Below are 223,383 nucleotides of genomic sequence, written 5' to 3'. Positions count from 1 at the left end.
AGTCATGCCGGGCCCGGAGGCCAGCGGCCCTCTTGCAGGACCGCGAAGAAGATAACGGGGGAGGGCGGGGCACCGTCACGCGCGGGGCCCGGCCGGCCCGGTGCGCGCGGATCGCCACGCCCGGATCGCCGGGCACGTCCCACGCATGGATCCGCGTGAACGGGTACCCGCACCACCGGCCGACGTGCGCGGCGGGAATCGCCGCGCCGCAGACCGGTACCAAGGAGGCGCCAGATGAGCAAGGTGAAGGAATCCGTCGAGGTCGACGTCCCCGTCCACACCGCGTACAACCAGTGGACGCTGTTCGAGGAGTTCCCGCGGTTCATGGAGGGCGTCGAGGAGGTCGTCCAGGTCGACGACCGTCACAACCACTGGAAGACGAAGATCGGTGGGGTACGGCGAGAGTTCGACACCGAGATCGTCGACCAGCTGCCCGACGAGCGGATCGCGTGGAGGACCATCAGCGGCGACACCCAGCAGAAGGGTGTGGTCAGCTTCCAGCGGCTGGACGACACGCACACGCGCGTGGAGCTGGTGATGGACGTGGAGACCAGCGGCGTCGCCGAGAAGGCCGCCGATCTGACCGGGACGATCGACCGGCGCGTGAAGGGTGACATGCGGCGGTTCAAGGACTTCATCGAGGGTCAGGGTGGCGAGTCCGGCGGCTGGCGCGGCCGGATCAAGCCGGGCGACCACTGACGCCCGCACGGACCGACGCCGGCGCCGGCCGGCCGGCACGGCGACCCCGCTGTGCCGCGCCTCCCGGCGCCGGCGTCGGCCTGTGCGGGGTCGGTCCCGCCGACCGGGTCGTCGGCAGGCGGGCCCGTGGCGCGAACGCCATGGGCCCGCCGCGAAGTGCGCGCACCCCGGTACGATCACCCGATCATGGAGTCGGTGGGGGCGGAGTCGGGGGCGAGGACATGACGGGGGACGCGGACGCTACGGGGGCCGTCGGTGCGGCGGAGGGCGTGGGCCTGACGGAGAACGGGGGGACGGTACCGGTCCCGGCGGGGTGGGTGACGCTGTCGGACCGGCGGACCGGCCGCACGTGGCCGGTCGAGCTGACGCCCTACCGCCTGGGCGTCCACCCGGTCACCCAGGCGCGGTACGCGGCCGTCACCGGGCAGCGGCCGAGCAGCGCCCACGGTGACCGGCTGCCGGTCGAGAGCGTCTCGTGGTGGGACGCCGTCCGGTTCTGCAACGCCCTGTCCGTGAGCGAGGGGTTGTCGCCCGCGTACCGTGTGCGTGGTGACGGCGAGGGTGTCGAGTGGGACGCGTCGTCGGACGGGTACCGGCTTCCCACCGAAGCCGAGTGGGAGCACGCGTGCCGGGCCGGCACCACCGGCGCGCGCTACGGAGACCTCGACGAGATCGCCTGGCACCGCGGCAACTCCCTGGAGCGGATGCGCGAGGTGGGCGGCAGGCGACCCAACTCCTGGGGTCTGCACGACATGCTGGGCAATGTGTGGGAGTGGTGCTGGGACCTGTACGACCCGGAGGTCTACGGCACCTACCGGGTGCTGCGCGGCGGAGGGTGGTTCGACGAGCGCTGGAGCTGCCGCGCCTCGGTGCGCCGCCGTAGTCATCCGACCCTGCGGATCGACGACGTGGGGTTCCGCGTCGCACGGTCCGTCTGACCGCACGGTCCGCCCCGGGCGGCCCGGGCGCACGGGGACGCTGGGGGCGGGCCGGGGCGGTGGGGGGACCGTGTCGTCGGCCGGTCACGTTCGTTGCACATTCCAGCCGCGAAATCCGGCCGGATCCCTCCCTCACGCAACAGGAGCACGCCATGTCCCGACACCCCCGTACCCGTCTGCTCGTCGTGTGCGCGTCGATCGCCGGTGCGAGCGTCGCCGCCGCCGGTCCCGCGGTGGCCGGCGACCAGCCGCCCGCGTCGGTCGGCGCTCCGGTCGTCACCAACCTCAACAGCACCGGCCCGCTCAGCACCTCCCCCGACTCCCCGGGGCAGCAGGCGTCCCCCCTGCCGGTCGGCGGCGGCCTGCTCGGCGGTCTCCCCGCGGGCCTGCCCCTCGGCGGCTGAGAAACCCGCCGACAGCCTCCGACAGCCCTCCGGCGCCCGCCGACAGCCCTCCGGGCACCCACCGCGCCTCCGCCGGCGACCCGCTGGGAACCCGCCCCTCCCCCACCGCCCGCCTGAACGGGTGGCCGCCGCGTCCCGTAGTAGGTGACGAGCAGCCACCGTACGGAAAAAAGGGGGGCGATGAGCCGTGCCGCGTCGCTGGGGACGGAGGACGTGGATTCCGCGCGGGCCGGCGGGGAGCCCACCGCCGCGGGGCCGGGTGCCGGCCGGCCCGCCCCCGGGCGCGTACCGCCGCTTCCGCGTCGACTACCCGCGCCGCGACCGGCGGGGCGTCCTGCGCTGGGTGCCGTCGTGGCGTCAGGTGCTCGTCCTGGCACTGACCGGCCTCGCCGCGGTCGTCGCGCTGGTGGGGTACGTGTACTCCACGGTCGAGATCGCGGATGTGAACGCCGACGCGCGGGCCGAGGCCAATGTGTACTACTGGGCGGACGGCACCCAGATGGTGAGCGTCGGGCCCGTCAACCGGCAGAACGTCCCCCTGTCCGACATCCCGCCGTCCCTGCAGAACGCCGTGATCGCCACCGAGAACGCCACGTTCTACAGCGACCCGGGGTTCTCGGTGCGCGGACTGGCCAGGGCCGTGGTGAACATGGCGCGCGGCCAGGACGTGCAGAGCGGTTCCACCATCACGCAGCAGTACGTGAAGAACACCTACCTCACTCCCGAGCAGACCCTCGACCGCAAACTGCGCGAGCTGTGCCTGTCGGTCAAGCTGTCGAGGTCGCTGTCCAAACAGGACATCCTCCAGGGCTACCTCAACACCAGCTGGTTCGGCCGCAACGCCTACGGCGTACAGGCCGCGGCGGTGGCGTACTACGGCATGGACGCCAAGGACCTCGACCCCTCGCGCGGCGCTCTGCTGGCCGCGCTGCTCAAGGGCGGTGAGCTGTACGACCCTTCGCTGAGCGCGGCCCACCACCGCCGGGCCGTCGAGCGGTGGGGGTACGTCCTGGACCGGCAGGTGGAACTCGGGTACCTGTCCGCCGAGCAGCGGGCGAAGTACACCGTCTTCCCCGAGCCCCGGCCGAAGTCGGTGTCCACCAGCATGTCCGGCCAGATCGGCTACCTGGTGGACGTCGCCGACAAGTACATCAAGAACCGCACCGGGCTTACCACCGAGCAGCTGGGGCGCGGCGGTTACCGGATCCGCACCACCTTCGACGAACGGGAGGTGGAACGGCTGCGGAAGACGGTGGAGGACGTGCGGCAGACGTCCCTCGACCCGGCCCGCCGGATCGCCGACCGGGACGTGGAGATCGGCGCGGCGTCGATCCGCCCGGGCGACGGCGCGGTGCTGGCGCTGTACGGCGGCCCCGACGCCACCGAGCACTTCACCAACAACGCGGACACGGCCGGGGTACCGGTGGGGTCGGCGTTCACCCCGTTCGTCATGGCGGCCGCGCTCGAACACGGCGCCGGTCCCGGGGCCGGCGCGCCGGAAGTGCTGCGCCGGGCGCTGGTGCGGGGCGACAGCGGTCTCTACGGCCGGCTGGGCGAGGCGGTGGGGCTGGACCGGGTGCGGGACCTCGCCGTCGGTTCGGGCCTGCTGCCGCTGAGCATGGCGCCGCTGGAGCCGTCGTTCCCCACCGGCACGTCGACTCCGAGCGCGATCAGGATGGCCGGCGCTTACGGCACGTTCGCCGCCGGCGGGCGGCGGACCGACCCGTACTCCGTCACCGCGGTCAGCCACCTCGGCACGCCGCTGGAGGGGCTGGAGCGCCCCGCCGCCCGGCGGGCGCTGGACGAGCGGGTGGCCCGTGAGGTCGCGCGGGCACTGCGGGACGTGGCGGTGGACGTCATGGCGCCGGACGCGATCCGCAGCCTGCCCCCGGTCGCCGCCGGCCGGACGGGTGCCGGGGACCGGGTGCCCGCGTCGTGGTTCGTCGGTTACACCGGCCGGCTGTCCACCGCCGTCACGGTGTTCCGCAGCCGGCCCGGCACGGACGGGCTGCTGCCGATGAACGGGGTGGGCGGGAGCGCGTCGGACCGGGCCGACTTCCTGCCGTTGCGGGTGTGGTCGGCGTACATGACCGGCACTCCCGCCGCGCGGGCGGCCGGGTAGGTCACAGGGCCGCGGCCATGCGCCGGACCGCCTCGGTGAGTATCCCGGGCGAGGTGGCGAGGTTCAGCCGGGCATGGCCCGCGCCGCCGGTGCCGCACGGCGGGCCGGGGTGCAGCGCGACCCGGCCGCGTTCGAGGAGGACGGCGGCCGGGTCGTCGCCCAGGCCGAGGGCCCGGAAGTCCAGCCACGCCAGGTAGGTGCCCTCACCGGGCAGGTGCCGCACTCCCGGCAGGTGCTCGGCCAGCAGGGCGGCCAGCAGGCTCCGGTTCTCGTCGAGCCCGCCGAGCAGGGCGTCGAGCCAGTCGCCGCCGTCCCGGTAGGCGGCCGTGTGGGCGATGACGCCCAGGTGACTGGGGCCGTGGCCCACCTCGGGCGGCATCCGCGCCAGGTCGCCGGCGGCCGCCGGTCCGGCCGTCACCAGGGCGGCCTTGAGCCCGGCCAGGTTCCACGCCTTGGACGCGGACATCAGGGAGAAGCCGCTCTCGGCGCCCGCCACGCTCAGGTAGGGCACGAAACGCGCCGAGCGGGACACGACGGGGGCGTGGATCTCGTCGGCCACGACCCGTACGCCATGGCGGGCGGCGAGCGCCGCCACGGCGGCCAGCTCCCCGGTGGTGTGCACGGTGCCGGTCGGGTTGTGCGGGCTGCACAGCAGGTACACCGCGCGGTGGCCGCCCCGCACGGCCCGCCGGAACGCGTCCTCGAGCCCGCCCGGGTCGATCCGGGCCCGCTCGTCGAGCGGCGCTTCCACGATCCGGCGCCCCATGTGCTCGACGAAGAGGTAGAACGGCTGGTACACGGGGCAGTTGACCACGACCGCGTCACCGGGTGAGGTGATCAGCTTGAGCACCTCGACGACACCCGTCATCACATCGGACACGAGCCGGGTCCGCTCCACGGCGAGTGTGTCCCAGCCCCACCGCTCGCTCGCGAACGACGCCAGCGCCTCGGCGTACCCCGTTCCCGCGGGATAGCCCGTGTCACCGAGGGCCACCGCGTCGGTCACCGCCCGGGCCACGGGCCCGGCCAGCGGCACGTCCATCTCGGCGACCCACAGGGGCAGTACGTCCTCGGGGTAGGCGCGCCACTTGATGCTGGTGCGGCGGCGCAGCTGCTCCAGGGAGAGCCTGCGGAGCGGGTTCGGGTCGTCGGGCGAGCCGTGCGGTATGTGCTCCATGCCCGGCGATTCTAGGCGGCGGGGTACGGAATCCGCCGGGGGTGTTCCCGCCGTACCCGAGGAGCTCACAGGCCGCCCGGACCCACCCCGCCCTTGAGGCGCTCGATGTCGGAGGGCCGCACCTGGATGACGAACAGGGCGACGAGGGCAGCGACGGCGGTGAAGACGGCCGCCACGACGAACGCCGCCGAGACGCCGGACGTCAGGACCTGGTCGGCCCAGGGCGGCGGCAGTTCACCGGTGCGCTGGAACCGCAGCCGCTCCGCCGGACCGGCCTGGGAGAGGAAGGCGGACACCTGCTTCTCCGCCTCGCCGGCGCTCGCCGTGCCGAACATCGTGACCAGGATGGACAGTCCGAGCGAGCCACCGACCTGCTGGGTGGCGTTCAGCAGACCGGAAGCGGCTCCGGTCTCGTGCACGGGGACGTCGGACAGGGCCATCAGGGTGAGGGAGACGAACTCCATGCCCATACCGAGGCCGAAGACGAGCATGGGCCCCAGCACGCTGCCGAGGTAGGTGGAGTGGACGTCGGTCAGGGTCAGCCAGGCGAGCCCGGCGGCCGCGAGCAGCCCTCCGGTCACCATGAAGGGTTTGGGGCCGTACCTGGGCAGGAGCTGCGACGCCAGTCCGGCGCCGACCGCGATGATCGCGCTGACCGGCAGGAACGCCAGGCCCGCCCGGAGCGGGCTGAAGTCGAGGACGTTCTGCACGAAGAGGGTCAGGAAGAAGAACATGCCGAACATCGCGGCGGCGAGGCTGAGCATGATCGCGTAGGTGCCCGCCCGGTTGCGGTCGGCGAACATGCGCAGCGGGGTGATGGGCTGCCGGGAGCGCCGCTCGACGAAGACGAACAGGGCCAGGATCACCACGGCGACCGCGAAGGACGCCACGGTGAGCGGGTCGCTCCAGCCGTCCTGCGCGGCCCGGATGAACCCGTAGACCAGCAGCACCATGCCGAGGGTGGAGGTCAGCGCCCCGGTGATGTCGAAGTTGCCGGGATGACGCTCGGACTCCTTGATCCACTTCGGCGTGGCGAGGGCGATGAGCAGCCCGATCGGCACGTTGACGAACAGCACCCACCGCCAGTCGAGCCATTCGACGAGGAGGCCGCCCGCGAGCAGCCCGATGGCGCTGCCGCCGGCGGAGACCGCGGCGAACACGCCGAACGCCCGGTTGCGCTCCGGTCCTTCCTTGAACGTGGTGCTGATCAGCGCGAGGGACGTCGGGGAGGCGATGGCGCCGCCGACGCCCTGGAGCGCGCGGGCGGCGAGGAGCTGTCCGGAGTTCTGGGCGAGCCCGCCGAGCAGCGAGGCGAGGACGAACAGCAGCACACCGAAGACGAACACCCGCCGGCGGCCGATGATGTCGCCCGCGCGTCCGCCGAGCAGCAGCAGGCCGCCGAAGGTGAGCGTGTAGGCGTTGACCACCCAGGAGAGGTTGGTGGTCGAGAAGTGCAGCGAGTTCTGGATGTGCGGCAGGGCGATGTTCACGATGGTGATGTCGAGCACCACCATCAACTGGCACGAGGCGATGACCAGGAGCGCCATCGCATTCCCGCCGCCCCGTTCGGAGGTGGTGGACCGGGGGGCGGGGGTCTGCTGGGATCCGGTCATGGCACGCATCCCTCGTCGGAGGGTCAGCTGACGGTCACGGAGCGTCGGGGACGCCTCCGTCCACTGTTCGACCGTAAGGCCGCCCGTCCGACCCGACCAGTCGATCACGTGTACGGCGCCGGGAGGCCCCGTACGGGCGGGGACGCCGGCCGGCGGGGGCGGGTCGGGGGTTGTCGGCCCCGGGCGCGGATGGGCCGGCCGGTCATGGTGTCGGCGTGCCCACGCGGACGCGGTTGCCGTCCGGGTCGCGCAGCTCGATCTCGCGCGCCCACGGCCGGTCCGCCGGCCGCACGCCGAACTCCGCCGCGAGGGCGTCGACATCGTGGACGCGGAGGTACAGCAGCGTGTCCGGCCGGGCGTCGTCGTGGTGCTCCGACAGGAACAACCGGACGCCGCCTCGGGCGACCTCGACGAACGCCGGGAAGCCGGCGCCGAAGCGGTGTTCCCACGTCGGCGTGAAACCCAGCCGCCCGTACCAGGCGACCGCCACGGCCGCGTCCGCGACCCGAAGGATCGGGATGACGTCCTCGTCCGTGTCCATGGCCCCGTCCCCGTCTCTGTCCGTGCCCCTGCCCCTGCCCCTGCCCCTGCCCCTGCGGGCATCGTCGCAGAGGCGCGGCGCCCGGCCGATTCCACCGAGAGCGGAACGCCACCCGCCGCCGCGGCGGTTCGCGGCGGGGCCGGCCCTCCTAGTCTGAGGGGGTGAACAACCACATACCCGTAGAGCCCCTGTGGCGGCACGTCGTCGGTGGTGTCCTGCGTCGCGAGCGCCTGGCACAGGAGCGCACGCTCAAGGACGTCGCCGAGGCGGCCGCCATATCGATGCCGTACCTCTCCGAGCTCGAACGCGGTCGCAAGGAGGCCTCGTCGGAGGTCCTCGCGGCCGTCGCCCGCGCCCTCGGGCTGGGGCTGGCCGACCTGCTGGCCCGCGCGCAGGCCGAGCTGGCCCGTCCGGTGCGGGTACGGTCGGCGACGGGGCGGGGCGCCGCCGCCGTCGACGGTTCCGCCGTGAGCGAGATCGCCGTCCGGCGGGTGCCGCCCGGGCCGGTGGCGCGTCCGAGCGCCCGGCAGGCCCGGCTCGGACTGGCGGCCTGACACCCGCCGGCCGGGGCGGCGCGCCGCCGGCCGCCGGCGGTCCCTAGACTGCCCGGCGTGGAGCTCCGGCATCTGGAACATTTCGTGGCCGTCGCCGAGGAAGGCAACGTGACCCGGGCCGCCGCCCGGCTGCACCTGGCGCAGTCGGGGCTGTCCGCGTCGGTGCGCGCGCTGGAGCGGGAACTGGGGGCCGAGCTGTTCGTCCGCACGGCGCGCGGCGTGGAGCTGACCGAGGCCGGCCGGGCGCTGCTGCCGGAGGCCCGGCGCACGCTGGACAGCGCGGCGGCGGCGGGCGAGGCGGTGGCGGCCGTGCGGGGCCTGGTCGGCGGGACGCTGCGGGTGGGCACCGAGCAGTGCATGGGCGCGGCCGACCCGTTCGGCACCCTCATGGAGTTCGGGGCGCGGCACCCCTCGGTGGACGTCCATGTGGAGCAGGCGGGGTCGGCCCTGCTGCTGGAACGGCTGCGGCAGGGCCGCCTGGACGTGGCCTTCGTCGCCGGCCCGGGCGACACCGCGGGGCTGCGGCTGCGGGCGCTGGCCCGCGAGCCCATGGTGCTGCTGTGCGCGCCCGGGAACCCGCTGGCGGACCGGGCGGAGCCGGTGGATCTCGCGGGGCTGGCAAACGAGGTGTTCGTGGACCTGCACGCGCACTGGGGGTCGCGCCGGGTGGCCGACGCCGCGTTCCGGACCGCGGGCGTCCGGCGGGCCATCGCCATGCAGCTGGACGACGTGCACAAGCTCCTCGAAGCCGTGGGCCGCGGGACGGCGGTGGCGTTGGTGCCCCGCTCGGCGGCGGACAAGGAGCAGGCCCGTGGCCTGCGGCGGCTGGTTCCGGCCACGGACGCCCAGTGGGAGGTGTCCGTGGCGTGGCCGGCGCACACCCGCCCGTCGGCGGCCGTGCGGGCGCTGCTGTCGTCGCTGTCCGGAGAGGGCGATCGGGACGGCTGATGGCTGCCATCGGCAGCCGGTGTTGGACAGTGCCGGGGCCCTGGGCCGAGGCTGGAGCGGTGACAGTGACACGAACACACCACTCCCTGCCGGCCCGCCGCATCGGACGCGTGGAGGTGAGCGCGATCGGGTTCGGCGCCATGCCGCTGTCGGTACGGGGACGCCCCGACGAGCGGCAGGCGATCACGACCCTGCACACGGCGCTGGACGCCGGTATCACCCTGATCGACACGGCCGACGCCTATCACCTGGACGCCGGCGACCCCGGCCACAACGAGACCCTGATAGCCAAAGCGCTGGCCGCGTACGGGGGTGACACGTCGGACGTCCTGGTCGCCACCAAGGGCGGTCACACCCGCCCGGACGGCGACTGGGCGCTCGACGGCTCGCCGGAGCACCTGCGCCGGGCCGCCGACGCGTCGCTGCGGCGGCTGGGGGTGGAGGCGATCGGGCTGTACCAGTACCACCGCCCGGATCCGGCGGTGCCGTACGCCGAGTCCGTCGGCGCCCTGAAGGAGCTGTGCGACGCGGGTAAGGTGAGGGCGGTGGGCGTCTCGAACGCCGACCCGGAGCAGATCCGGCTGGCCCACGGCATCCTGGGCGAGCGGCTCGTCGCGGTGCAGAACCAGTTCTCGCCGTCGTTCCGCGGCAGCCTGCCGGAACTGGAGCTGTGCGAGCGGCTTGGGCTGGCCTTCCTGCCGTGGAGCCCGCTGGGCGGCATGGGCGAGGCGGGCGCGCTGGGGTCGCGGCACCGCGCGTTCCACGAGGTCGCCGCCGAGCTGGGCGTGAGCCCCCAGCGGGTGTGCCTGGCCTGGATGCTGGCCCTGTCGCCCCGGGTCGTGCCGATCCCCGGGGCCCGCCGCGCCGATAACGTACGGGACTGTGCCCTGGCCGCGGGCCTGACGCTGACCCCGGCGCAGCTGACCCGCCTGACCGCGGCGGACGCCTGACCCGGCCGGCGCCCGATCCCGCCCCGTCCCGTCGGGCCGAGGCCGTCGCGGGACACCGGCAGCGGCGTCACCGCCCCTTGAGCACGACCCAGACCTGCCCGGGGGCGAAGGTCAGGGGCTCTCCGGCGGGAGTGGTGAAGGTGGTGGCGCCGTCCGCGGAGGGACGGCTCCACCGCGCGTCGTGACTCCTGCCGTCGCGCAGGACGAGCGCGGTCCCGGAGCCCACCGTGCTGGTGTACGGCGTGACGTTGCCACCCCGGTCGCGGAAGCGCGACGGACGGACGTCGACGTCCTGGACGACGACCGTCCGGGCCGCCGCCCGCTCGCCGTCCGTACCGCGCGCGGGCGACCCGTCCATGGCGACCAGCCACCGGTCGCCGGTGGCCGACCAGGTGAAGGTGAACCGGGCGGCCGGATAGCGCACGGTGTGCTCGTTCACCCGCCGGCCGCCCGGGGGCTCGGCGCCGAAGCGGAAGCCGATGTCCTTGGCCGCATCGGCCCGCGGGGCGGCGGCCAGGACGCGTTCGGGCCGGACGTACAGGTTGTGCGGGGCCGGGCGGTCCTGGCCACGGGCGTACGCGCGGGGGGCGTCGCGCGGGGCCAGGGCGAACAGCGGGGCGGCGTCGATCAGGGGGCGGAGCGCGGACTGCTCGCCGGAGTAGGCGAGGGCGGGGCGGCCGAACTGGCGCAGCAGCTCCAGGTCGGACTCGCGTGCGCTGCGCACCGGACCCACCCGGGAGGGCAGCCGCGACGAGTAGACCGCGAGCAACCGGGTCTGGCCCGACTCCACCTGCTCGACGTAGACGATGTCCGCCGCGCCCAGGCCGGTGTGCGGCCGCGCCGGACGAACGTTGTCGATCTTGACGGCGAGCACCGGTGCGAGGGCGGCCGGCAGTCCCGTGAAGGGCGACACGCCCCGTCCGGGCGGGCTCGGGGGTACGGACGTCGCGGGCGCCGGACCGGTCCCGGAGCACGACGAGAGGCCGGCGGTCATCGCCGCGCACATCACGGCGGCGACGGCTGCGCCGGTCCGGCCCGACCCGCGTCGCACTCTCATCGGTTCCGCTCCCTGCCTGCCCTCAAGTGGACCACGAAAGGCGGCGCGGGAACAGCGCGGGCAAGGGTTCGGCTCAGGGCATCGCCCGGACGCTCCACAGGTGGTAGGCGACGACCGAGGCGAGGCACAACAGCACGATCCAGGAGCCGGCGCCGGTGTGCCGCGTCCCGCGCCCCGCCCGGCGGGCACCCGGCCGCCGGGTTCTCGTCCTCGCCGCCTTCCGCCGCTTTCCGGCGACGGCGGCGGCGGTGCGGGGGGCGGCGTCGGCAGCCGTCTCGGCGAGCAGGCGCCGGCACGCGGCGGCCAGCTCCGCCGTCCCCGCGGTGAGCGGCATGACCGCCTCGGAGCGGGCCGGGGCGGTCGTGCCGCCGTCCAGGATGCGGCCGGCCCGCAGGAGTATCTCGTCCCTGCCACCGGCGGGGGCGAGACTGATCCAGCGCTTGACGTGCTCGCCACGGATGACCACGCCCCCGGACCGCTCGCGGTAGACGGTGTGTTCCCGCCACAGCACGGCCGCCAACTCCGTCGCCGCGTCGCGCAGTTGCCCGTTCATGCGCCGCCCCCTCCTCCGTACGCCAGTGGACCGAGCACCGCACTCTAGCGTCAGGTACACACCAAGCCGACGCCGGGTGCGGGTGCCATGTACGAGTACCGGGCCGGGGCGGCGGCACCTCACACGTCGTACCCCTGCGCGGTGAGCCAGCGGTGGACGGCCGCCTTGTCGGCGACGCTGATGCGTACGGGCCCGTCGGGCACGGGCCCCTCGTCCTCGTTGAAACCGGTGTCGGTGACCCGTGCCGTCACCCAGTCGGCCAGCTCGCGGGCGGCGTCCGGGGACAGGCCGCCCCGCCGCCATCCCTCCCGCGCCTCCTCGGCGGCGCTCGCGTCATTGCGCGCCGCCTCCTCCAGCCACGCCGGTACGAGCCGTTCGACGATCTGTTCATCCGCTGCGGAATGGTTCATGCAGCCATGTGTGACCGCTCCGGCCCGGCGTCATTCCCCCGCGCCCCCGATGCGTCCCGCCGGCCGCCGCCGGGGTGTGCGGCGAAAGGGTGAACTCGCGGTCCCCCGGCGGCCGGGCCGTTACGCGTCACGGAGCCCTCTGTTACGCAAAGGAACCCCGGGGTTCCGGGTGTCACGACGATGAAGGACGAACATGATCAAGAAGGTTCTGGCCACGGCCGGCATCGCCGCCGCCGTCGTCGGTGCGGCCGCGCCGATGGCCGCCGCCGTGGGCGACCGCGGAATCGACACGCAGAACGGCAACTTCGCCACCCAGTCGTACGGCAACACCACGACCGGGGGCCGGATGAGCCCGCAGGTCGGGCTCGTTCAGGGGTCGCTGAACAAGCTGTGCGTCGGCCTGCCCGTCGAGGGCGACGTCCAGAACATCCTCCTGATCAACATCGGCGTCCAGGACCTGGTGAACGACACGCAGAACCAGCAGTGCGCCGAGAACTCCACCGCGGTCAAGGGCGACAGCGCCCTGTCGCACATCCTGGAGAACGTCATCTCCGAGAACCTCTCGGCCGCCGTCCAGGACTGACGCGCGCCCGCCGGCCCGCACGTCGCCGCCGGGCGCCGTGCGGGCCGGCCGTGTCGCGCGGCACGGGCGAGGAGACCGGCGGGTGACCGCCGGTCCCGGGGGCGGGGGCGGAGATCAAGCGTGGCGGGACCGCCGCGGGTCGGGCGAGGGGGAACGGCCGCGGGTCGGGCCGAGCAGCCGGCGCGGGTAGGGCCGCGAGTCAAACGGGGGGCCGGGTGGGGCCGCCGGGCACGGCGAGGGACGCCCAGACGGTCTTGCCCCACAGGGGGGCCGCGTCCCAGGACCACGACGCGCTCAGCGCCTCGACCAGGCCGAGCCCCCGGCCGTTCCCCGCGGTGTCGTGCGCGGTACGCGGTCGCGGTGGGTCGCAACTCGGGTCGGACACGGCACACACCACCACATCGGGGTAGCGGAAGAGCCCCAGCCAGACCGGGTTGTCCGAGGGCGGCGACGACGACGTGGCCAGCCCGTGCTGGACGGCGTTGGTCACGAGCTCACTGACGACCACCGCCATGTCCGGTACGAGTGACGGCAGCGCCCATGAGGTCAGCGTGGCCCTGACGAACCGCCGCGCCTGACCCGCGCTCCTCGGGCAGCCGCCGAGCCCGCAGGCTGCGAAGGCGCCGAGATTCTCGTCGCACGGCAGCGCGGTGTCCGTACGCGATAAGGCCGACGTGTGAACCGTCACTGGGCATGTCCCCCTGCAGGCTTCGGTGTTCGACGGTGCGGCAGGCGATCTGGAACGAGTATCGTCGGCTCCGCACGCAAAATGCAATTGCATCTGAGATTGCAGTCAAGGTTGTCTGGAACGCCTGAACGAAACGGCAGGGGTTGGTGGTTGTGGAGTTCTTCAACGGTATGCGGGCCGGGGCCCTGGGATCGGTCACCTGGACCAAGAGCAGGCGCAGCAACGCCACCGGGAACTGCGTGGAGTTGGCCGAGCTGCCCGGTGACCGGGTCGCCGTCCGCAACTCCCGTGATCCCCACGGGCCGGCCCTGATCTACACACGTGACGAGATAGCCGCCTTCGTCGCGGGAGCCCGCGACGGCGACTTCGATTCCGTACTGGACTGATCCGGCCACCGGTTCGCCCCGCGCTCTGGTTCGCCGGACCCTGTGCTGGATACTGTCATGTCCTCACAGAGCAGGAGCGTCAAGATGACCGCTACGGAACGGAGCCCGTCGTTGTTCGTCCGGCCCCTCGGGGCGGTCGAGAACAACCCGACCGCCCTGAAGCTGATCCTGGGCGGCAAACTGCGCGAACTCCGCGTGCACGCGGGGCTCGACCCCGCCGACGTCGACCAGCGCCTCGGCTTCCCGCGGTCGAAGACCAGCAGGATCGAGCTGGGCCGCCACGGGTGCAAACCCGCCGACGCGGAGGCCCTGTTGCGGCTGTACGGCGTGGAGGACGAGGACCTGGTCACGGAGTTCCAGCGGCTGGTCGCCCAGTCGCGCCGGACCGACTGGTGGCGGTCCTTCAGTGACGTCCTGTCCGACTTCTTCACACCGCTGGTCGCGCTGGAGGGAGCGGCGGCGATCATCCGCACGTACGAGCCGTTCTACGTGCCGGGCCTGTTGCAGACCTCGTCCTACGCACGTGCGGTGATCGAGTCGGGGCCCGCCCGGCTCCTCCCCCACGAGGTCCGCCGCCGGGTGGACCTGCGGCGGGAGCGACAGCGCCAGCTCGACCAGCGGGACGCGCCCCGGTTGTGGGCCGTGATCGACGAGTCGGTGCTGATGCGCACGGTCGGTGGCCCGCGGGTGATGCGGGAGCAGTTGGAGCACCTCGCCGCGTTGATGCGGCGGCCCCACATCACCGTGCAGGTCGCGCCGCTGGACGTCACCGCGTCGGTGGGCGTGGGGACGGGCGTGACGTACCTGCGTTTCGCGCTCGGCGACCTCAAGGACGCCGTCTACATCGAGCACTTGACGGACAGCACCTTCAGCCAGAAGCCCCAGACCGTCGAGCAGTACCGCGACATGCTCGACAGACTGGGGGCCTGCGCTCTCACTCCGAAGGAGTCCCTGGTGCTGCTGGAGGAGCGGATCCGGCGCTACACCTGACGGCGGCGCCGGACGCGGGCGCGACCACCTGCCATCCGGCTGGGCGGCCACGCGGCCGGGGAGGCTAGCCGATTCTGGCGACGCCACCCCACTCGACCCACTCGTCGGTCTGCTGGACGGGGGCGAGGTCGCTGTCGGGGCGCCAGGTCGACACCTCCACCAGGCCCGGGTCGAGGATCTCCAGACCGTCGAGGAACCCGGCGACCTCGTGCTCCTCGCGCACCCGGCCCCAGTGGCCGTCGGTGGCCTCCGCCATGAAGTCGGTCACGAAGGCACGGATCTCCGGACGGTCGCTGACGAGCTGGCACACGACCAGGAAGCTGCCCGGCACGAGGCGTTCGGCCACCCGCCGGATCAGCGCGCCCGGGTCGTCCTCGTCGGGGATGCAGTGCAGCACCGACACGAACAGGGCCGCGACCGGCCGGCTGAAGTCGATCAGCCGCCTGGTCTCCTCGTGGCCGAAGATGCCGTCGGTGTCGCGCATGTCGGCCTGGATGACCGCGGTCCGGTCGTTCTCGTCCAGGAGGGCGCGGCCGTGCGCCAGGACGATGGGGTCGTTGTCGACGTACACGACGGAGGCGTCGGGGTCGACGGCCTGGGCCACCTGGTGGACGTTGTCCTGGGTGGGCAGGCCGGACCCGTGGTCGATGAATTGGCGAATTCCGTACTCCTTGGCGAGCACGCGCACGACCCGGCGCAGGAAGCGCCGGTTGTTCACCGCCAGCGTCTTGGTGCTCGGCACCTGCTTCAGCAGGAGCTCGCACGCCTCGCGGTCGGACTCGTAGTTGTCACTGCCGCCCAGGAAGAAGTCGTACATGCGCGCCACGCTGGGCACGGTCGTGTCGATTTCCGCGGGGCTCCACAACTCGCGTGCCATCCAGTCCTCATCCGCTCGGGTGCCGTCGGGTCGTTCGTACGAGAGGCACATGGTAGGGAGAGTCGGCCCGCCAGTACGAAAAATGACCGTAGGAGCGGCCGATGAGGACATCTTTCGGCCAGGCTGTCAGCGCATGACATCTTCGGTGGTGTCGTGCCAGCGTTCGAGCCGGCGTTGGAGCACCTGGAGCGCGCCGCGCTGGCGCCCGGGCACCCGGCGGCGGAGGGCGATCAGGGCGGGGGCGAGCGCGCGGGCGGCCTCGCCGTCGCGGAGCCGCTCCCACTGGTGGTGGGCGCGGTCGACGGCGCCCTCGACCTCGGGGTCGTCCAGGGTCTGCCGACGGGCCAGCCTGGCCTCCGCGGCGACCATCCACAGCCGGCAGCTGGCCGCCGGGTCCCCGGCCAGGCGGGCCAGATCGGCGCGCACCTCCAGCCAGTGGACCGCCTGGGGCGAGCCGGAGCCGTGGGTGCGGTGGGCGTGCTGCTCCCAGGCCGCGGCGGCCTCCGCCGCCTCGGCGTGCCGGCCGGACTCGGCGGCGGCCAGGATGGACGGCAGCGGGTCGGCGCCGTTCTCCCGCCGCGCCGGCGGGACCGCCGGCGCGGACGGGGGCGCGGCCGCCGGCTCCGGGTCCCGGTCCGCCGGGGCGGGCGCCGCAGCGGGCGCGTACGCCGGCGGTACGGACGGCGGACACGCGGACAGCGGGGGTACCGACAGCGGGGGCGCGGCAGCCGGCGACGGCGAGGCCGGGAAGTCGGCGGCGAACACCAGCGCCACGCCCGGCGCGGCCGGGCCGTGTGCGGCCGCGCTCTGTGCGACGACCTGCTCGTGGAGTGCCGCCAGGGACGGGCGCGCGCCGCTGCGCCAGATCGCCGCGCAGGCCTTGAGGTAGTCGGGGCTCGCGATCGTCCGGCGCGCCGGTGGAGGGACGACCCGGCCGTACACCCGCACGCCGTGGCAGAGCGCGAGGAGCCCGCGGTCCGCGGTGAGCCGACGCCACGTCGGGTCGTCGGCGACCAGGTCGACGACGACCGTGGTCGTGCCGGGGCGGCGGAGTTTGAGCTCACCGGCGATCCAGTGCCAGGGCAGCGCCGTGTAGCGCAGTGTGGTGGGCGCCGTGCGCGCCAGGGCGAGGTGCGGCAGGCGCTGCCGGTGGTCGAGGTGGAGCTGTCCGGCGATGTAGAGCGAGAGCGGCCCGGGCGCGGCGACGGCCGCCCGCAGGCGGGTGAGGACGGCCTGCGGGTCGAGCGGGTCGGCCAGCTCGACCAGTGTCGCGGCCGCCGTGCCGGTCAGCGCGCCCGGCGGTACGGCGGCGAGTGCGGGGAGCACGCCCACCGCGTCGATCAGTCGTCCCTTGCCGACGGGGGCGGCCGCCAGCAGCAGCGCCGTCCCGGCCGTGTCCTCCCTGTCGATCACCACAGCAGCACCGTATCCGCTCTACGGGGCCCCCGGGCCCACCGGGTGGCGCGGAGGCAGGTGGTGGAGGCGTACGTCGGCCAGCCGGCCCGCGGTGACGACGGCGGTCATGTAGGTGCAGTGGGGCTGGCGGCGGCGGTCGGTGGGCGAGCCGGGGTTCAGCAGCCGCAGGCCGCCGGGGGCCGTGCTGTCCCAGGGGATGTGGCTGTGCCCGAACACCAGGACGTCCAGGTCGGGGAACCGCTCCTCGCACCGGCGTTCACGGCCTTGCGCGGGCCCCGTCTCGTGGACGATCCCGAACCGCAGCCCGCCGAGTTCGGCCCGCGCCACCTCGGGCAGCCGGGCCCGCAGCTCGGGCCCGTCGTTGTTGCCGTGAACGCCCAGCAGCCGCGCGGCGCGGGCCTCCAGCAGGTCGAGGGTCGCGACGTCCACCCAGTCACCGGCGTGCAGCACCACGTCGGCGGCCTCGATGGCGGTCAGGAGCTCCGCCGGCAGCCGCCGGGCCCGCCTGGGCAGATGGGTGTCGGAGGTCAGGAGGAGTCGTACGTCGCTGGTGGGCCTCATCCCTCAATGGTGCGGGTGGCGGGGGCGGGAGCCGAAGCGGGCGCGCCACGACCCGGGGGCCGGGTGGGCCCGCCAGCCGCGGTCCCATTCCGCCCGGCGCGACGCCGGGCCGGTGCGGGGGCCCTCCGCCCCGGTCCGGCACGCGAGCGCGCTCAGGACGGCGGTGAGGGCCGCGAGCTCGGTGGGGGTGGGGCGGCCGTGGACGATGCGGAGGTGGAGGGGCATGCGTTCATGCTCCGCCGCCCCCTTGCGGCGGAGCACCCACTGCACCTCCGAACGGGGGAACGGACGGTCCCCGTACGGGTCCCCCCGCCGGGCGGGCGCAACGCCCGGCGTTGGCGTGACGGCGGCGGATGTGCTCCGCACGGGCGTGGCGGTGCGCGCCCGGCCTGCCGCGTTCCGGCGGCATATGCCCGGGGACCGCCGCCGCCGTGCTCCGGGGGCCGGTGGTGCCGCGTCACCGGTTCGACGTAACCGGCCGGGTCTCCTTCGACGCGCGCGACGATCGCCCATCGCGGATCCTTTGAGAGCAAACGCGACGAAAGGGCTTACCCCATGGCCACGTTGTGCAGACCCGCGGTCTCCGTCCCCGAGCACGTCATCACCATGCAACAGACGCTCGACCTGGCGCGGACCATCCACGCGGACCATCCGCAGCTGCAGCTGGCTCTGCGGCTGATGGAGAACACCGGCGTCCAGAAGCGGCACCTCCTGCGTCCCATCGAGGAGACGCTGCGGCACGACGGATTCGATGTGCGGAACCGGATATACGAGGCCGAGGCCAAGGCCCGGGTGCCCGCGGTGATCAACCGGGCGCTGGAGGACGCGGAGCTCCGGGCCGCGGACATCGATGTGATCATCTACGTCTCGTGCACCGGCTTCATGATGCCGTCGCTCACGGCCTGGCTCATCAACACCATGGGCTTCCGCAGCGACACCCGCCAGGTACCCATCGCCCAGCTCGGCTGCGCGGCGGGCGGCGCGGCGATCAACCGGGCACACGACTTCTGCACCGCCTACCCGGAGGCGAACGCGCTCATCGTGGCGTGCGAGTTCTGCTCGCTGTGCTACCAGCCGACCGACCTCGGCGTCGGGAACCTGCTGTCCAACGGCCTGTTCGGCGACGGCCTCGCGGCCGCCGTGATGCGGGGCCAGGGCGGGACGGGCGTGACGCTGGAGCGCAACGGCTCGTACCTGGTACCCGACACGGAGGACTGGATCGCGTACGACGTACGCTCCACCGGCTTCCACTTCAAGCTCGACAAGCGGGTGCCGGCCACCATGGAACCGTTGGCTCCGGCGCTCAAGGACCTGGCGGGGCAGCACGGTTGGGACGCCTCGGACCTGGACTTCTACATCATCCACGCGGGTGGTCCCAGGATCCTGGACGACCTGAGCAAATTCCTGGGCGTGCCCGCCGAGGCGTTCCGCTTCAGCCGGGCCACGCTGACCGAGTACGGGAACATCGCGAGTGCCGTCGTCCTGGACGCGCTGCGGCGGCTGTTCGACGAGGGGAGCGCGCACCCCACGGCACGCGGTCTGCTCGCGGGGTTCGGTCCCGGGATCACGGCCGAGATGTCGCTCGGCCGCTGGACCGTCTCCGACCGCGCGTCCGAACGTCTGGGCACCCGCGTGATCGCGGACGTGCCGGACCGTGCCCTGGCGGAGGAACCGACCCGTGTTGGATGAGACGACGACCACGGCCGCGCTGCCGCCCGTGCGCCACTGGCCCGCCCTGGACCTTTTCGGGGTGGAGTTCGACCCGGTGCTCGCGGAGCTGATGCGCGAGGGTCCGATCACGCGGATCAAGCTGCCCAACGGCGACGGCTGGGCGTGGCTCGTGACGCGCTACGACGACGTCAGGTCGGTGACGAACGATCCGCGCTTCAGCCGGAAGCTGGTCGTCGAGAACGACGTCACGCGGCTGGCTCCGCACTTCGTCCCGGTCGACGGGGCGGTGGGGTTCGAGGACCCGCCCGACCACACCCGGCTGCGCCGGGCGGTGGCGCCCGCCTTCACCACGCGCGGTGTGGAGCGGCTGCGCGAGCGGGCCCGGCTGCTCCTGGACGAGCTGGTCGAGGAGGTGCTGGCCGACGGACCGCCGGCCGACCTCACCGAGCGGCTGCTGGGCCCGTTCCCGCTGGCCGTGGTGTGCGAGCTGATGGGCGTGCCGCCGATCGACCGGCCGCGGATGCACGAGTGGACGAACCTGATCCTGTCCTCGGCCCACGGCGTCGAGCGCAGTCAGCGGGCCAAGGAGGACATGTGCGCCTACTTCGCCGACCTGCTGAGCCAGCCGCGCGACGGCGACGACGGCGACGACGAGGAGAGCGTCATCGGTCTGCTCGGCACCGCCGTGGCGAACGGCGAGATCACGTCCTCGGAGGCGGTGGGGCTCGCGCTGCTGATCCAGATCGGCGGCGAGGCGGTCACCAACAACTGCGGCAACATGCTGTTCGTCCTGCTCACCCACCCGGAACACCTGGCCCGGCTGCGTGCCGAGCCGGCGATCCGCCCGCGCGCCATCGACGAGTTGCTGCGGTACATCCCGCACCGCAGCGCCGTCGGCCTGTCCCGGATCGCCCGGGAGGACGTGACGGTGGCCGGGGTGCGGATCCGGGCCGGCGAGCCGGTGTACGTCTCGTACCTGGCGGCCAACCGTGACCCGGACGTCTTTCCCGCGCCCGAGGCGCTGGACTTCGACCGCAGCCCCAACCCGCATGTGGCGTTCGGGTACGGGCCGCACTTCTGCGTGGGCGCCATGCTCGCCCGGATGGAGTCCGAGCTGCTGGTGGACGCCTTCCTGGACCGCTTCCCCGGCCTGCGCTTCGCCGTCCCGGTCGAAGAGGTGCGGTTCCGCCGCGGGGCGCTCATCCGTGGGCCCGAGTCCCTTCCGGTGACCTGGTGACCGCGCACCAGGGGGCACCGGCGGCTCTGCTGTCCGACGCCCCCGACGGGTTGCTGGTACCGAGAGGGCACGGCCGCACGCTGCGCTCTCCCGCCCACGAGGTCACCTTCAAGGTGACGGGTGAGCACTCCCGGGCGGCGTCGAGCTTCGAGGTGGTGGTGCCCCCGGGGTTCGACGTGGGGGCCCATGTGCACGCCCGCAGCGAGGAGTTGTTCTACATCCTCGAAGGGGAGCTGGACGTCCTGGCGTTCGAGCCGCGGGTGCGGACGGGTGACGACTGGCGGCACTGGGAGTCGCCGTCCGGCCGGCGCACCGTCCGGGCCACGCCCGGCACGGTGATCGTCGTCCCGCCGGGCTGTCCGCACGCCTTCGCCAACCGTACGGACGAGCCCGCCAGGATGTTCTTCCAGGCGTCCCCTCCCCCGGACCACGAGCGGTACTTCGAGGAGCTGATCGCGATCCTCGACCGGGACGGGCCCCCGGACCACGCGGCGATCGCCGCGCTGCGCGGCCGCTACGACATCGAGCAGCTCACGCCGTTGCGGCACGACGCGCACCGGGGGCCCGGGACCGGCCCCTGACCGGCCGGGCGGTCGCTCGGGCGGCGGGGAAGCGGTCCCGGACCGGGTCGCTCAGGCGGCGGCGGGGAAGCGGTCCCAGACGCGGTGGCGGCCGAGGAGCCGGGTGATCTGCGCGAGGACGCCCTCCCCGTCGTCCCCGGTCACCACGCCGGGGGCGCCGGCCGGTACGCCGGCCGCTTCCAGGACGCTCTCGGCGCCCGCCCAGCCGCCGATGGCCTTGGCGTGCCGGTAGGTCTCGGAGACCATCAGCAGGAGGCGGGGGTCGAGGGCGGTGGCGGCCTGTCCGGCGTCACCGGCCTTGGCGTCCCGCGCGCCGTACGCGTCGGTGCCCGGTGCGGGCACCCCGGCGAGGATCAGGGCGTCGAACTCGATGGACCGCGCGGTGGCGAAGGTGCGCTGCACGGTGACCGGATCGGAGCCGTCGGCGCCGATCTTCCCGCCCGCCGGTGCGATGACCAGCGGCACCATGCCCGCGTCCAGGACGGCCTGGCGGACGGTACGGAGGCCGTCGAGGTCGCCGTTGCCGTCGGCGACGATGCCGATGATGCGGCCGTCGGCCGGCCACTCGTGGCCGATCTGGGACAGGGCGGGGCTGGGCATGACGTCGGCCGGCGGCAGCGTGGGCTCGGGCGCGGGGAGGCCGAGGCCCTCGGCGACCCGGGCGCACAGCTCGGTGTCGATGTTGGCGAGTGCCTGGAGCTGTCGCTGCTTGACGGCGTTGTCGTAGCACTTGCCCAGCTCGAAGGTGTAGGCGGTGATGATGTGCTCCCGCTCGACGGGGGACATGCTGAGCCAGAACAGCCTGGGCTGGCTGAAGTGGTCGTCGAAGCTGGCCGGGGCCTCCCGGACCTTGCGGGCGGCGGGCACCTCGACCGGGGTCTCGATGTACGCGCCGGTGCCGGCGCCGGCGAAGAAGGGGCAGCCGCCGTCGAGGGAGTTCGGCTTGTAGGGGGCGACGCCGCTGTGCACGGCCTGCTGGTGGAAGCCGTCGCGGAGCATGTCGTTGACCGGGGCGTGCGGCCGGTTGATCGGGATCTGGTTGAAGTTGGGGCCCGCGAGCCGGGTGATCTGGGTGTCCAGGTACGAGAAGAGGCGCCCGGCGAGCAGCGGGTCGTCGGTGACGTCGATGCCCGGCACGAGGTGGCCGACGTGGAAGGCGACCTGCTCGGTCTCGGCGAAGAAGTTGCTCGGGTTGCGGTTGAGGGTGAGCAGGCCGATGGGCTGCACCGGGGCGAGCTCCTCGGGCACGATCTTCGTCGGGTCGAGCAGGTCGATGCCCTCGAAGGTCTGCTCGGGGGTGTCGGGGAAGGTCTGGATGCCCAGCTCCCACTGCGGGTAGGCGCCGGCCTCGATGGCGTCGGCCAGGTCGCGGCGGTGGTAGTCCGGGTCGACGCCGCCGGTGATCTGCGCCTCCTCCCACAGCTGGGAGTGCACGCCGAGCTTGGGCTTCCAGTGGAACTTGACCAGGGTGGTGGCGCCCTTCGCGTCGACGAGGCGGAAGGTGTGGACGCCGAAGCCCTCCATGGTGCGGTACGAGCGCGGGATGCCCCGGTCGGACATGTTCCACATGGTGTGGTGCTGGGCCTCGGTGTGGAGTGAGACGAAGTCCCAGAAGGTGTCGTGGGCGCTCTGGGCCTGCGGGATCTCCCGGTCGGGGTGCGGCTTGCCCGCGTGGATCACGTCCGGGAACTTGATGGCGTCCTGGATGAAGAAGACCGGGATGTTGTTGCCGACGAGGTCGAAGACGCCCTCCTCGGTGTAGAACTTCGTGGCGAATCCGCGGGTGTCGCGCACGGTGTCCGCCGAGCCGCGCGAGCCGAGGACGGTGGAGAACCGCACGAACACCGGGGTCTCGGTGCCCTTGCGCAGGAACGCCGCCCGGGTGACACCCTCTGCGGTGCCGTACGCCTGGAACACCCCGTGCGCGCCGGCGCCGCGGGCGTGGACGACACGCTCCGGGATGCGCTCGTGGTCGAAGTGCATGATCTTCTCGCGCAGGTGGTGGTCCTGGAGGAGGACCGGGCCGCGGGGGCCCGCCTTGAGCGAGTGGTCGGTGTCGTACAGCCGGGTTCCCTGGGCGGTGGTGAGGTACGGGCCGTCCTGGGCGCGGGTCTGCGGCGGGTTGCCGGTGTCGCGGCCGGTGGGCGAGTACGGGGCGGGCTCGCCCTGGTCCGGCTTGGGCGGCAGGGGGCCGCGTACCTCGGTGGGTTCGTCCACCTGGGCGGGTTCCGGGGCCGGGGCGCCGGGGACGCCTTCGGCCGGTCCGCCGTCGTGGAGGGGTGCGGTGAGCTTTTCGGCGGCGGCCTTCAGCGGGTTGGGGTTGGGCATTGTTCCTCCGTGCTCGGGACTCGGACTCCTCAGCCATGACCGTCGTGGAGCGGGGCGTAACGGATGCGTGGCGGACATCCGTCCATCGGCACACACCGGCCGGCCGGTGCCGGCCACCGGTCCGCGAGCGGTCATGACCGCCCTGGTACCCCCATGTCGTTGCGGGAAGCACGGACTTTGGTCATGTGTTCGTCCGCGGGGCCGGGCGGGTCAGCGCTCCAGCTCCCGGTGGGCGGTCTCGGGCAGCCGCAGGTACACGGCGGCGGACACCAGGCACAGGGCGGACACGTACCACGGGAACAGGCCGGGATGGTCCACCTCCTTCAGGAGCGTCCCCACATAGGGAGCCGTCCCTCCGAAGAGGGCCACGGTCAGCGAGTACGGGAATCCGATGCCGGCGGCCCGCACCCGGGCGGGGAAGACCTCGGCGTTGACCGCGGCGGAAACCGACGTGAACCCGGTGAGCAGCACCATGCCCGCGCACTGGACCAGGAGCAGCGAGCCGAAGGAGTCTCCGACCGAGCGCAGCAGGGGCACGGCGAGCAGCGCGAAGCCGGCTCCGAAGAACAGCAGCGGGGGTTTGCGGCCGTACCGGTCGGACAGCAGTCCGCCGACCGGCTGGAGCAGGGCGAAGAAGCCGAGCGACAGCGTGCCGGCGAGCAGCGCGTCGGCCTTGTCGATCCCGGCGTTGAGCTCGGCGTACGTGGGCAGGTAGGACGTCCAGGTGTAGTAGGCGAGGGTGCCGCCGGCCGTGATGCCGCAGATCAGCAGGGAAGCGCGCGGGTGGTGGCGCAGCGCGTCGAAGAGTCCGGGGCGGGCCCGGCCGGCGCCCTCGGACGGGAGGCGGAGGGTCTCCTCGGCCCCTCGCCGGATCCAGAAGCCGACGAGGCTGAAGGCGGCTCCTGCGAGGAACGGCACGCGCCACCCCCAGCCCTGCATCCGGTCCTCCCCCAGCCCGCCGACCAGGGCGGCGGCTATACCGGAGGCGGCGAGCTGGCCGAGGGTGGTGGAGACGTACTGGAAGCTGGAGAACAGGCCGCGCCTGCCGGGTCCGGCCGACTCGACCAGGAAGGTGGTGGACGCGGCGAACTCACCGCCGACGGACAGGCCCTGGAGGAGCCGCGCGACCACCAGGACCACCGGGGCGAGGACGCCGGCCGTGGCGTACGTCGGTGTCAGGCCGACCAGGAGGCTGCTGCCGCCCATCAGGAGGATGGTGACCGTCAGCGCCGCACGCCGGCCGTGCCGGTCGGCGACGGCGCCCATCAGCAGGCCGCCGACGGGCCGCATGAAGAACCCGACCGCGAAGACGGCGAAGGTGGACAGCAGGGGGACGAGGGAGTTGCCGGACTCGGCGGGGAAGACCTGCCCCGCTATGTAGGTGGCGAGGAAGGTGTAGGCGTACCAGTCGTACCACTCGACGGCGTTGCCGATGGAGGCGGCGAGCAGTTGCCGCGCGGGGCGGCGGGCCGTGGCGGGCCCGGCCGGGGACGTTTCTGTCATGATCACGGCCATCCCCGGTACGGCGGTCGGGCACACGTGCCGCGCGTTACGGCTTCGTGTGATCCGCCGCGGCGGCGAGGGCCGGCGCTCGCGGGCCGGCCGGCCCGGCTCAGTCCCTCCCGTCCGGCCGTGGGCCGGGGCGCCGCAGGACGCAGTCGCCGCAGTATCCGTTCCCGGGGATCCGGTAGTAGAGGCAGCAGTTGTCGCGGTGGTAGGCGAGCGGATCGGTGGTGAGGGCGCCCGCGCTCGCGAGCGGCTCGCGGGCCAGCAGGGCGGCGGCGACCGGGAGCGGCGAGCGCGGGGCGTCCGGGATCCGGGCCAGCAGGACCCGTACGGCGCCGACGAGCGCCGAGGCGGTGTTGCCGTGCAGCACTCTGGGCGACAGGCCGAAGTCCCTCCGGAGGGCGGCGCCGAGCGGCAGCAGGAGCCGGGCGACGACGGTTTCGTACAGCGCGCCGGGGAGGTCTCCCGCGGTGGTGGCGGCCGGCCGCGGCAGCCACAGCTCGACGGGGCCCGACCGGGGGGTGCGCCACCACACCCGCTCGGGCGCCAGGTCGGCGGCCCGGCCGGTCAGGGTGGCCGTGGCGAGCGCGACGGACCACAGGCGGGCGGCCGTGCCGAGGTGGAAGGTCGAGGCCGCGACGCGCCGCCGGTCGGTGTCGGGCGGACCGTCGGTACCGAGCCGGCGGCCCGTCTCCGCCACGTACGCCGCCAGGGCCGGCGGATCGTGCAGGAGCGCGGTGAACGGCCGGAAGTCCCGGGCGTCGGGGCGCGGCCCGCCGGTCACGGCGAAGTAGGGGCCGACCGCGGTGACCCGGGCGAGCGTCCGGGCGGTCACCCCGTGCGCGCCGGGGCCGTCCGGGCCGGGCCGCGGCGGGCGTGGTGCCCCGGGCGGCGCGGGGAGCGATGTCCCGGACGGCACATCGGGCGGGGGCGGGGCGCCCGGGGAGCCGGGGCCCGCGGAAGGGGGTGTGGCCGGGGGCGGGTGCACGGGAGCCGCCGTCCTCTCTCGGGGAGATCCGCCCCGGTACGTCGAGGTGCGACGGCGTGAGTCTCCTGACTCGGGATCGGCGCTCCCCCGGTCTTCCCGCCCGATGGGGCGGTGACCGTGGCGGGTTCGCCCCCCCCTTCACAGTGGCGGTACCGTGCCGGACTTCCACCGGCTTCCTCGTTCCGCCGTCGCGGGTCCGTCGCAGGATCCCAGACGGGCCGCGCACCGCGCCAGGCCGCCTTCGGCGGGTGCCCGTGACGAGGGACACTCCCCCAGGTGCCCGGTTCCGGCTGTGCGCCCTTTTACCCATCCGCCGCATATACGTAAGATCACCTGGTCATCACCGCGACGGGAGATCAGGAAGCCGGTGCGATTCCGGCACGGTCCCGCCACTGTGACCGGGGAGTGCACCCCTTCTGCACGCCACTGCGCGCCGCGCGGGAAGGCGGGGGGAACGTCGATCCGGGAGTCAGGACACTGGCCTGTCGCGGGCCCGATCCGAGGAGCGCGGACTCCCCAGGAGGCTTCACGTGTACGACGGCACGCCCCGTCCTGTCCTTCCCCCACCTCTCACCCGCCGCCGCGCCCTGCGCGCCGCGACCCTGTCACTCGCCCTGTCCACGGCCCTGCTGGCCGGCTGCGCCGCCGGCTCGGGTCCCGCCGACCGGCCGGAGGCCGCGCCGGCCGCCTCGCCGGCCAAGGGCTTCCCGGTCACCGTCGACAACTGCGGCACCAGCACCACCTACCGCAAGCCGCCCGCCCGGGCGGTCACCATCCACCAGCACCCCGCCGAACTGCTGCTGGCCCTCGGCCTGAGGGACCGGATGGCAGGTACGGCCTTCCCGGACTCGGCGGTCCTTCCGCGGCTGCGCGCGGACTACGCGTCCGTCCCCCTGCTGGCGGAGAAGGAGCCGTCCTTCGAGACCGTCCTCGAAGCCGAACCCGACTTCGTCTACGGCGGCTACGCGAGCGCGTTCGCCGAGAACGAGGGGCGGTCGCGCACGGCGTTCGCGGACGCCGGCATCGACACGTACCTGAACCGCGAGTACTGCGGCAAGAAGCGGGTGTCGATGCGGGACGCGTACGACGAGATCCGCACGATCGGCGCGATCTTCGGCGTGCCGGAGCGGGCCGACCGGCTGGTGGCCGATCTGCGGGGCCGCGTCGAGCGGGCCGGCGCCGCCGTGCGGGGCGCGCCCGCCGTGCCCGTCTTCGTCTACGACAGCGGCGACAAGGCGCCGTTCACCGCCGGCGGCAGGAGTCTCGGTACCGAGATCATCCGGCTCGCCGGCGGGCGGAACGTCTTCGCGGACCTCGACGACGTCTTCGGCGAGGCGTCCTGGGAGCAGGTCGTCGCCCGGAAGCCGGAGGTCGTCGCGATCTACGACTACGCGGGCGCCGGGAGCGTCGAGCAGAAGAAGAGGTTCCTGCTCTCCCAGCCCGCTCTCGCCGACGTCCCCGCCATCAGGAACAAGCGGTTCGTCGTGCTGCCGCTGACCGCGACGCTGATCGGCGTCCGGCCGCCGTACGCGGTCGAGGACCTCGCCCGGGCCCTGCACCCCGAGCGGTTCCGGTGACGGCGAAGGCACCGGCCTCCGCTGCCGCCCGCTCCGGGCCCAGCGGCGCGGGACCGGCCGGCGGACCGGACCGCGGAACCGGCGGCGAACCGGGCGGAGGCGCGGGCCGGGGGCCGCGCGGGGCCCGGTTCGCCGTGGTGCTGGTGGCGCTCGGCGCGGCCCTGGTGCTCTCGGCGGTGGCCGGCATGGCCGTCGGCTCGGTGCGGGTGCCGCCCGGTGAGGTGTGGGGCATCGTGACGCACGCCCTGGGCCTGGACCGGTCCGAGCCGTCCTGGTCGCGGGCGCGGGAGACGATCGTCCTGGACGTGCGCGCCCCGCGTGTGCTGCTGGGGGCGGTGACGGGCGCCGGCCTCGCGGTGGTGGGCGCGGCCATGCAGGCGCTGGTGCGCAACCCCCTCGCGGAGCCCTATCTGCTGGGGGTCTCGTCCGGGGCGTCGCTGGGCGCCGTCACGGTCATCGTGTTCGGGGTGAGCCTGTTCGGGCCCCTCTCCCTGTCGGCCGCCGCCTTCGCCGGGGCGTTGCTGACGCTGCTGCTGGTGTACACCACGGCGCGGACCGGTGGGCGGATCACGCCGGTGCGCCTGGTGCTGGCCGGGGTGGCGTGCGGCGCCGTGCTGACGGCGGTGACGCACCTGCTGCTGCTGGCCGGTGACCGTGGGAACCAGGCCCGGGCGGTGCTCGCCTGGACCCTCGGGGGGCTGGGCGGGGTGCGGTGGGGGACGCTGTGGCTGCCCGGCGCGGCCGTGCTGCTGGGTGTCGGTGTCCTGCTGACGCGGGCGAGGTCGCTGAACTTGCTGCTGGCCGGCGAGGAGTCGGCCACGACGCTGGGGCTGGACGTGGGCCGCTTCCGCGCCCGTATGTTCGTCCTGCTGTCCCTGGTCACCGGTGTCCTGGTCGCGGCGGCCGGTCCGATCGGCTTCGTCGGGCTCATCCTGCCGCACGTCGTGCGCCTGTTCGTGGGCGGCGACCACCGCCGGGTGCTGCCGACCGCCGCACTCGCGGGGGCGGTGTTCCTGGTGTGGGCCGACATCGCCGCCCGTACCGTCGCCGCGCCGATGGAGATCCCCGTCGGCGTGCTGACGGCCCTGTGCGGCGGGCCGTTCTTCCTGTGGCTGATGCGCCGGGACGCCGGGCGGGCCGCCGGCCGGGGGGTGGCATGACCGCCGCCGAACTCGTCGTCGAGGGGGTCACCCTCACCGCCGGTGCCCGCCGTCTCGTACGGGACGTCTCGCTGACCGCCCGCCCCGGGGAGGTGATCGGGCTGGTCGGGCCCAACGGCAGCGGCAAGTCCAGCCTCCTGCGCGCCGTCTACCGCGTCCTGCGCCCCGACGCGGGGCGGGTCCGCGTCGACGGCGCGGACGCCTGGGCGCTGCCGGTGCGCCGACTGGCCCGCACCCTGGCCGCCGTGGTGCAGGAGCCGGGCGCCGGCTTCGACCTGAGCGTGCGGGAGGTCGTCGCCATGGGCCGCACTCCGCACAAACGGCTGCTCGACGGGGACACCGCCGAGGACGCCCGGCTGATCGAGGGGGCGCTGGAGGCGGTGGACGCGGCGGCGCTCGCGGACCGCCCCTTCGACCGGCTGTCCGGAGGGGAGCGGCAGCGGGTGCTCATCGCCCGCGCCCTCGCCCAGCAGCCCTCCCTGCTGGTCCTCGACGAACCCACCAACCACCTGGACGTGCGCCACCGGTTGGAGGTCCTCGGGCATCTGCGGTCCCTGCCGGCCACCGTCCTGGTGGCGCTGCACGACCTGAACCTGGCCGCGTACTACTGCGACCGGCTGTACGTCCTGCGGGACGGCGCGGTGACCGCCTCCGGCCCGCCCGCCGAGGTGCTCACCCCCGCGCTGCTGGCCGACGTGTACGGGGTGGCGGCCGAGGTCGCGGTGCACCCGCGCACGGGGGCGCCGCAGGTCACGTTCCTGCCCCCGGAGGCGGCCGGGACGGCCGGGGCGGGTCCCGCCCCGGGTGCGTGAGCGCTCCCGCGGCGGAACGCTCCTGTGCGTGAGCCGGCCGTGGTCGGCGGGGCGGGGCCCGCCCCGCCCGGGGCGGGGTCCACGGTCGCCGGCCCGGCGCCGCACCGGGGCGGCCGGGGGCGCGGGCCGGGCCGTCCGGGCGCCCCGGCGGGCCGCCGGGGCCCGGACAGGGCACAATCGGGTGTTCCAGGGCCCGGCGGCGGCATGGGGAGAGGTACTCGACGTGGACGACAACCGCAGTCGGGGAGGCGGCGGAATCGGTGGACGCATCGGCTCCCTGCGCGCGACGCGGGTGCTGCGGCGCGCCGCGGCCGCCGTCGGCTCCGTCACCGCCGACCGCAGCCGGCTGGAGTGGCTGAACCAGGCCGGCGACCTCATCGGCACCACGCTGGACCTGGGCCGGACCGCCCAGGAGCTCGCCGACTTCACCGTGCCCACGATGGCCGACGGCGCGGCGGTGGACCTGCTGGACTCGGTGCTGCGGGGAGGCGAGGGCGACCGGGTGGGCGGTGTCGCTGTCCCGCTGACCCGCGCCATGGCCGTGTCCGTGATCGACCGGCTGCGGCACCTGGAGCCGGACCCGGTCGGTGAGCTGACCACCGTCCAGCCGACACCCAAGTACGTCTACCAGTGCCTGACCGCCCGCCGGCCGGTGCTGGTGAGCCGGATCACGCCGGACCAGTACGAGTCGATCGCCCCGAGCCCCCGCGCGGCGCGCCTGATGCGGAGCTCCGGCGTGCACAGCTACATGGCGGTGCCGCTCATCGCGCGCGGGGTGCTGCTGGGGGCCGCCGACTTCGTACGGGCCGGTGGCCGGGGCCCCTTCACGCCCACCGATCTGGCGCTGGCCTGGGAGCTCGCCTCGAAGGCGGCGGTCTACATCGACAACGCCCGCCTCTACAGCCGGGAGCGGGAAACGGTCCTCACCCTCCAGCGCGCCCTGCTGCCCCGGACCGCGCCCTCCACGCCGGGACTGCGCGTGGCCTCCGACTACCGGCCCGCCGTAGACCCGGGCGGGGTGGGCGGGGACTGGTTCGACGTGGTCCCCCTGCCGAGCGGCCGCACCGCGCTGGTGGTCGGTGACGTGATGGGCCACGGCCTGGCGGCGGCCGCGACCATGGGGCGGCTGCGCTCGGTGGCCCGTACGCTGCTCGGCCTCGACATCGCGCCCGAGCGCGTCCTGGCGCGGCTGGACCTCGCCGCCCGCGACCTGGAGGAGGACCAGGTCGCCACCTGCCTGTGCGCCGTGTACGACCCGGCCGACGGGACGTTCCGGCTGGCCAGCGCCGGGCACCTGCCGCCGCTCCTGATCGGCGCCGACGGTGAGGCGTCGTTCATGGACGTGCCCGCGGGCGCGCCGCTGGGCGCCGGCGTCATCCCGTACGACCCGGTGACGGCACGGGTCCCCGGGCGCAGCCGGCTGATGCTGTACACCGACGGCCTCGTCAAGAGCCGGGTGCACGACATCGACACGCAGCTGGACCGCCTGCGGGAGGCGGTCCGGGGGCCGCAGCCCGCCCTGTCGGAGAGTTGCGCCGTGCCGGGCGCGGGGACGGGCGGGGGCGAGGGCCGGCGGTTCGACGACGCCGTCGTCCTCGTCGCGGAGTCCCGGCCTTTCGCCGAGGGCGAGTTGTTCGTCCGTCCGCTCCCGTCGGACGGCTCGGCCGCCGGTGAGGCGCGTCGTCTGGTCCGGGCCCAGCTGGAGAGCTGGTCGCTGTCCGACCTGGTGGACGTCACGGAGCTGGTGGTGAGCGAGCTGGTCGGCAACGCGCTCCGGTACGGCGGCGGCCCGAAGCAGCTCCGGCTGGTGCGCCACGAGCGGTTGTCCGTGGAGGTGTCGGACACCGGTCCCGACCTGCCGCAGATCCAGCACGCCCCGCTCAGCGCGGAGGGCGGTCGCGGCCTGCAACTGATCAACATGCTGTGCCGCCGCTGGGGTTCGTGCCGGACGCCCACCGGCAAGGTCGTCTGGGCCGAGCAGGACATCGCGCGACCTGCCGCCCCATAGCCGACGGTCCCGCCCCGGACGACGGCCGGACCCTCCGCGCGTACGAACGCCGGACCCTCCGCGCGTACGGGACGCCGGGCCCCGCCCGCGTACGGGCCCCGGACCCGTTTCGCGTACCGAGGCGCGTTGTCGGCGCGGTCCGCGCATGCGGCAAGGCCCCGGCGCGAGGGGCGCCGGAGCCTTGTGGGCCGAGCGTGCCGGTCCCGGTCTTTCACATGCCGGCGCCGCCGCGGCCGCGGGAGCGGGAGCGGCCGGCCCGCCGGTCCGCCATGGCCGACGCGGCCATCGCCAGGCCGAGCAGCAGGGCCACGGCGCCGACGATGATGTTGTTGACCACGCTGCGGGTCGTGTCGACGTTGCCGGCCACGACCCAGGGCGAGACGATCGTCCACGCGCCGATGGCGCACGCGGCCCAGGCCATGGAGTGGGTCCGCTCGTACGCCGAGCCGAACCCGCCCATGCACAAGGCATAGGCGACACCGGTGATCAGGTTGCAGACGGCGAGTGTCGTGAGGCCGCTGAAACCGGCGATCCACGGCGACGCCGCCAAGTAGAGACCCGTGAGAAGGCCCAGGGTCTCGATCGCCTGGCCACGGGGGGTGCTGGTCGCCCGTTCGAACCGAGAACGCATCTCGGCCAGGTCGGGGTGTTGTTCGATGCTCGGGTGGGTGGTCATCGCGGGGCCCGCCTCCTGTGGAAGACTTATCTGCCCTTTATCTCCCATAGAACTACTTTCACCCCTTTCGGTCAACAACAGCATGTCCGGGCTCGCGCCACCCACCGGAGCCCCGCCCGCCACTTCTCCCGTGGGGTGTCGTTGGTCAACGGCAGGGCTCACCGAACGACGAACCACCGACCGAGAGGGTGCGCGCATGAACATCCGAGCCACCGCCGTGGCCGCGGCCACCGGCGTCCTGCTGACCGCAGGAGCCGCGGGGGCCGCGACGGCCCGGGCCGCCGGACACGACGCCGCTCCAGGTACCGCCACCCGCACCGGGAGCGACGGCGTCGCCATCGTCAAGAAGGACCGGCTGACACCCTCCTCCGTCATCGACTACGTGCTGGACGCCGACGAGAGCTGAGCGGGAATCCCCTCGGGCGGCAGCATCCGCACCGGTTCCGTACCCGCGTCGTTGTGGCGCAGCGCCCAGTTCTCCAGGGCAATCCGGCACGCGTGGTCGAGATGGCGCAGGCCGGAGAGGTCCAGCTCGATGGGCCGGTCGCTGGGAAGGCCCTCCAACTCCTCGAGGATCCGGGGCAGCCGGAGGAACGTCGCGTTGCCGGTGATGGCCGCGACCATGCGCCCACCGGTGAGTTCCCGTACCTCGACGTGGAGGTGGGAGGTCTCCCAGGCGGACTTGCACACCGCGAGCAACAGGCCCAGCACCACACCCTCGAAGAGGTTGGTGACCAGGATGGCCACGGCGGTGACGACGAGGATCACCGCCTCTCCCCGGTGCTCGCGCCACAGCGGGGCGAGCTCCTTGACCGGGGCGAGCTTGCACCCGGCGTGCACCAGGACGCCGGCGAGCGCGGCGAGCGGGATGACGCCGATGGCGGCGGGCAGCAGGGCCGCGAACAGCAGCAGCCACAGCCCGTGGAGTATCCGCGAGAGGGAAGTGCGGGCCCCCGCCTGGACGTTGGCGGCGCTGCGGACGATGACGGCCGTCATGGGCAGCGCGCCGAGCGCACCGCAGACGGTGTTGCCTATGCCCTGGGCCATCAGCTCCTTGTCGTAGTCGGTGCGCGGCCCGTCGTGCATCCGGTCCACCGCCGCCGCGCTGAACAGGCTCTCGGCCGAGGCGATCAGAGTGAAGGCGAGGACGGTGCCGACCGCCGCGACCGTGGCGACGTCCCCGAAGTCGCCGAGCCCGGGGGGCCGCACGGCCTCCAGGAGGCCCTGGACCTCGACCTTGGCGACGGGGAGGTCGAACGCGACGGTCACCGCGGTGGCCAGGGCGACCGCGACCAGCGGGCCGGGGACCACACGGGCGCGGGCCGGCAGCCGCGGCCACAGGACGAGGACCGCCACGGTTCCGGCGCCCACCAGGAACGCGGTGAGCGCCGTGCCGCCGGAGAGGACGGAGCCGGCCAGCCCGGGCAGGCCGGCGAGTTTGCCGAGGCCGCCGGACGGCTGCGCGGTGTCGGCCATCGCGTAGACCTGGCCGAGCACGAGGACCAGGCCGATGCCCGCGAGCATGCCCTGGACCACGGCGACGGAGATGGCCCGGAAGTAGCGGCCGAACTTCAGGGCGCCGAGCACCAGTTGGAGGAGTCCGGATATGAGGACGATGACCCCGAGCGCGCCCAGGCCGAATTCCTGGACCGCTTCGTAGACGAGCACGGTCAGGCCCGCGGCGGGGCCGCTGACCTGAAGGGAACTTCCGGGCAGGGCTCCCACGAGCAGGCCGCCGACGATGCCGGTGACCAGGCCGAGTTCGGCGGGTACGCCGGACGCGACGGCCACACCGACGCACAGCGGCAGGGCGACGAGGAAGACGACGAGCGACGCCAATATGTCTCGGCGCAGCACGGTGGGATTCTTCAGCAGGGTGGACATGTGGGTGGGTTCCTAGGGATGCGGTCCGCCGTCCCGGGGGACGGCGGACGGACGGAGTGGGAGGGAGTGCGCCGCGACCTCCTCAGAGGGGGCTGAACTCCCCTCCCAGCTCCGGCCGGTGGGCGCTCACCGCGCCCGTGTCGACCTCGTAGTACCAGGCGTGCAGCGAGAGCTGCCCGAGGGTGAGGAGCTCGCGCACGGCCGGGTAGCCGCGGAGCGCGTCGAGCTGCGCCACGGCGTGGTCGCGTACCGCCCGACCGAGGTCGTCCGTGCCCGGGGGCTCGGGCACGGAGTGCTCGAGCCAGCCGCGCACGGCGGGCAGCGCGGAGAGGTCGTCACCGCGCACCAGGGCGCCGACGGCGCCGCAGTGGGAGTGCCCGCACACGACGACGTCGCGGACGCCGAGGACGCGGAGCGCGTACTCGACGGTGGCGGTCTCGGCGCTGGGCCGGGCCTCGTCGTAGCGGGGCACCACATTGCCGGCGGTGCGGAGCTCGAAGAGCTCGCCCGGGCGCGCACCGGTGATGAGGGAGGGGATCACCCGGGAGTCCGAGCAGGTGATGAACAGCGCCTGAGGGGCTTGTCCGGCGGCCAGCCGGCGGAACTCGTGCGGCTGTTGGGCAACGCGCGTGGGGAACGTGCGGGCGTTGTCGATCAGGGTCTTCATGGCGGCCTGCCTCCTGCGCGCCGGCCGTGGGGGCTCGGGACGCGGTGTGGTCGGGTCATTGTCGGTGGTACAGGTGGGGGGTACGGCTGACACGCACTTCACGGGGTCTCCGCAGCGCTGTCGGAGCGGGTGCCGGGGTGCGGCGCCTTAACGATCATGCATGACGGCAGCGTCGTCAACTTTGCCAGGACATTACCTTCTGATGAAAGGTCCTTTTAAGTCGGCACGCCGGGAAGGCAGGCCGAATCACATCCCCTTGTGTTGCCACCATGTTTCGGACGTGTTGGCCACCGGCCGCTCGCACGTTTCCACGCATGGTGCACGTTTGAACCATTCCCGGCACGAGCCGAAGCGCTGGTGGACGCCCTTCCGCCGACATGGCGGCACCCGGTGTGAAGCTGTTTCACGTCAGCACTTGAATAACAGACCAAACCGAAAAGCGCTGCTGAATGTGCGTCAACAGGATGAGCAAGGCAATGTGGCTGCCGCACCGCACGGAACGAACCCAATCGAACGGAAAGGTTTCCTGTCATGCGGACACTGGTAAGGCGCGCCGTCATTTGCGGTCTGGCCACGGCGGGGGTCCTCGGACCCATGACCGCCTCGGGGGCCGCCGCGGAGGCCGCCGCGCCCGCGCCGCGGCTCTACGCACCGACGGCCCTGGTACTCACGGTCGCCCAGGGGGAGAACGCAGCCACCGCCGTGCCGCTGCGGGCGGTGACGCTCACCTGTAACCCCACCGCCGGGGGGACGCACCCGGCACCGCAGAAGGCGTGTGCCGAACTCCGGGCCGCGCAGGGCGAGTTCAGCGCACTGGGTGATGAGGAGACCCGCCCCTGCATCAAGATCTACGACCCGGTCGTCGTCACCGCGCAGGGGACCTGGGAAGGCCGGCGCGTGAACTTCGAGCAAAAGTACGCCAATTCCTGCGTCATGCAGGCCGAGGGCTCCAGCGTCTTCTCCTTCTAGCCCCGCCCGCACCACACGCCGAATAGCCCGCACGGTCCCAGAAGGGGCCGTGCGGGCCTTTTCCCTCCCCGGGCCGCCCTCCATGACCCCGGGCGGCCGGACACGACCTCGGGGGGCGGGCGACCGAGTCCGCGCGCCGGCCGGTCGTATACGACCCGTCGGCGAAAACGGCGTGTACGTTTCGCGGGGGCACCCGGTGCCGTCCCGCTCCGGTGGAGGGAAACGGCCGGCGGGGCGGCCCGTCGGCCGCCAGGGCCGGCGGATACTCGGTCGGCCGAGGCCCGTTCCGCCGACGCCTGACACGCCGGCCCGTCAGCGGCCGGTGGCCGGCCGACGCCCGGTCAGCGGTCGGTGGTCAGCGGTCCCTTCCGGTGTCCTCGTCGGGGAGTTCCGCCTCGATCCGTTCCTTACGCACCTGACCGCGCACGGTCTCCTCGTCGGTGACCTCCTCGGTGCGAAGCCGTACCCGCTCCACCGGGGTCACCTCGGTCTCCACCACCGGCCGCTCGGCGTGCAGCGTCACCTCGTGTTCCGCCTCGGTGATCTCCGGTCCGGAGAGGGCGGCGTCGCGGTTGGCCTCCGTGACGGGCTCGCGCTCCAGGACGACCTCCTCGTGCCGCACCGGGATGGTCTGCTGGACCTCCTCGGTGACCACGTACTTGCGCAGCCGCGCCTTGCCGGTCTGGCGCTGTTCCACTCCGACGTGGAGTTCCTCCTCGGAGCGGGTCATCGCGTCGTCACCGGCGCGCCCGGTGGTCCCCGCCGCGCCCACCGTGCCGGCCGCCGCCTCGGTGCCGGCGGCGCGGCCGGACCGGATGCCGCCGGCCCGCTCGTCCTGCTCCAGCGTGCCGTCCCAGCCGATGCCGTAGTACTCGTAGAGGCGCCGTTCCTCCTCGGCCGAGAGGTGGCCTCCCGCGTCGACGTCGACGTGGGGGGCGTCCTTCACCTTGCCCTTGGGGTACGGGACCTCCAGGTGGTCCTCGACGACACTGGCGTCGTGGATGGGCACGAACGATTCACCGGAGCCGAAGAAGCCGGTCTTGACGCTGACCCAGTCGGGCCGGCCCGTCGTGTCGTCGACGAACACGTGCTTCGCCTCGCCGATCTTGTCGCCGGCCGCGTCGTACACCGGATGGTCGAGCACGGCCGGGATCTGTGCCTGGGTGATCATGCATCCTCCCGAGGATTCTGTGGTTCCTGCGGAGTTCTGGCCTGCGGGTCTCGCGACCCCTCACACGGGCGGGTGACCACCACCCAGGGAAGGAAAACCTGACAAGTCCGGGCAAAATGGACAAATGCAGCATTCGTGGTGCGGATGAGGACGCCGCACTGACGGACCGTGCCCAGCGGGAGAGCAGTCGTGGACCTCGAAAGCGTGGCGGAAGAGCTGTACGGCCTGCGTCCCGACCGCTTCACCGCGGCCCGCGACGCGCGCGCCGCCGAGGCGCGGAAGGCCGGGGACCGGGTACTCGCCGACGCCGTGCGGTCGTTGCGCCGGCCGACCCTGGCCGCATGGGTGAGCAACCTGCTCGTACGCGAGCGACCGGACGAGGCACGGTCGCTGGCCGCGCTGGGGGACGGGCTGCGCCGCGCCCACCACGAGCTGGACGGGGAGCGGCTGAGAGAGCTCAGCCGACAGCAGCACGCTGTGGTGACGGCCCTCGCGCGGCAGGCGCGACAGCTCGCGGCGGACGCGGGGCAGCCGGTCGGGGACCCCGTCCAGCACGAGGTGGAGGCGACGTTGCACGCGGTCCTCGCGGACCCGGCCGCGGCCGGGGAATGGGCGGCGGGGCGGCTGGTGAAACCGTTGAGCGCCCCGGTGGGCTTCGACGCGGCGCTCACGGACGTCTCGCCGGAGCGGCAGCGGCGCAGGGGGGCGGATGGGCGGGAGAAGGCCCCGGACGCTTCGCCCGAGCGGGAGCGGGGGAAGCCGGAGCGGAATGGGGAGCGGAAGGAGCAGGAGGAGCGGGGACGGGAACGGGACGAGCGGGCCGAACGGGAGCGGGAACGGCGGGAACGGGAGGAGCGGGCGGAACGCGAGCGGCGGGCCCTGCGGGAGGAGCTGCGGCGCGCGGAGGAGGCGGCACGCGCGCGGGAGGAGGAGCGGGACCGCGCCCGGGCGGACGAGGAGCGGGCGCGGGAAGGTCTGCGGGAGGCGGCCCGGCGGGTGGAGGAACTGGCGGCCGGACTCGAGGAGGCCGAGCGGGCGCGGCGTACGGCGGACGAGGGCGTGCGCGCCGCGCGCCGGCGGTCGCAGGAGGCGGAGCGGGCGGCACGGGAGGCCCGCCGCCAGGCCCGGGACACGGCCGCCCGCACCGGACGGCGGGGCACCGGCGCCTGAGAGCGGTGCCCCGGCCGGGGCGCGGGACGCATCCCGCGCCGGGGTCCGCTCGCTCACTCGGGGTTCGGCAGGCCCTCGGGGCCGGACACGGCGCGGGCGCCACGGCCGGCGAGGGCGGCCTGCGCGCGGCTCAGTGCCCGCCGCAGGGGCCGGGAGCTGCGCAGGGCCGCACGGGCCGCGTTGGCGCCCGGAGCGCCGTGCACACCGCCTCCCGGGTGGGCGCCGGCGGAGGCCAGGTAGAGGCCCTCCACAGGGGTCTCAGGTCGCCCGGTGCCGGGCACGGGGCGGAAGAAGAGCTGCTGGTGCATGGCGGTGGTGCCACCGTTGATAGCACCCCGGTACAGGTTGGCGTCCATCGCTTCGAGGGTCCGCGGGGCGAGGATCCGCCGGGCGCGGACGAGCGAGCGGAATCCGGGCGCGAAGCGCTCGACCCGGGCCTCGATCCGGTCGGCGAACGCCTCCTGCTCCCGGGCGTCCCAGGTGCCGGTGATGCCGTCGTCGCCCGCGTCGCCCCGGACGCTGTGGGGTACGTGGGTGTAGGCCCACGCGGACTCGGTCCCCGCCGGGGAGCGGGAGGCGTCGGCGGCCGTCATCTGGCCGAACAGCAGGAACGGCCGGTCCGGTACCTCACGCATGGCGAGCTGCGCCGAGAAGCGGGTGAGGTCGTCCATCCCGTCGGCCACGTGCACGGTTCCGGCGGTGGCCGCCGGCTCACCGGCCGTCCACGGAACCGGCCCCGACAAAGCCCAGTCGACCTTGAAGGTGGCCCAGTCCCACTGGAAGCGGCGCATGTCGTCGAGTACCTGGGACGGCAGGTGCCGGGGGGCGACGAGGTCTCCGTACAGCGCGGGCACCGCCACGTCGGCGAGGACCGCCCGGTTCACCGGCACCGTCTCCCCCGACGCCGTGCGCACCGCCACCGCGCGCCCGGCGCGGACGGTCACCTCCACGACCCGCTCGCCGCAGCGCACCACGCCGCCGCGCCGCTGGAGGCGGCGTACCAGGGCGTCGGTCAGCGCGCTCGCCCCGCCGACCGGCGCGGGGAAGCCGTACGCCTGGCCGAGCATGGCCATCAGCCAGCCGAAGCCCCCGCTGCCGGCCGCCTCGGGAGCCAGGTCGGCGTGCAGGGCGTTGCCGGCCAGCAGCAGCCTGCCGCCCTCGCCGCGGAACTCCTCCTCCGCCAGTCGCCGCACGGGCAGCGCCATCATGCGGGCCAGCCGCAGACCGCCCGCGGCACGCAGCCGGGCGGCGAGCCGCGCGGTGGGGCGCACCGGCGGGAAGGGGGTGAAGAGCGCGTCGACGATGTCGGCGCCGAGCCGGTCCCAGATGTCGCAGAGGTGGTCCCAGGCGAGGGCGTCGCCGGGCGCGAACTGCTCCAGGCCGGCCGCCGTCGCCGTGCGGTCGCGGTCGAGCACCGCGCACCGCCCGTCGGGGAGCGGGTGGGCCAGCACGCGCGGCGCGTGGCTCCAGTGGAGGCCCTCTTCGTGCAGGTCGAGACGGGACAGGATCGGGGAGGCCGCCGCCAGCGGGTAGAAGGCGCTGAACACGTCACTGACGTAGTCCGGGTGGACGCCCCGGTCGCTGCGGACCGCGCCGCCGGGTTCGTCCTGGGCTTCGAGGACCTCGACGGACCAGCCGGCGTCGGCGAGCAGGTTGGCGGCCACCAGGCCGTTGGGGCCCGCCCCGATGACCACGGCGTCCGGCACGGTGTCGGGCTCCGCGGCGGGCGGGGCGGGGCCCGAGGTCACCTGGTCTCCCCCTCGATCACGTCGGCGAGCCGGCGGAGCATGGCCCGGTGGCGCAGCTGGAGCAGGGCGTCGATGACGGTGTTGTGCAGCAGACCGCCCGGACCGCGCAGCGGGTGCTCGTCGACGACGACGAGCGTCTCGTCGCCCCAGGGGCGCACCTCTATGGCGATCCTGGCCGTCCCCAGGGCGCCGCTCTTGGCCTCCAGCTCCAGGCAGCGGGGCCGGTCGTAGAGCCGGACGACGGTCTCGCCGTCGGCCGTCCAGGGGCCCACGCGGACGGTGTACTCGAGGGTGGAGCCCGTCTTCGGCCAGTCCCCCTTCTTGGGCCGGGACGAGGAGGTGCCGACGACCCAGTCGCTGTAGCGCGACGGGTCTTCGAGGACGGCCCACACCGCCTCGGGGGGCCTCTTGATCAACTGGTGTCGCACGGCCATGACGCCTCCGTTGTCCGCCTGTCGGGGAACGAACGCAGCGCGGGTACCCGTATCCGGCTGTGGCGAACGCGTCGCCTGCTGCGGCCGTGTCGTCAGGGGTGCCCGGTCGCCTCGGGCGACAGCGTGTCCCAGAACATCGATTCGTAGGACTGCAGCAGCCGGCCGTAGCGGAGTGCGGCGGGCATGGTGACGTGGCCGCCGTCCAGGCCCTCCTGGACGGCGGCGACGGCCTGGTCCAGGAGAGCGGGCGCCGGCAGGGCGAAGAAGTCGAAGAAGCCGCACGCCTCGTCGGTGAACCCGTGGCGCGTGCGCAGCGCCGCCGCGATGGTCGCGCAGTAGCCGCCCCAGGCGGCGAAATTGGCGTACAGCGCGATGGCCACGTCCGCCGGGTCGCCGTGGAGGGCGAGCCAGGCGACGTACGCGGGATAGACCTGGCAGCCCGCCTCCGGCTCGTACGCCTCGGCCGTCACCTCGTCGAGCCCGCAGCCGCACAGCAGCGGGCCCAGGCGGTCCTGGGCCAGGGCCTCGCCCTCCGCGAGGGTCGTGAACAGCGCCGTGGCGTGGGGGCGCGGCGCGGCGCGGGCGGCGAGGTGGAGGAAGGACCGCCGGTCGGAGGCGATGATGTGGCGCTGCTCCAGGGCAAGGGTGCCGATCGCGATGCGCCCGGCCGTGCCGTCGGCGATCGCGGCGACGAGCCGGTTGGCACCCTGCCTCGGGGCCAGTGCGTGTGCGGTGGCTTCGAGGAGTTCCCGGGCTTGTTGCGTCATCGCGGCGCTCCTTGGGGTTCTGCGACGTCCTGCGTACTGCCGCCTCGCCTGTGTCTGCTTTCGGGTTCTGCTGCCTGCAGTCGTAGCGCTTTTCCGGCCTGCTGCCGCGTCGTGCTGCCTGTGTGCCGCCTGCGTCGTGCTGCCTGCGTCGTGGTTCCGGCGGGTGGCGCCCGCGCGTCGCGTCCTGGGGGCAGCGTCGCACGGCGGGCGGGAGGGCGCGGGACGAGAACGACGTCGAGGGACGGCAGTGAGTGGCGTGACGGGAGGGAAACGCTTCACGAGGGACGGCGTTCCCGGCGGGAACGATGTGACGCAGGGGAATGGCGTGACAGCGGGGAATGGCGTGACAGGGGGGAATGGCGTGACAGGGGGGAATGACGGAACCCCGGCCGGCCGGGGGGAAGCCGGCCGGGGCTCGTCGCCGTGGCGCGAAGGGCGGTCCTCGCGGCGGGGGGCCGGGGACACGGGCCCCTTCATCACCACATCTGGATGAACGGTCAACCATCCTGGGGTGTTCCCGGTGTGGGCCACCTCACCCCGCCGGGCCTGCTCTCATGGCTTGTAGACGGTGCCGGGTTCCGCCTTGGCGGGGGCGAGCAGCTGCGGCACGGTCACGAAGGTGAAGCCCCGCTTCTTCAGCTCGTCGATGATTCCGGGCACCGCGGGGACGGTGCCGTCGTAGATGTCGTGCAACAGGATGATGCCGTCCCTCTTGGCGCCGTCGAGCGTCCGCTGCCGTATCAGGGCGGAGTCCGTGGTCGAGTAGTCCTTGGCGGTGACGCTCCACAACACCTGGGCGAGGCCGAGCTCGCGGCTGATCCCGGAGACGGTGTCGTCGGTCCGCCCCTGGGGCGGGCGCATGAGCGTGGGCGTGCGGCCGGTGAGCCTCTCTATCGCCTCCTGCGTACGGGACAGCTCCTGGCGTATCTCCCCGGGTTCGAGGTCGGTCAGAATGCGGTGGCTCCAGGTGTGGTTGGCCACCTCGTGCCCCTCGGCGGCGATCCGGCGCACCACGTCGGGGTACCGGTCGACGTGTTTGCTGCCCAGCAGGAAGAACGTGGCGGGGACGTTCTCCTCCCTGAGGATGTCGAGGAGCTCGGGCGTGTCCTTCCCGGGGCCCGCGTCGAACGTGAGCGCGATACAGGTGAGCTTCCGGCAGTCGACCGGGCCGGCCTCCCCCTGGGCGTCGGACCGGGCACCGGCCGGCGCGACCCGGCCGGAGGAGCAGCCGCCCAGCGCGAGGACGAGCGAGGAGACCACGGCCAGGGCGGGGACGGCGGCCTTACGACGCAGCGGCGACTTCTTGCCGAACGGCATGGAGATCTCTCTTTCGCGGTAGGGGAGGGTCCGACCGGCAGGCGGCCCGGCCGGTCGACCCGCACTCTACACACGGTGTATACACAGCGTGTATACCGGGTCGGCCGCGACGGCGCACCCCAGGTTTTCGACGAGCCGTTCAGGGAAATCGCGAGTTTATGGTACAAATCGGATACACGATGATGACCGAGCAGGCGGGGCCCCGCGCCCTCGTGGACCACGTCGTCCAGGCGGAGCAAGTCGGTTTCGACTTCTCGGTGACGTCCGACCACTACTTCCCCTGGCTGCGTTCGCAGGGCCACGCGCCCCACGCGTGGACGGTGCTCGGAGCCGCCGCGCAGGCGACCTCCCGCATCCCGCTCATGACGTACGTGACCTGTCCGACCTTCCGGTACCACCCGACCGTCGTCGCCCAGAAGGCGGCCACCCTCCAGCTGCTGTCCGAGGGGCGGTTCCGGCTCGGACTGGGGTCCGGGGAGAACCTGAACGAGCACGTCGTGGGCGGCGGCTGGCCCCCGGTCGACGTACGGCACGAGATGCTCGAAGAGGCCGTCGGCATCATCCGGGCCCTGTTCGAGGGTGGTCACGTCACCCACCACGGCACCCACTTCGACGTGGAGTCGGCCAAGATCTGGGACCTCCCCGACGAGCCGCCGCCCATCGGTCTCGCCGTCTCCGGCCGGCGATCCTGCGAGCTGGCGGGCCGCCTCGCCGACCTCGTCATCGCGACGGAGCCCAAAGGCGACCTGCTCGACGCCTTCGACCGGTACGGCGGCGAGGGCAAGCCGCGGGTGGGCCAGCTGCCCGTCTGCTACGACCCGGACAAGGAGGCCGCCGTACGCCGTGCGCACGACCAGTTCCGTTGGTTCGGCAGCGGCTGGAAGGTCAACTCCGAGCTCCCGCACCCCGACTCGTTCGACGCGGCGACGCAGTTCGTGAGGCCCGAGGACGTCGCCGACGCCATCCCCTGCGGTGACGACCCGGACGACTTCGTGGCCGCCGTGAAGCCGTACGCCGACGCGGGCTTCACCGAGATCGCGCTCGTCCAGATCGGCGGTGACTCACAGCCCGCCTTCCTGGACTGGTCCGCCAAGAAGCTGCTGCCCGCGCTGCGCGACGCGTTCGCCTGAGGAGGCGGCCATGGGCACGTCCAAAACCGGAACGTCAGGACGGCGAGCGCGCGACACGGCGGGCAACACCGCGCTCGTCGTCATCGACATGATCAACACGTACGAGCACGAGGACGCGGAACTGCTCCTGCCCTCGGTGCGCGAGGCTCTGCCCGTCATGGTGGACCTGCTCAGCCGGGCCAGGGAGCACGGCGTACCCGTGATCTACGTCAATGACAACTTCGGCGAGTGGCGGTCGCACCATGGCGAGATCCTGCGCACCGCTCTGGACGGGCCGTACGCCGAACTGGTGGAACCCCTCCAGCCGGACGACTCCTCGCTGTTCGTGGTGAAGGCGCGGCACTCGGTCTTCTACGAGACGCCGCTGGCGTACCTGCTGGCACAGCTCGGCGTCGACCACCTGGTCCTGTGCGGTCAGGTGACCGAGCAGTGCGTGCTGTACTCGGCGCTCGACGCGCACATCCGGCACATCGAGGTGACGGTGCCCACGGACGCGGTGGCCCACATCCACGAGTCACTGGCGGACGCCGCCCTGGAGATGATGCGGCGCAATATGAGCGCCCGGACGGTGCAGGCGAAGGAGATCGACTTCGCCGCCTCCACCACCGGACGCGGAACGTGACGACGAGCCCCTGACGGGACGGCGGGCGCCGGTCGGCCGGGGCGGCTGGTCCCGGTCGGCCGGGGCGGCCCGAGATGACACCGGGCGCCGGACACGACGAGGCCGCGGCCCCGCGAACAGGCGGGCCGCGGCCTCGATGCGTTCTGCGGTTCGTGTGGTTCCGCGTTCGTGATCCGTCGTGCTCGGTTCGTGGCTCGTCGTGCTTACGTGCTCGTCGTACGTGTCGCGTTCATGTGCTCATCCGTGCTCGTACGCTCGCGGTCAGCGGGTGACCTGGCGGGGCGCGAGCAGCAGGCGCGCCTCCCTCTCGTGCTCGCCCGACACGGATGTGGCGGACCTCACCTCGAACAGCTCACCGATCGCCTTCTCCACCGCCGCCACCGCCTGCTGGTCGCCCGTCAACAGGGCGGTGACCTCCGCGCCGAGCTGCGACGGCGCGGGTTCGTTCTCCCGGCGGGTCGAGCTGTCGAACGTTGCCATCCATACGGTGGGCTCGCGGTCATGGGCCTGCTCGGGCCCCGGCGAGGGCATGTCGCGACCCGCGAAGACGCGGTCGAGCGCCTCGAAGACGGCCGTCGCGTCCTGGCGTCCACAGTCACTGAGCTGCACGCTGACGTCGCAGTCCGCCGGGTGGTTCGTTGTTCCGTTGCTCTCCACGTCGCTCCACTCCTCGGGTCCGGTCGACTACCGGTACAGGCACGAATACCTCACTGCGGGCCCGTCAATCAGGATCTTCCGCGGCGCGTTTGCGGAGGGGGGTGCCTGGTACGAGGGTGAGGAGGAGCAGGGGGGTCCGCAAGAGGAACCGTCAGGAGGAACGCATGCCGGCAGGATCCAGCCCGAAGCGTGAACGCCAGTACGAGCACATCAAGGAAAGCTCCAAGAAGCGCGGCGCGAGCGAGAAGCGGGCCGAGGAGATCGCGGCCCGCACGGTGAACAAGGAACGGGCACGCTCCGGGGAGTCCAAGACCGCGAGCAAGACGTCCAAGCAGGACATGTCCTCCTCCAAGCGGGGCGGCCAGCGGTCCGGCGGCAACGGCCCCAAGGGCCCCACGTACGACCAGCTCTACGAAGAGGCCAAGCGCAAGGGCGTCCAGGGCCGGTCGTCCATGAACAAGTCGGAGCTCCAGCGCGAGCTCGGTAAGTGACGCGTCCGGCGCGCCTTCAGCCTCCCGCCCCCGCGGCCTTGCCCAGCGGGCTGCGGTCCAGGTGCGCCAGCAGGTCGGCGGGGTCGTCGTACAACACGGCGGCCCCCGCCTCCGTCAGGTCCGCGCCCGGGATGCCCCCGCACAGCAGGCCCACGCAGGTGACGCCCGCGCGGGTGCCGGCCTTCATGTCCCAGACCGTGTCGCCCACGAAGACGGACGCCTCGGCCGGCGCCCCGGCCAGCTCCAGCGCGTGGCGCACCGGCTCGGGCGCGGGCTTTCCCTCCTCGACGTCGTCCGCACTCGCGGTGGCCGTGATGGCCTCGTCCGCGTCGATGGCCCGGAGCAGCGCGGACAGCTCGGCCCCGCCGGCGGACGTCGCGAGGACGACCGTCCAGCCGTCGCCCGCGAGGGTCCTCAGCAGGCGGCCGGCGTCCCGGAAGGCGGGCAGCCGGTCGGAGTACGCTCCGTAGAGGGTCTTATGGGCGGCGCTGATCGCGGCGTCCTGCTCCTTGTCCCGGTCCTCTCCCAGCAGACGCGCGATCAGGTCCTCAGAGCCCAGGCCGATCGCACGGTGGACGGCGTGCATGGGGACGTCGTGCCCGGCCTGCCGGAACGCCTCCCACCACGCGGTCACATGCAGGTGGTTGGTGTCGGTAAGGGTGCCGTCGACGTCGAACACCGCCGCTCGTGTCATGACCTCTCCGTTCCTGAACTTCCGTCACTCGCCTGACACGAGTCTCACCCTGGACTTGAGGTTTAACCTTCGATTCCGGTGGCGGAATGAGGAGCACCCACCGATCCCGCCTCCGGTTGCTCCGCGTCGGCGTGCCGAGGACGCCGAAGATCGCCATGGCCCCCGGCGCCCCGAACGCGGACGGCCGGCCCCAGACCGTACGAGACGCGCGGCACGCTCGTGACTCTGCTCCCTTCGCGACCGCCCGGGCGGGACGAGGACGACGGGCGGGGCGCCGCCGGGATGTTCCGCCGCCCGCCGGAGGACACCGGTCCTACCAGCATGAGCGCTGCCCCGCCCCCGGTCACGTTGCGCGCGCCCGACACCCGCCGAGTTCCTTCGGGTGCCGTACGGCGAGGGCCCGGTGCTTGATCCGGTCTTCCCGGGTTAGAAGACCAGTGCGAAACGGACCGGGAGGACACCATGCCTGAGCATGACGAGCGAGGTACGTCCGGAGAGGACGGGGGGACGGCGGGCGCGGCGCCGCGGGGGCGCAACGAGACGCCGGACGAACGGGCGGACCGGCGCTGGGCCGAGTTGATCCAGGAGATCCGCGTCGCCCAGACGGGCGTGCAGATCCTCTTCGGATTCCTGCTCACGGTGGTGTTCACCCCGAAGTTCGCCGACCTGTCGAGCACCGACAAGACCATCTACATCACCACGGTGGCGCTGGGTGCCTCGGCGACCGGGGCACTGATAGGCCCCGTGGCGTTCCACCGCATCGTGTCGGGACGGCGCATCAAGCCGCAGGCCGTCGTGTGGGCGTCGCGACTGACGTTCACCGGGCTGATACTGCTGCTGGCGACGCTGATATCGGCGCTGTTCCTGGTGTTGCGGGTGGCGACGCACGACGCGTTCGTCCCCTGGCTGGTCACGGGAGTGGTGACCTGGTACGTGATCTGCTGGTTCGTCCTGCCGCTGTGGGCCCGGTACCGCTACACCACCCAGGACGACTGAGCACCCGGCACGCCGGCATCCCTCGGGCACGCCCGCCGCACGACGGCGGGCGTGCCCGAGCGCCGTCGGACGCGCGTCGGCGGTCAGGCCGCGTCGGACGGCGGAGCGGTGCCACGCGTCAGGACGTGCTCGATCGGGTCGGCCTCAGCCGCCGGCTTGTCGGGACGGTGCCGGAGCACGCGGGCGAACCGGAGCGCCACCCCGGCCGGGTAGCGCGGGGAGCGCTGCAGACCGTCGTAGGCGATCTCGACGACCAGCTCGGGCCGGACGCGGACGGTGAAACCGTCGTCCTCGACCGCCAACTCCCGCAGCCGCTCCGTCTGCCAACGGAGCATCACATCCGTCAGGCCCTTGAACGTCTTGCCGAGCATCACGAAGGAGCCGTCGGCGGCGCGGGCGCCCAGATGGAGGTTGGAGAGCAGCCCGGTGCGGCGGCCGTGGCCCCACTCGGCGGCCAGGACGACCAGGTCGAGGGTGTGCACGGGTTTGACCTTCAGCCACGAACGACCGCGGCGCCCCGCGCTGTAGGGGGCGTCGATCGCCTTCACCATCACGCCCTCGTGCCCCCGCCGCAGCGTGTCGGCGAAGAACGCCTCCGCCGCACTCGTCTGCTCCGGGTCCCCGGGATCCTCGACGACGGTGCGCCGCACCCGCATCGGGGCCGGAACGAGCCGGGCCAGCACCTGGTGCCGCTCGTCGCCGGGCAGGTCGACGAGGACGGCCCCGTCGGCGGCCAGGACGTCGAAGAAGACCGGCGACACCGGCAGGGCGGCGGCCGCGGTCGCCACGTCCACACGTGAGCCGACGCGGGACGCGATGTCCTGGAACGGCACCGGGCGGCCGGCGGCGTCCAGCGCGATCACCTCGCCGTCCAGGACGAACCGGTCCCCCGGCAGCCCGCGGGCGGCGGCCGTGACCTCCGGGAGCCGGTCGGTGATGTCGTCGAGCGACCGGGTGTAGAGGCGGACGTCGTCGCCCGAGCGGTGCACCTGGACGCGGATCCCGTCGAGCTTCTCCTCCACGACGCAGCGCCCGAGGGTGGCGACCGCCTCGGTCACGCTCTTGGCCGTGTGCGCGAGCATCGGATGGACGGGGCTGCCCACCCGTAGCTGGAAACGCTCCAGCACCGCAGGCCCCTCGGCGAGCAGCGCCTGCGCGACCCGCGGCAGGGAGCCTTCGAGCATCACGGCCCGCCTCACGTCGGCGGCGGGCGCCGCTGCCGCCTTGGCGACGCCCTCGAGGGCGATCGCGTCGAGCGCCCCCTGCCGGACCTCGCCCGTCAGGAGCCGCAACAGGAACTGCTGCTCGGCCTCGGTCGCGGCGCCCATCAGTTCCCGCACCAGCCGCTGCCGCTCCGCCTGGGCCCCGGCGCCGGCGACCCCGGCGAGCGCGGTCAGGGCCGCGTCGGTGTCGGCGACGGTGAGCGTGGGGTCGGCTGCGGGCGGGACAGGCACCTTGAGGGTGCTCCAGCCGACGCCGATCCGGCCCTGAGGCAGCCGTCCCGCGAGGTAGGCGATGACCAGCGGGGCCTCTTGGGGCGTGGTCGCGGAGAACAGATCGGCCAGTGCGGCGATCTTGGCGGAGCGCGCGGAGGTGGTGGCGACCTGGTGGGAGACGTCGGCGAGTCGGGCCAGCAGCATGCGGCCATGGTGCACGCCCCGGGACCCTGGCGCACGCGGGCGGACCACCCGAACCCCTGGCAAGCCCTGGCAGAGCACCGGTCCCAGCGAGGGAGGAGGGCGGCGTGCCACGGGCCGGCGGGGGGAAGCGCGGTCGGGTCGGCGGGCGCCGTGGAGGTGGACGGCGGGGCGGACGTCCCCCGTCGGAGGCGCCGCGGAAGGGGTACCCCCCTCCCCTCCCCCGCCCCTCCCCCCGTTCTCGTGGCTACGGGCCCGGCCCCGGCTCGGGTCGCCCGGGTCGCCCGGGTCGCCCGGGTCCATGGCCGAACGCCTCGACGGCCGCTCCGGCGGCCGGGCGCGGCACGCCGGCCGGCGTGCCGGCAACGCCGTCGGCCGGTGTTCCCGCCCGTTCAGCCCGTCCTGCCCGTTCGCACGACCGCAGCCGCCAGGTCTCCCCTCGTTCAGACAACTCCCCTACGCTTCGCACGACTTGATGCACGCCGATCCGGAGCAGGGGGCTCAATGATGAAGGTGTCGCGTACCGCGTTGACAGCCGCGTCCGTCGTATTGGCCGGAGTTCTCTCACTCGGCGCCGCGCCGGGCCAGGACCGCTCCACCACCTCCGGGTCCGCCGAGCAGGAACAACTGACCTACGCGAACTCCACCGGGGTGGGCGTCCACAACGCCTATGAGAAGGCCAAGTACCCCTACTTCGCCGACGCGCTGGACTCCGGGGCGGGCATGCTGGAGATCGACGTGTGGACGAACGCGTTCGGCAGATCGTGGCGCGTTTCCCACAACAACCCCCTCGGCAACGACAACAACTGCGTGAACGCCGCGCACGCCGGTGAGTTGCGCGCCAAGTCGAGGAACCAGGACCTCGGCGGCTGCCTCGCGGACATCCGGGCGTGGCACGACGCCCATCCGGGACACCGGCCCATTCTGCTGAAGCTCGAGTTGAAGGACGGTTTCCAGGCGAACAGCGGCCGGGGCCCGGCGGCGCTGGACGCACTGCTCAACGCCCGGCTGGGCGACGCGCTGTTCCGGCCGGCGGATCTGGCCGGCGGTCACCCCGATCTCGACACCGCCGCACGGATCGACGGATGGCCCGCCCGCTCGGCGATGGCGGGGAAGTTCGTGGTCGAACTGATTCCGGGCACTGTCGAGGAGGACAACCCCCTCGACACCCTGTGGACCGATCGTGAGTACGCCACACATCTGCGGACCCTGGCGGCCGGCGGGCGGCTGCGGGAGGCCGCCGCGTTCCCCGCCGTGCACCGGGCGGCGGCGGGCGATCCCCGCACCCGGTACGCGGACACCGGCATCCGGCCCTGGTTCGTCGTGTTCGACGGCGACGCTTCCGCCTATGCGGGTGGCTCCATCGACACCGCGTGGTACGACAGCCGCCACTACCTCGTGGTGATGACGGACGCGCACAGCGTGGCGCCCGCCATCGACGGCACCGAACCGACGGAGGCGCAGGCCCGGGACCGGGTCGCTCTGCTGGCGGGGCGGCATGCCAGCGTCGTGTCGGCCGACTGGTACCCGCTTCCCGGGGTGCTCTCGACGGTCCTGCCGCGCGGCTGACGCCCGGCGCGCCCCTATGTCGCCCATGCCCGGGCCGCAGGAGCCCGCGGCGTCCTGCGCCTGCCCGGCCGAAGGCGGTTCAGCAGACCGGTGCGGCCGGACCGGCGCAGGGCGGGCGTCGTTCGGTGTCCGCCGGCGTCCGGCCGGGGGGCGGGCCGGAGCGCCCGGGCCTCCTCCAGTGCGTGTGCGAGGCTCATGCGGTGCCAGAGGATCTCGTCCGGGTCGTCGGCCACTTGGAGCCGGTCGATGATGTCCCGGGCGGCCAGGGACTCGGGCCGGGCGTTCCCCAAGGTGGGGCGGAGCAGGTCGAGGTGGGCCCGCTCGTACGGATCCGCGGCCACCTCGGCGATCTCGTCGGGTGGCAGGAGCGAGGCGATGGCCGCCGCGGCCGCCCAGGGGTCGTCGGCGCGGCGGAGCAGGAGTCCCAGTCGTCGTGCCCGCCAGTTGCGCGCCCGGACGTCCTCCCCCGCGTCGAGCCTGGCTCGCACCGGGGCGGGGAGTCTGCCGGTGAGCAGCTCGGGGTGGTGTCCGGCGAACTCCCTCACCTCTGCGGCGATGTAGAGCCAGACGACCGCCCGGTAGCGGTTGAGGTAGAAGGCGACCGGGCTGAGGTGTCCGGTTTTGACGAGTCTGGTGAAGCGGTCGCCGGTGATCGAGGCGAGCTCGGCCGCCCCTCTCGTGCCGACCGTGCGGACGCGGTCGCGCAGAGCGGCCGGGAAGTCCGGTGCGGCGCGCAGCCGCTCGATCTCGGCCGCGGCCACGCGGGGCCGCCCGCCGTCGGTGCCGGGCACGGTCCGTACGTGACCCAGGTGGACGGCGAGGTCGAACTCGTTTTTCCGCAGCTCCAGTCGGTGTGCCGCGCGTCCGTAGCTGACGGTGTGTTCGGTGACTGCTTCCTTGACCGGCATGGTGGCTCCCCCGTGAGGCTCGATCACGCTGTGTCACGAAGGTAGCGTGTTCGGGGCGGGTCGCGTCCGGCCTGTGGATAACCTTGGCCGGACGCGAGTCGGAGGTAAGTCGTCGCAGGTCGGCGTAGGTCAGCGGTCGGTGAGTGCTGCGCCGCCGGGCTGTCGGGCGCCGACGGCGAGGTGCTCGCCGACGCGGTTGACGAGGAGCGTCATCTCGTAGGCGACCAGGCCGACATCGGCCTCGGCGGTGCTGAGGACACACAGGCAGCTGCCCTCGCCCGCCGCGGTGACGAAGAGCATCGCCTCGTCGAACTCCACCATCGTCTGGCGGGCCCGGCCCACCCCGAAGTGCCGTCCGGAGCCTCGTGCGAGGCTGTGCAGCCCGGAGGAGACGGCGGCGAGGTGCTCCGCGTCCTCGCGGGCGAGTCCGGTGCTCGCGCCGGTCACCAGGCCGTCGTTGGACAGCACCAGTGCGTGGCTTATGTGCTCGACCCGTTTCGTCAGGTCGTCCAGGAGCCAGTCGAGTCCTTTGTCCAGAGCCATGTGGTCCTCCCCGTTCCGCACGTTCCCCGCTGTCACGTAAGCCTTGCGTACGGACGTGGGCAGGGCAAGCACTCCTGCTGGTCGTGCGGGGGCGGGACGGGCTCCGGTCGGGGCGCGGGGCCGGGGTCTAGGGGACCGGGTCGAGCAGCCGGGCGGTGTGCACGCGTCCCGCGTGCTCGACGAGTCGTACCAGCACCTCCTTGCCGGAGTCTCGGTCGCGAGCGTCGCACAGGACGACCGGTGTGCCGTGGTCGAGGTCGAGTGCGCGCGACACGTCGTGCGCGCCGTAGGCGCGGGCTCCGGGGAAGCAGTTCACGGCGACGACGAACGGGATACGGCGGTGCTCGAAGTAGTCGACCGCGGGGAAGCACGCGTCGAGACGGCGCGTGTCGGCGAGGACGACGGCTCCGAGTGCCCCCTGGGACAACTCGTCCCACAGGAACCAGAAGCGGTCCTGGCCGGGTGTGCCGAAGAGGTAGAGCGACAGCCCGGAACGTATCGTGATCCGCCCGAAGTCCACGGCGACGGTGGTAGTGGTCTTCCGGTCCACTCCCCCGGTGTCGTCGACCAGTTGTCCGGCCTGACTCAGCTGTTCCTCGGTGCGCAGCGGCCGGATCTCGCTGACCGCTCCCACGAGGGTGGTCTTGCCCACCCCGAAGCCGCCGGCAACCAGGATCTTGAGGGCGAGGGCGGTGGTGTCGGACCGCTCGGAGGCCATCGATCGCTCCTCTCAGGAGTGGGCTCGGGGCCGGCGGACCGGACGCCGGTGCGGGCACCGCCGGGCGGGTCGGTACGGGGCGCCGGGGTGAGGTCAGCAGTATGGCAAGCAGGGTGCTCCGTCCGGGTGATGTGATCGCTTTTCGAGCGATGTGACCGTTCCCGTCGTACGGAAGTTCATATGGCGGCGCGATTCGACCCGCACGGCCCTGCGGGGCGGCGCGGCCCCGGACGCCGGCGGGGGTGCGCCAACGGGTACCGCCTTGATGGTGGGGTACTCGGTGGCCGCCGCGCGGCGAACCTCGTGGCGACCGGCGAACCTCGTGGACGGTCGGCTTCGCGGGCGGTCGGCTTCGTGGCGTGCGGCGGACGGGCTCCGGAGGTGGGATCGATGGCGACGGCATCACACGCGGTTTCCGTACCGGCCGGTGCGGTCACCCTGGCCGGGGACCTGGATCTGCCCCGCCGCACCCGGGGAGTGGTGGCCTTCGCCCACGGCAGCGGCAGCTCGCGGCACAGTCCCCGCAACCGGGCGGTGGCCGGGGTTCTGCGCGAGGCGGGCCTGGGCACCCTGCTCATGGACCTCCTCACCGCCGAGGAGGAGCGCGCGGACCTGGGCACCGCCCAGTTGCGGTTCGACATTCCCCTGCTCGGACGGCGGGTGACGGCGGCGGTGGACTGGCTGGGCGGCCGGTCCGACACCGGCGGTCTCCCGGTGGGACTGTTCGGCGCCAGTACGGGGGCGGCGGCCGCGCTGGCGGCGGCCGCCGAGAGGTCGGAGCGGGTGCGGGCCGTGGTGTCGCGCGGCGGTCGCCCGGACCTGGCGGGCCCGGCGCTCGCCGGCGTGCGCGCCCCGGTGCTGCTGGTCGTCGGGGGTAACGACCTGGAGGTGCTGCGGCTGAACGAGGCCGCGGCGCGGCAGCTGGTCGCTCCGTGCACGGTTCGCGTGATTCCCGGGGCCACCCACCTCTTCGAGGAGCCGGGGACGCTGGAGCAGGCCGCGGAGGCCGCTCGGGACTGGTTCCTGCGGATGGTGGCCGAGTCCGGGCAGGGGGGCACGGAGCCGCGGGAAGGGCCGTGAGGCCGGTCCCGCCGTGCTCAGAGGGCTCTCAGGCCGTCGATCACCTCGCGCAGGATGCGCTCGTCGGGCAGTTGCGCGGGCGGTACGGGGCCGCTGACCCGTACGTGTCCGGCTTCGAGGAGGTCGCCGAGGAGGACCCGTACGACTCCCACGGGCAGGTCGGCGTCGGCGGCCAGTTCGGCCACGGACTGGGTCTCGGACCGGCACAAGGACAGCAGGGCGCGGTGTTCGGGTCCGAGGAGGGCCTCCTCGGCGGTGCCGGGCGCGTCGTCGACGACGACGAGAGCGATCAGGTCGAAGCGCACGTTGCTCGGGCCCGGCTTGGTGCGGCCGCCGGTCATCGCGTACGGGCGTACGAGGGGCCCGGCGTCGGCGTCGTACCAGTGGGCGCCGGTGTGCGGCGCTCTGCCGCTGTCCTCGGTCATGGAGCGTCTCCGGTCAGCCTGCGGCGGGCGGGGTGGCGGTGGTGCGGGGCGGGGTGTGCAGGTGCTCGCCCACGCGTGTGACGAGGCGGGCCATCTCGTACCCGATCAGGCCGATGTCGGCGGTCGCCGCGCTCAGCACGGCCAGGCACGAGCCGTCCCCGGCGGCGGCGACGAACAGGAAGGCGTCGTCCATCTCGACCATCGTCTGGCGTACCCCGCCGGCCCGGAAGTGACGGCCCGCTCCCTTGGCGAGGCTGTGGAAACCGGAGGCGACGGCCGCGAGGTGCTCGGCGTCCTCGCGCGTGAGGGCGCTGGATGCGCCCACGGCGAGCCCGTCGCCGGACAGGACGACGGCGTGGCGCACGTCGCGCACGCGTGCGACCAGGTCGTCCAGGAGCCAGTCCGGTTCACCGGACGGGTGGTGGGGGGCGATCCTCTCGTGCTCGATCATCCTTCGTCTCCTTCGCTGCCGCGGGCGTGGGTGCGGGGGGCGGGGGCCGGGGCGGAGGTGGTGGCGGGTCGGCTGGTGCCGCGGGTCCAGCCTTCGCGGTAGGCGGTCATCCGGGCCCTCACCTGTTCGGGTGTGCGTCCGGCGGGCCCGTCGGAGGTGGTGGGCGCGGCGCGGCCCGGGGGCGGGGTCGGGGCCCGATCCGGGTGGTTCGCACGCGGGGCGGGTTGCCCATCGGCGTTCCGGGGGGCGGGTGCCTCGCGCAGCTGGGGTACGAGGTGGGCCTGGCGTACGCGACGGGGAAGGCCCTGCCGGTCGTCGCCCCTGCCGTCGCCGGGCGGGTGGCCCGGCACGCCGGGGGGTGACGGCGCGGGCGTGGGGCGGGGCGGCGGACGCAGCGTGGTGACGGCGGGGGGCGGGGGTCCTCCGGGGCGGGTGGGGAACGGCGCGGGGGTGGGAGCTGCGGGGGCGAGTGGGGGTGGGGCGGGAAGCCGGGGGGTGGCGCCGGGGGCGGGTGCGTGGGTGGCTGACTGCGCAGGTGCGGGGGTGGCGGGCGGGGTCTCGGCGCGGCCGGCCGGGGGGACGCTCTCCAGGAGGGCGGTGGGCAGCAGGACGACGGCTGTGGTGCCTCCGTACGGGGAGGGGCGCAGGTGGACCTTGATGTCGTGGCGTGCGGAGAGCCTGCTGACGACGAACAGGCCGAGGCGGTCGCTGTCGAGGAGGTCCAGCGCCTCGGACTGCTCGATGCGGCCGTTGGCCCGTTCGAGTGCCTCCTTGCCCATGCCGAGGCCGCGGTCCTCGATCTCCAGGGCGTAGCCGTTGCCGACCGGTTCGCCGGTGACGCGGACCTTGGTGTGCGGCGGGGAGAACTCGGCGGCGTTCTCGACGAGTTCGGCGAGAAGGTGGGTGAGGTCGGCGACGGCGGTGCCGGTGACCGCCGTCTCGGGCAGGTGCCGCAGCTCCACACGCGCGTAGTCCTCGATTTCGGAGACCGCGGCCCTCACGACGTCGATGAGGGGGACCGGTGTCCGCCACGCCCTGCCGGGTGCCGCGCCCGAGAGGATGATGAGGCTTTCGGCGTGCCTCCGCATCCGGGTGGTCAGGTGGTCGAGCCGGAACAGGTCGCCGAGTTCGGCGGGGTCGTCCACGCGGCGTTCCATGCGGTCCAGCAGGTGCAGCTGCCGGTGGACGAGGACCTGGCTCCGGCGGGCGAGGTTGACGAACACTCCGGAGATGCCCCGGCTGAGTTCGGCCCGTTCGGCGGCGGCGCCGAGTGCCGCCCGGTGCAGGGTACCGAGTGCTTCTGCCACGTGGCCGATCTCGTCCTGGGCCGGCCGGCCCGGTGGAGCTTCGGCGTCGATGTCGATCTCCTCACCGGCGCGCAGCCTCCGCATGGCATGCGGGAGTTCGTGTCGGGCGATCCCCAGGGCGCTGTTGCGGAGGGTGACGAGCTCGACGACCAGGGCGCGGCCGGTGCGTACGGAGATGACGAGGGAGGCGGCGACCGCGGCGAGGCCGAGCAGGACCGCCGCCCCGGCGGGGGTCAGAACGCCTCCCGCCGCGGACCCGGCGCCGTCGGCGGCGGCCCGGCGGGCGCCGGCCTCCAGGGCGGTCAGTGCGTCGCGTACGGCGGCGTGGTCCCGGTCCCAGGTCGCGGCGGGGACCGCGGTGGCGGCCCCGCGCCCCGCCGGAGCGGTGGCGATCCGGTCCTCGGCGGCCATGAGCCGCCGGTGGGCGTCGTGTGCGGAGAGACTGCCCCAGGAGTCGCGCGCGGGCCCGGGGAGGTCGGTGGCGGCGGACCGGAGGAGGGTCCGGCGGGTCTCGACGGCACCGGTGAACAGCCGCAGCCGCCGGGGCGTGAACGTTCCGGTCGAGCGGGCGGAGGTGACCAGGGCGTCCTCGCGGGCGAGCATCTCGCCGGCGCGGGACATCTCGAGGAGCACGCGCGCGTGGGAGCCGTCGTGGGCGTCCTGGACAGCGGTGAGGGAGCCGCCGACGTCGAACCCGGCCATGATGGTGTCGGTGTACCGCGTGTAGACGGTGTCCCACTGTGCCGCGTGGCCGGGAGCGGGCGTACGGAGGCCGGTCAGCCGCTGAGCGTGGTCGGTGAACCGCCGTATTCGGCCGGACAGTTCCTTCGGCAGGTCGCCGCCGTCCGCGACGGTCCGCCGGCCGTCCGGCAGCAGCCGCGCGACGACCGCATCCGTGTGCCGGGCCCGCTGCCGGAGTTCGGCCACGGCGGCGGTGGCGGTGGCGGACGTACCGGTACTGGTACTGGTACCGGTAGTGGTACCGGTACCGGTACCGGTACCGGTCGCCTTCTCCTTGTCGAGTGCGGCGATCCAGCGGGCCGCGGCGGCGCGTTCGGCCTGGAGCGCGGTGACGGCGGCGGCGACGGGTTCACGGATGCGCTCGTCCAGCCGGCGCAGTTCGCGCAGCCGGGCCACGTCCTGGGCGGTGGTGACGGTGGCGAAACCCCACAGGGCGAGGAGGGAGACGACGGGCACCATCAGCAGCGCGATGATCCGGGCGCGGACGGTTCTCGGGCGCAGGCGCCCTCGTTGGCGACCTGTGGTGCGGGCGTGCGGGGGCGGCACCGGTGGTCCGGCGTGGGCGCGCCGGCCCGGACGGGATCCGGGGCCGTGGGGCGTACGGGGGGTTGGCATGGCCTCCTCGTTCGTGCTGCGGGGCTGGGGCCGGTGGCCGGCTGGTGGCTGCCGGAGGTGTGGGGGGTCGCCGCGGGCGGGCCACGGGGCGGTGCCGGTGCGTGCCACGGGGCGGTGCCGGTGCGTGCCACGGGGCGGTGCCGGTGCGTGCCACTCGCCTACAGGGGTCCACCGAGGGATGGGGTCCGGGGAGTGGTGGCCGGTTCGGGGAGCCGTCCGGCGGAGGCGTACGCGGCCCGCTCCTGGGCGGTCGGGGAGAGGGAGACGAACGCGGAGGTGACGAAGAGGTAGGAGCCGAGGCCGACGGCGAGCGGGAAGACGAACTGCATCGCCGTGGCGCCGGGCGGCTCGCCCGTGGCCGGGACGACGTCGACGCTGACGGCGAACATGCCGGTGTAGTGCATGCTGCTGACGGCGGCCCCCATGAGCGGGGAAGCGGCGGTCACCGCGAGGGGCGAGGTGATGTGGAGGGCCGCCCACAAGGCGGCGGTGGCGGCCAGGACCGCGATGGCCACGGACAGCGCGACCAGCAGCGGGTCGTAGCGCACCGATCCGTTCAGGCGCAGGGCGGCCATGCCCAGGTAGTGCATGCCGGCGACGCCGAGGCCGGTGGTGAGCCCGCCGAGCAGGAGGCCGCGTACGCGGTCGTGGGCGTATCCGACGGCGAACACCCCGCCGCCGACCACGAGCATGGCGACGACCAGGCTGAACACGGTCAGCGGTACGTCGTAGCGGATGTCGGTGCCGGTGACGCCGAAGCCGAGCATCGCGACGAAGTGCATCGTCCAGATCCCGGTGCCGATGGCGGACGCGGCGGTGAGCAGCCAGTTGCGGCGCGACGCCCCGGTCGCTTCGAGCGCCCGTACGGTGCAGCGCAGGCCGAGGGCGGCTCCGACGCAGGCCATCGCGTACGACAGCGCGGGGGTCAGCCAGCCGAAGGTGGCGTGGTCCAGGTGTCCCATGGCCCAGGGACGCTAGACCTGTGGGGCGCGCCCGAGGGGCGCGTTTCGGAAGCCGACGGAATATGACAGAGATGGGCGCTTGAACGATCGTGGCACGCTCGAACGAGTGCCCGTACTGCCGTGACGGTGTGGGGGATCATGTCTCCATGGCCGATGACCACACGCACGTCCAGGAGTTCTTCGCCGCCCGCGCGGCGGCCTGGGACTCGCGGTTCCCCGACGACGGACCGAGGTTCGCCGCCGCCGTCGCCGACGCGGGACTGGGTCCCGGTGACGCCGTGCTCGACGCGGGGTGCGGTACGGGCCGCGCGCTGCCGCACCTGCGCGAGGCCGTGGGGCCCGGGGGCACCGTGATCGGACTGGACCTGACACCGGCCATGCTCGCCGTCGCGGCACGGGCTGGGCGGGCGGACAGCGGGACGCTGCTGCTCGGCGACGTGGCGAGGTTGCCGTTCCGCGACGGGGCACTGGACGCCGTCTTCGGCTCGGGGCTCGTCTCGCATCTGGCCCGGCCGGCCGACGACCTGCGGGAGTTGGCGCGGGTCGTGCGGCCCGGTGGCCGGCTGGCGCTGTTCCACCCGGTCGGCCGCGCGGCGCTGGCCGCCCGGCACGGACGGCGGCTCGCCCCGGACGACCTGCGGGCCGAGCCGAACCTGCGGCCGCTGCTGGCCTCGGCGGGCTGGCACATGATCTCGTACGTGGACGAGGACGACCGGTTCCTCGCCCTCGCCGTACGCGGGGGTTGACGGGCGCCCGCCGCCGTCCGGCCGGCGCGGAGCGCGGTCGGCCGCGGGGCGGGGACGAAGACGGCGGGAGCACGGGGAAAGGGGACGGCGGGAGCGGGGAGGAGCGAAAAGGGAGGGCCGGTCATCGGCCGTCCTCTTCTGCGGGCGCCGGCCGGACTTTACGTTGGAGGTCCAGCGTCGCAGGACCGGTGGCGAGTGCCGCCGCGCAGCGGGAAGGTGGACCCGGTGTTCAACGGACTCCGCACGTTCTTCAACTTCTGCAGGTCGTCCTTCGGAGCGTTCGCCGGCCCCTCCCCGGTTCCCGGCTCCGAGCAGGGGGGCGGAGGGCGTCCGGGGCGCTCCGGTCCCCGTCAGCACAACATATTCGAGGCCGCCGCGACCTATGTGGCCGCGTGCGCCGACGACGATCAGGACGCGATCGACGAGGCGGCGGGATGGGTGTCGCCGGAGGCCCTGTCCTTCGGGGTGAGCGAACTGGCGTGCCGGGCGGTGATCGCACTCGCCCGCGAGCGCGACGAGGCCCCGCGGACCGTGGCCCGCAGCCTCATGGGTCTGCCGGCCGCCTGAGTCCGCGCTCGGCGGGGACCGTCCGGCGGCTGTCCGGGGCCGAGGGCGGGCGGGGCGAGGGCGCGATACGGCGTGAGGTCCGCGTGAGTCGGCGTGAGGTCCGGCGTGAGTCGGCAGGTCCGCGTGAGGTCCGGCGTGAGTCGGCGTGAGTCGGCAGGTCCGCGTGAGGTCCGGCGTGAGTCGGCGCCGGGTCCGGTGCCGGCCGTCGTGTGGCCGGGGGGTGCGGCTCGTCCGCGTGTGTCCGCGTGCCGGAGTGGTGAGGTGTCCGGGCGGCCGGACTCTCGACGTGCGGGTTACTCGCTGGTTAAGGTGCGCCGACGAACGTTGGGAGGGAGGCGGCCATGAACGGGACGGAACCCGTGGACGCGGGTGTCGGGGACGACGACGCGCTGTACGTGCTGACCGCCGTACTGCTGACGCCCGCGCAGTTCCCCAGCCTGCTCGGCGACGACTACCCGGAGGCGTGTGCGGCTCTGGGGCTGGAGCCGTACGCCGAGGGGTACGGGCTGGTGTTCGGCCAGGACGGCGAGGGGGCCCGCTGGACGGTCGTCGTCGACGACGTGTCGCTGGTCGCCGTGGCGATCGCCTCGTGGGACTGCGGCATGGAGTACGACCTGTCGCCCGACGAGCGCAGTGTGGTCGCCGCCCTGCCGGGCTGGCCCGTCGCCCTGGCGGTGGCCGCGCCGCACGTGCCCGCACCGCACGACCCGGAGACCGGGCAGGGTGAGTCCCCGCCACTGACGCCGCCCGATCCCGGCCAGTGGGGGCCGGCGCAGCGCCGGATGGGCGCGGACGAGGTGGCCCTCCAGTGGGCCGCCTGGCGTGAGCAGCTCGGCGCGGACGCCTTCGTGCCGGCCGATGCCGTTGACGACGCGTCGGTGTCCCCGGCCGCGCCCGGCGGGCACGAGCCGGGGGCGGCCGGGGACACCGGGCCGGCGGACGACTCGCACGGTCCGCTGCGGCGGGTGCTGGCGGCGTTGCACCGCTACCTGGAAGAGCCGCCACCGCCCGGGCGTGTCAGGTCGGGTTTCGCTCCCGGCGGGGCGCGCACACTGCGGGCGGACGGACCGGGCTGGTCGGTCGTCGCCCGAACGGACGACATCGCCTTCGTGCTGCTGGACGAGATGCCCCGCGAGGTCCTGCCGATCGGTCGCGGACCGAACCTGCCGTCCCTGCTCGCCGCCCTCGACGCGATGGCCGTGCGCCCGGCCTGAGCCGGCCGGACGGCGGGTCTTCCGGCAGTCCGGGCGTCGGTGCGCTCAGCCGGTGGGTTCCTCGGGGGCGCCGTCCACGGGTGTGTCCTCCGCCGGGGTCTCCTCGTCCTCGCCGTCCGCCGCGCGGGACAGATCGGGGTCCCAGTGGTCGGCGGCGTCGCCCGCCTGCTCGTCGGGCATGTCCCTGGGTACGCCTGGTCCGTCCTCGCCCGCGCTTTCGAGCCGCTTGTCGTCGTCCATGGTGTCTCCCTCCGGTGGTCCGGCCGGGCGGGTACCCCGGTAGGCGCTGCTCAGACCCTTTCGAGGGGGCGGTGTGGCGGTTCCGGGAGCCGGACCGTGACCGTGTCGCCCGGCCGGACGGCTCCACCGGTCGTCACGACGGCCATGATGCCCGCCTTGCGGACGACGGAGCCCGTGCCGTCCCGTCCGACGACCTGCTTGAGCAGTCCTTCCTGGAAGGCGTCGATCTGGAGGCAGGGATTGCGGAGGCCGGTGACTTCGACGACCGCCTCGGTGCCTATGCACAGCAGCGTGCCGACGGGCAGGCCCAGCAGGTCGAGGCCCCGCGTGGTGATGTTCTCGCCGAGGTCGCCCGGCCTGACGGTGAAGCCCTTCCCGGCCACCTCCTCGAACAGCTCCTCATGGATGAGGTGCACCTGCCGGAGGTTGGGGCGCGTCGGGTCCTGCGCCATCCGGGAGCGGTGCTTGACGGTGACGCCCGCGTGCACGTCGCCCTCCACTCCGAGCCCTGCCAGCAGGGTGATCTCCGGCCGGTTCGGCTTGGAGAACGTGTACGAGCCGTTGCTGCTGACCGCTGTGACCGTTCCGCCCATCGAGAGCCCCCTCCATCGCGCCGTCGGTACCGGTGCGTGTCACACCCACACCATGATCACCCGCCGTGGACCGCCCGGGACGCCGGACTCCGGCTGCCCGGCCGGCGCTCGTCCGGGTCTCGTGCCGGTGCTCCGCGCCCGGCGGTGCTCGTCAGCGGCCGAGCTCCTTGCGGCTGACGCGCCGCAGACGTCGTCGCTGGCCGGGGTCCAGAGCCAGGTAGGCGACGGCGGGAACGCCGATCAGCACCAGCAGGGACATCCAGAACCCGATGAGGGGCCACAGGAGGAGGCCCACGGCCACTCCCGCGATGACGATCTTCGTTCGTGTCGACATGTTCGACGCCTCCTCCGCGGCCGGCGACGGCCGCTCACTGGTCGGTGAACGCACAGCGGGGTCCGCCGGTTCCGCGGTCGCCGCTCAGGCCGTACGGAGCGGCCGGCCGACATCATGGAGGTGCCCCAGCGCCTGGCGGTACGAGTCGACCACCCCGGTCTCCGTGTACGGGATGCCCAGGGTGCGGCAGTGGGCACGCACGGCGGGCTGAGCCAGCCGCAGGTGGGGGCGGGGCATGCTGGGGAAGAGGTGGTGCTCGACCTGGTAGTTCAGGCCGCCCAGCAGCCAGTCGGTGAGCGTCGCGCCGCGGATGTTGCGGGAGGTGAGAACCTGCCGGCGCAGGTGGCCCCAGGGCTCGCCGCCCGGGTCCGGCACCTCCATGCCCTTGTGGTTGGGCGCGAAGGCCATGCCCAGGTGGAGACCGAGAAGCATCTGGTGGACGAGCGCGAAGACCACGGCCCGGCCCACCGGCATGGTGCTCAGCAGAAGGGCGGCGTACCCGGCGACGTGGGCCAACAGCAGTCCGCCCTCGATCCGGCGCTCACGCGGTGTCTGGCGCGGCCCGTCCTTGGAGAACAGCGCCTGGAAGCCGTAGACCTTGAGGGCGAGCCCTTCCAGCGTGGTCAGCGGGAAGAACAACCACGCCTGGTGACGGGCCACCCAGCCGCGCAGACCGGTGCGCCCCACCGCTTGGTGCCGGCTGAAGACGAGGACGTCCGGAGCGACGTCCGGGTCCTTGTCCTCGTGATTCGGGTTCGCGTGGTGCCGGTTGTGCTTGTCGTTCCACCACTCCTGGCTCATGCCGAGCAGCAGATTCGCGTGCAGCAGCTGGACGAGGCGGTTTCTGCCCCGGTCCGCGCTTATCTGCGAGTGCCCGGCGTCGTGGCCGAAGAAGGCGGCCCTGGCGGAGAGCACCGCCAGGGGCAGCGCGAGCGACAGCGACCACCACGAGTGCCCGAACAGCACCAGGCCGGCGCCGACCGCCGTCAGGGCGAGCAGGTTCAGGACGATGCCGGTCGCGTACCAGCCGGTGCGCCGCTCCAGCAGCCCCTGCTCCTTGATCGTCCGGAGAAGGGGCGCGAACTCGCTGCGGGAACCGCGCCCGCCGGCTGCCGCATCGCCGCGGACGGCCGCGCCGGCGGCGCTTCCCGGAGCTCCCGGGCGGGGGATCGTGAGGGCAGGTGTGGCCTGTGGCATGGCTGCTCCGGTCTGATGAGGTCTCGTGCGCGGACCCGCGCCGACCTGATGAACGTACGGATGAGCAGAGGCCCAGAGCCATGGCACCACCACCCGGATGTGGGGTGGGGCTTCCCAGGGTACTGGGGTGGTGCTGCCTGCACCCTGAAGGCGAAGTGGCCTATGTCACCGGGAAACGGCTCTCGCCGGACCGTGGGCATCGAGTACCCTCGGCGCTTCGACTCCCCGCTAGTCAAATTTGAGGAATACATCAGCGCTGTGCACCAGCTTCCCGAAGCAACGCCCGCCCCGGCTCCCGACGTGCCCCGACTCGCCCGCTGCTCCCCCCTCTTCCTGCCCGCCGATCCGCCCCGCTCCGGGCGCGTCGCGTTCCTGCTGCCCGACGGTACGGAACCGCCGCCGGCAGACGGCCGGGATCACCGCTCCCCCCGGCCGGGCGGCCCGGCCGGCTCCGCCGTCCCCGGCACGCCCGAGGACTCCCAGGGCTCTCAGGACTCCCAGGGCACCCGGGACTTCGGGGGCTTCGGGGGCGGCTCGGTGGTGGAGTTGTCCGTGGTCACCGCCGACGCGCGTCCCATCACCGTGCGCGCGCCGGTGTTGCCGGTCGCTGAGGCGCTGCCCCTGCTCACCCGGGCGGGACGTGCCCACGAGGCCTCCCCCGCCACCGCGTTCTGGGGCGCCGCCGCCCTCCTCGCCCTCCGACTGGCGGCGCGGGGACTGTTGCTGCCCGGCCTCAGCGGTGGCGACCACGACGCATGGCGGGCCGGGCCCCTGACCGCCGAGGACCTGGACCGGGTGCGCACGCTCGCCGCCTCGATGCCACCGACCGCCCACGCGGTACCGGTCGGTACCGCGGAGGACGGGATGGTCCTCCTGGCCGACCCGGAGCGGCTGTTGCGCTCCTTCCTGGACGCGGTGGCCGACGCGCTGCCCCGCACACCCGCGGCGCCGCTGGCGGCGGGAGGCCCGGCGTACGCCGCACTCGCGCCGCAGCACGTGCCGGAGCAGCGCGCCTGGGCGGCGGACGTGGCGGCGGGTCACGACGCGGGCGTACGACTGTCGTTGCGCGTGGAGGCACGGGGCATGGACACGTCCCGGGGCCCGACCTTCCGCGCCGTCCTCCAGATGCACAGCGTCGGCGACCCCACCCTGGTGGCCGACGCCGCTTCGGTGTGGTCGGGTTCGGCGGGCGACGTTTTCGGGCCCGGGGCGCGCCTGGACGCTCTTCTCGCGCTGCGTCGCGCCGCGCGCGCGTGGCCGCCCCTCGCGCCGCTGCTGTCCGCCTCCGTACCGGACGCCCTCGACCTGGCCGACGAGGAGGTCGCCGAGCTGCTGGGCGAGGCGGCCCGGGCGCTCGCCGCCACCGGCGTACAGGTCCACTGGCCCCGGGAGTTGGCCCGCTCGCTGACCGCGCGGGCCGTCATCGGACCACCGGACGACAACGACCGGGACGGACGGGAGGAATGGGGCGGCCGGGAAGGACGGGACGACCGGGACGGACGGTCCGGTGGAAGCGGTCGGCAGGGCCGGGACGGTGCGGGCGGATCGGGGCTGCCGTCGTTCCTGTCCGCCGACGCCCTCCTCGCCTTCGACTGGCGCTTCGCGCTGGGCGGCCAGGAGCTGACCCGCGCCGAGCTCGACCGGCTCGCCGAGGCCGGACGCCCCGTCGTGCGGCTGCGCGACCAGTGGGTGCTGGTCGCCCCGGAGGAGGTCCGCCGTGCGCGGGACCGCCGGAACCGCAAGCTCACACCGATCGACGCGCTCGGCGCCGTACTGACCGGCACCACCGAGGTGGACGGCGACCAGGTCGCCGTACACCCCTCCGGATGGCTTCAGGCCCTGCGTGACCGGATCGCCGACCCCGAGGGCGGGCAGCCGGGCGCGGGCGGGACGGAGATCGGTCAGCCCGCGGCGCTCGCCGCCACCCTGCGGGACTACCAGGTGCGCGGGTTGAACTGGCTGCACCGGATGACCTCGCTCGGGCTCGGCGCCTGTCTCGCGGACGACATGGGGCTCGGCAAGACGATCACGCTCATCTCCCTGCACCTGCACCGGCAGACCGACGCGGACGCGGCCGGCCCCACCCTGGTCGTGTGCCCGACGTCCCTCATGGGCAACTGGCAGCGCGAGGTGGAGCGGTTCGCGCCCGGCACCCCCGTGCGCCGCTTCCACGGCTCGGGCAGGGACCTGGAGGGCCTCCGCGACGGCGAGTTCGTCCTGACCACGTACGGCACGATGCGGCTCGACGCCCCCCGTCTCGCGCGCGTGCCCTGGGGCCTGGTGGTCGCCGACGAGGCGCAGCACGTCAAGAACCCGTACTCGGCGACCGCCCGGCAGCTGCGCACGATCGGCGCCAAGGCGCGGGTGGCGCTGACCGGGACCCCGGTGGAGAACAACCTCTCCGAACTCTGGGCCGTTCTCGACTGGACGACCCCCGGGCTGCTGGGGCGTCTGGGAACCTTCCGCAGCCGGTACGCCCGGGCCGTCGAGCAGGGCGCCGACCCGGTGGCCGCACGGCGACTGGCGGCGCTGGTACGGCCCTTCCTGCTGCGCCGCCGGAAGTCCGACCCGGGCGTCGCCCCGGAGCTGCCGCCGAAGACCGAGACCGACCTCTCGGTGTCGCTGACCTCGGAACAGGCGGCCCTGTACGAGGCGATCGTCCGCGAGACCCTGGCGGCCGTCGCGGAGGCGGACGGGATGGAGCGCCGGGGACTCGTCATCAAGCTGCTGACCGCGCTCAAACAGGTCTGCAACCACCCGGCCCAGTACCTGAAGGAGGAGCACCCGCGGATCGCCGGCCGCTCCGGCAAGCTGGAACTGCTGGACGAGCTGCTCGACACCATCCTGGCGGAGGAGGCGAGCGTGCTGGTCTTCACGCAGTACGTGGGGATGGCCCGGCTGCTGGAGCAGCACCTGGCGGCGCGGGGGGTGCCCACCCAATTCCTGCACGGCGGGACTCCGGTGGCCCAGCGGGAGGCGATGGTGAACCGGTTCCAGGCCGGTGAGGTGCCCGTCTTCCTGCTGTCGCTGAAGGCGGCGGGGACGGGGCTCAACCTGACCCGCGCGGCGCACGTCGTGCACTACGACCGCTGGTGGAACCCGGCCGTCGAGGCGCAGGCCACGGATCGTGCGTACCGCATCGGGCAGACCCAGCCCGTCCAGGTGCACCGGCTGATCGCCGAGGGGACGGTGGAGGACCGCATCGCGGACATGCTCGCGCGCAAGAAGGAGCTGGCCGACGCCGTGCTCGGCTCCGGCGGGGACGGTGACCTCACCGAGCTGACCGAACTGACCGACGGCGAGCTGGCGGAGCTCGTACGGCTTCGCGGCTCGGGACACACCCACGACGCGCAGGACGCGCGGCACACGCCGGACGCACCCAGGGCACCGCACGCACAGGACGCACGGAACGGGCGAAGGGGTACACGATGAGTCGTGAAGCCGGAGACGAGGAGCGTACGTTCACGGCGCTGCCTCCCGCGCACGGCAGGGGATTCGCCGAGACCTGGTGGGGCCGGGCGTGGCTGAAGGCCCTTGAGGACACCGCGCTCGACGGACAGCAGTTGAAGCGGGGCCGCAGGCAGGCACGGGACGGGGCGGTCGGCGCGGTGTCGGTGCGGCCCGGGCGGATCACCGCGGTCGTGCGGGACCGGGACGGGACCGCGCAGCGCGGCGACGTGCTGCTGCAGGAGCTGACCGAGGAGGAGTGGGACCGCTTCCTGGACATGGCGGTGGACCGGGCGGGCCATATCGCCGCCCTCCTGGACCGGGACGTGCCGCCGCACCTGGTGGAGGACGCCGCCGCGGCGGGCGTCGAACTGCTGCCGGGCATCGGCGATTTGGAGCCCGAGTGCGCCTGCGGGGCGTGGGACCACTGTCCGCACACGGCGGCCCTCTGCTACCAGGTGGCACGGCTGCTGGACCAGGACCCCTTCGTGCTCTTCCTGATGCGGGGCCGGGGGGAACGGCGACTGCTCGACGAGTTGCAGGCCCGCAGTACGGCGCGGGCGGGGAGCGCCGACCGGGACGCGCGGGAGACGGTGGCCGACGCGTGCGGGCCGGAGGACGCACAGGAGGACGTGCGGGCGGACGAGGCGTTCGCCGCGCGCGGCATCCTGCCGCCGCTGCCGGCGCCGCCCGTGCTGCCGCCGTCGCCCGGTGAGCCGCCTTCGCTGGACACGGAGACCCGCCCGGCGCCGGGCGTCGACCCGGCGGCGCTGGAGACGCTGGCGGCGGACGCGGCCGCGCGGGCGTACCGGATGCTGGCGGACGCGCTCGCGCCCGGGCACGAGGACCGGCCGGTGGAGGCGCCGCTGACGGTGGAGCAGGACGCGGTACGGCTGGCGGCGTCCGGGACGTGGACGCCGGCCGCGCTGGGCCGACTCGCCGCCGGGGCCGGGCGTCGGCCCGCCGATCTGGACGTGGCCACGCGCGCGTGGCGGCTGGGCGGCGCGGAGGCACTGGCCGTGCTGGACGGCGACGTGACGCCCGGCGCGGCGGAGCGGACGCGGGCGGAGGCGGTGCTCGCGGCCGCCTGGGAGGACGACGAGCGGCCCGCGCTGCGGGCGGACGGCCCCGGCCGGTGGACGGTGACCGGGGCGGACGTACAGCTCCGCCTGGACCGGGACGGCCGATGGTGGCCGTACCGCGAGGAGTCCGGCCGCTGGACGCCCGCGGGGCCGGCCGACCCCGACCCGGCCGCCGCCCTGGCGGGCGCCCTGGCGGCGGACGACGTCTGACGCGCCGGCGGCGGGCGGCCCACCGGGAGCGGCGCCCCACCGGCCGCCCGCCGGTGGGCCGCCCGCTGGTGGGCCTCCCGACGGTGGCTCGCCCGACGGTGACCGCCTTCCGGTGGGCCGCGGGTGGCAGGCTGCCCCGGCGGCCCGTCGTGCCGGGGCGCTTGTGGGGGCCGGCCGGCGCGACGACGATGGCACGGGCGCGGCGGACCGTATCGGGGAGGGCGACGTGAACGACCCTTGGGTGGCCTTGGCGCGGGACACGGACCCGGTGGAGCGGACGAGGGTGCTGCGCCGCGCGCACGAGGCGTTCACGTCGGGCGGCCGGTCGCGGGAGCCGGTGCGCCCGGAGGTGCGAGCCGTGGTGGCCGCGTCGTGGCGGCGGTCGGCACGCGCGCGTGTCTCGCCCGACGGGACGGCCTGCGTCGAACTGGAGGGGGACGACCTGGCGGCGTACCGGGAGGGCCATCCCCTGGCGGCCGCGATGCCGGTGGTGCGGGAGTTGATGGGCGCGTACGCGAACGACGGGGAGCACCTGGTGGCCGTCTGCGACGCGCACGGGCGGTTGCTGTGGGTGGAGGGACACCCCGCGACGCTGCGCCGCGCGGACCGGATGAACTTCGTGGCGGGGGCGCGGTGGGCCGAGTCGGCCGCCGGGACGAACGCCCCCGGCACGGCGATCGCCGTCGACCGGCCGGTGCAGGTCTTCGCCGCCGAGCACTTCCGGCGACCGGCGCAGTCGTGGACGTGCGCGGCGGCGCCCGTCCACGACCCGCGTACCGGCCGGCTGCTGGGGGCGGTGGACATCACGGGCGGGGCCGGGCTGGCGCATCCGCACAGTCTGGCGTTCGTGCAGGCGGTGGCACGGGCGGCGGAGTCGCGGCTGGCGTTGCTGGACCCGGCGCCGGCGGCCGGTGACCGGATGCTGCTGTCGGCGCTCGGCCGGGACGAGGCGCTGCTCGTGGCGGCCGGCCGGCGGACCCGGCTGAGCCGGCGGCACAGCGAGATCCTGGTGGTCCTCGCCCACCGCCCGCACGGCATGGGCGGTGAGGAGCTGTTGACGGCCCTGTACGAGGACGGGACGGTCACCCCGGTCACGCTGCGGGCCGAACTGTCCCGGTTGCGCGCCGTCCTGCCGCCGGGTGTGCTGCGCTCGCGCCCGTACCGGCTGGCGGCGGCGGTGGACGCGGACTTCGAGGCCGTGGGGCGCAGGCTCGCCTCCGGAGCGGTCGCCGCGGCGCTGGACGGGTACGCCGGGCCGCTGCTGCCGGGCTCGTGCGCGCCCGCGGTGACGCGGCTGCGGCGGCGGCTGGCCGACGAGCTGCGCGCCGCGCTGATCGCGCGCGGGGACCCGGCGCTGCTCGCCGACTGGGCGCACAGCCCGTGGGGCGAGGAGGACCCGGAGGTGTGGCGGGCGCTCGCGGCGGGCGTACCACGAGGGCGTCTCGGCCCCGTACGGGCGCGTCTCGCCGCCCTGGACGCGGAGCTCGGGGGCGTTGCAACGCGGTCGCAACGTCCGCGTCCCTAGCCTCGCCGCGAGCACCGGACTCATGGTGCCGTCCCAGGGAGGCCCCGCACATGACCCGTTACGCAACGCCCGGCACCGAAGGCGCGATCGTCTCGTACGAGTCCCGGTACGACCACTGGATCGGCGGCGCGTACGTCGCCCCGGCGCGCGGGGGGTACTTCGAGAACCCGAGCCCGGTCGACGGCCGCCCCTTCACCGAGATCGCCCGCGGTACCGCCGAGGACGTCGAACGCGCCCTGGACGCGGCGCACGCGGCGGCGCCCGCCTGGGGGCGGACGGCCCCGGCCGACCGGGCGAACGTCCTGCTGCGGATCGCGGACCGCATGGAGGCGAACCTGGAGCGGCTGGCCGTCGCGGAGAGCTGGGAGAACGGCAAGCCGGTCCGTGAGACGCTCGCCGCCGACCTCCCGCTGGCCGTCGACCACTTCCGCTACTTCGCGGGTGCGCTGCGCGCCCAGGAGGGTTCGCTGAGCCAGGTCGACGAGGACACCGTCGCGTACCACTTCCACGAGCCGCTGGGGGTGGTGGCGCAGATCATCCCGTGGAACTTCCCGCTGCTGATGGCGGTCTGGAAACTGGCGCCGGCGCTGGCGGCCGGGAACGCGGTCGTCCTCAAGCCCGCGGAGCAGACCCCGGCGTCCATCCACGTCCTGATGACGCTGATCGCCGACCTCCTCCCCCCGGGGGTGGTGAACGTCGTCAACGGTTTCGGGACAGAGGCCGGGAAGCCCCTCGCGTCCAGCCCGCGCGTCGCCAAGGTCGCTTTCACCGGCGAGACGACGACGGGGCGGCTGATCATGCGGTACGCCTCCGAGAACATCAAGCCGGTCACCCTGGAACTGGGCGGCAAGTCGCCGAACATCTTCTTCGACGACGTGTGGGCCTCGGACGACGACTTCCGTGACAAGGCCCTGGAGGGTTTCACCATGTTCGCCCTCAACCAGGGCGAGGTGTGCACGTGCCCCTCGCGGGCCCTGATCCAGCGCGGTCGCTACAACGAGTTCCTGGAGGCCGCAGTCGCCCGCACGGAGCGCGTCGTCCCCGGCCACCCGCTGGACACGGACACCATGATCGGTGCCCAGGCATCCAGCGACCAGCTGCAGAAGATCCTCACGTACCTCGACATCGGCCGGCGGGAGGGCGCGAAGATCCTGACGGGAGGGCAGCGCATCGAGTACGACGGCGAACTGGCGGGCGGCTACTACGTGCAGCCGACCGTCTTCGAGGGCGACAACCGCATGCGGATCTTCCAGGAGGAGATCTTCGGCCCGGTCGTCGCCGTCACGTCGTTCACCGACTTCGACGACGCCATCACGACGGCCAACGACACCCTGTACGGCCTGGGCGCCGGTGTCTGGACCCGCGACGTCACCACCGCCTACCGCGCCGGCCGTGCCATCCAGGCGGGCCGGGTCTGGACGAACTGCTACCACGCCTACCCGGCGCACGCGGCGTTCGGCGGCTACAAGCAGTCGGGCATCGGCCGCGAGACGCACCGGATGATGCTGGACCACTACCAGCAGACCAAGAACCTCCTGGTGTCGTACTCGCCGAAGAAGCTCGGCTTCTTCTAGGCACCGCGGGTACGCCGGGACGAGGGCGCCTGGCGGGGCAACCGTGCCGGCCGGGCGCCCGGGGTGGCGGGAGCGGGACGAGGGCGCCGGGCGGTCACAGGGTGCCGGCGGCGGCCAGCGCCCCAACGGGCAGCAGGAGCAGCCATTGCGGCAGCCGCAGCCACGGCCTCGGCCAGTCGGCTGCCAGCGATATCACCAGGAACACCACCGCGTAGGCCACGAAGTGGGCGGCCAGGAGCCAGGCCACCAGGTCCCCGCCGGGATGGTGGCGCAGGGCCAGTCCGATCAGGGCCGCAGCGGCCAGGAGCAGGTCCGCGGTGACCATGTGCCAGACGGCGTGCAGGACGCGGCGCGGTTCGTCCGGCAGGTGGCAGGCCAGCAGGGGCCGGACGACGTCACGGCCACCGGCGACGACGTGAACGGCGGCGACGCCCGCGCTGGTGAGGCCGGCGGCGAGGAACCATCCGTTCACCGGACCTCGATCCCACGGACGACCAGGCCGGCCAGCCGGCCGGCGAGCTCCGGGGCGGCGCTTTCGCCGACCAGCCCGACGTGGAAGAAGACGGCTCCGGCCAGGGTGTCGAGCACCAGGTCGACCGGGACGGCGGAGCTTGTCTCGCCCCGCCGGGCGGCGCGCTCGAACACGTCGGCCAGGCCGGACTTGGCAGGGGCCAGGAAGTGACTGCGGATACGGGTCCGCAAACCGGGATCGGCGGCGAAGTCGGCCAGCAGCCCCGGCAGGGCCGCGGCGGCGGCCGGGGCGGTGAACTCGTGCAACAGCGCCTCGACCAGCGCCGTCAGGTCGCCGGTCAGGCTGCCGGTGTCCGGCACCGGAGCCGACTCGGTGGCCGTGAAGACCGCCTCGTACACCAGCTCCGCCTTGCCGGACCAGCGCCGGTAGACGGCGTCCTTCCCCGTTCCGGCCCGAGCGGCGACGGCGCCGATGGAAGTGGCGGCGTAACCGCTCTCGGTCACCAGGTCGACCGTGGCGGTCAGGATCGCCTCATGGACACGACTGTCTCTGGGACGCCCGCGTCGGGCGTCGGGAAGGGTCATGGGTTTAACCATACGGGACGACCCGTTGGGTAAATAGGCCCGGGCGGCCCGTCCGTTCCGGCGGCCCCGACGGGGCCGGTTCTCCCGGCGGTCCCGGCGCCGGACTCACCGCCCGGTTGCGCGGGCACCTACGGGTGGTCTCATGGAAGAAGCCGTCTCATCGGGTGGAACGCCACCGAGGAGGGCGTGAGAACGCAGCCGCGGAAAGCTCCCACCCGCTCGCCGCGGGGTGTTCGTCCACCCGTCCCGACGCGTGTCTCCGACGACGGCGAACCGGCCGGTCGCGTCCGCCACCGCGCGTCGACTGTCCGGACCTTCCCCCTTTTCGCCCTCACGTCGTCGGACTCCGGACTGGAGAGTCAGATGAAGATGCGGACCAGGCGCCTTTTCCTCCCCATCGCCACGATCGCACTCGTCGCGGGCGGAGTGATCGCACCCACCACGGCCTCCGCCGAGGACCAGTACTTCTACATCGTCAACCAGAGCACCGACATGGCGGCAGAAGTATTCGCCCACAGCCAGGCCGAGAACGCGCGGGTGGTTCTGTGGCCCAACTATGGCGGTGAGAGCCAGCAATTCAGGCAGCAGTTCACGACCGGCGGCTGGTTCCTGTTGGTCGCCAAGCACTCCGGGAAGTGCCTGTCGGGCTCGAACGCCGACAGCAGGTCCGGGCCCGTGGTCCAGAGGACCTGCAATGGCGAGCTGTCCCAGCAGTGGAAGACACGGTCGGTGTCCAAAACCGCGGACGAGTGCGGTGACCCCAACCGCTGCTTCGGCGGATCGCGCACCGTACTGGACAACAAGCACTTCCGGTACAGGTGCCTGGACGCTGCCAACGCGCAGGCGCCCACTCCGCCCGTACAGGGCGCGGCGCTGCAAACGTGGTTGTGCGTGCACAAGTTCAGCGCCTGGAACCAGGTGAACCAGAACTGGGAGCTCGTACGCACGCAGGACTGGCCTCCCCCGGCCCCGAAGGTGCGCTGAGCACGAGCCGCCCGCAGGTTCGGCCGCGCGACAAGGGCTCCCGCGCGGGGGAAGGGCTCGGCCGGGCCGGGGTCAGCCGCCCGCGGCGGTCGCCCGCCGCAGGGCCTCCAGGAGCGCACCGCGATCGTGGGTGGCGATGGTCAGGGCCTGCCCCTGCCGGGTGGTGACGGTGACGCTGTCCATGCCCATCGGTACGGCCCATCCACCGCCCATCAGGCGCGGCTGCCCCTGCTGGAGCGCGTCGGGGCGGCCGGGCACCCGCGCGTCCTGCACGGACCGGGGGTCCACGTCGGCGAGGGCGATGCGTTCGCGGCCCACCCGCAGGACACCCGCGGCCGGGTCGACGCGAATCCGGTGGTAGATGCGCTTCGACAGGGGTACGGCGACGCACGGGACGAGTACCAGCAGGAACGCCGCCGAGACCCCGAGCCACAGGCCCAGGTCCTCGGGCAGGGCGTCCACGCCGAGACGGCCCACCATGACGAGGTAGACCGCGACACAGAAGGCGGTCCACTTCCAGGGCAGCTTCTCGACGTACACGCGGCAATCCCCCCTTCGGGCAACGGATCGGGCCGCGGCACGCGACCCCGCCCTATTCCTAGCACCGGCTCGCACCGGGGTCCGCCCCGACCCCCGCGAGCCCCGGCCGCGGGCCCCGGCCGCGGGCCGGGCCGAAAAAATCTCGCGGCGGGCGGCAACCTCCCGGCGTCCCGCACGTCGTGGGGGGTGAAGGGCGTGAACCCGCGCCCCCGGACCAGTCGGGAGAACCACCGTGTCCCACCTGAAGCGCGCAGTCGTCACCGTCGCCGCCACCGGCGCACTGGCCGCGCTCACCGTGCCGTCCTGGGCGGCGGCAGGACCGAGCGCGACGCCGTCACCCGTGCCGTCGCCGGTCACCGCCGGCGCGCCGACCGCCATACCGTCGGCGCCCGCCTCGGCGATGACGCCCGGGGCGGGCTCCACCCCCGCCCCCACCGACGCGCCGAGGGCGGTGCCGTCGGCCACACCCGGTGCCGTACCTCCCGCCACGCCGGCGCCGGCGACCAGCCTCCCGCCGGGCGCGGCACCGTCCGCCACCCCCACCCGGGAGGCGGGCAGCACCCCCGGCCCCGCGCAGCCCCCGGCCGGGCCGTCCGCGACCGTTCCGGCCGCGCCCGCCCAGCCCTCCGCCGGACCCGAACTGGCGCATACCGGCGGCTCCGGCGCCACCGGGAGCGTCATCGGCGCGGGCGCGGCGGGGCTCGTCGCCCTCGGGGCCGGGACCCTGTTCGTCGTGCGGCGGCGCGCTTCCCGCTGACATGCCCCACGCGAGGAACACCCTGCCGCACCACGTCCTGCCGTTCCGCCCCGTCGCGCCCGTGTTCCCACGGGCACGGCCCGGCGGCGGGTGGGGCGTGCGTGCGGCGCTCCGCGAACTGCTGTCGCGCCGCGAGCGGACGGCCCCGCCAGGCGGAGGTCACGCGGGTCCCGGGGCGGCCACGGGCCCGTACGGAGGTGCGGCCCCCCGGCCGCCCACCGTTACCGTCACCGACCTCTACCACGCCCACCGTCTCGGCATGGTGCGGCTGGCCGTGCTCCTCGTCGATGACCTCGCCACCGCCGAGGACGTCGTCCAGGACGCCTTCACCGCCCTCTACCGGCGCCACGGCGAGCACGTCACCGAGGTCGACAACGCCCTCGGCTACCTGCGCACGGCGGTCGTCAACACCTCCCGCTCGGTGCTGCGGCGGCGCCGGACCGCGCGCGCCTGGACGCCGCCGGCCCCGGCCGACGCCCCGTCCGCCGAGGAGCACGTCGTACTCGACGAGGCGCACCGAGAGGTGCTGGCCGCGCTGGGCCGGCTCACCCCGCGCCGCCGCCAGGTGCTGGTGCTGCGGTACTGGGCCGACCTCAGCGAGGCGGAGATCGCCCAAACCCTGGGGATCAGCCGCGGAGCCGTCAAGTCGAACGCCAGCCGCGCCCTGGACGCGCTGGAACGGATCCTGGAGGGACGGATATGAACGCCGACGGGGAACGCGAACGTCCCGTGGAGCACCGGCTCCGTCAGGCGCTCGCGACCCGGGCGGAGTCGGTGGGCGTACGCGACCTGCGGCCGGCCGCTCCGCCCCGGCGGGCGGCGGGGCGGCCGGCCCGGGGGGCCCGGTCGGGGGCGGGGCCACGGGCGGCGGCGTGGTGGACCGTGCCCCCTCGGGTCCGCATCGCGGCTGTGACCGGTCTGGTGGCCGCGGTCGTCGTCGCCGGCGCCGCCCACCTGACCCCGGGCTCCTCGGCTCCGGCCGACCCGCGCCCCGCACCGCCGGCCGGGCCGCCGTCCGGCGTCACGTCGCCGCCCCCGGGCCCGAACCCGAGTCCGTCGGGCCCGGAACCCGAGCCGTCCACGACGCCGGTCCGCCCACCGACCCCGAGCCCGGACCCGACGGGTACGACGGGTACGACGGGTACGACGGACCCGATGGATCCGACGTCCACGTCGATCCCGGCCACGCCGCACGTCCCGACGCCCACCGTGAGCCGGCCCGTGCCGGCGGACCCGGCTCCCGGCACGACGGCGCACGCGACCGCGCGCCCCGCCCCGGGCACGACGCCCGGTCCGCCCCCGGGCGTGACCGTGCCGCCGGACCGGTCGGCGACCCCCTCCTCGGGCGCGGGTGCCGGCGCCTGAGGGGCCGTCCGCGCCGCTCAGGACGCCGGGTGGGAGGCCACCACCTTGCCGCGGGTGTCTGCGGCGAGGTAGCCGGACTGCATGTACTCGTTGGAGAGGTAGAAACGCACGGTCGGCCGGTCGGCGTTGAACGTCCAACGGCCGACGATGACGTAGCGCAGGTTGGGGTCGGCCACCTCGAGTTCCTTTTCCCCGCGCTTCATGAGCGCGGGGAGGGTGTCCCAGGCAACGGCGGCGGCGTCGAAGGGCCGCTCGTCGGGGGAGCCGGGGTCGATCCCCCCGCCGGGGCCCGTGCGCGTCGCGACGCCGTCGCGGTACTGGTACTTGTCGTACGTCTTGGCACCCGGCCCGGTGGGGATGTCGGCCAGCGCGTAGTCCTCGTAGAACGTCACTTCCTTGACCTGCGGGCTGCCGCTCGCCTCACGGAACGCAGCGAGGACGGTGCGGATGTTCGCCGCTGTGAGGAGCGTGCCCCTGGTGGCGGCACCGGCACTGCCGGCGGACGGGGCCGTACCGGTGCCGGGCGGCGTGGCGCCGGTTCCGCCGGACGCCGGGGTGCGTGGGGCGGAACTCGACGACGGGGTCGTGCCCCTGCCCTTGCCCTGGTCGCCCGCGCTGCCACCGGTCGGCCAGTTCAGGGCGGCGACGACCACGATCGCGACGGTCGCCGCGGCGGCGACGGAGACGGCGGCGGCGCGGCGGCCCGCCGAGCGCCGGCCGGGCGGTATGGGGGGCCCGAACCCCCCGCTGCGCGCGGTGGTGGGCGGTGCCCAGGCGGCGTGGTGGGCCGGCGGTCCCCCGTACGCGGGGTGCTGCCCGTACTGCGGCGCGGCGCGGCCGGGGGTGGCGACCGGGTCCGGGGCGGAGGCGTGGCCCGGGGCCATGGGGTGGCCGGGCGGGGCGAACGGGACGGCGTCGCGTGGTCCGCCGGCGGCGGGCCGGTCGTCCGGCCGCGCGTCGGGCCGCGCGTCGGTCGCGGGTGCCGTGCCCGCCTCGCGGGCCGCGGCATCCCGCAGCAGGCGCTCCAGCTCGGCGCCGTCGGGCCGCCGCGCTGGGTCGCGGACCAGCAGCCGGTCCAGTACGGGCCCGAGCGCCCCGGACCTGACCGGCGGCGGGATGGGATCGTCCAGGACCGCGACCACGGTCGCGAGGCTGGTCGCCCGGCGGAACGGGTGGTGGCCCTCGGCCGCCACGTACAGCAGCATGCCGAGCGACCACAGGTCGGAGGCCGGGTTGCCCTCCTCGCCGCGCACGCGCTCGGGGGCGATGAACTCGGGGGAGCCGATGAGGTCGCCGGTGGAGGTGAGCCGGGACGTCGCCCCGGACAGCGCGGCGATGCCGAAGTCGGTCAGGACCGCGCTGCCGTCGGGGCGCAGGAGGACGTTGGCGGGCTTGACGTCGCGATGGTGGATCCCCGCCGCGTGCGCCGCTCGCAGCGCGGACAGGATTTCGAGGCCGAGTGCGGCCACCTCGGGCACGGGCATGGGCCCCCGCGCCAGCCGCTCGTGGACGGAGCACCCCTCGACGAGCTCCATGACGATCCAGGGATGGGACCCGTCGGCGGGCTCCACGATGTGGTGGATCGTCACGACGTGCGGGTTCGACAGCCTGGCCAGCGCCCTGGCCTCGCGTACCGCGCGCTCCCGCAGCCGCGCGGCGAGACCGGGGGCGGCCTCCTCGACGGCCGGATCGGGCGGGCGGACCTCCTTGAGGGCGACCTCCCGGTCCAGCGCGACGTCGCGCGCCCGCCAGACCGTGCCCATGCCGCCGCTGCCCAGGCGGGAGACCAGTTCGAACCGTGCGTCGACCAGTGGTCTACCGCCCTCGCTCATGCTCATGGCCGGTCATCGTAGGCGCCGTGCGCGCCCGTCCGCGCGCCAGGTGCCGGATACCCCGTACGGGCAACGGCCCCTGGGGGCGACCGTGCCCCCAGGGGGCCGTCGCCGACCGCTGCCGGGTGGGGCGCCGCGCCTGCGGGGCGCGCCGGGCGCGACCGTCGACGCCCCGGCCGGGCGCCGCTCAACGGGCGAACGCCGTCGGCCGGTTGAGCGGGGCCCGCCGCAGGGCGCGTGGTCGCGGCGGCCGTGGCCGCGGGCGCCATCGGCGCGGGACGGTCCGGCACCCGGATGGTCCCCGGCGGGACGTCCGCGCCGTGAGAGGGTGTGGCCGTCGAGGGGTGGGCGGAAGCGGTCACCGTACGGCCGAACGGAACAGTCGGAACACTATGAACACGGCGGACAGGGCGGACCGGGCGCGCACGGCGGACACGGCAGGCCGGAGCGTGGGCGGGTACGGCACGTCCGGGCGCCGGCGGGATCATCGCGGGCCCGCCGGACGTTGGACCTTCGACCGGAGCGTTCCGTGTACGCGCACCACACGGCCCAAGCGATGAGGAGGATCCAGTGAACGCCGCCGAAGAAGGACGGCATCGGTTGGACGCGATCAGCGTGCTCAACGCGAAGCAGACGCTCCTCCAGCTCCTCGGCCGGGCCGGGGTGTACTCCGGTGACGCGGAGGAACTGATCGGTCTGGTCGAGGCCGGCGCCCTGTCCCTCGCGCGCGAGGAGGCCGGGTCCGTCGGGCGGAGCGCGCCGGGGGACAAGGGCGAGCTGTACGAGGCGGGCTGGCTCGACGGTGGCCAGGCCGTCACCGACGTCCTCGGCGACCTCGCCGAACGCGCGCTGCGGAGCGCCGTCACCTCCGATCCGTCGACGCCCGCCGCGGAGGCCCGGCCGCCCGTGCGGAGGATGCAGGTGGAGCGCGCGAAGGTGGCGGTCGTCCCCCTCTACCTCTCGTTCAGCACCGAGTCGGAACTCGATCCGGAGGTCTCCGAGCAGGTGCTGACCGCCGTGCTCGGGACCATGAGTGCCCGGGAGAGGGCCGCGTACCCGGGGCGTCTCGCGGAGTTCGCCGCGTCCCACCGCGCACACCTGGAACGGCTGTACGGGGAGTACGGGCCCGGCGGCACCATCGCGATCCACGGCCGCTACTCGCTCATGCACTCCCCCACCAGCGTCGCCGTGCTCGAACGGCTCGCCACGGCACCCGCCCCGTTGTGGGAGGAGTGGGACGCCGCCGAACTGCCGCCCGCCTGGCTCGAGGGCCTGATCACGGCCTGGGGTTCCCCCGGCTGACCGATGGCGTGGCGTCGGGCCGACGCCGGCGGGTGCGGCAGATACGGCGGGTGCGGCGGGTGCGGCGGGTGCGGCGGTCAGGGACCTTCGTCCCAACGGGAAGGGGCTGCGGGCCTGTCGCAGCGAGGTCGTCGGGTGGTGGGCCGGGAAGGCGGCGCGTTTCCACCACCCCCCTCCCCTCGCCCAGGAAGGCTGTCCCTGATGAGCACCTCCATCACCTTGACGGTTCAAGCGGAGGACAGCGGGGCGACGGCTCCGGCGCTCGCCGGTGAACTCGACCTGGACACCGCCGCGCGCATAGAGCCGGATCTGTTCCTGGCGACCGCGTGGGCGGGCCGGGAGGTCGTCCTGGACCTGGCGGACATCACCTTCTGCGGCACCTCGGGCGTCGAGCTGCTCATGCGGCTCGACCAGCGGTGCGCGGCAGAGGGGTGCAGGCTTTCGCTGTGCCGCGTTCCCCGGCAGCCCGGCCGGGTCTTCCGGGTCCTCGGTGTGGACCGGACCATCCCCTGCTCGTTCGTCCGAGGCCGCCGGGGCGGGACGTGCCGGGCGGCGGGCCACGGGGCCGCAGCACACGGAACTGCGGTCATGGGCCGATCCCCCGGCCGGCCGGGTCAGGCCCACGCGCGACCGGAGGGTGCACATGGAGCCGCCCGCCGATGCGGGGCCGTGCCCCGGGTTCGCCCCGGGGGCCGGGTGCCGGCCGATGCAGTCTCTGCGTTCGCTCGACCAGGCCGTCGCCACCCGCTACGACAAGCGCGGGTACGTCCATCTCGGCACCGTCACCGCTGCCGCCCTCCTCGTTCGGCTCCGAGCGTGACCGGAATCAGAACCCAGGCCGGGCGGTTGGTCCCTCGGCGAGGATGGCCCGCCGGCTCAGGAATCAAGCACGGCGGCGATGGCTTCGATCTCCACGAGCTGGCCGTCATAGCCGAGCACGGTGACACCCATCAATGTGCTGGGCACGTCGTGGTCGCCGAACGCGTCCCGGACAACCTCCCACGCCGTCACCAGGTCCTCCCGCCGGTGAGAGGCGACGAGAACACGGGTGCTGATGACATCGTGCAGTGACGCGCCCGAGTCCGCCAGAGCGGTCCGCATGTTCTCCACAGCCCTGGCCGCCTGCCCCGCGACGTCCCCGATCGCCGCAGTGGAGCCATCCTCATTCAGAGGGCATGCCCCGGCCAGGAAGATCAGCCGCGACTCGGCCGGGGCCGTGGCCGCGTAGGCGTACTCCGCAACATCGGACAGGGAGGCAGAGCGGATCAATGTGACAGCACGCGGCACGGGCTTCCTCTCGCAGCAGTTCCGGGACACTGATGGACCCTCTCAAAGGTCGCCTCGACGTTCGACACATTTTCCCGGCCCGTCGGCTCCCGTGATGGGCCACTGCCGTCAGCCACCCAGTGGATCTCACGGGATCGAAGAGGCACCCCTAGTCGGAGGCGGTCTCGAATCCCGGCTCAACACCCTTCTTGACGCGGCGTCGGATTTTCCGATCGGATTGTCCGGCTGGAGATACGTTCGTAGCCAGAGCCGTGGACCAGTGCGAGCACGATGTGCTCGAACACCGTCCGGTCGGCGATCCGGCGGCGGTGACAGCCCAGCGGGTGCTCCGATCCCGAGGTCGTAGACATTGGCGGCGGACCAGCTGTCGCTCGCCGTCGGCGGTGGTGGTGGTGAGGGACACGCTGGTGAACCCGGGGCCGGCGCCGTCGGTCCCCCAGGCGCTGATCCGCTTGGTGTTCGGCTCCCGAGCTCCGAGAAGCCGGCGTACGGGTTCGGCGTGTCGTCCTGGCCCGGTGACTGTCGAAATCCGGCGGCGGATTCTCGGCCGCTCGGCCTGAAGGACACCTTCTTCCCGGTGACCGACCCTGCCACTCACGGTCCTCATCTGCACGGTTGCGAAGCGCACGACCGGCCGAGCCCGCAGAAGGCGGCGGCGCCGCTCGGTCCGGTCGTGCTTGGCTGTCGCCGCGTCCACCAACTCAGCGGTGAACACCGTCGTCGGATCCGATCCGCGCCCGCCGGCCCGCCCCCACCCCGTCACACGCGGGGCAACGATCCCCGCAGCTCGAAAGCGACTGCGTTGGGCGGATGCCGGTCCCGGGGCCCGGGTGTCAGCAGAGCGGGACTCCTGGTACCTGATTGTCCGGCGAGCTGAGGTAGATGTTGGTCATGTAGCCGCCGTACTGGGGAAGATGGGCCCACCAGTCGTTGACGTAGGGCGGCACGCTGACCTGCTGGCCGCGCTTCTGGCAGCCGACCAGGACCTCCACGCCGGCGGGCAGCGTGGTGACCGCGCCGGAGTCGGTCGAGGTCTGGGTCCGCACGCGGACGCCGCTGCCCCAGGTGCCGATCCAGGTGCCCGCCGGGCGGGAGGCGCCGGGGACGTTCAGGGAGCGGGTGAGCCGGCCGACGTCCGTGTACGCCTTGCCGTAGGAGGTGCCGGTGGGGTGCAGGGTGAGCACCGCCACGATGGCGCGGTCGCCCGGGCCCACCAGGCCCGTCGTGTGCAGCGCCGGGCGGGAGAGGTCGACCGCGGCGGCACCCGCGCCGGTCCGGGCGCCGGCCGCGCCGGTGGTCGTGGTGGCCGCCGTGCAGCCTCCGGACTCGAAGCCCGACCAGCCCTGCTTGACGGCCCAGGGCCGGTTGAAGGAACCGGCGATGCCGAAGTGCTGGTCATAGCCGTCGCTGGCACAGCGGGTGGACTGGCGCAGGTTGCCGAGGACGTAGTCCCGCACGGGGGCGGGGGCGGAGTCCAGGAGGTAGCGGTAGATCCGCACGGTGTCGCGGGCCGACATGGCCGTGTAGCCCCAGTAGCCCGGGTGCGTGGCCGGGGGCCGGGCGGTGTCCGTGAGGCCCAGCCGCGTGACCATACGGTCGATGATGGCGCCTGCGCCGTTGTTCGCCCAGATCGTGCTGGCCGCGGCATCGTTGCTGCTGCGAAGCATGGTGTCGATGCGCGACCTGTCGGCGGCCGGCAGGGAGTCGGGCGAACGCCCCCACAGCACGTCCAGCGCCAGCAGCAGTTTGACCACGGACGCCGAACGGAACTGGCCGGCGCTGTTCACCTGCTCGGTGAACGTCCCCGTCTGCCGGTCGAACACGGCGACGCCCGCCGTCACGCCGGCCGGCACCTCGGCGCGGGCCACGGCGGGCGGTGAAGGTGAGGGGTCCGGTGCGGCGGTCGCCGTGGGGGCCGCGACGGTGGCCAGCACGGCCGCCAGGGCCGCCGTCAGCAGGCCGGCGCGGGCCGCGAGGCGGCGGCCGGTCCTGGGCCGGCCACCACCGGGGGCGGCGGCGGGGTTCGCCGCGGCCGTCGGATACCGGCGTTCGACGCGGCTGCGTCCACGCTCGGTGTGTGAAGTCATGTCCGGTCTGGCCCTTCTGGTCGGGGGTCGTGCGGGGGTACGGCGGGGCCTGGGCCCCCGGGCCGGACGCCGAGGCGGGAGCGGGGCGCGGGGAGCGCGAGCGCCGCCGGCGCCCTCGGCGGGGCGGCGGCGGCGCTCTCGGTCCCGCCGGAGGCGCCGGTCAGCAGGGGTTGACCCCCGGCAGCCACGCGTCCGGGTGGTCGATGTAGATGTTGGTGATGTACCCGCCGAGAGCCGGGATGTAGGACCAGGCGTCGTTGCTGTACCCCTCCGCGTGCACCATGTCGCCGCGCTTCTGGCACTTCACGTACACCGGTGTCGGCCCGGTCAGGGTGGTGACGACGGCGGCGCTCAGGCTGGCTTCCGACCTGACGCGAACCGAGGTGCCCCAGGTGGTGAAGTTGGTGCCGGGGCTGGTGCTGCCGGGGGTGCAGGGCAGGCGCACGCCGCGCTCGGCGAGGTACGGGACGGGGTCCATGCCCCGGGTGCTGGAGGTCGAGCTGTGGGCCTCGAAGTGCAGGTGCGGGCCCGTCGACTGGCCCTCCGACCCCATCCGGGCGATCAGCTGACCGCTGGTCACCCGCTGGTTGGCGGAGACGAGACGCTCGTACATGTGGCCGTACTCGGTGACGGTGCCGTCGTCGTGGCGGATGCGGATCCACTGGCCGTAGCCGCTGGCGGTCCCCGAGACGATGACGGTGCCGGGGCCGGTGGAGTGGATCGGCGTGCCGCGGTTGTTGGCGATGTCGATGCCGTCGTGGCCGGAGTGCCACCCCTGGGTGATCGTGCCGGCGGTCGGGCAGGAGCCGGCGTAACCGCTGGGCGCGGCCTCGGCGGCGCCCGCGGTGAGCGGGACGAGTGCGGTCGCCGCGACGGCGGCGGCGAGCAGGCCGATGGACTTGGTCCGCTGGAACAGGCGCATGGGTGAGGTCTCTTCTCGCTCGTACGGGTGGGTGTGGAGGAGGTCGCTGAGGAGGGGCGCGGGAATCGGGTGTGCGGTGGTGCGGGTCCGCGGGTCGCGGGCCGAAGCCGGCGGGTCCGCGGGTCGCGGGCCGAAGCCGGCGGGTCCGCGGGTCGCGGGCCGAAGCCGGCGGGTCCGCGGGTCGCGGGCCGAAGCCGGCGGGTCCGTGGGCGGGGAGGACGCGGGGCGGGAGCCTGCGGGGCCGGCCGAGGGTTCAGCAGGTGGGAACGCCGGGCAGCCAGGCGTCCGGGTGGTCGATGTAGATGTTGGAGATCCACGCCTTGTACTTCGGCAGGTAGGACCAGCCGTCGTTGACGTGGCCCTCGGCGCTGACCTGCTCCCCGTGCACCTGGCACAGCACGTCCACGGGCGTGGGGCGGGGCAGCAGGGACACGGCGGGCTTCCGGGTGCCGGGCTCGGGGCGCAGGCTCACGTCGGTGCCCCACGTCATGAAGCGCTTCGTGCCGGCCGGCGGCTGCTCGGCGCCGACGATACGGAGGGCTCCGGCGTACTGGGCGTTGAGGCGCACGTCGCTGACCATGACGCGGGTCCCGGACTCGCGGGCCTCGACCATCTTGCCGTCACCGAGGTAGACGGCGATGTGGTGGACGGTGCCCGGATCGGCGGGGTTGGACCCCCACAGGAGCAGGTCGCCCGGTCGCAGCGGGGCGAGGCCCTGGGCGGCCGTGAAGCGGGCGGTGGCGCCGCTCCACCGGGCCTGGTTCCAGGATCCTTCGGGCAGGGCGATGCCGGCCCCCTGCCATGCCGCGTACTGCACCAGGTGCGAGCAGTCGAAGCCCTTCACCTGGCTGTCGTGGGCGCCCGGCCCGCCGCCGGGGTAGTCCTGGCCGTACGTCGGCCCGTGGATGGATCCCCCGCCCCACGAGTACGGCACGCCGATCTGGGAGCACGCGGCGTCGACGACCGCCTGGGCCTGGGCGGGTGCCGGGGCGAGCGAGCGGCAGTCGGCGGACGCGGCCGGTGTCGCGGTGGCGGCCGGTGTCGTGGCGGCGGCCGTCGCCGTACCGGTGAAGGTCATGGTGGCGGCGAGAAGCAGTCCTGCTGTCGTCGTCGGCACGCGGGGCGTGCGGCGCATGGGATCCCCCTGGTTCGGTCCTGCTGTGTACGGGTCTCCGCCGGGCGGCGGTCGGTCGCGCCCCGGGGCGTGGATGTCGTGCGCGCCGCGGGCGTCGTCGTGCGGTGCGGCCCGGTCGTGGCCTATGGCGTGGTCATGGCCTGTGGCGTGGTGGTCGCGACCTGAGGCGTGGTGGCGGTGCGCCGTGCGGTCGCGTCGGGCTTCGTGGGGGTGACGGAACGGGAGCCGGGTTCGTATGCGCCGAGTGCGGCACGCATTTTGGCGAGTCCGCGCATACGGTTGCGCTGCACGGTGCCGCGGTGCGCGCCGAGCCGCTCGCCGGCCATGTCGTGGGTCAGCCCCTCGATGTCGACCAGGATCACCGCGGCGGCCTCCTTGGGCGAGAGAACGCGCAGGAGAGCGGTGGTCACCGCCTCCGCCTCCCTGGTGGCGAATCCGCCGTCCCAGCTCGGCTCGGGCAGCCGGTCGGTGCACCGCTCCCGCCGAGCGGGTTGCCGCCATGAGTCGCGCAGCAGGTTCAGCGCGGCCGCGCAGGTGTAGGCGTACGGCTGGTGCTGGCGGGTGAGGGCGCTGGCCCGGGCGCGGCCGGAGAGCCGGAGGTAGGTCTCCTGCACCAGGTCGTCGGCGTCGTGCGGGTCGCCCGTCAGCGCCAGCAGGCGACGGCGCAGCCGGGGCATCACGGCGGTGAACGCCTCGTCGAACTCGGCCGCGGTCATGCGGTCGGCGGTGGTGTCGAGGTGGCCGGCGCGCGGTTCGGCGCGCGGTTCGGCGCGGGTGGTCGTCATCGTGCCGACGGCCGGAGACGGCGCGTTGGCCGCCGCGGCGGTACGGATGTTCTCCACGGTGTTCCCCCGAGGTGTGCTCGTGGTGCGGTCTGTCGGTGGGTCCGGCGGTGCGGTCCGCCGGTGGGGCCGGCGATGGGGCGGCGGCTGCGGTCCGGCGGCGGGCCGGGCGGTGCCGCGTGTTGGGGTCAGGCGCGCGTGGCGGGGCCGTACGTGGCCGCCGGCGCTCCGGTCACGAGCGCCCAGTAGCGGTCTCCGTACGACCAGTGCCACCACTCGGTCGGGTAGTTGACGAACCCGCCGGCCGTCATGGCCCGGCCCATCAGCTCACGGTTCGCCCGGGCCTCGGCGCCGATGTTGACCGCCGCGGTGCGGCAGCCGCCTTCGCTCTCCTCCGGGGTGGCGTTGACCTCGGTGCCGAGCGGCAGTTCCTCCCCGTCCTCGGTGCACAGGGTCAGGTCCACCGCGCCGCCGCTGACGTGCGGGGCGACTTCGGGCGGTGAGATGTACGCGCTGGCCAGCTCGCGTATCCGGGCGGGCGGGGCGTCGGGGTGCGCGGCGCGGAGCGTGGCCGTGTACGCGTCGAAGTAGCGGCGCTGGAGGTCCGGCGGGCGGAACCCCTCGACCATCAGGAGGCGCATGCCGCCGGGGAGGGCGCCCTGGGCCAGCACGAGCCGGCGCAGGACGGCCGACCGGAGGTGTGCGTAAGAACCGTCGTCGTCGGCCTTCCGCGTGTCGACGCGCAGCGCGGCGGTCCGCCGGGCGTCCACCAGCGGTTCGCCGTTCTCCACCACACGCGTCGCGGCCACGCGCCGGTCCGAAAGCAGGATGATGTCCGTCACGCTCCGAGCGTGGGCGGGCGGTCTGCAGGAACGCTGCAGATCTCCTGCACGGCGATGTGCAGAGCCTCTCCAGGCGGTGGCGCGCACCCGTGCGGGCACCGCGCCGGATGTCCGACGGGGCGGGGGTGCGGCGCCGCCGCGCGGGAGGAGGACCGGCGGGGGTGGCCCGCTCGGTCCGGCCACTCATACGGGCGGCCCGGCGCCGCCGTCCGCAGGACGGAACTCGGACAGATTGCTCGCCGGATTGGAGGGAAATCCCACCCGGCACCCAGCACTTTCCGGCCACGACGGCCGGCGACCGGTCCGCCGTGTGAAATGGGCGGTCCGGTATGCGGCATGCCTGTCGGTGGGCGCCGGTATGTTGGTCCGCGACCTGCGAGGACGCATCATCCGGGGGACATGGTGGACGTTCGCCTTCTGGGACCTGTCGAGGTGTTGAGCGAAGGCGTCCGCGTCCCGCTCAACGGCTCCAAACCGACATCGATCCTCGCCGCACTCGCGGTCCACCTCGGCGAGGTGCTGTCCGTGGAGCGCCTGGTCGACCTGGTCTGGGAGGAGGAACCGCCCGCCACCGCGCGGGCGCTGGTCACGTCGCACGTGTCGGGGCTGCGCCGCGCGCTGGCCGGTACGCAGGGCGGCGGCGCCATCCGTACCCGCTCCCCCGGATACGTCGCGGACCTCCCGCGCTCCGCCGTCGACGCGCGGCGCTTCGAGGACGCGTGCGCCGCCGGGCGGGAGGCCGCCCTCGGGGGACGGGCCGAGGAGGCCGTGGACGTCCTGGGGGCGGCGCTGCGGTTGTGGCGCGGGAAGGACGCCCTGGAGGGCCTCGGCCAGTCCTTCGCCCGCGTGGAGGCGATGCGCCTGGCCGAACTGAGGCTGGAGGCGGCCGAGTTTCGTTTCGCCGCCGAGCTGGACCTGGGCCGGCGTACGGACCTCGTCGCGGAGCTGGTGGCCCACGTGGCCGCGAACCCCCTCCGGGAGCGCCCGCGCGGCCAGCTCATGACCGCGCTGTTCCGCGCCGGGCGGGTGGCGGAGGCGTTGCGGTCGTACGAGGAGGGGCGCCTCCTCCTCCGTACGGAACTGGGCATCGATCCCGGACCCGATCTGCGGGCCCTGCACCGGGCCCTGCTGCGGGGGGACACGGCCGTGCTGGGCGCCCCGGTGCCCGCGGGGCGCGTCGGCGCACCGCCCGGGCGGGGGCGCACGGGCGCGCCGGGGGATGCGGGTTCCGGCGGGCACCACCCGGACACGGGCGAAGGGGCGGGCGCGGGCGCCGGTTCGGGCCTGCACCCGGCATCGGACGGGCCGGCACCCGTTCGGGGGTCCCGGGGGGAGGCGCCGCTCCCCCGCCCACGGCGGGGCCCCGACCGTACCGGCCGGGGCCCGGCTCCGTCGCAACTGCCGCCCGACGTCGCCGATTTCGTCGGGCGTACCGAGCAGATCGCCTGGGCCACCGCCCTGCTGGAACAGGTCGGCGACCCGGCGCGGACCGCGCCGCCCATCGGCGTGGTCTCCGGGCGGTCGGGCACGGGGAAGACCGCGCTGGCCGTGCACGTGGGCCACCGGACCGCCGGGCTGTTCCCCGACGGACAGCTCTTCCTCGACCTCCGGGCCTCGGATCTCGAACCGGTCCGGACCGTGGACGCCCTCGCCCGGCTGCTGCGCGCCCTCGGAGTGGACCCCGGCACGCCCGCCCGTGACGAGGAGGACCTCCTCGGTCTGTACCGCACGCACATCGCGCGCCGCGGGGTGCTGCTCATCCTCGATAACGCTGTCAACGAGGCGCTGCTGCGACCACTGCTGCCACCGGGCGGCGGTTCGGCGGTGCTGGTCACCAGTCGTCGCCGCCTGGTCGCCCTGGAAGGCGCCGCCCATCTGGACCTGGGCGTCCCGCCCGAGTCGCAGGCCCGGGAACTGCTGGCGCGCGTGGCCGGACCGGACCGTCCGGCCATGGAGCCCGGCCAGGCCGCCGAGATCGTCGCGCTCTGCGGGCGGCTCCCGCTCGCGGTGCGCGTCGCCGGGGCCCGCCTCGCCGCCCGGCCCCACTGGACGCCCGCGCGGCTCGCCGAACGGCTGCGCGACGAGCACCGCCGCCTCGACGAACTGCGGGCGGGCGACCTGGAGGTCCGGGCGAGTCTGGGCCTGGGGTACGCGGACCTCGGCGCCCAGGAGCAGCGGGCCCTGCGACGGCTGGCCCTGATGGACCTGCCCGACTTCGCCGCCTGGGTGGCGGCCCCGCTCCTCGACGTGACCTCCGACGAGGCGGAGGACGTGGTGGAACGGCTCGTGGACTGCCACTTCGTGGAGGTGGTGCGCACCGACGAGACGGGCCGGACGCGGTACCGCATCCACGACCTCGCGCGTGAGTACGCCCGTGAGCGCTGCCTGGCCGACGAGGAGCGCCGGGAGCGGGAGGCTGCGGTACTGCGGCTGGTCACCCGCTGGCTGGAGATGGCGCGCGCCGCGGCGGCCCGGGGGCCGGGCGGGGCGTCGCGGCTGTTCCCGCCCGCCCCGGGAGCCACCGGTGCGGAGGCGGGGGCGGCCGGGGCGGAGGCGGCCTCCGCGACGAAGGCGCCCGGGACGGCGGAGGCGACGCCCCTGGAGGATGAGCCCACCGCCTGGTTCGCCGCCGAGCAGCGCTGTCTGCTCGCGGCGGTGACGCACTGCGCGGAGCAGGGGATGTCCGGCGCGGCGCGGGAGCTGGCCGCCGCCCTCATGGCCGCGTCCGCCGCGTTGTACAACCGCTTCGACGCCTGGTCCCGGTCCCATGACGTGGCCCTGGCGGCGGTCCGGGGCGGCGGGGACGTGGAGGGCGAGGCATGGCTGCTGCACGGGCTCGGCCAGCTTCGCCTGGAGCAGGACCGCTTCGAGGACGCGTACGCCTTCTTCGAGGCGGCGCTGCGCCTCTTCGAGGAGCGGGAGGTACGGCGCGGCCGTGCCGAGGCGCTGACCGGCATGGGCACGGCCCGCCGCGAGCAGGCCCGCTTCGACGAGGCGCTGACCCTGCTGGGGGAGGCGCTCACGCACTACCGGGAACCGGAGGACGCCGCACCCATGGCCCACGCGCTGTACGGGATCGGGTGCGTGCACCGGGACCGGGGCGACTACGCGGCCGCGTGGGAAGCCCTGACCGGCGCGCGGCAGCTGTACGCGGCAGCCGGCGACCGGCACGGTGAAGCGCTCGCGTTGCGCTCGCTGGGCCTGTACCACCGGGCGCGGGGGAACCTGGCGGAGGCGGAGGACCTGCTGCGGCGGGCGCTTCGCATCTTCGAGGAGACGGGAGACGCGTTCGGTGTGATGTACGCCAGCCAGTCACTGGCCAAGGTGGAGTTGCGCCAGGGCCGCACGGCCGACGCCCGGCGGCGCCTGGACCGGTGCCTGGAGATCACCCGGGAACGCCAGGACATGTTCGGCGAGGCACTGGTGCTGCGCACGCTCGGCGAGTGGTGCCTCGCCGCGTCCGAGTGGGACGCCGCGAGCGCGTACCTGTCCCGGGCCATCCGCCTGTGGGAGAAGGTGGACCTGCCTCTGTGGCGGGCCCGCACCGTACGGGACCTGGGTTCCGCCGCGCTCGGCAGGGGCGACGAGCGGGCCGGCCGGGAGCTTCGGGAGGAGGCGCGGCGGGTGTTCCGCGCCCTCGGCAGCCGCGAAGCCGGGGAATGACGGCCGGCCCGCGGTACGGCAAGCCGGCCGGCCGTCGACGGTGGCCGTGACGGCCGGCCGATTCGCCGGCGCGGCGCTCATACGAGGCGTGGGCGCCTCCCGTCCGAAGGGAGAGAGCGCGGCACCCGCCGTCGCGCCGGACCCGGGAAGGGAACGCACACGATGAGGTACCCGGCACCGTCGCCACGCCGGCACGGCCGCCCCGGCACGGGCCCCGCCGCCCCGCGGTCGCTCGGGGGCCCGCTCCTGGCCGTCGCCGCCGCCCCTGGTGGCGGGCGCGCAGCCGGCGGACGCCCATCCGTCGAGCGGATCCGGGCACGTGTGGGTCTCCGACGTTCGGGTGCGCTCCTGCCGGGGCACGCCCTGCTCCCTGATGACCACGGATCGGCCGACCGACGTCCGGGTCCGGGCGTTCCGCCAGATGGACGGAGGCGAGCGCGGGCGCGTGACCGACGGCCCCTGCACGTACGGCGCTGACGACACTCCCCAGCGCCCCCACCCGCCTCCCGCCTCCCATCACCCACCACCCATCACCCATCACCCCGACGTCGGACGTCCGGCGTCGGCGACCACGATGACGAGACGTACGTCCCGACCACCTGTGAGGAACCCGTGAACACTCGACGTCTTCTCCAGACGATGACCGCCGCAGCCGCCACGACCCTGGCCCTGGCCCTGGCCTCGCCCGCCGCCGTGGCGGCGCCCGCGGCCGTCCCGTCGGCCACCGGCACGGCCCCGAACGCGACCATGTCGGCGGCGGCGACGTCGGTCTACATATGGGCGACCGGTGTGAACGTCCGCTACGACGGGGCGGACGCGGACTGCGTCCACTACCCCTCCCGGGGGTCCTGCGTGAAGATCGTCGCCACCGTGTCGCGTACGACGGCGGAGGGCATCTGCCAGCACCCGGGCGAGGTGATCGCCGACGGTGGGTACCGCAACGGCTGGTGGACGCTGGTGAAGCTGTCCGACGGAACGATCGGCTGGGTGAACAACATCTACATCCAGGGCGGAGAGAAGATCGCGGGAGTGCCCGACTGCGGCTGGTAGACGCGCGCGTCGCGCGCCGCTGCACACCGTTGCACGCCGGGTGCCGGATGCCGGGGCCGTCCACGCGGACGCCCCGGCTCCCGGATGGTGCACGGTTCCTGACGGTCCGTCGACCCCCTACGGGACGAGCGGTGAAGATCAGCCCCTGGTCGTACCGGCGCGGCACTCGCGGCCGATGACGGCGGGCCCGGGCGTTGCCTAGCGTCCCTGTCCATGACGACGCCACGTACGCTGCGCCCGGCCACCGCCGCGGTCCTCGCCCTCGCCCTCGCTTCGGCCACCCCGGTCGCTCACGCACAGGCCCCGGCCGGCCCGGCGACCGCCGTCGCCACCCCGGCCACCGCCCCAGCCGCCGGTTCCGCACCCGCCGCCGCGCGGCAGGCCGCCGCCACCGGTCTGCTGCTGCCGGAGCTCACCGGAAAGGCGGCGGTCGGCCGGACGACCCTCCACCTCGTCGACCGCTCCCGGCAGGACCTCTGGGTGCCCGAGCGGGCGCGCGAGCTGATGGTGGACGTGTTCCACCCCGCGCGGTCCACCCCGCGCCCGCCCGCACCGTACGCGGACCCGCGGGAGGCGCGGCTGCTGCTCGAGGACGTCGAGGTGCGTGACGAGGCGCTCGTGCGGAGACTCGGCGCGACCCGCGCCCACAGCGTCGTGCGTGCCAGGCCGCAGCCCGGGAAGCATCGGCTGGTCCTGCTCTCCCCCGGCTTCGGGGCGCCCCGCTTCACCCTCACCACCCTCGCGGAGGACCTCGCGAGCCGTGGGTACGTGGTGGCGCTGGTGGACCACGCCTACGAATCGTCCGGAACGGTGTTCCCGGGCGGCCGGGTGCTCACCTGTGTGGCCTGCCGGAAGGCCGAGACGCGGGAGGACATGCGGAAGGCGACCGTCAACCGCGCACAGGACCTGTCGTTCGTCCTCGACCGCCTGACCGGCCCGCGCCCGGCCTGGCCGCACGCCTCCCTCATCGACCGGGAGCGCGTGGGCGCGGCGGGCCACTCGCTGGGCGGCGCGGCGGCGGCCTCCGTCATGGCGTACGACGACCGCGTCCGGGCGGGCGTCAACATGGACGGCACCTTCGGGGATCCGGTACCGGAGCGAGGGCTCGGGGGAAGGCCGTTCCTGCTGCTGGGAACGGGCGACGCCGCCCACCAGCCGGAGGGCGAGGACGTGACCTGGGACGCCGCGTGGCGGAACCTGGACGGCTGGAAGCGGTGGCTCGCCGTGACGGGGACGCACCACTTCACCTTCTCGGACCTGCCCGCCCTGTTCGAGCAACTGCGCCTGCCGTATCCCGGTACGCAGCCGACGATCCGCGCCGACCGGGCGATCGGCCTCGTCCGCACGTACACGGCCGCGTTCTTCGACCTGCACCTGCGCGGCACGCACCGGCCGGTCCTCGACGGACCCACGGCGGAGAACCCGGAGGTGCGGTTCAACCACCACGAGCGGTGACGCCCGTGTCCCCGCCGGCTCCCGGATGCCCGGGCCCGTGTGTCCCGGCCGGCCGGAGCGGGTCAGAAGGCGTAGCGGACGGTCAGCCAGGGGGCGTGTGCCGCCACGAGGCGGCGTACGGTCTCCACCGCCTCGGCCTTGACGGCGTTGCGGTACCGCACGTTCCAGCCGCCGTTCTCGGAGCGCTTGGCCTGTTGCAGGTCGGGGCGCCAGATGGCCTCCTCGGCGCGCGGGTGCCACTCCATGTTGACGTCGTGCAGGTCCCGGTTGTGGGTCAGCATGATCACCTCTGCCGCCGCCTGTTCCTTCACTCCGGTCGGCAGGACGTCGTCCATGTGCTGGAGCAGCTCGGCCCACGCCTGCTCCCAGCCGGGTCTGATGACGACGGGAGACAGGTTGAAGTGCACCTCGTACCCGGCCTCCAGGAAGTCGCCGGCGGCGGCGATCCGTTCCTCAACGGGGCTGGTGCGGATGTCCAGGAGCCGCGAGTCGTCCGGGGGCATCACGGAGAACCGGATGCGGGTCCGGCCGCGCGGGTCGAGGAGCAGGAGGTCGGGGTTGACGAACTTCGTGGCGAACGACGCCTTCGCCGTCGGCCACTGGGTGAAGGCGTGCACCAGGTCGGCGGTGTTCTCGCTGATCAGGGCGTCGACCGAGGCGTCGTTGTTCTCCCCGATGTCGTAGACCCAGGCGGCCGGGTCGCACTGGTTGGGCTCCCGCTTGGGGCCCTGCTCGACGACATGGCGCCGCAGCCGGGCGATCATGCGGTCGATGTTGGTGAACACGGTGATCGGGTTGGCGTAGCCCTTGCGCCGTGGCACGTAGCAGTAGGAACAGGCCATGGCGCAGCCGTTCGCGGCCCCGGGGGCGATCCAGTCGGCGGAGCGGCCGTTGGGTCGTACGGTGAGGGTCTTCTTCTCGCCCAGCACCAGGACCGTGCTCTTGATGCGGACCCAGCGCTCGGCGTTGCCCTTGTTGCCGTGCAGGTCCGGGATGCGCCAGTGCGAGTCGACGGGGATGACCTCCGCGTCGGGGAACGCGGCGAGGATCTGCTTGCCGCGGGGGGACGCCGCCGCTCCCGGTTCCGCGTGGATCTCCCGTACCGCGAGCATCCGCCGGGCCTCGGCCGAGTCGCGGAACAGCGGCTTCCCCGAGGTACGGGGCTCCGGGCCCGTCCGCAGCTCGTCGAGGCCGAACAGGGCGTCGGGGGCGCCGTGGGCGTCGTGTGCGTCGGGGGCGTCGTCCGTGGGGCCGCCGGCATCACCGGTGGGGAGGCCGCGGGGATGGGAGGTGGGCATGACTGCTCCGGTCTGTCGCTACCACTCCACCCTACGAGAGTCGGCGCGGTACCCGGGCGGGCCGCCGCGTCACGCCGGACGCCCGGTGAGCGGGCGGGGGCGTACGGTGACGGGCGGCCGGTCCCGGCCCCGGAGTCCCCGCGCTCGCGGGCCGGGCACGTGTCTTCCGGGGGTGCGGTCGCGGATGTCCCCGCCGTCCCGAAGGACGGGGCGGCGGGGACGCTGGACCCGGTGCCGACGCCCTGTCCAGGGTCCGGGCCGCCCTGCGCTCCGGCCCCGGGGCCTTGCCCCCCACATGGCCGCCGGCCGGACCGGCGCCCGTCCATGGCATCCCGCCTCGGGCGGCGGCGTGGGCCGTCCCGGGGCCGGGTCGGGGTCGGGCCGGCCGGCGGTGCCGTCGCGGGGCGACGTCCGGCGGGCGGGCCTCACGGCCTCGTCCGCCGTCCGGACACCACCCGCCTCAGCGGCTCACCGGCTCAGCGGCTCACCGGCGTGCCGAAGCCTCGGCCGCCTTGCGGCGGAGGGCGTCGGACGCGGCGGAGGACGGGGGCGCCAGGAGCCCGCCCGCCGCCGCCTCGGCCCGGGCGCCCTCCATGCCGCCGCCGAGGGCGGTGGTGACGTACCGCAGCATCGCCGCGTCGATCGGGTGGTCCAACGGCCTGCCCTGCTCGTCGAAGCGCTGGTACTTCATGAGGTTGTAGCCGATCGCGACCTGGCGGCGCCCGTCCTCGGTCGACAGGGCCCAGGTGCCGGCGCCGAAGACCGCTCCGTCGTGGCCCCAGTACCAGCGGCCGTCGGGGAACTTCATCGTGTAGATCCCCAGGCCGTACCGCATGGCGACCTCCTCGCCGGGCGGCGGCTCGTACGTGGGGACCGTCGTCTTCATCGCCGTCAGTCCGGCGCGGCCCAGCAGCCCGCCGCTCAGCAGCTTGCGGTAGAAGGCGTTGAGGTCATCGACGGTCGACACCAGCGAGCCGGCGGTACCGCACCACGACATGTCGTACACGCTGTAGTCGCGGGCGGGTTCGATCAGGCCGTACATGGACTCGTACATCTTGGCGTGCGGGCCGGTGAGACGCGGGGTCCGGGGGAAGTACGTGTGCCGCAGTCCGGCCGCGCGGATGACGTGCCGGGTGATGTACTGCTCGGGTTCCTGCCCGGTCACCTCGCGCAGCAGCAACCCGGCGATGACGTAGTTGGTGTTGGAGTACGCGTACGTGCCGCGCGGCACCGGCGCGGGTGCCGCGAGTCCGAGGCGTACGAGCTCCTCCGGGGCGAACCGGTGCAGGCGCCTCGCGTCCAGGGCCCTGCCCGGGTCCTCCAACAGGCCGGGGAAGGCGCCGAGTACGTGATCGCCCAGCCCGCTGGTGTGGTTGAGCAGCATCCGGACGGTGATGGCGCGACCGCGTTCCCCGGGTATCAGCCCGGGCAGGTAGCGGCCTATGGGCGCGTCCAGCTCGATGCGCCCCCGCTCGACCTGCTGGAGCACCGCGACGGCGGTGAACGTCTTCGTGATGCTGCCGACCCGGTGCTGGAGGTGGGGCCGGGCGGGCCGTCCCGTCTCCCGGTCGGCCACACCGGCGCCCCCGCGCCACTGTGCAGAGCCGTTGCGGACGGCCGAGTAGGTTCCGTACATGCCCGCCTGGTGGATCGCTTCCAGGGCGCCGCGCAACGCCCCCCGGTCCAGGCCGTGGTCGCGGACGCCGGCGACGGCCGCCGTCGTGGCGGTGCCGGGCGTCGTGACGGGCCCGGCGGAGGCGGCGGGTCCGGCGAAGGTGGCGTGGGCGGTGGAGGCTGCGTGGGCGGTGGAGGCAGTGGAGGCGGCCTGCGCGGGCGGCATGCCGGTGAGGAGCGAGAGAAGGACGGCACTCGACGTCAGGGCGACGGGGTACAGCCTTCGGCGCTGAGCGGGGCGGGTGTGATGGATGGTCGGGTCCATGGTCTCTCCCTGCGCGGTCGACGCGGCACACGGGCGTGCGCGGGTCCCGCCATCCTCGCCGCGTGGCGGGCCCGTGCTCCTCCTCCTGAAGACCGATCACGCGCACAGGAATTCATGACGTTTGTCAGATGCGCCCCGCCCCCGAACCGTGTTCCCGACGCTGACGGCGTGGCCGGGAGGCGGGAGTTGTGGAGCGGGTGCCGCCGGCCGGGCCCCCGCGTCCCCTCTCCGACGGCACGGGACGACGAGCGGGCACGGCGGTCCACACCGGCTCGTCGCCCCCGGCGGCGTTCACGGTCAGGGGGTGTGCGGCACACCCCCCTCGCGCCCGTCACCGCACAACGCCTGCCGGTGCAGCGCCGACAGCGCGTCGTCGATGGGGTGGTGCCGCGATCCTCCGGAGGTGTCCGGCGCGTTCCACCGCATCAGGTTGATGGCGACGGACAGTTGGCGCCGGCCGTCGGCCCGGGTCAGGGACGTCGTCCCGGCACCCCAGACCGTGCCGTCGTGGCCCCAGAAGGTGCCGCACTCCCCCAGGTCGACCCTGTGCAGGCCGAGGCCGTACTGGATGGTCGTCCCGTCGAGGGCGCGGACCGGGATGGTGCGCTGCATCTGGGCCAGTGAGTCACGACCCACGATTCCGCCGCCGAGCAACCGGCCGTAGAAGCGGTTGAGGTCGTCCATGGTCGACACGAGGCCGGCTCCCGCCATCACCCAGGACATGTTGTAGACGCTGTAGTCGCGCGGCGGGTCCAGCACGCCCCACAGGGCCTCGTACATCCGTGAGTGCGGCCCCTTGATGCGGGGTCCGTCCGGGAACCCGGTGTGCCGGAGGCCGGCGGGCTCGATGACGTTCCGGGTGATGTACTCCTCGGCGCTGCTGCCGGTCACCCGCTCCAGGAGCCCGCCGAGGAGCGCGTAGTTGGTGTTGGAGTAGACGCCGGTGGGCCCTCCCGGCTCCCCGGCCGGAGGCGCGGCGAGGCCCAGCTCGATCAGTTCGGCCGGGCGGAACCGCTTGAACCGGTTGTCGTCCAGGCTTTTGGAGGACACGTCGGAGGGGAACCCCTGGATGGACGGGAACGCGTACGGGATGTAGTCGGGGATGCCGCTGGTGTGGTTGAGCAGCATCCGGACCGTGATCCTCCTGCCGCGCTCCCCCGGGACCAGGTGGGGCAGGTACTCGCCGATCGGCGCGTCGAGCCGGATGCGGCCCCGCTCGACCTGCTGCATGACGGCGGCGGCGGTGAAGGTCTTGGTGATGCTGCCGACACGGTGCCGCAGCCCGGCGGTGACGGGACGTCCGGTACGGAGGTCGGCGACCCCCGAGGCGCCGCGCCACACCCGGTCCCCGTCACGTACCTCGGCGAACACGCCCGGTATGCCGGCGCGGTGGACGCCCTCCAGGGCGGAATCCAGCCGCTCGTGGGCGACGCCGGTCGACGGGCTCGTGCCGCCGGCCGTCGAGACCCGCGCCCCGTGGGATGCGGGAACGGCCGCCACGGTGCCCGCGCATACGCTCAGCGCGGCCACGCCCGCGCACAGCGCCAGTCCGATTCTCATGGCATGTGTCCTTCCTGATCGATGAGTGCGACGGGGGCCCTCCCCGTGCCTCGGCGGTGCGGGCCTTCAGGCCAGGGCGCGGCGCAGCACGGCGCCGAGTTCGGCGATCTGCCGCTGCGACACCTCGGCGGACAGGATCGCCTGCGACCCGTGGAAGGTGCCGGGCCACTGGTGCAGTTCCACGGGGACGCCCGCCCGCAGCAGGCGCAGGGCGTAGGTGATGCCTTCGTCGCGGTTGGGGCAGAGTTCGGCGGTCGCGATGTAGGCGGGCGGCAGCCCGGACAGGTCGGTGGCGCGTGCGGCGGCGGCGTACGGAGTTGCGGGCGCGGAGCCCAGGTAGTGGCGCCACGCCGCGGCGATGCGGTCGCGGTTCATCCAGGGCGTGTCGGTGAAGTGCCGCTGCGACCAGGTCTCCTGCCGGTCGTCGAGCCCGGGCTGGTTGAGCGCCTGGAACCGGATCGGCGGCCCCGACCGGTCGCGTGCGTACAGGGTGAGGCCGGCCGCGAGGGAGCCACCGGCGCTGTGGCCGGCGACCGCCACCCGCTCCGGGTCGACGCCGAGCCCGGCGGCGTGCTCGACCGTCCAGGCCAGTGCAGCGTACGCGTCCTCCAGGGCGGCGGGGAACGGGTTCTCGGGGGCCAGCCGGTATCCCACCGAGACCACCACCGCACCGGAGCCCGTGGCCAGCCGGCCGGCCCACGGGTGCTCGGTGTCCAGGTTGCCCATGACGAACGCACCGCCGTGCAGCCAGACGACGGCGCCCCGGGCCCGCCGCGGCCGGTAGATCCGCACCGCCACGTCCGGATCGGCGGGTACGGTACGGTCCTCGACCTCCAGGTCCGAGGTGTCGGGCGGCGGCAGCCCCGCCGCCAGTTCGGCGAAGCTCTCGCGGTCGGACACGGGGTCGTTCATGTCGACCCGCGGGAACAGCGGGACGAACGCTTCGAGTTCGGGATCCATGCGGGCCATCCTGTCGGCCGCGACGCCGGAGATCACCCGCCAGCCGTCGGGCATCCGCCCCGGGGCACGCACCGATCGGCGCCCCGGAGCCGCGCCGCACCACGGGTGGCCCGGGGACGGTCCGGCCGGGGCCGGAGGCCGGTTCCGGCGGGCACGGGGCCGGTTCCGGCGGGCACGGGGCCGGTTCCGGCGGCGACCCGGGTTCGGGCTCCCGATCCTGGGCCGCCGGCGGGATTCACTCGGCGGGGATCGTCGGGAGTCCCGGGCGTAGGGTGGCGCCATGTCGCTGAGCACCGTCGTTCTCACCTGCGGTCGTCACGTCGAGCTGCGGGAGGTGCGGATGTCCTCGACGTACGGCGGCTTCTTGGAGGGCTATCCGTGCCGACTGGTCAACGACATGGTGATCCGCCGCCTCCTGTTGAGCGCGGAGGGCGCCTTCGGCGCGGACGCGCCGGTGCACCTCGTTCCACCGGCCGTCGACCGCCCGGAGGGGACCGCCGGCGGGTTCGGACCCGTCGAGGTGCTGCCGCCCGTGGCCTGTGTCGGTGCCTTCCGCTCCTCGGCGGTCACCGCCGGCCACGACCCGGTGGCGTACCGCTCCGTGCTGGCGGTCGTCTGGTTCCAGTCCACCACGGACGTCCCGTCCGGCGACGCCGCCGATCCGGGTCTGCGTGGGATCGCCTGGGCGGCGTTGGCCCGGGACGAAGAACTCTGACGCGTTCGTCGCGTGGCCGGGCAACGGCCCGGGGCCGGCCGGGGCCGGAGGCCGGTGCCCGGCGGGCGCGAGACCGGTTCCGGCGGGCGCGGGACCGGACGGCGTGGCGCCCGCCGGAGCCGGGGCCGGCCCGCCGGACGGCTCGCCGACCCGTACGGGCCCTGCGGCGGCTCGGGCGGCTCAGAGGTCCCCGAAGTCACCCGCGAGCGCCGAGGCGACACGCATGTGGGACCGTGCCTCCTCGGTGCGCCCCTGGCGCTCCAGGGTGCGGCCGAGCATCATCCGGGCGTAGTGCTCGACCGGGTCGCGCTCCACGATGACGCGCAACTGCGCCTCCGCGCGGGCCAGTTGGGCCGAGTGGTAGTAGGCGCGGGCCAGCAGGAGCCGCGGCCCGGTCTGCCCGGGCTCCTCCTCGACCAGTCCGCTGAGCACCCGTGCCGCGACGGCGTACTCCTTGGCCTCGAAGAACAGCCGCGCCCGCTCCCAGCGCTCGGCCGGTGTCCCGTGGCCGTAGTAGGCGTCGCTGGAGACGCTGTGGGTCATGTCCACTGGTGACCTCCTTCGGCGCCGTCAACCACGACCGATGGTTGAAAATTCCACCGTGCGGACGAAACGGTTTACGCCGGCGCGCGATGTCGAGGTGCCCGTTGTGACGGGATGTCTCCCCGATGGGGTGCGGGACGATCCGCCGGAGGTCCACCTGCCGGCCGTCGCGGAGGGGGATGTCTAACCATGTGTCCCGGTACCCCCGGCGGCGGGCAGTGCGGGAGCGGCTCCGCCCCCGTTCTGCGCCGAATGCGCGGTCCGGGCGGTGAACGGGCCGGGGCGGGGGAGGGTGGAAGGATGGAACAGTCGTCGACACATACCGGGATCTTCACCCGCAGGTTCGGCCCACCGCCGCGGGCCGGCGCCCCCAATGTGGTGCTGGTGCACGGACTAGGGCTCTCCGGGCGGTACTTCGTGCCGCTCGCACGGCGGCTCGCGGCGGGCGGGGTGACCGTGCTGGTGCCGGACCTGCCGGGCAACGCGCGGTCGAGGGGCGTCGTGCGCCGCGCACCGGACATCGGCGAGCTCGCGGGCGCACTGCGGCGCTGGCATCACGGGCTGGCCCTGGGGCCGAGTCTGCTGGTGGCCAACTCGGTGGGGTGTCAGGTCGTCGCCGCCTTCGCCGCCCGCCACCCGGACCTGGTCCGCCGCGTCGTGATGGTCGGTCCGGCGCTCGAACCGGGCGCCGGTGGCTGGCGGCAGTGCGGACGGCTCCTCGCGGACGCGCCCCGCGAACCGCTCGCCCTGCTCGGGCTGGCGGCGGGCGACTACCTGGTGACCGGCCCTCTCCGGTTCGCCGCCTCCTTCCGGCAGGCCCTGCGGGACGCGGCCGGGTCATTCGAGGGGCATCTGGCCCGGGTCGTCGCGCCGACCCTGGTCGTGCGCGGCGTGGGTGACACGATCGCGTCCAGGGACTGGACCCGGCGCGTGGCACGCGTGGTCGGCGACGGGCGCGCGGCCGAGGTCCCCGGGGCCGCGCACGCGGCGCACTACAGCGCGCCGGGTGCCGTGGCCGAGCTGATCGAGCGATTCACCGCGGGAGGGCATACGTGAAGGCGACGAGGACGTCCGGCGGCTCGCGGCGTCAGGACACGGAGCGTCCGTCCCCCTGGCTGCGCCTCCTGCCGGGCATCTCCCCCGAGCGGCGTGGTTTCGTGCTGGCCTGGTGGGGGTTCGCGCTCACCTTCGGCGGGATGCGTCTGCTGACCTGGCTCATCCACATCGATGTGGCCGGGGTGGGTGACGTCCAGGCCGGCGGGGTCCACCTCCACCATTACGTCTGGGGCATCCTGCTGCTGGTGGCGGTGGGTGCTGCCGGGCTGGTCGAGCGGTCCGCGCGGGCGCGCGCGTGGATGGGGCTGGCCTACGGGGTCGGGCTGGCCCTGGTGGTGGACGAGGCGGCGTTGCTGATCAGCCTCGAGGACGTGTACTGGGACACCGAGGGCGGTGTCAGTATCGCGCTGGCCATCGCGGTGATCGCCATCGCGGGAGGCGTCCTGGCGGTGACCCGGGCGCGGCGGCGCTCCGCCGGGGGAAGCGGCGCGGACGAGGGGTGACCGCCGGTACGCACGGGCGCGGGCCACGGCGACCGCCCTCCACCGCGGCGCGGTGGAGGGCGGTGCCATGCGGTCGGGCCCCCTCGGGGAGCCGTGACGGGTCAGACGCCGGCGACGCTCTGGATCCAGGAGCGGTACGCCGTGACGTTCGTGTACGCGGTGGTGGTCTGGCGGTCGCTGGTGGAGGCGACGCCCACCTGCACGCCGTTGGCCATCATGGGGCCGCCCGAGTCGCCGCCCGCCGTGATGCCGTTGCCGCGCCGGGCGCAGATGGCGGAGCCGTTGTACGCGTCGCGGCAGCCGCCGGTGACGATGACGTCGGCGACCTTCAGGTACTGCGACTGGCAGTTGGCTTCCGAGCCGCACTGGTACGTGGCGCCCCAGCCGTACACCTGGACGGTCTGGTTCACCGATACGGAGCCCGGCTGGCCGAGGCGGGCGTAGGTGCCGGACACCGAGCGGTCGAGCCGGACGAGGGACAGGTCCGCGGAGGCGTGGTTCTGGACGCTGATCCCGTTGGCGACGGTGCCGCCGGTGGTCTGGTCGAGGCTCCCGATGCGGAACGACAGTCCGCCGCCGCCGACGCAGTGCTTGGCGGTGAGGATCCAGGTGGGAGCGATGATCGTGGCACTGCAGGTCTGCCGCCCGTTGGAGAAGAGGCGGGCCGCCCAGGGGGCGTTGCCGGCGTAGCCGCCGCCGATGATCGGCTGGACTTCGGCGCCGGGGGCGACGGCCGGGGCGGCGGGGGCGGGCGATGCCTGCGCCGACGCCGTGGGAGCCAGCCCTAAGACGGACAGGGCGGCGATCGCGAGGGCAGGGGCCAGTCTGGCTATTCGCACGTTCGTCTCCATTGTGTGGGGGTGGGAACGTCCTCGGTGAGGACCACAAGCGCCGCATAGGTATGCGGCAGGGACGCACGCTCCGGCCGGGGTAAGCCTGTCGCGTGCATGCCATTTCGGCTGTGGTGAATGTGACAGACGGGTCGTCGCCCCCGCAAGAGGTGGGGTTGCGAAAGTTTGCCAACTGGCGCCAGAAAGCGATGAATCGCAGGCATCTGCCCTGCTCAACGCCGTTTCTCATACCCCCGAGCGCTCAGCGGTCCAGGCTGTTCCACAGACCGGCCTCGCGTCCGCAAGAGGGTCGAGGGGCGACACGGGACCCCTTGGGCGCCGACGCGCCATCGAGCTCAACTATCCGCGTAGATATACGTAATGGAGAATGCGCAGGCGAATTTTTGCGGTTTCGAGGATCCGGGACCGAAGATGATGCGACCACCCCTCGCCCCCTCCCGTCGCCTGACGGCCGACCACCTGACGGCCGGACACATCGGACGTCCCGCGCGGCGGCCGCCCGCGCGGTGCGCCGCGCCGGGACGGGGCACACCCCTCATTCGCCGCGCATGCGCGCGCGCAGTCCCTGGCACTCGACGGCGGACCAGAGCACTCCGGCGAGGCCGTCCACCAGACGGTCGTCCGTCACCTCCGGCAGTGTGAGCCGTATCGCCTCTCCGAGTTCCGACCAGACCCGCTCCGTGGTGTCGAAGACGCCCCGCGCCCAGGAACGCGCACCGGCAAGCTCCTCCACGGAGGCGCGCACGGAGGTTCCCACGGCGTCGAGGAGGCACTCCGCCGTGGCGGTGTCGACCGTACGCAACCGGGCCGAGCCGGCCTCGTCGCGCGGACGCAGCAGATGCCACCAGCCCGGGGGCGGAGCGAACGGGGAACCCGCCGTCCACCGGCCGTGCCGGCGCCCGAGCACCCCGTCGCCCGTCAGCGCCCGGGCCGCGGGACCCGCGAGCGCCCAGGCCGCTGTGACGGTGCCGTCGGGGCAGCGCAGTTCGCCGTACTCCAGAATGTCTCCGGCCACGAGGTGCACGGTTCGCGGCCGGTCGTCCCCGGGGAACAGCACCGTCTCCCGGCCGGACGGCTCCGTCAGGGAGCTGACCCGGCGGCCCCCCTCGATCGGGGCGGTCACGAACGTGCCGTCCTCCCACCGGACGCCGGTGTGCCACGGCTTGCGGTAGTCGTACGTCTCGTCCTCCCACCGTGCCCGCACCCCGTCACGGCCCACGGCGACCGCCCGGCCGCTTCCCACCAGGAGCAGGGCGTCACCGCCGTCCCGCACCTCCGCCCAGTCGCCGGTCCGCCACTGCTCGTCGGCGTCGGGGAACCCCCACTCGTCGGGGACACCGGAACGCAGGGTGTGCGCCAGGGCCACGGCCGGGTCGAGGGCGAGCACGCGCTCCACCTCGTCGGCGACGTGCCGGCGGGCCGCCGGGACGGCGAAGGGCTCCAGCCCGCACAGCGCGGTGTGGAGCGGCAGCACACCGCCCTCGGAGGCGCGGCGGCCGCGCTCGCGGAGGAGGTCCACGGCGAAGGCGCGCAGGGCCGGTTTCGCGGTGAGCGTCCTGACGCGTCCCGTGTCGCGGGTCAGCGGGTGCGGCGGGCGGTGACCGATCGACAGGGTGCCCGGCGGGTCGGCCAGTTCGGCCGCCAGCCGGGGGGCGAAGCGGACGTCCCGGGTGACGTGCGGGAGATCGTCGCCCTTCGCCCGGCCGAGCCAGCCGAGGAATCCGAGTGGTTCGGTCCCGGTGTCCCGCACCGGGACCCCGGCCGCGAGCAGTGCGTCGAGCAGGCCCAGGTCGACACAGCGGTCACGCGACGACGCCTGGGTGTCCGGCATCCGCAGGGCCGGCAGCGCCCGGTGGTCGGCGCCCTCGGCGCGCAGCCGCGCGCCGATGCCCTCGAGCAGGCGAGCCAGTCCTTCCACCGGTGGCCGCAGGCCCCGGTAGCGCTGCGCGAAGCGGTTGAGCCAGGCCCGGACGCCCTCCGCGTCCACCGCCGGGCCGGCGCCGCCGCCCCCGTCCCCCGGCGCGCCCGCCGCTCCGGTGAGCAGCGCGACCGCGCCCGTCTCGCGCAGCAGCCGCAGCCAGCCCGCCGCCGCCTCCGTGAGCGCCACCCGCCCGCCCCCGGCGGGCGCGGCGGTCAGGGTGAGCAGCTCGTGCGGTGCGACCCGGCCCTCGGAGAGCAGCGCCGAAAGGACGGGCGCCCAGCCGTCCCAGGCGTCCATGGTGGCGTCGTCCATGCCACCGTGCGCCAGCAGGCCGCACAACAGCGCCCGGTGTTCCTCGTCCACCGGTGCGGTGCCCCCGGCGAGGTCCAGGAGGGTGTCCGCGAACTCGGGTCTCGACGGCAGGCCGGCCCGGTGCCAGGACAGTACGAGCCCGCGGTAGCAGTGGGCCGCACGGGGAGCCGGGAGACGGGCGGCGAGGGCCTCGCGGTGGTCGGCCAGGGCACGCTTCGACACGGCCCCCGCCGCCGCGCACTCCACGAACGACTCGATCAGGGCGTCCTCGTCGATGGTCTCCCCGCTGTGCCGCTCGACCTCGCGGGCGCGGGCGAACAGCGGCTGGGCCATGGCGGGGCTGCCCGCCTCGGCGATGATCCGCGCGCCCTCCTCCAGAGCGGCGGCCATCAGCCTCGGCGCCCGCTTCTCCAGTGGCCGGACGGCCGCTTCGAGCGCCTTGGCCGCGCGCCCGGGCTTCGCGACCGCCGTCGCGGCGCAGGCGCGGAGCTGCTTCAGCAGTCCGATCGCCCGGTGCGCGGCGGCGGGTTCGGCGCGGCACACCCGCGCGAGGAAGCCGAGCGGAGCGGACCGCACCCGCCCGACGGCCTCCCGTCCCGCGCTCCCGTCCGGTACGGGCACGAGGCCCAGGGCCCGGGCCACGGCGTCCTCGGCGCCGGCCGCCCGCCGGGGCACCAGCCGCACGATCCGGGCGCCGTCCTCCAGCGCCGGCCAGTCGTACCGGCACACGGTGAGCGCGTCCTCGCCGACGGCGGCGTCCGGCGGTGTGCCCGGGGCGACACCTCCCGCGTCGAGCAGCTCCGCGTCCCCCCACGCTCCGCGGGCCGTGCCCGTACGACCGGCCGCGTCAGCGGCGGATTCCGGTCCCGCCGCAGCCGCGGTCCCGGCGCACCGGGCCAGGAACAGGTGGTACGCGGCGGCCGCGTCGGGCCGCTCCTCCTGGTGGTAGCCGCCGTCCCGCGCGTCGTACAGGTGGGCGGCCGTGCGCATGCCCTCCGACCAGGCGATGAGCGGGATGTCGTCGAACGCCCCCGCACCCTCCCTGGTCTCGCCGCGCGGGCCCCAGTACACGTCGTTCATGAGGGTGCCGCTCATCGGCCCCTGCCACCGCAGGTCGATCCGCAGGGGATGGCGGGTGCGGCCGGCGTGCACCTCGAAGTGGGCGGTCTCGCCCCGGATGCGCCCGCCGAACCGGGACACCGCCCGCTCGAAGCGCGCCCCGCTGTCGAACTCGGCGCCGTCGAACGCGTCCACACCCCGCCGGCCGTGCCGCGACGCGGGTGCCGCGCGGGGGCGCCACCACACCGTGCGGTGCAGCTGCTCCACGCCCTGCTCGCCCCCGTGCGCGTCGAGCAGGGATCGCCACCGCTCCAGCAGCCCCCGACCGTCCGGGTCCAGCAGCACCGGATGCGGGACCGTCACCAACGGTTCGTCGAGGAGCAGCTCCCCCTCCGGCGACACCACCCGCAGCCCGCCTCCCGCGCCGGCCCCGGCCTCGACGAGCAGTCCGGCGCGTGCCACGTCCGCCGAGCCGTCCGCCCGGTGGGGCGCGACCACCAGGTGGCGCAGCGCGCGCTGCCAGTACGGGTCCGGCCACACGGCGTGCAGCAGTGTCGCCGGGACCGGCAGCGAGCGGGTCATCCAGCGCTCCGCCACCGAGCGCGCGCCCTCCGCGTGGTCGGCGAGCCAGTCGGCCAGTGCCTGGAGCAGTTCCGCCTCTTTGCTCGCGCGCACCTTCGGCGGCACCTTCTTGAGGATTCGCCCCGCCGCGTTGCGGCACACCAGCACGGGGCGGGGCTCCGCGTACGCGTCCAGCGCCACCTCGTGGGCGGCCCGAGCGGAGCCCTCCCCCGTACCCTCGACCGCGATCCATTCCATGGCCGTGCCCCCCGTCCCGTGCCCTGAGCGCACGGCGGCATGACGCGCCGCCGTGTGCCGGTGCCCGTCGCGGACGGGCGCCGACGTGTTCACTCTAGGACCGGCCACTGACAACGCCCCGCCGGGCCGGGTGGCGGCCCGGCGGGGCGTTCCGGGAAGCGGTGCGGCGCCCCGAGGGCGTTCGGGCGGTCCGGTGGCTCAGGAGGGATGGTGGGTCCACTTCTGGTTGGCCCCGCCGGTACAGCTCCAGATCTGCGCCGGGGTGCCGTCGCCCGGCGAGTTCCCGGTGACGTCGAGGCACTTGTCGGCGGTGACGTTCACCAGGTCGTGGGTGGTGGCGTTGTACGACCACCGCTGCGCACCGGTGCCGTTGCAGGTGTACAGCTGGACCCGGGCGCCGTCGGCGGTCGACGCCCCCGTCACGTCGAGGCACTTGCCGAGGGCCCGCACGCTGCCGTCGGCGGCGAGCGTCCAGCGCTGGGCGGCGGTGCCGTTGCAGGTGTACAGCTGGACACCGGTGCCGTCCGCGGTGGCTCCGCCGGCGACGTCCAGGCACTTCCCGGCGAGGCCGGTGAAGGTGCCGGTGGCCGCGCCCCCGCCGGCCGTTCCCGCCCAGGTGAAGGTGGCGGTGGTGCGGGCGGGCAGGGTGTAGGTGAAGGACTGGCCGCCCCAGTTCACCCGGACCGACTGGCTGCCGCCGCCGCCGTTGTGCGCGATGAGAGCCTTGGAACCGTCGGGGTTGCGCCAGGCCACGTTCTGGACGGTGGCGTCGGCGGTGGAGTCGATGCGGTACGCGCCCGGCCTGACGAACTTCGTCAGGTGCCCGGTGGTGTAGTACTCGACGGTGTAGTCGACCTGCCCCGCCCGCGCACCGCCTTCGTGCACGGTGATGAGACCGGTGCAGGTGCCGCAGCCACCGTTGTGGGGGCCCATGTTCTGATTGAGGGCCAGGCTCCATTTGACCAGGCTGCCGCTCCAGTTGCGGGCGTAGCCGACGATGTCGGCCAGGTCCTCGTTGTGCTGGTCGGCGATCCAGGTCCCGCCGGAGTGTTCGGTGCTGAACTGCTTGACCGCCGGGTACTGGTCGTGGACCTGGGTGCCCACGGCGGGGTCGCCGAAGTAGCCGTGCCAGGCGATCCCGCCGAACAGCGGGTCGTTGCGCACCGCGGGGTCGTTCAGGACTCCGGAGCCGAAGCCGGCGTAGTCGCCGTAGTTCCAGTCGTGGACGAGGACCTTGGTGGTGATGCCGGCCGCCCGGAAGGCGGGATAGAGGTGGTTCTTGGTGAACTCGGCCAGCCCGGACGGGTTCCAGTTCATGCCCGGGTAGTCCATCGCCGTGGGGTTGGTGGCCTGGCAGCAGTTGGGCTCGTTCTGTACGGAGAGGTAGTCGACCTTCACTCCGGCTGCCTGGTAGCTCTGGACGTACTTGACCAGGTACTGGGCGTAGAGGGGGTAGTACTCCCACTTCAGCCAGCCCATCTGGTCCATCCGGCCGTTGTCCTTCATCCAGCCCGGCGCGCTCCAGGGCACTCCCTTGACCCGCAGGGCGGGGTTGAGCTGCCGGGCCTGGGCGGTGAGCAGCCGTACGCCGGTGTCGTAACCGTTCGCGCCGAAGTCGGCGAGGTCGCAGCAGGTGTCGTCCAGCGAGACGTGGCCGGGCCGGGACAGGTCCGAGGCGCCGATGGGATTGCGTACGAAGGACAGGCCGATGCCGTCGGTCGGTGAGAAGAGCCTGCGCATCACCGCGTCGCGGGTCGCCGCGCTGATCGCTCCGCCGCGCAGCAGATGGGCGGTGGTGTCGGTGATCGACGCGCCACCGCCCTCGAACCGCTGGTAGGTGGTGTTCTCGTCGACGGTGATGGTGCGGTTCGCCGTGCCGCCCGCCGGACCGAACGCGAGCGGCGACTGCTGGGCCAGCCCGCGGGTGACGGTCCGGCCCCCGGCGTCGGAGGTCGTGGTGAGCCAGACGTCGACCCGTTCGCCCGCTGCCCGGGCGGTGCCGGGACCGGAGAGGACCAGGGAGCCGGCGACCAGCGCGCCGACCGCGAGCACGGTGAACGACCGCCGGCCGCCGGAGCGGCGACGCCGGCGCGGGCCGGGCAGGTCGCGGGAGCCGGGGGTGCGGTGGGGCAGGCGGCGTGACCGGTGAACGGCCCGCCGGGCGAGCGACGACACCCGTCGCTGTATGTCGTGGACCTGACACTTTCCTTTCGTGGGGGGCCGGCCGCACCCAGGCGCGGTGAGAGCCGCGGCGGGCCACATGCGGGCGTCGCCGCGCACACCCGGACGACGCGACGGCGGCCCCACATCGACGGCCAGATAAAGGTAAAGGCTTAGCTCAAGCCATGAAGTTATGAGGCGTCCCGGACCCCGTCAACCCTTCGCGCACCGCCGAACGCCCGGAGCCCTCGCGGCCGGAGTCGGGCCGGCAGCGCGTCCACCCCCGGCACGCCCCCACCGGTCGCGGTGCGCCTGTACGCGGTGCGCCCGAAGCGGTGCACCCGGACCGGAGGCCCACCTCCCCGGCGACGGACACGACGGTGAGGGTGGCGGCCACGACCACGGCAGCGGCAGCGGCCCCACCGCGACGGCGAGCGTTCTCGGCCGAAAGCGGCGCGCGTACGGCTGCGCGGCGGCCAGAACCGCCCGCGCCGTCACCTCGCCATCCGCACCACTGTTTCCAGCCGCTCCCCCCAGCGGGTTCCGCGTTTCGCCTGTGAGGGAGGGCCCTTTTCCCGCCAGCCAACGGAATGATCTCCCCCTCTTTCCTTTCGCGACCGAGCGGGTGTTCCCGGCCGCTCCCCTGCATGAATTCGGCCACTCGCAATGACGTCTTGTGGCGCTCGTCGGGGCGTGATTAAGATCCCGCTCGTTTCGTTTCCCGCACACTTCCTGCACGTTTTCGCCAAATCGGTGAGGTGCTCCGTGGAACGGCCCGCGTCAACCGCACCACCGTCCCACCCCCGTTCGAAAGCACGCGACTTCCGGCTCCTCTGGTGGGCCAACGCCGCCGACGGCGTCGGCACCCAGGCGTCGGGCGCCGTTCTCCCCCTGCTCCTCCTCGGGCTCGGGCACTCCGCCCAGGTGGTCGGCCTGATCGCCGGTCTCTCCACCGCCGTCGGACTCCTCGTCGGCCCGTTCGTCGCGGTGCCGGCCGACCGGGGCGCGCGCAAGCGGGTGATGTTCGGGGCCGCGACCGTCTCCGCCCTCGCGATGGGCGGTGTGACGCTCGCCCTGGTGGCCGGCGATCCGCCACTCGGCCTGCTCGTCGCCGTCGTCCTGGTCGAGCGGGTGGCCACCGCGTCCTTCGAGGCGGCCGCCCGCGGCACGGTCGCCCTGATCTGTCCGGAGGCGGAACTCCCGCGGGCGATCGGGCGCCTGGCCGCCGCCGACCAGGGCGCGCTGATCGTCGGCCCTGCCCTGGGCGGCGCGCTCTACCAGGTCGCCCGCGCGCTGCCGTTCCTCGCCGACGCCCTGTCGTACGTCGTCAGCGCCTTGTGCGTACGGGGGATGCGGGCGGACCTCGCCGCGCCGGAGTCGCACGGGCCGGCAGCCGCCGCGCCGCCCGTACGCGGGGAAGACCGCGGGGAAGACCGCGGGGAAGGCCGAGGCGGACGCGGGAAGGCCCTGCTGCGCGAGGGGGCGGCCGGGCTGCGGCTGGTACGTTCCTCGCCGCCGTTGCGGCTCGTCCTGGTGTGGAGCGCCACCGTCAACGTCGTCGTCGTGACGCTCTACTTCGGCGCCGTGTTCGCCCTTCAGCGCGACGGTCATGGAGGCGCCGTCCTCGGCGCGGTCCTCGCCGCCTCGGGTGCCGCCGGGCTGACCGGGGCGCTCGCCGCCCCGGGGCTGGCGAAACGATTCGGCGCCTCCCGCGCGGTCATTGGCGTGAGCTGGCTGCTCGTCCCGCTCACCGTCGCGCCGGCCACGCTCGCCCCGGTCGTCGGAGCCTGGGCGTACGGGGTGCTGTTCGGCCTCGTCTGCCTGCTGATGCCGCTCGCCTCCGTGGTGCTCCAGGCCCGCGCCCTCCAGGTCACCGCACCGGCCTTGCAGGCGCGCACCGGTGCGGTCCTGGCCACCGCCACGACGGGCGGCGCGGCCCTGGCGCCGGTCCTCGCGGGGGTGCTCGCGGACCGGGTCTCCACGTCCGCCCCCGCGCTGGCCTGCGGGTCGGTGCTCGTCCTGTTGGCGGCGCACACCTCCCGGCGCTCGGTGCGCGGCGGCCTCGCGGCGGAGGTGGCCGGATGACCGGCGGCTACCGGGTCTACCGGGCGGCGCTGCCCGAGGTGTGCGCCGCCGACCCGGCCAGGATGGTCTTCACCGCCGACGCCGACGGCCGCTGCGAGGTGTTCACCTGGGACGCCGTCACCCGGCGAGCCCGGCAGGTCACCCGGCGGCCCCGCGGCACACTGCACGGCGCCATCGACCGGGAGGCGCACGTGTGGTGGTTCGACGAGGACGCGCACGGCCGCGGCCACTGGCGGTTCCAGCCCTTCGCCGGCGGCCCGGACCTGCCGGGGCTCTCCGGCGTACCCTCCGGACTCCCCCGGGGCCTCGCGGTGAGCGACCACGGCACCGTCGCCCTGGCCGTCGGGCACGGCGGCACCACCAGCGTCCACCTCGGCCCGCGCGGCGGCGCCGCCCGCACGGTCGCCCACACAGACGGCCACGCCACCCTCACCGGGATCACGCCCCGGGGCCACTTGCTCGCCGTCGGCCGGGCCGACGGCGTCACCGTGCTCACCTCCGGGGGCACCGTCCGCGCGGTCCTGCCGGGCGGTGACCGCTCCGGCCGCCTCTGGGCCCTGGGCTTCGCGCCGGCCGGACCGGACGAGGAACTCCTCCTGGTCCGCGAACGCGACGACCGGTACGTCGTCGAGACCTGGCGGCCCGGCACCGGGACCGTCACCCACGACTGGTGCGCCTTCGACACCGAGATCACCGCCCGCTGGGATGCCGACGGGCGCTCCGTACTGGTCCGCCAGGACCGTCACGGCCGCTCCGCCCTGCGCCGCGCCCGTCTCGACGACCGGACCCTCACCACCGTCCCCACCCCTGCGGGCACCCTGTTGGACGCCGCGACCCGCCGCGGCGGCGACCTGCACTACCTGTGGACGGACACCGCGCACCCGCCGAGGCTGTGCTCCTCGCGCGGCACGCCGCTGCCGCCCCTGCCCACCGTGACCGACCCGGTCCCCGGCACGCACCGCGACCTGTGGACCCCCGGCCCCGAAGGCCCGGTGCACACCCTCCTCAGCCTGCCCGGACAGCCCGCCTCACTCACCGAACCCACCACACCCACCACACCCGCGCTCCACGGACCCACCGGACCTGCCATCCCCACCGGACCCGCCGGAGCGACCGCCCGACCCGGAACCCCGGCCCCGGCCCCCGCCCCCGCGGTCTTCCTGGTGCACGGCGGACCCGCCGACCACGACCGCGACGCCTACGACGGTGTCGTCCACTCCCTCGTCGCCTCCGGCTTCGCCGTCGCGCGCGTCAACTACCGCGGGTCCACCGGGTACGGGCCCCGCTGGCGGCGCGCCTCGGGACTGGGCGTCGGCCTCGCCCAGGTGGACGACCTGGTCTCCGTCCGGGCCGACCTGGTCGGCCGCCGGCTGATCCGTCCCGACGCCGTGGGGCTGTGGGGCACCTCCTGGGGCGGCTACCTCGTCCTGCTCGCCCTCGGCACCTGCCCGGACCTGTGGCGGGCGGGAGTCGCCGTCAAGCCCGTCGCCGACTGCGCGGCCGCATACGCCACGACGACGCCCGCCCTGCGCGCCCTGGACGAACGGCTCTTCGGCGGCACCCCCGACGAGGTGCCCGACCGGTACGCCCGCAGCTCCCCGATCCAGTACGTGACCGCGGTCCGGGCCCCGCTGCTGGTGGCCGCGGCCACCCATGACGCCAAGTGCCCGCCCGGTCAGGTCCGCGGCTACCTCGCCGCGCTGCGCGCCGCCGGGGTCCGCCACGAGGCGATGTGGCTCGACTCCGGTCACGACGGCTACGACGGCGGGGACCACGTCGCCGTACTGCGCCGAGCCGTGGTCTTCCTCGACCGGGAACTGCGCGGCCCGGCGCGCCGCCCCCAGACGCCCCGCTCCACCCGGAGCGGGGAGCACCGCACCACCGAACGCACCACGGAAAGGAGAAGGTCTCATGCAGAAGGACGTCATTCACAACGACCCGCTCGCGGGTGACGAGGAGAACCGCAAGCCGAGCGTCGGCATCACCGTCACCGTCCCGTTCCGCAACGCCGAGGACGCGGAAGAGGACTGACCCGTGCCGGCCGGCCCGGTGGTGCACCGCCGGGCCGGCCGGTCCCCCGATCCCCGAGGAGCCGACATGCGTGTGCTGCTGGTCAACATGCCCTGGTCGCCCATCGACCTCCCGTCCCTCGCGCTGGGCATACTCAAACGAAGCGTGGACGAGCGCGTGCCCGGCGCCGAGGCCGAGATACTGCACGCCAATCTCGAATTCACCGACTGGATCACCGCCCGTACCGAATTCAGCGGCGACGACTACGAGTACTACGCCCTGTCGTCCTATTTCATGGGCTGCGGCGACTGGGTGTTCTCCTCCGCCCTCTACGACGATCCCCGGTGGCGCGAGGAGGAGTTCACGGCGGTGATGCGCGGCAAGCTCAAGAAGTCGCGCATGGCCATGACCCGGGCGCTGCACCACGTGGTGCCCGAGTTCGTCGACGAGATCGCCGGGCGGATCGTGGAGTACGCCCCCGACGTCGTCGGGTTCACCTCGACCTTCCAGCAGAACACCGCGGCGCTCGCCGCCGCCCGCCGGGTCAAACGGCTCGCCCCCCACATCGTCACCGTGATGGGAGGGGCCAACTGCGACGGGGCCCAGGGCGCCGCCGTCCACCGCAATTTCCCCTTCGTGGACCATGTGGTGCGCGGGGAGGGCGAGGCCGCCTTCCCGCGGTTGCTCACCGCCCTCGCCGACGGGTCCGACCTCTCCGGGGTGCCGGGCCTGTGCCACCGCGGCCCCGGCGGGGAGAGCCTCGTCAACCCGATGGCCACCCGCCCGCTGCCGCCCGCCGCGATCCTGCCGCCCGACTACAGCGGCTACTTCGAGCGCCTGGCCGCCTCCGTGGCCCGCAACTGGGTCGAGCCCAAGCTCGTCGTCGAGGGCGCCCGCGGCTGCTGGTGGGGCGAGAAGCACCACTGCACCTTCTGCGGCCTCAACGGCTCCTTCATGGAGTTCCGCTCCAAGAGCCCGGACACCTTCTACGAGGAGATCGTCGAGCTGGCCCGCCGCCACCGGGTCCTGGACATGTACCTCGTCGACAACATCCTCGACATGGGCTACCTCACGACCGTGCTGCCCAGGATCATCGACAGCGAGTACGACCTGCGGCTGCACGTGGAGATCAAGGCCAACATGCGCCGCGAGCAGCTCCGTACGCTCGCCCGGGCGGGGATGATCTACGTCCAGCCGGGCATCGAGTCCCTGAACCACCGGGTCCTGGACCTGATGGACAAGGGCGTCAGCGGCTGCCAGAACGTGCGCATGCTCCGCGACGGCGCCGAGACGGGCCTGTCCGTCGCGTGGAACTACCTGCACGGGTTCCCCGGCGAGACGGAGCGCGACTACGAGCCGGTGATCGCGCAGATCCCGGCCCTGGAACATCTGGACCCGCCGGTGGACCTGTCGGCGCGCATCGCCATCGAGCGTTTCAGCCCCTACTTCGAGCGGCCCGAACTCGGGTTCACCGGTCTGCGTCCGGAGGAGCACTACCGCTTCACCTACGACCTGCCGGAGGAGGAGCTGTACGACCTGGCCTACGTCTTCGAGGCACCGCCGCGCGGCATCGGCGAGCCGACCGTCACCGCGCTCAACGACGCGCTCGGCGCCTGGAAGAAGCACCACGCCGACGCCCGGCTCACCCATGCCGACCTGGGCGACCGGATCGTGCTGGTCTCCCGGCGCCGCGCCTTCGACTGGCGCACCCTGGAGGTCACCGACCGCTTCGAGCAGGCGGTCTTCCGCCTCCTCGACCAGCCGCACACCCCGGCCGCCCTCACGGCGAAGGCCGCCCGGAAGGTGCCGGGCGCCGCCCGTGACGAGGCCGGCGTGCGGCGGCTCCTCGATGCCTGGCTGGCCCTCGGGATCGTCTTCACCGACGGCGGGCAGTACGTCCACATCGCCCCCGCCGCCGTCAACGAGGACCTGCTGCGACTGGACTTCATGCGCCACACGTACGCGGCGGCGGACACGCCCGCCGAGCCCGTCCACGTATGACCGCGCCCGGAGGAGGAGTACGCCCCATGAGCACCACCTGCGGACCGCCCGCCGTCCTCGCCTGGCGGGACTACGACCCCGAGGCATGCCGGCTGCCCGGGATGTTCCTCGGCGAACTCGCCCTGCCCGGGCCCGCCGAGGGGGAGAGTGAGCGGCTGTGGCACCTCGGCGCCCGGCGCGTGCGGCTGCCGGGCGTCGTCGACCTGGCGGGTACTCCGGACGCCGACCGGGCCGCGGCGGCCGTCGGCGCGCTGTGCCTGGTGCGCGACCTGACGGCCCGGGCGGTCCTCGTCGAGTGGGACCTCCGCCTCGACCCGGCGGCCGGTGAGGGGTGGCGGGTGCTCAGCCACCTCCAGCCGCCCCGGCGCATCGAGGGGCCGGACGGGGCCGACGACGCCCTGCGCGCGTGGCGGCGCGGTCACTACCTGTGCAAGTGCCTGTGGCGCAAGGGTCCCGGCTTCGTGCAGATCCGGGACCGGCGCTGGGGCGAGCTGCGCCGCTTCACCGCCGACGAGCCGGAGTACGAGCGGGCCATCGAGACCCTCGCCCACGGGGCGCCCGCGCGGTCCGTCCCCCGGGCGGTGCTGGACGACTTCCGCGGTGAGGACCTCGTCCTGGACGTGGGCCCGCTCGCCTGGTGGCTTCCGTACCGGATCAGCCGCTGGCTCCAGGAGTCGATGACGATCTGATCCCGCGTGCCCGGCCGGTCCCCTCCGCGACTCCGGGCGCGCCCCGCGATGTCGTCCGATTGACGGGCGCGTCAGCGGTTACTCGTGACGGCGCCCCGAACGCAAGCCGGCACGTGTTCGTCCGGTCGCCGCCGGGCCCGGAGAGGTCTCCGGTCCCGGCGGCAGGCCGGCCATCTGCCAGTCGCGTGAGACGGGCAGCCGGTGCGAGTAGACGACCGGTGACCGGGAAGGCGGACAATTCACGCCAGACGGACAGGTGGGAGGTCGGGCATGGTCTCGGGACCGCTCAGTGACGACTGGAACGGAGTGGACGGCGACATCGCCGAAGGGCTCAGTGTGCGTTTCGCGGGAGAGCTGGGCGACGTCACGGACGCGCGGCTGGCGACGGGGGTGTTCCTCGACGGCCTCGCGGCCGCCGATCCGCCCGCGGAGGCCGACAGCCGCGACGACATCCTGCTGGTGGTGACGGAGCTGGCGGCCAACACCATCCAGTACGCGCCCGGCCCGTTCACCCTGCGGGTACGCCGCACGTTCGACGGGGTGCACGTGATGCTGCGGGACAGCAACCCGGCGCCGCCGAAGCCGGTGCCGTCCAGGAGGGCCGGCAAGCCCGGCGGGCTGGGCTGGCACATCGTGCAGGCCCTCGGAACGGTCAACGTGCTCCTCCAGCACGACGGCAAGGAGGTGCACGTCTTCCTGCCCTGGTGAGCGTGCCCGCCCCGGCCGGCGTCCCGCCCTGGTGAGCGGGCGCGGCCCCGGCGGCCACCGCCCCCGCGGCGGCCGTCGGCCCTACCGGCGGCCGCGCCAGTCGAGGCAGACGACCAGGGCGTCGTCGTCGGCGTCCTCGGTCCCGCGGTGGCCGGCCAGCTCCCGCAGCACCGCGCGCGGAACCTGCGAGGGCGGCAGCAGGCGGGTGGCGGTCATCGCCCGCATCAGGGCCTTCTCGCCATAGCGTTCACCGGCCGGCGAGGCGACGTCGTACACGCCGTCACTGAGGAAGAACAGACGGTCGCCCGGCTCCACGCTGAAGCGCTGCGCCGAGTACATGGTGTCCTCGAACATGCCGAGCGGAAGCTGGGCCTCGAACGGGATGGGCTCCGCCTTTCCCTGGCGCAGGCGCCACATTCTCGGCGAACCGGCGTCCACCACCTCGACCTCGCCGGTCACGAGATCGAACCGCAGGAGGAGCACCGCCAGGTGGGACACCCCGTGGTAGTGGCCGTGGACGGCCTGGTCCGCGAGACAGGCCTGGTCGGCGAGCGACAGGCCCGCTCGGCGGGCGTTGCGCAGCGCGTTGATCGCCAGGTTGGTCAGGAGGGCCGCTTCGACCCCCTCGCCCATGCCGTTGGTGACGGTCAGGGTGAGGTGGTCGGCGGAGGCGGACCAGTCGTAGTTGTCGCCGTGGATCGCGTACGCCGGTTCGAGCTGCGCCCCGATCTCGTATTCGGGACGCGAGGAGGAGGAGCCGGGGAGCAGCTGCCACTGCATCTCGGCGGCGAGGGTCAGCCGGCCCGTCCGGCGGGCCTGGAGGTAGAGGTCGGTCTCGCGCTCGGCGAGGACGATCTCGCGGCCGAGGAGCTGGGCGACGCCCTGGAGCTCCTCCTCGGCCCGGGGCGTGCACCGGCCAGCGGGCAGGCGGACCGTGAGGACGCCGACGCGGTCGCCCCGCACGCTGACCGGGAAGTGCGCGATGACATCGCCGTCCGGGGCGTTCTTCTCCACGTGGGGCTGCTGGGACCCGAAGGCCCGCCCCGGAGCGCTGCCGTGCACCGGGAGGGGCTCGGTGGTGTACGGGAGGGCGCTGACCGGCTGGAGCGTGGTCATCGCGTAGTCGGCCATGAGCAGGTCGACGGAGACGGCCGTGTAGTGGGTGGCGAGCACGTCCCTCACCGCCTCGAGGAGGGCGTGGGGCGGGGCGTCGCGCACTGCGCGCTCCACGGCCGCGAATCTTTCCATCGTTCGCTCACCACCTGTTCGGGAAGAGAAGTCGCGGAGAAGGAAGCGACGGCCTCTTGGGTCTCCGCCACTGACAAGGCCATGGTCAAGTGTCACAGTTGGCGCCATGCGTTTCGACACTTCCGCGGGCGGCGACCGGAATACCGCCACGCGCCCCGCCCGCGAGGTGACGGAACTGCTCGAGGTGCTCTGGAACAGGGGCCGCGACCTGACGTCGCCGGCCCCGGTGTCCTCCTCGCAGCTGCGCGTGCTGTACGTCCTGGACCGTGACGAGCCGATCAACCTGCGCACGCTCGGGGACGTCCTGGGGTCGGCGCCGTCCTCCGTGAGCCGGATGTGCGACCGCCTCGACGCGCTCGGGTACATCGAGCGCTCCCCCGGCAGTGCCAGCCGCAGGGAGGTGGAACTGCGACTCTCCGCACGCGGCCGTTCCCATCTGGACGACCTGCGGGCGCGGCGCGAGGCGGCGCTCCTCGATGTCGTCGACGCCATGGCCCCGGCGGTACGCGCCGCGCTCACCGCGGGCCTCGGCGGCTTCCGCCGCGCCGTGGAGGACCTCGGGGGGCCCGGCGGTCCCGTCGCGGTCGCCGGGGATCCCGGTGACGTCGGAGGCGACGGTGACGACGAAGGCGTCGGAGACGGCGGGGACAGCGGCGGTGTGTCGAGCGCGGCGGCGGGATGCGTCAGATGGCGGGACCCCCGTAGTAGCCGGCGATCAGCCGGTGGAACTCCGGGTCTCCCGGGTGCTTGTCCGGGTCGAACTCGGGAGCGTTCCTGATCTCCTCCCGGGTGCGGTCCACGCGGATCGTGTACGACTCCAGGTCGATCTCCGTCACGGTGCCGGCCGGCAGCAGCACGCGCTTGCCGAGGATCCACGGTCCGGTGTCCACCACGAGGTAGGCGGCGCCGACCTCGTCGGAGTGCTCGTCCACCTTGCCGATGCCGCCGTCCGTCGCCTCGACGCCGTAGCCGACGAGCTGGGCGTCATCAATCCGGCTGACGACGGACGGGTACTCCCACAGATTTCCGGCCATGAGGTTTCCTCGGTCCGACCCCCGCGGGGGGCCTGGTCAGTAGAGTTGTGCTTCCTGGCCGCGCTTCTTCCCCGGCGAGGGGCGCTCATTCACGGGGTGTCCCGGCACGGGGTGTTCCCGCAGGGCGGCCGGCCGGGCACGGGGGGTCCGCGCGGTCGGCGCCCGAATCGGCCATGGCCGGCGAGAAGGGCGACACGGGGTCCGATTGCCCTGCTGATGCCGCGTGAGTTAGCCTGCGGCGTATTTGTCGTACGGCAATGGTTAAGTGTCGAAAGAGTGGCATGGGGCCACCCGGGCATCCGGGCGTGCGTCTGTTCGGTCTTTTCGTCGCGCATCTTGAGCGGAACGAGGTTGGTCATGGCTGAGACTGCGGTCGAAGGTTCCCGTGCCGTACCGCGGTCGCGGTCGTCTCGCGGGAGCGGCAAGGTGGGCGAGTCCGAGCTGCGTCAGTTGCTGGCCGGTCTCACGGCGGTACGGGACGGCGATTTCGGTACCAGGCTCCCCGACGAGGAAGACGGGCTGATCGGCGAGATCGCCACCGTCTTCAACGGCATGGTCGACCAGCTGTCGCTGTTCACCTCCGAGGTGACCCGCGTCGCCAGGGAGGTCGGCACCGAGGGCACCCTGGGCGGACAGGCCGTGGTCCCGGGGGTGTCCGGCACGTGGGCGGACCTCACCGACTCGGTGAACGCCATGGCCGGCAACCTGACCACCCAGGTCCGCGACATCGCGCAGGTCGCGACCGCGGTGGCCAAGGGCGACCTGTCGCAGAAGATCGACGTGGACGCCCGGGGCGAGATCCTGGAGCTGAAGGACACCGTCAACACGATGGTCGACCAGCTCTCCGCGTTCGCCGACGAGGTCACCCGCGTCGCCCGCGAGGTCGGCAGCGAGGGCCGGCTGGGGGGCCAGGCCGAGGTGCCGGGGGTCGGTGGCGTCTGGCGCGACCTGACCGACTCGGTGAACTTCATGGCCGGCAACCTCACCGACCAGGTCCGCAATATCGCGCAGGTCACGACCGCCGTGGCGCAGGGCGACCTCTCCCAGAAGATCACCGTCAACGCGCGCGGCGAGATCCTCGAGCTGAAGAACACCATCAACACGATGGTCGACCAGCTGTCCTCGTTCGCCGACGAGGTGACCCGTATGGCACGGGAAGTGGGCACCGAGGGAATCCTCGGTGGCCAGGCCGACGTCAAGGGGGTCTCCGGCACCTGGCGGGACCTGACCGACTCGGTGAACTTCATGGCCGGGAACCTCACGGCCCAGGTGCGTTCGATCGCCCAGGTCGCCACGGCCGTGGCCAAGGGTGACCTCTCGCAGAAGATCACGGTCACGGCCCGGGGCGAGATCCTGGAGCTGAAGAACACCATCAACACGATGGTCGACCAGCTCTCCGCCTTCGCGGACGAGGTCACCCGCGTCGCCCGCGAGGTCGGCACCGAGGGCCGGCTGGGCGGTCAGGCCGACGTCAAGGGCGTCTCGGGTACGTGGAAGGACCTCACGGAGTCCGTCAACGTGATGGCCGACAACCTGACGGCCCAGGTGAGGTCCATCGCCGAGGTGACCACCGCCGTCGCCCAGGGCGATCTGTCGCAGAAGATCCGGGTCGACGCCCGGGGCGAGATCCTGGAGCTGAAGGAGACCATCAACACGATGGTCGACCAGCTCTCCGCCTTCGCCGACGAGGTCACCCGCGTCGCCCGCGAGGTCGGCACCGAGGGCAACCTCGGCGGGCAGGCGACCGTCCGGGGCGTGTCCGGCACCTGGAAGGACCTGACCGACAACGTCAACGTGATGGCGTCCAACCTGACGGGTCAGGTGCGCTCCATCGCCCAGGTGGCCACCGCGGTGGCCCGGGGTGACCTCTCGCAGAAGATCACCGTCGAGGCGAAGGGCGAGGTCGCCGCGCTCGCCGGCGTGATCAACACCATGGTCGACACCCTGTCCGCGTTCGCCGACGAGGTCACCCGGGTGGCCCGTGAGGTGGGTACGGAGGGCATGCTCGGCGGCCAGGCGCGGGTCCCCAACGTGGCCGGCACCTGGAAGGACCTGACCGACAACGTCAACTCGATGGCGAACAACCTGACGAACCAGGTGCGCAACATCGCCCTCGTCACCACCGCCGTCGCCAACGGCGACCTGTCGAAGAAGATCGACGTCGACGCCCGGGGCGAGATCCTGGAGCTGAAGACGACCATCAACACGATGGTCGACCAGCTCTCCGCCTTCGCCGCCGAGGTGACGCGTGTGGCACGTGAGGTGGGCAGTGAGGGCCGCCTGGGCGGGCAGGCGGAGGTCGAGGGCGTCTCGGGCACGTGGAAGCGCCTGACCGAGAACGTCAACGAACTCGCCGGCAACCTCACCCGGCAGGTGCGCGCCATCGCCGAGGTCGCGAGCGCGGTGGCCGAGGGCGACCTGACCCGCTCCATCACCGTCGACGCCTCCGGCGAGGTCGCCGAGCTCAAGGACAACATCAACTCCATGGTGGAGTCCCTGCGCGAGACCACCCTGGCCAACCAGGAACAGGACTGGCTGAAGTCCAACCTGGCCCGCATCTCCAGCCTGATGCAGGGCCACCGCGACCTCGCCGTCGTCGCGGAGCTGGTGATGGACGAGCTGACCCCCCTGGTGTCGGCGCAGTACGGCGCCTTCTACCTGGCCGAGGAGAGCAGGGGCGACACCGAGCTGACGCTGGTCGGCTCCTACGGCCGTCCCGCCGACTTCATCGACCACGCCCGCTTCAAGCTGGGCGAGTCGCTGGTCGGACAGGCGGCGCGCAGCCGTCGGACGATCGCCGTCGAGCAGCTGCCCGACGACTACGTGAGCATCTCCTCCGGCCTCGGCGAGTCCACGCCGGCCAGCCTGATCGTGCTCCCGATCGTCGTCGAGGACCAGGTCCTCGGCGTGATCGAACTGGCCTCGTTCACCTCGTTCACCGCCGTGCACCGGGACTTCCTGGAGCAGTTGATGGAGACGCTGGGCGTCAACGTCAACACCATCGTCGCCAACGCCCGTACCGACGAGCTGCTCGACGAGTCCCAGCGGCTGACGGCGGAGCTCCAGGCCCGTTCCGAGGAGCTCCAGGTGCAGCAGGACGAGCTGCAGCGCTCCAACGCGGAGCTGGAGGAGAAGGCCGCGCTGCTGGCGGCCCAGAACCGCGACATCGAGACGAAGAACCTGGAGATCGAGCAGGCGCGGCAGGAACTGGAGACGCGCGCGCAGCAGTTGTCGCTCGCCTCCAAGTACAAGTCGGAGTTCCTGGCCAACATGAGCCACGAGCTGCGCACCCCGCTGAACAGCCTGCTCATCCTCGCCCAGCTGCTGGCGCAGAACCCCACCCGCAACCTCACGCCGAAGCAGGTCGAGTACGCGGGCATCATCCACTCCGCCGGATCCGACCTGCTCCAGCTCATCAACGACATCCTGGACCTGTCCAAGGTCGAGGCCGGCAAGATGGACATCAACCCCGAGGTGGTGGCGCTCCAGCAGCTCCTCGACTACGTCGAGGCCACCTTCCGGCCGATGACCACGCAGAAGAACCTCGACTTCACCATCAGCACCGCTCCGGGTGTGGCCACCGACCTGCTGACGGACGACTCGCGGCTGCGGCAGGTGCTGCGCAACCTGCTGTCCAACGCGGTGAAGTTCACCGAACGGGGCAGCGTCGAACTGCGCATCGAGATGGCCGGGGAGAACGAGCTGCCGCCTTCGGTGCAGCGGGGCTGGCCGGTGGTGGCCTTCCGGGTCAAGGACACCGGCATCGGGATCCCCGAGCAGCACCTGGAGGCGATCTTCGGCGCCTTCCAGCAGGCCGACGGCACCACCAGCCGCAAGTACGGGGGCACCGGCCTCGGGCTCTCCATCAGCCGGGAGATCGCCCACCTGCTCGGCGGCGCCGTCACCGCGGAGAGCGCGCAGGGCAGCGGCAGCACGTTCACCCTGTACCTGCCGGTGACGCGGGCCGACTGGGAGGTCGGCACCGTGGCGGTCGGCCCGTCGCGCACCGCGCTGGACCACGCCCTCGACCCGTCCCTGAGCAGCCCGGCGCCCCGCCCCGCGCCGGCGCCGCGGCAGAAGCGGCGGCTGCTGGTCGTCGAGGAGCGCAGCAGAGGCCTGCTGTCGCTGGTCGCCGAGAGCGCGGTGGCCGACCTGTCAGGCAGCGGCGACCTCCCCAAGCGCACGGCGGACATCGAGGTCATCACGGCGGTGGGCGCCCAGGAGGCGGCCGAGAGTCTGGCCGCCGGACCGTTCCACTGCGTCGTCCTGGAGCTCGACATGCCCAAGGACGCGGCGATGCAGTTCCTGGACGCCATGGACGGGGACGCGGCGGTGACGACCGTCCCGGTCCTGGCGCACAACAGCAGGCGCCTGGAGCGGGCGCAGGAGGAGAAGCTGCAGTCCCGGTCGACCACCCGGCCGCTGGAGCTGATCTCCAGCCTGGACGAGCTGCGCGAGCGGATCGCCCTGCACCTGTCGGCGGAGGAGCCCGGGGACGTGCTGCCGCTGGTACGTGCCGAGGAGACGCGCCAGCAGTCCTCCCGGCCCGTCGACGGCACCCTCTCCGGGCGTACCGTGCTGGTGGTGGACGACGACGCCCGGAACCTGTACGCGATCAGCGGCATCCTCGAACTGCACGGCATCGAGGTCCTGCACGCCGAGGACGGACGCAAGGGCATCGAGGCGCTGCGTGAGCACCCCGAGATCGACCTCATCCTGATGGATGTGATGATGCCCGAGATGGACGGTTACGCCGCGACCGCCGCGATCAGGGAGGACCCGGCCCACGCCCAGCTGCCCATCATCGCGGTGACGGCGAAGGCGATGCCGGGCGACCGGGAGAAGAGCCTGGCGTCGGGAGCGAGCGACTACGTCACCAAGCCGGTGGACGCCAACGACCTCATCGCCTGCATCGGGCGCTGGCTTCCGGCGTGAGGCCCGCCCGCGGGCCCGTCCGGCCCGCGGCACCTCCCGCATCCCCGCCGTCCGCCTCCGACCGAGGAGTCAGCACCACCATGAGCACTCCTGAGCACCCCGGGCAGCCCGCCCACGAGGGTGGGGCGCCGCCGTCCGGCCGGCCGGACGCGTCCGGGGTCCACCTGCCCGTCCGGTCCGGCGGCGTGCCGGACACGGACCAGGTGACCGAGGCCGTCCCGTCCTCCGCGGTCATCCCCTCCGGCCGGGAGCCGGCACACGACGCCCTGCTCCCGGCGGAGGTCGCCGGCGACGTGGTGGCGGTCCCTCCCGCGCGGGAGACCACCGGGGTCGGCAGACTGGCCGCGACGGTGGAGCGGCTGCGCAGCGAGATCCGGGCCGCGCAGGCGGCGGCGGACGGACGCGCCCTGATCGAGCTGGCCAAGGGTGTCCTGATCGAGCGGCTCCGGTGCGGTCCCACGGTGGCCGCCCAGCAGCTGGCGGCGCTCGCCGAGGAGTCGGGGGTCTCGCGGCTGGAGCTGGCGGCGGACATCGTCAACCAGGCTGCGCGGGATCACGTCACCGAGATCGCCACCGGATTCGTCCGGCGGACCAGCGGCGGGGCGAGCACCGCGGAGGACGACGACGCGGACGCCGCCTCGGTGGGCGTGCGCCTGCGCACGGCCGAGAGCGGCGCGCTGGCGGCGGACGACACCCAGGCGGTCGCCGAGTCCCTGCTCGACCACGCCCTGACCCCCCTGGGGGCCGTCGCGGTGGCCGTGTGGACAGCGGGTTCCGACGCCTCGCTGACCCTGGCGGGGCACGCCGGCTTCCCGGCGGACGAGGCCGTCCGCTGGCGCTACGTACCACCGGGCGTGTCCACCCTGGCCCGCCAGGCGCTGAGCGAGCGGCAGGCCGTACACGCCTCCACGCAGTCCGCGCTGGGGCTGCCCTCCATCGGCTGGACCCAGAACCCGGGCGGCGGACGCGTCGCCGTCCCGGCGGGCACCGGGGGCCGCGTGCACGGCATCCTGGAGATCTGCTGGCCCGGCCGCCTGGAGCCGCAGCCGCCGCAGATCGAGCGGCAGATCGAGGCCCTGGCCGAGCTGTGCGCCCACACCCTCGAGGGCCGGCCCGGCGCCGCGCTCTCCCCCGCGGCGGACACCTGGGCGACCACGCAGGACTTGTCCGAACTGGTCGACCTGGCCGAGGGCCTGTACGACCCGGCGCTGGTCCTGACCCCCTTCCTGGGGCCCGACGGCCGGCTCGGCGACTTCCGCATCCACCACGTCAACAGCCACTTCGTCGATCCGGCCGGCCGGCCGCGGAGTGCCGTGAACGGGGCGCTGCTGCTCGAGGCATACCCCATGGCCCTGGGCGGCAGTGGGCTGTTCGAGAAGATCGAGCGCGTGTACGCGACCGGTGAGCCGTTCCGCGCCCGGCGGATGACGCTGACCGCCCTGGTCGACCAGGTGCCGCTGGACGCCGTGGCCGACATCAGCGCCAGCCGGCACGGCAGCAGCGTGCTGCTCATCTGGCGCGTCGAGGACGACGCGGCGCGGCTGGCGAGCCTCCTCCAGCACGCCCAGCGCCTCGGCAGGATCGGTGGCTTCGAGGAGACCGTCGCCACCGGCCAGATCGTGTGGAACGACCAGCTGTTCGACCTGTACGGCCGTCCCCGCAGCGCGCGGCCGGTGCCCCTCGAAGAGCTGGCGGCGCACGCCCACCCGGACGACGCCGTGGCCATCGGGCGCTTCCTGCGGTCGGTGCTGCACCACCGGCGGGCGGCGTCGGCGGCCTTCCGGCTGCAGCGCCCGGACGGCGTGACCCGCCACATCCGGGTGATCGCCGAGCCGGTCCTGGACGCCGACCAGAGACTGCTGGCGGTGCGCGGCGCCTACCAGGACATCTCCGCGCAGCACTGGACCGAGGTGGCGCTGGCGGCGACGCGCGATCAGCTCGCGCAGACCGAGCAGCAGGCCGCCGAACGCAACCGGCTGACCCTTCAGTTGCAGCACGCCATCATGCCGCCCACCCAGGCGCCGCTGGACAGCCCGGGGCTGCAGATCGCCGTGCGGTACCGGCCGGCGGAGTCGGAGTCCATGGTCGGCGGTGACTGGTACGACGCCGTCGTCCTCCCCTCCAAGCAGGTCATGCTGTGCGTGGGGGACGTGGCCGGGCACGGCATAGAGGCCGCCACGAGCATGGTGGTGCTGCGCAACGCGATGCGCGGTCTCGCCATCACCGGCGCCGGACCCGCCCAGTTGCTGTCCTGGCTGAACCTGGTGGCCCACTACCTCACCGAGCCCGTCACCGCGACGGCCGTGTGCGGTCTGTACGACCCGCACAAGGGCACCCTGCGCTGGGCGAGGGCGGGTCACCTGCCGCCCGTGCTCATCCGGGGACAGAAGGCGACCACGCTGCGCACGGTCAGCGGTATCCTGCTGGGCGCGGTGTCGGAGACCTCCTACGAGGAGGAGGAGCTGGAGATGGCTCCCGGCGACACCCTGCTGATGTACACGGACGGTCTGGTGGAACGCCGGGACGAGTCGGTCCAGGACTCCCTGGCCCAGCTGCTCACCAACGCGCGTATACCGACGACCACGCTCGAGCAGCGGCTCGACGGTCTGCTCACGCACAGCAAGTCGGACACCGACGACGACACCTGTCTCATCGGTATCCGGGTGGTGTGACCCGCCGCCGCGCGGCCGTCCGGTCCGTGTCCGGCCGGTGACGTCACGGCCTGTCCGTCCCCGGCCGGGCACGGACACGACCGGACGGACCGGACGGACCGCCGGGAGCTCCGCGCCGCGACCGGGGCGTCCGCGCGGGCATGGGGCTTAGGCTGGCCCGGTGCCCGTGGCGTCCCCGGCCGCCGGCGGGGACTTCGCAGGTACGAGGTTGTTGATCGGCAGTATCGAGGAGGGCCCATGTCTCAGCGCCGGACAAGGCCGTTGCAGGGTCTCACCCTGGGCAACACGCACTTCGACACTCCCACGGACGACGACCGGGACGCCGCCGCGCACGCCGCGCGGGAGGTCATCGAGCTGCTCGAGGTGCTCTGGAACAAGGGCCGCGACATGACCTCGCCGGCTCCGGTGTCCTCCTCGCAGCTCCGGGTGCTCTACATCCTGGACCGCGACGAACCGATCAACCTGCGGACCCTCGGGGAGGTCCTGGGCTCGGCACCGCCCTCCGTCAGCCGGATGTGCGACCGCCTCGACGCCCTCGGGTACATCGAGCGCTCCCCCAGCAGCGCCAGCCGCAGGGAGGTGGAGCTGCGGCTGTCCAGCCGTGGCCGCAAGCACCTCATGGACCTGCGGGCCCGGCGCGAGGCCGCACTCCTCGACGTCATCGACGCGATGCCCCCGGCGCTGCGCGCCGCCCTCACCGCGGGCCTCAGCGGCTTCCGCCACGCCATCGAGCCGAGCGGGACGGCGCGGGAGCCGGGCGGGGACGGACCGGCGTCGACCGACGCCGCCGACACCGCCGACACCGCCTGAGGCGTGCCACCGGCGGGCGTCCGGCCGCGCCCCGTCGTGTCTCCGCCCCGTCGCGACCGCCCCGTCGGCTCAGCGGCCGGGTCCGGGGTCGGGGTGGACGGGTTCCGTGGCGCCCGCCCGGGCCGCTTCGAGCTGCGCGGCGAACGCGATGCCGAGGAACAGCGCGGCGCCGGTCACGTTCGCCCACAGCAGCAGGGCGACGAACGCGCTCAGCGGGCCGTAGACGGCACCGAACGATCCGCTCTCGTTGATGTAGAGGGCCAACAGGCCCGTCGCGCCCACCCACAGGGTCAGATGCACACCCGATCCGAAGATGAGCCAGGTGTACCCCGGCTGGACGCGTCGGGGCGCCCACCGGAAGATGACGGCCGAGGCCAGCGCGGCGAGGACGATCCCGGCCGGCAGGTGGAGCCAGCCCCACCAGGTGAGCAGGGACCGCGGCCAGTGCAGTGCCTGGACCACGGCCTGGCCGATCTCCTCCCCGGCGACGATGGCGAGGAACCCGCCGCCGAGCGGGAGGCCGGCGCCCAGGGCGAGGAGGGCGCCCCTGGCGTACTTCACGGCGAACGGGCGGTCGCGCTCGATGCCGTAGATGCGGTTGCAGCCGCGTTCGATCTGGCCCATCGCCGACGCGAGGTTGACGATCGCGAAGCCCAGGCCGAGCCACATGGCCAGGGCGCCGGCCGCGTCGCCGCCGGCGCTGCGCCGGGTGTCGGCGAGCACCTGGCGCACCACGTCCCCGCTGAGGCCGGGCACGATCTGGGACAGGGCGGACTCGATGGCCCGCCCGAAGCCCTCGGTGTGCATGGTCGTCGTGATGCCGACGAGGGCGATGGTGAACGGCACGATGCCGAGCACCACCTGGTAGCCGAGGCTCCGGGCGAAGCTGAACCCGTCCGCGTAGCGGAAGCGGGTGAAGGAGTCGGTGACCAGTTTGCGGCCGCCGTAGCGCCGCAGGGCGGCGAAGGCCTCGTCACCCGACAGCTCTTCGCCGAGCATGTCCCTGGTCTGTGGTACGTGTACGGCGGTTCCCATGGCACCCTTCCGCCGGTCTCCGCCACGACGGGCGGGCCGGCGCGGGCCGTGTGGGCCGGCCCGCGAGGTCCGGCTCAGTCGGTGGCGAGCATTCCCTCACGGAGCCGGCCGAGCATGCGGTTCAGCAGGCGCGAGACGTGCATCTGGGAGACGCCGAGCTGTTCGCCGATCTCCGCCTGGGTGAGCTCCTCGACGAAGCGCAGGTGCAGGATGCGGCGGTCACGGTCGTCGAGCCGGCCGATGAGCGGGGCCAGGGACTGGAAGTTCTCCACCAGTTCCATGCCCGGGTCCTCCGCGCCGATGAAGTCGGCCAGCGCCGTGTCATCGTCGTCGGCGTTGGTGATCGCCGCGTCGAGGGAGGTGGAGTTGTAGCCGTTGGAGGCCAGCCGGGCCTCGATGACCTCGTCCTCGGAGAGGCTCATCAGGGCGGCCAGTTCGCCGACCTTGGGGGCGCGGCCGAGCCGGGTGCTGAGTTCCTCGGTCGCCTTCGCCAGTTCGACGCGCGCCTCCTGGAGGCGTCGCGGCACGTGCACGGCCCACGAGGTGTCGCGGAAGAACCGCTTGATCTCGCCGACGATGTACGGCACGGCGAAGGTGGGGAACTCGACCTCCCGGGAGAGCTCGAACCGGTCGATCGCCTTGATCAGCCCGATCATGCCCACCTGGACGATGTCTTCCATCTGGTCGCCACGGCCGCGGAACCTGCCGGCGGCGTAGCGGACCAGCGACATGTTCATCTCGATGAGGGTGTTGCGGGCGTACTGGTGCTCCGGCGTGCCCTCCTCGAGGACGGCCAGCTTGTCGAAGAACAATCTGGACAGGGCACGCGCGTCCTTGGGTGCGAGACTCTCCGGCGCGTCCACCTCCGGCAGCTCCGTGACACCGGCTCGGGTCTCCGCTCCCATGGCCACAGCAGTCGTCATCGCCCTGTCCCCTCCCACGTACACACGTCTCATTGATCATCTGGCAAGCCAGTGATCAGCGCTTACCCCGTTCCACGCATCTCATTCCCCATATTTTTCCGGCCGGTCCGGGCGGGGTTCTCACAGGAAGCGGCGGATGGGGCTGACCGCCGCCTCCAGGGCGCGGTGGAGCAGGGAGCGCTTGCTCCAGCGGCTGAGGGTGAGGGGCGTGCTGACGGCGAGGTCCTCGTCGAAGTCCTGGTCGAGGGTGGCGGTGAACGTCTCGTCGAGCACGGCGAGCATCACCTCTTCGTCGTGGTCCATGGAGCGCCGGTTGAAGTTGGTGGACCCGATGAGGGACGCCACCTCGTCGACGGTGATGATCTTGGCGTGCATCATGGTGGGCCGGTACTGGCGGATGTCGACGCCGGCCGCGAGCAGGGCGCTGTAGTGGCGCTGCCCGGCCAGCTGGCTGGCCCGCTGGTCGGTGTACTCGCCGGGCAGCAGGATCTGCACGGTGACGCCGCGCCGGGCGGTGGCGCAGAGCAGGTCGACGAAGTACTGGTCGGGGGCGAAGTAGGCGGTGGCCAACCGGAAGCGCTTCTGCGCGGAGGTGAGCATGACGCGGATGAGTGTCTGCATGTCCTGCCAGCCGATGCTGGCGGAGCCCCGGACCACCTGCACGACCGCGCTGCCGTGCTGGGAGTGCTCGGTGAAGCGGTCGCGGGAGTCGTACAGCTCCGTGTGGCACTCCGCCCAGTTCTGGGCGAAGGCGGCGGCCACGCCGTCGACGGCCGGGCCGCGCACCTGGACGTGGGTGTCCCGCCACTCGCGGGGGTTGCGGGCGTCCCCGCACCATTCCTCGGCGATGCCGACGCCGCCGGTGAAGGCGGTGTGCTCGTCGATGATCAGGGCCTTGCGGTGGCAGCGGTGGTTCTGCTTGAGCGGGGAGAGCCACAGGGGCTTGCGGAACCAGGCCACGTGCACACCGGCGGCGTTCATGTCGTCGAGCAGGCCGCTCTCGATCCGGCGGGCGCCGAAGCCGTCGAGCAGCAGCCGTACGCGCACGCCTGCCCGGGCCCGGTCGGCGAGCGCCGCGGCGAATTCGCGGGCTATGTCCCCCCGCCAGTAGACGAAGGTCATCATGTCGATGGTGTGCTCCGCGCCGCGGATGGCCCGCAGCATCGCGGGGAAGATCTCGTCGCCGTTGCGCAGGCGGACCAGCTCGTTGCCCTCGGTGGCCGCGGCGCCGATCAGTCGTTCCAGGCGGCGGCGCAGTCGTTGCTTCTGCTCCTGGACGCCCACCGGTGCGTCCGGGACGACGGTTCTTACGGGGTCACTGACGCTCATTGACGGCTCCACGGGCTCTTGGGTCCTCCGGCCGCCCTGGGGGCCGGCCGCGGACCCGGGTCGGTACGGACGAAGCTCCGCATTCCCTGCCGCGGTTGTTCCACGCAGGTCTGCCGCTCCGGTCAGGCCGCCAGCGCCTCGCCGACCGTGGCGTACAGGGGGATGGCCTCGCCGAGACCGACGAGCTCGATGACTCTGAGCACCGACGGCTGGGGGTTCGCCAACCGCACCCAGCCGCCCTGGGCGCGGGAGGCCCGCTGGGCGAGCAGGAAGGCGTTGACGCCGGAGGAGTCCATGAACGTCATGCCGGACAGGTCCAGCAGCAGGCAGTGCACGCCCTGATCACGCAGCGATCCGATCGCGTTCCCCAGAAGGGCCACCCCGTCGTAGTCCAGTTCGCCACCGATGGTGACGACCCCGACGCCGACCGGACGCACCTCGACGCGCACCCGCAGCCCGGACTGCTCCATTTCCCGCTTCCTCCTCGCTCCTGCGCTCGGTACCCGCGCGGGGGTACCCGGTCCCGCACTCCCCACCGTCCGACGACGCGACCGGTGTCAGTCCACCGCGAGGCGCGCCCGCACACGTTTCCCCGAAGGTATCGGCTCCACGTGCACGCTCCGGCACAGGGCGAGGACGATCTCGAGCCCGTGCTGTCCCACCCTGGCCGGGTCCTGCGCGTGGGCCACGGGGATCACCTCGTCCGCGTCGGACACGGCGATCTCCAGTGTCCCGGCGGTGAGGTGGAGGTCGACCCGGCAGGGACCCGCGGCGTGCCTGACGACATTGGTGACCAGCTCGCTGACCACCAGTCTGGCGTCCTCGACGGTCCGCGGGCGTATGCCCCGGCGCCGGTGCACCTCCGCCAGCAGGAAGGCAGCGGTGAAGTCCCTCGCCGATCCGATGGCGTCGTGGAGGTCGGTGTAGGTCTTCGAGGCGGAATACCCGGGGGCGGCCACGGGCGGGCGCTGCCGTCCCGGGGTCCGGTCCACCGTCCGGTCCGGTCTCTCGGCCTCCAGGGAAGCCGTGCCGTCGCCACTCATCCGAACTCCCCCCTCCTTCGCTCCGGTTCTCCTCCCGCTGCCTTTCCCCCGTATCAATATCCCGAATCCGCACGGCGACACCGGCACGCGGGGTCACCGGGACGGCGCCCGGGACGGATCCGCGCGCACCGGGTGTCAGGCCGTCCCGGAGGGGCCGTTACCGAGGGGACCGTGGCGCGGTTGACGGAGTACCAGTGCCATCGATGGCCGTGCCGCCCGAGCGGCCGGCGGAAGACGGTGATGCCATGCGCGAGGACCGGCGCCCCGGGCGGGCAGGGGCCGCGCCCCCGACCCGGACTTCCCACCTCGTGGGCGGTCACCTCTACGCGGAGCGGGACGGGACCGTGCTGCTCGGTTTGCGCGGCCCGGCCGTGGCGTTCGGCGCGGAGGAGTGGCACGTGCCCGCCGGCCATGTCGAGCAGGAGTCGGCGCGCGCCTGCGTGGTGCGGGAAGCCGGTGAGGAGACCGGTCTGGTCGTCGCCGAGGAGGACCTCACGCTCGTCCACACGGTGCACCTCCTCCAGGCACCGGGCGCCGTCCCGCGCGTCCAGCTGTTCTTCCGCGCCGTCCGGTGGCGCGGCGAGCCCCGGCTGCTGGAGCCGGACCGGTGCACCGCCTGGCGGTGGTGGCCGCTCCACGCCCTGCCCGAGGCGACGGTGCCCTACACCCGGGCCGCGATCGACGGCATCGCCCGCGGTCGCGCGTACACCGAACTCGGCTGGGTCCACCGCCCGTCGGGCCGGGGAGGGAGACGATGACCAACCGGCCGGCGACACCGCCGCCGCACGTTCCGCCGCCGGGTCCGGGGCCGGTGCCGGGGCAGCCGGGCGCCCACGGTCGCCGCCGCTTCACCGCGCCCCCGTCGACGTCCACCTCGTCCTGCGGCGTCCCGGCGCCGTTGGCGACGAGGTGCTGCTGTCCCGCCGCGCCGGCCCGGTGTACGCCTCCGGGCTGCTCCACCTGCCTAGGGACACCTCGACGGGCCCCACGAGGACGTGGTCGACGCCGTGATCCGCGAGAGCCTGGAGGAGACCGGCGTGCGCATCGACCGGGCCGCCGTGCGCGCGGCCGTGACGGTCCATCACCGGGCCCCGGGCGGTGACACCCGCGTCGGTTTCTTCCTCGAGGCCGTGATCCGCGAACCGCATCTGTGCGGCGGGATGGATCGGTTCCCGCTCGCCGCGCTGCCGGACGACATGGCGGCGTACCGCCGGGCGGGGCCCGACGCGTACCGCCGGGGCGCCCCCGTGGCGGTCCACTTCCAGCACCCCGGCGACCCCGTCGCCCATGGCCCCGGAGCCGGCCGTCTCCACATCGTCCCGTCGGGGCCGGGCGGGGCGCCGGGCGGGTGACGGGACGCCGTCGGGGAGGTCCCGTAGCCGGAACGCCGCCGTGGGGCGGCTGAACGTCCCGGTCCGCGGCGGGTGCGCCGAGGAGCCCGCACCGGGCGGGGCCCCGCGCCGAGTGCGATCAGAGGCCGAAGACCTCCGGTGCCTTCGCCAGGGCCCTGAAGTGCTCACGCGGGTCGGCGACCAGCTTGCGCCGCCTCAGGTCCATCAGACCGCCGACGCCCGACACTTCGGCGGCCACGGTGCCGTCCGCCATCCGGATAATCTGCTCGATGCGGAAGGTCTTGCCCTCGCCCCAGACGAAGACGCAGGTCACCTCGGTCTCGTCGCCCGCGCGCAGCTCCCGCCGGTACCGCACCGTCACCTCCAGCGCCACCGGTCCCAGGTTCCTCTCCAGCAGGTCCGCCTGGCGGATGCCGCCCGCCTGGAGCATGGACCAGCGTGCGTGTTCCGCGTACTGGAGGTAGACTGCCTGGTTCAGATGACCTTGGGTATCGGTCTCGTACCCGCGCACCACGACGGTGACGGAAAACGGCTCGGACACGCTGCTCCTCCCGGCGCCGGCGCATCGGCCGGACGCCCGCTCACCGGACGACCGCCCCCTCGGGACGGGCGGGATCGATCCTAGGCCGTTGCGTGGATCACCGAGCGGACCACGGGGGCTGATCACGGGGCGGATACCGCGCCCGCGCAGGTGCTCGCGGGTTCGCGCGGGAGGAGTACGCCTTGTCGGCCAGGGCCAGATCCGGCCTGGTGCGGGGCCGTCCTCGCGGTCGAGAAACGCGAACGCGGGCCATACCCACTCTGTGTCGACACTCACCGGCAGGCGGGACGCGTCCGAAGCCAGTACGAGCGGGCGGCGATGGTCAGGGCGATACCGTACACAGCGAAGGCGGTCATCCCGACCCAGCCGACCAGCAGCGCGTCGCCCAAGGAGTGGAAGTCACCGCGCCGCATCGTCGCCGCGCCGGACGTGACCAGGGCCAAGTATCCGACCCCCACAACGCCGTACGGGGCGAGCGTGGCAGCGCCGAGCAGAGCCGGGGCGAGCGGGAGCCAGCGCGGCACCCGTCGGCCGCGCAGGAACAGCGTCCAGCGTGGGAAGACCTGCCCCCACGGGCGGACCAGACCCCAGAGCAGGAAGACGCCGAGCACGGCCAGCAGCACCGTGGGGTCCAAGCCCCAGGACTCCAAGGTGAGGAAGATCCCCGAGGCGCCGTTCCGCTCCGATACCGCGAGCATCTCCTCACCGGTGATCCCCGCGAACGTCCCGCCGAGCGCCCAGACCATCTTCATCGCCGCGTACGGGACAAAGGCCACCGTCCCCGCCCAGGCGGCGAGTCGGACGAGTCGCGGTGCGGTGGACGGCGCTCGCACGGCAGTACCGGCGAACAGCCGGCCGGACCGGGCCGTGGCCGCAAGCAGGACCGCCCCGACCGCCGCGAGGGCCTTGTTCGCAGCGGAAGCCCCGCTGTCCACTCCCTGACCGAACATCAGCGTGATCACATCCATCAGCAGGCTGAACGCGGTAATCCCTGCCAGGGCGCAGACCAGCCAGAGCAGCACCCGCAGCGCCGGCCGCGGCCCGTACCGCACCACCGCCCCACTGACCAGCGCCGCCAGCCCACCCACCGACGCGACCGCCCAACCCGGCACCAAGGCCCCCGACTCACCGCCGTGGTGCAGCAAGCGGGTCCCGCTCATCGCGCACGCCAGGCCGAAGCCGGCGTACAGCACCGCCCACAATGTCGTCGCCCGGGCCACCCAGCGCGGCCATCGCTGCCACCAGGCGCTCCAGGGCGCCTTCGTCGTCCGTTCAGCACTGGTCATGTCCTGAACGTCGCATCGAGTGCGGCCCCGTGGCGTCGGCCGCCGGAACGATCTCTCTCCCCCGGCCGGGTGAGTGACCTGTGAGGCCAGGGTATGAACCACCGAGCGTGACGCCTCGACCGGCCGTCCATCGTCGTCTTCCAGTGCCTCGAAGGCGCGAGTTCCTCAAGCTGGATCACTCCCTGTTTCGGGAGTGATCCAAACGAATGGCCCTGAAGGGGCCCGGGCGGCTGCCTGGCCGTCCGGGCCCCCCGCCGCGCGGCGCGGGCGTTCAGGGATGGTTCAGCGGTGTCAGAGGTGGGTCGTCGGCGGTTCGGCACCGGCGGTCAGGACTGGCAGGAGGTGAACTCGGGGCTGGTCCGGGCCAGGTAGATGCTGGACCGGCCCTGGTCGTCGCTCTTCAGCGGGACGGTGACGGTGTCCGTCACCTTCCAGGGGAAGCCGTTCGCGTCGAAGGTCCACTCGCCGGACACCTTCGTCGCCAGCTCGGAGAGCGCCACCCAGCCGTAGTGCCGTGAGGGCACGGTGATCAGCAGGCTGTTGCCGAGGTCCTGGCGCAGGTCGTAGCTGATCTGGCCGGAGATGGTGAGGCTGACGCTGGTCTGCACGGGACTGGGCCCGCCCGTGCCGAGGCCCGAGGTGAAGGACACGCCCATCCGGCTCGACCAGCCGGTGGAGGTGTGCAGCGAGAAGGTCCACGGCACGGCCGACTCCGTGCCGTTGTACCAGACGGGCGAGCCCCACTTCCCGGCCGTTTCGGCGGACGCGTTCCGGGCGCCCATGGCTGGTGATGGCCGGTGGCCGGCGCCCCGTCTGGTACGGGCGGCGGCGCCGGGGCGGGCGCGGGGGCGCGGTACGCGCCGGCGGGCGCCGGGGCGTCCATGGCCGGGGGCGGTTACGGCGGGGGCGGAGAGCTCCGCGCGGTGCGCCTGGCGGTAGGTGCCGACGGTGCGCGGGGGAGGCGATGACCGGTCACCGGCCGGATGTTGCGCCCCCGTGGCCCGGGGCCGCCGCACCGGCCGGAGGTGTCCGGCCGGGTGGTCCGGGCTGCCGGGGCGGAGGCGTCGCGTCGCGGTGGCGGGGCGTGGTCCGCCGGGGCGGTCTCGTCAGGGTGATCTGCCGTACGAGCTGCTGGAAGCAGGCCAGGGCGGCCACGGCGGGCAGCGCGGCGGCGGTCGCGTCGAGCGGGGTCCTCGGCGCCTGCGCGACGCACAGCATCATGGCGATGGTCGAGAAGAGCAGGACGGCGGACCACGAGTGGGTGGCGCGCCGGCGGTGGAACGCCGCGCCGAGGATGGAGAGGGACGCGACCAGCCACGGGCCGTGCACCAGGAGGGGCCACCACCGGACCACACCGGCGGAGGCACCGGGCCGGACGGCGTTGCGCAGCAGGGGTTCGTAGGTGACCATGCCGCCGTAGACGCTGACCATGGGGGCGATGACGGCGGTGAGCGCCGCGATGAGGAGGCTCCCGCCGCGCAGGAGGGTGACGGCCTGCCTCTTCGGCGGCGTCCGGCGGTGGCTCGGCAAGGGGTGGCGCAGCGGGGCGAGTTCGGCGGTGATCTGCTGGAGCCCCGCCATGGGGTGAGCGTCGCCGTACGTCGCCGGGGTGCCGGCGAGGACGGTGGCGGGTGGGCCTTCCCGGTCCCGGGCCGGGTCTGACTCCCACAGGAGATGTGCCAGTTCCTCGTCCCAGGCGGTGTCGTCCAGGGCGTCGAACGAGGCGGCCGCCGGGCGGCCGGCCGCCTCGTCGTCGTGGCCGTGGATCGGTCGGCCCGGTTCCTGGGGCTGGTGGAAGCGGCTGGATGACTCGTACATCACGGTCCCGTCCGGGGTTCCCGGCACGGTGGTTCGTGAGCGGGAAGTCCCCCGCCTCCGGCGGGGTTCCGGGGGAAGGGGATGATCAGCTGCGCTGCGGTCATGTTCCCCCTAACGCCGCGAATCGTGGTCCGGGTGCGCGTCATCGGGGTGACGCGCCGGGGCATTCGGGTGCCCCGCGGGCGGTTCATCGCTCATCTGGCGTGTGGCGGACAGTGCGGTGGCTCCTCGCCTTCCGCTCGTCGGCGGCCCCCGCACCAGGGCGTCGTCGTCCCGCAGCAGCTCGGCCAGGGTGCCGAGGACGCCGTCCGTCGCGGGTGCCGCCACCGCCGCGAGGCCCTTCGCGGTGGCGAAGCACCTCCCGGTCGCGGCGTCGCCGGAAGCAGCCGCCGGAAGGGCGCCGGCACGCCGCCGCCGGCCCCGCGCCTGTCGCCCCCGGCGGGCCAGCAGGCGGAGCCGGAGGCGCGGTGAGCGGCCGGGGGCCGGGGGCCGGGGGCAGGGGCGAGCGGTCAGGGCCCGGGGCGGCTCGCCCGGCCGGACCGTGACGGGACCGCTGACGCCGCCCCGGTACCCCGTCGGCCGCGGCGTCGTGTGAACGGCGCACTGCGGGCACATGGCGGTGCGTGCACAACGTGAGACGGGCCCGTTGCCCGCATTGACGCGTCCGGCGCCCCCTGCCAGCGTCGTGGACGTGAGCCAGTCAGCGAACTTCTCCGCGCGGCGGCACGTCGATCTCCGACGGTACGCAGGCGCCCTCTGTGCGTTCGACCTCTGCGGCTGTTAGGCGCCCGCGGGGCCCGACCGCCCCGACCCGCCCGTTCCTCACGCCCCCGCCGCCCCCGCTTGCGGTCCCTGATCCGGCCGCGCAGCCCGCACGGTGGCGCCGGCGCGCGCTCCCCCTTCCTCCCTTTTCCGTCCCCACGGCGACGACCGCGTGGCCGTACCCGGCCGCGCGCAGCCCCGCACCTTCGAACAGGACGTTCCCATGAGCACGCTGTCCCCGCCCCCGGTCAACCGGCGCCGTTTCCTCGCCCTGCTCGGTCTCTCGGCGGTCACGGTCGGCTGCGGCACGGCCGTGGGCGGCGGCCCGTCCGCCGGGGGCGGCACCAGGAAGCTCCGCTACCAGGGCTGGACCGGCCAGGTCACCCCCGCCGAACTGGCGCAGGACCTCGGCTACCTGGAGGACGTCGAGCTGGAGTGGGTGGGCAACACCATCAGCGGTCCGCAGGACATCCAGTCGGCCGCCACCGGCCAGACCGACTTCGGCGGCGCCTTCAACGGCGCGGTGGTGAAGCTCGCCGCAGGCGGCGCGCCCATCAAGGCGGTCATCAGCTACTACGGCTCCGACGAGCAGGCGTACAGCGGCTACTACGTACGCGCCGACAGCCCGATCCGGTCCGCCCGCGACCTGATCGGCAAGAAGGTCGGCATGAACACCCTCGGCGCGCACTCCGAGGCCATGCTGGACATCTATCTCCGGCGCGGCGGCCTGTCGGCGGCGGACGCCGACAAGGTCGAGGCCCTGGTCGTCCCACCGGTGAACACCGAGCAGACCCTGCGCCAGAAGCAGATCGACGTCGCCGTGCTGAGCGGCGTGCTGCGGGACAAGGCGCTGGCGACGGGCGGCCTGCGCCAGTTGTTCACCGACCACCGGCTCCTGGGCTCGTTCAGCGCCGGGACGTACGTCATGACCGAGCGCTTCCTCCGGCAGAACCCCGGCACCGTACGGACGTTCGTCACCGGGGTGGGCCGGGCGCTGGACTGGTCCCGCGACACGCCGCGCGAGGAGGTGGTCGCCCGGATGACGCGGATCGTGCGCAAGCGCCGGCGCAACGAGGACCTCGCCGCCCTGCGGTACTGGAAGTCGTACGGCGTGGCCGAGCCCGGCGGACGCATCACCGGCGAGGAGCTGGGGCTCTGGGTCGACTGGCTGGCGGAGCGCGGTGACATCGAGCGCGACCGGGTACGGCTCGGCGCCCTGTACACCAACGACTTCAACGCCTCCGCCACCGCCTCGCCCGCCACGGCGACGGCGCCGGCGACGGCGACGGCGAGCGGGAGGTGAGGACCATGGCCGAGCACACGACCGAGCGGGAGACCGCGCACACAACGGAGCACACCGCCAGGATCGTGCTCCGGGACGTACGCAAGGAGTTCCCCGTCAAGGCCGAGGACGGCACCCGGACGGTGGCCACCGCCCTCGACGGCATCGGCCTGACGGTGGGGGCCGGGGAGTTCCTCGTCGTCGTGGGCCCCAGCGGCTGCGGCAAGTCGACCCTGCTGGACCTGCTCGGGGGCCTGACCCGCCCCACCTCCGGCAGCATCCTGCTGGACGGGGCGCCGGTCACCGGCCCCGGCCTCGACCGCGGCATCGTCTTCCAGCAGTACGCCCTGCTCCCCTGGCGCACCGCCCAGGGCAACGTCGAGTTCGGGCTGGAGGCCATCGGCGTGCCCCGGCGCGAACGGGCGGCGCGGGCCCGCGAGTTCCTGGACCTGGTGGGCCTGGCGGGCTTCGAGGGACGCCATCCGCACGAACTGTCGGGCGGCATGCGCCAGCGGGTCGCGATCGCCCGCAGCCTGGCGTACGACCCGGACGTCCTGCTGATGGACGAGCCGTTCGCGGCGCTGGACGCTCAGACCCGGGAGTCCCTCCAGGACGAGCTGCTGCGGATCTGGCAGCGCACCGGCAAGACGATCGTGTTCATCACCCACGGCATCGACGAAGCCGTCCACCTGGGGCAGCGGGTGGCGGTGATGACCTCGCGGCCCGGCCGCGTCAAGGAGGTCGTCCCCATCGACCTGCCCGCCCCGACGAGCGGCGACGACCCGCGGTCCAGTCCCGGGTTCGCGCGGTACCGGCACCGGATCTGGTCCCTGCTGCGCGACGAGGTGTCCAGGGCCCAGCAGGAGGAAAGGCAGGAGGCCGTCCTATGAGTTCCGTGACCGACATCGCCACCGGCACCGGCACGGGTTCGGGCGCCCCCCGTACCCGCCCCGGTTCCGCCACCACCGGCGCCGCCGCAGCCGCGGATGGCCCCGGCCCGGCACCGTCCGTCCGCAAGGGCCCGGTCGCGCCGCCGGCCGGCCATGCCCCGTCACTCGGCGGGAGGCTGCGGTCGACCGCCCGCAGGGCGGCGTACGGGGCCGTCAGGGCAGGCGTCCGATCCGTCGCGATCGTGGCCCTGCTGGTGCTGTGGGAGACCGCTCCCCGGCTGGAGCTGGTGGACCGCACGTTCCTGCCGCCCTTCAGCGAGGTCGCCGTGGCGTGGTGGCGGCTGGCCGCCGACGGGCAGCTCGCCGACCACACGCTGGCCAGCCTGAGCCGTTCCCTCACCGGGTTCGGGATCGCGGTGGGCGTCGCGGTGCCCCTGGGCCTGCTGATCGGCTGGTACCGCCGCGTGGCCGATCTCCTCGGGCCGCTGCTGGAGGTGTTCCGCAACACCGCCGCGCTGGCGCTGCTGCCGGTGTTCGTACTGCTGCTCGGCATCGGCGAGACGTCCAAGATCTCGATCGTCGTGTACGCCTGCGCCTGGCCGGTGCTGCTCAGCACCATCAGCGCCGTCCGGACCGTGGACCCGACACTGCTGCGGCTGGCCCGGTCGCTGGACCTGCCGCCGGCGCGGCTGTTCCAGAAGGTGATCCTGCCGGCCTCCGTGCCCTCGGTGTTCACCGGCATCAGGCTGGCCGGGGCGGTGTCCGTCCTGGTCCTGGTGGCGGCCGAGATGATCGGTGCGAAGGCGGGGCTCGGTTACCTGATCAACGCCTCGCAGTACAACTTCGCCATCCCCCAGATGTACGCCGGGATCATCACGATCTCCGCGATCGGCGTCGCCTTCAACCAGTTCCTCGTCGCCCTGGAACGCCGGATCGGCGCGTGGCGGTCACCGGTCGGCGGCTGACCGCCGCGCCGCCCCGCCCCGACCGCTTCCGCACACCGGCCCCACCGGCCCCACCGGCCGCCTCGGCCCCGAGAACGCCCCGCCGAACGCCCGATGGGCGCCCATGGACCCGCCGGGCCACGGCCCCACCGGCCTGCCGCGGACTCCCCCGCGCCTCCCGCCCCAGCACCCCCGAAGGACACCACCGTGCCCCCGACACCACCGCCCCGCCAGCTGCACCTCAACGCCTTCCTCATGAACGCCGGCCACCACGACGCCGCCTGGCGGCACCCGTCCACCTCGCCCGAACGCGTCACCGACCCGGCGTACTTCCAGGAGCTGGCCAGGACCGCCGAACGCGGCTTGCTGGACTCGGTGTTCCTCGCCGACGGACTGGCCCTGTGGGGCGACGTCCGGTACAACGCGCTGGGAGGCTTCGAGCCGCTGACGCTGCTGGCGGCGCTCGCCACCGCCACCCGGCACATCGGGCTCATCGCCACCGTCTCGACCACGTTCAACGAGCCGTATCCCACGGCCCGGGCGTTCGCCTCCCTCGACCACCTCAGCGGCGGCCGGGCGGGATGGAACATCGTGACCTCGGGCTCGGCCGACGAGGCCCGCAACTTCGGCCGCGACGAGCACCTGGAACACGGCCTGCGGTACGAGCGGGCACGGGAGTTCGTCGATGTCGCGGTGAAGCTGTGGGACAGCTGGGACGACGACGCGATCGTCCTGGACCGGGCGGCCGGGGTGTACGCGGACCCCGACAAGGTCCGGCCCATCGACCACCGGGGTACCCACTTCCGGGTGCGCGGCCCCCTCAACGTGCCCCGGTCCCCGCAGGGCCGCCCGCTGCTGGTGCAGGCGGGTTCCTCGGAGGACGGCAAGGAGTTCGCGGCACGCCACGCGGAGGCGGTCTTCACCGCGCAGCAGACCCTGTCCGGCGCGCGGGCGTTCGCCGCGGACCTGCGCGCCCGGCTGGCGCGGTACGGGCGGGCGCAGGACGCGGTGCGCATCCTGCCCGGCATCTGCCCCGTCATCGGCTCCACCGAGGCGGAGGCCCGAGCCCTCGAAAGGGAGTTGACCGAGCTTCAGGTGCCCGAGTACGGACTGGCGCAGCTGTCCGGAATGCTCGGCACCGACCTGACCGGCCTGCCGCTGGACGGACCGCTGCCCGACCTGCCGGACGAGCGGGACATCAACGGCAACAGGAGCCGCTTCGCGCTCGTCGCGGACCTCGGCCGCCGGGAGGGACTCACCCTGCGGGAACTGATCGCCCGGCTCGGGGGCGGGCGCGGCCACCGCGTGGTGGCGGGTACTCCCGAGCAGATCGCCGACGAACTCCAGGAGTGGTTCACCCGGGGAGCCGCCGACGGCTTCAACATCATGCCGCCCCACCTGCCCCGCGGGCTCGACCACTTCGTCGACCAGGTCGTCCCCGTCCTCCAGGCTCGCGGCCTGTTCCGCACCGAGTACGCCGGACACACCCTGCGCGAGCACTACGGACTGGCCAGGCCAGCCGCCCGTGCCCACGAGCCCTTGGCCGTCTGACGCACGGGCGCGGCCGGCCCCCCCCTTCCCCCCGACCCCACCCGCCCACCCCGCCTCATCCGGGCCATCGACCCGACCGACGAGAGGACAGCCCCATGACGACCACGACCCCCGCCGCGTCCGCCGTTCCGAGAACGGCGAGCACACCCGGCACACGGGACACACCGAGCACTCCGAGCACACCGGGCGGTGTCGAGATCCGCCGCATCGGCGGGCGCATCGGCGCCGAGGTCCGCGGCCTGGACCTGGCCGGCGAGCTGAGCCCCGGGACGGTCCACGCGGTCGACGCCGCGCTGCGGGAGCACAAGGCGCTCGTCTTCCGGAACCAGCACCTCGACGACGCCGGGCAGTTGCGCTTCGCGTCCCTCTTCGGGGAGCTGACCACCGCCCACCCCACCGTCCCGTCGGTCGACGGGCAGCCGAACATCCTGCCCGTCGACGGGGACGAGGGCATCAGGGCGAACCACTGGCACACGGACGTCACCTTCGTCCGCACTCCCCCGAAGGCGTCCACCCTGCGCGCCCTGGTCGTCCCGCCGTACGGGGGCGACACACTGATCGCCAACGCTGCCGCCGCGTACCGGGACCTGCCCGAGCCCCTGCGGGAGCTCGCCGACCGGCTGTGGGCGGTCCACACCAACGCCCACGACTACGCGGAGCCGAGGAACGAGAAGGCGGCCGAGCACCGCAGGCGGTTCGTGTCACGCCGGTACCGGACCGCCCACCCGGTGGTGCGCGTCCACCCGGAGAGCGGGGAGCGGGGCCTGTTCATCGGGGGGTTCGCGCAGAGCCTCCTCGGATTCGGTCCGGCCGAGTCCCGTGACCTGCTGAGGCTGCTCCAGTCCTACGTGATCCGGCCCGAGAACGTCGTACGGATCGCCTGGAACCCGGGCGACCTGGTGCTGTTCGACAACCGGGTCACCCAGCACTACGCCCCCGACGACTACGGCGACCTGCCGCGCCTGCTGCACCGCGTCACGGTCGCCGGGGACGTACCGGTGGGCGTCGACGGCGGCCGCAGTCGCACGGTGGAGGGTGACGACGCCGCCCACTACACGCCGTCGGCGGCCTGACCCGCCCGGCCGTCCGCCCCCGGGACGCCGCAAGGCCCCGGTCCGCGTCTGCGGGCCGGGGCCTTCGGTGATCCGGACGGATCAGACCGCGGGGGCCGGGAAGGTCGGGTACTCCACCCCGGACACGTGCTGGACGACGCGGATGACCTGGCAGGAGTAGCCGAACTCGTTGTCGTACCAGAGGTAGAGGATGGCGTTGTCGCCGTCGACCTTGGTGGCGCCGGCATCGACGATCGAGGCGTGACGCGAGCCGACGAAGTCCATGGAGACCGCGTCGGGGGCGGTGGTGAAGTCGATCTGGCGCTTGAGCGGCGAGTGCAGCGAGACGTCGCGAAGGTATTCGAGGACCTCGTCGCGGGTGGTCTCACGGCCCAGGCGCAGGCTCAGGATGGCGATCGAGACGTCCGGTACGGGGACGCGGATCGAGCTGCCGGTGATCGGCGCCTTCAGGTCGGGCAGGGCCTTGGCGACGGCGGAGGCGGCACCGGTCTCGGTGATCACCATGTTGAGCGGCGCCGAGCGACCGCGACGGTCGGCCTTGTGGTAGTTGTCCAGCAGGTTCTGGTCGTTCGTGAACGAGTGGACGGTCTCGACGTGACCGCGCAGGACGCCGTACTCGTCGTCCATCGCCTTCAGCGGCGGGACGATGGCGTTGGTGGTGCAGGAGGCGCAGGACAGGACCCGCTCGTCCGGCTTGATGGTGTCGTGGTTGACGCCGTGCACGATGTTGGGGACGTCGCCCTTGCCCGGGGCGGTCAGGACGACCTTGTCGATGCCGGGGCGCAGGTGCTTCGACAGGCCCGCGCGGTCACGCCACTTGCCGGTGTTGTCGATGAGGATCGCGTCCTTGATGCCGTACGCGGTGTAGTCGACCTCGGACGGGTCGTTCGCGTAGATCACCTTGATCGCGTTGCCGTTGGCGACGATCGTGCTGGTCGCCTCGTCGACGGTGATGGTGCCCTGGAACTGACCGTGGATCGAGTCACGGCGCAGCAGCGAGGCGCGCTTCACCAGGTCCTGCTCGCCACCACCGCGCACGACGATGGCGCGCAGGCGCAGGCCGTTGCCGGAACCGGCCTTCTCGATGAGGAGGCGGGCGACCAGGCGGCCGATGCGGCCGAAGCCGTAGAGGACGACGTCGCGTCCCTCGCGGCGCTCGATCTTGTTGGCGCCCATGGCCCCGGCGACGGCGTCGGCGGTGAAGTCCTCCACCGACAGACCGCGGTCGTCGGTCTTGTACGTCGCGGCGAGCATGCCGATGTCGATCTGGGAAGGGCCGAGATCCAGCGCGGTGAGGGCCTGGAGGAACGGCAGGGTCTCGGTGACCGAGAGCTCCTCGCCGGCTATCTGCCGAGCGAACCGGTGGGTCTTGAGGATGCTGACCACCGACTTGTTCACCAGGGAGCGGCTGTGCAGCAGGACGGTGACGTCCCGCTCGCGGTGCAGCTTCCCGATGATCGGGATCATCGACTCCGCGATCTCCTCGCGGTTCTTCCAGTTGGTGAACGAGTCGTCGTTGACAGTCACAGGTTTATCTTTCGAGCTAGGCGGCGCTCATATGCTAACCCCCTGCCGTTCCGCTCTCGCACCGGGTCCCGCCCGGGTGCGGTACGGGGGCGGCACGGGGCGCCGCGAGGGCGAAAGGCGGCGGACGCGTCCCCGATGTCCTCGACCGGACGCTCTCGTCCCTCCCGCGGCGGCGCCCGGCCGCCTGACGCCGACAGGCGGCCCGGCCCGGACGGGCCGGGGCTCAGTCGAGGGACGGGCTCACGGGCGTCATGGAGTCGGCCAGCCGGGCGAGGGCGAGGCTCGTCTCGCTGCCCTCCTCGGCGCTGAACACGTGGATGACCGCACCGGTCTGCCCGGGGACGGCCGGCACGTGCAGCGTCTCGTAGTCCAGGTCGAGCAGCCCGGCCGCCGGGTGCCGCAGCCGTTTGCGTCCGGCCGCGCACATCAGGACCTCACCCGTGGCCCAGATCCGCCGGAAGTCGGCGCTGCCGGCGGAGAGTCCGGTGATCAGCGCGGTCAGTTCGGGGTCGCCCGGGTACCGCCCCGCCGAGACACGGAGCTGGCCCACCGCTTCGGCGGCCCGCTCCTCCCACTCCGGGTGGACCTCGCGGGAGGCCGGGTCGAGGAAGAGGTACCGGGCGTTGTTCCGGTCACGACGGCCCGGATCGTTCACGCCGCCGATCAGTTCGGCGCCCAGATCGTTGGCGGCCAGCACGTCGAGGCGGTGGTCGGTCACGAAGGCCGGAAGGGCGGCCATGGCGTCCAGGACCCGCAGCAGCGACGGACCGACCCGCGCCAGTGGTACGGGGCACCGCCGGGTGCCGGCCAGGGTGTCCAGGTGGCGGCGCTCCGCGGCGTCGAGGCGGAGCGCCCGCGCGAGCGCGTCGAGCACCTCGGTCGAGGGCTGGGTGGCACGGCCCTGTTCCAGGCGGACGTAGTAGTCCACGCTGATCCCGGCGAGGAGGGCCAGTTCCTCCCGGCGCAGGCCTTGGACCCGGCGGCGGCCACCGCCGGCGAGCCCGACCTGTTCCGGCGCGACGCGCCCCCGGCGGGCGCGGAGGAAGTCGCCGAGCGCACGCCCGGTGTCGCCGATGCCGTCGATCTCCTGGGTGCCGTCCATGGGTCCAGTATGGGTGGCACTCGCGGTACCAGGATCACCGTTCCGCCGGACGAACAGGGCGCTGGCTACGGGTCCTCGACCGGGGGAGCCTGTCGGCATGAAGAAGATCCTCATTGTCAGTGCCCACCCCGAACCCGCCTCCCTCACCGCCGCGTTGACCACGTTCGCCGCCGACCGTCTGCGCGCGGCGGGGCACGACGTGCGGGTGTCCGACCTCTACGCGATGAAGTGGAAGGCGACGGTCGACGCCGACGACTTCCCGGCCGACGCCGTGGACGGGAGGCTGGACGTGATGGCCGTCTCGGAACGGGCCACGCTGGCGGGGCGGCTGTCGCCGGACGTGGCGGCCGAGCAGGAGAAGGTGCTCTGGTCGGACGCGGTGATCCTGCAGTTCCCGCTGTGGTGGTTCTCGGTGCCCGCGATCCTGAAGGGCTGGGTCGACCGGGTGTTCACCGCCGGCTTCGCCTACGGCCCCGCCGTCCCGCCGCCCTATGGCGAGGGCCCCTTGGCGGGCCGGCGGGCGCTGCTGTCGGTGACCGCCGGCGCCGGGGAGCCGGCGCTCTCGGACCGGGGCGTCCACGGGCGCCTGGCGGACCTCCTCCACCCGCTCCAGCACGGCCTGTTCTTCTTCACCGGCATGGCGCCGCTGGAGCCGTTCGCGGTGTACGGGGCGAACGAGCTGCCGGACGAGCGGTACGCGGCGGCGCGGCGGGAGTACGGGCGACGGCTCGACGGGCTCTTCACCGACGAGCCGGTGCCCTTCCGGCCGCTCGCCGGCGGGGACTACGACCGCGCCATGCGGCTGATGCCTGGCGTGGAGGCGCCGGGCACGAGCGGCCCGGCCCTCCACCTGCGCCCGCGCCGGGCCGGTGGGGTCGGCTGACCACCGGGCCCACCGGGCCGCCGGCCAGGCCCGGACGCGGGGAGGGTGACGGCACCCGGAGTGGCGCCGGAGGTGCCGGCGCCCGGAGGTGCCGGCACACTCCCCGCGCGCCGGACTACTCGGCCATCTCGTACGCGCCGGACAGCGCCTCGACACGCTCCCAGACCCGGCCCGAGCGGTCCTCGTCGACGACCGGGCGGCGCACCGCCCCGAGGGCCCAGAGCTGCTGGCTCTCGGTGGCGGAGTCCTTGCCGTGCAGCTCGACGGCGTGGGCCGAGAAGTCGCGCACCAGGACGGCGAACAGTTCGTCCAGGACGTCCTGGTCGAGGCCCGTCAGGCGCGCCTGCTCCAGGATCAGCTGGCCGTGGACGACGAGCGCGAAGAGCTGGCCCACGGCGAGGAGCAGGTCCAGGTCACGGCTCTGCTCCTCGTCGGGGGCGGCGGTGGTGACGAACGCGCACAGGGCGTCGGCCTGCTCCCGGAACCGGGCGACGTTGGGCACGTGGGCGTACGCGTCGAAGGCCGGGCGCCAGTCGTGGAAGCGTACGGAACCCAGACCCCGCGCCGGGCCCTGGCGGAACAGGAACGAGTCGTCGGCCGCGTCGAGGCGGGTGGGGACGGGCTCGTAACCGGCCGGGTCCAGCAGGTGGTTGCGCATGAACTTCAGGATCAGCGCGAGGTTGACGTGGACCGTGCCCTCCAGCTTGGGCAGACCCCGGATCTCGATGGCGGCCTGGGCGAAGTAGTTGTCCTTCTCGAAGCCCTTGGCGGCGATGACGTCCCACATGAGGTCGATGACCTTCTCGCCCTCCGTGGTCACCTTCATCTTCGTCATCGGGTTGAACAGGAGGTAGCGGCGGTCGTCCGGGCCTGCGGAGCGGAAGTAGTCGACGGCCCGGTCGCTGAAGAGCTTCATCCCGACGAGCCGGACGTACGCGTCGGTCAGCTCGCGGCGCACGTGCGGGAACGCGGTGACGGGGCGGCCGTACAGGACGCGGTTGTGCGCGTGGGTGACGGCCTCGTACATCGCGTGCTCGCAGATGCCGATGGAGGCGGTGCACAGGTTGAACTTGCCGACGTTCACGGTGTTGAGGGCGGCGTCGAACGCGGCGCGGCCGGTGTGCAGGACGTCCTCGGCCGTGACGGGGTAGTCCTCCAGGCGGAACTCGCTGACGTACTTGGAGGAGTCGACGACGTTCTTCACCAGGTGGTACGCCGGGTGACGGCTGTCGGCGGCGAAGAAGACGTACCCGTCGGGGCCCTCGACGTCGGTGCGGCGGCCGAAGACGGAGACGAGTCCGGCCGCGTTGCCGTTGCCGATGTAGTACTTGGAGCCGGTCGCCCGGAAGCCGCCCTCGCCGTCGGGCTCCAGCAGCATGTCGGTGGAGTAGATGTCCGCGCCGTGGGTCTTCTCGGACAGGCCGAAGGCGAACACCTCGCCCTGCGCGAGGAGTTCGGCGGCGCGGGCGCGGGCGGCGGCGTTGTCGCTCTGCCAGACCGGGCCGAGGCCGAGGATGGTGACCTGCCAGGCGTACCAGTAGTCGAGCCCGTAGAAGCCGAAGATCTCGTTGAGCGCGGCGATGCGGGCGGTGTCCCAGCGCTTGTCGCCCTGGTCGCCGGCGTCACCGCCGGCGGCCGACGCGGGGGTGAGGAACGTCGCGAACAGGCCCTCCTTGGCGGAGAAGGCCAGGAAGTCCGCGAGCCAGGCGCGGGAGCGGTAGTCCTCGATCAGCCGGCGCTTGCCGCGCTGCTCGAACCAGTCGACGGTCGCGCGCAGCAGCCTGCGGGTCTCCGGGTCGAAGTGCGCCGGGTCGTAGGTGCGCGGGTTGAACAGCAGCGGGTCGGCCATGGGTGTCCGCCTTTCCGGAGGGTCGTGTGTGTGCGGGGTCGTGGGTGCGGTCGGGGGTGGTGGGTGCCGAGGGGTGGGAGCGGCGGCTCAGCGCTCGGGGGCGAGCCCGTGGAGGGTGGCCAGTACGTCGTCGAGCCAGGTGAGCGTCATCCGCTCGTACGCGATGCCGCCGCGCAGCACGACGTGCTGGAGCTCCCGCCCCGCGTCGGGCGGGCCCGGGGCGCGCGGGGCCTCGGGCCCCGTGAAGTCCCGTACCTCGCCGGCGAGGTAGTGCGCGAGCCGCTCGGCGTGGACCTCCCGGTACCGCTCGACCTCGCGGATCAGGGCGGCCGGGTCGTCGAAGGCCGCGCCGCGGATCTTCACGGCGAGGTCGTGGCGGACGCTCTCCGGTTCGATCGGCTCGTGCAGCCACGCGGAGAGCGCGGCCCGGCCGGGGGCGGCGACGGAGTACTCCCTCTTGTCCGGACGGCCCTGCTGCGGCACCTCGCGGACGTCGATCCAGCCGTCGCTCTCCATGCGCTTGAGCACGCGGTAGATCTGCTGATGGGTGGCGGTCCAGAAGTAGCCGATGGACCGCTCGAACCGCCGGGCCAGCTCATAGCCGGAGCCCGGCTGCTCCAGCAGGGACACGAGGATCGCGTGGTCGAGCGCCATGCCCCGATCTTTCTATGCAACTCGTTGCATAGACAAGCGCCGCCGCCCGGGTGAGACGCGGCTCACCCGGGCGGAAGGCCGGCCCTCCGGTCGGCTGGGCGGACGGACGGGGCGGCTGGGCGGGCGGACGGGTCGGGCGGACGGCCCGGGCGGACGGCCCGGGGCCGTCAGCCGGGGCGGTCGGTGTCCTTCAGCGTGCCCCAGCCGTGCCAGCGGTCGATCTCCACCCAGGCGCTGAACCTGCGGCGGTCCCGATGGGCGTACGGCCGGCCGAGGTAGTGGCGGGACAGCCGGTCGATGTCGGCCAGCTCCTTGTCCTCGCTCAGCTCGACGACGCGGCCGGTGAGGCTCAGGTGGGTGTACCAGTTGTCCGCGTCGAGCACGGTGAGCGCCACCCGGGGATCACGGCGCACGTGCGCGAGCCGCTTGCGTCCCTCGTCCATGTTCACCAGGACCCGGCCGTCGTCCCAGAGGTACCAGGTGGCCGTGGAGATCGGCCGGCCGTCCGCCCGGAGCGTGGTGATGGTGGCCGGGTTGGCCCTGCCGAGCATGGCGACGGCCTCGTCGGGAAGCGGTGGTTTCGACATGTGGCGCCTTCCTTGGCGATGGGGGGGTCGTTCTTCCCCAGGGGCCTTCCCCGTTCCTCCGCTTTGAACGGCACCGGCCCGCGGTCCGTACCCTCCACGGCGGCCCCTGCTGACGGGCGGGGTCCGCCGTACCGCCGGACCGCGTACGGAAGGACCTCGGGTGTCGATCGGGACGTCTCGTCCGCTGCCGGACACGGCCACCGCCACGTCCCCGCCGAAGGGCGCCCCGCCCGGGCGGGCGGTGGCGCGGGCCGTGGCGGCGAGGGTGGCCACGGGGCTGGCCGCCGTGCTGGTGGTGGCCGCCCTGCTGCTGCCGGACCGGGTGGAGCGGCTCACCCCCGGTGCTTTCGCACGGCTGCCGCTGGAGGCGGTGGGCGGGGCCGCGCTGCTGCTGGTGCTGCGGCCGGGGGCCAGGCGGGTGGTGTCGCTGCTCGCCGGTACGGGCCTGGGGCTGCTGACGCTGCTGAACCTGCTGGACATGGGGTTCCGTTCCGTGCTCGCCCGGCCCTTCGATCCCGTACTCGACTGGGTCCTGTTCGACGACGCCGAGGCGTTCCTCCGCGATTCCCTGGGCCCTGCCGGCGCGACCGGTGTGGTCGCCGGCGCCGGGGTCCTCGTCGTCGCCCTGCTCGTCTCGATGGCCCTGTCGGTCGTCCGGCTGTCCCGCGCCGTCGTCCGGCACCGGGCCGCGGTGACCCCGGCGATCCTGGTCTCGGGAACCGCGTGGATGGTCTGCGCGGCGCTCGGGGTGCAGGTCTCCGGGGCGGCGGTGGCCTCGCGGGGCGCGGCCGACGCCGTCACCGGCCGGGTGGGGCAGGTCCGTGCCGGAGTGGCGGACAGGGAGGCGTTCGCGCGGGAGGCCGCCGTCGACGCGTTCCGCGACACGCCGGCGGACCGGCTGCTGACCGGGTTGCGCGGCAAGGACGTGCTGTTCGTCTTCATCGAGAGCTACGGACGCAGCGCGGTCCAGGACCCCGGGATGTCGCCGCGGATCGGCGCGGCCCTCGCGGACGGGTCCCGCCGGCTGGGCGCCGCCGGGTTCTCCTCCCGGAGCGCCTTCCTCACCTCGCCCACGACGGGCGGCGGGAGCTGGCTGGCCCACTCCACCTTCGCGTCGGGCCTGTGGATCGACAACCAGCGGCGCTACCGCGACCTCACCTCCGGCGACCGGCTGACCCTCACCGGCGCGTTCCGCCGGACGGGCGCCTGGCGGACGGTCGGCGTCATGCCGGGCGTCACCCGCGCCTGGCCGGAGGGGCGGTTCTACGGCCTGGACCACGTCCACGACTCCCGTAACCTCGGCTACCGCGGACCCAAGTTCAGCTGGACGCCGGTGCCCGACCAGTTCAGCCTGGCGGCCTTCGAGCGTCTGGAGCACGGCAGGCCGGGCCGCGGTCCCCTGATGGCGGAGATCATCCTCACGTCCAGCCACAACCCCTGGGCGCCCGTGCCCACCTTGCTGCCGTGGGACGGGCTCGGCGACGGTTCCGTCTTCGAGTCCGTCAAGAAGGCGGGCAAGGACCCGAAGGAGGTCTGGAAGGACGCCGAGCGGGTGCGGGACGAGTACGGCCGCGCCATCGCGTACTCGCTGAACAGCCTCTTCTCGTACCTGGAGCGGTACGGCGACGACGACACCGTGGCCGTCCTCCTCGGGGACCACCAGCCCGTCCCGACCGTCACGCGCGACCGCCTGGGCCGGGACGTGCCGGTGACGATCGTCGCCCGCGACCCCGCCGTGCTGGCCCGCACGTCCGGCTGGGGCTGGCAGGACGGTCCGAAGCCGGGGCCCGGAGCCCCGGTCTGGCGGATGGACGCCTTCCGTGACCGCTTCCTGACCGCCTACGGGCCGCGGTGACCCGGCACGGCGGCACTGCCGGCCGGTTGTGTTCGGCCGGTGGTCTTCGGCCGGTGGCCGGTCGGCCGGTGGTGGCCGGCCGGTCACCATCCGGTGGGCCCGTGATCCGCCGGGCCTGTCAGGATTCCGGTCATGAGGGAGACGGGGGACATACGCGTCGGCGTCGTGCCGCTCGGCACGACCCGGGCGACCGGCGGGTTGCGGGCGGCCGGCGGCGGACGGCTGTGCGTACGGACGCCGGACCGCGTGGAGGTGCACGACCGGGAGGCGTACCTCGCGGGCGTACGGGAGCCGGCCGGCGTGTACGGTACGCCGCCCGGCGCACGGGCCGACCCGGCCCCCGACGGCGGCTTCGTCGTCGCCGGGCCCTCGTACGTCCGTTCGCTGACGGGTGGCGGGACGGTCCGCTGGGAGCTGCCGCACGCCACCTGGCACGGCGGCCACCGCACGCCGCGGGCGCCCGGCGCCCCGGCCGCCAGCCCGTGCGGACGCTTCGTCGCGGCCGTCGTACCGACGCCGCTCCCCCCGGAGGAGGTCGCGGGCCGGGCGGTGCTCCTTCACGACGGCCCGCCGTCCCGGGGGTACGGGCAGGACCGGCTGCTGCTGCTGGACGCGGCGACCGGGGACGTCCTGGGCGAGCGGCCGGTGGCCGCGGTCTCCGGGGCCCTGTCGCTGGAGTGGCGCGACGACGGCCGGCTGCTCGGGGCGTCGTTCCGGACGGCCTGGTACGGCTGGGCGAGCCACTGGGCGGAGCCGTCGCGCGACGGTATGCGGGTCGTCGGCGCCGGGCCGGACCGCCATGAGCTGACGGGGTTCGTCCCCCGCTCGTCGCGCCTGGTCACGATGCGGCGCGCCGAGGGCATGAGCCTGGACGACGACCGCTACGAGCTGGCCCTGCACGACACCGCGGACCCGCGGCGGACGACGGTCCTGGACCTCGGCGAACTGTCGTGGGACGCCGAGAACGACGACTTCGCCCACGCGTACGCGCTGGACGAGGCGCATCTGCTCGTGACGGCCGACTGGGTGACCCGGCACGGCCGGCTGGAGCGGACCCACTGGCTCTTCGCGGCGGACCCCCTGCGGCCCCTGGGGCGGTTGCGCTACCCACTGCCCGTGACCGTGACCCGGGACGTCACCGCGTTCGGCGACGGCACCTGGCTCACCCGCGACGGCGACCGGCTGCACCGCTGGAGGCTCGCCTGACCGGCCGCCCGGCTTCCCCCGCCGCCCGACGGGAACCGCCCGAGGCGCGACCTGTCTCCGAGGCGCGGCCTCCCCCAGACGGGCGGACGCGCCACAGCCACCGGACGTCCCGGGCGAACGACCACACGAGCAGCGCCAGCGCCGCCGCCACCGCCACGCGAGCCGGCGCGGCCGGCAGGACGCCGGTGCCGGCCACCAGCAGGACGACGCCCTGCACGGCGGCCACCGTCTTGCGGGCCGTGCTCGGCGGCAACGGCCCGTCGAGCCACGGCAGGACGCGGGCGGCCGCGACGAAGACGTACCGCATGGCTCCGATGGCCAGCACCCACACACCCGTCGACAGGGCGACCTGGACGCTCAGGACCAGGATGAGGAAGGCGTCGACCTCCATGTCGAAGCGGGCGCCGAACGGCGTGGCCGTCCCCGTGCGCCGGGCCACCCGGCCGTCGACCGCGTCCAGGATCAGGGCCACCGTGATGAGCGCGGCCAGGGCCGGCGCCGGTGGCCGGCTCGTGAACAGGTCCGCGACCAGCGCCGTCACGCCCCCGACGAGCGTCGCCCGGGCCAGGGTGACGGCATTGGCCGGACCGAAGGGAACGGGCCCGGGCCACGACCTGAACAGGGCGCGGGTCAGCACGCCCCACAGCGCGACGGTGAACACCAGGCCGGTCAGCCATCCGGCGGGGCCCAGCCCCGTCACCGTACCGAGCAGGAGCAGCAGCACGAGCTGCGCCGCCGCGCCGAGGGCGGGCTCCAGGCGCAGTGGGCGCGGGCCCGGACGTACTCCCGGACCCGCGACCGGGCCCGCGCCCGGATCCGCGCCCGGGTCTGTGTCGGTCATGTCGCACACGGACAAGGGACATCCTCCGGACCTGTGACAGAGTCGGTGGCCGCCGTTACCGTGTGCGGCCTCGTCACCCTCCAAACGTGCACCGACACCCCAGCGTTCAACAGGAGATCCCGTGAAGCGCACCGCGCGCGCCTTCTGGCTGCGCTCCCCCGGCCACGGCGGCATACGCGACGTGCCCCTGCCCGAACCGGCCGCCGACGACGTCGTCGTCCGTACGCTGTTCACCGGAGTGAGCCGCGGCACGGAGAGCCTGGTGTTCCGCGGCGGTGTGCCGGAGAGTCAGCACCGCGCGATGCGGGCGCCGTTCCAGGACGGCGAGTTCCCCGGACCGGTCAAGTACGGGTACCTGAACGTCGGTGTGGTCGAGGAGGGGCCCGGGCACCTGACCGGCCGCACCGTCTTCTGCCTGTACCCGCACCAGACCCGGTACGTCGTGCCCGCCGGCGCCGTGACGCCGGTGCCGGACGGCGTGCCGCCCGCGCGGGCCGTGCTGGCCGGGACGGTGGAGACCGCGGTGAACGCCCTGTGGGACGCCGCCCCGCTGGTCGGCGACCGGATCGCCGTCGTCGGGGCGGGGATGATCGGCTGCTCGGTCGCGGCGCTGCTGGCCCGCTTCCCCGGTGTGCGCGTCCAGCTCGTCGACGCCGACCCGGCCCGCGCCTCGGTGGCCGCCGCGCTGGGCGTCGGGTTCGCGCTGCCCGGGGACGCCCTGGGCGGCTGCGACCTCGCCGTCCACGCCAGCGCCACCGAGGCCGGTCTCGCCCGCTCCCTCGAACTCCTCGCCCCCGAGGGCACGGTGCTGGAACTGAGCTGGTACGGGGACCGCCGCGTCAGCCTGCCGCTGGGCGAGGCGTTCCACTCCGGCCGCCTGGTGGTGCGCGGCAGCCAGGTGGGCCGCGTGTCGGAGGCCCGGCGCTCGCGCCGGACGTTCGCCGATCGGCTGGCCCTCTCCCTCGACCTGCTCGCCGACCCGGTGTTCGACGCCCTGGTCACCGGCGAGTGCGCCTTCGACGACCTGCCGTCGGTGCTGCGGGACATCGCCGCCGGTGACCTGCCCGGACTCTGCCACCGGGTGCGGTACGCGGGCGCCTGAACGCACCGCGTCCGCCGGCCGTATCAACGGTGGGGGGCCGCCGACGGCCCCCGCCAGGACGGACCGGGAGGTCACAGCCGTTGTTCAGTGTCACAGTCCGCGAGCACCTCATGATCGCCCACAGCTTCCGGGGGGAGGTGTTCGGACCCGCGCAGCGTCTGCACGGAGCGACGTACCTCGTGGACGCCACCTTCCGCCGCGCCGAGCTGGACGCCGACAACATCGTCGTCGACATCGGCCTCGCCACCCGGGAGCTGGCCGGCGTGGTCGCCGCGTTCAACTACCGGAACCTCGACGAGGAGCCCGAGTTCGCGGGCGTCAACACCTCGACGGAGTTCCTGGCGAAGGTGGTCGCCGACCGCCTGGCCGACCGGGTCCACGCCGGGGCGCTGGGCGAGGGGGCGCGCGGGCTGACCGGCATCACGGTCACCCTGCACGAGTCGCACATCGCGTGGGCGAGTTACGAGCGGGCCCTGTGAACGACCACGGCGCGTCCGGCACGGCCGGTGGGGCCGGTGGGGCGGGACCCGCGCGCACGGTACGGATCGTGATGCCGGCCGGTGTGGACGACCCGGCCGCGCCGAGCGGCGGCAACGTCTACGACCGCAGGGTGTGCCGTGACCTGCCCGGCCTGGGCTGGCAGGTCCACGAGCACGTGGTTCCGGGCCACTGGCCCCGGCCGCGCGCCTCCGCGTCCGGGGCGCTGGCGCGGGTCCTCGCGGAGGCCCCCGACGGCGCCGTGTTCCTCCTCGACGGGCTGGTCGCCTGTGCCGTGCCCGACGTCGTCGTGCCGGAGGCGGACCGGCTGCGCCTGGCCGTGCTCGTGCACCTGCCGCTGGGCGACGAGACGGGGCTCCCCCGCGACCGGGCCGCGGTGCTGGACGCGGCCGAACGCCGGACGCTGCGCGCGGTGGCGGCGGTCGTCGCCACCAGCCACTGGTCGGCGGCCAGGCTCGTGGAGCACCACGGACTCGCCCCGAGCCGGGTCCACGTCGCCGCGCCGGGGAGCGACATCGGGCCGCTGGCGCCGGGCAGCGCGACCCCGCCCGGTGCGCCGCGCGACGCCTCGCAGGGCACCGGCGGCGACCCGCGCCTGTTGTGCGTGGCGTCGGTGACCCCCCGCAAGGGCCAGTACGAGCTGGTGGAGGCCCTGGCGGACGTCGCAGGGCTGGCATGGACCTGCTCCCTCGTCGGCGGGCTGGACCAGGACCCTCGGTACGTCGAGCGGGTGCGCCGGCTCATCACGCGGCACGGTCTCGACGACCGCGTGCACCTCGCCGGCCCTCGCGGCGGTCCGGCGCTGAACGCCGCCTACGCGGGCGCCGACCTGCTGGTGCTGGCGTCGCACGCGGAGACGTACGGCATGGCGGTGACCGAGGCGCTCGCGCGAGGGGTCCCGGTCCTGGCCACGGCCGTCGGCGGGCTCCCGGAAGCGGTCGGGAACGCCCCCGACGGCGGCGTGCCGGGCGTCCTCGTCCCGCCGGACGACCCGGTGGCGCTCGCCGGGGCGCTGCGGCACTGGCTGAGCGAGCCCGGCGAGCGCCGCCGCGCGAAGGTCGCCGCGCGCCGGCGGCGTACCGCGCTGGCCGGCTGGGAGACCACCGCCCGGAGCCTGGCGCGGGCTCTGGACCGGCTCCGCCGGGAACCGTGGGAGGCCGCGTGAACGTGACCGACAGACCCCGCTTCGCCCCCGACTGGCTGGCCCTGCGGGAGCCCGCCGACGCCGCGGCCCGCGCCGCCGGTCTCCTCGACCCGCTGCGGAGCCACCTGCGCCGCGTCCGGCCCCGGCAGGACGCCGTACTGGTGGTGCGGGACCTGGGGTGCGGCAGCGGCTCCATGGGGCGCTGGCTGGCACCCCGGCTGCCCGGGCCCCAGCACTGGGTGCTGCACGACCACGACGCCGCGCTGCTCGGTCTGGCCGCCGCGCGCATGCCGCGCGCCGGCGCGGGTGGCGGACGCGTCACGGTCTCCGCCCGGCAGGGGGACGTCGGCCGGCTCACCGCGGCGGAGCTCTCCGGTACGGGGCTGGTCACGGCGTCCGCGCTGCTGGACCTGCTCACCCGCGACGAGGTGGACGCGCTCGCGGCGGCCTGCGCGGGGGCCGGGTGCCCCGTGCTGCTGGCCCTGTCGGTGGCCGGGCGGGTCGAGCTGACTCCGGCCGACCCGCTGGACGGCGCCATCGGGGGCGCGTTCAACGACCATCAGCGCCGCCTGGACCAGGGCCGCCGGCTGCTGGGGCCGGACGCCGTGACGGCGGCCCGCCAGGTCTTCGAGGACCGCGGCATGGACGTCCTGGTGCGTTCCAGTCCCTGGCGGCTGGGCCCCGGCGAGTCCGCGCTGACGGCGCAGTGGCTGCGGGGCTGGGTCGGTGCCGCCCGCGAGCAGCGCCCCGACCTCGCGCCCCGGGCCACGGCGTACCTCCGGCGCCGCCTGGAGGCGTGCGGGGCGGGCGGGTTGGACGTGGTGGTCCGCCACGAGGACGTCCTGGCCCTGCCCGCCACCGCGCCCACGGGACCCGCCGCGTGACGGCCCCGGCGGTGCGGGTGCCGATGGTGCGCCGGCCGGCCGCGCTGAGCCCGGCGGTAAGGCGCCTGGCGGGCCGGCCCACGGCGCCGGACCGGGCGGTACGGGCGGTGCGCGGCCGTCCTGGGGCGGTCGCGGGCGCGGCGATCCTCGCGGTGGTGGTGTGGTGGCAGGGCTCCGGCGCCCTCGTGGCCGGGCTGCGGGGCCTCGACGCCGTCACCCTCGTCGGCGCGGTGGGCATCGGCGCGGGCACGACCGTGCTGAGCGCGTGGCGCTGGCGCCTGGTGGCGCGGGCCGTGGGCATGCGGCTGCCGCTGGGGCGGGCCGTCGCCGACTACTACCGCGCGTTGTTCCTCAACGCGGTGCTGCCCGGCGGTGTTCTCGGTGATGTGCACCGCGCGGTACGGCACGGCCGTGGCGCCGGTGACATCGGCCGGGGGGTGCGCGCGGTGGTCCTTGAGCGGGTGGCGGGCCAGGTGGTCCTGGTGGCGACCGGTGCGGTGCTGCTGGTCACGTCCTCCTCGCCGGTCCTGGTACGGCTGCGCCCGGGCGTCGCCCCGGCCGGTGCGGTGGCGGCCGGGTGCGCGCTGCTCGTGGTGGCGGTGGTGGCCGCCGGAACGCGACGGAAGCGGGCCGGCCGGGGCCTCCACGACGCCGTCGGAGCGCGGGGGCGGCCCCGGCGGCCCGGCCCGGTGCTCTGGGCGGGGCTGCTGCTGTCGTCCGTCGCCGTACTGGCGGGGTTCCTCGTCATGTTCCTGCTCGCCGCGCGCGCCGCCGGGGTGACGGCGCCCGTGGGCGTGCTGCTGCCGCTGGCGGTGCCGGCCCTGCTCGCCATGGCGTTGCCGCTGAACGTGGCCGGCTGGGGGCCCCGGGAGGGGGTCGCCGCCTGGGCCTTCGGCGCGGCGGGGCTGGGCGCGGCCCAGGGGCTGACCGTGTCGGTGGTGTACGGACTACTGAGCCTCGCCGCGAGCCTGCCCGGCGCGGGCGTGCTCCTGGCCGACCGGCTCGCCGGGGCCCGGCGAGCGCAGGTCGAACTCGAACAGGGTGTCCTCGCCGAGGAGGACCCGCCGCGTGGGCGGCCGGAGCGCGTCGCGCATCACGGCGGGCCCGGGGAAGGCGAGCCCGGGGACGCCGTCGCCGAGCAGGACCGGTGCGACGGTGACGTACAACCGGTGCAGCGCGCCCTCGTGGAGGAAGCGCGACACGGTGACCCCGCCGCCCTCCACGAGGACCCGGCCCAGCCCGCGCCGGGCGAGTGCCCGCACCAGGTGGCGGGGGGCGAACGCCGCGCGGTCGGGCAGGGTCAGGACGTCGACGCCGTCGCGGTCCGCCACGGCCCGCTCGTGCCGCCCGCCCGCGCCCACGACCCACAGGGTCGGCGCCGCGCCGTCGGTGAACACCCGGTGCCCCAGCGGTACCCGGCCGTGCGGGTCGAGCACGACGCGCACCGGGTCGGCGCCGGGGCAGGCGCGGACGGTCAGCCGCGGGTCGTCCGCGGCGGCGGTTCCGGCGCCGACGACGACCGCGTCCGCGAGGGCGCGCATCCGGTGCAGGTGCGTGCGGTCCTCCTCCCCGGTGACGTAGTCGGCGTCACCGGTGCGGGTGGCGATGAACCCGTCGACGCTCTGCCCGAGTTGGGCGAACGTGAGGTGGGGGCCGGCCAGGCACAGGGGCAGGTAGCGGTCGGCCAGGTCGTCCGCCTCGGGCGTGCCGTGCCGCCACCGCGTCCGGCCGTCCGGGCCGGGGACCAGGCCGGCGGCTCCGGCGTCCGCCGCGGACCGGACGCCCCGCAGCCGCCGCCAGGCCTCGTCCGCGTCGACGACGCGGGGGGCGCCGGTCACCGTGCGCCCCGCCGGGAGGAGCCCGGGGACAGCAGGGCGAGGTATTCACCGAAGGACGCGGTGAGAGCGGCCAGCAATTCCCTTCCCTTCTCCGCCGATGCTCTGGAGGGGCGGCCTACGACCCCGGATTCCGTATAGGCCCGCATACCGAGCGAGAGCAGGTGCTTGCGGTCGTCGGATATCCAGTCGGCCGCCTCGTAGCCGGGCCTGACCAATTCCGGATGATCGTGCAGCAGAATGGACGTCTCGACTTCTCCGGCGTGCATATCGCTGTACGAGGACGTCAGTACACCGGCTTTTCCACGTGCCGCTTCCCAGTCGGCCGGGCCGGGGAAAAGCGCCATTCTCGTACCGCTGTCGGCGGACTCCTGGACCACATTGCGCAGGACGTAATTCCCGCCGTGCCCATTGACCAGGACGAGGTTCTCGATACCGGACCGGCGGAGTGATCCGGCGATGTCCCGTACGACGGCGTACAGCGTGGCGGCGGAGACGCTGACGGTCCCCGGCCAGTCCGCGTGCTCGTGCGAGCAGGAGATCGTCACTGGTGGGAGCAGGTGCACGGGGTGAGCGGACGCGATCTCGCGCGCGATGGCGCAGGCGATGACGGTGTCGGTCATCAGGGGGAGGAACGGGCCGTGCTGCTCGAAGCTCCCGATGGGGAGGACCGCGACATCGGCGCGGGACGCTGCCACGTCCCCCGTCGTCGTCTCCAGCGGCAGCATACTCGGTGCCGGCATTCGCGGCTGCGGAACTGTCATTTTTTCCCGCCCCTTTTCTCTCGTCAGTTTCCTGTCCACTGGCGGAGGTTACCGGATACGATCGGGCCATGATAGGTACCGATGATGTGCTCCCCGACACCACTCTGCGGACCACCGGCGTCGAGCATGTGGTGAATGTGCGACTGTCCACCGAGTTCGGCGATTTCCTCGCCGCGGGCTATCTGGACCACGACGGGGGCGAGGAGCAGATCGCCCTCATTCACGGAGACGTGGCGGGCGAGGACGTCCTGACCCGTCTGCATTCCGAGTGCCTGACCGGGGACGCTTTCGGGTCCAGGCACTGCGAGTGCGGGGAGCAGCTGTCCGCGGCGCTGCGCGCGGTGGTGGGCGAGGGCCGGGGCGTCGTCCTGTACCTCCGGGGTCACGAGGGCCGTGGCATCGGTCTGCTGGCCAAACTGCGCGCGATGCGGTTGCAGGCGGAGGGCCTGGACACCGTCGAGGCGAACCTGGCGCTCGGCCTCCCGGACGACGCCCGGGACTACCGGGGGGCCGCGGGGATGCTGCGCGACCTCGGGGTGCGGTCCGTCCGGCTGATGTCCAACAACCCGCGCAAGCAGGAGGCGTTGGGGCGGTACGGGATCCCCGTCAGCGAGCGGGTGCCACTGCTGATCCCCCCGCGTGCGGAGAACCTCTTCTACCAGGTCACCAAGCGCGAGCGGTTCGGGCACCACCTCCCGCACCTCCCGGTGGAGGTGAACCGCACCGCCGAGCCGTCCCCGGCGGCGGGATGAGACAAGCTCGCTCGCGCCGCGTACTGCCTGACGACGAAGCAGCACCCCGCGGTCCCCGCAACCGACCGGATCGCGACGGCAGGCACGTACCCCCGCGAGGAGCACCGCCTTGTACGTTGACGACGACGAACGCCCGCGCTTCCCGGGCGCGGAACCCGGCTCCGCCGACTCGATCATGGAGTCCTTCCAGCGGGTGCTGGACGCGCTGGACGCCGCACGCGCCGAACTCCGGGACACCGGTGCGCTGGGCGCGCCCGCCCCGCCGCCGGTGACGGTCGAACCGTTGTGGGAGCGCGACGCCGCGCCGCCGGCGGGTGCCCGGCCGGCCGAGCCGCAGCGGAGGCGCTGGGCGGGGGCCTGCGGGGCGGGCGCGGTGGGCGGGCTCCTGGTGGTGTCGTCGTTGCTGGCCAACGGCGCGCTGGGCACCGGTGACGCGGGGCCCGCCGGCCCGCCGGTCCGGCCGCCGCACGAGGACGTCCACGCCCCGGGCGACGGCGACGGCCGGGACGGGCCCGAGGCGCCGAGGCGTACGTACCGCCTCCCTCGGCTGCATCCGGGCGGCGCCTCCCCCGGGCAGCACGCCATCGAGGTCCGGGCCGTCGCCGCCCGCTTCCAGGACCCACCGGCCCGGCCCCGATGACGACCGCCCGGCGAACACAACGCCCGCCGCGCACGTACTGGTCCAACGAACGAGCCGGAACGGACGCGACGACTCATGAAGGACGGACGACATGACCGCAACCTCGACCACCGGAACGGGACGGACACGGCGGAGCAGGGGCGTCGCACTGCTCGCCTGCGGTGCGCTGGCCGCGGGCGCCCTGGCGGCCGCCGGGGCGGGCGTGCTCCAGCCGGAGGCGGCGCGTGCCTCCAGCCACCGGGAGGCCCCGCTGATATCGGGGCAGCCGCAGTTCGACACCACGGACGTGTACGCGTTCGTCAGCCCCGACCATCCCGACTCGACGACGCTGGTGGCCAACTGGCTGCCGTTCCAGGAGCCGGCGGGCGGCCCGAACTTCTTCCCGTTCGCCGAGGACGCCCGCTACGACCTCCACGTCGACAGCGACGGTGACGCGCGGGACGACCTGCTGTACCGGTTCACGTTCACCGACCACCGCAAGAACGAGAACACCTTCCTGTACAACACCGGCGCGGTGGAGAGCCTGGACGACCCCGACCTCAACTTCACGCAGACGTACGACATCGAGTTGCAACGTCTCGAACACGGGAAGGTGGCCTCGCGCCACCAGCTGGCGAAGGACCTGCCGGTCGCGCCGTCCCACGTCGGCAAGGCGTCGATGCCCGACTACCGGAAGCTGCGCGACCAGGCGGTGCGGAAGGTCCCCGGCGGGCTGAAGGCGTTCGCCGGCCAGGCCGACGACCCGTTCTTCCTCGACCTGCGGGTCTTCGACCTGCTGTACGGCGGCGACCTGTCCGAGGTGGGCAACGACACCCTGAAGGGGTACAACGTCAACACCATCGCCCTCCAGGTGCCGAGCTCGTACCTCCGACAGTCCGAGAAGCAGCCGGTGATCGGCGTCTACGCGACGACCGAGCGGAGAAACGCCGACGGGGGCTGGACGCGCGTGTCCCGGCTCGGCATGCCGCTGGTGAACGAGGTGGTCAACCCGGTCAAGGACAAGGACAGGTTCAACGCCTCCTCGCCGGAGAACGACGGGGACTTCCTGAAGAACGTCACCGAGCCCGAGCTGCCGAAGCTCATCGAGGGGATCTACAAGATCAAGGCGCCGGCGGAGCCGCGCAACGACCTCGTCTCGGTGTTCCTGACGGGGGTCGAGGGCCTCAACCAGCACCCGAACGGCAGGCCGTCGGAGATGCTGCGGCTCAACACCTCCGTCAAGCCGGTGGCCGAGCCCAAGCGGCTCGGTGTGCTGGACGGCGACAACGCGGGGTTCCCCAACGGGCGGCGGCTGACCGACGACGTGTTGGACATCGCGCTCCAGACCGTCGAGGGCGAACTGGTCGGGGCGAAGAACGACCTGGGTGACGCCGTGGACGCCAACGACAAGGAGTTCGGCCACCGCTTCCCGTACGTCGCGCTGCCCACCGCCGGCTCCGACACCGAGGCGGCCCAGGCGTCGACCAAGGCGGACGCCACCGGGCTGACGGGCGGGGTCTCCTCGCTCACCTCCGGGTGGGACGACGACACCGTGATGCTGGCGTCGGCGGCCTCCGGCGCCGTCACGGTCCTGCTCGCCGGCTTCGGCAGGGCGATGTGGACGCGGTCCCGCCGCCGGCCCGAACAGCGGTCCTGGCTCGGCTGACCCGCCCGCGCCCGGCCCCCGCACGGGCCGGGCCGGCACACCCGGGGGCCTCGCCCCCCTCTCCGACGGCCCGGCAGCGTTCCTTCCCCCCACGGCGCTGCCGGGCCACCCCACCCGGTGACCCAGCAGGAAGGCACAACCGATGCTCGTACGGAAGCCGCGGTCCGCCCGCCCGGAGGGGCGGCCGGGGCGGTGGCGGATCGCGGCGGTCGTGGCGGTGGCCCTCGGGCTCACCGCCGGCTCGGTGGCGTCCGGAGCCGACGGCGACGCCACCCGGCAGCGGCCGGCACCGGCGCTCGCCGCGGCCGTACCGGTGGAACGGCTGGCGGCCGGGGACCTGGCGCGCGGCATCGCCGGGCTCCAGCGGCACCTCACCGACCAGCCCCGGGACGCCACCGGGTGGGCGACGCTGGGCGCGGCCTACGTCGAGCAGGCGCGCACGAGCGGCGATCCCACCCGGTATTCGCAGGCGGAGAAGGCGTTCGGGCGTTCGCTCGGGCTGCGGCCCGCCGCCCGCAACGACGCGGCCCTCGCCGGCCGGGCGGCACTGGCGGCCGCGCGGCACGACTTCGGCGCGGCGCTGGACCTGGCGGACCGGGCCCTGCGGGTGAACCCGTACGGCGAGCGGGCCCTGGCCACCCGGATCGACGCCCTCGTCGAACTCGGCCGCTACGACGCGGCGCTGGACGCGGCGCGGCTCGCGGACCGGCGGCGTCCCGGCATCCCGGTGTTCACCCGGTACGCCTACGTCCTGGAGCTGCGTGGCGACACCGGCGGCGCGCGCCGGGTGCTGCTGCGGGCACTGGATTCCGCGTACACCCCGGGCGACGTGGCGTACGTCGCCACCGCGCTGGGCCGGCTCGCCTGGAGCCGGGGCGGCTTCAAGGAGGCCGCGGGCCACTTCGCGACCGCGCTGCGCGCCGATCCCGGGAACGTACCGGCGAAGGAGGGGCGGGGTCGCGTCCACGCCGCGCTGGGGGACACCGCACGCGCGGTGAGCGATCTGGAGGAGGTGGTGCGGCGGAGCCCGCTGCCGGGACAACTCGCCGCACTCGGTGAGCTGTACGAGACGCTCGGCCGGCGCGACCGGGCCGAGGAGCAGTACGCCCTCATCGGGACCTGGACGCGACTGGCCCGGGCGAACGGCGTCGCCACCGACCTGGAGTCCGCCCTCGTCGAGGCCGACCACGGCGACACCGGCGCGGCGCTGAAGGCGGCACGGGCCGCGTGGTCGCAGCGCCGCACCGTTCACACCGCCGACGCGCTGGCCTGGGCACTGCACCGCGAGGGCGCGCACGCCGAGGCGCTGACGTACGCGAAGCGGGCCGCCGCCCTGTCCCCCGGCCACCGCGACGCCTCGTTCCTCCACCACCGGGGCATGATCGAGCGCGCCCTCGGCGACACCGCGGCGGCCCGCCGCGACCTGCGGGCCGCGCTCGCGCTGAACCCGGCTTTCTCGGCGACCGGCGCCCGCGAGGCGAGGGCCGCCCTGTCCGCGCTCCAGGGGGAGTCATGACCCGCCGTACGGCCGCCCGCGTCCTCGTCACCCCGCTGGCCGGCGTGGCCCTGGCCCTGCTGCCCGGCCAGGCGGCGCAGGCGCATCCGCTGGGCAACTTCACCGTCAGCCAGTACGACGGCCTCCTCGTCGCCCCGGGGAGACTGACCGTGGACCATGTGGAGGACCTGGCCGAGATCCCGGCCGCGCGGGAACGCGAGGGGGTCGACGCCGACGGGGACGACCGGCTCGCTCCCGACGAGCTGGCGGCGTGGGCCCGGGCCCGGTGCGACACGGCGGCGAAGGGCGCCCGGCTCGTCGTCGGGGGGACCGCCCCTCCGCTCACGGCAGGCAGCGCGAGGGCGGAGGTGCGGCCCGGGCAGGCCGGGCTGGAGACGCTGCGCGTGACGTGCGCGCTGACGGCGGCACTGCCGCGCGGGGAGGACGACCGGCTCAGATACGCGCCGGCGGCCGTGGCGGCCGGCCCCGGCTGGCGCGAGATCACCGCGCGGGGCGACCGGATGACCCTGGCCGGTGCGGACGTACCGCGTGACTCGGTGTCGCGGCGGCTCACCTCCTACCCGGACGACGCGCTCTCCTCCCCGCCCGACGCCCGGTCGGCCGCCTTCGCCGTGCGTTCCGGCGGGGTCGCGGCGGCCGGGCCGGACGAGACGGCGGGTCCCCCGGTGCCGGGCGTCCTGCCGAGGGGTGCCGACCGCTGGGCGCGGGCGCTGACCGGGCTGGTGGCCCGGCACGAACCGACCGCCGGGTTCGCGCTCCTGGCGCTCGGAGCGTCGGTGCTGCTGGGGGCCATGCACGCGCTGGCGCCGGGACACGGCAAGACCATGATGGCCGCGGCTGCCGCGGCGGGGGGTCGCCGTTCGGTGCGCGACATGCTGGCGCTCGGCGCGTCGGTGACCGTCACCCACACTCTGGGCGTCTTCGTCCTCGGGGCGCTGATCACCGCCGGGTCGGCGGCGGCGCCGACGGTGGTGTCCTGGCTGGGCGTCGTGAGCGGCGCCCTGGTCGCGGTGGCGGGCGGGCTGCTGCTGCGACGCGCCTGGCGCCGGCGCCCTCACGCACCCGGGCACGGGCCGGACCACCACCACGACCACGCGCATCCGCACGGACACGGGCACGCGCACACACCCGGCCACGCGCATCCGCACGGACACGACCACGTCCATGACCATGGCCACCCGCACCACGACCACCACCACGACCACGATCACGGCGCCCGCCCCCACTCCCACTCCCACACCCCGCCCGCTCCGGGACTGCGGGGGGTGATCCTCATGGGCCTCGCCGGCGGGCTGGTCCCCAGTCCGTCCGCGGTCGTCGTGCTGATCGGCGCCGCCGCCCTGGGCCAGGCGTGGTTCGGCCTCCTGCTGGTCCTGGCGTACGGCGCCGGGGTCGCGCTCACCCTCGCCATGGCCGGACTGGCCGCGGTGCGGCTGAAGGAGACCGCCCGGCGGCGGCTGACGCGCCGGCCCCGGGGCCGCGTCGTGGCGCTGGCGAACCGGATGGCGCCGCTCGGCACGGCCACCGTGGTGCTGGCGCTCGGGTGCGGACTGGTGCTCAGAGGGGCCGCGACCGCTCTGGCCTGACGGCGGGCAGCGCCTGCTCGGTCCAGATGGTCTTGCCCTCACGCGTGTACCGGGTCCCCCACCGCTCGGTGAGCTGGGCCACCAGGAACAGTCCCCGGCCGCCCTCGTCGGTGCTGCGGGCGCGGCGCAGGTGCGGCGAGGTGCTGCTGGTGTCGGACACCTCGCAGATGAGGTGGCGGTCCCTGATGAGCCGCAGGGTGATGGGGCCGCCGCCGTACCGGAAGGCGTTGGTGACCAGCTCGCTGACGATCAGCTCGGTGGTGAAGTGCAGTTCCTCCAGTCCCCACTCGGTGAGCCGGGAGGCCGTCAGGGTACGGGCGCGGGCGGCGGCGGTCGCCTCCGCGGGCAGCTCCCAGGTGGCCACCTTCTCCTCGGCCAGGACCCGGGTACGGGCGACGAGCAGGGCGACGTCGTCGGTGGGGTGGTCGTACAGCAGTGCCTCGCGCACCGCCCCGCAGGTCTCCTCCAGGGCACGGTCGGGCCCCGGACCGGTGAGGGCGGTGCACAGGTCGGCCACGCGCTCGTCGACGTCCCGCTCGTCGGTGCCCCGGTCGCCGGCCTGGACGAGGCCGTCGGTGTAGAGGGCGAGGACGCTGCCCTCGGCGAGCTCCAGCTCGGCGGACTCGTACGGCAGTCCGCCCAGGCCCAGGGGCGGTCCGGCGGGCAGGTCGAGGAGGCGCACCCGTCCGTCGGGGGTGACGAGCGCGGGCGGCGGGTGGCCGGCGCGTGCGATGGCGCAGCCGCGGGAGACCGGGTCGTACACGGCGTAGAGGCAGGTGGCGCCGACGACTTGGCGGGAGAGGTCGTCGGTGGGTTCCTGTTCGGCGGCCAGCCGGTCCACCAGGTCGTCGAGGTGGGAGAGCACCTCGTCGGGGGTGAGGTCGAGGTTGGCCAGGGTGTGGACGGCGGCCCGCAGCCGGCCCATGGTGGCCGCGGCGTGGATCCCGTGGCCCACGACGTCGCCGACGACGAGGGCGACACGGAGCCCGGAGAGCGGGATGACGTCGAACCAGTCGCCGCCGACGCCGGCCGCGGCGTCGGCCGGCAGGTACAGGTGGGCGACGTCTACGGCGGGGTGGCGGGGCACCGTGTGCGGCAGGAGGCTGTGCTGGAGGGTGAGCGCCGCCTGGTGCTGCTGGGTGTAGCGGCGGGCGTTGTCGATGCAGACGGCGGCGCGGGAGGCGAACTCCTCGGCGAGCGTGACGTCGTCCTCCTCGAACGGTTCGAGCCGCCGGGACCGCCAGAGGCTGAGCAGGCCGAGCACGAGGCCCCGTGCCACCAGCGGTACGACGAGCAGGGAGTGGGTGTCGGGGCCGAGGAGGTCCCGGGTGTCCTCCGGTTCCATGGACAGGGACGCGGCCGGGCCGCCGGGGCCGGCGTCCAGGACCGGTTTCCGCTCGGCGAGGCACCGGGCCTGGACGGTTCCCGGCGGGACGTCCATGGTGTGGCCCACCGGGTGCATCAGCTCGGCCACGTCGGGCGGTACGGTGCGGACGGCCGCGCGGCGCAGTGGTCCGACCATGTCCTTCAGGGGTTCCTCACCGCGGGCGACGGGTTCCAGCAGGTCCACACAGACCCGGTCGGCGAGGTCCGGTACGGCCACCTGGGCCAGTTCCCGTGCCGTCCCGGCGATGTCGAGGGTGGTCCCGATGCTGGCGCTGGCCTCGTTGAGCAGGGCGAGCCGGCGGCGGGCGCGGTGCCGGTCGGTCACGTCCTCGACCGTCTGGGTGACGCCGAGGACCCGCCCGGCGGGGTCGTGCAGCCGGAAGGCCGACACGGAGACGACCAGTTCGCGGCCGGGGTCCCGGCGCAGGACGCAGGGCTGCTCGGCGAACACCGAGGACCGGCCGGTGTCGAGGACCTCCCGCAGCTGGCCCTCGACCGTGTCGGTGTCGCGTTCGATCAGGAAGTCGCTGGTGCGCAGCCCGCGGTGCTGGTCCACCGGCATCCCGCTGAACTTGGCGATCGCCCGGTTCACCCGCAGGATCGTCAGGTCCGGGGCGTGGACCGAAAGGCCGATGGGCGAGCGGCCGAACAGGCCGTCCAGGACCGACCGGTCCGTCTCCCACTGGACCACCTCGTCCGCCGGGGCGCCGACGAGGAACCACTCGCGGTGGCCGCCGTCACGGTCGACGGCACGGACCCGGCACCCCACGTCGACCCGCCGGCCGTCGCGGTGCCGGACGGGTACCACTCCGAACCAGCCCTCGCCGCGTACGCAGGTGGCCACGGCGTCCATGACGACGCTCCGGTCGCGCGGGTCGACCAGGAACGCGGCCGCCGGCCGTCCCAGCGCCTCCTCGGCGGGGTACCCGAGCAGGGCCTCGGCCCGCGCGCTCCAGCCGACGACGGCGCCGCGGTCGTCCAGTACCGCCGAGGCGGAGCTCCCGACGGCGAACGGGTCTTCGGGACCTTCGCTGAACGTCGTCACCGGTGTGTCCATCGTCACCACTCTCGCACCTTACGTGCCGGTTCGTTCGGGTGGTCGCGATCGGCACGGCCCTTCGGCGGATCGGGGGCGGCGTCCCGCGACCTGGCGAGGAGCACGGCCACGTCGTCCGGCGCGGCGGAGGGCAGGAGCCGGCCGAGGACGCGGTCGCAGATCTCGTCCAGCGGGTGGTCGAGGTGGCGCAGTGACCGGGCGAGCTGTTCCATGCCCTGGTCGAGGTCCCGCTCGCGGGACTCGATGAGCCCGTCGGTGTAGAGCACCAGCAGGCTGCCGGGGCTCAGCGGTACGTGCTCGGTCCGGAAGTCACGGACGCCGGTGCCCAGGGGCGTGCCGGGCGGGCCGTCGAGGAAGGCGATGGTGCCCCGGGCGTCGGCCACGGCGGGCGGGGGGTGGCCCGCCCGGGCGATCAGGCACGCGCCGGCGGCCGGGTCGTGGATGGCGTAGACGCAGGTGGCCATCTCGTTCTCGCCGAGGTCGGCCACGGTGGCGTCCAGGGAGGCCAGCATGCGGTCCGGCGGGACGTCGAGTCGCGCCAGGGTGCGTACCGCCGTGCGCAGTTGGCCCATGACGGCCGCCGCGTGGACGCCGTGCCCCATGACGTCCCCGATGACGAGCCCGGCCCTGCCGCCGGGCAGGGCGAAGGCGTCGAACCAGTCGCCGCCGACCTGGTGGTCGCTGGTGGGCAGGTAGCGTCCGGCGAGTTCCAGGCCGGTCACCTTCGGCAGGGCGTTGTCGGCGAGGCTGCGCCGCAGGGTGAGGGCGGCTTCCCGCTGGCGGGAGTACATCAGGGCGTTGTCGATGTTCAGCGCGGCCCGGGCGACCAGGTCGTCGATGAGGACGCGGTCCTGCTGGTCGAACGGCTCCCGGCCGCGGGTGCGGGTGACCACCACGGCGCCGAGCACCTTGCCGCGGGCGACCAGCGGGACCAGCCGCGCGGAGCCGAGGCGGGCGAGGTAGCCGCGCAGCCGGTCGGCGCGCGGGTCGCGGACCAGGGCCGGGATGTCGGCCTGGTGGAGGTCCATGGGGTGGCCGTCGGCGATGACCCGCTCGTACACCGATCCGGGCGGCACCTGGTAGGTGAGACCGACGGCCAGCGCCTCGGCCGGGGCGGAGGGGTCCTCGAAGGACATCGCGACCCGGCGCAGCACGCCGTGGGTGGAGGCGCCGGCCTCCTCGGGGTCCAGCACCTCCTGGCGCAGGTGCACGTCGGCGGAGTCGGCCAGCCGGGGGACGAGGAGGTCCACCACCTCCTCGGCGGTCTGCCGCAGGTCCAGGGTGGTGCCGATGCGGGTGCCGGCCTCCGCCAGCAGGGCGAAGCGGCGGCGCGCCCGTTCGGCCTCGACGTGGGCGCGCTGGGCGTCGGTGATGTCGATGAGCGACGCCACCACGCCGAGCCGGCGGCCGGTGCCGTCGAGCAGGGGCGCGTAGGAGCAGGACCAGGTCCGTTCGTGCCCGGGGTCGGCGGGGGTGCGGCCGGTGCGGCGGACGTCGACGACCGCCTCGCCGCGCTCCAGGACCTGGCGCATCACCGTCTCCAGTGCGGTGGCGTTGATGCCGGGGGCGACCTCGGTGAGGCGTTTGCCGAGGTGGTCGCGGGCCGGTACGCCGTTCATCCGGGCGAGTGCCTCGTTGACCCGCAGGAACCGCAGGTCGGGGCCGAGCAGGGCGAGGCCGATGGGTGACTGGCTGAACAGGCCCTGGAGGGCGGCCAGGGAGTCGCGCATGTGCAGGACGGCGGTGGTCTCGACGGCGATGGCCAGGATGCCCGTCCGGCCCTGCCGGTCGGCGGCCGGGCAGATCCACATCTCCATCGGCACGAGGTGCCCGTCGCGGTGCCGTACCGGGAGGGCGGCGGCCACGGCGTCGCCCGCCCGCACCCGCGCGGCCAGCCGCTCGGCCAGCTCCCAGTTGGCCTCCGGGACCAGTATTGGCTTGGCGTGCCGGCCGATGATGTCCGACGGCAGGTGGCCGAGGACGTCCTGGGCGGCGAGCGACCACTCGACGACGTGGCCGTCGGCGTCGGTGCGCCACAGCGCGACCGGCAGCAGGTCGCGGAGCACTCCGGCGTACCCCGCCGTGGTCAGGGGCCGGTCCGGTGTGCCCCCGACCGGCTCGTGCGTGTCCAACGTGATGACCTCACCACCGGGGCGTGACGCCGACCCATCGGCTCGGATACTGAAAAATCATCCTATCCGAGGCGTCAGCGACCGCGCGTCGTCGCGGCATGCCGTACGAGGTGGAGTGCGGTGGCCGCGACGAGGAGGGTCACGCAGGTCGTGAACGTCAGCCCTGCCCGCTCCAGGCCCAGCCACATCGTCAGCGCGCCGACGCCGACGACCGGCAGCGAGATGCCCGTGTAGGCGACGACGAAGAACGAGGAGACGGTGGCCGCCCGGTGCGCGGGGGGCGCCGCGTCGCCGACGGCGGTCAGCGCGGCACGGAAGGCGAGGCCCTGGCCGAGCCCGCCGCAGACGGCACCGGCCACCATCAGCGCCAGGGACTCGGCCCACAGCGACGCGCCGACGAGGAGGAGGCCCCCCACCAGCACCAGGCAGCCGAGGGGCAGGGCGGACCGTACCGGCACCCGGCCCGTCAGCGCCTGGCCCACGGTGGAGGAGAGGAACACCGAGAAGACCACGAGCCCGGAGACCGCCAGGTTGCCGATGCCGAGGGTGTGGGAGACGAAGCTCGGGGCCACGGCGGTGAACAGGCCCAGAAGGGAGAACCCGGCGAACGCGGCGAGGGAGGAGGGCGTGAAGACGTCGCGGACCTCGGCGGGCACGTACAGGCCCCGCGGTCTCGGCCGGGCCCCGGGGCGCGCACCGGGAACCGTCTCGGGCAGCAGCAGGACGATCACGCAGGCCACGGCCAGGAGCCCGAGGTGGGTCAGGAACGGCAGGGCCAGCGGCATCGGGGCGTACTCGGCGAGCAGCCCCGACAGCAGGGGGCCGCAGCCCAGGCCGCCCATGTTCGCGGCCGTGGCGGCGAGGCCGGCCCGGGACCGGCGTCCGGGTGGTGCCAGCTCCAGCACGGTGACCGTGCCCGCCCCGCTCAGCAGCCCGGCGGAGAAACCCGAGAGCACCCGGCCGGTGAAGAGGGCGGGCAGGCCGCCTTCGAGGAGGAAGCACACCGCGCTCGCCGCGGCGAACCCCAGCGCGCACAGCAGGACCGGCCGGCGGCCCGCCACGTCGGAGTGGTTGCCGGCCAGCAGCAGGGTGAGGATCACCCCCACGGCGTAGGAGGCGAACACCACCGTCACCATCAGCTCGGAGAAACCCAGCTCCTGGCGGTACAGGCCGTACAGCGGGGTGGGCAGCGTCGTACCGGCCATGCCGACGGCGAAGACCGCGGCCGCCGCCGGGTAGCCCGGCCGCCTCGCGCGGCGGGGGCGGCCGCCCGGGCGCCGGGGGGATGTGCGCGTCATGACGATCACACTAGGGAGGAGAAGCGATCATCCGCGCGAAGGCGTACGGACGAACGGCCGCACCGGCCCCGGAGGGCGGCCAGCGGGAGAGCACGTGGGAGAGCACAGGGCCGGGAGCCGCCCACGCCAGGCCCTCGCCCGGCCGGACCTGCCGGCCCCGGTCCTGGCACGGGCGGACGACCCCGGTCACCCGCTGTCGACCGCGCGGACGTCGGGCCCGTCTGCTGCGCGCGGACCTCCGGGTGGCCCGAACCCGTACCGGCGTCCACGACTGGGACGTACGCGCCGCGGACTTCCGGAGTCTCCCGGACCGGTGACCTCCCGTCAGGGCACGCCCGGGCCGCCGTCGTTCCGGGGCGTGGACCCGATGGGCGCAACACCGCGTGCCGGATGAGGCGCCCGCCCCTACGGTCGTAGGCACCCGGCCGGCTCCTTGCCAGGGGTGGGCACGACCGATCCAAGAGGGAACTGATGCGACGTCATACCAGCAGGACCGGCATCGGCCGCGTCTCCGGCGGGCTCACCGTGGCGGCGCTGTGCGCCTCGGTCGCCCTCACGCTCGTCGTCCCCGCCGCACAGGCCGCCGCGCCACGCCCGGGCGGCCGGGTGGACTGGGACGCCATCGCGAGGTGCGAGTCCAACGGCGACTGGAACGCCAACACCGGCAACGGCCATTACGGCGGCCTCCAGTTCCGGCAGTCCAGCTGGGTGGCCGCCGGCGGTCTGCGGTACGCGCCCCGGGCGGACCTCGCCACCAAGGCCCAGCAGATCGCCACGGCCCGCAGGCTCGCGGCGATGCAGGGCATGGGCGCCTGGGCGTGCGCCCGGCGCTGAGCCCCCGCGCCCGCCCCGCCTCCGGCGCCCCCCGGCCCACACCTTCGGCGCACCCGCCGGGCGCGCGGTCGCGGGGCGCCCCTCGGCACCCTCTGTCCGCACTCGCCCCGTCGGCGCCCCCTCTCGGGCCGCTCAGAAGTCGCCGTAGGCGACCTGCCACGTCGGCAGGCCCATCCGGCGCCAGACGGCGACCACGCGGTCGCGGTCGTCGAGGGAGACCCGTACCGCGAAACGGTGGCGGACGTGCCGGTCGAACAGCTCGGCCTTCACGACGTCGTCGCGCCGCTGGTCCCCCGCGGCCCGCATCCACAGTTCGTCGTACGGCACCTCATGGCGCCGGAGCCACTCCTCCGTCTTCGCGCGGTGCTCCTCGCCCCGCCCGGAGAGCAGCACCACGATGTCGTCGTCGGCGCGCCGGAAGGACGCCAGGGCCTGCCGTACCGGGGCGTTGAGCAGGTCCTCGTCGCACCGGGTGAAGTCGTACGGCCCCCGGTCGCCCCGCAGCGCGAGGGTGCCGTCGATGTCGCACAGGACCGCCGAGGGCAACGACGGGTCGGCGACGTAGGGCTCCACGGGCACCTGGTCGTTGAACCAGTCCGCGGTGAGCCGCCAGCCGCCCCGCCTGGCTCTCGCGTGCTTGTCGGCGAGCAGCAGGATGATCCCCTCCCCCACGGGCCGCTCGCGCGCGCCGTCGCGCCGCACGCACTCCTCCACCGGTACGCCGGTGAAGTCGTGCACCACGAACGTGGCCCGCCCCCCGACGGCGGCCTTCAGCCGCTTGGGTATGTGCGGGGTCAGATGGGTGTTGTCGACCACCACGTCGAACCCGCCGTCGACGGCCGCGCGGACCGCGGCGTCCTGGACGGCGAGCACGGTCTGCTCGTGGGCGTGCGAGTTCCGCTCCCCCGTGGGGAGGTCCATCATGGCGCGCAGGTCGTCGAGGTTGACCCGGCGCATCCGGCCCCCGGACTCCGCCTGGAGGCGGCGCGCCTCGGTCGTCTTCCCCGACGCGGGCAGGCCCGTCATCACATGCACTTCGGGCACCGGTCAGTTCTCCTCGTCGTTCTTGAAGGGGTCGGACGCCCGCGGGCGCACCGAACGGTACGTCGCGAGCTCCGTCGGCCGCCCGTCCAGGCGCAGGAACATGGCGGGCCGGAGGGCCGGGTCGGGCAGCTCCCGCACGGCGCGCGCGAAGGCGGCGCGGTCGCCGGCGAGCGGGGCGAGGGTCCGGTACGCGTCCTCGATGGCGCGCTCCCGTTCCGCCACGTCCTTCTCGATCCGCGCGATCACCTCGCGCACCCAGGTGTCGAACTCGTCCGGCACCTGCTCCAGCAGTGCGTCCAGCGGACGGCCGCCCGTCGCGTTGAGGTCCGCCGCCGAGCAGCCCAGGGCCTGGACGAGCTGCTTGGCGGGCAGGTGCGAGAAGCGCTGGACGCCGTGGCCGCGCCAGACGTCCCGCTCGGTGACCCCGGTGAGCACCTTGTGGAGGCGGACGTACTCCGACAGCTTGACCTTCGCCCGCACCCCGGACGCGAAGCGCAGGACGAAGCCCTCCGCGTCCGTCCCGGTGGCGACCCGGCCGCCGGGCAGCGCGCCGGCGCGGGTGAGGGCCAGCAGCTCGGCGAGCGGCAGGGGCGGGTGGGCCGTGACCACGGACCCCACCGGCCGCCACGCGGGCGCGGCGCCGGCCAGGGGTATCTCCGTGCCGTCAGCGGCGAACGCGGCGAGCAGCACGAGGTCCCTGCGGTCGCCGTAGTCGACCACGATGCGGTTCTCGGGGTACAGGATCTCCGCGAGGTAGGTCACGCCCGGGGTGAGGGCCGTGGTGTCGGCGCCGTCGAGCCTCCGCTGCGCCCAGGTGGCCTGGGTGCTGATGAAGGATCCCTTGGACGCGACGCGCCACCGGCCCGCGTAGTGGAAGACCACCGCGAGGCTGCCGTCGACCTTGTCGTACACCTCGAACGGTTCGTCCGGCAGCGCGGGCGCGTACGGCTGACCGGTCTGGTGCTCCTCGACGTTGAAGAACTTCGGCAGGGGCAGCGCGACGACCTCACCGGTGCTGTCGTCGGCGACCAGGCCCCGGCACCGCAGGGTGACGCGGTTCCAGACCCGCTCGTACTGGCACGCCCGGGTGTAGGTGTAGAGGGACAGCGGCAGTTCCGGGTGCGCCTTGCGGACGACGTGCCCCGTGTCGAGCGCTGCCGCCAGCTCGCGCGGCGGCAGCAGCTCGTGAAGAGTCAGGTGTGCCCCGCTCATGATTTCCTCCCGTTCGAGATGCCGCATTCTCGCTGGTGGGAGGGTGGGGGCGACAGTGATTTTCGCCGGTGGTCAGCGGGTGACGGTCCACTTCTGGGCGGCGGCGCCGGTGCAGGTCCAGATCTGCAGCCTCGTGCCGTTGGCGGAGCTGCCGCCGGTGGCGTCGAGGCACTTGTTCGCCCGCGGGTTCACGATGTCACGGGCGGCGGGAAGGGCCCACACCTGTGCGGCGGTCCCGTTGCAGTCCCAGAGCTGGACGCGGGTGCCGTCGGCCGTGCCGCCCGAGGCCACGTCCAGGCACTTGCCGAGCGCGCGGATGGTGCCGTCGGAACCCACGGTCCAGTTCTGCGCGGCGGTGCCGTTGCAGTCGTAGAGCTGTACGGGTGTGCCGTTGGCGGGGTTGGCGCCGGCCACGTCCACGCACATGCCGCCGATGCCGGTGATGGGGCCGGAGCCGGTCTGGCCGCCGCCGGTGCTCACGCGCACGTAGTCGACCAGAAGTTGCTGCGGGAAGACGGTGCCGCCGTCGGGGTCCCCGGGCCAGTAGCCGCCGACCGCGAGGTTGAGGATGAGGAAGAACGGCTTGTCGAAGACCCACTGGCGCCCGCCCAGGTCCGCGGGCGTGCGCCGCTGGTAGACGGTGCCGTCGACGGACCAGGTGATGAGGTTTGGGCTCCAGTCGACGGCGAAGGTGTGGTACGCGTCGGCGAACGCCTGGCCGCCGGGGAGGGTGTATCCGGCGCCGATGCCGCCGGAGCCGGAGTAGCCGGGTCCGTGCAGGGTGCCGTGGACGGTGGACGGTTCGAACCCGACGTTCTCCATGATGTCGATCTCGCCCGAGGCGGGCCAGCCGACCTGCCCGATGTCGTTGCCCAGCATCCAGAACGCGGGCCACATGCCCTGTCCGCGCGGCACCTTCATCCGGGCCTCGACACGGCCGTAGGTGGTGGTGAACCTGCCGGCCGTGTTCAGCCGGGCCGAGGTGTACTCGCACCGTCCGTACCAGCACTGGTAGTTGCCCGGGTTCTCCCTGCGGGCGGTGATCACCAGGTGCCCCTGGCCGTCCAGCGCGGCGTTGCGGTTGCCGGCCGTGTAGTACTGGCGCTCGTGGTTGTTGACGTTGTCACCCGTCTCGGTCTGCCACTTCGTGCCGTCGACGGCGGCGCCGGCGGGCCCGTCGAATTCGTCGGAGAACGTCACGGCGGCGGGCGCGGGCGCGACGGCGGCCGTGGTGGGCGCCGGAGCCGGGGCGGGCGCGGGGGCCAGTCCGGTGGAGAGCGCCGCGAGGGTGAGAAGGGGGGCGAGGGGCAGCAGCAGGCGCCGGAGGAGGCGTGGGGAGTCCATGACTCTCCCTTCCTGGGACTTGTTACGGGCTGTCATGTCGTGCGCATGACAGATGGGCCCAAATTCAGTCGGCCAAGGGTTAGTTCATTACGTGATTCAAGAAGTGAGCGAAGACCCTGTCAAGGGTTTGGTACGGACCACGGCACGGCGCGGGGAGCCCCGGCGCGCAGGGCCGGAGCCCGGCGGGGTGGTCCCGGGGCGGGCGGGGTCTCAGGGCCGGCGGCGGGGCTTGCCCCGCTTGCCGCCCTTGGGGGCGGCGGAGCCGCCTCGCGGGCTCTTGCCGGCCGGCTTGCCGGTCTGCTTGGCGTTCTGCTTGCCCGTCTGCTTGCCGCCGGAGGACTTCCGGCGCGCCGCGCCGCCGCTCTCGGCACGCCTGCCCGTGGCCCGGTCCGCCGGGGCCTGCGGACCGCGCGTGCTGTTGACGGTCCGCCCGCGGACGATGCCGATGAAGTGCTCCACCAGGTCCGTGGTCGCGTCCTCCGGCCACGACAGCGCCACGCGCGACTGCGGGACGTCCGTCACCGTGCGGTACGTGAGGTCCTTGCGGTGGTGCAGGCGCGCCAGCGACTGCGGCACGACCAGCAGCCCGATTCCCGCCGCCACCAGCTCCACGGCGTCCGCCGTCGTGGCGGGACGCTCCTTCGCGGGCAGCCCCGGTGGGCGCTCCCAGCCGAGGGTGTCGTCCAGCGGGTGCAGGACGACGTCGTCGGCCAGGTCCGCGGCGGACACCTCGTCCGCCGCCGCCACCAGATGGTCCTTGGGGACCACGACCACCGTCGCCTCGGTGTACAGGGGGATGGCGCTCAGGTCCGCGCGGTCGACGGGCAGCCGCACGAACCCCGCGTCGGCGTCACCGGCCCGCAGCAGGCCGGCCGCCTCGGCGGCGGGCACCTGCACGAGGGTCAGCGGGACGTCGGGCAGCCGTTCGTTCCAGATCCGCACCCACTTGGTCGGCGTCACACCCGGGACGTAGGCGAGCCGGAACGAAGGGGACGCGTCGGAGCCTGTCACGCCGCCAGGTTACCGGTCGTGGTCGGAGGTCGCGCACACGCTCGATACCCTTGAGACATGAAGTCGCACCAGACCACCCAGACGATGAAGCCCGCCACGGCGGCGAAGAAGCTGGGTGTGTACCTCGAGGCCACCCCCACCGAATTCCAGGAGGGTGTCGTCTCGCGCGCCGAGCTCACCGCGCTCCAGGCCGATCCGCCGGAGTGGCTGCGCGAGCTGCGCCGCACCGGCCCGCACCCGCGGCCCGTCGTCGCGGCCAAGCTCGGCGTCTCCATCTCCGGTCTCGCCCGGGGCGGAATCACCGAGCCCCTCACCACGGAGCAGATCGAGGCGCTGAAGGCGGAGAGCCCGGAATGGCTGGTGCGTGAGCGCACGGTCCAGGCCGAGGTCCGCAAGGAAGCGGTCCGGGTCAAGGAGAAGAACGCGGAGCGCGCCGAGCAGTCCGGCCCGCCGCGCGACTGACACCACGCGGCCGGCGCGGCCCTGGCACGGCGCGGTCGGCGCGCCGGGCCCCGCCCCGGGCCGTGCGGTGCCTCGGCGCCGCCCCGGCGGTACGTACGTCACGGCGGGGCCCCGATGCCGCCCGGCTGTGGAGCGAGCCGCCGACGACGGCTCGCCGTGCGCCGTCCCGGCACCGGCCCCGGCCGGGAGCCGCTCCCCCGGCAGGGCCGTACGCCGTCCGGCACGGGAACCGCCCGGGCACCCGCCACGGACCGCCACGCGCGGTGGCCCCCGGCGGCCCCTCCCGCCCCGCCCCGGACGGCGGGGAGTGACCGGCGTCAGAACATCGCGGTGCCGCGCCACACCAGCAACGCCACATCGACGGCGGCCACCACGATGGCCGCCGCGAACGGCACCCGGGGCCGCCGGCGGCCGATGAGGGCGCCCCCCACGGCCGTCCCCACCGTCGTCGCGACGGCCAGCGCGACCACCGCCGGTCCCACCGGGCCCGTCCCGCCCGGCCGCGGTCCGGCGAGGGCCAGGAGCAGGGAGGCGGCCACCAGCGGCACCGGCAGCAGCAGCCGTACCCGTGCGGGGCCGAGGCGCTGCGGCCACCCGCGCACCCCGGCGGCGAGGTCGTGGCCGATGTCCGGGAGGACGTTGCCCAGGTGCGCGCCCACGCCCACCAGCGCCCCGGCGGTGGTGACCCACCAGGCCGGCCACGGACTGCCCGGCAGGCTCAGCGTGACGAACGCGGGCAGGGCGGCGAACCCGAGCGCGTACGGCAGCCAGGACAGCACCGTCGCCTTCAGGCCCAGGTCGTACGCCCACGCGCCGGCCACCCCGGCCAGGTGGACGCCCCCCGCGAGGGGGCCGCACGCGAGGGACAGCGGGACGGCGAGCGCCAGCGCCACGACGGCCGCGCCCCCCACGGTCGCCGCGCCGACGGCTCCGGCGACCACCGGCTTGCCGTGCCGTCCGGCGGTCCGGTCCCGCGCGGCGTCCACGGCGTCGTTGCACCAGCCCACCGACAGCTGGCCCGCCAGCACGGCGGCGCCGACCAGGAGGCAGCCGCGCGCGTCGTGCCCGGCGGCCGCCGCCAGTACCGTCACCAGGACGGTCACGGCCGCGGCCGGGCCGGGGTGACAGGCCGTCAGGAGGCCGGCGGCGGCACCGCCGCGGACCGGGACGGGCTGTTCGGTGGCGTCCACGGGCCGAGCGTAGGCGGCTCAGGCGCCCAACGGGCGAACGTGCGGTACGGCGACACGGCACGAGGGCACACATGGGTGACCGATGTCCCCGTCCTGGAGCGCCGATGACCCGGATCGCAGCCGTGCGCGGAGTCCTGCCGCCGTACCGGCACACCCAGCGGGACCTCGCCGACATGGCGGCCCGGCACTGCCTGCCGGCCGGGGCCGGCCGGGGCGCCCTCGACCGGTTGCACGACGGCGCGGGGGTGCGGTCGCGCCACACGGCGCTCCCGCTGGACCGGTACGGGCAGCTGGACGGCTTCGGCGCGGCGAACGACGCGTTCGTCGCCGGCGCCGTGGAGCTGGGCGCCGATGCGGTGGGCGGCGCGCTGCGCGACGCGGGGCTGTCGCCGCGGGACGTGGACCTGCTGATCTTCACGTCGGTGACCGGCATCGCGGCACCGTCCGTGGACGCCCTGCTGGTGGGGCGGCTCGGACTGCGCCCCGACGTCCGGCGGCTGCCGGTCTTCGGCCTGGGGTGCGTGGCCGGTGCGGCCGGGCTGTCCCGGCTGCACGACTACCTGCTGGGCCGGCCGGACGACGTCGCCGTGCTGCTCTCGGTGGAGCTGTGCTCGCTGACGCTGCAACGGGAGGTGGCCTCACCGGCCCAGCTGGTCGCGACCGCGCTGTTCGGAGACGGCGCCGCGGCCGTGGTGGCGTGCGGCGCCCGGCGGCAGCCGGCCACGACGCCCGGCCGCGGCGTAGGCGGTGGGGGCGGTCCGATCGTGGTGGCCGGCCGCAGCCGGCTGTACCCGGACACCGAGCGGATGCTGGGCTGGGACGTCACGGACTCGGGGTTCCGCGTCGTGCTCGATCCCGCCGTGCCGGAGCTGGTGCGCAAGAACCTCGCCGCCGACGTCGACGGTTTCCTGGCCGAGCACGGCCTGGCCCGCGGGGACGTGACGGCGTGGGTGAGCCACGCCGGCGGCCCGAAGGTGCTGGACGCGGTCGCGGAGGCGCTCGACCTGCCGGACGGCGCCCTGGACACCAGCAGGCGCTCGCTCGCGGAGGTCGGCAACCTGTCGTCGGCCTCCGTGCTGCACGTCCTGCGCGACACCCTGGCCACGGCCCCGCCACCCCCGGGGACCCCCGGGGTGCTGCTCGCCATGGGCCCCGGCTTCTGCACCGAACTGGTCCTGCTGCGCTGGTAGAAACGGGAGAGTCACGTGGTCTGGTACACCCTGCTGGTGCTGGCCGTCGGCGTGGAGCGGCTCGCCGAGCTCGTCGTCGCCCGCCGCCACGCGCGCTGGAGTCTCGCCCATGGCGCGGTGGAGTCGGGGCGGGGGCACTACCCGGTCATGGTGGTGCTCCACACCGCCCTTCTCGCCGGGTGCCTGGCCGAGGTGTGGGCGCTGGACCGGCCGTTCCCACCCGTGCTCGGCTGGGCCATGCTGGCGGCGGCCGTCGCCGCACAGGGGCTGCGGTGGTGGTGCGTGCTGACGCTGGGGCCGCGCTGGAACACCCGCGTGCTGGTGGTGCCGGGGATGCCCCTGGTGTCGGGCGGGCCGTACCGGTGGCTGCGGCACCCCAACTACGTGGCGGTGGTGGCCGAGGGGGTGGCCCTGCCGCTGGTCCACGGCGCGTGGCTGACGGCCGCGTGCTTCACATTGGCGAACGCCGCGCTGCTCACGGTGCGGATCCGCTGCGAGGACGTGGCGCTGGGCGCGGTGAGCGGCGCCGCCGCCGCGTCGGCGCCGGTCGGCGTTCGGGGCGGCGCCCGGTGATCGACCTGCTGGTCGCCGGCGGTGGGCCGGCCGGCCTGGCCACGGCGATCCACGCCGCGCTGAACGGCATGGAGGCCGTGGTGGTCGAGCCGCGCCCGGGGCCGGTGGACAAGGCGTGCGGCGAGGGGGTGATGCCGGGCGGGGTGCGGTCCCTGGCCGGCCTCGGGGTCGCCCCGGCCGGTCACCCGCTCTGCGGCATCCGGTACGTGGACGGGCCGCACCGGGCCGAGGCCGGTTTCCGGGACGGCACCGGGCTGGGCGTGCGGCGGACCGTCCTGAGCGCGGCGCTGGCCCGGCGGGCGGCGGACCTCGGCGTACGGGTCGTGACCGGCAGGGTCGCCGGTGTGCGGCAGGGTGCGGACGGGGTGACCGCTGCGGGGCTGCGGGCCCGGTGGCTCGTCGCGGCGGACGGGCTGCACTCCCCCGTGCGCCGGACGCTCGGGCTGGAGCTGCCGGACCGGTCGCCCCGGCGGTTCGGGCTGCGGCGGCACTACCGGGTGGCGCCGTGGTCGGACTTCGTCGAGGTGCACTGGTCGGGGACGGGCAGCGGCGAGGCGTACGTGACGCCGGTCGCCGGCGACGTGGTCGGGGTGGCCTTCCTGACCACGGCGAGGCACCCGTACGACGTGCACCTGGGCCACTTCCCGGAGCTCGCGGCCCGCCTGGAGGGATGTGCGGTGACGAGCGCCGTACGGGGAGCCGGGCCGATGCGGCAGCGGGTCCGGGGCAGGGTGGCCGGCCGGGTGCTGCTCGTCGGCGACGCGGCCGGCTACGTGGACGCGCTGACCGGCGAGGGCGTGTCCCTGGCGCTGGCGTCGGCGGAGGCCGCGGTGCGGTGTCTGCGGGCGGGGCGGCCGGGGGCGTACGAGCGGGAGTGGCGGCGGCTGTCGCGGTGGCACCGGCTGCTCACCGGGGCGCTGGTGCGGGTGGGCTGCCGCCGGGACACGGCGCGGCTGGTGGTTCCGGCCGCCGCCCGGATGCCACCGGTGTTCGCCGCGGCCGTGCACGCCCTGCAGTGACCCGCCGGCCCCTCCCGCGACCCGCCGGTCCCTCCCGCCGGCCGGTGCGGGGTCCGCCAAGACCCGCCGGCCCCTCCCGCCGACCGGTGCGGTGGGCGGATACTGGCCGCATGGACACGCTGCGGGAGCGTCTGGGCCGGGCGCTCTTCACCCGTGTCGCGGGGCCCGCCGGCCCGGTCAACCGGGACCGGATCCACGGCACGCCGGGGCCGCGCTGGTTCGGCCCCGAGCGGCCGATCAGGACCGTCCACGGCGACGCGTCCATGTTCATCGGCGGGCTGCGGGCGCTGCTGCTGCAGTCGCTGCACCCACTGGCGATGGCGGCCGTGGCGGCGCACTCCGGCTTCCGGGGCGACCCGTGGGGGCGTCTCCAGCGGACCAGCACGTTCCTCGCCGTGACGACGTACGGCACCGCGGACGACGCGGGGCGGGCGGTGGAGCGGGTGCGGGCGGTGCACGAGCGGGTGCGCGGGACGACGGCCACCGGGGAGGCGTACCACGCCGCGGACCCGCACCTGCTGGGCTGGGTGCACGTGGCGGAGGTCGACAGCTTCCTGACCGCCCACCAGCGCTACGGCGCCCACCCGCTGGACGCCGCCGGCTGCGACGCGTACATCGCCGACACCGCGCGCGTGGCCGAGGCGCTCGGGGTCGTCGACCCGCCGCGCGACCTGGCCGCGCTGACCGGCCGGCTGGCCGCGTACCGCCCGGAGCTGCGGGCCACGCGGGAGGCGCGGGACGCGGCCCGGTTCATCCTGCTGCACCCGCCGCTGCCGTGGCTCGTCCGGCCCCCGTACGCGGTGCTGGCCGCCAACGCGCTCTCCACGCTGCCGCCGTGGGCGCGGGAGCTGCTGGGCGTGTCACGGCTCCCGGGCGTCGAGGAGACCCTCGTCCGGGCGTCCGGGCACGCGATGACCCGGACGATCCGGTGGGCGATGAGCCCTCCGCCACCGGCGGCCGGGGACCCGCGCTAGCCGGCGTTGCGCACGCGGTACGCCAGGGACGGCTTGCCGTGGGTGTCGGCGGCCGCGATCAGCAGGCCGCCCAGCAGGGAGAGGTTCCGGTAGAAGTGGGCCCGGCGCCGCGCCCGTTCCTCGGGGTCCTCCACCGTCCAGTAGGCGTGCCCGGCCAGGGTCGCCGGGGCGAGGCCGGCGGCGAGGGCGAGGGCGGAGAGCCGCGGAAGGCGGCCGGTGGCGAACAGCACGCCCGCCCCGATCTGCACGGCGCTGTGGAGGCGTACCAGCGTGGCGGCGTCGTCGGGCAGTGCCGGTACCCGTGCGGCGAGGGGCCGGACGACCGGTTCGGCCGCCGGGGCCACGGCTCCCGGGTCGCGCCAGGTGCGCAGCCCTCCGGTGACGAACGCGGATGCCAGCAGGGGACGCGCCAACTTTCGGAAAATCGCCATGCGATGCGGGTGCCCCGCACCCGGCTGGGCATGCCCCTCGGGAACGCCCCCGAGGGGACCTCCGGAGGGGCGGTCGTGTGAAACGCGATCGACGGGCGATCATCGCTCTTGTACTGATCGCACCGACGGGATTCCCGACCGACATGGAGGAGTGGACGGATGCCGAACGAGCGCGCGGGGCGGCCGGCGCGGCCGGAGGACCTCATCGATGTGGCCCGGCTGGTGACCGCGTACTACGCCCTGCACCCCGATCCGGCGGAACCGGCCCAGCGCGTCGCCTTCGGGACGTCCGGGCACCGCGGTTCCTCGCTCGACGGGGCCTTCAACGAGGACCACATCGCGGCGACGAGCCAGGCGATCTGCGAGTACCGGGCCGCGCAGGGCATCGACGGGCCGCTGTTCCTCGGCGCGGACACGCACGCGCTGTCGGAGCCGGCCCGGGTTACCGCCGTCGAGGTCTTCGCCGCCAACGGCGTGACGGTCCTCATCGACGCGGCCGACGGCTACACGCCCACCCCGGCGGTGTCGCACGCCATCCTGGCCCACAACCGGGGCCGCGCCTCCGGCCTTGCCGACGGCGTGGTGGTCACGCCCTCGCACAACCCGCCGGCCGACGGCGGGTTCAAGTACAACCCGCCGAACGGCGGGCCGGCCGGTTCGGAGGCGACCGGCTGGATCCAGGAGCGGGCCAACGAGATCATGACGGGCGGCCTGAAGGACGTCCGCCGGCTGACGTACGCCCGGGCGCTGGCGGCCGGGACCACGGGGCGGTACGACTTCCTCGGCTCGTACGTGGCCGACCTGCCCTCGGTGCTGGACCTGGACGCCGTGCGCTCGGCGGGGGTGCGGATCGGGGCGGACCCGCTGGGCGGCGCGTCGGTGGCGTACTGGGGCCGGATCGCGGAGGAGCACCGGCTCGACCTGACCGTGGTGAACCCGGAGACCGATCCCACGTGGCGGTTCATGACGCTGGACTGGGACGGGAAGATCCGGATGGACTGCTCGTCCCCGTACGCGATGGCGTCGCTGATCGAGGGGCGCGACCGGTTCCGGATCGCCACGGGCAACGACGCCGACGCCGACCGGCACGGCATCGTCACCCCGGACGGGGGCCTGATGAACCCCAACCACTACCTGGCCGCCGCCATCGACTACCTGTACCGCCACCGTGACCGGTGGCCGGCCGCCGCCGGTGTCGGCAAGACCCTGGTGTCGTCCGGCATGATCGACCGGGTGGCCGCCGGGCTGGGGCGGCGGCTTGTCGAAGTGCCCGTGGGGTTCAAGTGGTTCGTGGACGGGCTGGCCGACGGGTCCCTCGGCTTCGGCGGTGAGGAGTCGGCCGGCGCGTCGTTCCTCCGCCGGGACGGATCGGTGTGGACCACCGACAAGGACGGCATCATCCTGGCGCTGTTGGCGTCGGAGATGCTGGCCGTCACGGGCCGCACGCCCAGCGAGCACTACGCGTCGCTCACCGCGCGGTTCGGCGAGCCGTCGTACGCCCGGGTCGACGCGCCCGCGAGCCGTGAGGAGAAGGCCGTCCTCGCCCGCCTCTCCCCCTCCCAGGTGACGGCCGGCACCCTCGCCGGGGAGGCGATCACCGGTGTGCTCACCCAGGCCCCGGGGAACGGGGCGGCCATCGGCGGTATCAAGGTGACCACCGACAACGCCTGGTTCGCGGCGCGGCCCTCGGGCACCGAGGACGTGTACAAGGTGTACGCGGAATCGTTCCTGGGCCCGGAGCACCTGACGCGTGTGCAGGAGGAGGCCCGTTCGGTGGTGTCGGCGGCCCTGAGCGCCTGACTCCTTCGTCCTCCCGGGGCTCGTTTTCGGCCGGTGGCTTTCCGGAGCCACCGGCCGAAGCCGTACCGATCCCGCACACATGGCCGGATTGGCCCCGTCTGCCCACCTTGCCAACCTCAGGCCCGATACCGCCGGTTGATCCCTCGCACGACCTTTCGCCTGCGCCGCAGTCGGTGCAGATACCACGGAGTTCACCTGGAAGCAACCTCTCCGCCACCCGACTTGGCTGGTTATGATCGGCACCCGCACGCGTCACCCGCAGCCGGTCCGGCCGTCCCCACGCCCTGCCCCAGGGCGGTGCCGGTCCGGTCGCGCGTCCGTTCCCGCTCCCCGCTCCCGAGGGCCGATGTCTTCCATAGCACCCGAAGGTCCACCCGCTCCGCCGGCCCGCCGCCGGCGGCGCACCGTGCGCCTGCGCACCCTGCTCGTCCTGCTGGCCCTGGTCCCCACCGCGGCGATGGCCACCCAGGTCGCCGTCACCGCCGACCGGCTGCTGGCGCAGTCCGGGCACCTGCGCGCCGACGTGGCGGCGGGCGAGCGGACCGGCCCCCCGCTGCACAGGCTGGTGGCCGCCCTGCAGACCGAGCGGACGACGACCGCCGCGCGGTGGGCGGGCACCGCCCTGTCCGAGGAGGCGGTACGCGCCCGGCGCGCGGCCACGGACGACGCCGCGGACGCCTTCCGCCGGGCGACCGCCGCCGCGGGCGCGGGCACCGAGAAGTCGGAGCGCCGTCTCCTGGAGGTCATGAAGGGCCTCGACGACCTGGACGCCTACCGCGAGCGCGCGGACGCCCGCATCGGCAGCGCCGACAGCGTGATCGTCTTCTACGGTGATCTGATCAGCCAGATGATCCGCTACTTCCAGGACGGGTTCAGCCACACCGAGGACGCCGGGCTGACCCAGGAGAGCCGTGTCGTCGTCACCCTGTTCTCCGCCGCGGAGATGGTGGCCCAGGAGGACACGTACCTGGCGCTGGCGGGGCCGTCCAGGGAGCTGAGCACCCGCCGGTTCGCCGACTTCGTCAACGCGGTGGGGGCCCACCGCCATCTGTACGACCGGTGGATCGTGCCGTACCTGCCGACCGACGAGGTCGACCGCTTCACCGCGATCACCGGGTCGGAGGCGTGGCAGACCAAGACCCGGATCGAGAACCAGGTCCTGTCCGACCACAAGGACACCGACTCCGGTGTGCGACTGCCCCGCTCCATCACCGACTGGCCGGCCGCGCACCAGAAGTGGGCGGCCCAGCTGGACGCGCTCAACACCGACCGCACCCGGGCGCTGCTCGCACACGGCGACGCCCGGGCGTCGGAGCTGGAGGCGCAGGTCGCCCGGCTGATCGCGGTCAGCGGCGGAGCGCTGCTGATCGTCACGCTCGTCGTGGTGTTCACCACCCGCTCGGTGCTGCGCCGCCTGCGCGTGCTGCACGAACGCACGGTGGCCGTCGCCGAGGAGACGCTGCCCGGCGTGGTGGCCCGGCTCCAGCAGGGGCGGCCCGTCGACGACACGGCGCTGCCCGCGGTGCGCGGCGAGCGGGACGAGGTGGGCCGGGTCGGCGACGCGTTCGCCCGGGTCGTGGCGGTGTCCGTGGACGGGCACCGGCAGCTGGCGGCCGAGCGGCAGGGCTTCGGCATGTTCGCGGCCGGCATCGCCTCCCGTACCGGCAACCTGGTCAGCCGCCAGCTGGCCCTCACCGAGGAACTCCAGGACACGTTCGGGGGCGACGCGGCGCTGCTGGCCCAGCTGATGCGGTCCGACCAGCTGACGGTGGGCATGCGGCGGCAGATCGAGAACCTGCTCATCCTCGCGGGCGGCGAGATCCCCGACCCGCACACCGAGCCCATGCGCGTCGCCGACCTGCTGCGGGAGGCCGCGGCGGAGATCGAGGACTTCCGGCGGATCGACCGGCAGGCCCTGGACGAGATCAGTGTGGAACCTCGGGTGATCAGCCAGATCAGCCACCTCCTGGCGGAACTGCTGGACAACGCCACCCGGTTCTCCCCGCCCCGGTCGAAGGTGGTCATCCGGGCGGAGCTGGTGGCCGACGGCCTGTCGGTCGAGATCGAGGACCGCGGGCCGCGCGTGACGCCCGCCAGGTACGCGGAGATGAACGGGCGCCTGCACTCGGCTCCGCCGTACTCCGTCCTGGCCGAGAACGCGCACCGGCTGGGCCTCTTCGTGGTCGGCCACCTCGCCGACCAGCTGGGGGCCACCGTCACCCTGCGCCGCTCGGTGTACGGCGGTACGTCGGCCGTGGTGATCGTCCCACGCGACCTGCTCGTCCCGACGGAGCGGGAGCCCGAGGCCGCCCCGGCCCCGGCTCCGGCCCTTGTTCCCCCGCTCGCGGAGCCGGCCCCGCCCGCGCCGCGCCCCGCCACCGAGGACCGGCCCGGCACGGCCCCGCGCGCCGCGGACCCGCTGCCGGTCCGCCGGAATCCGGCCCGCCCGGCACCGGAGCCGCCCTCGGCGGGACGGCCCTCCCCGGACCGGCCGGACGGGGGCGCCCCGCGCCCGGCCCTCCCCGAGCGCGTGCCGCAGACCCATATGGCCGAGCAGCTCCGTGAACCGCGCGCGGCGGACACGGCGGTCGCCCCCGACGAGGCGACCCCCCAGGAGGTGGCCGACGCCTGGGACGACTACGAGCAGGGCACCCGGACAGTGGAAAACGAACTCCGACAGGATCAGCCATGACGACGACATCGAACGACATGATCTTCAGCGTTCTGGACAACAACCTGAGCCGGATCGCCGGCATCCAGGGAGCCGTCCTCCTGTCCAACGACGGGATCAAGCTGAGCGCCTACCTGCTGGACCGTCCGCAGGCGGAACGCATCGCCGCCGCCGCCTCCGGCATCGCGTCGACCATGAAGGCGATCTCCCGCGAGATCGACGGCGGCCGGGTGATCCGTCAGCTGGTCGAGATGGACGACCGCTACCTGTGCATCGTCGGCTGCGGCGAGGGCAGCACGCTGATCGTCGTGACGTCGCGCAAGGCACGCCTCGGGGAGCTGGGCGGCGAGGCCGTCCGTACCGCGCAGGCACTGGGCGAATGGCTGGGCACACCGGAACGCACGCAGACTGCCACGTCGTAATGTCCGACGCGCCGCAGCCCGGAAGCCGTCGCAGGACGCGGCTGTACGCCATGACCGATGGCCGTACGGCCGCGGCTCACACCGTCCTCACGATGGACACGACCATCACCGCGGCCGTCGCCGGTGACGCCCACGACGGCCTGCCGTCCGAGTGGCAGGCCGTCCTCTCGCTGTGCCCGGCGCCGGAGGGGCGGGCGGTCGCCGAGATCGCGGCGAGGATGGGGATGCGCCTCACCCCGATGACGCTCGTCCTCGGTGAACTCGCGGACCGCGGGCTGATCCACCACCGGCCGCCCCTGGAGGGGGCCGCGACCACCAATGTCCACCTGCTCATGAGAATCAGGGACAACCTTGCCCGGATATGACACCCCTGCCCAGGAAGCGGCCCCCGTCAAGATCCTGATCGCCGGAGGGTTCGGCGTGGGCAAGACGACCCTCGTGGAGGCCGTCTCGGAGATCGAACCCCTGCGTACGGAGGAGCGGTTGACGGCCGCCGGGGTCGGGGTCGACGACCTGGACGGGATCGAGTCCAAGACGGCCACCACCGTGGCGATGGACTTCGGCCGCATCACCCTCGACGACGCCGGGGTCGTCCTCTACCTGTTCGGCACACCGGGCCAGGAACGCTTCTGGTTCATGTGGGACGAGCTGCTGAACGGGGCGCTCGGGGCGGTCGTGCTGGCCGACACCCGCCGCCTGGACCGGAGTTTCGCGGCGGTCGACTTCTTCGAGAGCCGCGGACTGCCGTTCGTGGTCGGTGCCAACTGCTTCCACGGCGAACAGCCCTACACGGCGGGCGAGATCCGGGCGGCCCTGCACCTGCGCGACCCGCGGACACCCGTCCTGATGCTCGACGCCCGGGCCCGCGCCGACGTCCGGGAGGTGCTCCTCGCGCTCCTGGACACGGTCATCTCCAGGGCACGGACGGCGGCGCGCGTCTGAGCGGCGCGCGTCCGAGCCGGCCGCCCGGGGCTCAGAGTCCGACGTCCCTGCTGCGGAAGTCGGCCGGCGACTCGCGGCGGACGAGCAGCCTGGCACGGCCCTCGGCGACGGCGACGACCGGTGGGCGGCCCACGAGGTTGTAGCCGGACGCCATGGACAGGTGGTAGGCACCGGACACCGGGACGGCGAGCAGGTCGCCGGGGCGGACGTCCCCGGGCAGGTCGGTGTCCGCCGCCAGGACGTCGCCGGCCTCGCAGTGCCGCCCGACGACGGTGACCTTGCGGGGGGCGGCCTTCGTGAGCCGCCCGACGAGGCGGGGCGTGTAGCGCACGCCGTACAGGGCGGGCCTGGGGTTGTCGCTCATGCCGCCGTCCACCGCCACGAAGATCCGCTCGCCCATGTGCTTGACCGCCAGCACCCGGTAGAGCGCCACGCCGGCGGGGCCCACGATGGCGCGGCCCGGCTCGATCAGCAGACGGGGCACGGGGAGCCGGGCGGCGGCGCAGCCGTCCGCCAGTGCGGCGAGGACGGTGCGGGCCAGCCGGCCGACGTCCAGGGCCGGTTCGCCGGGGCGGTACGCGACGGCGTGACCGCCGCCGAGGTTTAGCTCGGGCAGCACGACGCCGTGCGCGTCACGGACGCGGGCCATCAGCCCGACCATACGGCGCACGGCCGTGGCGTACGGCTTGACCGAGGCGATCTGCGAGCCCAGGTGGCAGTGAAGTCCGGTCAGTTCGAGCTCCGGCCGGTCCAGGACGCGGGCGATGGCGTGCTGGGCCGAGCCGTCGCCGATCGCCAGGCCGAACTGCTGGTCCTCCGTGCCGGTGCGGATCTTGTCGTGGCCGCCGGCGCTGACGCCGGGGGCCACCCGGACCATCACCCTCTGGCGGCCGTCCGGTCCGAGGGCGGCGGCGAGCCGGGCGATCTCGGAGGGACTGTCGATGACGACGCGCCCGACGCCGAGCCGCAGGGCGGTGTCCAGCTCGTGCGGGGACTTGGCGTTGCCGTGCAGGACCATGTTCTCGGGCGGGAAGCCGGCGGTGACCGCGAGCCGGAGCTCGCCGGCGGAGCACACGTCGAGGCCGAGGCCCTCGTCGTCGGCCCAGTGCACCATGGCGCGGGACAGGAACGCCTTGGCCGCGTAGTACACCCCGGCGTCGGGGAACGCCCGCCGGTAGGCCCGGCAGCGCGCGCGTACCTCGTCCTCGTCCAGGAGGTAGACGGGGGTGTCGAACCGGTCGGCGATCCCGGTGAGCGGGACCCCGCCGACGGACAGGTCTCCGTCGGGCATGTGCCATGTCGAGGCGGGCCACAGCGGGAGATCGCTCCCGTCGGGCGTCGCCGTGGCCGCCGGGGGTGTGTCGAGGGTGGTCATGGGCGGTCCCTTCAACCGGTCGGCAGGGCCGGCGCGGGCGCCGGGCGGATGGGGCGGGGCGAGTGTGCCGGGGGCGCCTGCGGTACCTGGGCCGCCGGGTGCGCCGGATGGGCCGGGAGTACCGGCGGTGACTGGGGTGCTGGGGGCGCCGCAGGTGGCTGGGGTGTCCGGGGTGGCTGAGGTGTCCCGGACGCCGCGCGTGCCGGGGGTGACTGGGGTGCCGGGAGGACCCGGGTCGCGCGGGGCGCCGTCCCGTTGGCGGGTGGCGCGGAGGTGGCGGCCGGGGCGGTGAACCGGGGGTCCACGGTGACGGTGGCGATGCCCAGCGGCTCCGTGAGCGTCCGCAGGGCGGGGCCCGCGAGGCGGATCCAGGGCTGGTGCGGGCCCAGCGCGGCCGTGAGCCGCCGCCCGGAGGTGAAGCCGACGGCGGTACGGCCGCCGGGCGGGGTGCGGAACAGGCGTACGGCCCACCCTCGGGGTCCCGGCCGGACGGGGACGTACAACACCCCCGCCGGGCCGGACCGTGGAGGTGCCGGATCGTCGTCGTCGCCGCACGGGAGCATGGCCATGGCTTCCTCCTGGAGGGATCCTCGGAGCGAGCGGGGCCCCGGCGCGGGGAGGGCCGCCGGGGCGTGTCTCGACGGTATGCCCGGCCGCCCCCGCGGGTGACCCCTCGTTGACGCCGTGCTGACGGGGCGGCACCGGCCTTTGACGCCATCCTGACGGCGTACGGTTTGGCCGCTTATGAGGGCCGTCGGGGCGCGCCGAAGGCCCTACGATGGGCGCCCATGGCCATCGGCGGACGGAATGAGCGGCTGTGACCGGGACCGGGGTACATACGGAGCGTCAGCTCGGCACCCAGCTCGCCGCGCTGGGGGTGGAGCCGGGCGGCTTCCTGCTGGTGCACGCGTCGTTACGGGCGGTGGGGCCGGTGGCCGGCGGCGGGGCGACGGTGCTGCGCGCGGTGCGGGAGGCACTCGGGCCGGACGGCACGGTGGTGGTCCCGGCGTTCACGGCGCGCAACTCGGACACCTCGTCCGCCTACCGTGAGCGGGTGCGCCTGCTCGGTGAGGCCGGGCGGGCGGCCGTGCGGGCGGCGATGCCGCCGTACGACGCGGAGACGATGCCGTGCGACGCCGGTCTCGGCGTCCTGCCGGAGATCGTCCGCCGGAGTCCCGGCGCGATGCGCAGCGCCCACCCGCAGACGTCGTTCGCCGCCCTGGGACCGTACGCCGAGAAGGTGGTCTCCGGGCACCGCCCCGACTGTCACCTGGGCGAGGACTCGCCACTGGCGCGCCTGTACGACCTGCGGGCTCGGGTGCTGATGCTGGGTACGGGGTTCGGCACGTGCACCGCCTTCCACCTCGGCGAGTACCGGGTGGCCCGGCCGCCGCGCCGGACGTACCGCTGTGTGGTGCGGGACGGCGGGGTGCGCCGGTGGTGGCGGTACGAGGACGTCGCGCTCGACGACCGCGACTTCGCGGCACTGGGCGCCGAGCTGGAGCGGTCGGGGGGCGGCGCCGTGCGGAGCGGGGTGGTGGGGTCGGCGCGGTGCCGGCTGGTGGAGGTCGCCGACGCGGTGGACTTCGCACGGCGGTGGTTCGCGCGGAACCGGTGACGCGGCCGGGCGCGCGGCCCCGTCGCCCCGTGCGGTGTGGTTCCCGTGGGGGACGGTGACGAGACATCAGCGCCCGCGCGCGGCGCCGACCGGGGCGGCGGCCGGCCGGGTGCGGTTCCGGGTGCCGCGGGCGCCGTAGGCGCCGTGGAGCCGCACTCGGCCGATCGTGGACGTGGTGGTGGGGCGCGGGTGGCGGGTTCTCCCCGCAAGGCCCCGAATGGCGTACATTTCCTCATTCGTTCGCGACTGGGCGGTTCGTAGGCGGCCCCGGACGGGCAACTCTTCCGAGACCTGTGGGAGTTGCCCTATACCGTGGGGGGACCGTGACCGTGACGCGCGGCCGTGCGTTTCTGATGCTTCTTCTGGTGTCCCTGCTGGGCGCCTCCCTGGCGGGTGCTCCGTCCGCCGCCCCGGCGCCGGCGTGGCATCGGGTGGCGCCGGGGGTGGAGTACCGGTGGTTCGACATCACCTCCTCGCGCGGCACCGCCCGCGCTCACCTGCTGTCGGTGGATCTGGGCAACGCGCGCGTGTCGACGGGCCTGCTGTACCCGGGGGTGGTGGCGGCACGCTCGTCGTTGTCCGCGCTCGCCGACGGCGCGGGAGCGGTGGGCGGTGTCAACGGTGACTTCTTCCACATGTCGGAGACCCAGCACACCGGTGTCGAGGCGACCGGCGCCCCGGTGGGCCCGGCGGTGGCGGAAGGGCGGGCGCTGAAGGCCGCCGTGCCCACGGGACAGCGCTTCGGGCCCGCGCTGCCGCCCGGCACCAACACCCGCCAGGTGCTGGGCGTCGGTGAGGACGGCCGGGCGCGGATCGGTGAACTGGCGCTGGACGGGACGGTGTCGTCGCGGCAGGGGGAGCTGACGCTGGGCGGGCTGAACCAGTACGCGCTGCCGGTGGATTCGGTGGGGGTGTTCACCAAGGACTGGGGCGCCGCCTCCCGGGTGCGCGCCGTCTGCGGCACTGACACGCGGCGGGACGCGCCGTGCAGCGACGAGACGTACGAGGTGACGGTGCGCGGCGGGGAGGTGGTGTCGGTCGCGGAGAAGCCCGGCCGGGGCGCGATCGCCTCGGGCACGGAGGTGCTGGTCGGCCGGGAGGCGGGCGCGCGCGAGCTGCGGCGGATGGCGGTCGGCGACCGGGTCGACATCACGTACGCGCTGGTCGCGGCCGAGGGCGGGGCGGAGGGCGGCGCGTTCCGCTTCGCGGTGGGGGGTTATCCGGTGCTGCGCGGCGGGGAGCCGCTGAGCGGTATGGACCGGGTGACCCCGGCGGTGCGCACGGCGGCGGGTGTCCGGGACGCCGGGCAGCGGCTGCTGCTGCTCGCGCTGGACGGTTCGGCGGGGTTCCGTACCGGGCTGACGGTCGTCGAGGTGGCGGACGCGATGCGGGACCTGGGCGCGACGGACGCCGTCAACCTGGACGGCGGCGGATCGTCCACCCTGGTGGCCCGGAAGGCGGGGGCGACCAGGGTCAGCGTGCTCAACCACCCCAGCGGGGGCACCCAGCGGGCCGTACCGAACGGGATCGGGGTCTTCGTACGGCCCGAGGCGCCCTAGGGCCCGTCTTGCGCATCCGGCCGGGCTCGTGACGACGCCCGGCACCGTTCCTCGGTCCGGCCCGGCCGGCGGGACCCCCTCAGGGCTTGAGACCACTGACGACGTCGGCGGTGGCGGAGACACCGTTGTAGATGGTCGGCGCCAGGCTGGTGCTCGCGAGGAAGAACCCGAGCAGGCCGCACACCAGCGCGTGCGAGATCTTCAGGCCGCCGTTGCGCAGAAAGATCACCGCCAGGATCAGCAGAAGCAGCACCACGGAGATGGATACGGCCATGTGTCACCCTCCTCGGCCAGCGCCGCACCCGGTGTGCGGCATTCGGCGGCCAGTCTGGCGGAGTGGGGGCGCCGTCCGGACGTACGGCACGTCGGCCGAACGGGTACGACCTGCCGGTGGCCCGTTACCCGTCGTGGACGCGGAGGAAGTGGGCGGGCCCGGCCGGGTCGCCGGTGGCGGGGGCGGGTCAGCGCCGGCGGGAGGGTCGCGCCTCGGGGTGGCGGGCGGCGGCGTGGAGGTGTTCCAGCGCGTCGAGGACGACCGTGCGGTCGTACCAGGCCAGCCAGCGGCCCACCTCGCGGCCCGTCTGCTCCAGGGCCTTGAGCTGGGCGCCGTGGAGGTCGCCGATGGGCCGTTCGAAGTGGGCGGAGACCATGCCCACGCAGCGGCCTCCGGCGACCAGGGGCACGCTGTGGCAGGAACGGCTGCCCGCCTCCAGGATCGCCCGGCGGGCGTCCTCGGTGAACAGCGGGTCGGCCGCCACGTCCCGTACGGTCACCTGCGCCACGTCCTTCGCCGCCTGGGCGCAGGAGGTCCCGTCCTTGCCGACGAACCCGAAGAAGTCCACGAAGTCGTCGCTGAGCCCGGCGTGCTTCTCGATCCACAGCCCGTCGGTGGCTTGGTCGGCAATCTGCACGTTGCCCATGTGCGTGGCGGTGACCGCCAGCGTGTGCGACAGGACCGCGCCCAGGACGGCGCCGCGATGGGCGTGCGAGGCGTCGTCGATGGCCAGCGACTCCAGCGCGGGGGCCGGGTGCCGGACCCGGCCGGGGAACCAGACGCCGGCCCCCTCGTCGGGCCGTTCCAGGCGGACGACCGCGTGGGCGAGGGTGCGCAGCCGCACGTTGTGACGCTGTGAGGCGAACTGGAGCAGCGCGAAGGCCGCTTCGGCGTCGGGCAGCCGGTACCGCTCCCTGAGGATGCCCTGCGCCTCCGCGATCAGGGGGCGGTTACGGGCCTGGGCGCGGAGGTGACGGATCTGCTCGCGCAGCCGCGCCGGCTCGTCGCGCGGGTCTTCCGTGCCCCACGCGCCGGGCTTGAACGTCTCGGTCATATGGTCGCGCCTGCCCCCGGCCGTGCGGGCCACACCCGGCGCCACCCCGTGGTGGCGCCGCCCCGGGGGCTTGTGGGGACGGCCACCGGGGCGTGCCGTACGGGGGTCCCGGAGCAGGCGGACCGGGGACCGTCAGGGTGTGCGAACGCGGTCGGCCCACTCCTCCGTCCGGTCGCACCAGCGCTCCAGCAGGACGCGGTCATGGCCGACGACGAGCAGCCCGGCACCCCGCTCGCGGCGGTACGCCTCGACCACGGCGACCAGGGCCGCGGTCGTCGAGGCGTCGAGCATCGCGGTCATCTCGTCGCAGACCAGCCAGCGCGGGCGCAGCACCAGGGCGCGGGCCAGGCAGGCGCGCTGGAGCTGCCCGTCGCTGACCTCGTGGGGGCGGCGGCCCAGCAGGTCGTCGGTGAGGCCGACCGCCGCGGCCAGTTCCGCGACCCGGCCGGCGGCCAGGTCGCCGCGGCCGGTGGCCCGCAGGGGTTCGGCGATCAGGTCGCGCAGCCGCAGCCGCGGGTCGGCGGACGTCCTCGGCTGCTGGAACACGACACCGATGGCGGTGCGCAGTTCCCGTGGGGCGCGGTGGCGCCAGCGGCGTACCTCCGTGCCGTCCACGACGACCCGGCCGGCGTCGGGCCGGTGCAGCAGGGCGGCGACCCGGGCGAGGGTCGACTTGCCGCAGCCGCTGGGGCCGAGCAGCCCGACGGCCTCGCCGGGGGCGATGGTCAGCGAGGCGCCGTGGAAGACGGGGGCGCGGGGGTCGTACCCGGCGGTGATGGCGTGGAGTTCAAGCACGGACCGGCTCCTCGCTGTGGTGCTCCTCGCCGCTGTGGTGGCACGCGACGCCGCCGGCCATGCGCGGCACCGCCCGGCAGGCGTCGTCGGCCCGGTGGCAGCGCGCGGCGAAGGCGCAGCCGTCGGGCAGGGCGCTCAGCTCGGGGGGCATGCCCGGGATCGGGGTGAAGTCCCGCTCCGGCAGGGCGGCGAGCAGACCGCGGGCGTAGGGGTGCCGCGGGCCCGGGTCGCCGAAGAAGCGGCCGGCGTCGGAGAGCTCGACGATCCGTCCCGCGTACATCACGGCGACCCGGTCGGCGACGCGCCGGGCGGCGGCCAGGTCGTGGGTGATCAGCAGGAGGGCCCGGCCGTCGTCGGCGTGGCGGCGCAGTTCGTCGACGGTGCGGTCGACGAGGTCACGGTCGAGGCCGGTGGTCGGTTCGTCGGCGAGCAGGAGCGGGGCGTCGCCGATGAGCGCGAGGGCGGTGGCGGCGCGCTGAGCCTGGCCGCCGGACAGCTCGTGCGGGTAGTGGTCGAGCAGGCCGGGCGGGAAGGCGGCGCGTTCCGCCGCCTCGGCCACCGCCGCGCGCAGCTCCCGCCGGGGCGTGCCGGTGAGTGCGCGCAGCGTCTCCTCCAGGTGGGCGCGCACGGTGCGTACGGGGGTGAGGTGGGCGGCCGGGGACTGCGGGACCAGGCCGACGCGGCGGCCGCGCACCGTCCGGGCGAGGGTGCGCTCGTCGGCGGCGAGAAGGTCGGTGCCGTCGATCACCGCCGTGCCGGCGGTGAGGGCGTTGCCGGGCAGGAGGCCGAGCAGCGCGGAGGCGAGGACGGACTTGCCGCAGCCGCTCTCGCCGACGAGCGCCAGGCACTCCCCCGCCGCGAGGTCGAAGCTCGCGGCGTCGACGGCGGCGACGTGGCGGCCGCCGCGCATGCGGAAGCGTACCGAGAGGTCCCTGACGGACAGGACGGGCGTCACAGCATGAGCTCCGATCGGCGGCGCGGGTTGATCCGTTCCCGCCAGGCGCCGGCGAGGCCCGCGACGGCGAGCGTCGGGACGATCAGGAAGAGGCCCGGGAAGAGCGTCGGCCACCAGTCGCCGGCGAGCAGCGAGCCGCGTGCGGTCTGCACCAGGTTGCCCAGGCTGGCCTGGTGGGCCGGGAGCCCGAGGCCGAGGAAGGAGAGCGCCGACTCGTGCCACATGGCGTGCGGCACCATGAGGACCGCCGCCAGGCCGGCCTGCGGCAGCACCGCGGGGAGCAGGTGGCGGACCGTGACCCGCCACCGGGACGCGCCGCCGGAGATCGCCGCGTCGACGTAGGGGCGGGAGCGCAGCGACAGCACTTCGGAGCGGACGATCCGGGCGGTGGACAGCCAGTGCGTAAGTGCCACGGACACGATGACCGGCCATACGCCCGGACGGAACATCGCCACGACGAAGATGCCGAGCAGCAGGTGCGGTACGGACGAGAAGGTGTCGACGAGCCGCATCACGAGCCGGTCGGTCCAGCCGCCGAACGCGGCGGCGGCCGCGCCCACGGCCGTGCCGATGACGGTGGCGACGAGGGCCGCGACGACACCCACGAGGAGCGAGACGCGCAGCCCGTAGACGCAGCGCAGCAGCAGGTCGCGGCCGACGTCGTCGGTGCCGAAGGGGTGCTCGAAGGACGGGGGCCGCAGCTTCAGCGCCAGGTCGACGGCCTGCTGGTCGAGCCGGACCAGTGGCGGTACGAGCAGCACGGCCAGGACGACGGCGCCGGTGATGACGGCGGAGACGGTCACCCGCACGGTGCGGGTGGAGCGGCGGGTGCGCCCGTGGGAGCGCCAGACGACGTCAGCCATCGAAGCCCACCCTCGGGTCGGCGAGTCCGTACAGCAGGTCGGACAGGAGGTTGCCGAGCAGCACCGCCGCCGTGGCGAGCACGGTGAGCGCGGCGAGCAGGGGGAAGTCGACGGAGGTGGCGGCCTGTACGGTCGCGGCCGCGATGCCGGGCCAGCTGAAGACGGACTCGACGAGCAGGGCGCCCGTGATCAGCTCGGGTACGCGCGAGCCGATGAGCGTGAGCATGGGCAGCATGCCGGAGCGCAGGGCGTGCCCGAGGAGGACGGTGCGTTCGTTCAGGCCACGCGCGCGTGCGCCGCGTACGGGGTCCTCGTCGAGGGCGTCGGCGACGCCCTGGCGGACGTACAGGAAGAACCAGGGCAACTGCGAGACGCCGAGCACGAGCGCGGGCAGGACCAGGTGGGAGGCCACCTGGCCGGGGGTGACCGTCTCGCTGGCGGTGTCGGTGAGCCCGCCGGCCGGGAGGACGTCCAGCTCCAGGGCGAAGAACCAGATGGCGAGGAGCCCGAGCCAGAAGGCGGGGGCGGCTTCCAGGGTGTACGCGGCGGAGCCGGCGCACCGGTCGAGCCACCCGCCCGGGCGGCGGGCGGCCAGGACGCCCAGCGCGGTGCCGAGCAGGATCGCGACGGCGAAGGCGGCGGCGGCCAGGAGGGCCGACCAGCCGACGCGTTCGCCGATGACGTCGGCGACGGGCTGGCGCATGACGCCGGAGTTGCCGAGGTCGCCGGTGAGGGCGGAGGTGAGCCAGTTCCACCAGCGGGTCACGAGGGGCTGGTCGACGCCGAGGTTGGCGCGCAGCTGGTCGAGGTTCTCCTGGGAGGCGGTGAGTCCGGCGGTGCCGGCGTACGCCTTGACGGGGTCGAACGGCGAGGCGGCGGCGACGGCGAAGACCGCGAAGGTCACCAGGAGGAGGACGGGGACGGCGAGCAGGGCGCGCCGCCCCGCCATCCGGGCCATCGCCGCCCAGGGAAGGCGCCGGCCGGTGTGCTTGACGGTCACTTCTCCGCGCCCTCGGTGCCCTTGGTGCTGCTGGTGCCCTTGGTGCCGTCAGTGTCCTTGGTGTTCTGCGTGCCCTTGGTGCTCTTGGGGATCCAGTTCTCGACGTTCCACCAGGGGCCGGAGGCGAGGCCGTGGTCGTGCGGCTCGACCTGGGTGGACATGCCGTCCCACGCGTCGTTCACCACGTACAGGTGGTCGATGTGGGTCAGGAAGGTGTAGCCGGGGTTCTTGACCAGTTCGCGCTGGACGGTGTCGTAGGCGGCCTTGCGGGCGGCCTTGTCGTCGGTCCTGCGGCCCTCGTCGAGGGCCTTGTCGACGGCGGGGTTGTCGTACCACCCCATGTTGTTGAACCCGTCGCCGCCGAGGGAGGACTTGAGGAGCAGGTACTGGTCGAAGTCGGGGTCTCCCGGCGAGCCGCCGCCGGCGAGGACGGCGTCGTGCTTCATCCGGGGCTCGATGACCTCCCAGGTGCCGGCCTGGGTCCTGATGTCGATGCCGGCCTTCTTGGCGTCGGAGGCGTAGGCGAGGGCGTGCTCCTGGCGGAGCTTGTCGCCGGAGAGGTACCAGAGCGGGAAGGCGGCGCGGACGCCGTCCTTGACACGGATGCCGTCGGGGCCGGGCTTCCAGCCGGCGCCGTCGAGGATCTTCTCGGCCGCGGCGAGGTCGTGGGCGCGCTCGGTGCCCCGGGTGAACCACTCGCTGTCGGTGGGCACCGGGCCGTAGGCGGGCTTCCCGGCGCCTTCGAGGATCCGGTCGACCATGGCCCGGCGGTCGACGGCGACGTCGAGGGCGCGGCGGACCGCGGTGTCGCCGGTGACCGGGTTGTGGGTGGGGAGGGTCACCAGGCGGTAGTCGTAGCTCGTGGCCTCGAAGGTCCTTCTGGCGCGGTCCCCCTTGAAGCCCTTGGCGAGGTTGGGGGGCAGGATCGCACCGTCGAGGTCGCCGGAGCGCAGGCGGGTGGCGCGGACGTCGTCGTCCTTGATGATCGCCATGGTGAACTTCTTCACCTTGGGCGCGCCGCCCCAGTAGCCGGGGTTGGCCTTGAAGGCGATCTTCTCGCCCCTGGACCAGTCGGTGAGGACGTACGGTCCGGTGCCGATGGGCCGCGTGGTGAAGGGGCCGCTGTTGACGTCCTGCTTCCCCGCCACGTGCTCGGGCGCGATGCCGAGGACGGTGCGCTCGGCGAAGGGCGCGTAGGGGTACTTGAGGGTGAAGACGACGGTGTCGTCGCCGGCGGCCCGCACGTCCTTGAGGGCCTCCAGCTCGGTCTTGGAGGCGTTGTTCGTCCTCTTGTCGAGGATGGTGCGGTAGGTGAAGACGACGTCCTTGGCCGTGAAGGGCTTGCCGTCGCTGAACTTCACGCCCTTGCGAAGCCGGTACGTGTACGTCAGGCCGTCGGGGCTCACCCGCGGCAGCTCGACGGCGAGGGCGGGCTTCAGCCTCATGTCGCCGTCGAAGGCGAGCAGCCCGTCGAAGATCTTGGAGTTGCCGTCCTTGCCGTACCCGAGGAGCGGGCTGAGCGACTCGGGCTCGTACGCGATGCCGACGACCGCGCTGTCCCCGGCGGAGCAGGTCGTGGTGGCCACGGGATTCGAGCAGGCCGCCGCGGTGATGGCCAGGGTGGTGGCCAGCGTGGCGGCGGCCATGCCGCGTATGGATCGGGCGGACATGGTTCCACACCCCTCGGTCGAACTGGTGAAGATCAGCTGCTGTTGCGAACGGTTCGCATTAAACAGCATGTAGAGGGGTGGGCGCCTCTTGCGGTCCTTACCCGATCAGGCCGGAGCGGGGAGATCGACCAGGTCGGCGAGGGCGCGCTTGTGCTGCCCCGCCGAGCCGAGGGCGATCTGGTCCGACTTCGCCCGCTTCAGATAGAGGTGGGCCGGGTGTTCCCAGGTCATGCCGATCCCGCCGTGCAGCTGGACGCACTCCTCGGCCGCGTGCACCGCGACGCGCGAGCAGTACACCTGCGCGACGGCCACGGCCAGCGGCGCCTCGGGGCTGCCGGTGGCGAGCGCGTCGGCCGCGTTCCGCGCGGCGGCGCGGGCGTTGACCACCTCCAGCCAGAGCTGTGCCATCCGGTGCTTGAGCGACTGGAACGAGCCGACCGGCCGGTTGAACTGATGGCGCTCGCGGGTGTGCCGGACCGTCTCCTCCAGGCACCACTCGGCCACCCCCAGCTGCTCGGAGGCGAGCAGTCCGGCACCGGCGAGCAGGCCCCGGCGCACCGCCGCGCGGGCGGTGCCGGCGTCGGCGAGCCGGGTTCCGCCGCCGTCGGCGGTCACGGCGGCGAGCGGGCGGGTCAGGTCCAGCGGGGTCTGCGGCACGATCGTCGCGTCGGCGGCGTCGACCGCGTACAGCCCGTCGGGGCGCACCACGAGCAGGACGTCGGCGCGGGCGGCGTCGGCGACGCCGGTGACCGTGGCCGTGGCCGTGGGATCGTGGCCGGGCCCGGCGGAGAGCGGGACGGCGAGCACCGCGACCTTGCGCCCGCCGGCCAGCTCACCGGCCAGCTCGCCCACCCCGGCCGCCAGCAGCGTCTCGGTCGCGACGACGGAGCTGGTGAGGTACGGGACCGGCGTCACCGCGCGGCCGAGCTCCTCCAGCACGACGGCGGCCTCCCGGTGTGACGCGCCCTGGCCGCCGAGCTTCTCGGGCACGAGGAGACCGGCGGCGCCCATGTCGGCTGCGAGTGCCTGCCAGAGCGCGGCGTCGTGGGCGCCGGTGTCCTCGACGCGGCCGGTCAGCCCGGCCGGGGCGGCGCGGTCGGCCAGCAGGGACCGTACGGCGGCGCGCAGGTCACCCTCGGCCTCGGAATACAGCAGGTCGGTCATCGCGCCAGGTCCTTCCATGCGACGTCCTTGTCGTTGCGCGGCTCGGAGGGCAGTCCGAGGACGCGCTCCGCGACGATGTTCAGGAGCACTTCGCTCGTACCGCCCTCGATGGAGTTGCCCTTGGAGCGCAGGTAGCGGTAGCCGGCGTCGCGGCCGGTGAAGTCGACGTGCTCGGGGCGGCGCATCGTCCAGTCCCCGTAGAGCAGACCCTCCTCGCCGAGGAGCTCCACCTCCAGGCCGCTGATCGCCTGGTTGAGGCGGGCGAAGGCGAGCTTCATGCCGCTGCCCTCGGGGCCGGGCTGGCCCGCCACGAGCTGCTGGCGCAGCCGCTCACCGGTCAGCCGGGCGACCTCGGCGTCCACCCACAGGTCCAGCAGGCGCTGGTGGAGGTCGTGACTGCGCAGCTCGGGGCGTTCGCGCCAGGTACGCGAGACCGGCCCGATCATGCCGCCCTCGCGCGGGATGCGGGCGCCGCCGATGGCGACGCGCTCGTTGTTCAGCGTGGTCTGGGCGACCTTCCAGCCGTCGCCGACCTCGCCGAGGCGATGGGCGTCGGGGATCCGTACGTCGGTGAGGAAGACCTCGTTGAACTCCGCCTCGCCGGTGATCTGGCGCAGCGGCCGGACCTCCACGCCGGGGTCGGTCATGTCGCACAGGAAGTACGTGATGCCCCGGTGTTTGGGGAGGTCGGGGTCGGTGCGGGCGATGAGGATGGCCCAGCGGGCGACGTGCGCGCTGGACGTCCAGACCTTCTGGCCGTTGACGACCCAGGTGTCCCCCTCCCGGACGGCGCGGGTGCCGAGCGCGGCGAGGTCGGAGCCGGCGCCGGGCTCGCTGAACAACTGGCACCACACCTCCTCCCCCACCCACAGGGGCCGCAGGAACCGCCGCTTCTGCTCCTCGGTGCCGTACGCGAGGATCGTCGGGGCCGCCATGCCGAGGCCGATGCCGATGCGGCGCGGGTCGTTGTCCGGGGCGCCGGCCTCGGCGAGCGCGGTGTCCACGACGCCCTGGAGGGAGCGCGGCGCGTCGAGGCCGCCGAGGCCCTCGGGGTAGTGGACCCAGGCCAGGCCGGCGTCGAAGCGGGCCTTGAGGAAGTCGGTCCGGCCGGTGGTGGCGGGCGGGTGCGCGGCCAGCAGATCCCGAGTCCGGCGGAGCAGTTCGGTGGCGTCGGTCATCGTGCGGTTCCTTCCGTGGCGGCCGGGAGGACGACGAGCCGGCCCGTCGTCGTGCCGTCGGCGACCCGCTGCACGGCGGCCGCCGCGTCCTCGAAGGCGACCCGGTCGCTGATCAGCGGCTTGATCAGGCCCTTGGCCGCGTACCCGGTGAGGGTGTCGTGGCAGCGGCGGACCGCCCCGGGGTCCTTCCGGTCGTACAGGCCCCAGTGCAGGCCCATGATCGAGTAGTTCTTGACCAGCGCGTGGTTGAGGGCGGGCGCCGGGATGTCGCCGCTCGCGAATCCGACGACCACGATCCGGCCCTCGAAGGCCACGCACTTGGCGGACTTGGCGTACGCGTCGCCGCCGACCGGGTCGTAGACCACGTCGGCTCCCCGGCCGCCGGTGAACTCCTTGACGGCCGCGACGATGTCGTCCGCGTGCCGGTCGATCACGGCGTCGCAGCCGAGGGCACGCGCGACGGCGGCCTTCTCGGCGCCGCCGACGACCCCGACGACCTTCGCCCCGGCGGCCCTGCCGAGCTGGACGGCCGCGCTGCCGACGCCGCCCGCCGCCGCGTGGACGAGGAGCGTCTCGCCCTCCTGGAGGGCCGCCCGGCGGTGCAGCCCGAACCACCCGGTCTGATAGCCGATGTGCAGGGCGGCGGCCTCGGCGTCGTCGAGCGCGTCGGGCGCGGGCAGGACCGCGGCCTCGTCGGCGACGACGTACTCGGCGAGCCCGCCGTACGGCAGGGACGGCGTGGCGATCACACGCCGGCCGTCCTCGGTCTCGCCGCAGATCTCCACCCCGGGCGTGAACGGCAGCGGCGGCCGTACCTGGTAGTGGCCCCGGCAGAGCAGCGCGTCGGGGAAGTTGATGTTCGCCGCCCGGACCTTCAGCAGGACCTGCCCGTCACCGGGCGTGGGCCGGTCCGCCTCTTCGCGCCGCATCACCTCGCCCGGCTCGCCGTTCCGGTGTACACGCCATGCCTGCATCGAGGGCCTCCACAAGGTGTCGGGCAGTACCGCGCTGGGTCGCACTCGCCGCATACTAAGCGGTCGCTTGCCCGAAGGGGAACAGTCCCGCGACATCCAGGAACCCGCAGTGCCCCCCGAGGGCGACGCGCCCCCGGTCAGGTGGACGAGGCCGCGCCGCGCGACCGGCTGCCGACCGAGCACGCGGTGCTGGTGCGGGAGTGCGGCGACAAGTTGGGCAGCTCCAGCCGGTTCCTGCGGCTGGTCGTGCGGCCCCCGCACGTCGTGGGGCAGCTGGCGCGGGTGCTGTACGGCGCCCGTGCGGCCCGGGTCCGCCGCGCCGGCGGGGGGCCCATGGCGATGGCCAGGGGGTACACCTCCTCCGGCACGGCGGCCGTCGGCCGGCTGGTCAGCGGCTGAACACCTCGAACGCCACGGCGGGCCGCCCGCCGAACCTCGGCGCCGCGGCCTGGGCGTTGGCGGTGAGGAAGGTACGGCAGTACTCCTCCGGGTCCTGGTCGGTGAGCACCTCGATATAGGCGCGGTGTTCCAGCAACGACCTCACGGCGCGCTCCATGCCGGGCGTCGCGTCGACGGCGTGCGTCGGTGAGGACGACCCCGCGACGGCCACCCAGCGGACTCCGTCCCAGGGTTCGAGGCCCTGCTCGGCCAGCTCGGGGAAGATCCAGCGGTTCCCGGCGTCACCGGCCGCGTCGAGGGTCGCCCGGCCGACGGCGACGTGGTCGGGGGTGTTCCAGGCCACTCCCCCCCAGGTGTCCCGGTGGTTGAGCGTGATGACGAGCTCGGGCCGGTGGCGCCGGATGGCGGCGGCGATGTCACGGCGCAGCGCGGGGCCGTACTCGACGACGCCGTCCCGGTGGTCGAGGAACTCCACCTCCGACACTCCGACCACCGCCGCACTGGCCCGCTGCTCCCGCTCGCGCAACGGCCCGCAGGTGGCCGGGTCGATGGTGTCGATGCCCGCCTCGCCGCGCGTCGCGAGGACGTAGACCACCTCGCGGCCGCCGTCCGTCCACGCCGCGACGGCCGCGGAACACCCGTACTCCAGGTCGTCGGGGTGAGCCACCACGGCGAGAGCGCGCCGCCAGTCGTCGGGCATCGGCCGGAGCTGCTCGTTCGGTTGATCGGTCATGGCGGCAGAATACGGCGGCGCTCGTCACCGCCGTGGCCGTCACCGGTCGGCCTGCCGTGCCGCAGCCACCGACGAGCAGGGCCCCGCCCGCCGGGACCGCGGGCGGGCGGGGCGGACGGGTGGGGTCAGGGGGTGGAGAGGCCGTGACCCGACCTGATCCGGTCACGGATCCACACGCCGGCCGGCTTCAGCGGGCCGGTGCCGGTCCAGGGGCCGTCGTCGGCGCAGGTGCCGGTGGCGAAGACGGCGCCCGAGCGGTGGTCGTCGGAGAAGTTCCAGTTGACCCAGCTGATCCCCTTCCGCGCCATGAGGTCGAGGTAGCGCTGCGCCATCGTGAAGTCGTTCGCGCCCTCGCCCGCGTGGTCCTGGGTGCCGAACTCGGTCACGAAGACCGGGAGCCGGTCAGCCGCCCGGGAGAGTGTGGCGAGGTATTCCTCGCGGTGCGAGGCGGCGTAGAAGTGGAAGGTGTACATGATGTTGGACGCGCGCACCGGGGCGTTGACGACCTCGGTCTCGTCGGAGCCCTCCGAGACCCCGAACGACGACCACGCGCGCGTGCCGACCAGGATGGGGGTGCGCGGGTCCTGGGCGCGGATGACCGGGATCAGCTCCTCCGCGTAGCTCCTGATCCGGGACCAGCCGACGCCGCTGGGCTCGTTGGCGATCTCGTACAGCAGATTGCTCTTGCCGGCGTGCCGCTGGGCGATCTCGGAGAAGAAGGTCTTGGCGCGGCTCAGGTTGTGGTGGGGGTCGCCCGGGCTGAGCATGTGCCAGTCGACGATGGCGTACAGGCCGCGGGCGGTGGCCTGTTCGACGACGGAGTGCACCAGGTCGGTGCAGCCGCGCGGGTCGGTCTCGTAGCCGCCTTCCTGGACGTACATCGAGACGCGCAGGACGTCCGCCCTCCAGTCGGTGGCCAGGGCGTCCAGCGAGGCGTCGGTGACGCAGCGGCGGTACCACTGCAGGCCGTGCGTGGACATGCCGCGCAACTGGACCGGTGTACCGTGCCGGTCGCACAGCCTGGTGCCGCAGACCTTGAGCCTGCCGTGGCGGGCGACCGGTGTGGCGGCGGTGGGGGTGGGTGGGGTGTTCACCGTTCCATGATCCGCCCCGGGGCGGCGGACGCCCTTGGAGGGCCCGAGGGGGCCGGTTAGCGTGTGATCACCCAGTCCGACGATCACGGTGGTGACCCATGCCGCACTTCGACCTGCCCCTCGACCGGCTCCGTACGTATCGCAGCGCGTCCCGGGAGCCGGAGGATTTCGACGCCTTCTGGACCAGGACGCTCGACGAGGCCCGCTCCCACGAACTCGCCGCGCGCTTCGAGCCGGTGGACACCGCGCTCTCGACGGTGGACGTGTACGACGTCACCTTCGCCGGCTTCGGCGGCCACCCCGTCAAGGGCTGGTTCGTCCTGCCCGCCGGCACCCGGGAGCCGCTGCCGGTCGTCGTCGAGTTCGTGGGCTACGGAGGCGGGCGCGGCCTCCCGCACACGCATCTGCTCTGGGCGTCGGCCGGGTTCGCGCACTTCGTGATGGACACCCGTGGCCAGGGCAGCGGCTGGGCCGGCGGCGACACGCCCGATCCCGCGGGCAGCGGGCCCGCGTACCCGGGGTTCATGACGCGCGGCGTGGAGGACCCGGACGAGTACTACTACCGGCGGCTGTTCACCGACGCCGTACGCGCCGTGGAGGCCGCCCGGTCGCACCCGCTGACCGACGCCTCGCGCACCGCCGCCGTGGGCGTCAGCCAGGGCGGCGGCATAGCCCTGGCCGTCGGCGGCCTCGTGCCCGGCCTGGCGGCCGTCGCGCCGGACGTCCCGTTCCTGTGCGACTTCCCGAGGGCGACGACCCTCACCGACCGCGCCCCGTACCGGGAGATCGCCTCCTACCTCAAGACGCACCGGGGCCGCTCCGAGCGGGTCGCGCGGACCCTCGCGTACTTCGACGGCGTGCACTTCGCGGCGCGCGGCTCGGCGCCCGCGCTGTTCTCCACCGCCCTGGAGGACCTGACCTGCCCGCCCTCGACGGTGTTCGCGGCGTTCAACGCGTACGCCCACGAGGACAAGGCGATCGAGGTCTACGACTTCAACGACCACGAGGGCGGCGAGGCGTTCCAGCAGGCGGTACAGCTGCGCTGGCTGCCGCGCCGGCTGACGGCCTGACACCTCGGGGGCCGGGGCCGGGGACGGCGCGGAAGTGGACACCCGTGCGAAGGCCGCCCGGGGGAACGGCATACTGACCGACCGGGCGCGATCACTTCCGACACGCTAGGAGCAACCATGGTTGACCGGATCGCCACCGACGGGACGACCTTCAGGCCGGTCTTCGAGGTGGGATCGTCCTTCATGGAGCCGGCACGGGACATCGAGACCCGATTCCAGCACGCGATCGCCCCGGCGACGGTGGACTTCGACTTCGGCGAGATCAGCAGGGCGGCGAGCGCCATCCCGGACAGCTCGACCGTGAAGATCGTCCGCGGCTGGGGACTCCAGGAGACGGCACCCGTCAGCGTGATGGTCCTCTCCCTCCAGGAGGCCGTGCGCCAGGCCCTGCCGCGGCCGTTCGCCAGCCCCGCCTTCTGGGAGAGGACCGGACGGGCGCTCACCGACGCCTTCGTGGGTCTGTACGACCACAGCGGTACCCACCTCTCCTTCTACCGGGAGGAACCGGAGAGCACGAGCTACTACTACAACCTGCTGTTCGCCCTCCAGGACGAGGAGACCGGTGACCACCTGTACGCCGTGGCCTTCTGCGCCAACGTGACCGTCGCCCTGGGCCCGGACGCGGTGCGGGCGCTGACGGCCGAGGACACCGCCCCGTACGCGATCCGCGTCAACGCGATCACCGTGCGGCGCACCGCGCCCTCCGCCGGCTGACCTCGGGACCGGGCCGTCCGGTGCGGTCCGGCCTGGACCGTCCGGTGCGGTCCGGCACCCGGTCCGGGCCGCGCCCGACGCGGGGTACGCGGGGTGCGGCCGACGCGCCGGACGGGCCGCCCGCGGCTACGCGCTCGGCGCGGGGCGCGGCGCCCCGGCGGGGGCATCGGCGCGGTCCGGGAGCCGGTTGCCGACGCCCCGGTACGTGAGCGGCAGGCCGGCCAGCCGCTCGGGCAGCAGGCAGTTCTTCCCGTCCACGACCACCGCGGGCGGCGCCATCCTGGCGGCCAGCAGCGACCAGTCGGCCTCGATGGTCTCCGGCCACTCCGTGAGGACGACCGCCGCCCGGGCACCCTGAACGGCCGCGCTCAGGTCGGCGCACGGACGGGCGCCGGGGAAGAGCCGCCGCAGTCGCTCCGGCTCCACGGCCGGGTCCCAGACCCGGACGCCGCGCGCCTCGGCGACCAGTCGGGGGACGAGGACGCGGCTGGGCGCGGCCCGCATGTCGTCGCTCCAGGGCTCGTAGCGGGCGCCGAGGACGGCGATCTCGCAGTCGGCCAGCTGCTCGCCCAGTTCCTCGCGCAGGACGTCGCGCACCAGCCCCGGCTGGGCGCGGTTGACGGCGATGGTCGCGTCGAGCAGGGGCGTCTCCACGCCCCGGCCGGCCGCCCAGTGCGCCAGCGCGGCGGTGTCCTTGGGGAGACACGAGTCCCCGAAGCCCAGGCCGGGCTGGAGGAAGGCGTGACCGATCCGCGGATCGAGGCCCACGCCCTGCATCACCTTGTCGATGTCGAGGTCCGGAGCGGCGCACAGCCGCGCGACCTCGTTCGCGAAGCTGATCTTCATGGCCAGGAAGGTGTTGCCTGCGTATTTGATCATCTCGGCGGTGTCGGGGGTGGTGACCACCCAGGGGCACGTCAGCTCCCCGTACAGCCGGCGCAGCACCGGCAGCGCGCCGGGCGACCACAGTCCCACGACCGTCCGGGACGGCGAGGTCCAGTCGTCCAGGGCACTGCCCTGGTTGAGGAACTCGGGGTTGTAGGCGTAGCGGTCCCGCAGTTGCGGATGCGCCTGGAGGAGCCGGGCGCTGCTGCCGGGCGGCACGGTCGACTTCAGCACCACGGTCGGCGGCGGCAGCAGGGCCGCCACCTCCGTGAGGGCCGCCACCACCTGCGACAGGTCCGCCGCCCCCGCCTCGCCGGGCGGTGTGCCCACCGTGATCAGGACGACGTCGAAGGGCTGCCTGAGGTGCGTGTGGGCGAGGTCGGCCGCGAAGGCCAGCCGGCCGGTCTCCCTGGCCAGCGTCAGTTCCTCCTGGAGTCCCGGCTCCGACACCGGCGCGCGGCCCGCCTCCAGGGCGGCCAGCCGGGCCGGTTCGCGCTCGATGCCCGTCACGTGATGCCCCTGCCGGGCGAGGACGACCGCCCCGGTGACTCCGACATAGCCCTGACCAACGATGGCGACCCGCACGTGGACTCTCCCGACACCGGCGATACCCAGCAGGACCTGCTGCCGCTCCGTACGCGGAAACGCCAGCTTGCAGCCGCCCGTACGACCGGGCCACCGGTCCCGGCCGGACGGGTGACGGCGTCCGTGCCGAGCGCCCGCCCGGGAACGCCCGGCGAGGGGGCGCCCGGGTCCGGCGTCAGTCCGCCTGCCGCGCCCCGGCCGGCAGGTGCACCACGACCAGGGCGAAGCCCGCCAGCACGACGTAACGCAGCGCGGAGTCCAGGCCGTTCCAGTCCGAGGACTGCCACATCGCGAACCACTCGCCCCCGATGCCGAAGAAGCCCGCGCCGAACAGCAGCAGGACCATCACCAGGCCCACACTGCTCGCCCGGCGCGCGCGGTCGAGGGTGTTCCGCCGCAGCCCCACCGCCCAGAGCCAGGTGGCGAACACCAGGACGGCCGCGCTGAGCACCTCCCAGACGATGATGGCGAGGTACGCCGCGTTCTGCAGGGCGGGTGAGGTGATCGCCCGCCACATCAGCTGCGGGTCCTTGAACGTGGTGTCCATGGCCAGCACGTGCTGGACGAACTGCTGATTGGTGCCGAAGTCGGTGATGTTGCCGAAGGCCACCAGGACCATCGACAGCGCGACCGTCCCCGTCAGGACGGCCGCCGCGACGGGCGAAGTGCCCAGCCGCGTGAACCGGTCCCGGGGCGCCGCGGTGCGTTCGGTGCCGCCTGCCATGTCAATCCCCCTTGTACGCGCGGTTGTCGGACGCAACCTCGAGCCGTTTCCTCTCATCATCCTCTCTGCGAAGGACGGACACGGCAGTGGGGGACGGACTATGGAGCGGACGACGGCACAGGGCGGCGCCACCGAGGCGGAGACGGGCGGCGGGCCGAGCCGCCGACGTCTCCTGGGGGCCGGCGCCGCGGCCGCGGTGTCCGGGGCGTTCCTCGCCGGGACGGCGGGCGGCGCCGCCCGATCGGCCACCGCGGCGCCCAAGGCGCCGGGCGCGCCCCGGGCGGCGGACTGGGCGGCCCTGGCCAAGGAGCTCGACGGGACGCTGGTGCGGCCGGGCGACCGCGACTACGACGCTGCCCGGACGCTGTTCAACCCCCGGTTCGACGCCGTGCGTCCGGCCGGGATCGCCTACTGCGCCCGGCCCGAGGACGTCCGCGGCTGCCTGGCGTTCGCCCGCCGGACGGGAGTGCCGGTGGCGGTGCGCAGCGGCGGGCACGCGTACACGGGCTGGTCGTCGGGGCCCGGCCTGATCGTCGACGTGCAGCGGATGGCGTCCGTCTCCCTGACGGGCGGCACCGCGACGATCGGCGCGGGTGCCAAACTCATCGACGTCTACGACCGGCTGACCGCCCGGGGCCGGACGGTGCCGGCCGGGTCCTGCCCGACCGTGGGCGTCTCCGGGCTGGTGCTCGGCGGCGGGATCGGTGTGGTCAGCCGCGCCTACGGCGTCTCCAGCGACAGCCTGACGGGTGCCACGATCGTCACCGCGGACGGCCGGGTCCGGGACGTGGACGCCAAGCGCGACCCCGACCTGTTCTGGGCGCTGCGCGGCGGTGGCAACGCCCAGTTCGGGGTGGTCACCGAGCTGCGGATGCGTACCCACGCCGCGCCCGAGTGCACCACGTTCTTCCTCCGCTGGCCCTGGGCGCGCGCCGCCGCCGTGGTACGGGAGTGGCAGCGCTGGGCCCCTGCCGCCCCGGACGGGATCTGGGCGAATCTGCACCTGGCGGCCCCGGCGGGCGGGCGCCCCGGCTCGGTCCGGGTCGGCGGCCTGGCGCTCACCGGCCGGAGGGACCTGGAGAACCGGCTCGACCGGCTGGCCGGCGCCATCGGGGCGGCGCCCGCGTCGGAGTCGATCCGCACGCGCCCGTTCATGGACGCGATGAAGGTGATGGGCGGGGTGTCCGGCTGGAGCATCGCGCAGGCCCACCAGAAGGGTTCGCTCCCCGGACGCACCCCCCAGGGCCGGGTGGCCCGCGAGTCGTACGCCGCGCGTTCCGACTTCTACACGCGTCCCGTTCCGGCCGCCGGCGTCAAGGCGCTGATCGCCCGCGTCGAACAGCTGGCACGGCTCAGCGGCGGCGGGGCGGGCAGCGTCGCGCTGGACGCCATGGGCGGCGCGGTGAACCGGGTACGGGCGGGTGACACGGCGTTCGTCCACCGCGACGCGCTCTTCCTGGCCCAGTACATCGTCTCCTGGCCCGACCGCGCCCCGGCGGCGACGGTGGCCCGGCACCGGGCATGGCTGGACGCGACGTACGACGTGATGCGCCCGTGGGCGAGCGGCCGGGCGTATCAGAACTACGCGGACCCGGCGCTGCGGGACTGGCGTCGCGCCTACTACGGGACGAACATCGACCGGCTGGTGAAGGTGAAGGCGGCGTACGACCCGGGGCGGCTGTTCCGCCACCCGCACGGCTTCTGAGGCCCCCGGTCCCGCGCCCCGTGGACCGGGTCGGCGGCGCCGCGCCCGAGGAGCGGCCCGCGGGGCCCCGGTGCGTCGTCTCACCGGTTCGTCGCTCCCGGAGGGCGGATGTCAGTGGGGGGTGTCAGGCTGCTGCCGTACGCGATTTCCGTGACGTCCGCGAAACGAGGCACGCGCCGTGATCACCACTGACTTCGCCCCCGGCTCCCCCTGCTGGATCGACCTCGGCGCGCCCGACGTCCCGGCGGCGGCCGACTTCTACGGCTCGGTGTTCGGCTGGGACTTCGAGCGGTTCAGCCCGGAGGAGGACGACTACGGCACCCTCAGACAGGACGGCAAGGTGGTCGCCGGCCTCGGCAAGCTGACCGAGGAAGGGGCCCGTTCGGCGTGGATGATCTACTTCAGCACGCCCGACGCCGACGCCACCACCGAGGCCGTGCGGCGGGCGGGGGGTACGGTGCGGGTCGCCCCGATGGACGCCGGCGGCGAGGGCCGGATGGCCCAGTACACCGACCCGCAGGGCGGCCAGTTCGCGGTCTGGCAGCCCGGGTCGACGAAGGGCGTGGAAGCGGTGGACGGCCCGGGCAGCCTCGGCTGGACGGAGCTGTACACGACGGACCTGGCCGCCGCCAAGGAGTTCTACGGCGCCCTGTTCGGCTGGCAGACCCAGGATCTGGACCTGCCGGGCGGCGGCGGGACGTACTCCCTGATCACCCCGTCCGGCCTGCCGCCGGAGCGGATGCACGGCGGTCTCATGCAGCTCCCGGCCGACGCGCTCACCCTCACCGGCGGCCGCCCCTACTGGCACCCCGTGTTCGGCTCCGCCGACTGCGACGCGACGGTCGCCAGGGTCAGGGAGAAGGGCGGCACCGTACAGATGGGCCCCGAGGACGCGCCGGACGTCGGCCGTCTCGCCGTCTGCGTCGACCCGGCCGGTGCGGACTTCGTGGTCCTCACGCCCGTGTCGGCCTGAGCCCGGGACCGGCCGGCCGACCGCCGCACCGCCCGGTGCCCCGGGCGGTGATCCCCGGGCGCCCTCGGGGCGGGTGGCCGGCCGGTGCGGGACGGGGCGGGACGGGGCGGGGCGGCCGAGCAGGGCGCGCGTCGTCCGGTGCGCGGCGGGGCGGCGCGCCACGCCGCGTGGTGGGCGGCCGGTGTCGCGCGGGAACCCGGCGGTAGCGGTGCGGGCGGGTGCGGCGGTCATCCGGCCGTGACGGTCTCCTCCCGCGCCACCAGCCGGGACAGTTCGACGCGGGAACGGACCCCGAGGAGCGCGAAGACGTTGCGCAGGTGGTGGTCGACGGTACGGGGGCTGATGGAGAGCCGCAGCGCCACCTCGCGGTTGGTCGCCCCCTCGGCGACGCACCGGGCGATGCGCAACTGCTGGGGAGTCAGCCCGGCCAGCGGAGCGGCCGTCTCCCGCGCCGCCGTCCCGCCGGTCGCCCGCAGTTCGGCCCGGGTCTGCTCGGCCCACACGGTGGCGCCGGAACGCTCGAAGGCGTACAGCGCGTCCTTGAGCCGGCCCCGCGCCTCCCGGGGCCTTCGCCGGCGCCGCAGCCACTTGCCGTAGAGCAGCAGCGTGCGGGCCCGCTCGAAGTCGCCGCCCGCCCGTTCGTGCCCGGTGAGCGCGTACGCGTACAGCGCCTCCGCCTCCGACGGCGGGGCCAGCAGCGCGCGGCAGCGGGCCAGTTGCGCGGGGGCCTGCGGATCGGCGCCCCGGGACGCCCAGTCGGCGAACTCCTCCACCGCGGTGCCGGCGTCGTCGCGGCCCTCCCCCGCGAGAACGGCGGCCTCCACGAAGCAGGGCGCCATGAGCATCCGCACGGCGAAGTGACCGTGGCGATGCCCCGGCCGCACCAGCGGGCCCAGCCGGGCGGCGGCGTCCAGAGCCATGCCGCGGCCCAGGTCGGCCCGGGCGCGGGCCCATTCGGCGAGGGACGCGGCCTGGACGAGACCGTGCGGGCCGGCGATCGCCAGGGCCTCGTCGGCGTGGGCGGTGAGCGCGGCGCGGTCGCCCTCGATCGAGGCCACCAGGGCGAGGACGGCGTGGTGGTGCGCCACGACGTTGCGCTGGCCCGACCGGTGGGCGGTGCGCAGCCCCTCCTCGGCGTGGGCGCGGGCGCGGGGGTGCCGCCCGGTGCGCAGCTCGGCGTAGGCGAGGTGTTCGAGGGCCTGCGGCACGAGGGTGGCGATGTCGCGCGCCCGTGCCGCCGCCAGCGCCCGCGCGTTGACGCGGCACGCGGCGGCGATGTCCCCGACGACCAGGGCCGCCGCCCCGGCGCGCAGCAGCCGCACCGGGTCGTCGTCGCCCCCGGCGCGGTCGAGCACCCGGCGCAGGGGGCCGCGCGCCTGCCCGAACCGGCCCCTCAGGGCGGCCAGCATCCCGGCCCGGAAGTCGTCGTCGTCCGGGGCGGGGCCGGCCGGCTTCCGGTCGAGGGCGGCCAGGCAGGAGGCGATGTCCCCCGCGGCCCACGCCGCCTCCATGGCGCCGAACCTGGCTCCCCGGGCGCCCTCGGGGTCGTACGGGTCGAGCAGCGCGGCGGCCAGCAGCAGCGCCTCGTGCGCGTCGCCCACGGGTCCGTCCCGCAGGGCGAGGGCCCCCCGCACGAGTTCGGCGCGGCCGCGCACCGCGTCGTGTCCGGCCGCCGCCTCCCGGGCCGCGGCCAGCAGTTGACCGGCCCGGCGGGGGCGGCCGCCCAGCCGGGCGTACTCGGCGGCGGCCGTCAGCCGGGCGGCGCGGGAGCGGGGCTCGGCGGTGAGGTCGGCCGCCCGCGCCAGCGCCAGGGACCGCTGGAGGGGCTCCGCGCGGACGCCGGGGTCGCTCGCGGCGGCGGCCAGCCCGTCGGCGAGCCCCGCGTCGGTGCCGTCGGCGGCCAGGGCGCGGTGCGTGAGGTGGGCCAGCCGGTCGCGTTCGCCGTCGAGCGCGGCGGCGAGCCGCGCGTGCGCCGCGCGCAGCCGGGCCGGCGGGGCACCGCGGCGCACGGCCCGGCGCACCAGCGGGTCGTCGAACCGGACGCGGTCGCCCGCCGCGCGCGCCACCCCGGCACGCTCGGCGGCGTCCAGCGCGTCGGGGTCGAGGCCGGCGGCGTGGGCGGCGCGCAGCACCGGGGCCGCCTCGGCGCCGCAGCCGTCCGGGTGGTACTCGTGGGCGGCGGCCATCAGCAACAGCAGCTCACACGTGGTGGAGGGCAGTTCCGCCAGCCGGCCGCCCACGACGCGCGCGAGGGCCGGTCCGTCCGCGAGCGGCCGGGGCAGCGGGGCGTGCCCGGAGAGCTGCGCCGTCGACAGCCGGCCGGCGAGGGCGGTCAGGAGCGCCGGGTTCCCCTCGGCCTCGCGGAGCAGTTCGCCGCGTACCAGGGGGTCGACGGCGCCGAGGGTGAGGTCGTCCAGCAGTGCGCCCGCCGCCTGCCCCGTGAGCGGGGCGAGGTGGAGGACGGGCAGTCCGGCGAAGTCGGGGGCCCCGGCCGTGTGCGCGGCCACCGACAGCAGCAGTCCGACGGCGGGCACCGAGTCGACGCGCCGTGCGGCGAAGCCCAGGGCGGCGCGTGAGCGCGGGTCCCACAGGTGCGCGTCGTCGACGCAGACGAGCAGGGGCCGGTGGTGGCCGGTGTGCCCGGAGTCGCCGGTGCGGCCGGTGTGCCGCAGCAGGTCCAGGAGTCCGGTGGGCGGCAGGCCGGTGCCGAGGAGGCCGCCGGGCGCGGTGCCGGTGTACGTACCGGTGCCGGTATCCGTACCGACGGCGGGGCGCAGGACTCGGGCGGCGAGGGCGGGGGCGCTGCTCAGCAGCGCGTGCAGGCCGCTGTGGGGGAGGTGGCGCTCGGCGGGCGCGGCGCGGGTGTGCAGGACGGTTCCGGCGGTGAAGTCGCGTACCGCCCGGTCCAGGAGGGCGGTCCGGCCGCGTCCCGGCTCGCCGGCGACGAGCAGCACGCCCGACAGGCCGGCCGACAGGCGTTCCGACAGGGCGGCCACGGCGTCCAGTTCGGCGTCGCGGCCATGGAGTCGCAGCGAGGTCCCGGCGGTCGTCTTCGTGGTCACGCCGATCACGTTACTTGCGCGTAACGAGTGCCGGAAGCCTTGCGTCCACCCGAGCCGTAGGGCTCCGGCGACCGCCGCGAGCTGGGGAAACCACATGCCGGAGGGCGTCCGGCTGGGCACGTTCCCAAGGGTTGCGGGGCAACTCTGTGCGTGAGCACAACGCGGCCCGGTGGCGGCCACGCCCAGAGGGTCGCGGCCGCCACCGGGGCGGCGGTCAGGAGGTGTGCGGGCAGTTGCCGCGGTACTCCTCGATGGTCAGGCTGGGCCGCGGTATCGGGCACAGGAACTGCTCGTAGCGGGTGTCGTTGTCGATGAACCGCTTCAGCCACGAAATGCTGTACTTGGCGATCGTGGTGTCGGAGGTGTTCGGGGTGAAGTGGCTGGCGTTGTTCAGTTCGAGGTACGCCTTGTCGAGCGTGGACGGCAGCGACTCGTAGAACGGCTCGGAGTGCGTGGCCACCGGGGCGATCGTGTCACCGTCGGCCCCGATCACCAGGGTGGGCGTCCTGAGTTCGGGCCAGGTCTTGTCGGTGTTCCAGCCGGTGAGCGGGATGGCCGCCTGGAGGGACGGCCGGCTCTTGGCCGCCTCCAGGGTGCCGCCGCCGCCCATGGAGTGCCCCATGACGCCGAGGCGGGTGCTGTCGATACGGCCTCTGACCGTGCTGCGCTGTGTCAGGTGGTCGAGCGCGGCCAGCAGCTGGCGGCCCCGGCTGTCGGGCTGGTCGACGGTGGTGATCGTGTCGATGGTGAAGACGACGAAGCCCTGGGAGGCCAGGCGGGGCCCCAGCCAGGCGATGGACGACTGGGTGCCGGTGAAGCCGGGCGAGATCGCCACCGCCCCGAACGTACCGTCGCTGGTGGTGGTCGGGTAGTAGATGGTGCCGCCGCCGAAACCGGTGACGCTCAGCGACGAGACGCTGGTCTGGGAGACCGCGTACGGGCCGCGCGTGGCCTCGATGCTGGACGTGGTGGGGGCCGGACCCCGTTCGTAGGGGTTGTCCGCCGCCTGGGCGCCCGGCGACATGGCGGTGTTCAGACCGGCGACGGCCAGGAACGCCACCAGGGCCGCGACGACCGGCCTGCGCCGGCGGCGCCTGCCCTCGGCGGGAGCGGGTGCGGGGGACGCGTTGATGCTGTGCTGGTGCACGACGGAGTCGTCCTCTCTGTTGTGGCGCGTACGTGCCGGTGCGGCCGGTCCGTCGCGCCGTGGCGGGTGGGGGTTGCCACTGTCACGGCGGCCCGGGCGGCGTGGCATCGGTGTAATCACCGGCCTCGGCGGGGCGGAAATTCAGCCACGTCGCTCGCGCGTCTTTGCGAGACTGGCGTCGATGAGCGATGTCGAGGGTTTCCGGTCGGCGGCGGTCGCCTGGGCGGCGGGCGGCCACGGCGCGCGGTCGGCCGCGGCGAGAGCGAGGGAACTGGCCGCTCGCGCCCGGCCCAGGAGGGTCCTCCTCGTCGAGGGCCCCAGTGACCGGGTGGCGGTCGAGACGCTGGCCGCGCGGCTGGGCCGCGACCTGGACGCGGAGGGGTTCCCCGTCGTCCCGCTCGGCGGCGTGACGAGCATCGGGCGGTTCCTCGAGGTCCTCGGCCCGCGGGGGCTCGGTCTCGACGTGGCGGGGCTGTGCGACGCCGCGGAGGAGCACTGGTTCCGGCGCGGGCTGGAGCGGGCCGGACTCGGCGACGCCCCCGGCCGCGCCGACATGGAGCGGCGCGGCTTCCATGTGTGCGTGGCCGACCTGGAGGACGAGTTGATACGGGCGGCCGGGGCCGAAACGGTCCGGCAGGTCATCGTCGACGAGGGCGAGTGGCGGGCGTTCCGCACCTTCCGGAACCAGCCCGCGCAGCGGGAGCGGACCGTGGAGCAGCAGTTGCACCGGTTCATGGGCACGCACAGCGGCCGCAAGTCGCAGTACGCGCGGGCGCTCGTCCGGCGGCTGGAACCGGCGCGTGTCCCCCGGCCCCTGGCACGCCTGCTCGCGGACGCGACGGCCTGACGATGCCGACAGGGATACGCACAGCGGAGGATGTGCTGTGGCCGCCCGGCTTCTACGGTGCTCAGCACGTACTCGCGCACCGGAGGGCAGTCACATGATCGAAGAGTCGGGGAGCGACCACTGGACGGACCGTGAGACGGACGCGGAGCTGACCGTCTTACTCGGGTTACCGGCCTGCCGTTCCACCAGAAGGGAACGGGAACCCCGGGACCTGGGCCAGTTCCGGGAGCCGGCCCACGGCATCCGGCGCGACGCGGCCCGGGAAGCGCACTCCTGCCTCACGTTCCCCGCTCCTTCGTGCTGACACCGCCGGGAAGGGCCCGCTCACACCGGCCGCGACCGGCACCACGACCAGCCCGCCCGCCCGCGCGGGCACCACGTCCCAGCCGCCGCACGCCACCGGCCCCGCACCCTCCCCCGCCGCCACCGGGGCCGACGCCTGGGCCACTCGACTACCTTGAGCCCCTTGAGCCCCTTGAGCCCCTTGGCCGGCTCGGCTCCCCGGGGCCACGTGTGCCGCCACCGCTACCACGACTCCCAGGGCCACCACCGCACACTCGGCCCCTGGGCGACCCCGGCCGTCACATCGGCCACCACCGGCCCTCTCCCCAGAGCCGCCGGGGCCCCCGGACGACGTCCCAGGGCCCGCCACTCCCCCACTGCATCCCTCAGGCGCGGGGGTGCCGGCCGCGCGGGGCCGGATCCGGTGGCGGCTACGTGACGGTGCTCCGGGTCCGTTGACTCACCGCTCCCGGGCGGCTGGTCACCGGTGGTTTCCCGGGGGGCGGCGCGACGGGCAACGGGAAACCCGTTCACCGCGGTGGGCGCCGCGGCAAGTCTGAGGTCGTCAGCACACCGCAGGACCCAGCAAGGGGGAACCATGCGCAAGGTGAAGATGATGAGGGCCGCCGCGGCACTCGCGCTCGCCGTCGGGACGATGACCACGGTCACCGCCACCCAGGCCCAGGCGGCGGAGGCCGCCGCCAGCCACGGGTGCGCCTCGGGGTACGTCTGTCTGTACCCGGGTGCGGGCTGGAACAACGACCGCCCGACGCACCGGTACTACACGTACGGGGCTCACAACCTCAGCAACATGTACGGGACGTACCGCATCTTCAACAACCAGACCGGCGGGGCCACCGTCCGGACCTGCACCGGGTACAACGGCACCGGCTGCCAGGGCTACCTCCCGCCCAACCAGTACATCGACAAGGACATGACGCCGATCAACTCGATCACCCTCCAGCCGTAACCCCGAGCCTCCCGGCATCGTGGACAGCTTCCGGCACCGCCGACCGGGCGGCGCCGGAAGTCCTGTTCACGCCACACCGGACGAATCGTCCGGTCGGCCGTCGGACCCCCGCTGTAGCCTGGGCTGCTGTCATCTCACAATCTGGGCGTACCTGGCCATGGGGGATGCTTTGGGGGATCCGGATCGCGGACGGATGACCGACCGTCCGCACGAGTTGCCCGACGACGCCGCGGTGACCTTCTCCGCGCGGCTGAGGGACCTGCGGCTGCGACGCGGGCTGTCACTGGCCGACATGGCGCGTCAGACGCACTACAGCAAGGGCTATCTGAGCAAGATCGAGACCGGTGCCAAACGGGTCACCATCGACGTGGCGCGCCGGTGCGACCAGGTCCTGCGCGCGGAGGGCGAGTTGCTTCGCCTGGTGCGGCAGGCGCCGGCGCCCCACCCGCCGGCCGAGCGGCCGGACGACCACTGCCCCTACCGGGGCCTGTCGGCGTTCGGCCCGCAGGACGCGGGCTGGTTCTTCGGCCGGGAGCGGGTGACGGCCTCGCTGGTCGAGCGGGTCTTCGACCGGATCGGCGGCGGACCGCTGCTGGTCGTCGCCCCGTCCGGCGCGGGCAAGTCGTCGCTGCTCAACGCCGGTCTCGTGCCGGCCATGCGGCGCCCGGGCGGCTTCCCGATGGCGGGGGCCGACGGGTGGCCGCTGGTGATGTGCACGCCCACCACCCAGCCGCTCCAGGAGCTGCTGGACCGCACGGGGAAGGCCCTGGGCAGCGACCTCGGCATCGGTACGCGCGACCTGCGCGACCGGCCGGAGCTCCTGCTCGAAGCCGTCCGCCGGCTGACGGACGCCCCGCCGCCCGACCGCCGGACGGTGCCGGGCGCACGCGAGCCGCGGGACGGCGGGCCGGAGGCCGGCGGGCGGGACGGCGGGCCGGAGGCCGGCGGGCGGGACGGCGGGCCGGAGGCCGGCGGGCGCCGCCCGCCGCCGGTCCGGCCGGTGTTCGTCGTCGACCAGTTCGAGGAGCTGTTCACGCTCTGCCCCGACGAGGACGAGCGGCGCGCGTTCGTCCGCGTGCTCACCGCCGTCGCCACGTCCCGGCCGGAGATCACCGGGTACGACGCGGCCGTGGTGGTGATCGGCGTGCGGGCCGACTTCACCGGAAGGTGCCTGGACCTGCCCGAGCCGGCGTCGCTCTTCACCGACGGGCTGTTCGTGCTGCCGCCGATGTCGGTGGCCGAGCTGTGCGAGTCCATCACGCGCCCGGCGCGGCTCGCGGGGGTCGCGCTCGAACCGGGGCTCGTTCCCCTCCTGTTGCGGGACGCCGGCCTGCGCGACGACGCGGGTGCGCCGGGCCCCGCGGGTGCGCCGGAGCGCGCCCCGTCCGGCGCTCTGCCGCTGGTCTCCCACGCGCTGATGGCCACCTGGCAGCGGCGGGAGGGCGCCACCCTGACCGTCGCCGGGTACGAGGACACCGGCGGCATCCAGGGGGCGGTCGCCCGTACGGCCGAGGACGTGTTCGCCCGCCTGTACCCGGCCGAGCAGCGGACCCTCCGCCGCATCCTGGTGCGGCTGGTCCACATCGCCGAAGGGGCGGGGGCCACCCGGCGGCGGATGAGCCGTACGGCGCTGCTGGAGCAGCTGGCGGACGCGGAGGGCGCGGCGGACGCGCTCGACGCCTTCGTACGGGCCCGGCTGATCACCATGGACAGCGACACCGTCGAGATCACCCACGAGGCGCTGCTCCACGCCTGGCCCCGGCTGCACGGCTGGATCCACGCCGACCGCGCCGGGCTGCTGATCCACCAGCAACTGGCCCACGACGCCGAGGAGTGGGAGCGCGAGGGTCGCGACCCGTCCGTCCTCTACCGGGGGACCCGGCTGGACACCGTGCGAGCGTGGGCCGAGGAGCTCGACGGCGCGAGCAGGCTCGGCCCCCGGGAAACGGCGTTCCTGCGGGCGAGCCGGGCGGAGGAGGAGGGCCGGGCGGAGCAGGCGAGACGCCAGGCCAGGTGGCAGCAGCGGATGCTCGCCACCCTCGTCGTGCTGCTGGCCCTCGCCCTGACCGCCGGAGGCGTGGCCTACCAGCAGCGGGCGGGCGCCCTCGGCCAGGAGCGCGTGGCGCGCTCGCAGGCGCTCGCGGTGCGGTCCACCTCGCTGGCCTCCGGTCAGCCGGAGGCGTCCATGCTGCTGGCCGAGGAGGCGTACCGCACGGACGCGACGACCGAGGCGCGCGGGGCGTTGCTGAGCACCCAGTCGCAGGCGTTCGCCGCCCGGCTCCGCGGGCATCGCGGGCCGGTCAACGCGGTGGCCTTCGCGCCGCGTGGCGGGCTGCTGGCGTCGGCGAGCTCGGACGGCACGGTACGCCTGTGGCGGGTGGCCGACCGCCGGACGACCGCGACCTACACCGTCCGCGGGCGGGTGCGCGGGGTCGCCCTGGCCCCGGACGGGCGGACCCTCGCGGCGACGTCCACGGACGGGCCCGTACGGCTGTGGGACACGACCGGGCGGCGGACGGGGTCGGTGGTCCTGCCGGCGCGCACCACCGGGGCGCGGGCCGTGGCGTTCGCGCCGCGCGGGCGGACGGTGGCGGTCGCGGGTGCCGACGGCACGGTCCAGCTGTGGGACGTGGCCGGAGCGCGGACCGTGGCGTCGCTCACCGGCCATGCGGGGCGGGTCAACGCCCTGGCGTACGCCCCCGACGGGCGGACGCTGGTGTCGGCGGGGTCGGACCGGACCGTACGGGTGTGGGACGTCGCCGGCGGGCGGCCGCCGGCCGTGCTGCGGGGGCACACCGACGAGGTGCTCGGTGCCGCGTTCGCCCCGGACGGACGGACGGTGGCCACCGGGGGCGTGGACCGGACGGTGCGGTTGTGGGACGTGGCGGGGCGCCGACCCGCGCGGGTGCTGACGGGGCATGACGACGACGTCAACGCGGTCGCGTTCACGCCGGACGGCACGATGGTGGTCGGCGCGGGCGGTGACGGCACGACCCGGCTGTGGGACGTGCGCAGCGGCCGGCCGGCCGTGACGCTGACCGGGCACACCGACTACGTGCTCGGCGTGGCCGTGGATCCGGGTGGCGCGGTGCTGGCCACGGCCGGGTTCGACCGGTCGGTGGCGCTGTGGGACCTGCGGGGTTCGGTGCTGACGTCGCATCCGCTGTCCGAGATCTGGCAGGCGGCCTACAGCCCCGACGGGAGACTGCTCGCCACCGCCGACGCCGACCACACGGTGCGGCTGTGGGACGTGGCGGGGCGCCGGGTGGTGGCGACGTTCACCGGCCACCGGGAGACGGTCTTCTCGGTGGCCTTCGCGCCGGACGGGCGGACGCTGGCGTCGGCCGGGTCCGACGGGACGGTCCGCCTGTGGGACGTCGCCGGGCGCCGCCCGCCCGTAACGCTCACCGGCACGCGGGGGGACGTGTTCTCCGTGGCCTTCGCGCCGGACGGGCGGACGCTGGCGTCGGCCGGGTCCGACGGCAGGATCCGCCTGTGGGACGTGGCGTCGCGCCGGCCCTCGGCCGCCCTGCCGGGCCATACGGACTTCGTCAACGACGTCGCGTTCAGCCCGGACGGACGGATGCTGGCGAGCGCCGGCGACGACCTGACCGTACGCCTGTGGGACGTGGGCTCCCGCCGGCCGCTGGCGGCGCTGACGGGTCACACGGGTGCGGTCCGGGGCGTGACGTTCGGCCCGGACGGCGGGATGCTCGCCAGCAGCGGCAACGACGGCGCGGTGCGGCTGTGGGACATCCGGTCGCGCCGCTGCGTCGGGACGCTGACCGGCCACACCGGCTCCGCGCGGGGCATCGCCTTCTCCCCCGACGGGCGGACCCTGGCGAGCAGCGGCAACGACCGCACGGTGCGGGTGTGGGACGTGCCGGGGCGGCGGCTGTGGGCGGCTCTGACGGGTCATACGAACGCGGTGTGGGGCATCGCGTTCTCCGGTGACGGGCGGACGGTGGCCAGCAGCAGCAACGACGGCACCGTGCGGCTGTGGAACCTCGACGTCGGGACCCGGCTGGCGGAGATCTGCCGGGTGCGGCAGCGCATCGGGCCCAAGGAGCGGGAGCGGTTGCTGCCGGACGTCCCCGCGGGTGCGGGCGGGGCCTGCGCCGGGCGCTGAGGCCGCCCCCGCCGCCGGGTTTCCCGGGGTGTTTCCCGTTGCCCGTCCGGACGGGGCGCCGCCGGGACCTCGACGGCCGCGGGTCATGACGAGCAGGCTGCTCGCCAGGCAGGTACGTCTCAAGGGAACGAGGTCAGGGATGCTTCGCCGCTCTCCGCTCATCGCGGCTCTCTTCGGTCTGGTCGCCGTCCTCCTCTGGGCGCCCGCGTCCCCGCCGGCCGTCGCCGACGGCGCGTGCGCCGTCCGGGCGCCCGGGGCCTCCGCCGCGGCCGAGCGCGCCGTGGCCGCCGCGTGCGAGCAGGTGGCGGCGGGCGTCTGGTACACGTGGGGCGGCGGGCACGGCGCGAAGCCCGGCCCGACGTACGGGCAGGTCGACCCGACCGACCCGGCCAGCGAGCACGACCCGGAGCGTCTCGGCTTCGACTGTTCCGGGCTGGTGCGCCACGCCTACGCGAAGGCGACCGGGGAGGACCTGCTCAACGGCGTGGCCGGCGCCCAGTACTACACGCACCGCGCGGCGCAGCGCTTCACCGCCGGCCAGGGCCTCGCCCCGCTGGTCCCCGGCGACCTGCTGGTCTGGGGCACGTCCCAGAAGCTGCACCACATCGCCCTGTACCTCGGTGACGGCCGGATGGTGGAGGCGCGGCAGTCCGGCACCAAGCTGATGGTCAGCGACGTCCGGCTCGGCGGCGGGTACTTCGGCGCCGTCCGGGTGGACCCGGGTCCGGTGACCGGCCATGTCTTCCGGACGTGGGGCACCGGTGTGTGGACCAAGGCGCAGCCGTCCGTCAAGGCCGCGCGCGTGTACGCCTTCCCCGGCCCGACGACGATTCGCGTGCAGTGCCAGAAGCACGCGGAGACGGTCACCGCTGACGGCCACACCAATGACGCCTGGTCCTACCTGCCCGACTACGGGGCGTGGGTGACCAACATCTACATCCAGGGGCCGGCGTGGCTGGACGGGGTGCCCACCTGCACCGTCTGACGTCGCGGCGGGTGCGTGCGGGGCGGCTCGCGTCAGGGGCGGTAGCGCAGCGGGTGGTCCCCGGGCACCTCGGTCAGCACGATGCGGTGGCCGTCCGGGTCGGCGATCCACATCTCGATCAGGCCCCAGGGCTCCCGCACCGGCGCCCGCAGCACCTCCACGCCCCGGCCGGCCAGCTCCTCGTGGGCCGCCGCGCAGTCGGCGACCTGCATCCACAGCCGCAGCGTCCCGGTCGGCGGTTCGTCCGAGCGGCCGGACACCTCGAGGAACCCGCCGCCGAGGAAGTAGACGGTCCCGCGCTCCGGGCCGGTACCGAACTCCCGGTAGACGGCGAGGCCCAGGGTCTCGCCGTAGAAGACGCGGGAGGCGTGCGGATCACGGGGACGCAGCAGGATCCTGCTGCTCAGTACGTGCACCATACCGGGACCCTACGCCGACGGGGCCGGTCGGGGGAGCCGGTCGGGGAAGGACGCGGGGCGGTCGGGGGAAGGGCGCGGGGGGCGGCGGCTCACCGAAGAGACGATCCGTCATGTGCGTCGCCGCTCTTGACTGCTCACGCGCCAGCCGCGATCCTCGTCGCGCGCGTGATTTATGCGGACATGACAATCACCGCGAGGGGCCGGACCTCCGGGCGCCCGGCTCCCCGACGGTGCCGCTTCCGGCTGGAACACGGGTGACGACCATGTCATTGCGCTCGCACGGCAGGCTCACGGTCCTCGCGGTACTGTCCCTGGTCCTCACCCTGCTGACCCCGGGCCCCGCCCCGGCGGTCACCGGGGCCGAGGCCGGCGCCGGCTGGTGGGACCCGGTCGCGCGGCCCGCCCCCGACTCCCGCATCGGCGTCACCGGGGAGCCGTTCAAGGGCACCGACGCCCGGGGCCGGGTCAGGGGCTTCGTCGACGCGCACGACCACCTGATGTCCAACGAGGCCTTCGGCGGCCGGCTGATCTGCGGAAAGCCCTTCTCGGAGGCCGGCGTCGCCGACGCGCTCAAGGACTGCCCCGAGCACTACCCCGACGGCTCCCTCGCGGTCTTCGACTTCATCACCAGGGGCGGCGACGGCAGACACGACCCCGACGGCTGGCCCACGTTCGAGGACTGGCCCGCGCACGACTCGCTGACGCACCAGCAGAACTACTACGCCTGGGTGGAGCGGGCCTGGCGCGGCGGCCAGCGCGTGCTCGTCAACGACCTCGTCACCAACGGGGTGATCTGCTCGGTCTACTTCTTCAAGGACCGCGGCTGCGACGAGATGACCTCCATCCGCCTCCAGGCGCGCAGGACGTACGAGATGCAGGCCTTCGTCGACCGGATGTACGGCGGGCCCGGCAAGGGCTGGTTCCGGGTGGTCACCGACTCGGCCCAGGCCCGCGAGGTGATCGAGCAGGGCAAACTGGCCGTCGTCCTGGGCGTGGAGACCTCCGAACCGTTCGGCTGCAAGCAGATCCTGGACGTCCCGCAGTGCGACCGGGCCGACATCGACCGTGGCCTCGACGAGCTGTACGCGCTCGGCGTCCGCAGCATGTTCCTGTGCCACAAGTTCGACAAC

The 223,383-nt window shown here is 74.2% G+C and carries 196 protein-coding genes, 6 pseudogenes and 2 riboswitches (1 of these 204 cut by a window edge); of the genes and pseudogenes, 98 read left to right on the top strand and 104 right to left on the bottom strand.

Annotated features, from left to right (window positions below; genetic code table 11):
* Positions 1-234 precede the first annotated feature (234 nt).
* From IE109_RS20550 to IE109_RS20535, 4 genes are all read left to right on the top strand, one after another.
* Positions 235-699 (top strand): SRPBCC family protein, encoded by a 465-nt coding sequence (locus tag IE109_RS20550; RefSeq protein WP_189552384.1) that lies wholly within the window; start codon positions 235-237, stop codon positions 697-699.
* A 221-nt stretch (positions 700-920) separates the two neighbouring features.
* Entirely contained in the window at positions 921-1,637 is a 717-nt protein-coding gene (locus IE109_RS20545; protein ID WP_189552383.1) for a formylglycine-generating enzyme family protein, read from the top strand.
* 152 nt (positions 1,638-1,789) lie between these two features.
* Complete coding sequence (locus IE109_RS20540; RefSeq protein WP_189552382.1) at positions 1,790-2,041, top strand: hypothetical protein; 252 nt, start codon at positions 1,790-1,792, stop codon at positions 2,039-2,041.
* A 259-nt stretch (positions 2,042-2,300) separates the two neighbouring features.
* Complete coding sequence (locus IE109_RS20535) at positions 2,301-4,163, top strand: transglycosylase domain-containing protein (RefSeq protein WP_229891310.1); 1,863 nt, start codon at positions 2,301-2,303, stop codon at positions 4,161-4,163.
* A 1-nt stretch (position 4,164) separates the two neighbouring features.
* On the opposite strand, the gene IE109_RS20530 is transcribed toward IE109_RS20535, so the two are convergent.
* The 3 genes from IE109_RS20530 to IE109_RS20520 form a co-directional block, all read right to left on the bottom strand.
* The gene (locus tag IE109_RS20530) at positions 4,165-5,340 is read right to left on the bottom strand and encodes a MalY/PatB family protein (RefSeq protein WP_189552381.1); all 1,176 of its coding nucleotides are present in this window, start codon (positions 5,338-5,340) and stop codon (positions 4,165-4,167) included.
* 65 nt (positions 5,341-5,405) lie between these two features.
* Positions 5,406-6,953, bottom strand: a complete 1,548-nt coding sequence (locus IE109_RS20525) for an MFS transporter (protein WP_189552380.1) — start codon at positions 6,951-6,953, stop codon at positions 5,406-5,408.
* A gap of 202 nt (positions 6,954-7,155) precedes the next feature.
* Positions 7,156-7,494 carry a glyoxalase superfamily protein gene (locus tag IE109_RS20520; RefSeq protein WP_189552379.1) on the bottom strand — a complete coding sequence of 113 codons (339 nt, stop codon included), beginning with the start codon at positions 7,492-7,494 and terminating at the stop codon, positions 7,156-7,158.
* A gap of 161 nt (positions 7,495-7,655) precedes the next feature.
* Between IE109_RS20520 and IE109_RS20515 the strand changes: the two genes are divergently transcribed.
* The 3 genes from IE109_RS20515 (at position 7,656) to IE109_RS20505 (ending at position 9,946) form a co-directional block, all read left to right on the top strand.
* Positions 7,656-8,048, top strand: a complete 393-nt coding sequence (locus IE109_RS20515) for a helix-turn-helix domain-containing protein (RefSeq protein WP_189552378.1) — start codon at positions 7,656-7,658, stop codon at positions 8,046-8,048.
* Between the two features lie 57 nt (positions 8,049-8,105).
* Complete coding sequence (locus IE109_RS20510; RefSeq protein ID WP_189552377.1) at positions 8,106-8,996, top strand: LysR family transcriptional regulator; 891 nt, start codon at positions 8,106-8,108, stop codon at positions 8,994-8,996.
* A gap of 86 nt (positions 8,997-9,082) precedes the next feature.
* Positions 9,083-9,946, top strand: coding sequence for an aldo/keto reductase (locus IE109_RS20505; RefSeq protein ID WP_189552417.1), 864 nt, complete (start codon positions 9,083-9,085; stop codon positions 9,944-9,946).
* 67 nt (positions 9,947-10,013) lie between these two features.
* On the opposite strand, the gene IE109_RS20500 is transcribed toward IE109_RS20505, so the two are convergent.
* From IE109_RS20500 to IE109_RS20490, 3 genes are all read right to left on the bottom strand, one after another.
* Positions 10,014-11,003, bottom strand: a complete 990-nt coding sequence (locus IE109_RS20500; RefSeq protein ID WP_189552376.1) for a DUF3048 domain-containing protein — start codon at positions 11,001-11,003, stop codon at positions 10,014-10,016.
* Positions 11,004-11,076: 73 nt separating this feature from the next.
* Positions 11,077-11,556 carry a hypothetical protein gene (locus IE109_RS20495; RefSeq protein WP_189552375.1) on the bottom strand — a complete coding sequence of 160 codons (480 nt, stop codon included), beginning with the start codon at positions 11,554-11,556 and terminating at the stop codon, positions 11,077-11,079.
* Between the two features lie 119 nt (positions 11,557-11,675).
* Positions 11,676-11,966 (bottom strand): hypothetical protein, encoded by a 291-nt coding sequence (locus IE109_RS20490; protein ID WP_189552374.1) that lies wholly within the window; start codon positions 11,964-11,966, stop codon positions 11,676-11,678.
* Between the two features lie 193 nt (positions 11,967-12,159).
* Between IE109_RS20490 and IE109_RS20485 the strand changes: the two genes are divergently transcribed.
* Positions 12,160-12,549, top strand: coding sequence for a rodlin (locus tag IE109_RS20485; protein WP_189552373.1), 390 nt, complete (start codon positions 12,160-12,162; stop codon positions 12,547-12,549).
* A gap of 199 nt (positions 12,550-12,748) precedes the next feature.
* Here IE109_RS20485 and IE109_RS20480 read toward each other — a convergent pair whose 3' ends face one another.
* Positions 12,749-13,237, bottom strand: coding sequence for an ATP-binding protein (locus tag IE109_RS20480; protein ID WP_229891307.1), 489 nt, complete (start codon positions 13,235-13,237; stop codon positions 12,749-12,751).
* A gap of 152 nt (positions 13,238-13,389) precedes the next feature.
* Between IE109_RS20480 and IE109_RS20475 the strand changes: the two genes are divergently transcribed.
* Both IE109_RS20475 and IE109_RS20470 read left to right on the top strand, forming a co-directional pair.
* Positions 13,390-13,623: a DUF397 domain-containing protein gene (locus tag IE109_RS20475; RefSeq protein WP_229891305.1), complete on the top strand. Its 234-nt coding sequence runs from the start codon at positions 13,390-13,392 to the stop codon at positions 13,621-13,623.
* An 84-nt stretch (positions 13,624-13,707) separates the two neighbouring features.
* Positions 13,708-14,613 (top strand): helix-turn-helix domain-containing protein, encoded by a 906-nt coding sequence (locus tag IE109_RS20470; RefSeq protein WP_189552371.1) that lies wholly within the window; start codon positions 13,708-13,710, stop codon positions 14,611-14,613.
* 64 nt (positions 14,614-14,677) lie between these two features.
* Here IE109_RS20470 and IE109_RS20465 read toward each other — a convergent pair whose 3' ends face one another.
* The 4 genes from IE109_RS20465 to IE109_RS33735 form a co-directional block, all read right to left on the bottom strand.
* Positions 14,678-15,490 (bottom strand): SAM-dependent methyltransferase, encoded by an 813-nt coding sequence (locus IE109_RS20465; RefSeq protein WP_189552370.1) that lies wholly within the window; start codon positions 15,488-15,490, stop codon positions 14,678-14,680.
* A 126-nt stretch (positions 15,491-15,616) separates the two neighbouring features.
* Positions 15,617-16,906 carry a hypothetical protein gene (locus tag IE109_RS20460; RefSeq protein WP_189552369.1) on the bottom strand — a complete coding sequence of 430 codons (1,290 nt, stop codon included), beginning with the start codon at positions 16,904-16,906 and terminating at the stop codon, positions 15,617-15,619.
* Between the two features lie 18 nt (positions 16,907-16,924).
* Entirely contained in the window at positions 16,925-17,467 is a 543-nt protein-coding gene (locus IE109_RS20455; RefSeq protein ID WP_189552368.1) for a metallophosphoesterase family protein, read from the bottom strand.
* A 3-nt stretch (positions 17,468-17,470) separates the two neighbouring features.
* Positions 17,471-17,692, bottom strand: coding sequence for an acyl-CoA carboxylase subunit epsilon (locus IE109_RS33735; RefSeq protein WP_189552367.1), 222 nt, complete (start codon positions 17,690-17,692; stop codon positions 17,471-17,473).
* A 330-nt stretch (positions 17,693-18,022) separates the two neighbouring features.
* Between IE109_RS33735 and IE109_RS20445 the strand changes: the two genes are divergently transcribed.
* Genes IE109_RS20445 through IE109_RS20435 form a run of 3 tightly spaced genes read left to right on the top strand, consistent with a single transcriptional unit; the run spans position 18,023 to position 20,956 of the window.
* The gene (locus IE109_RS20445; protein ID WP_189552366.1) at positions 18,023-19,156 is read left to right on the top strand and encodes a type III polyketide synthase; all 1,134 of its coding nucleotides are present in this window, start codon (positions 18,023-18,025) and stop codon (positions 19,154-19,156) included.
* Complete coding sequence (locus IE109_RS20440; RefSeq protein ID WP_189552415.1) at positions 19,149-20,375, top strand: cytochrome P450; 1,227 nt, start codon at positions 19,149-19,151, stop codon at positions 20,373-20,375. The genes IE109_RS20445 and IE109_RS20440 overlap by 8 nt, the downstream gene beginning before the upstream one ends.
* Complete coding sequence (locus IE109_RS20435) at positions 20,372-20,956, top strand: cupin domain-containing protein (RefSeq protein WP_229891303.1); 585 nt, start codon at positions 20,372-20,374, stop codon at positions 20,954-20,956. Before IE109_RS20440 ends, IE109_RS20435 begins: the two co-directional genes overlap by 4 nt.
* A gap of 51 nt (positions 20,957-21,007) precedes the next feature.
* Here the strand turns inward: IE109_RS20435 and IE109_RS20430 are convergent, their stop codons facing one another.
* The 3 genes from IE109_RS20430 to IE109_RS20420 all read right to left on the bottom strand — a co-directional run bounded on the left by IE109_RS20430 (position 21,008) and on the right by IE109_RS20420 (position 25,625).
* A complete protein-coding gene (locus tag IE109_RS20430; protein ID WP_189552365.1) occupies positions 21,008-23,284 on the bottom strand; it encodes a catalase in 2,277 nt (758 codons plus the stop codon).
* Positions 23,285-23,494: 210 nt separating this feature from the next.
* Positions 23,495-24,787 (bottom strand): MFS transporter, encoded by a 1,293-nt coding sequence (locus IE109_RS20425; protein ID WP_189552364.1) that lies wholly within the window; start codon positions 24,785-24,787, stop codon positions 23,495-23,497.
* Positions 24,788-24,896: 109 nt separating this feature from the next.
* On the bottom strand, positions 24,897-25,625 hold the full coding sequence (locus IE109_RS20420; protein WP_189552363.1) for a (2Fe-2S)-binding protein: 729 nt from the start codon (positions 25,623-25,625) through the stop codon (positions 24,897-24,899).
* A 189-nt stretch (positions 25,626-25,814) separates the two neighbouring features.
* Positions 25,815-25,994, bottom strand: a riboswitch (cobalamin riboswitch).
* A gap of 101 nt (positions 25,995-26,095) precedes the next feature.
* Positions 26,096-26,278, top strand: a riboswitch (cobalamin riboswitch).
* A 30-nt stretch (positions 26,279-26,308) separates the two neighbouring features.
* Here IE109_RS20420 and IE109_RS20415 point away from each other — a divergent pair.
* From IE109_RS20415 to IE109_RS20400, 4 genes are all read left to right on the top strand, one after another.
* The gene (locus IE109_RS20415) at positions 26,309-27,355 is read left to right on the top strand and encodes an ABC transporter substrate-binding protein (protein WP_189552362.1); all 1,047 of its coding nucleotides are present in this window, start codon (positions 26,309-26,311) and stop codon (positions 27,353-27,355) included.
* Positions 27,352-28,515 (top strand): FecCD family ABC transporter permease, encoded by a 1,164-nt coding sequence (locus tag IE109_RS20410; protein WP_189552361.1) that lies wholly within the window; start codon positions 27,352-27,354, stop codon positions 28,513-28,515. The genes IE109_RS20415 and IE109_RS20410 overlap by 4 nt, the downstream gene beginning before the upstream one ends.
* The gene (locus IE109_RS20405; protein ID WP_189552360.1) at positions 28,512-29,327 is read left to right on the top strand and encodes an ABC transporter ATP-binding protein; all 816 of its coding nucleotides are present in this window, start codon (positions 28,512-28,514) and stop codon (positions 29,325-29,327) included. The genes IE109_RS20410 and IE109_RS20405 overlap by 4 nt, the downstream gene beginning before the upstream one ends.
* 223 nt (positions 29,328-29,550) lie before the next feature.
* Positions 29,551-31,335 (top strand): ATP-binding SpoIIE family protein phosphatase, encoded by a 1,785-nt coding sequence (locus IE109_RS20400; protein WP_373297740.1) that lies wholly within the window; start codon positions 29,551-29,553, stop codon positions 31,333-31,335.
* A 211-nt stretch (positions 31,336-31,546) separates the two neighbouring features.
* Here IE109_RS20400 and IE109_RS20395 read toward each other — a convergent pair whose 3' ends face one another.
* Complete coding sequence (locus tag IE109_RS20395; protein ID WP_189552359.1) at positions 31,547-32,011, bottom strand: SPW repeat protein; 465 nt, start codon at positions 32,009-32,011, stop codon at positions 31,547-31,549.
* A 196-nt stretch (positions 32,012-32,207) separates the two neighbouring features.
* Here IE109_RS20395 and IE109_RS20390 point away from each other — a divergent pair, with 196 nt between their 5' ends.
* Complete coding sequence (locus IE109_RS20390) at positions 32,208-32,417, top strand: hypothetical protein (protein ID WP_189552358.1); 210 nt, start codon at positions 32,208-32,210, stop codon at positions 32,415-32,417.
* Here the strand turns inward: IE109_RS20390 and IE109_RS20385 are convergent.
* Both IE109_RS20385 and IE109_RS20380 read right to left on the bottom strand, forming a co-directional pair.
* Positions 32,390-33,895: a SulP family inorganic anion transporter gene (locus tag IE109_RS20385; RefSeq protein WP_189552357.1), complete on the bottom strand. Its 1,506-nt coding sequence runs from the start codon at positions 33,893-33,895 to the stop codon at positions 32,390-32,392. The genes IE109_RS20390 and IE109_RS20385 overlap by 28 nt on opposite strands.
* Before the next feature lie 82 nt (positions 33,896-33,977).
* Positions 33,978-34,562, bottom strand: coding sequence for a carbonic anhydrase (locus IE109_RS20380; protein WP_189552356.1), 585 nt, complete (start codon positions 34,560-34,562; stop codon positions 33,978-33,980).
* 531 nt (positions 34,563-35,093) lie between these two features.
* Here IE109_RS20380 and IE109_RS20375 point away from each other — a divergent pair.
* Complete coding sequence (locus IE109_RS20375) at positions 35,094-35,531, top strand: subtilase-type protease inhibitor (protein WP_189552355.1); 438 nt, start codon at positions 35,094-35,096, stop codon at positions 35,529-35,531.
* Between the two features lie 355 nt (positions 35,532-35,886).
* On the opposite strand, the gene IE109_RS20370 is transcribed toward IE109_RS20375, so the two are convergent.
* The gene (locus IE109_RS20370; protein ID WP_189552354.1) at positions 35,887-36,702 is read right to left on the bottom strand and encodes a DUF2382 domain-containing protein; all 816 of its coding nucleotides are present in this window, start codon (positions 36,700-36,702) and stop codon (positions 35,887-35,889) included.
* Positions 36,703-36,891: 189 nt separating this feature from the next.
* Here IE109_RS20370 and IE109_RS20365 point away from each other — a divergent pair, with 189 nt between their 5' ends.
* Positions 36,892-37,872, top strand: coding sequence for a hypothetical protein (locus IE109_RS20365; protein ID WP_189552353.1), 981 nt, complete (start codon positions 36,892-36,894; stop codon positions 37,870-37,872).
* Between the two features lie 53 nt (positions 37,873-37,925).
* On the opposite strand, the gene IE109_RS20360 is transcribed toward IE109_RS20365, so the two are convergent.
* The 4 genes from IE109_RS20360 to IE109_RS20345 all read right to left on the bottom strand — a co-directional run bounded on the left by IE109_RS20360 (position 37,926) and on the right by IE109_RS20345 (position 42,138).
* The gene (locus tag IE109_RS20360) at positions 37,926-39,578 is read right to left on the bottom strand and encodes a phytoene desaturase family protein (protein ID WP_189552412.1); all 1,653 of its coding nucleotides are present in this window, start codon (positions 39,576-39,578) and stop codon (positions 37,926-37,928) included.
* A 38-nt stretch (positions 39,579-39,616) separates the two neighbouring features.
* Positions 39,617-40,054: an SRPBCC family protein gene (locus IE109_RS20355; RefSeq protein ID WP_189552352.1), complete on the bottom strand. Its 438-nt coding sequence runs from the start codon at positions 40,052-40,054 to the stop codon at positions 39,617-39,619.
* Between the two features lie 92 nt (positions 40,055-40,146).
* Entirely contained in the window at positions 40,147-40,821 is a 675-nt protein-coding gene (locus tag IE109_RS20350; protein WP_189552351.1) for a transcriptional regulator, read from the bottom strand.
* A 552-nt stretch (positions 40,822-41,373) separates the two neighbouring features.
* Positions 41,374-42,138 (bottom strand): polysaccharide deacetylase family protein, encoded by a 765-nt coding sequence (locus IE109_RS20345; RefSeq protein WP_189552350.1) that lies wholly within the window; start codon positions 42,136-42,138, stop codon positions 41,374-41,376.
* Between the two features lie 158 nt (positions 42,139-42,296).
* Between IE109_RS20345 and IE109_RS20340 the strand changes: the two genes are divergently transcribed.
* Positions 42,297-43,268, top strand: coding sequence for an LLM class F420-dependent oxidoreductase (locus tag IE109_RS20340; protein WP_189552349.1), 972 nt, complete (start codon positions 42,297-42,299; stop codon positions 43,266-43,268).
* A 10-nt stretch (positions 43,269-43,278) separates the two neighbouring features.
* Positions 43,279-43,890, top strand: a complete 612-nt coding sequence (locus IE109_RS20335) for a cysteine hydrolase family protein (protein ID WP_189552348.1) — start codon at positions 43,279-43,281, stop codon at positions 43,888-43,890.
* Positions 43,891-44,151: 261 nt separating this feature from the next.
* On the opposite strand, the gene IE109_RS20330 is transcribed toward IE109_RS20335, so the two are convergent.
* The gene (locus IE109_RS20330; protein ID WP_189552347.1) at positions 44,152-44,547 is read right to left on the bottom strand and encodes a hypothetical protein; all 396 of its coding nucleotides are present in this window, start codon (positions 44,545-44,547) and stop codon (positions 44,152-44,154) included.
* Between the two features lie 164 nt (positions 44,548-44,711).
* On the opposite strand from IE109_RS20330, the gene IE109_RS20325 reads away from it, so the two are divergent.
* A complete protein-coding gene (locus IE109_RS20325) occupies positions 44,712-45,038 on the top strand; it encodes a plasmid stabilization protein (RefSeq protein ID WP_189552346.1) in 327 nt (108 codons plus the stop codon).
* A gap of 16 nt (positions 45,039-45,054) precedes the next feature.
* Here the strand turns inward: IE109_RS20325 and IE109_RS20320 are convergent, their stop codons facing one another.
* A complete protein-coding gene (locus IE109_RS20320) occupies positions 45,055-45,732 on the bottom strand; it encodes an HAD family hydrolase (RefSeq protein WP_189552345.1) in 678 nt (225 codons plus the stop codon).
* 462 nt (positions 45,733-46,194) lie between these two features.
* On the opposite strand from IE109_RS20320, the gene IE109_RS20315 reads away from it, so the two are divergent.
* A complete protein-coding gene (locus tag IE109_RS20315) occupies positions 46,195-46,728 on the top strand; it encodes a DUF6328 family protein (RefSeq protein ID WP_189552344.1) in 534 nt (177 codons plus the stop codon).
* Positions 46,729-46,811: 83 nt separating this feature from the next.
* On the opposite strand, the gene IE109_RS20310 is transcribed toward IE109_RS20315, so the two are convergent.
* Positions 46,812-48,368, bottom strand: coding sequence for an ATP-dependent DNA ligase (locus IE109_RS20310; RefSeq protein ID WP_189552343.1), 1,557 nt, complete (start codon positions 48,366-48,368; stop codon positions 46,812-46,814).
* Positions 48,369-48,872: 504 nt separating this feature from the next.
* On the opposite strand from IE109_RS20310, the gene IE109_RS20305 reads away from it, so the two are divergent.
* The gene (locus IE109_RS20305; RefSeq protein ID WP_373297742.1) at positions 48,873-49,934 is read left to right on the top strand and encodes a phosphatidylinositol-specific phospholipase C domain-containing protein; all 1,062 of its coding nucleotides are present in this window, start codon (positions 48,873-48,875) and stop codon (positions 49,932-49,934) included.
* A gap of 14 nt (positions 49,935-49,948) precedes the next feature.
* On the opposite strand, the gene IE109_RS20300 is transcribed toward IE109_RS20305, so the two are convergent.
* The 3 genes from IE109_RS20300 to IE109_RS20290 form a co-directional block, all read right to left on the bottom strand.
* Entirely contained in the window at positions 49,949-50,842 is an 894-nt protein-coding gene (locus IE109_RS20300; protein ID WP_189552341.1) for a DUF6397 family protein, read from the bottom strand.
* A 129-nt stretch (positions 50,843-50,971) separates the two neighbouring features.
* Positions 50,972-51,385, bottom strand: coding sequence for a roadblock/LC7 domain-containing protein (locus IE109_RS20295; RefSeq protein WP_189552340.1), 414 nt, complete (start codon positions 51,383-51,385; stop codon positions 50,972-50,974).
* Between the two features lie 127 nt (positions 51,386-51,512).
* The gene (locus IE109_RS20290) at positions 51,513-52,103 is read right to left on the bottom strand and encodes a GTP-binding protein (protein WP_189552339.1); all 591 of its coding nucleotides are present in this window, start codon (positions 52,101-52,103) and stop codon (positions 51,513-51,515) included.
* Between the two features lie 390 nt (positions 52,104-52,493).
* On the opposite strand from IE109_RS20290, the gene IE109_RS20285 reads away from it, so the two are divergent.
* Positions 52,494-53,183: a dienelactone hydrolase family protein gene (locus IE109_RS20285; RefSeq protein ID WP_189552338.1), complete on the top strand. Its 690-nt coding sequence runs from the start codon at positions 52,494-52,496 to the stop codon at positions 53,181-53,183.
* Between the two features lie 17 nt (positions 53,184-53,200).
* On the opposite strand, the gene IE109_RS20280 is transcribed toward IE109_RS20285, so the two are convergent.
* From IE109_RS20280 to IE109_RS20265, 4 genes are all read right to left on the bottom strand, one after another.
* Positions 53,201-53,608: a DUF742 domain-containing protein gene (locus tag IE109_RS20280; protein ID WP_189552337.1), complete on the bottom strand. Its 408-nt coding sequence runs from the start codon at positions 53,606-53,608 to the stop codon at positions 53,201-53,203.
* A gap of 13 nt (positions 53,609-53,621) precedes the next feature.
* On the bottom strand, positions 53,622-54,059 hold the full coding sequence (locus tag IE109_RS20275) for a roadblock/LC7 domain-containing protein (protein ID WP_189552336.1): 438 nt from the start codon (positions 54,057-54,059) through the stop codon (positions 53,622-53,624).
* Entirely contained in the window at positions 54,056-56,722 is a 2,667-nt protein-coding gene (locus tag IE109_RS20270; protein WP_189552335.1) for a sensor histidine kinase, read from the bottom strand. The genes IE109_RS20275 and IE109_RS20270 overlap by 4 nt, the downstream gene beginning before the upstream one ends.
* A gap of 158 nt (positions 56,723-56,880) precedes the next feature.
* The gene (locus IE109_RS20265; RefSeq protein WP_189552334.1) at positions 56,881-57,684 is read right to left on the bottom strand and encodes an MHYT domain-containing protein; all 804 of its coding nucleotides are present in this window, start codon (positions 57,682-57,684) and stop codon (positions 56,881-56,883) included.
* A gap of 146 nt (positions 57,685-57,830) precedes the next feature.
* On the opposite strand from IE109_RS20265, the gene IE109_RS20260 reads away from it, so the two are divergent.
* From IE109_RS20260 to IE109_RS20250, 3 genes are all read left to right on the top strand, one after another.
* Complete coding sequence (locus IE109_RS20260) at positions 57,831-58,430, top strand: class I SAM-dependent methyltransferase (RefSeq protein WP_189552333.1); 600 nt, start codon at positions 57,831-57,833, stop codon at positions 58,428-58,430.
* A gap of 225 nt (positions 58,431-58,655) precedes the next feature.
* The gene (locus IE109_RS20255; RefSeq protein WP_229891301.1) at positions 58,656-58,997 is read left to right on the top strand and encodes a hypothetical protein; all 342 of its coding nucleotides are present in this window, start codon (positions 58,656-58,658) and stop codon (positions 58,995-58,997) included.
* A 341-nt stretch (positions 58,998-59,338) separates the two neighbouring features.
* On the top strand, positions 59,339-60,211 hold the full coding sequence (locus tag IE109_RS20250) for a hypothetical protein (protein WP_189552331.1): 873 nt from the start codon (positions 59,339-59,341) through the stop codon (positions 60,209-60,211).
* A gap of 45 nt (positions 60,212-60,256) precedes the next feature.
* Here IE109_RS20250 and IE109_RS20245 read toward each other — a convergent pair whose 3' ends face one another.
* The 4 genes from IE109_RS20245 to IE109_RS20230 all read right to left on the bottom strand — a co-directional run bounded on the left by IE109_RS20245 (position 60,257) and on the right by IE109_RS20230 (position 62,575).
* Complete coding sequence (locus tag IE109_RS20245; protein ID WP_189552330.1) at positions 60,257-60,451, bottom strand: hypothetical protein; 195 nt, start codon at positions 60,449-60,451, stop codon at positions 60,257-60,259.
* Positions 60,452-60,501: 50 nt separating this feature from the next.
* Positions 60,502-61,044 carry an MOSC domain-containing protein gene (locus tag IE109_RS20240; RefSeq protein ID WP_189552329.1) on the bottom strand — a complete coding sequence of 181 codons (543 nt, stop codon included), beginning with the start codon at positions 61,042-61,044 and terminating at the stop codon, positions 60,502-60,504.
* 151 nt (positions 61,045-61,195) lie between these two features.
* Positions 61,196-61,378: a tail-anchor membrane protein gene (locus IE109_RS20235; RefSeq protein WP_189552328.1), complete on the bottom strand. Its 183-nt coding sequence runs from the start codon at positions 61,376-61,378 to the stop codon at positions 61,196-61,198.
* 84 nt (positions 61,379-61,462) lie between these two features.
* Entirely contained in the window at positions 61,463-62,575 is a 1,113-nt protein-coding gene (locus tag IE109_RS20230) for a fatty acid desaturase family protein (RefSeq protein WP_189552327.1), read from the bottom strand.
* 258 nt (positions 62,576-62,833) lie between these two features.
* Between IE109_RS20230 and IE109_RS20225 the strand changes: the two genes are divergently transcribed.
* The 4 genes from IE109_RS20225 to exaC all read left to right on the top strand — a co-directional run bounded on the left by IE109_RS20225 (position 62,834) and on the right by exaC (position 70,413).
* Positions 62,834-66,007 carry an SCO1167/SCO6262 family helicase gene (locus tag IE109_RS20225; protein WP_229891299.1) on the top strand — a complete coding sequence of 1,058 codons (3,174 nt, stop codon included), beginning with the start codon at positions 62,834-62,836 and terminating at the stop codon, positions 66,005-66,007.
* The gene (locus IE109_RS20220; RefSeq protein WP_189552326.1) at positions 66,004-67,314 is read left to right on the top strand and encodes an SWF or SNF family helicase; all 1,311 of its coding nucleotides are present in this window, start codon (positions 66,004-66,006) and stop codon (positions 67,312-67,314) included. The genes IE109_RS20225 and IE109_RS20220 overlap by 4 nt, the downstream gene beginning before the upstream one ends.
* A 226-nt stretch (positions 67,315-67,540) precedes the next feature.
* On the top strand, positions 67,541-68,839 hold the full coding sequence (locus IE109_RS20215; RefSeq protein WP_189552325.1) for a GAF domain-containing protein: 1,299 nt from the start codon (positions 67,541-67,543) through the stop codon (positions 68,837-68,839).
* Positions 68,840-68,889: 50 nt separating this feature from the next.
* Positions 68,890-70,413: an acetaldehyde dehydrogenase ExaC gene (gene exaC, locus IE109_RS20210; RefSeq protein WP_189552324.1), complete on the top strand. Its 1,524-nt coding sequence runs from the start codon at positions 68,890-68,892 to the stop codon at positions 70,411-70,413.
* A 94-nt stretch (positions 70,414-70,507) separates the two neighbouring features.
* Here exaC and IE109_RS20205 read toward each other — a convergent pair whose 3' ends face one another.
* A complete protein-coding gene (locus IE109_RS20205) occupies positions 70,508-70,885 on the bottom strand; it encodes a hypothetical protein (RefSeq protein WP_189552323.1) in 378 nt (125 codons plus the stop codon).
* A complete protein-coding gene (locus IE109_RS20200) occupies positions 70,882-71,469 on the bottom strand; it encodes a TetR/AcrR family transcriptional regulator (protein WP_189552322.1) in 588 nt (195 codons plus the stop codon). The genes IE109_RS20205 and IE109_RS20200 overlap by 4 nt, the downstream gene beginning before the upstream one ends.
* Positions 71,470-71,832: 363 nt before the next feature.
* On the opposite strand from IE109_RS20200, the gene IE109_RS20195 reads away from it, so the two are divergent.
* A complete protein-coding gene (locus IE109_RS20195; protein WP_189552321.1) occupies positions 71,833-72,453 on the top strand; it encodes an RICIN domain-containing protein in 621 nt (206 codons plus the stop codon).
* A gap of 72 nt (positions 72,454-72,525) precedes the next feature.
* On the opposite strand, the gene IE109_RS20190 is transcribed toward IE109_RS20195, so the two are convergent.
* A complete protein-coding gene (locus IE109_RS20190; protein WP_189552320.1) occupies positions 72,526-72,993 on the bottom strand; it encodes a hypothetical protein in 468 nt (155 codons plus the stop codon).
* Between the two features lie 232 nt (positions 72,994-73,225).
* Here IE109_RS20190 and IE109_RS20185 point away from each other — a divergent pair, with 232 nt between their 5' ends.
* The 3 genes from IE109_RS20185 (at position 73,226) to IE109_RS20175 (ending at position 75,115) form a co-directional block, all read left to right on the top strand.
* A complete protein-coding gene (locus IE109_RS20185) occupies positions 73,226-73,750 on the top strand; it encodes a hypothetical protein (protein WP_189552319.1) in 525 nt (174 codons plus the stop codon).
* Between the two features lies 1 nt (position 73,751).
* Entirely contained in the window at positions 73,752-74,453 is a 702-nt protein-coding gene (locus IE109_RS20180; RefSeq protein WP_229891296.1) for an RNA polymerase sigma factor, read from the top strand.
* 452 nt (positions 74,454-74,905) lie between these two features.
* Positions 74,906-75,115 carry a hypothetical protein gene (locus tag IE109_RS20175; RefSeq protein WP_189552318.1) on the top strand — a complete coding sequence of 70 codons (210 nt, stop codon included), beginning with the start codon at positions 74,906-74,908 and terminating at the stop codon, positions 75,113-75,115.
* Positions 75,116-75,132: 17 nt separating this feature from the next.
* Here IE109_RS20175 and IE109_RS20170 read toward each other — a convergent pair whose 3' ends face one another.
* Positions 75,133-76,953 carry a serine/threonine-protein kinase gene (locus IE109_RS20170; RefSeq protein WP_229891294.1) on the bottom strand — a complete coding sequence of 607 codons (1,821 nt, stop codon included), beginning with the start codon at positions 76,951-76,953 and terminating at the stop codon, positions 75,133-75,135.
* Between the two features lie 594 nt (positions 76,954-77,547).
* Here IE109_RS20170 and IE109_RS20165 point away from each other — a divergent pair.
* Both IE109_RS20165 and IE109_RS34070 read left to right on the top strand, forming a co-directional pair.
* Positions 77,548-78,249, top strand: coding sequence for a hypothetical protein (locus IE109_RS20165; protein ID WP_308431377.1), 702 nt, complete (start codon positions 77,548-77,550; stop codon positions 78,247-78,249).
* Between the two features lie 3 nt (positions 78,250-78,252).
* A pseudogene (locus IE109_RS34070) lies at positions 78,253-78,750 on the top strand (STAS domain-containing protein); the annotation flags it as partial.
* A gap of 375 nt (positions 78,751-79,125) precedes the next feature.
* Here the strand turns inward: IE109_RS34070 and IE109_RS20155 are convergent.
* The 7 genes and pseudogenes from IE109_RS20155 to IE109_RS20125 form a co-directional block, all read right to left on the bottom strand.
* Positions 79,126-79,536 (bottom strand): RidA family protein, encoded by a 411-nt coding sequence (locus IE109_RS20155; protein ID WP_189552316.1) that lies wholly within the window; start codon positions 79,534-79,536, stop codon positions 79,126-79,128.
* A gap of 169 nt (positions 79,537-79,705) precedes the next feature.
* Positions 79,706-79,862 (bottom strand): annotated as a pseudogene (locus IE109_RS20150) (IS5/IS1182 family transposase); the annotation flags it as partial.
* 507 nt (positions 79,863-80,369) lie between these two features.
* A complete protein-coding gene (locus IE109_RS20145) occupies positions 80,370-81,623 on the bottom strand; it encodes a hypothetical protein (protein ID WP_229891292.1) in 1,254 nt (417 codons plus the stop codon).
* Positions 81,624-81,783: 160 nt separating this feature from the next.
* A complete protein-coding gene (locus IE109_RS20140; protein WP_189552315.1) occupies positions 81,784-82,545 on the bottom strand; it encodes a M23 family metallopeptidase in 762 nt (253 codons plus the stop codon).
* A gap of 253 nt (positions 82,546-82,798) precedes the next feature.
* On the bottom strand, positions 82,799-83,680 hold the full coding sequence (locus IE109_RS20135; RefSeq protein WP_189552314.1) for an NlpC/P60 family protein: 882 nt from the start codon (positions 83,678-83,680) through the stop codon (positions 82,799-82,801).
* 122 nt (positions 83,681-83,802) lie between these two features.
* Complete coding sequence (locus tag IE109_RS20130) at positions 83,803-84,522, bottom strand: RNA polymerase sigma factor (protein ID WP_229891291.1); 720 nt, start codon at positions 84,520-84,522, stop codon at positions 83,803-83,805.
* Positions 84,523-84,650: 128 nt separating this feature from the next.
* Positions 84,651-85,304: a M15 family metallopeptidase gene (locus IE109_RS20125; RefSeq protein ID WP_189552313.1), complete on the bottom strand. Its 654-nt coding sequence runs from the start codon at positions 85,302-85,304 to the stop codon at positions 84,651-84,653.
* A gap of 399 nt (positions 85,305-85,703) precedes the next feature.
* On the opposite strand from IE109_RS20125, the gene IE109_RS20120 reads away from it, so the two are divergent.
* The 3 genes from IE109_RS20120 to IE109_RS20110 all read left to right on the top strand — a co-directional run bounded on the left by IE109_RS20120 (position 85,704) and on the right by IE109_RS20110 (position 91,472).
* On the top strand, positions 85,704-88,967 hold the full coding sequence (locus IE109_RS20120; RefSeq protein WP_189552312.1) for an AfsR/SARP family transcriptional regulator: 3,264 nt from the start codon (positions 85,704-85,706) through the stop codon (positions 88,965-88,967).
* 639 nt (positions 88,968-89,606) lie between these two features.
* Positions 89,607-90,017 (top strand): peptidase M23, encoded by a 411-nt coding sequence (locus tag IE109_RS20115; protein WP_229891289.1) that lies wholly within the window; start codon positions 89,607-89,609, stop codon positions 90,015-90,017.
* A 213-nt stretch (positions 90,018-90,230) separates the two neighbouring features.
* Positions 90,231-91,472, top strand: coding sequence for an alpha/beta hydrolase family protein (locus tag IE109_RS20110; RefSeq protein WP_189552310.1), 1,242 nt, complete (start codon positions 90,231-90,233; stop codon positions 91,470-91,472).
* Between the two features lie 62 nt (positions 91,473-91,534).
* Here the strand turns inward: IE109_RS20110 and IE109_RS20105 are convergent, their stop codons facing one another.
* The 4 genes from IE109_RS20105 to IE109_RS20090 form a co-directional block, all read right to left on the bottom strand.
* Complete coding sequence (locus IE109_RS20105) at positions 91,535-92,770, bottom strand: spore photoproduct lyase family protein (protein ID WP_189552309.1); 1,236 nt, start codon at positions 92,768-92,770, stop codon at positions 91,535-91,537.
* Positions 92,771-93,254: 484 nt separating this feature from the next.
* Complete coding sequence (locus IE109_RS20100; RefSeq protein ID WP_229891288.1) at positions 93,255-94,709, bottom strand: serine hydrolase domain-containing protein; 1,455 nt, start codon at positions 94,707-94,709, stop codon at positions 93,255-93,257.
* A gap of 297 nt (positions 94,710-95,006) precedes the next feature.
* Positions 95,007-96,269 carry a serine hydrolase domain-containing protein gene (locus tag IE109_RS20095; RefSeq protein WP_189552308.1) on the bottom strand — a complete coding sequence of 421 codons (1,263 nt, stop codon included), beginning with the start codon at positions 96,267-96,269 and terminating at the stop codon, positions 95,007-95,009.
* Positions 96,270-96,335: 66 nt separating this feature from the next.
* Positions 96,336-97,229, bottom strand: a complete 894-nt coding sequence (locus tag IE109_RS20090) for an alpha/beta hydrolase (protein WP_189552307.1) — start codon at positions 97,227-97,229, stop codon at positions 96,336-96,338.
* Between the two features lie 280 nt (positions 97,230-97,509).
* Between IE109_RS20090 and IE109_RS20085 the strand changes: the two genes are divergently transcribed.
* Positions 97,510-97,944 (top strand): hypothetical protein, encoded by a 435-nt coding sequence (locus tag IE109_RS20085; protein ID WP_189552306.1) that lies wholly within the window; start codon positions 97,510-97,512, stop codon positions 97,942-97,944.
* Positions 97,945-98,124: 180 nt separating this feature from the next.
* Here the strand turns inward: IE109_RS20085 and IE109_RS20080 are convergent, their stop codons facing one another.
* Positions 98,125-98,487, bottom strand: coding sequence for a tetratricopeptide repeat protein (locus IE109_RS20080; protein ID WP_189552305.1), 363 nt, complete (start codon positions 98,485-98,487; stop codon positions 98,125-98,127).
* A 91-nt stretch (positions 98,488-98,578) separates the two neighbouring features.
* Positions 98,579-98,806 (bottom strand): annotated as a pseudogene (locus tag IE109_RS34065) (hypothetical protein); the annotation flags it as partial.
* Between IE109_RS34065 and IE109_RS20070 the strand changes: the two are divergent.
* Together IE109_RS20070 and IE109_RS20065 are read left to right on the top strand one after the other, a co-directional pair.
* A complete protein-coding gene (locus IE109_RS20070) occupies positions 98,788-99,543 on the top strand; it encodes an alpha/beta fold hydrolase (RefSeq protein WP_189552304.1) in 756 nt (251 codons plus the stop codon). The pseudogene IE109_RS34065 and the gene IE109_RS20070 sit on opposite strands and share 19 nt — an antisense overlap.
* Positions 99,540-100,046 (top strand): hypothetical protein, encoded by a 507-nt coding sequence (locus IE109_RS20065; protein ID WP_189552303.1) that lies wholly within the window; start codon positions 99,540-99,542, stop codon positions 100,044-100,046. Before IE109_RS20070 ends, IE109_RS20065 begins: the two co-directional genes overlap by 4 nt.
* A gap of 101 nt (positions 100,047-100,147) precedes the next feature.
* Here IE109_RS20065 and IE109_RS20060 read toward each other — a convergent pair whose 3' ends face one another.
* From IE109_RS20060 to IE109_RS20050, 3 genes are all read right to left on the bottom strand, one after another.
* A complete protein-coding gene (locus tag IE109_RS20060) occupies positions 100,148-100,885 on the bottom strand; it encodes a S1 family peptidase (RefSeq protein WP_189552302.1) in 738 nt (245 codons plus the stop codon).
* Positions 100,886-101,432: 547 nt separating this feature from the next.
* Complete coding sequence (locus IE109_RS20055) at positions 101,433-105,008, bottom strand: DUF4132 domain-containing protein (protein WP_189552301.1); 3,576 nt, start codon at positions 105,006-105,008, stop codon at positions 101,433-101,435.
* 198 nt (positions 105,009-105,206) lie between these two features.
* On the bottom strand, positions 105,207-107,060 hold the full coding sequence (locus tag IE109_RS20050) for a lectin (RefSeq protein WP_373297741.1): 1,854 nt from the start codon (positions 107,058-107,060) through the stop codon (positions 105,207-105,209).
* Between the two features lie 873 nt (positions 107,061-107,933).
* On the opposite strand from IE109_RS20050, the gene IE109_RS20045 reads away from it, so the two are divergent.
* The 5 genes from IE109_RS20045 to IE109_RS20025 all read left to right on the top strand — a co-directional run bounded on the left by IE109_RS20045 (position 107,934) and on the right by IE109_RS20025 (position 114,661).
* Positions 107,934-109,253 (top strand): MFS transporter, encoded by a 1,320-nt coding sequence (locus IE109_RS20045; RefSeq protein WP_229891286.1) that lies wholly within the window; start codon positions 107,934-107,936, stop codon positions 109,251-109,253.
* Positions 109,250-111,205: an alpha/beta hydrolase family protein gene (locus IE109_RS20040; RefSeq protein ID WP_189552299.1), complete on the top strand. Its 1,956-nt coding sequence runs from the start codon at positions 109,250-109,252 to the stop codon at positions 111,203-111,205. Before IE109_RS20045 ends, IE109_RS20040 begins: the two co-directional genes overlap by 4 nt.
* A 145-nt stretch (positions 111,206-111,350) precedes the next feature.
* A complete protein-coding gene (locus IE109_RS20035) occupies positions 111,351-113,264 on the top strand; it encodes a RiPP maturation radical SAM C-methyltransferase (protein ID WP_189552298.1) in 1,914 nt (637 codons plus the stop codon).
* Between the two features lie 26 nt (positions 113,265-113,290).
* Entirely contained in the window at positions 113,291-113,953 is a 663-nt protein-coding gene (locus IE109_RS20030) for a DUF5825 family protein (protein ID WP_189552297.1), read from the top strand.
* 270 nt (positions 113,954-114,223) lie between these two features.
* A complete protein-coding gene (locus IE109_RS20025) occupies positions 114,224-114,661 on the top strand; it encodes an ATP-binding protein (RefSeq protein WP_189552296.1) in 438 nt (145 codons plus the stop codon).
* A gap of 81 nt (positions 114,662-114,742) precedes the next feature.
* On the opposite strand, the gene IE109_RS20020 is transcribed toward IE109_RS20025, so the two are convergent.
* A complete protein-coding gene (locus IE109_RS20020; RefSeq protein WP_189552295.1) occupies positions 114,743-115,909 on the bottom strand; it encodes a PP2C family protein-serine/threonine phosphatase in 1,167 nt (388 codons plus the stop codon).
* 106 nt (positions 115,910-116,015) lie between these two features.
* Between IE109_RS20020 and IE109_RS20015 the strand changes: the two genes are divergently transcribed.
* A complete protein-coding gene (locus tag IE109_RS20015; protein WP_189552294.1) occupies positions 116,016-116,687 on the top strand; it encodes a MarR family winged helix-turn-helix transcriptional regulator in 672 nt (223 codons plus the stop codon).
* Here IE109_RS20015 and IE109_RS20010 read toward each other — a convergent pair.
* Positions 116,593-116,943: a PRC-barrel domain containing protein gene (locus tag IE109_RS20010; protein ID WP_189552293.1), complete on the bottom strand. Its 351-nt coding sequence runs from the start codon at positions 116,941-116,943 to the stop codon at positions 116,593-116,595. The genes IE109_RS20015 and IE109_RS20010 overlap by 95 nt on opposite strands.
* A gap of 465 nt (positions 116,944-117,408) precedes the next feature.
* On the opposite strand from IE109_RS20010, the pseudogene IE109_RS20005 reads away from it, so the two are divergent.
* The 3 genes and pseudogenes from IE109_RS20005 to IE109_RS19995 all read left to right on the top strand — a co-directional run.
* Positions 117,409-121,878, top strand: a pseudogene (locus tag IE109_RS20005) (HAMP domain-containing protein); the annotation flags it as partial.
* An 80-nt stretch (positions 121,879-121,958) separates the two neighbouring features.
* A complete protein-coding gene (locus tag IE109_RS20000) occupies positions 121,959-124,550 on the top strand; it encodes a GAF domain-containing SpoIIE family protein phosphatase (RefSeq protein ID WP_189552291.1) in 2,592 nt (863 codons plus the stop codon).
* A gap of 237 nt (positions 124,551-124,787) precedes the next feature.
* On the top strand, positions 124,788-125,360 hold the full coding sequence (locus IE109_RS19995; RefSeq protein ID WP_189552290.1) for a MarR family winged helix-turn-helix transcriptional regulator: 573 nt from the start codon (positions 124,788-124,790) through the stop codon (positions 125,358-125,360).
* Between the two features lie 69 nt (positions 125,361-125,429).
* Here IE109_RS19995 and IE109_RS19990 read toward each other — a convergent pair whose 3' ends face one another.
* The 5 genes from IE109_RS19990 to IE109_RS19970 all read right to left on the bottom strand — a co-directional run bounded on the left by IE109_RS19990 (position 125,430) and on the right by IE109_RS19970 (position 129,690).
* The gene (locus tag IE109_RS19990) at positions 125,430-126,395 is read right to left on the bottom strand and encodes a YihY/virulence factor BrkB family protein (protein ID WP_189552289.1); all 966 of its coding nucleotides are present in this window, start codon (positions 126,393-126,395) and stop codon (positions 125,430-125,432) included.
* 74 nt (positions 126,396-126,469) lie between these two features.
* Entirely contained in the window at positions 126,470-127,318 is an 849-nt protein-coding gene (locus IE109_RS19985) for an RNA polymerase sigma factor SigF (protein WP_189552288.1), read from the bottom strand.
* Between the two features lie 120 nt (positions 127,319-127,438).
* On the bottom strand, positions 127,439-128,647 hold the full coding sequence (locus tag IE109_RS19980; RefSeq protein ID WP_189552287.1) for a phospholipase D-like domain-containing protein: 1,209 nt from the start codon (positions 128,645-128,647) through the stop codon (positions 127,439-127,441).
* A gap of 122 nt (positions 128,648-128,769) precedes the next feature.
* The gene (locus IE109_RS19975) at positions 128,770-129,117 is read right to left on the bottom strand and encodes an STAS domain-containing protein (RefSeq protein ID WP_189552286.1); all 348 of its coding nucleotides are present in this window, start codon (positions 129,115-129,117) and stop codon (positions 128,770-128,772) included.
* A gap of 87 nt (positions 129,118-129,204) precedes the next feature.
* Positions 129,205-129,690, bottom strand: coding sequence for an ATP-binding protein (locus IE109_RS19970; RefSeq protein WP_229891284.1), 486 nt, complete (start codon positions 129,688-129,690; stop codon positions 129,205-129,207).
* 245 nt (positions 129,691-129,935) lie between these two features.
* Here IE109_RS19970 and IE109_RS19965 point away from each other — a divergent pair, with 245 nt between their 5' ends.
* Positions 129,936-130,448, top strand: coding sequence for an NUDIX hydrolase (locus tag IE109_RS19965; protein ID WP_189552285.1), 513 nt, complete (start codon positions 129,936-129,938; stop codon positions 130,446-130,448).
* Between the two features lie 237 nt (positions 130,449-130,685).
* A complete protein-coding gene (locus IE109_RS19960) occupies positions 130,686-131,042 on the top strand; it encodes an NUDIX hydrolase (RefSeq protein ID WP_229891282.1) in 357 nt (118 codons plus the stop codon).
* A gap of 118 nt (positions 131,043-131,160) precedes the next feature.
* Here the strand turns inward: IE109_RS19960 and IE109_RS19955 are convergent, their stop codons facing one another.
* The 5 genes and pseudogenes from IE109_RS19955 to IE109_RS19935 all read right to left on the bottom strand — a co-directional run bounded on the left by IE109_RS19955 (position 131,161) and on the right by IE109_RS19935 (position 134,687).
* A complete protein-coding gene (locus tag IE109_RS19955; RefSeq protein WP_189552403.1) occupies positions 131,161-131,583 on the bottom strand; it encodes an acyl-CoA thioesterase in 423 nt (140 codons plus the stop codon).
* A 38-nt stretch (positions 131,584-131,621) separates the two neighbouring features.
* Positions 131,622-131,836 (bottom strand): annotated as a pseudogene (locus IE109_RS34060) (IS5/IS1182 family transposase); the annotation flags it as partial.
* Positions 131,837-131,855: 19 nt separating this feature from the next.
* Positions 131,856-132,869 (bottom strand): hypothetical protein, encoded by a 1,014-nt coding sequence (locus tag IE109_RS19945; protein ID WP_229891281.1) that lies wholly within the window; start codon positions 132,867-132,869, stop codon positions 131,856-131,858.
* Between the two features lie 326 nt (positions 132,870-133,195).
* The gene (locus IE109_RS19940; protein ID WP_189552283.1) at positions 133,196-133,651 is read right to left on the bottom strand and encodes a hypothetical protein; all 456 of its coding nucleotides are present in this window, start codon (positions 133,649-133,651) and stop codon (positions 133,196-133,198) included.
* Positions 133,652-133,841: 190 nt separating this feature from the next.
* Positions 133,842-134,687, bottom strand: a complete 846-nt coding sequence (locus tag IE109_RS19935) for a DUF2637 domain-containing protein (RefSeq protein ID WP_229891279.1) — start codon at positions 134,685-134,687, stop codon at positions 133,842-133,844.
* 613 nt (positions 134,688-135,300) lie between these two features.
* Between IE109_RS19935 and IE109_RS34055 the strand changes: the two genes are divergently transcribed.
* The 6 genes from IE109_RS34055 to IE109_RS19910 all read left to right on the top strand — a co-directional run bounded on the left by IE109_RS34055 (position 135,301) and on the right by IE109_RS19910 (position 141,189).
* Positions 135,301-135,471 (top strand): putative leader peptide, encoded by a 171-nt coding sequence (locus IE109_RS34055; RefSeq protein WP_373297737.1) that lies wholly within the window; start codon positions 135,301-135,303, stop codon positions 135,469-135,471.
* A gap of 201 nt (positions 135,472-135,672) precedes the next feature.
* Complete coding sequence (locus IE109_RS19930) at positions 135,673-136,752, top strand: ABC transporter substrate-binding protein (protein WP_189552282.1); 1,080 nt, start codon at positions 135,673-135,675, stop codon at positions 136,750-136,752.
* 5 nt (positions 136,753-136,757) lie between these two features.
* The gene (locus tag IE109_RS19925) at positions 136,758-137,621 is read left to right on the top strand and encodes an ABC transporter ATP-binding protein (protein ID WP_189552281.1); all 864 of its coding nucleotides are present in this window, start codon (positions 136,758-136,760) and stop codon (positions 137,619-137,621) included.
* On the top strand, positions 137,618-138,586 hold the full coding sequence (locus IE109_RS19920) for an ABC transporter permease (protein ID WP_229891277.1): 969 nt from the start codon (positions 137,618-137,620) through the stop codon (positions 138,584-138,586). The genes IE109_RS19925 and IE109_RS19920 overlap by 4 nt, the downstream gene beginning before the upstream one ends.
* 186 nt (positions 138,587-138,772) lie before the next feature.
* Positions 138,773-140,116 carry an LLM class flavin-dependent oxidoreductase gene (locus IE109_RS19915; protein ID WP_268251478.1) on the top strand — a complete coding sequence of 448 codons (1,344 nt, stop codon included), beginning with the start codon at positions 138,773-138,775 and terminating at the stop codon, positions 140,114-140,116.
* Between the two features lie 95 nt (positions 140,117-140,211).
* Complete coding sequence (locus IE109_RS19910) at positions 140,212-141,189, top strand: TauD/TfdA dioxygenase family protein (RefSeq protein WP_189552280.1); 978 nt, start codon at positions 140,212-140,214, stop codon at positions 141,187-141,189.
* A gap of 81 nt (positions 141,190-141,270) precedes the next feature.
* Here IE109_RS19910 and IE109_RS19905 read toward each other — a convergent pair whose 3' ends face one another.
* On the bottom strand, positions 141,271-142,716 hold the full coding sequence (locus tag IE109_RS19905) for a glyceraldehyde-3-phosphate dehydrogenase (protein ID WP_189552279.1): 1,446 nt from the start codon (positions 142,714-142,716) through the stop codon (positions 141,271-141,273).
* A gap of 223 nt (positions 142,717-142,939) precedes the next feature.
* Positions 142,940-143,818 carry a helix-turn-helix domain-containing protein gene (locus IE109_RS19900; protein WP_189552278.1) on the bottom strand — a complete coding sequence of 293 codons (879 nt, stop codon included), beginning with the start codon at positions 143,816-143,818 and terminating at the stop codon, positions 142,940-142,942.
* A 97-nt stretch (positions 143,819-143,915) separates the two neighbouring features.
* Between IE109_RS19900 and IE109_RS19895 the strand changes: the two genes are divergently transcribed.
* Positions 143,916-144,701, top strand: coding sequence for an NAD(P)H-dependent oxidoreductase (locus tag IE109_RS19895; protein ID WP_189552277.1), 786 nt, complete (start codon positions 143,916-143,918; stop codon positions 144,699-144,701).
* Between the two features lie 115 nt (positions 144,702-144,816).
* Here IE109_RS19895 and IE109_RS19890 read toward each other — a convergent pair whose 3' ends face one another.
* The 3 genes from IE109_RS19890 to IE109_RS19880 all read right to left on the bottom strand — a co-directional run bounded on the left by IE109_RS19890 (position 144,817) and on the right by IE109_RS19880 (position 147,791).
* Positions 144,817-146,550, bottom strand: a complete 1,734-nt coding sequence (locus IE109_RS19890) for an acyl-CoA dehydrogenase family protein (RefSeq protein WP_189552276.1) — start codon at positions 146,548-146,550, stop codon at positions 144,817-144,819.
* Between the two features lie 87 nt (positions 146,551-146,637).
* Entirely contained in the window at positions 146,638-147,204 is a 567-nt protein-coding gene (locus IE109_RS19885) for a PadR family transcriptional regulator (RefSeq protein ID WP_189552275.1), read from the bottom strand.
* A 167-nt stretch (positions 147,205-147,371) separates the two neighbouring features.
* Positions 147,372-147,791: a PPOX class F420-dependent oxidoreductase gene (locus tag IE109_RS19880; protein ID WP_189552274.1), complete on the bottom strand. Its 420-nt coding sequence runs from the start codon at positions 147,789-147,791 to the stop codon at positions 147,372-147,374.
* 160 nt (positions 147,792-147,951) lie between these two features.
* Here IE109_RS19880 and IE109_RS19875 point away from each other — a divergent pair, with 160 nt between their 5' ends.
* Both IE109_RS19875 and IE109_RS19870 read left to right on the top strand, forming a co-directional pair.
* Positions 147,952-149,646, top strand: coding sequence for an alkaline phosphatase family protein (locus IE109_RS19875; protein WP_229891275.1), 1,695 nt, complete (start codon positions 147,952-147,954; stop codon positions 149,644-149,646).
* A gap of 132 nt (positions 149,647-149,778) precedes the next feature.
* Entirely contained in the window at positions 149,779-150,852 is a 1,074-nt protein-coding gene (locus tag IE109_RS19870) for a hypothetical protein (RefSeq protein WP_189552273.1), read from the top strand.
* On the opposite strand, the gene IE109_RS19865 is transcribed toward IE109_RS19870, so the two are convergent.
* A complete protein-coding gene (locus IE109_RS19865) occupies positions 150,809-151,693 on the bottom strand; it encodes a CDP-alcohol phosphatidyltransferase family protein (RefSeq protein ID WP_189552272.1) in 885 nt (294 codons plus the stop codon). The two genes, IE109_RS19870 and IE109_RS19865, sit on opposite strands and share 44 nt — an antisense overlap.
* Before the next feature lie 121 nt (positions 151,694-151,814).
* Between IE109_RS19865 and IE109_RS19860 the strand changes: the two genes are divergently transcribed.
* The 5 genes and pseudogenes from IE109_RS19860 to IE109_RS33225 all read left to right on the top strand — a co-directional run.
* Entirely contained in the window at positions 151,815-152,795 is a 981-nt protein-coding gene (locus IE109_RS19860) for a zinc-dependent alcohol dehydrogenase (protein ID WP_189552271.1), read from the top strand.
* 80 nt (positions 152,796-152,875) lie between these two features.
* Positions 152,876-153,274: a 6-pyruvoyl trahydropterin synthase family protein gene (locus tag IE109_RS19855; RefSeq protein WP_189552270.1), complete on the top strand. Its 399-nt coding sequence runs from the start codon at positions 152,876-152,878 to the stop codon at positions 153,272-153,274.
* A gap of 71 nt (positions 153,275-153,345) precedes the next feature.
* Positions 153,346-154,458 (top strand): glycosyltransferase family 4 protein, encoded by a 1,113-nt coding sequence (locus tag IE109_RS19850; RefSeq protein WP_189552397.1) that lies wholly within the window; start codon positions 153,346-153,348, stop codon positions 154,456-154,458.
* Positions 154,455-155,321, top strand: a complete 867-nt coding sequence (locus IE109_RS19845) for a methyltransferase domain-containing protein (RefSeq protein WP_189552269.1) — start codon at positions 154,455-154,457, stop codon at positions 155,319-155,321. Before IE109_RS19850 ends, IE109_RS19845 begins: the two co-directional genes overlap by 4 nt.
* A gap of 23 nt (positions 155,322-155,344) precedes the next feature.
* Positions 155,345-156,226 (top strand): annotated as a pseudogene (locus tag IE109_RS33225) (lysylphosphatidylglycerol synthase transmembrane domain-containing protein); the annotation flags it as partial.
* A 42-nt stretch (positions 156,227-156,268) separates the two neighbouring features.
* Here IE109_RS33225 and IE109_RS19840 read toward each other — a convergent pair.
* Positions 156,269-157,159: a RibD family protein gene (locus IE109_RS19840; protein WP_189552420.1), complete on the bottom strand. Its 891-nt coding sequence runs from the start codon at positions 157,157-157,159 to the stop codon at positions 156,269-156,271.
* The gene (locus IE109_RS19835; RefSeq protein WP_189552396.1) at positions 157,156-157,920 is read right to left on the bottom strand and encodes a creatininase family protein; all 765 of its coding nucleotides are present in this window, start codon (positions 157,918-157,920) and stop codon (positions 157,156-157,158) included. The genes IE109_RS19840 and IE109_RS19835 overlap by 4 nt, the downstream gene beginning before the upstream one ends.
* A gap of 68 nt (positions 157,921-157,988) precedes the next feature.
* Here IE109_RS19835 and ribA point away from each other — a divergent pair, with 68 nt between their 5' ends.
* The 5 genes from ribA (at position 157,989) to IE109_RS19810 (ending at position 164,059) form a co-directional block, all read left to right on the top strand.
* Positions 157,989-158,672 carry a GTP cyclohydrolase II gene (ribA, locus tag IE109_RS19830; RefSeq protein ID WP_189552268.1) on the top strand — a complete coding sequence of 228 codons (684 nt, stop codon included), beginning with the start codon at positions 157,989-157,991 and terminating at the stop codon, positions 158,670-158,672.
* A gap of 109 nt (positions 158,673-158,781) precedes the next feature.
* Positions 158,782-159,312 carry a hypothetical protein gene (locus IE109_RS19825; RefSeq protein ID WP_189552267.1) on the top strand — a complete coding sequence of 177 codons (531 nt, stop codon included), beginning with the start codon at positions 158,782-158,784 and terminating at the stop codon, positions 159,310-159,312.
* Between the two features lie 91 nt (positions 159,313-159,403).
* Positions 159,404-160,957 (top strand): DUF4331 domain-containing protein, encoded by a 1,554-nt coding sequence (locus IE109_RS19820; RefSeq protein ID WP_189552266.1) that lies wholly within the window; start codon positions 159,404-159,406, stop codon positions 160,955-160,957.
* Positions 160,958-161,099: 142 nt separating this feature from the next.
* Positions 161,100-162,473, top strand: coding sequence for a tetratricopeptide repeat protein (locus IE109_RS19815; RefSeq protein WP_189552265.1), 1,374 nt, complete (start codon positions 161,100-161,102; stop codon positions 162,471-162,473).
* Positions 162,470-164,059 carry a HoxN/HupN/NixA family nickel/cobalt transporter gene (locus IE109_RS19810; RefSeq protein WP_189552264.1) on the top strand — a complete coding sequence of 530 codons (1,590 nt, stop codon included), beginning with the start codon at positions 162,470-162,472 and terminating at the stop codon, positions 164,057-164,059. The genes IE109_RS19815 and IE109_RS19810 overlap by 4 nt, the downstream gene beginning before the upstream one ends.
* Here IE109_RS19810 and IE109_RS19805 read toward each other — a convergent pair.
* The 3 genes from IE109_RS19805 to IE109_RS19795 form a co-directional block, all read right to left on the bottom strand.
* Positions 164,031-166,502, bottom strand: coding sequence for a SpoIIE family protein phosphatase (locus IE109_RS19805; RefSeq protein ID WP_189552395.1), 2,472 nt, complete (start codon positions 166,500-166,502; stop codon positions 164,031-164,033). The genes IE109_RS19810 and IE109_RS19805 overlap by 29 nt on opposite strands.
* Before the next feature lie 2 nt (positions 166,503-166,504).
* A complete protein-coding gene (locus tag IE109_RS19800) occupies positions 166,505-168,634 on the bottom strand; it encodes a SpoIIE family protein phosphatase (RefSeq protein WP_189552263.1) in 2,130 nt (709 codons plus the stop codon).
* Positions 168,635-168,708: 74 nt separating this feature from the next.
* Positions 168,709-169,932, bottom strand: coding sequence for an MFS transporter (locus IE109_RS19795; protein WP_189552262.1), 1,224 nt, complete (start codon positions 169,930-169,932; stop codon positions 168,709-168,711).
* 471 nt (positions 169,933-170,403) lie between these two features.
* On the opposite strand from IE109_RS19795, the gene IE109_RS19790 reads away from it, so the two are divergent.
* Complete coding sequence (locus IE109_RS19790; protein WP_189552261.1) at positions 170,404-170,766, top strand: transglycosylase family protein; 363 nt, start codon at positions 170,404-170,406, stop codon at positions 170,764-170,766.
* 132 nt (positions 170,767-170,898) lie between these two features.
* Here the strand turns inward: IE109_RS19790 and IE109_RS19785 are convergent, their stop codons facing one another.
* The 4 genes from IE109_RS19785 to IE109_RS19770 form a co-directional block, all read right to left on the bottom strand.
* Complete coding sequence (locus tag IE109_RS19785) at positions 170,899-171,810, bottom strand: phosphatase domain-containing protein (protein ID WP_229891273.1); 912 nt, start codon at positions 171,808-171,810, stop codon at positions 170,899-170,901.
* A gap of 3 nt (positions 171,811-171,813) precedes the next feature.
* Positions 171,814-173,022 carry an RNA ligase gene (locus IE109_RS19780; protein ID WP_189552260.1) on the bottom strand — a complete coding sequence of 403 codons (1,209 nt, stop codon included), beginning with the start codon at positions 173,020-173,022 and terminating at the stop codon, positions 171,814-171,816.
* Between the two features lie 72 nt (positions 173,023-173,094).
* A complete protein-coding gene (locus IE109_RS19775; protein ID WP_189552259.1) occupies positions 173,095-174,366 on the bottom strand; it encodes a glycoside hydrolase family 16 protein in 1,272 nt (423 codons plus the stop codon).
* A 210-nt stretch (positions 174,367-174,576) separates the two neighbouring features.
* Entirely contained in the window at positions 174,577-175,377 is an 801-nt protein-coding gene (locus IE109_RS19770; RefSeq protein ID WP_189552258.1) for a LysR family substrate-binding domain-containing protein, read from the bottom strand.
* Positions 175,378-175,434: 57 nt separating this feature from the next.
* Between IE109_RS19770 and IE109_RS19765 the strand changes: the two genes are divergently transcribed.
* On the top strand, positions 175,435-175,839 hold the full coding sequence (locus IE109_RS19765) for a DUF5997 family protein (RefSeq protein WP_189552257.1): 405 nt from the start codon (positions 175,435-175,437) through the stop codon (positions 175,837-175,839).
* 317 nt (positions 175,840-176,156) lie between these two features.
* Here the strand turns inward: IE109_RS19765 and IE109_RS19760 are convergent, their stop codons facing one another.
* Positions 176,157-177,029: a UbiA family prenyltransferase gene (locus tag IE109_RS19760; RefSeq protein WP_189552256.1), complete on the bottom strand. Its 873-nt coding sequence runs from the start codon at positions 177,027-177,029 to the stop codon at positions 176,157-176,159.
* Positions 177,030-177,133: 104 nt separating this feature from the next.
* Between IE109_RS19760 and IE109_RS19755 the strand changes: the two genes are divergently transcribed.
* From IE109_RS19755 to IE109_RS19740, 4 genes are all read left to right on the top strand, one after another.
* Positions 177,134-178,219 carry a type III polyketide synthase gene (locus IE109_RS19755; RefSeq protein WP_189552255.1) on the top strand — a complete coding sequence of 362 codons (1,086 nt, stop codon included), beginning with the start codon at positions 177,134-177,136 and terminating at the stop codon, positions 178,217-178,219.
* Positions 178,220-178,234: 15 nt separating this feature from the next.
* Positions 178,235-178,792, top strand: coding sequence for an isoprenylcysteine carboxyl methyltransferase family protein (locus IE109_RS19750; protein WP_189552254.1), 558 nt, complete (start codon positions 178,235-178,237; stop codon positions 178,790-178,792).
* Positions 178,789-179,811, top strand: coding sequence for an NAD(P)/FAD-dependent oxidoreductase (locus IE109_RS19745; protein WP_189552253.1), 1,023 nt, complete (start codon positions 178,789-178,791; stop codon positions 179,809-179,811). The genes IE109_RS19750 and IE109_RS19745 overlap by 4 nt, the downstream gene beginning before the upstream one ends.
* A 110-nt stretch (positions 179,812-179,921) precedes the next feature.
* Positions 179,922-180,785 (top strand): oxygenase MpaB family protein, encoded by an 864-nt coding sequence (locus IE109_RS19740; protein ID WP_189552252.1) that lies wholly within the window; start codon positions 179,922-179,924, stop codon positions 180,783-180,785.
* Here IE109_RS19740 and IE109_RS19735 read toward each other — a convergent pair.
* The gene (locus IE109_RS19735; protein ID WP_189552251.1) at positions 180,782-181,216 is read right to left on the bottom strand and encodes a DoxX family membrane protein; all 435 of its coding nucleotides are present in this window, start codon (positions 181,214-181,216) and stop codon (positions 180,782-180,784) included. The genes IE109_RS19740 and IE109_RS19735 overlap by 4 nt on opposite strands.
* A gap of 159 nt (positions 181,217-181,375) precedes the next feature.
* Between IE109_RS19735 and pgm the strand changes: the two genes are divergently transcribed.
* From pgm to IE109_RS19710, 5 genes are all read left to right on the top strand, one after another.
* Positions 181,376-183,016 carry a phosphoglucomutase (alpha-D-glucose-1,6-bisphosphate-dependent) gene (gene pgm, locus IE109_RS19730; RefSeq protein WP_189552250.1) on the top strand — a complete coding sequence of 547 codons (1,641 nt, stop codon included), beginning with the start codon at positions 181,376-181,378 and terminating at the stop codon, positions 183,014-183,016.
* Between the two features lie 346 nt (positions 183,017-183,362).
* Positions 183,363-185,708 carry a sensor histidine kinase gene (locus tag IE109_RS19725; protein ID WP_189552249.1) on the top strand — a complete coding sequence of 782 codons (2,346 nt, stop codon included), beginning with the start codon at positions 183,363-183,365 and terminating at the stop codon, positions 185,706-185,708.
* On the top strand, positions 185,705-186,109 hold the full coding sequence (locus IE109_RS19720) for a roadblock/LC7 domain-containing protein (RefSeq protein WP_189552248.1): 405 nt from the start codon (positions 185,705-185,707) through the stop codon (positions 186,107-186,109). The genes IE109_RS19725 and IE109_RS19720 overlap by 4 nt, the downstream gene beginning before the upstream one ends.
* Positions 186,067-186,474, top strand: coding sequence for a DUF742 domain-containing protein (locus IE109_RS19715; RefSeq protein WP_308431375.1), 408 nt, complete (start codon positions 186,067-186,069; stop codon positions 186,472-186,474). The genes IE109_RS19720 and IE109_RS19715 overlap by 43 nt, the downstream gene beginning before the upstream one ends.
* Positions 186,461-187,051 (top strand): GTP-binding protein, encoded by a 591-nt coding sequence (locus tag IE109_RS19710; RefSeq protein ID WP_189552246.1) that lies wholly within the window; start codon positions 186,461-186,463, stop codon positions 187,049-187,051. The genes IE109_RS19715 and IE109_RS19710 overlap by 14 nt, the downstream gene beginning before the upstream one ends.
* 31 nt (positions 187,052-187,082) lie before the next feature.
* Here the strand turns inward: IE109_RS19710 and lysA are convergent, their stop codons facing one another.
* Positions 187,083-188,426, bottom strand: coding sequence for a diaminopimelate decarboxylase (gene lysA / locus IE109_RS19705; RefSeq protein WP_189552245.1), 1,344 nt, complete (start codon positions 188,424-188,426; stop codon positions 187,083-187,085).
* A gap of 11 nt (positions 188,427-188,437) precedes the next feature.
* Positions 188,438-188,995 carry an SAV_915 family protein gene (locus IE109_RS34050; protein WP_229891269.1) on the bottom strand — a complete coding sequence of 186 codons (558 nt, stop codon included), beginning with the start codon at positions 188,993-188,995 and terminating at the stop codon, positions 188,438-188,440.
* Between the two features lie 248 nt (positions 188,996-189,243).
* Here IE109_RS34050 and IE109_RS19695 point away from each other — a divergent pair, with 248 nt between their 5' ends.
* Positions 189,244-190,044 carry an AAC(3) family N-acetyltransferase gene (locus IE109_RS19695; protein ID WP_189552244.1) on the top strand — a complete coding sequence of 267 codons (801 nt, stop codon included), beginning with the start codon at positions 189,244-189,246 and terminating at the stop codon, positions 190,042-190,044.
* Positions 190,045-190,397: 353 nt separating this feature from the next.
* On the top strand, positions 190,398-191,603 hold the full coding sequence (locus IE109_RS19690) for a phosphodiester glycosidase family protein (protein WP_189552393.1): 1,206 nt from the start codon (positions 190,398-190,400) through the stop codon (positions 191,601-191,603).
* 79 nt (positions 191,604-191,682) lie between these two features.
* On the opposite strand, the gene IE109_RS19685 is transcribed toward IE109_RS19690, so the two are convergent.
* From IE109_RS19685 to IE109_RS19640, 10 genes are all read right to left on the bottom strand, one after another.
* Positions 191,683-191,877 carry a hypothetical protein gene (locus IE109_RS19685; protein ID WP_064067989.1) on the bottom strand — a complete coding sequence of 65 codons (195 nt, stop codon included), beginning with the start codon at positions 191,875-191,877 and terminating at the stop codon, positions 191,683-191,685.
* A 187-nt stretch (positions 191,878-192,064) separates the two neighbouring features.
* Positions 192,065-192,931 (bottom strand): GAF and ANTAR domain-containing protein, encoded by an 867-nt coding sequence (locus IE109_RS19680; RefSeq protein WP_189552243.1) that lies wholly within the window; start codon positions 192,929-192,931, stop codon positions 192,065-192,067.
* 132 nt (positions 192,932-193,063) lie between these two features.
* A complete protein-coding gene (locus IE109_RS19675; protein ID WP_189552242.1) occupies positions 193,064-193,726 on the bottom strand; it encodes an ABC transporter ATP-binding protein in 663 nt (220 codons plus the stop codon).
* Positions 193,719-194,636, bottom strand: a complete 918-nt coding sequence (locus tag IE109_RS19670; protein ID WP_189552391.1) for an ABC transporter ATP-binding protein — start codon at positions 194,634-194,636, stop codon at positions 193,719-193,721. The genes IE109_RS19675 and IE109_RS19670 overlap by 8 nt, the downstream gene beginning before the upstream one ends.
* Before the next feature lie 41 nt (positions 194,637-194,677).
* On the bottom strand, positions 194,678-195,544 hold the full coding sequence (locus IE109_RS19665) for an ABC transporter permease (RefSeq protein ID WP_189552241.1): 867 nt from the start codon (positions 195,542-195,544) through the stop codon (positions 194,678-194,680).
* The gene (locus tag IE109_RS19660; RefSeq protein WP_189552392.1) at positions 195,537-196,502 is read right to left on the bottom strand and encodes an ABC transporter permease; all 966 of its coding nucleotides are present in this window, start codon (positions 196,500-196,502) and stop codon (positions 195,537-195,539) included. The genes IE109_RS19665 and IE109_RS19660 overlap by 8 nt, the downstream gene beginning before the upstream one ends.
* A gap of 38 nt (positions 196,503-196,540) precedes the next feature.
* The gene (locus IE109_RS19655) at positions 196,541-198,214 is read right to left on the bottom strand and encodes an ABC transporter substrate-binding protein (RefSeq protein ID WP_189552240.1); all 1,674 of its coding nucleotides are present in this window, start codon (positions 198,212-198,214) and stop codon (positions 196,541-196,543) included.
* A gap of 105 nt (positions 198,215-198,319) precedes the next feature.
* Positions 198,320-199,378 carry an acyl-CoA dehydrogenase family protein gene (locus IE109_RS19650; protein WP_189552239.1) on the bottom strand — a complete coding sequence of 353 codons (1,059 nt, stop codon included), beginning with the start codon at positions 199,376-199,378 and terminating at the stop codon, positions 198,320-198,322.
* Positions 199,375-200,556, bottom strand: coding sequence for an acyl-CoA dehydrogenase family protein (locus IE109_RS19645; RefSeq protein ID WP_189552238.1), 1,182 nt, complete (start codon positions 200,554-200,556; stop codon positions 199,375-199,377). The genes IE109_RS19650 and IE109_RS19645 overlap by 4 nt, the downstream gene beginning before the upstream one ends.
* Complete coding sequence (locus IE109_RS19640; RefSeq protein WP_189552237.1) at positions 200,553-201,530, bottom strand: NADPH:quinone oxidoreductase family protein; 978 nt, start codon at positions 201,528-201,530, stop codon at positions 200,553-200,555. Before IE109_RS19640 ends, IE109_RS19645 begins: the two co-directional genes overlap by 4 nt.
* Positions 201,531-201,671: 141 nt before the next feature.
* On the opposite strand from IE109_RS19640, the gene IE109_RS19635 reads away from it, so the two are divergent.
* A complete protein-coding gene (locus IE109_RS19635; protein ID WP_189552419.1) occupies positions 201,672-201,929 on the top strand; it encodes a hypothetical protein in 258 nt (85 codons plus the stop codon).
* Here IE109_RS19635 and IE109_RS19630 read toward each other — a convergent pair.
* Together IE109_RS19630 and IE109_RS19625 are read right to left on the bottom strand one after the other, a co-directional pair.
* The gene (locus IE109_RS19630; RefSeq protein ID WP_189552236.1) at positions 201,919-202,662 is read right to left on the bottom strand and encodes a PIG-L deacetylase family protein; all 744 of its coding nucleotides are present in this window, start codon (positions 202,660-202,662) and stop codon (positions 201,919-201,921) included. The genes IE109_RS19635 and IE109_RS19630 overlap by 11 nt on opposite strands.
* A 125-nt stretch (positions 202,663-202,787) precedes the next feature.
* On the bottom strand, positions 202,788-203,756 hold the full coding sequence (locus tag IE109_RS19625) for a glycoside hydrolase family 5 protein (protein WP_229891267.1): 969 nt from the start codon (positions 203,754-203,756) through the stop codon (positions 202,788-202,790).
* Between the two features lie 98 nt (positions 203,757-203,854).
* On the opposite strand from IE109_RS19625, the gene IE109_RS19620 reads away from it, so the two are divergent.
* Positions 203,855-204,826 carry an acetylxylan esterase gene (locus tag IE109_RS19620; protein ID WP_189552235.1) on the top strand — a complete coding sequence of 324 codons (972 nt, stop codon included), beginning with the start codon at positions 203,855-203,857 and terminating at the stop codon, positions 204,824-204,826.
* Positions 204,827-204,943: 117 nt separating this feature from the next.
* Complete coding sequence (locus IE109_RS19615) at positions 204,944-205,540, top strand: Type-2Aa cytolytic delta-endotoxin (RefSeq protein WP_189552234.1); 597 nt, start codon at positions 204,944-204,946, stop codon at positions 205,538-205,540.
* 126 nt (positions 205,541-205,666) lie between these two features.
* Here the strand turns inward: IE109_RS19615 and IE109_RS19610 are convergent, their stop codons facing one another.
* Together IE109_RS19610 and IE109_RS19605 are read right to left on the bottom strand one after the other, a co-directional pair.
* Positions 205,667-207,010 carry a UDP-glucose dehydrogenase family protein gene (locus tag IE109_RS19610; protein ID WP_189552233.1) on the bottom strand — a complete coding sequence of 448 codons (1,344 nt, stop codon included), beginning with the start codon at positions 207,008-207,010 and terminating at the stop codon, positions 205,667-205,669.
* Positions 207,011-207,185: 175 nt separating this feature from the next.
* Positions 207,186-207,734 (bottom strand): DUF2165 domain-containing protein, encoded by a 549-nt coding sequence (locus tag IE109_RS19605; RefSeq protein ID WP_189552232.1) that lies wholly within the window; start codon positions 207,732-207,734, stop codon positions 207,186-207,188.
* 100 nt (positions 207,735-207,834) lie between these two features.
* Between IE109_RS19605 and IE109_RS19600 the strand changes: the two genes are divergently transcribed.
* Together IE109_RS19600 and IE109_RS19595 are read left to right on the top strand one after the other, a co-directional pair.
* Positions 207,835-209,439, top strand: a complete 1,605-nt coding sequence (locus tag IE109_RS19600) for an FAD-binding oxidoreductase (protein ID WP_189552231.1) — start codon at positions 207,835-207,837, stop codon at positions 209,437-209,439.
* A gap of 178 nt (positions 209,440-209,617) precedes the next feature.
* A complete protein-coding gene (locus IE109_RS19595) occupies positions 209,618-210,412 on the top strand; it encodes a VOC family protein (RefSeq protein ID WP_189552230.1) in 795 nt (264 codons plus the stop codon).
* A gap of 227 nt (positions 210,413-210,639) precedes the next feature.
* Here IE109_RS19595 and IE109_RS19590 read toward each other — a convergent pair whose 3' ends face one another.
* Complete coding sequence (locus IE109_RS19590; RefSeq protein WP_229891266.1) at positions 210,640-213,474, bottom strand: helix-turn-helix transcriptional regulator; 2,835 nt, start codon at positions 213,472-213,474, stop codon at positions 210,640-210,642.
* A gap of 214 nt (positions 213,475-213,688) precedes the next feature.
* Entirely contained in the window at positions 213,689-214,621 is a 933-nt protein-coding gene (bdeA, locus tag IE109_RS19585) for a bis(hydroxyethyl) terephthalate hydrolase (protein WP_229891263.1), read from the bottom strand.
* Positions 214,622-214,802: 181 nt separating this feature from the next.
* Here bdeA and IE109_RS19580 point away from each other — a divergent pair, with 181 nt between their 5' ends.
* From IE109_RS19580 to IE109_RS19565, 4 genes are all read left to right on the top strand, one after another.
* Complete coding sequence (locus IE109_RS19580) at positions 214,803-215,468, top strand: TOPRIM nucleotidyl transferase/hydrolase domain-containing protein (RefSeq protein WP_189552229.1); 666 nt, start codon at positions 214,803-214,805, stop codon at positions 215,466-215,468.
* 880 nt (positions 215,469-216,348) lie between these two features.
* Positions 216,349-216,720, top strand: a complete 372-nt coding sequence (locus IE109_RS19575; protein ID WP_189552228.1) for a hypothetical protein — start codon at positions 216,349-216,351, stop codon at positions 216,718-216,720.
* 193 nt (positions 216,721-216,913) lie between these two features.
* A complete protein-coding gene (locus IE109_RS19570) occupies positions 216,914-220,849 on the top strand; it encodes a WD40 repeat domain-containing protein (protein ID WP_189552227.1) in 3,936 nt (1,311 codons plus the stop codon).
* 139 nt (positions 220,850-220,988) lie between these two features.
* Positions 220,989-221,834, top strand: a complete 846-nt coding sequence (locus tag IE109_RS19565) for a C40 family peptidase (protein ID WP_189552226.1) — start codon at positions 220,989-220,991, stop codon at positions 221,832-221,834.
* 32 nt (positions 221,835-221,866) lie between these two features.
* Here IE109_RS19565 and IE109_RS19560 read toward each other — a convergent pair whose 3' ends face one another.
* Positions 221,867-222,253: a VOC family protein gene (locus IE109_RS19560; RefSeq protein ID WP_189552225.1), complete on the bottom strand. Its 387-nt coding sequence runs from the start codon at positions 222,251-222,253 to the stop codon at positions 221,867-221,869.
* Between the two features lie 263 nt (positions 222,254-222,516).
* On the opposite strand from IE109_RS19560, the gene IE109_RS19555 reads away from it, so the two are divergent.
* Positions 222,517-223,383, top strand: the 5' end (the start) of a protein-coding gene (locus IE109_RS19555; protein ID WP_189552387.1) for a discoidin domain-containing protein. The gene runs 1,191 nt beyond the window's last position; the window shows 867 of its 2,058 coding nt (coding positions 1-867); its start codon is at positions 222,517-222,519; its stop codon lies off the right edge, out of view.

Origin of the sequence: Streptomyces lavendofoliae (genome assembly GCF_014649735.1) — a bacterium.
Classification (GTDB): Bacteria; Actinomycetota; Actinomycetes; order Streptomycetales; family Streptomycetaceae; genus Streptomyces; species Streptomyces lavendofoliae.
The sequence above is the reverse complement of the archived record's forward strand: the minus strand, read 5'-3'. Positions and strand labels throughout refer to the sequence as shown.

Bases quoted from the DNA above. Each gene is read 5' to 3' on its own strand.
- IE109_RS20550 (WP_189552384.1), top strand. From the start codon at position 235: ATGAGCAAGGTGAAGGAATCCGTCGAGGTCGACGTCCCCGTCCACACC.
- IE109_RS20545 (WP_189552383.1), top strand. From the start codon at position 921: ATGACGGGGGACGCGGACGCTACGGGGGCCGTCGGTGCGGCGGAGGGC.
- IE109_RS20540 (WP_189552382.1), top strand. From the start codon at position 1,790: ATGTCCCGACACCCCCGTACCCGTCTGCTCGTCGTGTGCGCGTCGATC.
- IE109_RS20530 (WP_189552381.1), bottom strand. From the start codon at position 5,340: ATGGAGCACATACCGCACGGCTCGCCCGACGACCCGAACCCGCTCCGC.
- IE109_RS20525 (WP_189552380.1), bottom strand. From the start codon at position 6,953: ATGACCGGATCCCAGCAGACCCCCGCCCCCCGGTCCACCACCTCCGAA.
- IE109_RS20520 (WP_189552379.1), bottom strand. From the start codon at position 7,494: ATGGACACGGACGAGGACGTCATCCCGATCCTTCGGGTCGCGGACGCG.
- IE109_RS20500 (WP_189552376.1), bottom strand. From the start codon at position 11,003: ATGAGAGTGCGACGCGGGTCGGGCCGGACCGGCGCAGCCGTCGCCGCC.
- IE109_RS20495 (WP_189552375.1), bottom strand. From the start codon at position 11,556: ATGAACGGGCAACTGCGCGACGCGGCGACGGAGTTGGCGGCCGTGCTG.
- IE109_RS20490 (WP_189552374.1), bottom strand. From the start codon at position 11,966: ATGAACCATTCCGCAGCGGATGAACAGATCGTCGAACGGCTCGTACCG.
- IE109_RS20485 (WP_189552373.1), top strand. From the start codon at position 12,160: ATGATCAAGAAGGTTCTGGCCACGGCCGGCATCGCCGCCGCCGTCGTC.
- IE109_RS20470 (WP_189552371.1), top strand. From the start codon at position 13,708: ATGACCGCTACGGAACGGAGCCCGTCGTTGTTCGTCCGGCCCCTCGGG.
- IE109_RS20465 (WP_189552370.1), bottom strand. From the start codon at position 15,490: ATGGCACGCGAGTTGTGGAGCCCCGCGGAAATCGACACGACCGTGCCC.
- IE109_RS20455 (WP_189552368.1), bottom strand. From the start codon at position 17,467: ATGAGGCCCACCAGCGACGTACGACTCCTCCTGACCTCCGACACCCAT.
- IE109_RS33735 (WP_189552367.1), bottom strand. From the start codon at position 17,692: ATGCCCCTCCACCTCCGCATCGTCCACGGCCGCCCCACCCCCACCGAG.
- IE109_RS20445 (WP_189552366.1), top strand. From the start codon at position 18,023: ATGGCCACGTTGTGCAGACCCGCGGTCTCCGTCCCCGAGCACGTCATC.
- IE109_RS20430 (WP_189552365.1), bottom strand. From the start codon at position 23,284: ATGCCCAACCCCAACCCGCTGAAGGCCGCCGCCGAAAAGCTCACCGCA.
- IE109_RS20425 (WP_189552364.1), bottom strand. From the start codon at position 24,787: ATGACAGAAACGTCCCCGGCCGGGCCCGCCACGGCCCGCCGCCCCGCG.
- IE109_RS20405 (WP_189552360.1), top strand. From the start codon at position 28,512: ATGACCGCCGCCGAACTCGTCGTCGAGGGGGTCACCCTCACCGCCGGT.
- IE109_RS20395 (WP_189552359.1), bottom strand. From the start codon at position 32,011: ATGACCACCCACCCGAGCATCGAACAACACCCCGACCTGGCCGAGATG.
- IE109_RS20390 (WP_189552358.1), top strand. From the start codon at position 32,208: ATGAACATCCGAGCCACCGCCGTGGCCGCGGCCACCGGCGTCCTGCTG.
- IE109_RS20385 (WP_189552357.1), bottom strand. From the start codon at position 33,895: ATGTCCACCCTGCTGAAGAATCCCACCGTGCTGCGCCGAGACATATTG.
- IE109_RS20380 (WP_189552356.1), bottom strand. From the start codon at position 34,562: ATGAAGACCCTGATCGACAACGCCCGCACGTTCCCCACGCGCGTTGCC.
- IE109_RS20375 (WP_189552355.1), top strand. From the start codon at position 35,094: ATGCGGACACTGGTAAGGCGCGCCGTCATTTGCGGTCTGGCCACGGCG.
- IE109_RS20370 (WP_189552354.1), bottom strand. From the start codon at position 36,702: ATGATCACCCAGGCACAGATCCCGGCCGTGCTCGACCATCCGGTGTAC.
- IE109_RS20355 (WP_189552352.1), bottom strand. From the start codon at position 40,054: ATGGCCGTGCGACACCAGTTGATCAAGAGGCCCCCCGAGGCGGTGTGG.
- IE109_RS20350 (WP_189552351.1), bottom strand. From the start codon at position 40,821: ATGACGCAACAAGCCCGGGAACTCCTCGAAGCCACCGCACACGCACTG.
- IE109_RS20345 (WP_189552350.1), bottom strand. From the start codon at position 42,138: ATGCCGTTCGGCAAGAAGTCGCCGCTGCGTCGTAAGGCCGCCGTCCCC.
- IE109_RS20340 (WP_189552349.1), top strand. From the start codon at position 42,297: ATGGTACAAATCGGATACACGATGATGACCGAGCAGGCGGGGCCCCGC.
- IE109_RS20335 (WP_189552348.1), top strand. From the start codon at position 43,279: ATGGGCACGTCCAAAACCGGAACGTCAGGACGGCGAGCGCGCGACACG.
- IE109_RS20325 (WP_189552346.1), top strand. From the start codon at position 44,712: ATGCCGGCAGGATCCAGCCCGAAGCGTGAACGCCAGTACGAGCACATC.
- IE109_RS20320 (WP_189552345.1), bottom strand. From the start codon at position 45,732: ATGACACGAGCGGCGGTGTTCGACGTCGACGGCACCCTTACCGACACC.
- IE109_RS20315 (WP_189552344.1), top strand. From the start codon at position 46,195: ATGCCTGAGCATGACGAGCGAGGTACGTCCGGAGAGGACGGGGGGACG.
- IE109_RS20310 (WP_189552343.1), bottom strand. From the start codon at position 48,368: ATGCTGCTGGCCCGACTCGCCGACGTCTCCCACCAGGTCGCCACCACC.
- IE109_RS20305 (WP_373297742.1), top strand. From the start codon at position 48,873: ATGAAGGTGTCGCGTACCGCGTTGACAGCCGCGTCCGTCGTATTGGCC.
- IE109_RS20300 (WP_189552341.1), bottom strand. From the start codon at position 50,842: ATGCCGGTCAAGGAAGCAGTCACCGAACACACCGTCAGCTACGGACGC.
- IE109_RS20295 (WP_189552340.1), bottom strand. From the start codon at position 51,385: ATGGCTCTGGACAAAGGACTCGACTGGCTCCTGGACGACCTGACGAAA.
- IE109_RS20290 (WP_189552339.1), bottom strand. From the start codon at position 52,103: ATGGCCTCCGAGCGGTCCGACACCACCGCCCTCGCCCTCAAGATCCTG.
- IE109_RS20285 (WP_189552338.1), top strand. From the start codon at position 52,494: ATGGCGACGGCATCACACGCGGTTTCCGTACCGGCCGGTGCGGTCACC.
- IE109_RS20280 (WP_189552337.1), bottom strand. From the start codon at position 53,608: ATGACCGAGGACAGCGGCAGAGCGCCGCACACCGGCGCCCACTGGTAC.
- IE109_RS20275 (WP_189552336.1), bottom strand. From the start codon at position 54,059: ATGATCGAGCACGAGAGGATCGCCCCCCACCACCCGTCCGGTGAACCG.
- IE109_RS20270 (WP_189552335.1), bottom strand. From the start codon at position 56,722: ATGCCAACCCCCCGTACGCCCCACGGCCCCGGATCCCGTCCGGGCCGG.
- IE109_RS20265 (WP_189552334.1), bottom strand. From the start codon at position 57,684: ATGGGACACCTGGACCACGCCACCTTCGGCTGGCTGACCCCCGCGCTG.
- IE109_RS20260 (WP_189552333.1), top strand. From the start codon at position 57,831: ATGGCCGATGACCACACGCACGTCCAGGAGTTCTTCGCCGCCCGCGCG.
- IE109_RS20250 (WP_189552331.1), top strand. From the start codon at position 59,339: ATGAACGGGACGGAACCCGTGGACGCGGGTGTCGGGGACGACGACGCG.
- IE109_RS20245 (WP_189552330.1), bottom strand. From the start codon at position 60,451: ATGGACGACGACAAGCGGCTCGAAAGCGCGGGCGAGGACGGACCAGGC.
- IE109_RS20240 (WP_189552329.1), bottom strand. From the start codon at position 61,044: ATGGGCGGAACGGTCACAGCGGTCAGCAGCAACGGCTCGTACACGTTC.
- IE109_RS20235 (WP_189552328.1), bottom strand. From the start codon at position 61,378: ATGTCGACACGAACGAAGATCGTCATCGCGGGAGTGGCCGTGGGCCTC.
- IE109_RS20230 (WP_189552327.1), bottom strand. From the start codon at position 62,575: ATGCCACAGGCCACACCTGCCCTCACGATCCCCCGCCCGGGAGCTCCG.
- IE109_RS20220 (WP_189552326.1), top strand. From the start codon at position 66,004: ATGAGTCGTGAAGCCGGAGACGAGGAGCGTACGTTCACGGCGCTGCCT.
- exaC (WP_189552324.1), top strand. From the start codon at position 68,890: ATGACCCGTTACGCAACGCCCGGCACCGAAGGCGCGATCGTCTCGTAC.
- IE109_RS20200 (WP_189552322.1), bottom strand. From the start codon at position 71,469: ATGACCCTTCCCGACGCCCGACGCGGGCGTCCCAGAGACAGTCGTGTC.
- IE109_RS20195 (WP_189552321.1), top strand. From the start codon at position 71,833: ATGAAGATGCGGACCAGGCGCCTTTTCCTCCCCATCGCCACGATCGCA.
- IE109_RS20180 (WP_229891296.1), top strand. From the start codon at position 73,752: ATGCCCCACGCGAGGAACACCCTGCCGCACCACGTCCTGCCGTTCCGC.
- IE109_RS20175 (WP_189552318.1), top strand. From the start codon at position 74,906: ATGGATCCGACGTCCACGTCGATCCCGGCCACGCCGCACGTCCCGACG.
- IE109_RS20170 (WP_229891294.1), bottom strand. From the start codon at position 76,953: ATGAGCATGAGCGAGGGCGGTAGACCACTGGTCGACGCACGGTTCGAA.
- IE109_RS20145 (WP_229891292.1), bottom strand. From the start codon at position 81,623: ATGACTTCACACACCGAGCGTGGACGCAGCCGCGTCGAACGCCGGTAT.
- IE109_RS20140 (WP_189552315.1), bottom strand. From the start codon at position 82,545: ATGCGCCTGTTCCAGCGGACCAAGTCCATCGGCCTGCTCGCCGCCGCC.
- IE109_RS20135 (WP_189552314.1), bottom strand. From the start codon at position 83,680: ATGCGCCGCACGCCCCGCGTGCCGACGACGACAGCAGGACTGCTTCTC.
- IE109_RS20120 (WP_189552312.1), top strand. From the start codon at position 85,704: ATGGTGGACGTTCGCCTTCTGGGACCTGTCGAGGTGTTGAGCGAAGGC.
- IE109_RS20115 (WP_229891289.1), top strand. From the start codon at position 89,607: ATGACCGCCGCAGCCGCCACGACCCTGGCCCTGGCCCTGGCCTCGCCC.
- IE109_RS20110 (WP_189552310.1), top strand. From the start codon at position 90,231: ATGACGACGCCACGTACGCTGCGCCCGGCCACCGCCGCGGTCCTCGCC.
- IE109_RS20105 (WP_189552309.1), bottom strand. From the start codon at position 92,770: ATGCCCACCTCCCATCCCCGCGGCCTCCCCACCGGTGATGCCGGCGGC.
- IE109_RS20100 (WP_229891288.1), bottom strand. From the start codon at position 94,709: ATGGACCCGACCATCCATCACACCCGCCCCGCTCAGCGCCGAAGGCTG.
- IE109_RS20095 (WP_189552308.1), bottom strand. From the start codon at position 96,269: ATGAGAATCGGACTGGCGCTGTGCGCGGGCGTGGCCGCGCTGAGCGTA.
- IE109_RS20090 (WP_189552307.1), bottom strand. From the start codon at position 97,229: ATGGATCCCGAACTCGAAGCGTTCGTCCCGCTGTTCCCGCGGGTCGAC.
- IE109_RS20085 (WP_189552306.1), top strand. From the start codon at position 97,510: ATGTCGCTGAGCACCGTCGTTCTCACCTGCGGTCGTCACGTCGAGCTG.
- IE109_RS20080 (WP_189552305.1), bottom strand. From the start codon at position 98,487: ATGACCCACAGCGTCTCCAGCGACGCCTACTACGGCCACGGGACACCG.
- IE109_RS20070 (WP_189552304.1), top strand. From the start codon at position 98,788: ATGGAACAGTCGTCGACACATACCGGGATCTTCACCCGCAGGTTCGGC.
- IE109_RS20055 (WP_189552301.1), bottom strand. From the start codon at position 105,008: ATGGAATGGATCGCGGTCGAGGGTACGGGGGAGGGCTCCGCTCGGGCC.
- IE109_RS20040 (WP_189552299.1), top strand. From the start codon at position 109,250: ATGACCGGCGGCTACCGGGTCTACCGGGCGGCGCTGCCCGAGGTGTGC.
- IE109_RS20035 (WP_189552298.1), top strand. From the start codon at position 111,351: ATGCGTGTGCTGCTGGTCAACATGCCCTGGTCGCCCATCGACCTCCCG.
- IE109_RS20030 (WP_189552297.1), top strand. From the start codon at position 113,291: ATGAGCACCACCTGCGGACCGCCCGCCGTCCTCGCCTGGCGGGACTAC.
- IE109_RS20025 (WP_189552296.1), top strand. From the start codon at position 114,224: ATGGTCTCGGGACCGCTCAGTGACGACTGGAACGGAGTGGACGGCGAC.
- IE109_RS20020 (WP_189552295.1), bottom strand. From the start codon at position 115,909: ATGGAAAGATTCGCGGCCGTGGAGCGCGCAGTGCGCGACGCCCCGCCC.
- IE109_RS20015 (WP_189552294.1), top strand. From the start codon at position 116,016: ATGCGTTTCGACACTTCCGCGGGCGGCGACCGGAATACCGCCACGCGC.
- IE109_RS20010 (WP_189552293.1), bottom strand. From the start codon at position 116,943: ATGGCCGGAAATCTGTGGGAGTACCCGTCCGTCGTCAGCCGGATTGAT.
- IE109_RS20000 (WP_189552291.1), top strand. From the start codon at position 121,959: ATGAGCACTCCTGAGCACCCCGGGCAGCCCGCCCACGAGGGTGGGGCG.
- IE109_RS19995 (WP_189552290.1), top strand. From the start codon at position 124,788: ATGTCTCAGCGCCGGACAAGGCCGTTGCAGGGTCTCACCCTGGGCAAC.
- IE109_RS19990 (WP_189552289.1), bottom strand. From the start codon at position 126,395: ATGGGAACCGCCGTACACGTACCACAGACCAGGGACATGCTCGGCGAA.
- IE109_RS19985 (WP_189552288.1), bottom strand. From the start codon at position 127,318: ATGACGACTGCTGTGGCCATGGGAGCGGAGACCCGAGCCGGTGTCACG.
- IE109_RS19980 (WP_189552287.1), bottom strand. From the start codon at position 128,647: ATGAGCGTCAGTGACCCCGTAAGAACCGTCGTCCCGGACGCACCGGTG.
- IE109_RS19975 (WP_189552286.1), bottom strand. From the start codon at position 129,117: ATGGAGCAGTCCGGGCTGCGGGTGCGCGTCGAGGTGCGTCCGGTCGGC.
- IE109_RS19970 (WP_229891284.1), bottom strand. From the start codon at position 129,690: ATGAGTGGCGACGGCACGGCTTCCCTGGAGGCCGAGAGACCGGACCGG.
- IE109_RS19965 (WP_189552285.1), top strand. From the start codon at position 129,936: ATGCGCGAGGACCGGCGCCCCGGGCGGGCAGGGGCCGCGCCCCCGACC.
- IE109_RS19945 (WP_229891281.1), bottom strand. From the start codon at position 132,869: ATGACCAGTGCTGAACGGACGACGAAGGCGCCCTGGAGCGCCTGGTGG.
- IE109_RS19940 (WP_189552283.1), bottom strand. From the start codon at position 133,651: ATGGGCGCCCGGAACGCGTCCGCCGAAACGGCCGGGAAGTGGGGCTCG.
- IE109_RS19935 (WP_229891279.1), bottom strand. From the start codon at position 134,687: ATGTACGAGTCATCCAGCCGCTTCCACCAGCCCCAGGAACCGGGCCGA.
- IE109_RS34055 (WP_373297737.1), top strand. From the start codon at position 135,301: ATGGCGGTGCGTGCACAACGTGAGACGGGCCCGTTGCCCGCATTGACG.
- IE109_RS19930 (WP_189552282.1), top strand. From the start codon at position 135,673: ATGAGCACGCTGTCCCCGCCCCCGGTCAACCGGCGCCGTTTCCTCGCC.
- IE109_RS19925 (WP_189552281.1), top strand. From the start codon at position 136,758: ATGGCCGAGCACACGACCGAGCGGGAGACCGCGCACACAACGGAGCAC.
- IE109_RS19920 (WP_229891277.1), top strand. From the start codon at position 137,618: ATGAGTTCCGTGACCGACATCGCCACCGGCACCGGCACGGGTTCGGGC.
- IE109_RS19910 (WP_189552280.1), top strand. From the start codon at position 140,212: ATGACGACCACGACCCCCGCCGCGTCCGCCGTTCCGAGAACGGCGAGC.
- IE109_RS19900 (WP_189552278.1), bottom strand. From the start codon at position 143,818: ATGGACGGCACCCAGGAGATCGACGGCATCGGCGACACCGGGCGTGCG.
- IE109_RS19895 (WP_189552277.1), top strand. From the start codon at position 143,916: ATGAAGAAGATCCTCATTGTCAGTGCCCACCCCGAACCCGCCTCCCTC.
- IE109_RS19890 (WP_189552276.1), bottom strand. From the start codon at position 146,550: ATGGCCGACCCGCTGCTGTTCAACCCGCGCACCTACGACCCGGCGCAC.
- IE109_RS19885 (WP_189552275.1), bottom strand. From the start codon at position 147,204: ATGGCGCTCGACCACGCGATCCTCGTGTCCCTGCTGGAGCAGCCGGGC.
- IE109_RS19880 (WP_189552274.1), bottom strand. From the start codon at position 147,791: ATGTCGAAACCACCGCTTCCCGACGAGGCCGTCGCCATGCTCGGCAGG.
- IE109_RS19870 (WP_189552273.1), top strand. From the start codon at position 149,779: ATGAGGGAGACGGGGGACATACGCGTCGGCGTCGTGCCGCTCGGCACG.
- IE109_RS19865 (WP_189552272.1), bottom strand. From the start codon at position 151,693: ATGACCGACACAGACCCGGGCGCGGATCCGGGCGCGGGCCCGGTCGCG.
- IE109_RS19850 (WP_189552397.1), top strand. From the start codon at position 153,346: ATGCCGGCCGGTGTGGACGACCCGGCCGCGCCGAGCGGCGGCAACGTC.
- IE109_RS19835 (WP_189552396.1), bottom strand. From the start codon at position 157,920: ATGACAGTTCCGCAGCCGCGAATGCCGGCACCGAGTATGCTGCCGCTG.
- ribA (WP_189552268.1), top strand. From the start codon at position 157,989: ATGATAGGTACCGATGATGTGCTCCCCGACACCACTCTGCGGACCACC.
- IE109_RS19820 (WP_189552266.1), top strand. From the start codon at position 159,404: ATGACCGCAACCTCGACCACCGGAACGGGACGGACACGGCGGAGCAGG.
- IE109_RS19815 (WP_189552265.1), top strand. From the start codon at position 161,100: ATGCTCGTACGGAAGCCGCGGTCCGCCCGCCCGGAGGGGCGGCCGGGG.
- IE109_RS19810 (WP_189552264.1), top strand. From the start codon at position 162,470: ATGACCCGCCGTACGGCCGCCCGCGTCCTCGTCACCCCGCTGGCCGGC.
- IE109_RS19805 (WP_189552395.1), bottom strand. From the start codon at position 166,502: ATGGACACACCGGTGACGACGTTCAGCGAAGGTCCCGAAGACCCGTTC.
- IE109_RS19795 (WP_189552262.1), bottom strand. From the start codon at position 169,932: ATGACGCGCACATCCCCCCGGCGCCCGGGCGGCCGCCCCCGCCGCGCG.
- IE109_RS19790 (WP_189552261.1), top strand. From the start codon at position 170,404: ATGCGACGTCATACCAGCAGGACCGGCATCGGCCGCGTCTCCGGCGGG.
- IE109_RS19780 (WP_189552260.1), bottom strand. From the start codon at position 173,022: ATGAGCGGGGCACACCTGACTCTTCACGAGCTGCTGCCGCCGCGCGAG.
- IE109_RS19775 (WP_189552259.1), bottom strand. From the start codon at position 174,366: ATGGACTCCCCACGCCTCCTCCGGCGCCTGCTGCTGCCCCTCGCCCCC.
- IE109_RS19765 (WP_189552257.1), top strand. From the start codon at position 175,435: ATGAAGTCGCACCAGACCACCCAGACGATGAAGCCCGCCACGGCGGCG.
- IE109_RS19755 (WP_189552255.1), top strand. From the start codon at position 177,134: ATGACCCGGATCGCAGCCGTGCGCGGAGTCCTGCCGCCGTACCGGCAC.
- IE109_RS19740 (WP_189552252.1), top strand. From the start codon at position 179,922: ATGGACACGCTGCGGGAGCGTCTGGGCCGGGCGCTCTTCACCCGTGTC.
- IE109_RS19735 (WP_189552251.1), bottom strand. From the start codon at position 181,216: ATGGCGATTTTCCGAAAGTTGGCGCGTCCCCTGCTGGCATCCGCGTTC.
- pgm (WP_189552250.1), top strand. From the start codon at position 181,376: ATGCCGAACGAGCGCGCGGGGCGGCCGGCGCGGCCGGAGGACCTCATC.
- IE109_RS19725 (WP_189552249.1), top strand. From the start codon at position 183,363: ATGTCTTCCATAGCACCCGAAGGTCCACCCGCTCCGCCGGCCCGCCGC.
- IE109_RS19720 (WP_189552248.1), top strand. From the start codon at position 185,705: ATGACGACGACATCGAACGACATGATCTTCAGCGTTCTGGACAACAAC.
- IE109_RS19715 (WP_308431375.1), top strand. From the start codon at position 186,067: ATGGCTGGGCACACCGGAACGCACGCAGACTGCCACGTCGTAATGTCC.
- lysA (WP_189552245.1), bottom strand. From the start codon at position 188,426: ATGACCACCCTCGACACACCCCCGGCGGCCACGGCGACGCCCGACGGG.
- IE109_RS34050 (WP_229891269.1), bottom strand. From the start codon at position 188,995: ATGGCCATGCTCCCGTGCGGCGACGACGACGATCCGGCACCTCCACGG.
- IE109_RS19690 (WP_189552393.1), top strand. From the start codon at position 190,398: ATGCTTCTTCTGGTGTCCCTGCTGGGCGCCTCCCTGGCGGGTGCTCCG.
- IE109_RS19685 (WP_064067989.1), bottom strand. From the start codon at position 191,877: ATGGCCGTATCCATCTCCGTGGTGCTGCTTCTGCTGATCCTGGCGGTG.
- IE109_RS19680 (WP_189552243.1), bottom strand. From the start codon at position 192,931: ATGACCGAGACGTTCAAGCCCGGCGCGTGGGGCACGGAAGACCCGCGC.
- IE109_RS19670 (WP_189552391.1), bottom strand. From the start codon at position 194,636: ATGCGCGGCGGCCGCCACGTCGCCGCCGTCGACGCCGCGAGCTTCGAC.
- IE109_RS19665 (WP_189552241.1), bottom strand. From the start codon at position 195,544: ATGGCTGACGTCGTCTGGCGCTCCCACGGGCGCACCCGCCGCTCCACC.
- IE109_RS19660 (WP_189552392.1), bottom strand. From the start codon at position 196,502: ATGGCCCGGATGGCGGGGCGGCGCGCCCTGCTCGCCGTCCCCGTCCTC.
- IE109_RS19655 (WP_189552240.1), bottom strand. From the start codon at position 198,214: ATGTCCGCCCGATCCATACGCGGCATGGCCGCCGCCACGCTGGCCACC.
- IE109_RS19650 (WP_189552239.1), bottom strand. From the start codon at position 199,378: ATGACCGACCTGCTGTATTCCGAGGCCGAGGGTGACCTGCGCGCCGCC.
- IE109_RS19645 (WP_189552238.1), bottom strand. From the start codon at position 200,556: ATGACCGACGCCACCGAACTGCTCCGCCGGACTCGGGATCTGCTGGCC.
- IE109_RS19640 (WP_189552237.1), bottom strand. From the start codon at position 201,530: ATGCAGGCATGGCGTGTACACCGGAACGGCGAGCCGGGCGAGGTGATG.
- IE109_RS19630 (WP_189552236.1), bottom strand. From the start codon at position 202,662: ATGACCGATCAACCGAACGAGCAGCTCCGGCCGATGCCCGACGACTGG.
- IE109_RS19620 (WP_189552235.1), top strand. From the start codon at position 203,855: ATGCCGCACTTCGACCTGCCCCTCGACCGGCTCCGTACGTATCGCAGC.
- IE109_RS19615 (WP_189552234.1), top strand. From the start codon at position 204,944: ATGGTTGACCGGATCGCCACCGACGGGACGACCTTCAGGCCGGTCTTC.
- IE109_RS19605 (WP_189552232.1), bottom strand. From the start codon at position 207,734: ATGGCAGGCGGCACCGAACGCACCGCGGCGCCCCGGGACCGGTTCACG.
- IE109_RS19600 (WP_189552231.1), top strand. From the start codon at position 207,835: ATGGAGCGGACGACGGCACAGGGCGGCGCCACCGAGGCGGAGACGGGC.
- IE109_RS19580 (WP_189552229.1), top strand. From the start codon at position 214,803: ATGAGCGATGTCGAGGGTTTCCGGTCGGCGGCGGTCGCCTGGGCGGCG.
- IE109_RS19575 (WP_189552228.1), top strand. From the start codon at position 216,349: ATGCGCAAGGTGAAGATGATGAGGGCCGCCGCGGCACTCGCGCTCGCC.
- IE109_RS19570 (WP_189552227.1), top strand. From the start codon at position 216,914: ATGACCGACCGTCCGCACGAGTTGCCCGACGACGCCGCGGTGACCTTC.
- IE109_RS19565 (WP_189552226.1), top strand. From the start codon at position 220,989: ATGCTTCGCCGCTCTCCGCTCATCGCGGCTCTCTTCGGTCTGGTCGCC.
- IE109_RS19560 (WP_189552225.1), bottom strand. From the start codon at position 222,253: ATGGTGCACGTACTGAGCAGCAGGATCCTGCTGCGTCCCCGTGATCCG.